Origin of the sequence: Rhizobium sp. 'Codium 1', from assembly GCF_020889605.1 — a bacterium.
GTDB lineage: Bacteria > Pseudomonadota > Alphaproteobacteria > Rhizobiales > Rhizobiaceae > Allorhizobium > Allorhizobium algae.
In genome coordinates this window covers 397,505-628,190 of the sequence record NZ_JAJGPW010000002.1, presented here as the reverse complement: position 1 = coordinate 628,190, position 230,686 = coordinate 397,505, and the positions used below count along the sequence as shown (strand labels likewise).

Sequence of the window (230,686 nt, the reverse complement as noted above, 5' to 3'; positions counted from 1 at the left end):
GAACGGCCAGGAGCCGGAAGCGACCACGCCTTCGTTCTTGAAGTCGTCGATCTGGATGAAGGCATCGTGCCAGTAGCGGCTGACGAGCTGGCGCTGGCCACGCAGCAGGTCAAGGGCCGCCTTGTACTGGTCTTCGTTCAGCTCGAAGGGATCCTTGATGCCGAGTTCCGGCTTGTGGAACATCAGGTAGTTGGCAGCGTCCGCCACATGGATCGGGCCGTCATAGGCCTGGACACGGCCCTTGTTCGACTGGCCGTCGGCGAGCGTCATTTCTTCAAAGACGACATTCCAGCTGTCGGGGGCTTTGTCGCCGAAAGCCTTGGTGTTGTACATGAGTACATTCGGGCCCCAGACATAGGGCGTGCCGTAGTGCACGCCGTCCTTGGTGTGCCAGGGAGCATTCTGCAGGCGCTCGTCGATCGTGCTCCAGGAGGGGATGAGGGCGGTGTTGATCGGCTGGACGCGCTTGCCGGCGACGAGGCGCAGCGAAGCATCGCCCGAGGCGGTCACGAGGTCGAAGCCGCCTTCGTTCATCAGGGCGACCATTTCATCCGAGGTGGCGGCGGTCTTCACCGAAACCATGCAGCCGGTCTTCTTCTCGAAATCGGTGACCCAGTCGAAATTCTTGTCGGTTTCGCCGCGCTCGATATAGCCGGCCCATGCGACGATGGAGAGGGCGCCTTCGCCCGGACCCAGTTCCTTCAGCGGCTCCTGTGCGACGGTAACGGTGGTCAAACTCAATACGGAGGCAAGGACGGTGCAGGATTTCAATAACGACTTCATCGTGAGGTCTCCCGGTTTGCGAGGGTCGCGTTTTCGCGGCCATTTGTTCCCACGAGAAAATTGCCGCGAATTTACCGCATTCGCAAATTCATTCGGCAGAATGGCGGTATCGGTTTTTCCGATGGCTGGGGCACTTCAGCCGGGTTCGTCACAATGGGGGTGAATACCTCACCTCACTCTTCCACTCCGGCTCGCCTCGGCAATGCCGACGAAATCCCGTGCCGATTGCGGCAGGCTGGAGCCCTTGCGCCAGACCATGCCGACCTGCACCACGGGAAGCGAGCCTGACACATCGCGGCTTTCGATGCGGTCGCCTTCCAGCGACCAGGGGCGGTAGACGAGGTCCGGCAGGAGGGCCACGCCGGCGCCGGTGGCGACGAGGCTGCGGACAGCTTCCACCGAGCGGGTGCGAAAGGCGACATGCGGGCGGGCGCCGAGCGCCGAGAGCAGCTTTCCGGTATTCTCCTCGATTTCGTCCACTGTCAGCATGATCAGCGGCTCCTTGGTGATGTCGGCAATCGAGATGATGTCGGCGGACACGAGCGGATGGCCGATGGGGAGCCAGAGGCGGTAGGGCGAGGTTTCCAGGATTTCGGCCTGCAGCGCCATGCGGTCGCGCAGGTTGGAGATCACCATGACGGCGACATCGAGTTCGCCGCCGATCAGCAGGTGTTCCAGATAGGAGCCGTTGTCCTCCAAGGCCGAGACTTCCACGCCTGGGCAGGCGCGGCGGTATCGTGCGAGCAGATCAGACAGCACGTAACCGGCGACGAGCGAGGTGACGCCGATGTTGAGCGTGCCGCCAGTGCTGTTCTGGGTCTCGGTGAAAACGTTTCGCGCATCGGAGACATCCGCGAGGATCTTCGTCGCGTGGCGGAGGAACTGGTGACCGTTATAGGTGATGGTCAGGCCGCGCGGATGGCGCTCGAAGAGTTCGACGCCGAGATCGCCCTCCAGTTCCTTGATCGCCTCGGTAACCGAGGACTGGGAAATCGACAGGTTCTGGGCAGCACGGGTCACCGATCCCTGTTCGGCGACGGCGACAAAATACTGCAACTGACGGAGGGTGAAGGCCATGGCCTTTTGAAGCACGGCACCCGTCCCGAGGCAAGGCGGTCGGCAGGCCGGTGGTGAAGAGGTTGTCAGGTTACTGGGCAGCTATGCAAAACTACACTGGTCAAAGTGTGTCGAGGGTGTAGGATCACCTTGCCCGCGCCGTTGGTTCGCCCACGGATCCCTCCTCGTGCAAAGCTTCCATTACCCATGAAATCGACGCCGCTCGGTTACCTCTTCACCTTCCTTGCCTTTTCCGTCTTCGCCACGCAGGACGGCCTGTCCAAACATTTGGGGGAAACGCACTCACCCGTGCAGGTGGCGATGGTGCGCTACTGGGCCTTTGTCGCCTTCGCAGTTGTTCTTGCTATGCGGTCGAACGGCGGATTGCAGGCAGCCGTCAATACCAAGCGGCCTTTTCTGCAGATCCTGCGCGGGCTCATGTTGTTTTCGCAGATCCTGATCTCGATCGTCGCCTTCACACAGGTGGGGCTTGCCCAGAGCCAGGCGATTTTTGCGGCCGGGCCGATTTTCGTGGCGCTTCTCTCCATGCCGATTCTCGGCGAAAAGGTCGGCTGGCGGCGATGGACGGCAATCCTGTTCGGCCTCGTGGGCGTGGTGATCATGCTGGCGCCCAGTGGCGACGGGTTCAATTCCTATATCTGGCTGCCGCTGGTCTGTGCCGTGCTGGGCGCGGTCTACGGGATTGCCACGCGGCTCGTCAGTCGTGACGACCAGCCGTCGACCAGCTTCTTCTACATTGCGATTGTCGGTTTCATCGGGTCGAGCCTGCTCGGCCCTTTTTTCTGGACGCCGTTTTCGCCCACCGGCTGGGGCTTGATGATCGGCCTCTGCTGTACCGCTATCATCGGGCATATGGCGCTCATCAAGGCGTATGAGGAACTGGATGCCGTGATCGTCCAGCCGATCTCCTACTGGCAGCTCGTGCTCGGAGCTATGATAGCGGTAACGGTGTTCGGCGAGGTCCTGCGGTGGAACACAGTGGTTGGCGCCGTCATCGTTGTCGGCGCCGGGCTGTTTACCGTCTGGCGGGAATGGGTCGTGTCGCGCCGCGCGCGGCGGGCGGAGGAAGTGGGGCGGGTCTGACTTGGTGGAGACTGACGCCAGAGCGCCCCTCAGTCATCCGAGACCTTTCGCAATTCGTCCAGCCCCACTGGTGCAACAGCCCGGAAATCCAGCCCGTAGACCCGGCTCGCGCAATCACGTTTGACCCTTTCGATCTGGGCCTTCTCTCCCCGGATGCGGGCGCGCAGAAGCGGATCGCGGGTGCCGGTGATTGCCATCGACTTGTTGATCACCCAGCCATAGGGCGCAATACCGGCACGGCGCAGATCGTCCTGCAAGGCCGATGCTTCCGAGACCGGTGTCGTCTCTGGCAGTGTAACGAGCAGCACCCGTGTAAAGGCGGGATCCTGCAGGCGCATCAGGGGGGTCACCATGCGTCCGGGGGCGGTGTCATCGAGATGGCGTGTCATCTGGCGGTGATAGGCGCCGGTTGCATCGAGCAGCAGCAGCGTGTGGCCGGTGGGCGCCGTGTCGATAACGACGAAGCTCGATCGGGCTTCACCAACGACGCGGGAGAAGGCGTGGAAGACGGCGACTTCCTCGGTGCAGGGCGAGGCAAGATCCTCACGGAGCAAGGCTTGGCCGGCGTCATCGAGATCGCGGCCCTTGGTCGACATGATCTTGTCGATGTAGCGGGCCGTCTCTGCCTCGGGATCGATGCGGTCAACGGTCAAGCCGGGCATGGCGCCTGCGCCGACAACGAAGGAGAGGTGGGCCGCCGGGTCTGTCGTGGTGAGGTGGACGGTGTGGCCACGGGCGGCGAGCCCGACGGCGACGGCGGCAGCGACAGTGGTCTTTCCGACGCCGCCCTTGCCCATGACCATGACGAGACCCTTGCCGCTTGCCGCGATTTCATCGACCAGCGTCGGCAGACCGGGAAGGTCGGTGATTTCAAAGATGTCGTCGGCGGGGTCAGCGGCAAGTTTGACGGCGGTGTCCGACAGGAGCCCGCGCAGGGCATCGAGCCCTACCATATCGAAGGGCTTGAGGGCAACCTCGTCGCGGGGGAGCGATGCCAGGGCAGGAGGGAGGTCCGCCAGCGCCTTGGTCTGTTCTGCCGCGAAGGCTTCGGCCACTTGATCATTCGGATCGGTCGGCGTGAAGCGCCCGTTGACGGCGAGCATCTGGTTGGAGAGGCCAAGCTCGGAGAGTTCTCCGGCGGTTCTGGCGGCCTCGCGTATCGCGCCGCGATCGGCGCGGGTCACGAGCACGATGGTTGTTCGGGCGGGATCACCGAGACATTCGAGCGCCGTGCGGAAGCGCTCCTCCTGCATCTTCAGTCCGGAATGCGGCCCAAGACAGGAGGCGCCACGTTCGTTGGCCTCGAGAAAACCGGTCCAGGCCTTGGGCAGGCTGAGGAGCCGCAGGGTGTGGCCGGTCGGGGCCGTGTCGAAGATGATGTGGTCGAAGCGGGGATCGTCATCGGCCAGCAGGCCGACAAATTCGTCGAAAGCGGCGATCTCTGTGGTGCAGGCGCCGGAGAGCTGTTCGCGCACGGTGGCCCGATCCTTGTCGGTGGTGTCCGGCCCCATCTGCCCGAGAACGCGTTGGCGATAGTCCTCTGCGGCCGCCTCGGGATCAATGTTCATGGCGAACAGACCCGGCACCGCTGGCACGGGGCCGGGAACGCTGCCCAGCGTCACGCCGAGCATTTCGTCGAGATTGGAGGCGGGATCGGTGCTGACGAGCAGGATCTTCAGGCCATGATCGGCGAGCGCAATTGCGGTTGCGCAGCTGAGCGAGGTTTTACCGACGCCACCCTTGCCGGTGAAAAACAAGTGGCGGGTGGGCTTCTGCAGCAGTTTCATCGTCGACATGGTCGTCCATCCTCGCATTGACGGGGCGAGCCTAGCCCGTCATTGCGCATGCCGACTTGATCCATGCCAAACGCTGAAAGATCAGGTCTCCACTTCGGCTGCCGCGATGCGGTTGACGCGCCGGGCTTGCCAGAGTGTGCGGAAGAAGGCGAGTATGAAGATACCGCTCATGATGAGCACGATCGTCGGAGCGGGAGCGCTGTCGATGAAGAAGCTCACATAGATCCCAGCCACAGAGGACGCGACCGCGACCGTCACGGCGGTGATCAGCATGGCCCCATAACGCTTTGTCAGCAGGAAGGCGATTGCGCCGGGGGCGACGAGCATCGCGACGGAGAGGATGATGCCGACAGCCTTCAGGGCGCCGACGACGACGAGCGAGAGCACGGCAAGCTGGCCGTAATGCAGCAGGCGCACCGAGAGGCCGATGGCCTGCGCATGCTGGGGATCGAAGGCGTGGACAAGCAGATCCTTGCGCAGGACGATCAGGAACAGCGTGGCGAGCAACGCGATCAGGCCTGTTTCGATCACGTCCCAGGGCAGGAGGCCGAGCATGTCGCCGAAGAGGATATGGTCGAGATGGACGGAGCTTTCGACCTGAACGTAGAGCACGAGGCCGAGGCCGAACATGCCGGAGAAGACGATGCCGAGCACGGTATCTTCCTTGATACGGCTGTTCTCCTTGATGAAGCCGGTCAGAAGCGCGCAGACGAGACCGGCGATGAAGGCCCCGATGGCGAGCGGGATGCCGGCGATGTAGGCGATGACGATGCCCGGCAGCACGGCATGGGAGACGGCGTCACCCATCAGCGACCAGCCCTTCAGAACCAGCAGGCAGGAGAGGAGGGCCATCGGGATCGCAATTAAAAGCGTGACGACAAAGGCCGACTGCATGAAGGGCAGCTGGAACGGCAGTATGGCGAGTTCAAGGGTTTCGCTCATGCCGGGCGCTCCTCACCGATGCGATGGTTCTCGGCCGTTTGAGGCATCGGCACGGGCTCCAGTGCTTCGCGGGCGCGGCTGCGGGCTGCGAGCATGCCGTGTTTGGGAGCAAAAAGGAAAGCTGCAAGAAAGATGACAGTCTGCAGGACGACGATGATGCCGCCTGTCGCGCCGTCGAGAAAGTAGCTTGCATAAGCGCCAATGAAGCTGGTGCCGGCTCCAATACCGAGCGCCATGAGGATGAGCCGCTGGAAGCGGTCGGTGAGCAGATAGGCAGTGGCGCCGGGTGTAACAACCATGGCTATGACGAGGAAGGCGCCGACCGTCTGCATGGCGGCGACGGTGGAGGCGGCGAGAAGGGTGAAGAAGATCACCTTCAGGCGCTCGGGCTTGAGGCCGATCGAGCGGGCATGGTTCTCGTCGAAGAAGGTGACCATCAGGTCCTTCCATTTCAGGGTCAGCACCAGCAGGCTGACGCCGCCGATCAGGATCAGCTGCAGCGTGTCGGCAGGCGTGATGGCAAGGATATTGCCGAGCACGATGGTCTTGATGTCGATCGAGACGGGCGAGATCGAGACCATGAAAAGGCCGAGACCAAAGAAGGAGGTGAAGATCAGGCCGATGATCGCGTCTTCCTTCAGCTTGGTGCGCTGGTTGAGGAAGAGGATGGCAAGCGCTGCCAGACCGCCGGAGAGGAAGGCGCCGAAGGCGAAGGGCAGACCGAACATGTAGGCGCCGGCAACGCCTGGCACGATGGCATGGGAGAGCGCATCACCGATCAGCGACCAGCCTTTCAGCATCAGATAGGCCGAGAGGAAGCCACAGACCCCGCCGACCAGCGCGCTGACCAGGATGGCGTTGCGCATGTAGTCATAGGTGAAGGGTTCAATCAGGGTCGCGAACATCGGCGGCTCCCTGTTTCGGCGTGCCATAGATGACGAAGGGGCGTTCGTCGTCGGTGATGACCTTCACCTCGCGGCCGTCTTCATCCTCGTGCAGGTCGGTGCCCGAGAGCACGAAGTGGCGCAGCGCGCCGCCGAATGCGGTCTGGAGGTTGTCTTCGGTGAAGATGTCCTCGGTCTTGCCCGAGGCGATGACCGTGCCCTTGACGAAGATGGTGCGGTCGCAGAAGTCGGGCACGCTGCCGAGGTTGTGGGTGGAGACCAGCATGACGCGCCCCTCGGCGCGCAGGTCCTTCATCAGGCCGATGATCTGATCCTCGGTGGTGACATCAACGCCGGTGAAGGGTTCGTCGAGCAGGATGACCTGTCCTTCCTGGGCGAGCGCGCGGGCCAGGAAGACGCGCTTGCGCTGGCCGCCGGAGAGTTCGCCGATCTGGCGTTTGCGGTAGTCGCTCATGCCGACGCGGGCAAGCGCCTCGTTGACCAGCTGGTGATCGCGTTTCGAGGGGATGCGCAGAAAATTCATGTGGCCGTAGCGGCCCATCATCACGACGTCTTCGACGAGGACGGGGAAGTTCCAGTCGACCTCTTCCGCCTGGGGTACGTAGGCGACGAGGTTCTTGCGCAGGGCTTCTCGTACGCTCATGCCGAGCACACGGATTTCGCCCGCGGCGACGGGCACAAAGCCCATGATCGCCTTGAACAGGGTGGATTTGCCGGCGCCGTTGACGCCGACCAGCGCAGTGATGGTTCCGGGCGGAATGGAAAAGCTCGCATGGCGAAGCGCCGTGTGGCCATTGCGATAGGTGACCGTCACATCTTCTGCGGCGATCCCTTCGCGGTTGCGTCTTGCGCCCGAACCCATAATCATCCGGCAAATCCCTTCACGATGGTCGAAACCGTCACCTTCAGGAGATCCAGATAGGTCGGGACCAGACCGTCCGCCTCGCTCAGCGAGTCCACATAGAGGACGCCGCCATAGCGGGCGCCGGTTTCGGCCGCGACCTGTCTGGCCGGTTTGTCGGAGACAGTGCTTTCCGAGAATACGACGGGGATCTTGTTTTCGATCACCTGGTCGACCACCGCCTTAACCTGCTGGGGCGTGCCCTGGCTGTCGGCATTGATCGGCCAGAGATAGAGTTCCTTCATGCCGAGGTCGCGGGCGAGATAGGAGAAAGCGCCTTCGCTGGTCACGAGGAAGCGCTCGTCCTCCGGGATCCTGGCGATTTCGGCCTTCATCGGTTCGATTTCGGCGCTGATCTGCTGCGAATAGGTGCGGGCATTGGCCTCGTAGATCGCCGCGTTGGCGGGGTCGAGATCTGTCAGCGCCTTGCGGATGTTCTCGACATAGACGAGTGCATTTGCCGGTGACATCCAGGCATGCGGATTGGGCTTGCCTTCATAGGCGCCGCCGGCAATGCCCATCGGCTCGACGCCGTCGCTTACGGTCACGGTCGGAACATCGCCGAGATTGACGAGGAACTTTTCGAACCAGGCTTCGAGGTTCAATCCATTGCGCAGGACGAGATCGGCGTCTCGGGCCTTCAATATGTCGCGCGGTGTCGGCTGATAGCCGTGAATTTCGGCGCCGGGCTTGGTGATGCTTTCAATGGTCGCGGCATCGCCTGCGACATTCCGGGCGATATCTGCAATCACGGTGAAGGTCGTGACGACCTTGGGTTTGTCGTCGGCAAAGGCCACCCCCGGCAGCAGGAGCGCCAGGGCGAATAGACGGCAGGCTAGCTTCGACACCATGTTCATTCCTGTTCTTGCAAGTCATTCGCATTAAAATCTATAGCGCTTCTTGCTGATGTCAATGCTCTTGCAAATCATTTGCAAAAACTGCTGCCAAACTGGCTGTGCCGGAACTGGAAATGCCCGGTTAAAGGTTCCGCAAGGAGAGGGACGTATGGTGGCTCTCAGTATTGCGTAAACAGTCGGGGCGGTGTCATGGCGGAGTTCCAAGCGTGAAGGTGCCGAAGATCCACCTTTCACGAAAGCTCATGCTGGTTTTGGGCGGGGTTCTCGTGACCCTCGGTGGCACGGGTGCGGCTGCCGTCTATATCGGTGCGGACAAACTGCTCGGGCCGTCCTATGCGGAGCTCAACGGGCTCGAATGCACCGAGGTCACTTCGGTCGAGATTCACAAGAAGGACCGGTTCTGGGTTCGAACATTCGTCACCACCGATGAACCCGGCGATGGTCTGGCGCGCGTCAAGACGGCGCTGCGCGTGGCAAAGGCGGTGCAGGAAACGAAGAAAGCCGATCTGGTGCAGGTCGTCGTGCTGGACGCGAATGGTCCGAAGGATCGGTCCGGCATGCGCGGTCGCGCCGTCGGTGCAGATGTCGTCTATGTTCCAGACCCCGCCCACGTGCCTGAGGAAGTCTCTGCGCGGGTCTTCACCGCGCGCTACGTCGATGGTCTTGCCGCGCCGAACGGCCAGTTCTTCGGTGACCGGATCGACATGCTCGAAGCCGATATCGAAGGTCTCGTCGCCAAGCTGAACGACCAGGCTGATTGCATGAAGGCGGACGTGGCCGTGCCTGAAGGTGGCGGACATGGTGCGCCGGCGGCAGGCCATGGTGAGAAGGCGGCCGAAGGCGACGGTCACGGCGCCCCGGCCGACGGCCACGGCGAAGCGCCGGCCGAAGGACACGGCGATGCACCTGCCGGCGAGCATGGCGAGGATACGCCCGTTGCCGAACATGGCGCGGAGGAAAGCATGGGCTGGATGGCGTCGGTGATGGGCATGGTCGGCCTTGGCGGCAGTGACGCGCCGGCGGATGGTCACGGCGCTGTCGCCGATGGCCACGATGCGCCGGCCGAAGAACATGTCGAGCCTGCGGCCGTGGCGCATGGCGATGGTCGGACCGAGCCCGCGATGGATCACGCAGCTCCGGAAAAGGCTCATGGCAAGGAAGCGGTGGCCGTGGCCACGCATGCCGAGTCATCCGAGCATGGCGAGCTTGGCGAACAACAGGCAGCGCATGAGGCCGCAGAAGAACCGGTCGCGGGCGTCGAAGCCGCCGGCCATGATGCCGCCGTCGAGCATGGCGCCGCTGTCGAGAAGGCTGTGGGGCATGAACCCACAACCGAAGAGGCCCCTGCTTCTCAAGGGGGCTGGCTGGATTCGTTGAAGGGCATGGTCGGGTTGGGAGCTTCCGAGGAAGAGGCCGTTGCCGAGGATGTTGTTGCCAAGACCGAGGATCCACAAGGCGCAGATGCTGGCGCAAGCACCGACCATGGCGCCGCCTGGCTCGAGCAGATGCGGGCGCAACCGATTTCGCCCGATGCTGCGGGAGCGGCAGCTGCGCCGGCCAAGGCTGAGGAGCATGGTGGCGCAACCGATCATGTGCCTGTCGGCGAGCAGCACGTTGCGAAACCGGTCGCGCCAGTCGTTCAGCAGCATGCCGCGCCTGCCGAGGACGAAGCCATTCTGCCGCCCAAGGCTAACGCCAAGGGCGACGAGCACGCAAAGGCTGATCACTGATCATTGCGGCAGGACATGATCTGCCCGATGAGTGACAGCCAAGGGCAGTCCGGTTGTCATGAAACACAAAAGCCCCGGCCATGCGGACGGGGCTTTCGTATGCTCTGAATGGCGGTCTTGCTCAGTCGGCCTTGTTGCGTCGCGCCGGGAATAGAATGATGTCTCGGATCGAGGGCGCGTTGGTCAAAAGCATGATCAGGCGGTCGACGCCGATGCCGAGGCCACCGGCCGGCGGCATGCCCTGGTCGATCGCGTCGAGGAACTCTTCGTCGAGTTGCTTGTCTTTTTCGCCGCGCGAATGGGCTTGTTCGAGCTGCTCGACCATGCGCTTGCGCTGTTCTTCCGGGTCGTTGAGCTCGGAGAAGGCATTGCCGACTTCCCAGGCGTTGCAATAGGTCTCGAAACGCTCGACAAGGCGCGGCTCGCCGGGAACTTCCTTGGCAAAGGGCGAGATGTCCTTGGGGAAATGCGTGACGTGGCTCGGCTGGATCAGCGTGCCCTCGACCTTTTCCTCGAAGATGAAGGCGAGGCATTCGCCCCAGGTCCAGTCCTTCTCGACGGCAAAGCCGGCGGCCTTGGCGGCGGTGCGCGCTTCCTCGTCGGTCTTCATCGCGAGGAAGTCGATGCCGGTTGCTTGCTTGACGGCGTCCGGCATGGGAACGCGCTGGAACGGGCCCTTGAAGGAGATCTGCTTGTCACCGAAAGTGAGGTCGGTCGTTCCGTGGATCGCGATGGCGAGCGTCTCGAACATGCGCTCGACCAGGCCCATGATGTCCTCGTAGTCGGCATAGGCCCAATAGCATTCCATCATGGTGAATTCGGGATTGTGGCGGGTCGACACACCTTCGTTGCGGAAGTTGCGGTTGACCTCGAATACCTTGTCGGCAAGGCCGGAGACCAGCGTACGCTTCAGGAACAATTCCGGCGCGATGCGCAGGTACATGTCCATCTTCAGCGTGTTGTGGTGCGTCTTGAAGGGCTCGGCGGTCGCGCCGCCATAAACGGTCTGCAACATCGGCGTCTCGACTTCGAGGAAGCCTTCGGCCTCCATGAAGCGGCGAATGCCGGAGACGATCTTCGAGCGCTGCTGGAAGCGGAGCTTCGACTCCTCGTTGGTGAGGATATCGAGATGGCGCTTGCGGTAGCGCAGCTCGATGTCGGCGAGGCCGTGATACTTCTCCGGCATAGGCAGAAGTGTCTTGGTCAGCATGGTGATTTCATGGGCGTTGATCGTCAGTTCGCCACGCTTCGTGCGACGCACCTGGCCGGTGACGCCGATGATGTCACCGAGGTCGATCATCGGCAGCAGCGCGCGGGCGCCTTCAGGCGTCGTGTCCTTGTGGGAGAAGATCTGGATCTTGCCCGAGGCGTCGTGGATATCCATGAACATGCCGGAATTGCGCGAGGAATAGACGCGACCGGCAACCGTGATGATGTCGTCAGACGTTTCGTCGAGTTCCAGGCCCGCATATTTCTCGGCGAATTCCGCATTGGTCATCGTGCGATGGAAATGCGCCGGATAGACGTCGCCGACCTGCTCGCGCAGCAGTGCGAGTTTCTGGCGGCGGACTTCCGTCGGGTCGGAGGACAGGGCGGTTTCGGTGGTCTGTTCGGTCATTGTCTATCGCCTCGGATCGGCCTTGAGTATGTTTCATCCCCCTCTGTCACTTGGTGACATCTCCCCCACAAGGGAGGAGACTGGTCTCCGCCGGATCGGGCATGCCCGTTCTCCCCCAGTTGGGGGAGATGCCCGGCAGGGCAGAGGGGGTGGTTCCTGCGCCGCCCCATCAGGCGGCACTCATTCAAATCAGTTCTGTGCACCCACCATCGCGGTCAGCACCTGGATTGCAACCTTCAGGCGCTGGCGCACGACCGAGCGGCCGAGCAGTGCCATCGAGTCGAACAGCGGCAGCGAACGCTGGCTGCCCGAGACGGCGACGAAGAGAGGCGGGGTCACGACGCGGAGCTTCTTGCCCATGCGCTCAGAGACTGCGCGCAGCTCTTCCTCGATGGTCGTCACATTCCATTCGAGGATCTTTTCAAGATCCGCCTGGACAGTGGTGACGATTTCCAGCGTTTCGGCCGGGCTGGTCTTCAGGCCACCGAAAGAGGCCGGTGTCAGGCCGACATCATTTGCCAAAAGGAAGCCGGCGAGTGGCGGGACTTCGCCGAGCTTGGTCACACGGCTCTGGGCAAGCTTCAGGCCTTCGACCAAGCGATCGTTTTCCATCGACCAGTCAAGCACACGGGCAACGAAGTCTTCCGGGGTCAGCTTTTCACGCAGCCAGCGGCCGTTCAGCCAGTCGAGCTTCTGGATGTCGAAGATCGCACCGGCCTTGGACAGGTTGTCGGGGTCGAATTTCTCGATCAGCTCTTCCATCGACAGAAGCTCTTCACCCTCGGCAATCTGGATGAAGAACAGGCCGAGAAAGTTCATCAGCGCTTCCGGCAGGTAGCCGAGGGCCGAATAGTAGGAGATGGATGTCGGGTTCTTGCGCTTGGACAGTTTCGACTTGTCGTGATTGCGCATCAGCGACAGGTGCATGAAGACCGGCGGCTCAAGACCGAGATGCTTGTAGATCAGGATGTGCTTCGGAACCGAGGCCAGCCACTCTTCGCCGCGGGCGACGTGGGTGATCTTCATCATATGGTCGTCGACGACATTCGCCATGTGATAGGTCGGCATGCCGTCGCCCTTGAGCAGCACCTGCATGTCGACGCTCTCCCACGGGATCGAGACGTCGCCATAGACGCCGTCGTGGAAATCGCAGGAGCCTTCTGTCGGAACCTTCAGGCGCACGACATGCGGCTCGCCGGCTTCAACGCGAGCGGTCACTTCCTCGGCCTTGAGATGCAGGCAGAGGCCGTCATAGCCCGGGGGCTTGCCGGCGGCGCGCTGGGCTTCGCGCATGGATTCCAGCCGCTCGGGCGTGCAGAAACAGCGGAAGGCGCCGCCATTGTCGAGCATCTTGTCGACGTAGGGACGATAGAGGTCCTTGCGCTCGGACTGGCGGTAGGGGCCGTAGGGGCCGCCGACATCGGGACCTTCCGACCAGGTGAGGCCGGTCCATTTCAGCGCATCCAGCACCTTCTGCTCGAATTCGGCCGTGGAGCGGGTCGCGTCGGTATCCTCGATGCGCAGAATGAACTCGCCGTCGAATTTCTTCGCGAAGAGGTAGTTGAACAGCGCGATATAGGCGGTGCCGACATGGGGCTCACCGGTCGGGGAGGGTGCGATGCGGACGCGGACGCCGGAATTGGTCATGAACTCAGCTCGTGGTGCGTGCGGGGATCAGACGCACAAGCGCCGGATCGACAAGGTTGTGAGACTGCCTGTGATGGCTGCGCGGACAGGAAGAGGCGCCAGATGTGCCGTCTGTTCCACCGGCTGGCCTTAGGCCATATTCATGGCCTTGCGTCAAGAAAAACCACGGAAACCAGCCAACCGGGGCTACGTGAGAAAAAAAACGAAAAATTTCTTCGGCGACGGAACCCGATGGCAGATGCGGCGTTATTTGCTGCAGAGCGCCGGCTGGGTCTGGCGAATGCGAGGATCAGATAAGGTCGGTGCCCCCGCCACTTTTTCCCTCGCTGAAGCAGGCACGCGAGCCCCTTAATCGCGAAGCTGGCGCTCTCCCCTAAGTCCCCGCCCCAAAGGAAAACCCGTGTCCGCCGACGCGGGTTTTTCTTTGCGCCTTCATGGGCGCTGTCAGGCGTCCTATTGAACGGGCCAGACCATGAGAAGGGCTGGAACGGACACAATCAGGATCAGGATCGAGAGCGGGAAACCCAGGCGCGGATAGTCCGAGAACTTGTAGCCGCCGGGGCCCATGACCAGCGTGTTGCACTGGTGGCCGATGGGAGTGAGAAAGTCGCAACCGGCGCCGATCGCGACCGCCATCAGGAAAGCCTCCGGTTTGTAGCCGAGTCCCGTCGCGAAGCTTGCGGCGATGGGCGCCATGACCAGCACTGTCGCCGCGTTGTTGAGGAATGGCGTTACGGCCATGGCCGTCAGCAGGATGATCGCAACCGCGCCCCAGACGGGCAGGCCGCCCGCGACCATGTTCAGCCAGCCGGCGATCACGTCGCTGCCGCCTGAAGTCCGCAATGTGTCGGCGACGGGGATAAGGGCTGCGAGCATCACGAGGATCGGCCCATCGACCGCCCGATAGACTTCATTCACCGGCAGGACCCCGAACGCGACCATGGCAAGGGCGGCGGCGAAAAAGGCGATCGCGACAGGTGCCAGTCCAAGTGCTGTGGACCCCATGGCAATCACCAGGATGGCAAGGGGGATGACGACGTTGCGGCTTGTGCCGAGCAGGATTTCGCGTTCTGCCAGCGGCAGGCAGCCCAGCTCGGTCAGGATTGCCGGCATCTGCTGGCGCAGTCCCTGCAGCAATACCACGTCGCCGGAGCGCAGCGTGAGCTGGCCGAGGCGTTCGCGGATGCGCTTTCCCTGGCGGCTGACCGCAAGCAGGTTCACGTTGTAGGAATGAACCAGCGAAAGCTCGCTGATCGTCTGGCCGATCAGGGGCGATCCACGCCCGATCACGGCCTCGACGGAGGAGATGTCGCCGCGCTTCTTGGTGTCGCCATCGGTGTTACCCGTGAGGCTGAGATTGCCCTGCGAAACGATCCGGTCGAGTGCTTCGGACGGGCCTTCCAGCAGAAGCGTGTCCTCCGCGTGCAGGAGAACGTCCGGGAAGGGAGAGAGGCGGGTGTTGCCGCGCAGGATGGCGGTTGCCGTGACTTCGCCGTCCGACGTCTGCAAGAGCTGATGAAGCGTCTTTCCGACGACTGACGACTGGCGGGTGATCATGGCTTCCGTCGAGAAGTTGGAACTCTCCAGCGCCTCCTGCAACGACGGGTTCTGGTTCTCGCGGTGCGGCACCAGCCAGTAGAAGAATATCAGAAAGACGATGCCGGCTGCGGCCAGCACTGCGCCGACAGGTGTGAAGTCGAACATCGTGAAAGGCTGGCCGGTCAGTTCTTCACGCAGGCGCGACACCGCGATGTTCGGCGATGTGCCGATCTGGGTCATCAAGCCGCCGAGCAGGGCTGCGAAGGCCATCGGCATGAGAAAGGTCGAGGCTGGCACATTCGAGCGTCGCGCGAATTGGAACGCGACCGGCATCATGATCGCGAGCGCGCCGATGTTCTTGATGAAGGCGGATAGAACAGCCACCGTCACGAGAAGCAGCAGCATCTGGCCATGCAGGCCGGTGAGTGCTGGAAAAAAACGCTTGATTGCGAGATCGACGACGCCGGAGCGGGCTACACCCGCACTGACCACGAGTGCGCTGCCGACAATGATGACGAGGTCATCGGAAAAGCCGGAAAAGGCCTCGCTTGGCGAAATCAGGCCGACGGCGACTGCCGCCACCAGTGCGCAGCAGGCAACCACATCGTAGCGGATCTTTTCCCACAGGAATGCCGCCATCATGATGGCGATGATGCCGAAGGCGAGGGTCTGCTCGTATGTCATCGGGTTCCGGCGTGATGCTGGCGTTGTGGGAGAAGGCGTAAGTTCTTGCGAGAAGTCTGGCAAGGGCCGATCGATCCCGCAACCGCCGTTCCACACGGAAAAGGCCTGTCGATCGACAGGCCTTTCCAAGTTCAAACGTCAGCCGTGGTCAGTGGGTGGTGGCCTTGAGCCTGCGGTCCCGCTCACGCTTGCGGCGTGCAAACATGTTGAGCACCTCCACGAGCGCAGAGAAGGCCATGGCGGCGTAGACGTAACCCTTCGGTACATGGAAGCCCATGCCTTCGGCGATCAGCGTGGTGCCGATCATCATCAGGAATGCCAGTGCCAACATGACGATAGTCGGGTTCTTCTCGATGAAATTCGCCAGCGGGGTCGCCGCGACAAGCATGACCGTCACGGCCGCGACCACGGCGACCACCATGATCGGCACATGCGGTGTCATGCCCACGGCCGTGATGATGCTGTCGATCGAAAAGACGAGGTCCAGAAGCAGGATCTGCCCGATGGCGCTGACGAACGTGGTCGATGCGGTGGAGGCGATGAAGTCCTCTTCCTTGTCGACCGGATCGACGGCATGGTGAATTTCCTTCGTGGCCTTCCAGACCAGGAAGAGACCACCGGCGATCAGGATCATGTCCTTCCAGGAGAAGCCCTGGCCGAACAGCTCGAAGACAGGCGTGGTCAACTGCACGATCCAGGCAACCGTACCCAGAAGTGCGAGGCGCATGACAAGGGCAAGGCCGATGCCGATCCGTCTTGCCTTTTCGCGCATTTCCTGCGGCAGCTTATTGGTCAGGATCGAGATGAAGATCAGGTTGTCGATGCCGAGCACGATCTCCATGACGACAAGCGTCACGAGGGCGACCCAGGCAGCGGGATCCTGAAGGAGGGCGATAATATCCTGCATAGATGTCTTCCGTGCTGATCAAACGGACTAGGGAGCCCAGGACATGAGACATATCCGGGGGAATGGCAAGCAGCGAATTAAGTCTCCGGTCGGAACAAAGTTCCGTCTCTAATCAGCTTTGGGCTTTGTCGGTTTTCGGACCGTAGAAGTTCATGAACATCCGCAGGCCGGACTCCACGACGCGTTCGATCTCCTTGTCGTCGGGGCGCACGGGGATGTCGTTGAACAGCCGCTTCTTGAAATAGCCGGCCGTCGACATGTCGATGAACTGACGCGCGGCAAGGTCCGTGTCTTCGACCGAGAGTTCACCTTTCTCGTTTGCTGCCGCGATATAGTCCTGCAACAGCACCTTGATATTGGTGGGGGAAGACGCGAAGAAGCGCTGACACAGCGTCGGCATGCGATCGAGTACACCCATCAGAATTCGCATCGTCGGGATCATTTCGGTGTCGAGAATGAAATGCGCGTGGGCGAGCGCATACCGCCGCAGGCCTTCCTCAACATTCGCGCTTTCCTCCAGGATTTGCCGGATGGCCGCATCGAAGGCGCTCTTCTCACGCTCAACAAGCGCGCCGAACAGATCTTCCTTGCTCTGGAAATAAACGTAGATGGTTCCCTTGGAGACACCAGCCTCGCGGGTGACGTCGTTCATGCTCGCGGCGTCATAGCCGAGCTTCATGAAGACGCGCTTGGCTCCGTCCAGGATCTGTCCCCGCTTGACGGGATCCGCGCCCGCAGCAAAGCGGCCAACTCCGGCAACGGAGTGGCAAGGGGAAGTCATGGCAGTTTCCTCGGATTGTTTCGACATATCCTGACCAAAGAAAAATTAACGTAATCGAGCAACCGCTGCGCAGAAGCTCGCCTGTGCCTCTTGATATGGGGGAAGAAACACTCTAAGTCAATCGAACCGAACGGTTCAGTTCGAATAATTTCAACCAATCCCCGGTCCGTGCCATGTCAACGATGCAAAGATCCACCGCCCTTCGTTCCAACTCCACTCCAGTCGATCGGAATGAGGCTGCGCCGGCGGCAGAGACGGATTTCGGGGTGTCCCATCAGGCCCCTGAAGCGACGGCCTCGGCGCCCCGCCGCAGTCCGGTTCTGCCTGTTATTCTCGCCGCACTGCTCGCCGCCGGCGCCTGGTATGGCTACGGATGGTGGACGGACGGCCGGTTCATGGTGTCGACCGAAGACGCCTATATCGAAGGTGACATTGCAATCATCTCGCCCAAGGTTTCCGGCTATGTTGCCAAGGTGAATGTCGCCAGCAACCAGGTCGTTCATGCGGGTGATCCGCTGGTCACGCTGGATGGTGGCGATTATCAGATCGCCTATGATCAGGCCGTCGCCAGCAAGCAGAGTTCTTCCCTCGCGGTCAGCCGTATCGATGCCCAGATCGCCGGCGGCCAGGCGAGTGTTGCAGAAGCGAAGGCGCAACTCGGGGCACTCGAAGCCTCCGTGCGTGGCGCCGAGATCACCGAAAAACGTGCCGGCGAACTTGCCTCGAAGAGTGTCGGGACGACCGCGGATCTCGATAATGCAAGAGTTGCGCTCGAGCAGGCTCGCGCCAATCTCGTCGCCGGTCAGGCGGCTGTGGATTCCGCCGAGGCCAATCTTTCGATCCTGAAGGCGCAGCGCGACGAGGCGATCAATGCCGTGCGCGTGCAGGATCAGGTGGTGGCCAAGGCCAGACGCGACCTGGATTTCACCGTTCTCAAGGCGCCTTATGACGGCGTTGTGGGCAATCTGTCCGTCCAGGCGGGCGATCTCGTTTCCGCCGGCAAGCGGCTTGCAGCCCTGGTGCCGACCAGCGAGCTTTACATCGAGGCGAACTTCAAGGAGACGCAGATCGCCGATCTCGTCCCGGGTTCCAAGGTCTCGATCCATGTCGATGCTTACGGTGACCAGCCGCTCGAAGGCACCGTGACCTCTATCGCCCCCGCTTCCGGTGCCATCTTCTCGATGCTGCCGGCTGAAAATGCGACGGGTAATTTCACCAAGGTGGTCCAGCGTGTGCCCGTCCGGATAGCTCTTCCCGAGGACGCGCTTGCCGGCGGCCATCTGCGTGCCGGCCTCAGTGTCATCGTCGACGTCGACACCCGCACGGCCCCTGACGGCCAGGCGCTTGCCGCGAAGTAAACCACCGGCAGTCGTTATCGAAAGGGCCTCGTCATGGCCGCAATTAGCACTCAGGACGCCGCTTCCCTGGCGCTCGACGAGGAGCGCATGGACCCCAGGCGCGTCCTCGCATTCCTGGCAATGGTCTTCGGCATGTTCATGTCGATCCTCGACATCCAGATCGTCTCCGCATCACTCGCCGAGATCCAGGCCGGCCTCGGCGCCGGCTCGGAGGAAGTCGCTTGGGTTCAGACATCCTATCTGATTGCCGAGGTGATCATGATTCCGTTGTCGGGCGTGCTCGCACGCATCGTATCGACGCGGGTGCTGTTCACCTTCTGCGCGGCCGGTTTCACGCTTGCCAGCGCTCTCTGCGCGACCGCCACCAATATCGAGCAGATGATCGTCTACCGCGCGATCCAGGGCTTCATCGGTGGTGGCATGATCCCCTCCGTGTTTGCGGCGGCTTTCACCATCTTTCCGCCTTCGAAGCGCAACATCGTCTCGCCGATGGTCGGACTTGTCGCCACACTCGCGCCGACAATCGGTCCGACGATCGGAGGCTATATCAGCCACGCCATGTCCTGGCACTGGCTGTTCCTGATCAATGTCGTGCCGGGTGTGATCGTCGCGGCCGCCGCCTGGAGCCTGATCGATTTCGACAAGCCGGACCTCAAGCTCCTGAAGAAGTTCGACTGGTGGGGGCTGGTCTCGATGGCGGTCTTCCTGGGCTCGATGGAATTCGTGCTGGAAGAGGGCAACAACAAGGACTGGTTCAACGACCATCATATCGTCATGGGCACCCTTGCCATGGTGATCGGTGGCTTCATCTTCTTCCGCCGTGTCTTCAGGGTGGAGTTGCCGGTCGTCGACCTGCGCGCCTTCTCCAATGCCAACTTCGCCTTCGGTTCGCTGTTCTCCTTTGTCATGGGGGTCGGGCTTTACGGGCTGACCTATCTCTATCCGCTCTATCTCGGGCGCATTCGCGGGTATGACAGCCTGATGATCGGCGAGACCATGTTCGTCTCGGGTGCGGCCATGTTCCTTACGGCACCGGTTGCCGGGATTCTGTCGGGCAAGCTCGATCCGCGTGTGATGATGATGATCGGCTTTGGCGGCTTTGCGCTCGGCACCTACATGATGACCGGAATTACCGCGGACTGGGACTTCTACGAACTGCTCGTGCCGCAGATCCTGCGCGGCTGCTCGCTGATGCTGTGCATGGTGCCGATCAACAATCTGGCGCTTGGCACGCTGCCGCCTGATCGCATCAAGAATGCCTCGGGCCTCTTCAACCTGACCCGCAACCTCGGCGGGGCCGTGGGTCTTGCCATCATCAACACAATGCTGACGCAGCGGACCGACGATCATTATGCCCGCCTCTCCGAACAGCTGAACTGGGGCAATCAGGCAGCGCTGGACTGGCTTGCCAGCGTTGGCGCAAACTACGACAGCTATGGGCTCGATGGAACGGCCGTGGCGATCAAGAAGCTTTCCGGCGTTGTCACGCAGCAGGCCTGGCTCCTGTCTTTCATGGATGTGTTTCTTGGGCTGACGGTCCTCTTCGCCTGCCTGGTCTTCCTGGCGCTACTGCTGAAGAAGCCGACGGCGGCGGCGCCGGCCGGCGCCGGCCACTGACGGCACAGTGCCCGCGTAGGCTTGCGGGTCCAGTCTTCTTGCCGATCTCCAGGTCACGGCCGCCCATACTGTGGGCGGCCTTTTTTTTGATCCAGAAGAGGTACGTACATCATAATTCTGATTTACGTACCTCAGGCGCTGGTGTAGGACAGGCGCCGGAGGAGAGAATGAAGCCGACCGTCCATGACATCGCGAGCCGCGCGGGCGTGAGCCTTGCCACCGTTGACCGGGTATTGAACCGGCGGCCGGGGGTCAGTGCGCGGACCCGCGAAAAGGTGGACCTCGCCGTCAGCGAGCTCGGTTTCGTGCGCGATGTGGCCGCAGCCAATCTCGCCAAGGGTCGAACCTATCCGCTGACCTTCCTCATTCCTTCCAACGACAACTCCTTCATGCGAGGCTTGAGGCTCGCACTCGACGAGGCAGGGGAGCGGGCAGGCGTTGAGCGCATTGCGATCCGCCTTGTCGACGTGCCGGCCTTCGATGCCGCGGCGCTGGCGACAGCACTCAGGGACGCTGCAGCAGAGCAGCCGGCGGGCATCGCCTTCGTCGCCGTCGATGCGCCGGACGTGGCTGCAGCTGCCGCTAAGGTGGTCTCTGCCGGCATTCCGCTGGTGACGCTGGTTTCGGATCTCTCAGGCGCAGAACGCGATCATTATGCCGGCATCGACAATGCCGCTGCCGGACGCACGGCCGCGAGCCTGCTCGGGCGTTTCGTTGGTGGTCGCCAGGGTAGGGTCGCCGTCCTCGCGGGTTCCATGCTGGTGCGCGATCACCGCGAGCGCTGCGAGGCTTTCGCCTCTGTGATCACTTCGGATTTCGCAGGCCTTGACCTGCTGCCCGTGTCGGAAGGCCGCGACGATCCTGACGTGGTCGAGCGGCTGGTCTCCGCGCTCTTTGTGGGCCACTCCGACATCGTCGCACTCTATAGCCTTGGTGCCGGCAATCGCGGACTGGTGCGTGCGCTGGAACGTGTGCCGCGGGAAAACCGACCGGTCGTCATCGCGCATGAGCTGACCGAGACGACGCGCGGCGCGCTGCAATCGGGCCTGTTCGATGCGGTCCTCAATCAAGACGCCGGCCACGAGGTGCGCAGCGCCATCCGCGTCCTGAAGGCCAAGGCCGACGGGCTGCCTGTCGTGGCCGCCCAGGAGCGCATTCGTATCGACATATTCCTGAAGGACAATCTGCCCTGAAGGCAGAGCATTGGAGGACACCCATGTATCTCGGATTGGATCTCGGCACATCCAGCGTCAAGGCAATGCTGATCGATGGCGATCAGAAGGTTGTCGGCGTCGGCCATGCGGCCTTGACCGTGCAGCGGCCGCATCCCGGCTGGTCGGAACAGGCGCCGGGCGACTGGCTGCGGGCGACCGAAGAGGCCGTTGCTGCGCTCAAGGCCTCGCATCCGAAGGAACTCGCTGCCGTCAGGGGCATCGGTCTTTCCGGCCACATGCATGGCGCGACGCTTGTCGACGCCAAGGACCGGGTGCTGCGACCCTGCATTCTCTGGAACGATACACGCAGCCATGCGGAGGCGGCGGTACTGGACGCCGATCCGCGCTTCCGGGCACTGACGGGCAATATCGTCTTTCCCGGTTTCACGGCGCCGAAGCTTGCCTGGGTGAAAAACAACGAGCCGGAGACCTTCGAGAAGGTCGCCAAAGTCTTGCTGCCGAAGGATTTCCTGCGGCTCTGGCTGACGGGGGAATATATCTCCGACATGTCGGACTCGGCCGGTACCAGCTGGCTCGACACGGGCAAGCGGGCCTGGTCGGCGGAGCTGCTCGAAGCCACGGGGCTGAGCGTCGAACAGATGCCGGGTCTTGTCGAGGGGACCGATCGGGCCGGCACGCTGCGTGCGGAGCTTGCGACGAAATGGGGTCTCGGCGCAAACGTCGTCGTCGCCGGTGGAGCAGGGGACAATGCCGCTTCCGCCTGCGGCATGGGCACTGTTGCCGAAGGCCAGGCCTTCGTGTCGCTCGGCACGTCAGGCGTTCTCTTCGCGGCAAATGCGTCCTATCTCCCGAAGCCGGAAAGTGCCGTGCATGCTTTCTGCCACGCGCTGCCGAAAACCTGGCACCAGATGGGCGTCATCCTGTCGGCAACCGATGCACTCAACTGGCATTCGACCGTGACCGGCAAATCGGCCGGCGAACTGACCGGCGAACTCGGCGATGCGCTTCATGCCCCGACGGGTGTCACCTTCCTTCCTTACCTCTCTGGCGAGCGGACACCCCATAACGATGCGAAGATCCGTGGCGCCTTCATCGGGCTTGGCCATGAAAGCGACCGGGCGGTGCTGACCCAGGCGGTGCTGGAAGGCGTAACCTTCGCCATTCGCGACAGCCTGGAAGCGCTGAAATCCGCCGGCACGAAGATCGACCGTGTTACCGCCATCGGCGGCGGGTCTCGCTCGCGCTACTGGCTGTCGTCGATCGCCACAGCTCTCGATATGCCGGTCGATATCCCGGCCGACGGCGATTTCGGGGCTGCCTTCGGCGCCGCACGCCTTGGGCTGATCGCAGCGACCGGGGCCGATCCGCTGTCGGTTTGCAGGGCGCCGGATACGGCCGAGACGGTCGAGCCGGTCGAGGCGCTTACCTCGGCCTATGAGGCGGCATACGGCCGCTATCGGGCGCTCTATCCGGCGATCCGGGGACTTTGAAGATTTGCCACTGACCCTGGCTCTCTCCCCGCAAGCGAGAAGAGAGGCCGGAAACGGCGGCGGCGCATTCCTTCTCCCCGTGAACTGGGAGAAGAGGCCGGCAGGCGGGTGAGGGGCAGCGTCGCGAGGCGCGTGAACACCAACACAAACACACACCAAGGAGGACTACCCATGAGCACAGGTTTCTTCGGCAATATCCAGAAGATCAGATATGAAGGCGAAGGCAGCAGCAATCCGCTGGCCTTCCGTCACTACAATCCCGACGAAGTGGTCATGGGCAAGCGGATGGAAGACCATCTGCGTTTTGCCATCGCCTACTGGCATACCTTTGTCTGGCCGGGCACCGATCCGTTCGGCGGCAATACCTTCGAGCGTCCGTGGTTCAAGGATACGATGGATGCAGCGAAGATGAAGGCTGATGTCGCCTTCGAATTCTTCCAGTTGCTCGGCACGCCCTACTACTGCTTCCACGACGCGGATGTTCGCCCTGAAGGCGACAGCTTTGCCGAGAACACCAAGAACCTGAACGAGATCGTCGACTACTTCGCGAAGAAGCAGGAAGAGACCGGCGTCAAGCTGCTCTGGGGCACGGCGAACATGTTCTCACATCGCCGCTACATGTCGGGTGCCGCGACCAATCCGGATCCAGACGTCTTCGCCTTTGCCGCGGCAACCGTGAAGACCTGCATGGACGCGACGCTGAAGCTCGGCGGCGAGAATTACGTTTTGTGGGGCGGCCGCGAAGGCTACGAGACCCTGCTCAACACCGATCTCGGACGCGAGCTCGACCAGATGGGCCGCTTCCTGAACCTCGTGGTCGAATACAAGCACAAGATCGGCTTCAAGGGCGCGATCCTGATCGAGCCGAAGCCGCAGGAACCGTCGAAGCACCAGTATGACTACGACGTAGCGACGGTCTACGGCTTCCTGAAGCGCTACGGCCTTGAAAACGAAGTGAAGGTCAATATCGAGCAGGGCCATGCGATCCTCGCCGGCCACTCGTTCGAGCACGAGCTGGCGCTCGCCAATGCGCTCGGCATCTTCGGTTCGATCGACATGAACCGCAACGATTACCAGTCCGGCTGGGATACCGACCAGTTCCCGAACAATGTGCCGGAAATGGCGCTGGCCTATTATCAGGTCCTGCAAGCCGGCGGCTTCACGACAGGCGGCACCAATTTCGATGCCAAGCTGCGCCGCCAGTCGCTCGACGCCGAAGACCTGTTGATCGCTCACATCGGCGGCATGGATTGCTGCGCCCGCGGCCTGAAGGCCGCCGCCAAGATGGTGGAAGACAAGGCGCTGTCGGCGCCGCTCGGCAACCGTTACGCCGGTTGGGACAAGGCCGAGAACCAGAAGATGCTGCGTGGCGAGGAAAGCCTCGATGCAATCGCTGCCCGCGTCGAAGCCCAGAACGTCAATCCGAAGCCGGTCTCCGGCAAGCAGGAACTCTTGGAAAACGTCATCAACCGCTACGTTTGATCGGTATTGCTGACGTGACGACCAGGGCCGGGGCGCGAAAGCGTCCCGGCCTTTCCCGTTGCTGGGTCTGGCGCATCATCCAGGGCGGTTGGTCTTGATGTAGTCGACAAAGGCGCGCAGAGGTGCCGGCATCAGCCGGCGTTCCGGGTAGTAGAGGAAGGGGCCGGAAAAGCTCAGCCACCAGGGTTCCAGCACCGGCAGCAATTCGCCGCTGGCGAAATGCGGTCTCAGCCAGTCTTCGAACAGCGCAAAGATGCCTGCACCGGAGATCGCGGCTCTGATGCCCAACTCGGTCGCATCCCCGGCTCGCACGAGCAGTTGGCCATTGGGCTCGACTACAAGTGTCTCGCCATCCTTCTCGAATTCCCAGGCCATGGCCAGACGCCCGGCAAACCGGCTGCGGATGCAGTTATGCGCCAGCAGATCGCGGGGATGCTGCGGATGACCGTGCGTGTTCAGGTAGGCAGGAGAGGCGCCAAGGCCGTAGCGCTGCAGGCGCGGGCCGATCGGCACGGCGATCATGTCCTGCGCCAGTCGCTCATCATAGCGGATGCCGGCATCGTAACCGGCAGCGATGACATCGATCAGGCTCTCGTCGGTGTCGATTTCCAGCCGGATGTCGGGATAGGCGGCGAGGAAGCCGGGGACGATCGCCGGCAGCGCCAGTCTTGCAGCACTTGCCGGCACGTTGAGCCGCAGCGTGCCGGCGGCACGGCCATCGAAGCTCCTGACATGTTCGAGCGCTGCACCGATTTCCCCGAAGGCGGGTCCGATGCGTTCCATCAGTCCGCGCCCGGCATCGGTCGGCACGACGGCGCGTGTCGTGCGGTTAAGCAGGCGGATGCCGAGCTTTGCCTCCAGACGGCGCACCGCATCGCTCAGGGCAGAGGCGCTGGTATTGCCCAGCCGCGAGGCCTCGCGAAATCCGCCGGCGCGGGCAACTGCGAGAAAGGCGCTGACATCGCTCATCTCGGGTGTATCGGCCATTGCTGCTCCTGATAATTGTGCTGTTTTCCGGACGGCCTGTCCGGATTGCCTCCGATTATCCTGAAAGTGTCGGCGCAGTACATAGCTGTTCACCACACAAAGGAAAAATCGACATGGCCAATCTGACAAAAGCCGGCAGCTTCACGCTGGGCAACCTCACCGTCAAACGTCTCGGTTACGGCGCCATGCAACTGGCTGGACCGGGTGTCTTCGGGCCGCCCAAGGACCGCGCGGAGGCCGTGGCGGTCTTGCGCGAAGCGGTGGAAAGCGGCGTCGATCACATCGATACCAGCGACTTCTACGGCCCGCACATCACCAACCAGATCATTCGCGAGGCGCTGCACCCGTATGCGGGCAACCTGGTCATCGTCACGAAGATCGGTGCCTTGCGCGGCGACGATGGCTCGTGGAACCCGGCCTTTTCGAAGGAGGCTCTGACCCGCGCCGTGCACGACAATCTGAAGAACCTCGGGCTCGACGCGCTCGATGTCGTTAACCTGCGGGCGATGTTCGATGTGCATCGCCCGGCGGAAGGTGATCTCGAAGAACCTCTGACCGTGCTTGCCGAATTGCAGCAGCAGGGGCTGGTCAGGCATATCGGCCTTTCCAACGTCACGTCCAAGCAGGTGGCGGATAGCCGTAAGATCACCGAGATCGTCTGCGTGCAGAACATGTACAACCTGGCGCACCGGGCCGACGACGCGCTGATCGACCAGTTGGCGGGCGAGGGGACAGCCTATGTTCCATTCTTTCCGCTCGGCGGTTTCTCGCCGCTGCAGTCGTCAACCCTGTCCGACGTGGCCGCACGGCTGAACCTGACACCAATGCAGGTGGCACTCGCCTGGCTCTTGAAGCGGTCGCCAAACATCCTGCTCATTCCAGGTACCTCGTCGCGGGCGCATCTCCGGCAGAATCTCGCCGTCGCCGACATCGATCTGCCTGTGGATGTTATGGCGGAACTGGACGGAGTTGGCGCGGCGGAGTGAGGGCGTCCCGGCGAAACGGCGGCGGAGAAGGCGTCGCTGGACGACCGGCCTTCAAGCGATGGCCGTAATCTCCAGTTCCTGATCGCCCACCGTCACCACATCGCCTACGGCCTTGCCCATCAGCCGGGCCGCGACGGGTGAAACGAAAGAGATGGAGCCGGTCTTGGGGTCAGCCTCGTCCTCGCCGACGATGCGATAGGTCTGGACGCGGCCGTCATCGCGCTCAAACGTGACCGTGCTGCCGAAGGCGACGACGGCATTGTTTTCCGGTGCCGGTATCACCTGTGCGGTCCGCAACCGTTCGGTCAGGTAGCGCAGATCACGATAGGGTACAGCCGATTGGCGGCGACGCTCGTTGACGTCGTCTACAGCCTGGGCCGCGAGATAGGCGGCCCGGGCTTCCTCGGCTTCAGACTCCAGACGCTTCAGCCCCTCTGCCGTCACCAGGTTCGGATGTTGCGAGATTGGCCGGTCCGGCAGATGGAGTTCTGCTGCGGTCTCCGAACTCTCTTCCTTGGTGAAGGCAACGCTCACGATGATCTCCGATGGCAAATGGCAAGGTGGCGCCGCGTGGCGCGCAAAAATACTGGTGTATCATAGGATGATCCAGGTCTAACGGCCAAGGACGGCTTTGGGTCCATCCCGGTTGGCGGGCAAATGCCGCCTTATCGCCGAGCAGGTCCCGTCACCGATCCCCGCACGATCAGATCCGGCATCAGCAGGATTTCCTGGCGTTCCGTCTGGCGGTCGGAAAGGGACTTGATGAGCAGCGACATGGCCTGCCGTCCAATCGCGGTGCGCGGCTGGCGGATGGTGGTGAGTGCCGGGTTGACATAGGTCGCCTGGGGCACGTCGTCGAAGCCGATGACGGAGAAGTCGTGCGGCAGGTCGTAGCCGCGGGCGGTAAGGCCGCTCAACACGCCAACGGCTGTGGCGTCGTTGACGCACATGAAGGCCGTCGGCAGCGTGTCGCGCATGAAGAGCTGTTCGACCGCCAGCCGTCCGCTTTCGATCGTCCCGTCACCCTCGAGCACGTAGCGTTGCTGCGGCGGAATCCGGGCGGCGTCGAGCGCCTTGTCGAAGCCCTGGCGACGGCGCTGGTGGCCAAGTCTCGTCTTGCTGTCGCCGATGAAGGCAATGGAGCGGTGACCGGCCGACAGCAGATGTTCGGCCGCCTTGCGGGCGCCGGCGAGATCGTCAACGCCGACATAGGAAATCTTGGAGCCGAAGACGGGTTCAAAAACGGCGACCGACGGCGGCAGGCGCTGGCCGACAACCTGATGGCCGAAGGGTTCGTGACCGGTGAAAAGGACGAGTCCGGTCGCCTGACCGGAGCTCAGGAACTTCAGATATTCCAAGCCGCGCTCGGGATCGTTCTGGGTGTGGCCGATCAGGACGCCGTAACCGTGAGCACGCGCTTCGTTTTCCATGCCGATCAAGGTCGAGGAAAAGTTCGGGTCGCCGATATCGGGTGCCAGAATCAGGATCATGTTCGACCGGCCCATGCGCAGCGAGCGCGCCATGGCATTGGTCGTATAGCCGGTGATGGCAATCGCCTGATTGACGCGCTGGCGTGTGGTTTTCGCCACCTTGTCAGGCGTGTGGATCGCACGGCTCACCGTCGCGATCGATACTTCCGCGATGCGGGCCACGTCCTCGATCGTCGCTGGTGCTTGTTCCGGCACGCGCCCTCATCCCCTATCCGTCTGGAATCGTTGGAGACCTTACATTCACTGCTGCGACTGCGAAAGCCGATACGGAACAAATTGTCCCTGTGATTGAATGATGTAAACCTTTACATCCGGCATGTAAAGGTTTACACAAAAGGGCATAAGCGGTTGAGGAGCCGCCTGGGAGGATTGCATGAATTTGACTGGAGGCGAAGTGCGGACACCCGTGCTCGTGGCGGAGCGTATCTCCAAATCTTTTGGCGACGTGCAGGTGCTGTTCAGCGTCGATTTCGACGTGATGCCGGGCGAGGTTCATGCGCTCATGGGCGAAAACGGCGCGGGCAAGTCGACGCTGGTGAAGATACTGTCAGGCTTCGAGCAGGCGACGGCTGGACGTATCCTGCTCGATGGTGAGCCCGTAACGCTGCCGGCCAATGGGGCCGCCGAAGCGCTGGGCATCGTCCTCATCCATCAGGAATTCAATCTTGCCGACCATCTGACCGTCACCGAAAGCCTGTTTCTCGGCCGCGAAGTCACACGCTTCGGCCTGCTGGATCGCAAGGTGATGCGGGCAGAGGCGCGGCGCGTGCTGGACCAGTTGGGCTCCGCAATCGACGAGAATGCGCTGATCAGCTCGCTTGCCGTGGCCGACAAGCAGATGGTCGAGATCGCCAAGGCGATCAGCCGCAAGGCGCGGATCGTCTTCATGGACGAGCCGACCGCGGTTCTGTCGCGCGACGAGACCGAAGTGTTGTTCGACCAGGTGCGCAAGTTGCGTGCCCGGGGCACCAGCTTCGTCTTCGTCTCCCACAAGCTTGACGAGGTGATGGAACTGACCGACCGCGTCACCGTCCTCCGCGATGGCCAGTGGGTGAAGACGGCGCCGACATCTGCACTCGACGGTGAGGCGATCGCTCAGCTGATGGTGGGTCGCGAGTTGTCGAGCCTCTATCCCAACAAGCACGAGCCTGACGTCGATGAAGAGATCGTCCTGTCGGTCAAGGATCTCACGACCGGTTTCGTCAGGAATGCGAGCTTCGATCTGAAGCGTGGCGAAGTGCTCGGCTTTTCCGGCCTGATCGGCTCGGGGCGCACGGAACTGATGGAGGCGGTCGCGGGTCTGCGTCCCCGCCTTTCCGGCGAGGTACGGCTCAAGGGTGCTGTCCTTGATGCGGGCGATTTTCGCGAAGCGAACCGGCGGGGCCTCGCCTACATGACCAAGGATCGCAAGGGCAAGGGCTTGCTGCTCGGCGAGAGCATGACGGCCAATCTGACGCTGCAGTCGATGGACAATCATGTGCGCCACGGCTATCTCGACCCAGGCAGCGAGGCCAAGGCCATGGCGCGGGCCAAGCGCCGCTTCGATATTCGCGTGCGCGACGAGAAGGTCCGGGTCGGGCGCATGTCGGGCGGCAATCAGCAAAAGCTGCTGCTCGCCAAGATCATGGAAGTCGAACCGGACATCATCATCATCGACGAGCCGACACGCGGGATCGATGTCGGCACCAAGCAGCAGATCTATCATTTTGTCGCAGCCCTGGCCCGTGAGGGGCGGTCGATCATCGTCATTTCCTCGGAAATGCCCGAGGTGATCGGGCTCTGCACGCGGGTGGCGGTCATGCGCGAAGGCCGGATGGTTGGCCTGCTTGAGGGTGAGGACATCAACGAACAGACAATCATGCGGTATGCCGCCGGCCTCAAGCGGCAGATGGCAAGCTGACGAGACTGACATGCCCGGCGAAATCCGGCTTTGAAACGGACACAGGGACGGCGCTGCCATCGACGACGAGGGCGCGCGGGAGGAGACGGGAAGACAATGACTGCCGAAACTGAAACGACCACACCTGGCCGTGGCGGCCGGACCTGGCGCGACGTGGACCTGCGCGCCGTGGCCCCTTTTGCAGCGCTGCTGATCCTGCTGATCGTCGGTGCCCTGGTGAACCCCAACTTCATCGGGCTCAACAACCTCGCCAATGTCGCGACGCGCTCTGCCTTCATCGCGATCATTGCCGTGGGCGCGACCTTTGTCATCTCGTCCGGAGACCTCGACCTTTCTGTCGGGTCGATGGTGGCCTTCGTCGCCAGTCTGATGATCCTGTTCATGAATTCCGGCGCGATTGCCGATCCCGGCCTGATGATCGCGGCTGCCATGGTGCTTGCCGTCGTCATCGGCTCGCTCTGCGGCCTCGCCAATGGCCTGATCACCACGGTCGGCAAGATCGAGCCCTTCATTGCCACACTCGGCACGATGGGTATTTATCGCGGCCTCACGACCTGGCTCTCCCAGGGCGGGGCGATCACGCTGCGCGATCCGGCCCAGCAGGAAATCTACCGTCCGGTCTATTTCGGCTCTATCCTCGGGTTGCCAGTCCCGATCGTCATCATTCTCGTCGTCACCGCGATTGCCGCCCTCGTGCTCTATCGCACACGCTATGGACGCCACGTCGTCGCCGTGGGCTCAAACAGAGACGTCGCCCGCTACTCCGGTATCGCCGTCGATCGAGTGCGCACCATCGCCTTCGTCATCCAGGGGCTTTGCGTCGCCATTGCGGTGCTGCTCTACGTGCCGCGTCTCGGTTCGACGTCTGCCACCACAGGTATCCTCTGGGAACTGCAGGCGATCACAGCGGTCGTCGTCGGTGGCACGGCGCTGAAAGGCGGGGCGGGCCGCGTCTGGGGCACGATCTGCGGTGCCTTCATCCTGGAACTCGTCGGCAACATCATGCTGCTGTCGAACTTCATCTCCGAATATCTGATCGGCGCCATCCAGGGCACGATCATCATCATCGCGATGCTCGTCCAGCGGTCGCTGGCGCGCAAGGCGTAAGGAAACGACCGGGCAGGAGGGTCGCCCGGTTCGTTCGCACTCGACCCTCGTCACTTTGGGAGGAAACCAATGCATAAGAAACTTATGGGCATGGCCGTTGCCATGACCGCGCTCGTGTCGATCTTCGGCGCCGCGCAGGCCCAGGACGCCAAGACGATCGGCGTCTCGATCCCGGCTGCAACACATGGCTGGACATCGGGTGTCATCTATCACGCCGAGCGTATCGCCAAGCAGCTTATGGAGCGTCATCCGGGCCTCAACGTCGTCGTGAAGACGTCCGCTGACCCGTCCAGCCAGGCAAATGCCGTGCAGGATCTGGCGACACAGGGCATCGACGCCCTCGTCATTCTGCCGACGGATCCGGATCCGCTGGTCAACGCGATCCGCCAGATCAAGGATAGCGGCAAGTTCGTCGCTCTCGTCGACCGTGCGCCCTCCGTCAACGACAACACCGTCCGCGACCTCTATGTCGCCGGCAACAACCCTGCTCTCGGTGAAGTCGCCGGCAAATACATCGCCGAGACCACGCCGGATGCGGAAGTCGTCGTCATCCGCGGCATGCCGATCCCGATCGACCAGCAGCGCCAGGACGGTTTCGACAAGGGCATCGAAGGATCCAACGTAAAGATCCTCGATCGCCAGTTCGGCAACTGGAACCGTGACGACGCCTTCAAGGTGATGCAGGACTACCTGACCAAATATCCGAAGATCGACGTGGTCTGGTGCCAGGATGACGACATGGCTGTTGGCGTGCTGCAGGCGATCGAACAGGCCGGCCGTACCGACATCCAGTACATCATCGGCGGTGCCGGTTCGAAGGACATGATCAAGAAGGTCATGGATGGCGACAAGATGGTCCCGGTCAATGTTCTCTATCCGCCGTCAATGGTCGGCACGGCCATGGAGCTGACTGCCGCCGCTCTCTACGACAGCGTTCCGGTTCACGGCACCTATACGCTGGACGCGACGCTGATCACGCCTGAGAACGCGGAAGCTTACTACTTCCCGGATTCTCCGTTCTGATCCGGAAAGTCGAACCCCATCAGTCTGCCCGGATTTTTCCCGGGCAGACTTCTGCTGCAGCCATCATTGCGGTTGTGTCGAAATTCCATCTCCTGTAATCGTTCACGGAAACGTTGCAGGAATACTCAGGGAGGAGAATTCATGAAGACGATCAAGGGACCGGCGATCTTTCTCGGCCAGTTTGCGGGTGATGCCGCACCGTTCAACACCTGGGATGGAATTACCAAATGGGCGGCGGAGAAGGGCTATGTCGGCGTTCAGGTTCCGACCTGGGCCGGGCAGCTCATGGACCTGAAAAAGGCTGCCGAATCCAAGGATTATTGCGATGAGCTCGCCGGCGTCGCCCGCCAGAATGGCGTTGAGATCACCGAACTGTCTACCCACCTTCAGGGCCAGCTGGTCGCCGTGCATCCAGCCTATGACGAAGCCTTTGACGGCTTTGCCGCACCGGAAGTGCGCGGCAATCCGAAGGCTCGACAGGAATGGGCCGTGCAGCAGGTCAAGTACGCGCTGAAGGCCTCTCGCAATCTCGGCATCAAGGCGCATGCGACCTTCTCGGGCGCGCTCGCCTGGCCCTACATCTATCCCTGGCCGCAGCGTCCCGCCGGTCTCGTCGAGACCGCTTTCGATGAACTCGCGCGCCGCTGGCTGCCGATCCTCGATTATGCCGAAGAGCAGGGCGTCGACGTTTGTTACGAGATCCATCCGGGTGAAGACCTGCATGACGGCGTGACCTTCGAGATGTTCCTGGAGCGGGTGAAGAACCACTCCCGCGCCAACATGCTCTATGACCCGTCGCACTATGTGCTGCAGTGCCTCGACTACCTCGACAACATCGACATCTACAAGGACCGGATCAAGATGTTCCACGTCAAGGACGCGGAGTTCAATCCGACCGGTCGGCAGGGTGTCTATGGCGGCTACCAGGGTTGGGTGGAGCGCGCAGGACGGTTCCGTTCGCTCGGTGACGGCCAGGTCGATTTCGGCGCAATCTTCTCGAAGATGGCGGCGAATGATTTCGACGGCTGGGCTGTTGTCGAATGGGAATGCGCGCTGAAGCATCCGGAAGACGGCGCACGCGAAGGGGCAGATTTCGTCCGGGCGCATATCATCCGCGTGACTGAAAAGGCGTTCGACGACTTCGCTTCCGGCGGGACCAACGATGCGGCCAACCGCCGGATGCTGGGTCTCTGATCCCTAAACCTGCCTGAGGGCGGCGATGTCGCCGCTCTCGAGGTGGGGCAAGGCCCGTTCGATCTTGTCGACGGGCCAATCCCACCAGGCAAGTGCCAGCAGATCGGCGATCTTCTCGTCTGTGAAGCGCTGGCGCAGCACGGTTGCAGGATTGCCGCCGACGATGGTGTAGGCCGGCACATCACGGGTTACCACGGCGCGGGCAGCGATGATGGCGCCGGATCCAATCGTGACCCCCGGCATGATCGTTGCGCCATGGCCGATCCAGACGTCGTGGCCGACGATTGTGTCTTGAAAAGGCAGGTCCTGGTAGCCTTTGATGGTGTCAGGGCTGAAGACGCGGAAGGGATAGGTCGTTACGCCCGACATGGCATGGTTGGCAGAACTGGTGATGAGGATCGCCTCACGGGCAATCTGCACGAAGCGGCCGATCACTAGCCGTTCCTGGCTAAAGGGGTAGAGATAAGGCGCGAGGATCGCTGCCGTCTCTTCCACTGTACGGGAATGGGTGAAGTAGCTGAAGTCGCCGATCTCCATGCGGGGATGATCGATGACGGAGGCAAGCTGAACGGTCTCGCGATAGGGCGTGCCGCAGGCGAGCGTGATGGGAAAGGGTTGTCTCGGATCGAGAAAAGGCATGGCTGAGATCCTTGCAAAAAGCATGCATCTGATGTTGCGGCATTCGCCGACACCGGTTTTTCTGCTTTGCCTCTAAAGAGGCGGATCTCAGTTGTTCACTGTCAGGGCATCCTTCTTCTCGGATGCCAGTCTAACGGATCTGGAGCGTGAACTCCAGACGCAGCTTAAAGAAGGAGGACGCTTCATGGCGATCGAAGCAAGCAAATCGGGCGAACGGACACCGAAGATCCGGCTGGGTATGGTCGGTGGTGGCGCTGGCGCATTCATTGGTGCCGTCCATCGCATGGCGGCCCGGCTCGACGATCACTATGACCTTGTTGCCGGTGCTTTGTCCTCGACACCGGACAAGTCCGTTGCGTCGGGCCGCGAACTCGGGCTTTCCCCGGAGCGCTGCTACGGCTCCTATGAGGAGATGGCCGAGAAGGAATCGGCGCGTCCTGATGGCATCGAGGCCGTGTCGATCGTTACGCCGAACCATGTGCATTTTCCGGCGGCCAAGGCTTTTCTCGAGCGCGGCATCCACGTCATCTGCGACAAGCCGCTGACCTCCAACCTGGACGATGCCAAGGCGCTGAAGGCCGTTGCCGACAAGGCGAAGGCGCTGTTCATCCTCACCCATAACTACACCGGCTATCCGATGGTGCGTCATGCGCGCGAACTCGTGCGCTCCGGCGAGCTTGGGGATCTCCGGCTGGTGCAGATGGAATATCCACAGGACTGGCTGGCAGAGCCGATCGAGCAGACCGGTCAGAAACAGGCCGCCTGGCGCACGGATCCGAAGCAGTCGGGTGCCGGTGGTTCGACCGGCGATATCGGCACACATGCCTATAATCTCGGCTCGTTCATCTCCGGCCTTGAGCTCGATGAACTGGCGGCCGACGTGCACACCTTCGTCGAGGGCCGTCGCCTGGATGACAATGCTCATGTGATGTTGCGCTTCAAGGGCGGCGCCAAGGGTCTGCTGTGGTGCAGCCAGGTTGCGACCGGCAATGAGAATGGGCTGAAGGTCCGCATCTACGGCACCAAGGCCGGCATCGAATGGACCCAGGCCGATCCGAACTATCTCTGGTTCACCCGGCTCGGAGAGCCGAAGCAGCTGATCACCCGCGGCGGGGCAGGGGCCAATGCGGCAGCAGCGCGTGTGACACGCATCCCGTCCGGTCATCCGGAAGGCTATCTCGAAGCCTTCGCGACGATCTACACGGAAGCCGCCGCGGCAATCAACGCAGCGAAGGCGGGGGCTGCGGTCGATCCGGCGGTTGTCTATCCGACCGTTGATGATGGCGTGAAGGGTGTCGCCTTCGTCGAGGCCTGCATCGCATCGTCAAAGCAGAATGGCGGCTGGGTGAAGCTCTGAGCTTTGCCTTCTCGGCAAGGGGGAGCGTCAGGCGACGTGGCGCTCCCCCTTCGCGCCATCGGGAAGAAATTGGTCCGAAGCGCCAGATGAGGGGGAGTGAAGCGCAGGGCTGACCTATCCGGCAAAGGCTTTGTCACCCCACGGCATGGATCGGCCCCACCCCGCCACTGAAGGGAAGGGTGGCCGAACTGCAACGTTGCAGATTTTTGTTTCCGATGTCTTCACCGCGTCGCCCCTTTGCTCTAAACCGCTCATCGAACGGCTGCGGGCGTCCCTGTGCGCCCTGATCTGACGAAGGATGTGTGTGATGATCGATCCCAAAGCGCTCGCCTCGCGTTTTCCCGGTGACTTCCTCTTCGGGGTGGCCACCGCCTCCTTCCAGATCGAAGGAGCCTCGAAGGCAGATGGGCGCAAGCCCTCGATCTGGGATGCGTTTTCCAACATGCCGGGCCGGGTCTTCGGACGGCATAATGGCGACGTCGCCTGCGACCATTACAATCGCTGGGAAAGCGATCTGGATCTCATCCGGGACATGGGCGTCACCGGCTATCGTTTCTCGATCGCGTGGCCGCGCGTCATTCCCGAAGGCACCGGCCCCATCAACGAGAAGGGGCTCGACTTCTACGACAATCTCGTTGACGGGCTGAAGGCGCGGGGCATCAAGGCTTACGCGACGCTTTATCACTGGGACCTGCCGCTGGCGCTTATGGGCGAGGGCGGCTGGACGGCGCGGTCAACTGCTCAGGCTTTCCAGCGCTACACCAGAGTTGTCATGGAGCGGCTTGGCGATCGGCTCGACGCGGTCGCGACCTTCAACGAGCCCTGGTGCTCGGTCTGGCTCAGCCATCTCTACGGCATTCATGCACCTGGCGAACGCAACATGGATGCGGCAATGCATGCGCTGCATTACACCAATCTTGCGCATGGGCTCTCGGTGCAGGCGATCCGCGAAATCGCGCCGAATGTACCGGTCGGGTTGGTGCTGAATGCGCATGAGACGCTGCCCGGCTCGGACAGCGCCGCCGACAAGGCGGCGGCCGAACGCGCGCATCAGTTCCACAACGGCGTCTTCTTCGATCCGGTGTTCAAGGGAGAGTATCCGGCAGGCTTCCTGTCCGCGCTTGGTCATCGTATGCCCAAGATCGAGGAGGGGGATCTCGCGATCATCAGCCAGAAGCTCGATTGGTGGGGGCTCAACTACTACACGCCGATGCGTGTTGCCGACGATCCGACGCCGGGCGCAGAATTCCCGGCAACGTCAAATGCTCCGCCGGTCTCCGAGGTGAAGACCGATATCGGCTGGGAGGTCTATGCGCCGGCCTTGAAGTCGCTCGTCGAGCGGCTCTATGCCCGCTACGATCTGCCGGTCTGCTACATCACCGAGAACGGCGCCTGCTACAATATGGACGTCGAGGGTGGCGAGGTCGATGACCAGCCGCGGCTCGATTACTACGCCGAGCATCTCGACAAGGTCGCCGATCTGATTGCCGAGGGCTATCCGATGCAGGGCTATTTCGCATGGTCGCTGATGGACAATTTCGAATGGGCGGAAGGCTACAAGATGCGCTTCGGGCTGGTGCATGTCGACTACGACACCCAGGTCCGCACCATCAAGAAGAGCGGCAAGTGGTACCGCGATCTGGCGCTGGAATTCCCCAAGGGGAATTTCAAGCCGGACTGATGCAGCGGCGCGAACCGCCCCTAATTTAGCGTTCTCACCCGAGCTTGATCAGCTTGTTTCCGGAGTCGGTCTCGTTGCGCTGGTCGAACTCGGCGCGGGCCGACCGGATGCGGTCGTGATGGGTGAAGACCCAGCCTCCCAGTGCCCGGATCGGTTCGCCAAACGAACGGCCGAGATCGGTCAGTGCATACTCCACTTTTGGCGGCACGGTCGGATGCACCGTCCGCTCGACGATGCCGTCTCTTTCCAGCGCCCGTAAAGTCAATGTCAGCATGCGCTGCGAGATCCCGACGACGGAGCGCTTGAGATCGGAAAAGCGCTGTGGCCCGTCGCCGAGCATCATGATGACAAGGACCGTCCACTTGTCGCCCAGCCGCGCCAGCATCTCGCTGACGGTCTGGCATTTCGTGGGGTCATAATTGTCGCACATGGCGGATCCAATCGTTCCATCGATGTAACCTGGTATCAGGAATGTGCCTTCTTGCACAAATTTGATGGTTACATATTTAGGCCTGGTTACGAATTGATACCAGACCCTGCTGGTCCTGCCAACTCCCAAGGCGCCGCACGGGTCCAACCAGGAGCGACAGCATGTCCGCACTCATTGAAAAGCTGAACTGGCGCTATGCCACCAAGAAGATGGACCCGGCCAAGGTCGTTTCCGAGGACAAGGTGGAGCGTATTCTCGAAGCGGCCCGGCTCGCGCCAACCTCCAGCGGCTTGCAGCCCTTCGAAGTCATCTTGGTGACGAACAAGGACGTTCGCGCCAAGATTCAGGAAATCGCCTGGAACCAGGCCCAGGTCACTGAGGGTTCGCATCTGCTCGTCTTCGCCGCTTGGGACAATTACACCGTCGAGCGTATCAACCACATGTTTGACCTCACCAATGAAGAGCGTGGAACCACGAACGAGGGCTTCGAGAACTATCGCCAGATGTTGCTCGACATGTATCCCGGGCGTGAAGCGGCGGTGAACTTCGAGCATGCTGCACGCCAAGCCTATATCGGCTTCGGCATGGCCGTTGCTGCTGCCGCCTTCGAGGGCGTCGACGCCACACCCATGGAAGGTTTCGATGCTGCCAAGCTCGACGAGATCCTGGGCCTGCGCGAAAAGGGCCTGCGTTCGGTCACCATCCTGCCGATCGGTTATCGTGCTGCCGAGGGCGATTGGCTTGCGAACCTGAAGAAGGTGCGTCGCCCGAAGGACGAGTTCGTTTCGATCGTCGCCTGACGACGGTCAACAGTCTCCCGCCGGCACCTCCAGGTCGGCCGTGAGGGCTCCGGGCAACCGGAGCCTTTTTTCATGATCGGCCGGACATCCGCATACCCCGATAAATCGTTATTCGGCATGCTGTTCAGCATGTTAAGCCAAATTGAACATATTGTGTCGCAAGGTGTGGTTTCAGCCTTGGGTAACTCGTATGCGGCTTCGCGATCTGAACGGACGGCTCCAACCACTCGCTACCCGACGGGTGGCAGTCGCGGCTTTGCTCGTGGTGTTCGCGACGATGGCGATGATGGTCGCCTCGATCGTGATGACCGCACTCGAGCGCGTCGCAAATTATGCCAATCACCTGGACGAGGAACGGTCGCGCGAGACGCTGGTCGGCGCCATCCAGACATTCGAGCACCAACTGGGTGCCACGCTGCTCGATTACACCGCTTGGGATGACGCGGCGGCCAATGCTTATGACAACCAGGACATGGCCTGGATGATCAGCAATTTCGGCGACATGACCTTCGACAGTGACCTCTTCGATGTCGCAATCGTGCTGGACGCGCAGGGCCAGCCGATGATGGCCTATGCCGACGGTTCCCCGATCGACGGGCGCGCCGAGGGGTATCTGACGCCGGCACTCATGGCGCTTTTCGAAAAGGTGCGCACGGGCCAGAGTGGGCTTGTTCCGCAAGCGCTCGGCTTCGTCAGGACCCAGAAGGGGATTGGCTCTGCCGGCGTTGCGCTCATCCGGCCCAAATCCGGCGAGATCGGCAGGCCGCAGGACGAATTCGTCTATCTCTCCTTCATTCGGCACTTGTCGCCCTCGACCGTGGAGCGGATCTCGGAGGCCTATGTGCTTCCAGGCCTCGAGCTCATTCCGCCATCCTCAAGCAAGACCTCCGTCACGATCTCTGCCCCATCAGGCGAGCCGGTCGCGTCGCTTGCCTGGATTCCGCGCGTACCGGGCGATCAGAGCCGTGAACAGGTCAAGCCGTTGATCACGGCGGCGCTTGTGATCATCATCATCTACTGCCTTCTGCTCGTGGTCCTGGGAAATGCCGAGATGCGGCGCGTCCGGGCGGATGAGGCAAATGCCGTCAAGCTTGCGCAATCCGACCGGCTGAGCGGGCTTCTCAATCGCGCGGGATTGAACCAGTTTCTCGAGGACGCGGTCCAGCGCGGGCGTGACGCGGGCGAAGATGTCGTCCTGCTCTATCTCGATCTCGACGGGTTCAAGGAAGTCAATGATGCCTATGGCCACGCGACCGGGGACCGGTTGATCCGGGCTGTCGGGGCCGGTCTCTCGGTCCTGGTCGAGGAAAAAGCCGGGCTTGCCCGCATTGGCGGTGACGAGTTCGGGATCGTTTTGACCGGCAAGGATGCCCAGGTGCGGGCATCCCATCTCGCGGAGTCGATCCTCGCCTTCTTCGATGAGCCTGTGCTTCTCGGAGAGCGGACCGTCGTGGTCGGATGCAGCATTGGCGTGTGCGTTTCCGAGGGGGGGAGCGTCGACGGTGGCGAGCTCACACGGCGCGCCGACATGGCGATGTATTCCTCCAAGGATTGCGGGCGGGGCCGGTCGACGGTTTATGACCCGCGCATGGACGAGGAGCGCGAGACCCGCAACCAGATGGAAATCGATCTGCGCGCGGCGATCGCCCGCAGCGAGATCGAGGTGGTCTACCAGCCCGTCGTGGATGCCAAGACGTTTGCGCTGGTCAGTGTCGAGGCACTGGCCCGCTGGACCCGCAGGGGGCATGGCCCCGTTTCGCCAGATGTCTTCATCCCGATTGCAGAGACGAGCGGCTTGATCGATCAGCTCGGTCTCTGTGTCTTGCGCCAGTCGTTGCAGCAACTCTCTCACTGGCCGGAATTGAAGCTCTCGGTCAATGTGTCACCGGGGCAGTTCCGGGATCCGTCCTTCGTCGACCGTGTCGCTGCCATGTTCGAGGAGACCAATATCGAGGCCGGTCGTGTCGTCCTTGAAATGACGGAGACCTATTTCATTCAGAGCCCGGATCGCGCGCGTCTGGCCATGGAGCGGCTCCGGGCGCTCGGGCTGCGCATCGCGCTCGACGATTTCGGCGCAGGTTTCTCCAGCGTCGGTTATCTCAGGCAGTTCGGCTTCGATCGGATGAAGATCGACCGGTCGCTCGTCCAGTCGCTGGATCGCGGTCACCGCGCCGTCGAAATGCTGCAGGCGACGGTGGCATTGGCCCGGTCGCTCGGCATACCCGTGACGGCGGAAGGTGTGGAGACCGAACAGCAGGCCGTCATCCTGCGGCTTTCCGGCTGCGACCAGTTGCAGGGCTATCTCTTTGGCCGCCCACAATCGCCGGAAGAGATCGGTGCCTTGATGCTGCGGCCGATGGAATTGCGGGCCAAGGCCGCCGAGCTCGCCTTCGCCGGCAACCGCGACGGGGCGATGCTGGTCTGACATTGCGCGTGAACATTCGGGAACCCGGGACGGGGCTCGGGGCTTCTCCTTCCCTGAAAGGAGACTTCAGATGTTTACCACCGATACCTGGCTCAGAATTGTCTGTAGCATGATGATCAATGCCGTGATCTTCGGCACTGGGGCTGTTCTCGTCCTGTCAGTCCCGGCTCTCGCCGCCCACGCGAAGATCCTGCTGCCGTTCGTCGTCATCGCCGCATTTGCGGCCGCACCTTTCTTTGCTCTCGCCGTTGCTCCGCGCATGCGGTTGCGCAATTGGGGGCGCCGAGACTGGAAGCGCGGTGACGCAATTTCAGGATGAGCGGTTCTGACTGACCGGCGACACTAGCCGCCGATGTGCTTGTCGCCGCGCTTCTTTGCCAGCGCGATCTGAAGCTGGCGCTGACGATACCGGTCGCGATCTGCTTCGGTGCGGGTTTCATAACAATGGCTGCAGGAGACGCCTTCCTCGTAGTGAGGGTGCGTCACTTCCTCGGCCGTAATCGGATTACGGCAGGCGTGGCAAAGCTTGTGGTTGCCCTCTTTCAGGCCGTGGGTCACCGAGACGCGCTCGTCGAAGACAAAGCAGGCGCCGTCCCAGAGGCTTTCCTCTTCGGGAACCTGTTCCAGATACTTCAGGATGCCGCCCTTCAGGTGATAGACGTCCTCAAAGCCCTGCTGCTTCATGAAGGCGGTCGCCTTTTCGCAGCGAATGCCGCCGGTGCAATACATGGCGATCTTCGGCTTGTTGTGCAGGCCGGGATTGTTCTTCACCCAGTCCGGGAATTCGCGGAAGGTCTTGGTGTTCGGATCGACCGCGCCGCGGAAGAGGCCGATCGCAGTCTCGTAATCGTTGCGGGTGTCGATGACGATGGTTTCGGGGTCTGAGATCAGCTCGTTCCAGTCCTTGGGGTCGACATAGGTGCCGACGATCTCGTTGGGGTCGATGTCCTCGACGCCCATGGTCACGATTTCCTTCTTCAGCCGCACCTTCATGCGCAGGAAAGGCATCCTGGAGGCCCGGCTTTCCTTGTGCTCGAGATTGGAAAATTCCGGCTGGCTGCGGATGAAGGCGAGCACGGTTGCTATCGCGGAATCGGTGCCGGCGATCGTGCCGTTAATGCCCTCATGGGCAATGAGCAACGTCCCCTTCACGCCATGCGATTTGCACAGCGTTTCCAACGGCTCCTGGAAGCTCTCAAACCGCGAAAACCTTGCGAAATGGTAGAGCGCGGCGACGCAAAAAGCGCCGCCTTCTTCGTGACGGGGTGCTGCAATGTGTTCTGTCATAGGCTGCGAAATACCGCCTCTCCCCCTGCAGCGCAACGGATTTCCGCTGGCCGCGCCAAGTTTGAGATTTGTCAATTCTTGCGCCTGGGGACGGGCGGTGGCCGGGATCAACCGGTCCGGCGCTGGATCGCTGCCCTCATCCACAGGGTCTCGATGATGTCGGCCTCGTCCTTCGCGGCGTCGGCAAAGATGCGGCCGGCCAAGGTCAGAGCCTCGCGGCGCAGGTCCATCTGGCGACGGATGATGATGGCTAGCAGGAAGGACTGACCTTCCCCGTTGCCGAAGATCTCCGGTTCGTGGTCGAGCAGGGTGATGAGCACCGTCAGGTCGTGTTCGTGGCCGAGCAGGTCGACAAGTCTCTTGGCGTCCCGGCGCTTTGCACAAAAGGCGCTCGGCCAGAGGTCGCTCAGCAGGGACAGGTTCATCCAGTAGGCTTGCGAGGCCTTGCGAAGGTCATGGAAGGCTTCGCCATGGCTCTCGCCCTTGCAGGTGTCCAGCGCCTCGTGGGCCTCGTCGAGGCTTCTGCGCCAGCCCCGGGCGACGAGACGAGCGGTATGGCCGGCTTTCGAGGGCAGGGAAAGATCGTGCAGGGCCGAGACAGCGGCCCGGCATTCGGTAACGACACCGGACACTTTGGCCTGAAGGTCGCGTTCGCTCTCGGCGATGTCGTCTCGGCGCAGGGCCAGCACTTCGCGGGCTGCCGCGAGTGTCTCGGCCTCGTCGTCGGTCAGGGCGTGGACCGAGAGGTGCTCGACCGTCTCGATCAGGGCCGTGGCATCGCGGATGCTCGAGAGGCTGCGGCCGGCCTCGCGCAATCTCGTATTCTCCCGGCGCCAGAAAGCCTTGTCGCCCCGCGCCACAAGGCGATAGAGATTGCGCAGGCGCTTGAAGATCTTGCGGGCCGCATGGATCGCCTCGTGCAGCCCCTCCGGTCTCGCCTCCAGCGTCTCGATCGCCTTTTCCAGTTCCCGGCGTGCAACGCTTTGCACCTCGGCGAGAAGCGGGCGGTCCGGCCTAATGCGATATGGCATGCACCAGCTCCGGCCGCGTGCGCTCAGTGGCGAGGACCTGGTTGGAATAGCGCTTGTCCCCGGTCACCTCGCGGCCGAGCCAGGCCGGCAGCGCCGGGGCATCGTCTTCGGAAGCCATCTCCACCTCGGCGGTGATGAGCCCGCGATAGACACCCTCGAACACGTCGATTTCCCAGGTGAAGCCCTCGAAGTTCACGGTAAAGCGGGTCTTTTCGATGACGTTTCCAATCGAGAAGGCCAGCATTTCCAAGGCGTCGTCATGGGAGATCGGGTATTCGAATTCGTCGCGCGTGAGCATGCCCTTGCCGAATTTTATCGTCAGTTGGGCGGTCTCGTCATTGCGGGTGCGGACGCGCACCGAGCGATCCGCCTCGGCGGCGATATAGGCTTGCCGAATTCGCGTTTCGGAAGTGACGGAGCTTTTCCAGCCATCGGTCCGGACGAGAAACTTGCGCTCGATTTCCTTCGCCATATGCTCACGCCCCGAAAATATTCCGCCGCCGGACCATAGCGGAGGCCGGAGTGTTAGGAAACCCGAAAGATTCCGTGTTACCTGTCGGGCTCGACATCGAAGTCGTCGCGCGTTAGTGAATTGCCGATCTAATCGTTTTAAAAGAGGGTCCTGCCATGGGCGATAAAACCGAAAAGCTCCTCTCCACCCTGAAACTTCAGCCGGTCGTGCCGGTCCTGATCATCGAGGATGCCAAGACCGCAGTGCCTCTGGCGCGCGCGCTTGTCGCAGGCGGATTGAAGGCAATCGAGATCACGCTGCGCACCGCAGCCGCGCTCGAAGCCGTGCGTCTGGTGGCACGGGAAGTCGAGGGCGCCGTGGTCGGCGCCGGCACGATCCTCAATGCCGCCCATTATGCGGCAGCCGTCGATGCCGGTTCGCAGTTCATCGTCAGCCCCGGCACGACGCAGGAATTGCTCGATGTCGCCCGCCAGTCGGACATTCCGCTGCTTCCGGGTGCGGCGACCGCGTCCGAAGTCATGGCGCTGCGTGAAGAGGGCTACAAGGTTCTGAAGTTCTTCCCCGCAGAACAGGCTGGCGGTGCCGCCTATCTCAAGGCGCTGTCTTCGCCGCTCGCCGGCACGCTGTTCTGCCCGACCGGCGGTATCTCGTTGAAGAACGCCATGGACTATCTGTCGCTGCCGAACGTCGTCTGCGTCGGCGGTTCGTGGGTTGCGCCGAAGGAACTGGTCTCGGCCGGTGACTGGGCAGGCATCACCAAACTCGCCAGCGAAGCCGCAGCCCTCAAGGGCTGACATTCACGTCGGCTCCATCGTCACGCTCTTTGTAAAATCGAAGTCGCTTCCTATCTAGGGAGCGACAGAGACAACAAGGAGACCAAGATGTTCGACGCCAAGAAGCTGCTGGATCAGTTCCTGGGATCACAGGTGCCGGGAGGATCCGGGTCGATCGGCCAGAAGGGCAATGATCTCCTGGGGATGGCCAAGGCCAATCCCTGGAAGAGTGGCGCTCTTGCGGCCGTTCTGCTTGGCACGAAGACCGGCCGCTCGATTGGCGGTAACGCCTTGAAGCTCGGCGGTCTCGCCGTGATCGCCGGTCTCGGCTATCAGGCCTACAAGAATTACCAGGCCGGTCAGAAACCTGAACCGTCCCAGGCGCTGCCCGAACTTCTGCCGCCGCCGAAGGATTCGCCTTTCAGCACTGAGCCCCAGGCCGTTTCCAACGACTTTGCCTTGTCGTTGGTGCGTGCAATGATCGCGGCCGCCAAGGTCGACGGTCATATCGACGCGGGCGAACGGTCGCGGATCATGGACAAGGTGCATCTGTCCGGTCTCGGCACGGAAGCGGAAGCTTTCATCGACGCGGAGCTCGCAAGGCCGATCGATCTCGATGCGCTTGTCGCCTCGGCCCAGACCGAGGAACAGCGGGTCGAAATCTACACCGCTTCGCGCCTCACCATCGAACCGGACACCCGCACTGAACGCGGCTATCTCGACATGCTCGCCGGCCGTCTTGGCCTTCCGGACGCGCTGGTCGATCATATCGAGGCGACCGTGGCCTCCGCCAAGATCAGTCTCTGATCGCCTGCGGCATCCGGTCCGCCCGGGTGCCGCTCCGACGGTTGCCTTTGTCGCCTGCCTGACTTAAGCCTCGGACGATTGATCAGCCTGAGGTTCTGCCATGCGTGACCTGTCCACCTTCAAGGGATGTCCGGCGCCACAGCCCGTCCGGCTGGAGGGGCGGTTCGTCGTGGTCGAACCCTATGATCGCGCGACCCATCTTAAAACCTTGTGGGAGGGCCTGGGTGGCCATGAGGTCAATTCGCTGCTCACCTATTTCACCCAGCCGGACTTTGCCGGGATCGATGATTTCGACGCATGGCTGACTGCCGTCCAGAAAAGCGGATGGATCACCGAGGTGTTTCTCGACAGGGCGACCGGGACGGTCGTCGGCATGGCCAACTACATGCGGCCCGATCCGGCAAACGGCGTTGTCGAGGTCGGTGGCGTCGCACATGGCCCCGCGATGAGCCGTTCGCCTCTCGCGACCGAAGCGCATTACCTGCTCGCGCGGCATGTCTTCGATGATCTCGGTTACCGCCGGTACGAGTGGAAGTGCCATAACGAGAACGTGCCGAGCAAGGTGACGGCGAAACGCTACGGTTTCAGCTTCGAGGGCGTCTTCCGCCAGCACATGCTGTCCAAGGGAAAGAACCGCGACACGGCCTGGTTCTCGATGATCGACAGAGAATGGCCACTGAACCGGGCCGCATTCGAGGCCTGGCTCGATCCTCAAAATTTCGACGAGGTCGGACGCCAGAAGCGCCGGCTGGAAGACCTGCGGGCCGAGCTGGCCGCGGCCCAGACCTGATAGGAAATCACATCGTGAAGCCGAACATCTTCAGCATCATCCTCTATGCCGGCACCGCCGTTGTCGTCGCAGCACTGGCCTATGGAAGCTACAAGAATGCCACCGTCGCCTTGTCGGTCGGCCTTTGTGTGGTGATAGGGCTCGTGGTTTATGCCTTCCGCTTTCTGCCGGAGCCGAAGAAGATCGCAAGGCAGGGTGCGGCTGCACCGTCCTCCCGCTCACAGACGAGACAGGCCGCAGTTGTCGTTGCCGTCATCTTCGGGCTGATGCTGCTCGTGCCGACCGTCGTGCTTTGGATCGGCCGCTATTCGCCGGAACTGGGCGCCTTTGTCGGCGCCATTGCGCTGATGGCGATCTTCCTGATCCTGTGGCTGCGCTCGCGTTATCAGCGGAGCCACGAGCCGGACGAGAGCTGATCGGCTCAAGCCGTCAGACTCGCAGCGAGCAGCAGCGCCCCGAGCAGAATGACGAGCACTGCCGCCGCCACTTCGATGGAGCCGGCAACGATACCGGCGCGGCGTGAGCCGGGGCCGGAGAGCCGGAGGGCCACGCTCTTGGCGCCGACGGCGAGGCTTGCCAATACCGAGACCGTTATTGCCGTGCCGAGCGCCATGGCGAGGACCGAGAGTATTCCGCCAAGCAGCAGACCGTTCAACAGTGAAAAGGTCATGACGAGCAATGCGCCGGAGCAGGGGCGCATGCCAACTGCAATCACGGCCGACCAGGCATCCCGTAGGCTGAAGGTATTGCCGCCGACAAGGCTCGGATCCGGCGCGTGGGCTATTCCGCATTCATGGCAGACGGAGCCCGGCGCCAGGGCATCATGGTCATGGGCGACGGCCATGGCCCGGAAGCGGGAGCCGGCCGTATCGCGCGGTGTCGATAGTGTCGCCGGTTCGGCAAAGAGCGAGGCCGTAACGCTGCCGGCGGCTGTGGTATCAGCCCCTCCGAACAGGGCTCCGCTCGTGCCCGTCGGCGTCACTCTGGCGAAAGAAGCCCTCAGCTTGCGTATCAGGAGCCAGACGCCGAAGGCGACGATCATCGCGTAGCTCGCGATTTCCAGGGTCTGCGTCGCAGCGGTCATGCTGATCGATGTGCCGCGCAAGAAAATGTAGGTCACGCCGACTACGGCGATGGCGACGAAGGCCTGCAGGAAGGCCGAGACGAAGGAGACGAGAATGCCGCGGCGCAGTTCGATCTCGTTGGCAAGCAGATAGGACGAGATCACTGCCTTGCCGTGGCCGGGACCGGCGGCGTGGAAAATGCCATAGGCGAAGGAGAGGCCGACCAGGGTGACCAGGCTCCAGGGATCCTCGCGCATCGCCTTCAGCGCATTCGTCAAAGACCGATAAAAGGCCTGCTGGTGGGTGTTGATCCATACCAGGATTTCGGCGAAGGGGCCGCTTGCGGGCTGGTAGCTCGGCTCGGCAGCGCCGATCCCGAGCGGCGAGGCGGCATGTGCGAAGCCGGCGAGCAGGAAGAGGGCGAGGGCGGCGACGGCGAAGCGTGCGGGAAACAGGCGCCCTGCGATCCTCAGCATGTCACCTCCAGCCGCGTCGCGAAGAGCTTGCCCATGTCCGTACCGGCCGGATCGCTGAAAAAGGCCTCCGTCAGGTTCGACTGGTTCTGGGCGATCACCTGGTCGGGATCGGGGCGGACGACCTTGTGAGTGCAGGCCTCGAATGGCTTGCCCTCGACAACCATGTCCTCATCCTTGGCGAAGTCGATCGCGGTGTAGAGCGTGGGGTCATAGACGCCGAAGGTCATGGAGCCGCCGATCTTTACAGGCGTCTTGGGCTTGGCGACGAAGAAAACGAGAAGCTGATTGTCCTTGAAGTCGACATTGAAGATTTCCGGCTTGGCGACTTCGCTCGATGCGCCATCCGCGGTGATGAAGGTGAAGTAGCCGTAGTCGCCGAGCGAGTCGCGGATCGTGTTTGCGATCTCGCTCAATTCGTCATGGTCGAGCTTCAGGTCGCTGTTCTTGTCGAAATCCATGAGGACGCTGGAGGAGAAGATGTCGTCGAAGCGCCAGACATTGCGCAGTTCCTTCAGCATGCCGTCGTCTGTCGCAACGATCTCCACGCGTGCTTCGGCAAAGATGTGCGGATGGGAGAGGGCAGGCGCTGCAAACGCCATGGCCGCTCCGGCCGCGCAGTAACCGAGGCTCTTCCGCATGCTTCAAACACCCTTCCCGCATTCCCGCTGACGGTCCCTCCCTGTCCGATAATTGGGACGAAAGTGGGACTTCGTGCCCGCCATACCTTTCAGGAATAGCGCTTGAACCATGCGTGAAGGTAATCGACGAGGGCGCGGACCTTGGCCGGCAGATAGCGGCGATGCGGATAGACGGCATAGATGCCACGATCCTTGGCGATGAAGTCGTCGAACAGCGAGACGAGTTCACCGGAGGCGATATGGGGCCTGGCAATGAAATCCGGGATCATCGCGATGCCCATGCCGGCGCGGGCTGCCCTCAGTGTCGCCAGCGGACTGTTCACCTCGATCGGGCCTGTCACGCTGACCGAGATGTTCTCGCCGTTCGTATCGACGAAACGCAGACTGTTGTGCGAGCGCGAGTTGGTGTCGATGAGGAAGGGAACGCGCGACAACTCGCTCGGATGGGTCAGCGGGCCGTTCTCGGCAACGAAGGCGGGTGTGGCGCAGGCATAGACCTGGAAGTCGGAGAGCTTGCGCGCGATCATTCCGGAATCGTCGAGCTTGGTGATTCGGATGCCGAGGTCGAAGCCTTCCTCGATCAGATCGACGAAGCGGTCTTCGGCGACGATTTCAAGCGAGATCTGCGGATTCTCCTTGGCGAAATCGATCAGGGACTGTCCGACATCCGCGTCGATGAAGGTGCGGGGGACCGTCACCTTGAGCTTGCCCTTGAGGTCGGCATTGTTCTCGCGCACGAGATCGGCGAGGTTGTCGATCTCCTTCAGAATGTCGGAGGCGGTCCGAAAGTAGGTATGGCCGGCCTCCGTCAGCGAGAATTGCCGCGTGGTGCGGTTGAGCAGAAGCGCGCCGAGTTCGTCTTCGAGCTCCCTGACATATTTGGACAGAAGCGCCTTCGAACGGCCGGTCTTGCGGGCGGCTGCGGAAAAGCCCTCGGCTTCGACCACATCGATGAAGGCCCGTATTCGCGTGAGCGTGTCCATCTCAATCCCCCAATTTGTCGCTGTTTGTGAACGTATGGAGGAAATTGTTCAATGAACAGTATGCTGGGCAGCAAAATTAAGCAGGGCAAAAATTTCCTCTTGATTATGACGAACACATTTCTTATGTCCTGTTCAGCCCAAAGTCGCACGTGCCCGTGTGTGTCCGCCGACCCTCGAACTGGGATTTATCCCTAAGGTGAGGTTATCGGTAAGGTACCTGGAACTAACCCCTCCAGTCGCTATTCCGGCCAACCGGAAAATGCGAGGACATACGAAGCAACGACGGTGCGGGCCTTTCTAGTCTCTTCCGGCTTTCCATCAGCCGGAGTTACTTCAGAGGCACACCATCATTGCCGGAAGTGCGGTAGGGTTCCCCTCCAATCCATGGCAGACAAAGCGGATCTACTTGCTCGGTATCGAGCGTTTCGATCCATAGTTTCGCGCGTCGAGCGTTCGTACGGTACCGGTGTCTCCACCGACTGGTTTCGAGCGATGTCTCGCCGTCCTTTGTCCATCCGAAGCTTGGCAGCCTCGGATAACTGGAATTTGGAAGGTTAGATCGATGACCACTGCACGCATCCTCGACTTCATCAACACCCGACGTCCTGAAGGTCCCTGCCTCGTGGTTGACCTCGATGTCGTGCGTGACAATTTCGGTGCCTTCCGTCATGCCCTGCCGGACAGCGCCATCTACTACGCAGTCAAGGCGAACCCTGCGCCCGAGATCCTCCAGCTCCTGGCTTCGCTCGGTTCGAACTTCGACTGCGCTTCCGTTGCCGAAATCCAGATGGCGCTCGATGCCGGTGCGGATGCCTCGCGCATCTCGTTTGGCAACACCATCAAGAAGGAGCGCGACATCGCCCGGGCGTTTGCACTCGGTGTTGACCTCTATGCCGTCGACAGCCATGAGGAAGTCGAGAAGATCGCTCGTGCCGCTCCCCGCGCCCGTGTGTTCTGCCGCGTCCTGACGGACGGCGACGGCGCCGAATGGCCGCTTTCCCGCAAGTTCGGCTGCGTGCCGCAGATGGCCGTCGACGTTCTCGTCTATGCCCACCAGCTCGGTCTCGAAAGCTTCGGCGTCTCGTTCCATGTCGGCTCGCAGATGACCAAGGTCGATGCCTGGGACGGCGCTCTTGCCGACGCCAAGCGTGTGTTCAATTCGCTGGCCAAGCTGGGCATCGTCTTGAAGATGGTCAACATGGGTGGCGGTTTCCCGACCAAGTACCTGCGCGACATCCCGTCGGCAGAAGCCTATGGTCTGGCGATCAAGGAGTCGCTGAAGAAGCACTTCGGCAACAACATCCCGCAGACCATCATTGAGCCCGGCCGCGGCATGGTCGGCAATGCCGGCGTGATCAAGGCGGAAGTCGTGCTGATCTCGAAGAAGTCTGACAATGACGAGCACCGCTGGGTGTTCCTCGACATCGGCAAGTTCGGTGGTCTCGCCGAAACCATGGACGAAGCGATCCGTTACCCGATCCGCACCGCCCATGATGCCGATGCCATGGAGCCTTGCGTTCTCGCCGGTCCGACCTGCGATTCGGCCGATGTCATGTACGAGAAGAACATGTATCCGCTGCCGATCTCGCTTTCGATCGGCGACGAGGTTCTGATCGAGGGCACCGGCGCCTACACCACCACCTATTCGGCGGTGGCGTTCAACGGCTTCGACCCGCTGAAGTCCTACGTCATCTGACGTCTCCCGCGCCGGACAACCGGCGCGGACCTTCACAATCATCGTCATCGCTTGGGATGGGAGGCCAACATGGCCGCTGTTCTGACCAGCATGCGTGCGCTTTTCGCGCCTGCGCCTGCCTTTGTCATCGATATTGAAACGCCTGCCGACGTCGTCGCACGCGAGGCGCTGCTCGACCGCGCCATGGGTCGCGATCGCCGCAAGAAGTCATCGGAGAAGATCCGTCATGGACGGATTCCGGCCGAGGGCCTGGCGCTCGTCGCGCGCGATGCCGCGGGCCATGTCATCGGTACGGTGCGCCTGTGGAACGTCGAAGCCGGAATCTGCCGTGAGGGCAGGGCGATCGATGCCCTGCTGCTCGGCCCGCTTGCCATCGATGCGATGCATGAGGGCAAGGGAATTGGTGGCGCATTGATGCGGGCAGCGCTTCTCGAGGCCCGCAAGCGCGGACACGGCGCCGTGCTTCTCGTTGGTGACGCCCCTTACTACGAGCGCTTCGGCTTCTTTGCCGACAAGACGCAGCATCTGGTGATGCCGGGTCCGTTTGCGCGCGACCGCTTCCTGGCACTGGAACTCGTGCCTGGCTGGCTCGAAGGAGCCGCCGGCATGGTGGTTCCATCAGGCCGCAAGCTGTCGCAGCCGACCGACCTGCGCCGCGCAGCCTGAGCAAGGCTCCCGGATGCTCGCTGAAGGGCCCGGTCGCGACTCGTCGCGCCGGGCCCTTTGCTTTGACGCAGCTTTCAAATTTGTGAGTTTCCCCGTTCCGCTTTTGGTTGCGGATCCGCCGTCTGCCGCCTTGCGGGCTCAGAGCGGAAAAAAGCGTGGCCACACAGTTGCTTGAACGACGGGATACTGCGCCGTCGTATCGCTGCACGGCTGCCGGTGTGGCGGATTTCAGACATCGGCCACGTGTTACTGACACAGTTGTCCTTTTTTCCGCCATATCAAGGAACCATTTTGCTGTTCGAAGCTTCCTGCTGCGGGGTCCGGCGCGAATTATTTCGCACGGGCGGGAACAAAAGCGCCGGTTGGGTTTAGATGGTTATGTTGTATAATCATCACATACTTTAACCAGAGGTGGCGTTATAAGTGGCCTTGTAACACAGGAGTTAAAAACATGATGAAGAGCATCCTTCTCGGATCTGCCGCCGCTCTGGCGATTTCGACCTCGGCTTTTGCAGCTGACGCAATCTACGAAGCTCCGGCTGAGCCGCCGGTGTCTGTCGAAACCGTGCCGCAGTTTTCCTGGGCAGGTGGCTATGCAGGTATCCTGACCGGCTATGGTTGGGGTGACGGCGAAGTCGGCGGTATCGACGACAGCTTCGATGGCGCCCGCTTTGGTGGCTTTGCAGGTTACAACTGGGATCTCGGCAACCAGCTGGTCGTCGGTGTCGAAGGCGACCTGAACTACGACTGGAACGAAGAAAACGTAGCCGGCGTAGACTACGAGACCGGCATGAACTGGTCGGCTCGTGCGCGCGTCGGCTATGCTATGGACCGCGCGCTGCTGTTCGCAGCCGGTGGTTACACCGGCACGAACATTGAGGGTGCTGGCGACGACGACACGCTGCATGGTTGGACCATCGGTGGTGGCGTCGACTACGCCCTGACCGACCGCATGTTCACCCGCGTCGAATATCGTTACAACGATTTCGGCAACGGCGACCTCGGCGGCGCAGACGTCGATTTCAGCCAGCACACGGTCAATGTCGGCCTCGCCGTCAAGTTCTGATCGGATCCAACGGATACGGAAAAGCCCGGCTTCCTCGCGGAAGCCGGGCTTTTTTTGTGTCCGCTCGCCCGGGTTCAGGCGGCAGTATGGAGAGATTGCGGTCCTGACGCAGCGGTTAAAAATGCTGGTCGAAGGTATCATCCAGCGTAGTGCAGATCTTGCATTCGGCGCGGCGATGACGTCCGGGACCTGCACGCAAACAAGAGGTTTCGAGGCCTTGCTGTCAGCAATCAGCCGGTGATGTCGATGACGCCGCAGTCGCCCGCTTCGGAGGCGAAGGCCAGAAGCTTGCCGGTGCTGCTCCAGGCAAGCGAGGTGACCGCACCCTTGCCCGGACGACGCAGAAGCGCCTCCTTGCCGTCTGTAACCCGCACGGCGAGGATCATGCCGTCGATGAAGCCGATGGCGAGAACCTCTTCCATCGGGTGGAACGCGACATGGGTGACGAGGATGTTGGCGCGGGTGCCGAGTTCGAGCGGCGCCTTGCCCATCGGGCCGTCCTTGCCGGAGAAGGGCCAGACGATTGCAGCCGGCGCCCCGGACGAGGCGAGCCACTTGCCCTTGGGCGACCAGGAGAGGGACTTCACCTTGGCAGGATAGCCTGTCATGCGCATGTGACGGGTGTCGGCGGCCTTGCCGTCGAGCTTCCAGCCATGCAGGGCACTTTCCTGCATCATCGTCACGACGAAGCGGCCGTCAGGCGAGAAGGTCACGCCCGTATGGGCGCCCTTCCAGTCGAGATCCACGGGAGCCCCTGCCGTACCGACCCAATGGAGCGTGACGCCGTTGTAGCGGGCGACCGCGATGCGCAGCCCCTTGGGAGCGAAATCGACCGCCTCGACCGTGCGCTCTTCGGTGAATTCCTTCGTCGTGCCGTCCGCAAGGCGCACGAAGGTGGATTTGCCATGGGCATAGGCGACCGCCCCTTGCGGGCCGGGTGCCACGACCGAAATCCACTTGCGCGGCACATGGGCGAGTTCGGTGACGGTTCCGTCATGGGCAACGCGCAGCACCCGGCCGTCTTCGCCGCCGGTCAGCAACGTCTGGCTCGCCGGATCCTTGACGCAGGTGAGGAGGCCGGCATTGGCCTCGGTTACCTTCTCGCCACCATCCAGTCGGTGGATGGCGCCCGTCGCTGCAGCAAAGACCGGGATGTCTCCGAGAAAATGGGTCGAGACAACATGACCTTCGATATCGAGAGGGGCGACTGTAGGCATACGTTCAGGCTTTCTTTCAGGCAGAGTTTTGGCGTTAAGGGGCAAATTGCTCCGGTCAGGCGGTGGCTTCGCAGGCCTTGAAGCTCGCTTCGAGCTTCTCGCGATCTAGCTCGCGGCCGATGAAGACGAGGCGGCTTTCGCGCTTCTCGCCATCCTTCCACGGGCGCTGGTGATCGCCTTCCACGATCATGTGAACGCCCTGGACCACATAGCGTTCCTCGTCGCCCTTGAAGGCGATGATGCCCTTGAGGCGCAGGATGTTCGGGCCTTGCGTCTGGGTCACCTTCTGGATCCAGGGGAAGAAGCGGTCCGGATTCATTTCGCCGCCGCGCAACGAGACGGACGTGACCGTTACATCGTGGATCGCCGAAGGCGCGTGATCGTGGTGATGGTGACCGTGATCGTGATGCTGGTGGTCATGCCCGTGATCATGGTCATGATGGTGATGATCATGGCCGCAATCGGGACCGCAGACATGGTCGGCGTCGTCATGATCGAGGAAATGGGGATCATTTTCCAGCGCGCGCTCGAGGTTGAAGGCGCCCTGGTCGAGGACCTTGGCGAGATCGACGCCCGAGCGGGTTGTCGAGTAGATGCGAGCGGACGGATTGATCGCGCGCACGATGTGCTCGATCTGGTGCAGTTCGTCATGGCTGACGAGATCGGACTTGTTGATCACGACGACATCGGCGAAGGCGATCTGGTCTTCGGCCTCACGGCTGTCCTTCAGGCGCAGCGGCAGATGCTTGGCGTCGACCAGAGCCACGACGGCATCCAGCTCCGTCTTGGAGCGGACGTCGTCGTCCATGAAGAAGGTCTGCGCGACCGGGACCGGGTCGGCAAGGCCGGTTGTCTCGACGATGATGCCGTCGAAGCGGCCCGGGCGGCGCATCAGGCCTTCAACGACCCGGATCAGGTCGCCACGCACCGTGCAGCAAACGCAGCCATTGTTCATTTCGTAGATTTCCTCGTCCGACTCGACGATCAGATCGTTGTCGATGCCGATCTCGCCGAATTCATTGACGATGACGGCATATTTCTTGCCGTGGTTCTCGGAGAGGATGCGATTGAGCAGTGTCGTCTTGCCGGAGCCGAGGTAGCCGGTAAGCACGGTGACGGGTGTCGGTTTCGCGGATGCTTCGGTCATGAAAGCCTCTGATGTCAGGGGGCGCCGGGCGATGCGGCTGTAATGGTATTACCCCCATATAGGCGTTCCGCTTCGCCAGTTCAAAGGCTTTCGTCAAGGTGTGTCGAGGTCGGAGATGTCGAACCTGTTCACGTCGTCCAGGAGCTCCAGCAGTCCCTCAAGAGCATGAGCAATCAACATCTCCCCTCGCTCTGCCGTTGCGGCCGCCGCGTTGCCGGCGACGCCGTCCTGGTTGAGGTCCGACATCTTCCAGCCGAAGGCATGCGGGCCATAGGCGCGCAGGTGTTTGTAGCGGGTGGCAAACTCCGACTGGCGGGAAGGGAAGCGGCGGGCCTTTGCCATGTCGACCCGGTCCGGAGCGAGCGCCAGCATGACGGATGTTTCGATATCGCCGCCATGGATGTCGATCGCCTTGTCCTCCGGCCGCATCCAGCCGGCTGGAACACCGAAGCGGGTCCAGCTGGTGGCGACGATCAGCATGTCGAAGCGGATGCGGGCTTCGGTCGCCACGATGGTCAGCAGCGGTGAGTTGCCGCCATGGGCGTTGAGCAGCACGAGCTTTCGGATACCCCGGCGGTTCAGGCTCTCGGCGATGCCGAGCCAGCGCCCGATGGCTTCGTCATAGGTGAGCGTGCGCGTGCCTTGGACATCCATGTGTTCGACGGAGTAGCCGACCGGTTCCACCGGCAGGATGGTCACCGGAAGATGTCCGGGGAGGGTATCTGCCAGGCGTCTTGCAATGCCCGAGGCAATGATCGTGTCGGTCTCGAAGGGAAGGTGCGGGCCATGCTGTTCATGGGCGCCGAGCGGGAGCACGGCAATCCAGTCCGCGCGGTCCCTGGGCGCAAGGGCCGGCTCGTTCTGTTCAAAGGACGACGCCGGTTTCACCATCTGGTCTAAGCTCCTGATCTTCGTTATGCATGGCAACCAGCCATCGCAGCGGGATAAAGCGAGGGTTGCAGCGCGTGTCCACCGGGGAGAGTCATGGCGAAAAAGGACAAGGCCGACAAGGACCGCGGCGAAAAGAAGAAACCCAAGAAGAAAAACCCACCGGGATCCGGCGTGCTGAGCGCTGCCGTGACCCAGGTCGCACGGGCTCTTCGCACGCGGCTCTCGCATGGCTTGGCCCAGAGCGGCCTCTATCCGGGGCAGGATGGGGTGGTCCAGCTGCTTGCCCAGGAGGATGGTCAAACGCCGGGTGCGCTCGCGCAGCAGCTCGGGGTCAAGGCGCCGACCATGACACGCACGATCGGGCGGATGGAAGCGCAGGGCTTCGTCCAGCGCCGCACCGACGACCGCGACGGACGGCTCACCAAGGTCTATCTCACCGACGAGGGGCGTGGCAGCGTCGCGCGCATCGAGGAAGCCATGCAGTCCTGCGAAGCGCAGGCAGTCCAGGGCCTCTCGGGTAAAGAGTTGAAGACGCTCGTGAAGCTGCTGTCGGTGATCGATGACAATCTCTCAGGCCAAGCCGCTGCCAGATCCTCCGATACCGCCGACGACGACGATTGATATCCCGGATTAAATTGTTTAATTAAATCGTTTAAGGGCTCGAATGCCCGCCGGCCTGCTGCGAGGGAGGAAACGTGGCACAAAAGGTAAAGCTTTCGACCATTGCGGAAACGCTCGGTCTTTCCACTGCCACCATATCGCTTGCCCTGCGCGACAGCCCGCTGGTTGCAGCCGATACACGTGAAAAGATCAAGGATCAGGCGCGCGCGCTCGGCTATATCTACAACCGCCGTGCTGCCAGCCTTCGCACCTCGCGTTCCGGAATCATCGGTGTTGTCGTGCATGACATCATGAACCCGTTCTACGGGGAAATCCTGAAAGCCATCGAGACCGAGCTCGACCGGAGCCGTCATACTTTCATTCTCTCCAATCACTACGACAGCGTCGACAAGCAGCGCATGTTCATCGAGACGCTGCTGCAGCTCGGCGGCGACGGCGTGATCATGTCGCCGGCCATCGGCACACCGCCGGAAGACGTATTGCTGGCCGAGAACAACAATATGCCGGCGATCTTCGTCGCGCGTTCGATGGATGGGCTCGATGTGCCAATCTATCGCGGCGACGACACCTACGGCATTTCCCTGGCGACCAACCATCTGATCGGCCTTGGCCATCGGTCGATTGCCATGATCGGCGGCACGGACCAGACGTCGACAGGAAGAGACCGCTATCAGGGTTATGTGAATGCGTTGCGCAAGGCGGAGATCGAAGTCGATCCGGGCCTGCGTATTCCAGGGCCGAGAACCAAGCAGGGTGGCTTCGAGGCCGCAGTCAATTTCCTGTCCTTGCCGCAGAAGCCGACGGCGGCCGTCTGCTGGAACGACCTGGTCGCGATCGGGTTGATGAATGGCATCGCGCGCGCGGGACTGATCCCAGGACAGGATATTTCCGTCACCGGCTATGACGACCTGGAGGAAGCCTCGATCGCAACGCCGTCGTTGACAACGGTTTGGAACGGGCAGGCGGAGGTCGGACGGCTTGCCGCGCGTGCCTTGCTCGATAAACTTGCCGGCAGCCACGAGCCCGACGGCATCCATCTGATCAAGCCCGAGATGCGAATCCGTCAGTCAACGGCTCCGATCCGCCGCTGAACCTCGGCCTCTCTCGCGTCCGGCCGCCTCATCATTTTACTATTGTCAGGAGACAGTCATGTCCGATCGTACCCTCGTGTTGATCCCCGGTCGCATCCATCCCCGTGTGCGCGCCCGTCTGGCAGAACGTTTCGATGTTCTGGACGTCACTGACACATCTGCGACGGAAGCCACGGCCGAGCAATTGGCGCGCGTACGCGGTGCAGCCGTCTCCGGGCGCTTCCCCGCTTCCCTGATCGAACGTCTGCCGAAGCTCGAGGTGATCGGAAGTTTCGGGGTCGGCTATGACGGCGTCGATGTGGGTGCGGCTGCGGCTCGGGGTATTGTCGTGACGCATACGCCCGACGTGCTCAACGACGAGGTGGCAGACACCACGATCGCACTGCTTCTCAACACAGTGCGCCAATTCTATCGGGCCGAGCACTATCTGCGTGAGGGGCGTTGGGAGCGGGAAGGGGCTTTCCCGCTCTCGCCCCTGTCCCTGAAAGGGCGCAAGGTCGGTCTTCACGGCCTCGGTCGCATCGGAATGGAGATCGCCGCCAGGCTCGCCCCGTTCAAGGTCGATCTCGCCTACCATACCCGTCGCCCGCGCGAAGACGTGTCCTATGCCTATCATGACAGCCTGATCGGACTGGCCAAGGCGGTCGACATCCTGATCTCGATCGTCCCATCGACCCCTCAGACGAACGGAGCGATCAATGCCGAGGTCTTGACGGCGCTGGGATCAAGCGGCGTCCTGATCAATGTCGGTCGCGGCTCGACCGTGGATCAGCCCGCCCTGATCGAGGCGCTGCGGAACGGTACGATCGCAGCTGCCGGTCTCGATGTATTCGCTGCGGAGCCACATGTGCCGCAGGCGCTCATCGACCTGCCGAACGTCTCGCTTCTGCCGCATGTCGCCTCGGCTTCGATGCCGACGCGCGATGCCATGGCGGATCTCGTGGCCGACAACGTGATTGCCTGGTTCGACAGCGGTCGCCCGCTGACCCCGGTTCCCGAGACGCCTGTCCCGATGCACTGATTCGGTGGCCAGCCTTCCGCAAGCTTGATGTCGCATCCTGCGGCGATCATGAGGTTTCGCGCTGAAGGATGCTCCGATGAAGTCCTCTTTCGTCATTGTGGCGACGGCATTGTCGTGTGCGTGTATTTCTGCCGTCGGGATCACCTTCTGGTCTGCGCCGCAGCAGATCGCTAGGGACGCGGCAGATCCGATCGTTCTTGGGACCATTCCCGATGCTCTCGCGACGGGTCGACCCGTTGCGCTGTCGATGTACGTGCATTCGGCGTCTCCGCCGGCCATTTTCTCGGTGTCAAACTTTACGCTCAAGACGGTGTGTCTGGTGGAGCGTGGGGCTGCATTGACGAGCCGAAGCCGGGATTTCTTCGCGCCCCCGGATTGCGATGAGGTCTGGCCTGGTCTGGCGCGGGCGAGCAACTGGACGCAAAACGAGGATGGAAGTGTAAGCATTTCCGACGCCAATGGCGCGACGCTGCTGACGCTCGTGCGCGGTCGACATTTTTCCTACGAAGCCTCAGATGCGCCCGGCGCAGACCTTGCCCTGCTGATGCTGCCCTGAGCGGAGCAGTCTTCATCTTCGGCATGGCTTCCGACGGCCGAGCCAGGAGAAAGCGGCACTGAATGTCATTGTCGGCCAGCGCCTTGACCTCAAACACGGTGCGATTTGACGGTGTGCTGACGCGTCCGGATCAGGTGGCAATTGTTCGCGTATGCAATCTTGAGTGGCGGTCGGCTCGGTCCGTAAAGACGCCTGTCGCGATAAACGCCGGTCGTGCTCATGTTACCGGGTTTGCATGTTCGCGCTAACATGGCTGTGGGTCTGACTTCGCAGTTCCAACATGCTGTCTTCTCACCCAAAAGAATAGGACCCAAGCGCTTGAAAGGCCTTGGCTAAAATGGTTAGCTCGCGCATCGCTGCCGGGAGGGGCCGACGATGCCCGCCGGTGGGGCAACAAACTGGGAGGTAATTTATGGATCGTCGTTCATTCATCAAGAAGGCTGGGGTTGCCGGTGCAGGCGCTGCTGCGTCCGCCGTTCTCGCCGCGCCCGCCATCGCGCAGGAAAATCCAAAGGTCACGTGGCGCCTGACCTCGTCTTTCCCGAAGGCGCTGGATACCATTTTCGGTGCCGCAAATGACGTTGCGGATCACGTCAAGGCTGCCAGCAACGGCAATTTCGAAATCCAGGTCTTCTCTGGTGGCGAAATCGTGCCCGGTCTGCAGGCCAACGACGCGGTCGCTGCCGGCACCGTCGAGATGTCGCATACCGCCAACTACTATTACTGGGGCAAGGATCCGACCTATGCCCTGGCGACGGCTGTTCCCTTCGGTCTCAATGCCCGCTTGCAGAACGCCTGGTTCTATCAGGGCGGCGGCAATGAGCTAATGAATGAGTTCTTCGCGACCCAGGGTCTCTACGGCCTGCCTGCCGGCAATACCGGCGCGCAGATGGGTGGCTGGTTCCGCAAGGAGATCAATACACTCGACGACCTCAAGGGTCTGAAGATGCGTATCGGCGGCTTCGCCGGCAAGGTCATGGAAAAGCTCGGCGTCGTGCCGCAGCAGATCGCAGGCGGCGATATCTATCCGGCGCTTGAAAAGGGCACGATCGACGCTACCGAATGGGTCGGTCCTTATGACGACCAGAAGCTCGGCTTCTTCAAGGTCGCGCAGTACTACTACTATCCCGGCTGGTGGGAAGGTGGTGCTGCCCTGCACGCCATGGTCAACCTGGAAAAGTGGAACAGCCTTCCGCCCCACTACCAGGCGATCCTGCAGGATGCCTGTGCCTTTGCGAACGCCAACATGCTTGCAAAGTACGACGTGAAGAACCCGGTCGCGGTCAAGGAACTGGTCGGCTCCGGCGCTGTCCTGCGTCCGTTCAGCCAGGAAATCCTGACCGCCTGCTACGAAGCTGCGCTCTCGACTTATGAAGAGATCAACGGCTCCAATGCTGGCTTCAAGAAGATCTATGACAGTCAGCTGGCGTTCAAGAAGGACGCGTATCTCTGGATGCAGCTGCCTGACTACACGTTCGACACCTTCATGATGATGCAGCAGCGCGCCAACAAGCTCTGAGACGTCGCTGAACTTCTGATTTCTATAGCCCCGGTCCTCGTGACCGGGGCTTTTTTTGTGCCGAGTTTCGGCGAAAGAAAACCCCGGCGCTGAGGCCGGGGTTTTGAAGTTCGGTCGTGGTGCAGCCGATTGGTGCTGCAGCCTACTGGATGACAGGTGGTTGGCTCAGGTCCATCGACGGTGGCGGCGCCGGTGTTGCCCCAGCCGGTGGCTCGACCGCCGGCGGCTGGCCAAGGTCGAGGGGCGGCAGGCCGAATGACGGCTGCTGACCCGTGGCGCCCGCGGGTGCCTGGCTGTCGCTGCCGAGCGGCGGGAGGCCGAAGTCCGGCATTGTGATGCCACCTCCGCCTGTCGGCTGCGGAATGGTGATCTGGATCGTGCTCGGATCTCGCACCACGGCATCGCCCTTGTAATGCATCACAATGCCCGGGAAGGCGATGACAATGACGATCGCCAGGAACTGGATGACGATGAAGGGAAGAACCCCCTTGTAGATGTCTCCGGTCTTGATGCCGGCCCGCACCTGTCCCGTCACCTGGTCCTTCCATTGTCCTTCGGGAGCGACAGAGCGCAGGTAGAAGAGCGAGAAACCGAAAGGCGGTGTCAGGAAGGAGGTCTGCAGGTTGATGCCGAGAATGATGCCGAACCAGACAAGGTCGATCCCGTGACTCTGCGCGACCGGCACCAGAAGCGGCACCATGATGAAGGCGATTTCGAAGAAATCGAGGAAGCAGCCGAGGATGAAGACGATGATCGTCACGACGATCAGGAAGCCGTATTCGCCACCCGGCAGGGCGAGCATCAGATCTTCGATCCAGACATTGCCGTTGATGCCGTAAAAGGTCAGACCGAAGACGCGGGCGCCGATCAGGATCATCATGACGAAGGCGGAGAGACGCGTGGTGGCGTCCAGCGCGTTCTTCAGAATACCAAGGGTCAGGCGTCCCTTGGCGGTGGCGATGATCAGGGCCCCGGTCGCTCCCATCGCGCCGCCTTCAGTCGGCGTTGCAATGCCGAGGAAGATGGTGCCGAGAACCAGGAAGATCAGTGCCAGCGGCGGCACCATGACGATGATCACCTGCTGTGCCAGCCGGGAGATCATGTTCAGGTTCATGCCGCGGTTGATCAGGGCAAAGACGTAGACGGATGTGACACCGAAGGCGAGTGCGGCAACGAGCTGCCATTCTGCGCTGGGAATGCCGGTGAAGAGAATGTGGTAGCCAAGGAAATAGAGGCCGGTGCCGACTGCGATCATCACGAAAAGCGAGGTGACGCCGTCACCCAGGGTGCGGGCTTCCTTGGGAAGCGCCGGTGCCCATTCCGGTTTGATCAGCGTCACGGCGAAGATGTAGGCGCAGTAGGCGGCGATGATCATCAGGGCCGGATAGAGCGCGCCGACATACATGTCGCCGACCGAGCGGCCGAGCTGGTCGGCCATGACGATCAGGACGAGCGAGGGCGGGACGATCTGGGCGAGGGTGCCGGAGGCTGCAATCGTGCCCGAAACGAGCGGGCCGTTGTATTTGTAGCGCAGCATGATCGGCAGCGAGATCAGGCCCATGGCCATGACCGAGGCGGCGACGACGCCCGTGGTTGCTCCGAGGAGCGCGCCAACGAGAATGACCGCATAGGCAAGGCCGCCGCGCACGGGGCCGAACAGCTGGCCGATCGTGTCGAGCAGATCTTCGGCCATGCGTGACCGTTCGAGAATGATGCCCATCAGCGTGAAGAACGGGATCGACAGCAGGGTGTCGTTGTACATGATCCCGTAGATGCGCTCGGGATGGGATTGCAGAAGAGGCCAGAAGAGTCGGATCTCGGAAGAGAAGACCGAGAGTTCGACGCCGAGCACGAAGTAGATCAATCCACCGGCGGCGAGCGTGAAGGCGACGGGATAGCCGAGCAGCAGCAACAGCATGACGCTGGTGAACATGATCGGCGCGAGATTGTGTGCGATAATGTCGATCATGTCAGGCCTCCGAGCCTTCGGTCACTGGCGGCGCCATGTTCGGGTCGCTGATCCGACCCATCAGCACGGCAGCGCGCTTGATGATTTCGGAAAAGGCCTGGGCGGTCAGCAGGAGGAAGCCGAGAAGGACAACGGCCTTGGCTGGCCAGATGACCAGGCCGCCGGCGCTCGATGACATCTCGCCCGACCGGAAGGACAGCCAGAACCAGGGCCATGCCAGATAGGCCATCAAAGCGGAAAAGGGCACTAGGAAGATGATGTGGAGGATCAGGTCGATCCAGTCCCGTGTCCGCCTCTTCCATCCGCTCGACAGGATGTCGATGCGGATATGCTCATTGCGAAGCAGGGCATAGGCGGCGGCGAGCATGAAGACGGTGCCGTAGAGGTACCATTGCAACTCCAGCCAGGCGTTCGAAGAAATGTCGAAGAGCTTGCGTATGACGGCATTGCCGGCGCTGATCAAGACGGCGGCCAGAAGCAGCCAGGAAACCCAGCGCCCGATGGCCCCGTTGATCGCGTCGATCAGCCGGGAAATAGCCAACAGAATTGTCATTGTATTTGTTCTCCCCTTGTCTTTTCGTGCTTAGAGCAATGGCAAACCGGGCGCAACCGGACAGGCCAGTGCTTGTCGGGCACCCGACGAAAGTTGAACTTTCATGCGCTTGCAGATCCGGGTGTGCCGCATCGGTACGGGAGGGGCGCCTGGCAGTCCCGTTGCATTTGAACGTTTTCCCTATGCGGGACTTAACGGCTTGTGACGTACGCGTTTGCGTCCCGCTTCGAAGCAGTGCATTTTAGCCTTGGCTACGTTTCGTGATTTTTACTGTGACGTTTCAGGACAGGTTTTTCTGCCGGGAGCCGGCCATTGGTATGGGAAGAGACGTTTTTTGACAGCTGAGGTTTTCCGTCCAACCACGCCGGGAGGGCAAGTCATGAGGGCCGACAAGGGGCGCGACCGTAACGTGCCCACGGATGTCTACCTGTCGTTTGTAAGCTCTCTGTTCGACAACCGCTTCACGCTGTTCACCGGCATGGTGATCCATATCCTGACCTTCCTGACGGTCTTCGTGGAAACCGGCGCAACTTTCTATCTGCTGCTCTGCGGCTGTTTCGTCCTGATCTTTGCCTTTCGTCTGCGCTCCTTCTTTGTTTTTGACCGGGTGGACAAGCTGGCGCTCAGCCGTGCGCAGATCGCCGCATGGGAACGGCGCTACGTGTTGGGCGGCGCCGCGACGATGGCGATCCTGGGTATCGGCAGCGGCTACGCCTTGCTGGCGTTCCAGGGTACGTTTGCAGAACTTGCCTGCATCTCGGTTGCCATGGCGACAATGGTCTCCATTGTCGGTCGCAATTATGGTTCGCGGCTGGCGGTGGATCTGCAGACGCTGGCCTGCTGTGCGCCTATGGTGATCGGGAGTTTGCTGTCGCAGGATGTCTACAAGTCGCTTCTGTCGCTTTTGTTGATCCCTTTCTGGTTGACCACGCGGGCAATGGCGAACGGGGTGCGCGACTTTCTCTATGAAAACGTCATTGCATCCCGGGAAATGGCGAAGATTGCCGATCGTTTCGACACGGCGCTCAGCAACATGACGCATGGACTTCTGATGCTCGATCCGGACAACAGGATCGAAGTGGTCAATCGCAAGGCCTGCGAGCTGCTCAATCTCGGAGATCGCCGGCGGCTGACGGGCTGCGATCTCGATGTCGTGCTGCGCTACGGCGTGCGTCACACCTTTGTCGAGGGTGCCATGCCCCGCCTCCTGCAGAAGCAGCTCTCTCAGCTGACACTGGGGATCTCAAACCGCGCCGTGATGCATTTCTCGGAGGATCTGGTTCTGGAGTTCTCGGCGCGGCGGCGGGATGAGGGTGGCGTCGTCCTGATATTCGAGGACGTCACTGCGCGCGTGCATGCGGACCGCAAGATCCTGCATATGGCCCGCTACGATAGCCTGACGGGACTGCCGCAACGGGCCTATTTCAGCCAGATCGTGCGCGAACGCCTGGAACAGGCCGATGCTGTCGGTGCCACGATCGGCCTGATGATTCTCGATGTCGCCGACTTCAAGCATGTGAACGATCTCAAGGGTCATCTCGCCGGCGACAGGCTGCTCTCGGCAATTGCGACCCGGCTCACGGAACTCGCAGCCGGCAAGGCCGTGGTGGGACGGCTGGTCGGCGATCACTTCATTCTCTTCTTCCCGAATGCGGAGCAATCCGAAGATCTCGGCAACGAGATGCGACAGCTGCATCTCGCGGCATGCAGCCGCTACAAGGTGGATGGAGCTCAGATACCGGTCGTCTTCTCCGCCGGTGGCGTGCTGCTTGAGAGCGCGGAGCCGAAGCTGGAGGAGTGGCCGGTCAAGCTCGATATCGCGCTCTTCGAGTCAAAGGCGCGCAGCCGCGGCCAGTTCACACTCTTCGAAGAGGAGATGGATGCGCGCCATCTGGAACGGCAACGTTTGAAGGCGGATCTGCGTGCGGCCGTCGATGATCACGGCATCACCGTCGTCTATCAGCCGATGTTCACGCCCGACGGCCGTGGCCTCGTTTGTTGCGAGGCGCTGGCTCGCTGGCATCATGCCGAGAAGGGGGCTATCCCGCCCAATATCTTCATTCAGATCGCCGAAGAGATGGGCATTGTCTCGTCCATCACGCAACAGGTGCTGCGCAAGGCTTGCATCGACTGTCGCAGCTGGCCTGAAACCATTGGCGTCTCGGTCAATCTGTCCGTCCATGACCTTCGCCACGAAGATCTGTCAGACTCGGTCGAGGCAATCCTGAGGGAGACGGGGCTTGCACCGCAGCGTCTGCATCTTGAAGTCACCGAGAGCAGTCTGATCGAGGAATTGTCCGAAGCGCGTGCGGTCCTCGATCGCTTGCGCAGCCTTGGGATCACGATCTCGATCGATGATTTCGGAACGGGGTTCTCAAGCCTTAGCTACCTGGATACGCTTCCGGTCGATGTTGTGAAGATCGATCGCTCCTTCGTCCGTGATATCGGACAGGACCCGCGGCGGCTGAAACTGTTGCGCGGCATTGTCGCGCTCACACGGGGGCTCGACATCGGGATTGTCGTTGAGGGCGTGGAGACGCGTGAGCAGCTGTCGCTGATCAGGAAACATGACTGTGCGGACCTGGTGCAGGGATATGTTTTTTCGATGCCGATCGCGGCGCAGGCCGTGGAGTCGCTTGCCGAGATAGCGGAAATCACCGGGCTTGACGGGTAGGGCGCCACAGTTCGGCGCATCGGAAACAAGACCCGTCCAACACCTGCGGAAGATCCTGAAATGCTGCACAGACTGATGCCCGTCGCCCGCAATCGGTCCCGGACGTCACCGTTAACCTTAATTGCGAAGACTTTAATTAATTATTAATATCTAGGGGCGCGAAGCGGCACACTGCGTGATACCCAAAAGTATCGGCGGTAACCGTAGCGAGCGTCTGGCATGGAAGCTGAAGGCTTTTCGGAACGACTGATGCGTCATCTCGATTTCATCGAGTATCGGCGGATCGAGGCTCACGAGGATTTCGAGGAGATCGAGCAGCTCCGCTACAAGACCTACAAGGCAGCCGACATGATCCCGCGCGCGGCGCCGAGCATGATCGACGCGGCGGATTTCGATCCGCATGCCTATGTTTTCGGGATCTACTATTTCGAAGAGCTGGTCAGCACGATCAGGCTCCATCACGTGACCCCGGAGCATCCGCTCTCGCAGTCAGCCCAGGTGTTTCCCGATGTCATGGAGGCCTATCTGGATGCAGGGCTGACACTCATCGACCCCGCGCGCTTTGCGGTCGATCCCGCTTTTGCATCCGAGGTGTCCGTTCTTCCCTATATCACGCTCAGACCGAGCATCGTTGCTGCCGCCTATTTCAAGGCCGACCGGGTCCTTCAACCCGTGCGGCCGCCCCATGCGGCCTTCTACAAACGCGTCTTTTATGCTGAGACCGTCGTCGAGCGGCGGATGACCGAAGTATATGGGCGGGAGCTCACCCTCATGGCGACGAACACCCATACGACGGGAGAGAAGCTTTTGAAGCGCTACCCGTTTTTCGACTCGGGCGTCTACGAGCGGCGCATGATGTTCGGGCGTGGGGAGAGGGCATTGCCCACGACACCCCTGACGATCCTCCCCTCGGCGCGGCTTGTGGCAGCCGGCAAGATTTCAGGCGCCGTCGCCGGACGGGATTATTGACGCAAGGCCGCAGATGCGATTGCACTCCCGCTGGCGTTTGTGTATGCGGGAAAAAGATGAAATTTTGCCCGCAGCCGTGTCCGGTGTGATTCTGCCGTGGGTGCCGCAGTCCTGAAAATTGGGAGATCGAACATGAGCGAACATCATTCCGGTCCGGTCGAAACCGGTGCCACGATGGACTACAAGGAGCACGAAAAGACCTATGACCTTTTCATCGCCGGCGCCAAGTATGGCACCGCGCTCCTGATCGCTCTGATGATTGCCATGGCTGCCGGATTCTTCGCAGGCGCCGGTCTGCTCGGCGGTCTGTTCATCTGGATCGTTCTGTCTGTCGCCGGCGTCTTCATGATGCGCTGAACCGCGCAGAATCTCTGAACTGTGAGAGGCGGTCCGGAAACGGGCCGTCTTTTTCTTTGCGCGAATGCCTGGAACGAGGCGCGCGGCCATAAAAAAACGGCGGGTCTCCCCGCCGTTCTCATATCCTTGCCTCGTCCAGGCTTCAGGTGGTGCCGCGTGTGCGGGCAAGACCCTGCTTGGCCGGCTCATATTTCGGGTCGAGGCGCAGCGCATGGCTGTAGGACTTGGCAGCCCGTGCCTTGTCACCGCGGCGTTCGTAGACGAGCGCCTGGTTCGCCCAGCTTTCGGCGATGCTGTTGTTCAGCTCGATTGCCAGATTGAAATCGGCAAAGGCGTTTTCATCGTCGTTCAGCGCGATATAGGAGACGCCACGGCCGTTATACGGCTCCGGTGCGCGCGACGAGAGCGAGATGGCCTTCGAGAAGTCGTCGATCGCCTTGGCGTGGTCTCCGCGCAGCTGGTAGATCAGGCCGCGATTGTGGTAGGCGCGGCCGTCGGTGGTGTCGAGCTGGATGGCGCGGTTGAAGTCGCCGAAGGCTTCGTCGATACGGCCGGCCTGGCGATAGATGTTGCCGCGACCGATATAGGCGACGTCGTAGTTCGGGTTGATCTTCAGCGCCGCATTGTAGTCGGCGGCCGCTTCGACCGGCTTGCCCATGTTGCGGTAAACCAGCGCGCGGTTGGCATAGGCCTGGAAGAATTGCGGATTGATCTGCAGCGCGGTGTTGAAATCGTCAAGCGCCGGCTTGAACTGACCGGCGCGGCCATAGGCCGAACCGCGCACATTGTAACCTTCCGGAGCACGCGGATTGGCCTGGATGACGGCGGTCAGGGACGCAATGTTTTCATTGGAGCCCTGAGCGCGATCGAGGCGGATGACATCGGTCGTTTCCGTCGTCGTCGCGCAGCCTGCCAGAGTCAGGGCGGCGAGCATGGCCACCGCAGACGCGAGGCTATGCTTGCGGTCGGTGTTGGAGGCGGTCGTCAGCACGGAGGTTTTCGTCATGAGGCGCATCATCCGGCCGCTGCCTGCGCCGCATCAGGCCCCAGACAGCGCAAGTTGGTGTTTCATATCAAAAGAGCGGCGGCGATTCCTTTCGCCCCCGCCCTCATTTCACAGGAAAACGTCTAAAACGGGGCCGATCAACGGCCGCGAGCAGCCGGCAGCAGGCCTTCGCGCTGCATCTTCTTGCGCGCCAGCTTGCGGACGCGGCGAACAGCCTCGGCCTTCTCGCGTGCGCGCTTCTCAGACGGCTTTTCGAAGAAATCGTGCATCTTCATTTCGCGGAAGACACCTTCGCGCTGCAGCTTCTTCTTGAGAGCGCGGAGCGCCTGGTCAACGTTGTTGTCGCGGACTAGTACCTGCACGTTTATCCCGTTCCTTTGGTTGTTAGGGTTGGTCCTTCCGCCGATGGAGGTCACATCAACGGAAACAGCGTATTGCTTCGCGCGGACCCTGAGTCCGGCGATTAAGGGTGCGAATTACCAGAAGAGGTGGGCAAAGTCCATATGGTGCAAGGCTTGTAGCCGAGAATTTTCGGTCGCGAAGAGTGCGTTTGGCAAGGTGTCGAAAGCCGGGTGACATTGCGTCGCAAAACGGACGTCATGTTGAGGGTTGATCTGCGAGTTGTATCGTCCTACCCCAGTGCCTGAACCACAGGAGTTTAAGGCGAATGCGCAAATATTCGGTCTTTGCCGTTGTCCGTGAGGCCATGCGTGCCCACAAGGGATGGGAGGCTCAGTGGGTCTCTCCCGAGCCGCGGCAGTCCTATGACGTCATTATCATCGGCGCAGGCGGTCATGGCCTGGGTGCCGCCTATTATCTCGCCAAGGAGCACGGCATCACCAATGTCGCCGTGATCGAGAAGGGCTGGCTCGGTGGTGGCAATACCGGTCGAAACACGACGATCATCCGGTCCAACTATCTCTATGAAGAGAGCATGGACATCTACGAGCATTCGCTGAAGCTCTGGGAGGGCCTGTCCCAGGATTTGAACTATAATGTCATGTATTCGCCGCGCGGCGTGATGATGCTGTCGCACAATGTGCATGACCAGCAGTCCTTCAAGCGGCATGTCAACGCCAACAGTCTCTATGGCATCGACAATGAGTGGTTGACGCCGGAACAGGCCAAGGCTTTCTGCCCGCCGCTCGACATCTCGAAGAATGCCCGCTACCCGATCAATGGTGCGGCCCTCCAGCGACGTGGCGGCACGGCGCGCCATGATGCGGTTGCCTGGGGTTATGCCCGTGCAGCGTCCGATCGCGGTGTGCATATTATCCAGAACACCGAAGTGACGGGCCTGCGTCGCGGGCCGAACGGCGAAGTGACCGGCGTCGAGACCACGCGCGGCTTCATCGGCGCGAAGAAGGTCGGCGTTTCCGCAGCCGGCCACTCCTCGGTGGTCATGGGCATGGCGGGCGTGCGTCTTCCTGTTCACTCCACGCCGCTCCAGGCGCTTGTGTCCGAGCCGCTGAAGCCGATCTTCCCCTGCGTTGTCATGTCGAACACCGTACATGCCTATATTTCGCAGTCGGACAAGGGTGAGCTGGTCATCGGTGCCGGTACCGACCAGTACAATTCCTACAGCCAGACCGGCGGTATGCAGATCATCACGCATACGCTGGACGCCATCTGCGAACTCTTCCCGATGTTCCGTCGTGTGAAGATGATGCGCCAGTGGGGCGGGATCACCGACAACACGGCCGACCGCTCGCCGATCCAGAGCGTCACGCCGGTTCAGAACCTCTTCGTCAATGCCGGGTGGGGGACGGGTGGTTTCAAGGCGACGCCGGGTTCGGCCAATCTCTTTGCCCATCTCATCGCCAAGGGTGAGCCGCACAGGCTGGCCCAGGGCCTGACGCTCGACCGGTTCCGTACCGGCCGCCTCATCGACGAGGCAGCCGCCGCTGCCGTGGCGCACTGAATTTAGGGATAGCCCAACATGCTGGTCATCAAATGCCCCTATTGCGAAGAAGAGCGTGCAGAGCTCGAATTTCGCGCTGCCGGTGAAGCGCATATCGCGCGCCCTGCCGATATCGCCTCGATCACGGATGAGGAATTCGCCGATTACTTCTTCCTGCGCGACAATCCGAAGGGCCTGATCTTCGAACGCTGGCGCCATATCCATGGCTGCGGGCGCTTCTTCAACGCGGCCCGCGACACCATCTCCGACAAGATCCTGCTGACCTACAAGGCCGGAGAGCCCATGCCTGATCCCGCAACACTGGTTGCCCCGTCTGCATCGAAGGGAGAAAAGGCATGAGTGCTGCCAACCGTATTCCCGGAAAGGGCCGCCTGACGCCCGCCCTGACAGCCCGTTTCACCATCGATGGCCGTACGTTGACGGCATATGAAGGCGATACCGTCGCGTCCGCGATGATTGCCAATGGCATGCATCTCGCCGGCCGCTCGTTCAAGTATCACCGTCCGCGCGGCATTCTGACCGCAGGTCCGGAAGAGCCGAATGCGCTGCTTGACGTCTCGCGGGACGCTGCCCGTCGCCAGCCCAACGTGCGGGCAACGGTGCAGGAGGTCTTCGACGGGATGAAGATCGAAACGCAGAACCGCTGGCCGTCGCTGTCGCTCGACATCGGCGAGGTCAACAACCTGCTCTCGCCCTTCTTCGCCGCCGGTTTCTACTACAAGACCTTCATGTGGCCGAAGGCCGCCTGGCACCAGATCTATGAACCCTTCATCCGTCGTGCGGCCGGTCTCGGCCATGCGCCGAAGGAAGCGGATCCGGACCACTACGCCAACCGCTATGCGCATTGCGACGTTCTGGTGATGGGCGGCGGTGCGGCTGGTCTTGCTTCGGCACTGGCGGCTGCCCAGACGGGCGTGCGCGTCATGATCGTCGATGAACAGCCGGAGATGGGCGGCGCCTTCCACTTCGACACGGGCGCGACCGTCGAGGGCCAGAGCGGCTGGGACTGGGCGCAAAGTGTGGTCGCCAAGCTCAAGGCCATGCCGAACGTCACCGTGCTCTCGCGCACCACCGCCTTCGGCTATCACAACCACAACTACGTGGCGCTGGTCGAACGCGTCACGGACCATATTGCCAAACCGTCGAGGAACCAGCCGCGCGAGCGGCTGTGGCAGGTCCGCGCCAAGCGGGTGGTCATCGCCAGCGGTTCGATCGAACGGCACATGGTCTTCGCCAACAACGACCGTCCGGGCATCATGCTGGCCTCTGCGGCCCGTACCTATCTGAACCATTTCGGCGTCGCCGTCGGTGCGAAAGTTGGCGTCTATACGGCGCATGACTCGGCCTATGAAGCGGCAATCGATCTGAAGAAGGCTGGCGTCTCGGTGCCGGTCATCGTCGACGCCCGCGAGAAGCCGGGCGAGGGTGTTCTGGCCCAGGCGCGTGCGCTTGGCATCGAGGTGCTGACCGGCCATGGCGTGGTCGACACGGCAGGTCGCCTGCGCGTCCGCTCGATTACGGTACGCCGCAATGGCGGCGGTTCCACCCGCAAGATCGAGGTCGACTCGCTTCTGATGTCGGCCGGTTGGACACCGTCTGTGCACATGTTCTCGCAGTCGCGTGGCAAGCTGAAATATGATGCCGCAAACGACCGTTTCCTGCCTGATGTCTACGCGCAGGATTGCGTCTCCGTCGGTGGCTGCAATGGCACTGACGACCTGCAGGCGCTGCTCGACGAGGCAACGGCTGCCGGTCTTTCCTCGGCCAAGGCTGCGGGTGCGACCGGGACGCCTTCCGTTTCGCTCACCGGTTCCAATGCCCATGCCTGGACCGGCGGCATGATCGGCGCTGCCGAAGGGGCGGGCCGTGAGGACAACGTCAAGGCTTTTGTCGACTTCCAGCATGATGTCTGTGCCAAGGACATCCGTCTTGCCGTGCGCGAGGGCATGCATTCGATCGAACACATCAAGCGCTTCACCACCAACGGCATGGCGTCTGACCAGGGCAAGCTGTCCAACATGCATGGCCTCGCCATTGCAGCCGAGGTGCTCGGCAAGGAGATCCCGCAGGTCGGTCTCACCACCTTCCGCGCGCCCTATACGCCTGTCACCTTCGGTACGCTGATCAACCACTCGCGTGATGCGCTGTTTGATCCGACCCGCAAGACGCCGATGCATGCCTATGAAGTCTCCCAGGGCGCCGTCTACGAAGACGTCGGCAACTGGAAGCGCGCCTGGTATTATCCGAAGCCGGGCGAAGACATGCATGCCTCCGTCAACCGCGAATGCAAGACCGTGCGCGACACGGCCGGTGTGTTCAACGCCTCGACGCTCGGCAAGATCGAGGTTGTCGGGCCTGATGCGGCCAAGTTCCTCAACCTGATGTATACCAATGCCTGGGACACGCTGAAACCGGGCAAGGCACGCTATGGCATCATGACGCGGGAAGACGGCTTCATCTATGACGATGGTGTCGTCGGGCGTCTGGCCGAGGATCGTTTCCACGTGACGACCACGACGGGCGGTGCGCCGCGCGTCATGCACCACATGGAAGACTATCTGCAGACGGAATTCCCGCAGCTGAAGGTCTGGCTCACCTCGACCACGGAACAATGGGCGGTCATTGCCGTCCAGGGTCCGAAGGCACGCGACATCATTGCGCCCTTCGTCGAGGGCATCGACATTTCGAACGAAGCCTTTCCGCATATGAGCGTGGCCGAAGGCAAATTCTGTGGCGTGCCGACACGGCTCTTCCGCGTCTCCTTCACCGGCGAGCTCGGTTTCGAAGTCAATGTTCCCGCCGACTTCGGCGCTGACGTCCTCCGCCAGATCTGGGAGCGGGCTCAGTCACTCGGCGCTTGCCTCTACGGCACCGAGACGATGCACGTGCTGCGCGCCGAGAAGGGGTACATCATCGTCGGTCAGGATACCGACGGCACATTGACTGCCGATGATGCGGGGCTCTCCTGGGCGGTGTCGAAGAAGAAGACCGATTTCGTCGGTATTCGCGGCATGAAACGTCCGGATCTGGTCAAGGAAGGCCGCAAGCAGCTGGTCGGGCTGATGACCAAGGACCCGAACGAGGTTCTCGAGGAAGGCGGCCAGATCGTTGCCGATCCGAACCAGCCGAAGCCGATGACCATGCTCGGGCATGTGACCTCGTCCTACTGGTCGGAAAATCTCGGGCGCTCGATCGCGATTGCCATGGTGGCCGGCGGACGCGGGCGCATGGGCGAGACGCTCTATGTGCCGATGAAGGACAAGACCATCGCGGTTGAGGTCACCGACATGGTGTTCGTTGACAAGGAAGGAGGCCGCATCCATGGCTGATATGTCTGTTGCAGACCGCAGGACCGTTCTTGCCGGCTTTCACGGCGGCAGCGCCAAGGTGCGGCTCACCCCGGCGCTTCCCGCGACCCGCGTGTCGCTGCGCGCTGGTGCCGATGCCGTGGCAGGCCTCTCCAAGTCGCTCGGCCTCAAGCTCCCGACGAAGCCGAAGACCTCGGCGGCAACCAAGGGTCGCACGGCATTCTGGATCGGGCCGGACGAGTGGTTGCTGATCGACGAGAAGGGCGATGCGCTGATGGCCGACTGCGCAGCATCCGGCGTGGTTCACTCTGCCACCGACATCTCCCATCGCAACACTGCGATCATCGTCTCGGGTCCGGCCGCTGCCGACACGCTCAACGCGGCGAGCCCGCTCGACCTCACGCTTGCCGCCTTCCCGGTGGGTGCCGTGACGCGTACCGTGTTCGGCAAGATCGAGATCATCCTCTACCGCGTCGAGGAAGAGACGTTCCGCGTCGAATGCTGGCGGTCGTTTGCCGAATACGCGTTCGGCATGCTGGCCGAGGGCGCAGAGGATGCCTCTCTCTGAGAGGCGTGTGTTTGAAGGGTTTGAAGAGGCCGGGGTGACCCGGCCTTTTTGCATTCGAGTGCAGGTTCGGCGCACGTGCGAGGATGGCAGCGCCATAGAGCGCTTGTTCAGGAACAGAGGCCCAGAGATCAGTGGGCCGCTAGGCGTCAACAGCGGACTTAATCCAGTTGTCGCTGATTCATAAAGACAGTCGAATTAGAGATTGCTTCGCAGGAATGTCCTCATGCACTGGGGTGCGCGTCCCAATATTCTCGAAAGTGCGGGGTCAGTCACCGCAAACTCGCCCGCGCGGGCAGCGCGGTAATATCCCAGCATAACGGCCACTGACCCCTCAGGAATTCCTGCGGCCTGCGCATTCGCTTTGGCACTCTCTTCGCTGATCACCGTCCTTGAAATAGTCTTGCCAAGAATTTCTCCTGCGACATGCGCAAGATCGGCAAGGCCCAGGCACTCGCTTCCGGTTAGCGGCGCTGTCGGGCCGTCGATCACCTTGCTCCCGACGAGCAGCTTCGCGTCGGCGGCCGCGAGGTCGTCATGTGTCACCCACGCAACCTTGCCGTCTTCGGGACCGTCCAGCCTGCCCGCGTCGAAACCGTGCCTATTCATCATCAGCGCACTTGCTGCGTAGAATCCGTGACGCAGTGCTGTCCAGGCAATACCCGATTCCGCCAGCATCGCCTCAGTAGCGGCATGATCACGACCCGGCGGGAACAAAGACGTTGCCGAGCTGGATATCTGACTTGTGTAGAATATGCGTTCTACCCCAATCTGGCGTGCGACACTTATGGCCGTGGCGTGCTGCTGCAACGGGTTGCCGCCTGTCGCAGCGGCGTTGGAGGAAATGAGGAGAAGTCGTTTTGCCCCGGCCCAGGCATGGCGCAGGCTGGCGGCGTCGCTGAAATCGCCCTGGCGCACGCGCACGCCGCGTGCCTCCATATCCGAAACTTTGTTAGGATCACGCACGCTGACGCCGATGTCGCCAGCGGAGACATGAAGAAGCAGGTTCTCGACGACCTTGCGGCCGAGTTTGCCAGAGGCACCGGTAACGATGAGCATTGCTGTAATCCTTGAGTGAGGGTCTTCCGGACACGTGTTGCAATCAACCTAATTGCAGTCTGTTTTATTGATAATCCGCCAAATCTCGAATAGGCTGTTCTCTATGCAGAACAATGTGCCTCCAAACGACCTGCAGGTGTTCCTGACCGTGCTGAACGAAGGAGGTTTCCGTGCTGCGGCTATGCGTCTGGGGATTGCGCCATCCAAAGTCAGCACGACAGTCTCTCGGATCGAAAAGCAGCTCGGTGTGCGGCTTCTTCAGCGAACCACGCGGAGCATCCGGGCGACAGAACAAGGGGAGGCCTTGGCAAGTCGCATACAGCCTCTGATGGCTGAGATGGATGCCGCTTGTATGGAAGCAGTGCGCTCGGCAAATTTCGTCCAAGGGCGCCTGAAACTAAACGTTCCAGGTGCAGTCATGCCGGACATCCTGCCGCCCCTTATCGTCGAATACCAGCGTAGACATCCGACCGTGGAGGTCGAGATCGTCACGGAAAACAGTCTCGTCGACATCATCGAGGCAGGGTGCGACGCGGGCATCCGCTATGGTGCGTCAGTCGAAAAAGACATGATTTCCGTTCCGATCGGTCCTCGCATGCAGCAGATCGCGCTTGCAGCGTCACCATCCTACCTCAAGGAGTACGGCCTCCCTGAGCACCCGCATGAACTGACGGACCATTATGCCATCCGATACCGCTTGCCTGGCGGACCGCTCATTCCCTGGGCGTTGCGAAACGGAGAGGAAACGGCAAACGTGAAGCCGCTGACGCGGCTCATTCTCAGCGTGAACGCCTTGAACACGGGATTGAGCTATGCCCAAGCGGGACTGGGGATGATCGGCACTTTCCGCAACTGGCTTGAAGATGACTTCCGCGCCGGAACTCTCGTTCCGGTCATGCCCGAGTGGTGGGCCGAGCAGGAGGGACCACGGCTCTATTATCCAAGCCGGTTCACATCGACGCCGTTGCGGGCATTCATTGATCTGTGCCGGAATGAACCTTCAGTCGGATGATTTTTTAGGGTTTCCGCTCAGGGCCGAATGCGGACATAAGACCGCCCTTGTTCAACTCAGGCAGTTGAACCTTCCCACCCTACCCATTTCACCCAGCGCCCGTGAAAGTCGGCGCGGCCAATCTCGCGGGTTTCCCCTGTCGGCCACAGCGTGAGCAGGATCGCCGCCCCCTCGGGCTTGCCATCGGCTTCCAGCTGCAGGCGGGCCAGCGGTGCGGCCTCTGTCGCGCGGGCGCCGGCGTCTGCGATCAGGGCTTCGCCTTCGGCCTTCAGCGCTGGTGGCAGATATTGCCAGGCGATGGTGTGGCAGATGATATGCGTCATGCCCTGCCGCGGCGTGGCGAGGCGTTGCCGCAGCCAGTCGATCGCGTCGGCTTTCTCGACCTTCAGGCCGCTCTCGGTGGCCATGGCAAGGGCCGCTGCCGTTCGGTCGAGGCGGTCCTGCTGGTCGGCCCAGATATAGGAGAAGAGCCGCAGGCGGTCGTCCTCGGAGGCCGGGTCGAGGGGATTGAGGTCGCAGCCGGCGCGTTCGGCCACCTCTATGTCAGCCACGGGGGGAGGTGGACCTTCCCAGCGCGGGGCGAGGTCGACTGACGAGGCCTTGCCCCAACTGAAATCGCCCAGCCGATAGGCGTAGCGGTCCCATTGCAGGTTCAGGCCGGCGCTGGCGCCGACTTCCGACAGGACCAGCGGTTTTCCGGTCAATGTCGCGATGGTCAGAAAGCCGGGAAGCAGGGCGGATGAACGGCGCACCTCGTTGGTCTGCGGGGCCGATGCAAGGCGATCGAGAATGAAGGCCTCGTCGCGGTGGATGGCGGCCTCCACGCTGGACCAGAATGTGTCGTCGCCGACGGTATGGGGTGGATAGACGGCTGACAATGCCGGGTCCCGGCCAGAGCGGACCAGCGCATGCAGCGTGCCCGCCAGCCGCAGCGCCAGCGCGTCGCCAGCAACGTCAGGATTTCCAGGCCAGCCGAGGATCGTGGCACCGACCGGGGTTTCTTCGGTCAGCCGTTCTGCCACGAGCGTGCAGAGACGAGCGGTAAACGGCGACCCAAGATCTTCGCAGGCCCGGGCCTGACGGAGAAAGCTCTGCCGGATGACTTCAGCGCGCTCATCGTTCATGACTGTCCTCGTTCCACGTATCAGATGTTGTCCGGCCGATCCTTCGGGTCGAACTGGGAGATGGTGATCCAGTCGGCGGTCAGCGCCGGCTTGCGCTCGCCCTCGATTTCGACGGTCACCTCATAGGTGTTCATCAGCATGCCGGCCCCACGGAAGCGGGCTGCCGCGAGTTTGAACGATCCCCGGATACGCTTGCCCGTCCTGACCGGCGACATGAAACGCAGCTTGTCGAAGCCGTAATTGATGCCGAGAGTCTGCTCACGGATCTTGGGCAGACAATTGAAGTTCATGGCCGACAGCAGCGAGACCGTCAGAAATCCGTGGGCGATCGTGCCGCCAAAAGGCGTTTCGGCCGCAGCCCGCACCGGGTCGGTGTGAATGAACTGATGGTCCATGGTGGCGCCTGCGAAGGCGTCGATCATCGTCTGGTCGACGGTGATCCAGTCAGACAGGCCGACGACGCTTCCGACGAGGCCCGGCACGTCCCTGAGTGAAATCTCTTGCGGCATGAAAAGACCCGATCCTTCAATAATTCCCGCAGGCTACAGCCGCTTGATGTCATGCGGAATAGGGTTCGGTCACAGATCGGCGAGAATTCTAGCTCTCGACCCAGAAATCCACCGTCCGAGGCTTTACGCTCGCCTTGGCAGCACTTCGTCCGGTCTGCAGACGGCGCCATTTGCGCCTTTCTGCAATCGGCAGCATATAGTCCTGCGTGTCCGCCGACCGGTTCACCAGCACAGCGACGCGACAATCCTTGCCGGTTTCGCGATCGATGGCCGTGAGCAGCATGGCAAAGGAGCCGAGATCCGATGTCTGCCAGTCGCCGGCGGTCATCGGCAGGCCTTCGACATTCAGCCATTCGACATCGCCATCGCCTGTCAGAACGGCCGTGTCCATGAAACAGGAGAAGCGCTGGCGCATGGCGGCAAGGCGCGCGGTGGTTTCGATCAAGTCTTCATCTGTCTTTGACCAGTCAAGCCAGGTGAGGGCATTGTCCTGGCAATAGGCATTGTTGTTGCCGCGTTGCGTGCGGCCGAACTCGTCGCCGGCGGTGAGCATGACGGCACCGCGGCTGGCAAAAAGCGTGGAGAGCAGGGCTTCGACATCCTGCCGGCGCTTCTTCAGGATCGCCTTGTCTGTGGTTTCGCCCTCGGTGCCGTTGTTCCAGGAATGGTTCTCGTTGTGGCCATCGCGGTTATCCTCGCCGTTCGCCTCGTTGTGCTTGTGCTCAAAGGAGACGAGGTCGTAGAGCGAGAAGCCGTCATGGGCGGCGATGAAGTTGACGCTGCGGGTCTGGCTGTGACCGTCATGGGCGAAGAGATCGGCGGAGCCGGCCAGCGCCGTTGCAAGATCGCCCGTCGTTCCCGCGTCGCCGCGCCAGTGGCGGCGGAAGGTGTCGCGGGCGCGGTCGTTCCATTCGAGGAAGGCGGGCGGGAAACGGCCGAGCTGGTATCCGCCGGGGCCGATGTCCCAGGGTTCGGCGATCAGGATGCGGTCCTCCAGCACCTCGTCTTCGAGAATGGCCTTGAGGGTCGGGGCGTCCTGATGGAAGCCATCCCAGTGGTGGCCCATGATCGGGGCGAGGTCGAAGCGGAAGCCGTCGACTCCGGCAGAGAGGACGAAGTGGCGCAGGGTGTCGACGATCAGCCGGCGGACAAAGGGGTGGTCGCAGGCGAGCGTGTTGCCGCAGCCGGTGTCGTTGACGAGAGTTGCGGGATCGCCCGCCACATGGCGGAAGAGGGAGCGATTGTCGATGCCGCGCAGGGAGAGCGTGGTGCCGTGGACATCGCTTTCGCCGGTGTGGTTGAAGACCAGGTCGAGGATGACGCCGATGCCTTCGGCATGCAGGGCCGCGACCGTCTCGCGCAATTCCTTCACACCGCCGGGCACGAGACGCGGATCGAGCGCCATCATGGCGACGGGGTTGTAGCCCCAGCTGTTGGTGAGGCCGAGCGGTGGAAGATGACGCTCGTCGATCCAGGCGGTGATCGGCATGAGCTCGACCATGTCGACGCCGATGCGGCGCAGATGGGCGAGGATGGCGGGATGGGCGAGGGCGGATAGCGTGCCGCGTTGAGCATCGGGCACGTCAGGATGCAGCATGGTCAGCGCCTTGACGTTGACCTCGTAGATGAAGCCGGTGCGCTCACCGAGCGGCATCATGGGCTTCAGCAGCTTGTGCGCCTTCACGATCGACTTCGGCATCAGATCGGCCGTCTCGACGCCGAACTGGCCAAGCCTTGGATCATAGACAAAAGACCGGTCCAGCTCGGTGGCGTAGGGATCGATCAGCAGCTTGGATGGGTCGTACCAGTGGCCTTCGGCCGGATCATAAGGGCCGTGAATGCGGAAGCCGTAGCGTGCGCCTTCCTTCAAGCCTTCGACGAAGACGTGGTTTACGTCGTCTTCGTCGCGGGACATGGGGATGCGGACCAGCTCAGCCTCGCCCCGCTCGTCGAAGAGGCAGAGCTCCACGCGATCCGCATGATGCGACCAGAGACGAAAATCGGCGCCAGTCTTGCCGAGGGTGGCTCCGAGCATCGCGTCCGTCATATTTCGCCCCATGGTCCGGTTGATTCGCTCGCCTTGCCGAACCATAGCAGGCGAGCGTTTTTCGGCCAGAGCAGCTGTGCTTACATTGCCTTGAGGTTCACACCCTTCACGGCTGCTTCCCTGCGCTCGCTGTAGCGATCGGTAAGGTGATCCGAGATGTCGCGTGTCAGCAGCGTGAATTTGATCAATTCCTCGCAGACGTCGACGACGCGCTCGTAATAGGACGAGGGCTTCATGCGTCCGTTGCCGTCGAATTCCTGCCATGCCTTGGCGACGGAGGACTGGTTTGGAATGGTGATCATCCGCATCCAGCGGCCGAGCAGACGCATGGCATTGACCGCATTGAACGACTGAGAGCCGCCAGAGACCTGCATGACGGCGAGCGTCTTTCCCTGGGTCGGACGGACGGCGCCGACGGACAAGGGAATCCAGTCGATCTGTGCCTTCATGATGCCGGTCAGCGTGCCGTGACGCTCGGGGCTCACCCAGACCTGCCCTTCGGACCAGGTGGATAGGTCACGCAACTCCTGCACCTTGGGATGACTGACGGGTGCATCGTCGGGCAGGGGCAGGCCGGAGGGATCGAAGACCTTCACCTCGGCCCCGAAATGCTCCAGCAGGCGCTTGGCTTCCATTGCCAGGAAACGGCTGAAGGAAACCTGGCGCAGCGAACCGTAGAGGATCAGGATGCGCGGCTTGTGGGTGGAAAAGGGTTGCCGCAGCGCCTCCAGATCCGGCATGCGCAGGTGATCGAGATCGGCGGCCGGCAGGTTGGGATCTCCATCAGACAATGCGCTTGCCCTCCGCATCGAGCACGGCCTCGCCATCTTCCTTGACGAAGGCGGCGGTGAAAGCGTCTGATGGCAGAATGTCGAGGACCACTTCGGAGGGACGGCAGAGGCGGGTGCCCATGTCGGTGACCACGAGCGGGCGGTTGATCAGGATCGGTGTCGCGATCATTGCGTCGAGCAGCTGGTCGTCCGAAAGGGCCGGATCGGCAAGGCCGAGTTCCTCATAGGGCGTGCCCTTTTCGCGGATTGCCTGGCGCACGGAAAGGCCCGAAGCGGCGATCATGGTTGCGAGGTCTTTCTTGCTCGGCGGGGTCTTCAGATATTCGATGACAACAGGCTCGATGCCGGCATGGCGGATGAGGTCCAGCGTGTTGCGCGAGGTGCCGCAGGCGGGGTTGTGGTAGATGGTGACGGTCATGGATGTTCAGGCCTTTGCTTGCGTGGCGGTTCGGGCGGTCACGGCGCTGCCGGCCTCGTACCAGGGCTTGCTGCGATTGACGATTGCAACCAGGATCAGCATGACGGGGACTTCGATCAGGACGCCGACAACAGTGGCAAGGGCTGCACCCGAATTGAAGCCGAAGATGCTGATGGCAGTGGCGACTGCCAGTTCGAAGAAGTTGGAAGCGCCGATCAGCGCGGAGGGTCCGGCAATACAATGGGCTTCACCGGTCATGCGGTTTGCCAGATATGCAAAGCCGAAGATGAAGACGGTCTGCAGGAAGATCGGCACAGCGAGGATCGCGATCACGATCGGCTGGGCGAGGATCTGATTGCCCTGGAAGGCAAAGAGCAGCACCACAGTGAAGAGAAGTGCACCAATCGACAGCGGCTGGATATTGTCCTGGAAGCGCTGCAGGGCACGGCCATCGCCGCGGCCAAGCGCCCGGCGCAATATCTGTGCGACGATGACGGGGACGACGATAAAGAGGGCGACCGAGATCAGAAGCGTATCCCACGGCACGATAATCGAGGAAACCCCGAGCAGGATGGCAACGATCGGGGCGAATGCCAGCACCATGACGGCATCGTTGAGGGCGACCTGGGTCAGGGTGAAGGGGGCATCGCCTCGTGTCAGGTTCGACCAGACGAAGACCATGGCGGTGCAGGGCGCGGCCCCCAGGAGGATCAGGCCGGCAATGTAGCTGTCGATCTGGTCACTGGGCAGGAAGGGCGCAAAGAGCCAGCCGATGAAGATCCAGCCCAGAACCGCCATGGAAAAGGGCTTCACCGCCCAGTTGGCGAAGAGGGTAACGCTCATGCCGCGCCAATGCGTGCCGACCTCGCGAATGGCGGCGAAGTCGATCTTCATCAGCATGGGAATGATCATCAACCAGATCAGCACGGCGACCGGCAGGTTTACCTTGGCGATCTCGGCCGAACCAATGAGCTGGAAAAGGCCTGGAAACAGGGAGCCAAGCGCGATGCCAGCGACAATGGCCAATGCGACCCAGAGGGTCAGGTAGCGTTCAAACGTGGACATGTTCAGGCGACCTCGGGATTGGAGCTTGCAGCGTCGGTCGCCTTGCCGATTTCGTTCAGGCGCTTCTGCAAAGACAGCTTGTCGAGGCTCATCATCGGCAGGCTGACGAAGATCGAAATGCGGTTGTTGAGCATGCGATAGGCGTCGGCGAAGGCGAAATGCTTCTCGCTATCGGTGCCTTCGGCTGCAGCCGGATCTGGTACGCCCCAATGGGCGGTCATCGGCTGGCCCGGCCAGACCGGGCAGGCTTCGGCGGCGGCATTGTCACAGACGGTGAAGACGAAATCGAGTTCCGGTGCGCCCGGTACGGCAAGCTCGTCCCAGTTCTTCGAGCGAGCAAAGCTCGTGTCGTAATTCATGCCCTTCAGAAGCTGCAGCGTGTAGGGATGAACTTCACCCTTGGGCTGGGAGCCTGCAGAATAGGCCTTGAACCTGCCCTGGCCGAGACGGTTCAGGATCGCTTCGGCGATGATCGAGCGGGCGGAATTGCCGGTGCAGAGGAAGAGCACGTTGTAGATCTTGTCGGACATGGCCGGTCTCTCAGTTTGGATGTGGGGGTCGAAGTGGAGGGCTGCAGCAGGCGAGATCGTCGATCAGCGGCTGGCAGAGGCTGGCATTGCCGCCGCAGCAATCCTTGAGCAGGTATAGGGCGACGGCGCGAAAGCGATCGAGATCGGCGCGGTAGAGGATCGAGCGGCTCTGGCGCTCGCCCGTGACCAGGCCGGCCTGGGACAATGTCGACAGATGCGCCGACATGGTGTTTTGCGGTACGCCGATCAGGCGCGCGAGTTCTCCGGCGGGAATACCATCCGGCTCATGCGCCACGAGCAGACGAAATGTCTGGAGGCGGGTCGGCTGGGCCAGGGCGGCCAGCGCCGCTATAGTCGATTTTTCATCCATATATCCAGAATAGTGGATATGATGGCAGAGTCAATTGGGGGCGTGCCACTGCCAAAGAAAAACCCCGGTGTCGAAGACTCCGGGGTTTCACTGCGCGAGAAGATCGCTGGGATCAGGTGATGACAGTCGGCTCATTCATGCCGGTGTAGCGCCTGATCTCGGCCACTTCCTCGGCTGCCACGATCAGATCGGCAAGTGCTGCCTGCGTCTCGATGCCGTGGCTGCTGGTGTCGGGTTCGTAGCGCTCGACATAGAGGCGCAGCGTGGCGCCCGAGGTGCCGGTGCCGGAGAGGCGGAAGACAATGCGGCTGCCGCCTTCAAAAAGGATGCGGATGCCCTGGTTCTTCGAGACGGAGTGGTCGATCGGGTCGTGATAGGCGAAGTCGTCGGCGGCGCTGACGGTCAGGCCGTTGATTGCAGTGCCGGGCAGGCTGTCGAGCTTTGCCCGGAGGGCCGCGACGAGGGCGTTGGCACTGTCCGTATCGACGCCTTCGTAGTCGTGGCGGGAATAGTAGTTGCGGCCGTATTCGGCCCAATGGGTCTCGACGATCTCTTTCACGCTCTGCTTGCGGGCAGCAACGATGTTGAGCCAGAAGAGCACGGCCCAGAGGCCGTCCTTTTCGCGCACATGGTCGGAGCCGGTGCCGAAGCTTTCTTCGCCGCAGACGGTGACCTTGCCGGCATCCATCAGATTGCCGAAGAATTTCCAGCCGGTCGGTGTCTCATACATGCCGATGCCGAGCTTTTCCGCGACGCGGTCAGCGGCGGCACTTGTCGGCATCGAGCGGGCGATACCGGCAATCCCGTTTTTGTAGCCGGGCGCACATGTGGCGTTGGCGGCGATCATCGCAAGGCTGTCGGAGGGGGTAACGAACATGCCCTTGCCGACGACCATGTTGCGGTCGCCATCGCCGTCGGAAGCAGCGCCGAAGTCGGGACCTTCGGGGCTCATGACATCGTCATAGAGTTCCTTGGCGTGCACGAGGTTCGGATCCGGGTGGTGGTGGCCGAAGTCGGGCAGGGGGATTTCGTTGCGAACAGAACCGGCAGGCGCCCCAAGGCGCTTCTCAAGGATTTCGACGGCATAGGGGCCGGTAACGGCGCTCATGCTGTCGATCACCACGCGAAAACCCCCTGCAATCAGAGTACGGATGGCGGGGAAGTCGAACAGGGCTTCCATCAAGTCGGCATAGTCGGCAACCGGATCGATCACCTCCACCGTCATGCCTGCGAGATCGAAGGCACCGATCATGTCGAGATCGATATCGGCGACGTCGGCGACCTTGTAACTGTCGATGTTGCGGGTTCTGGCAAAGATCGCATCGGTGATCTTTTCCGGAGCCGGGCCGCCATTGCCGATATTGTATTTGATGCCGAAGTCTTCGGTCGGGCCGCCGGGATTGTGGCTGGCCGACAGCACGATGCCGCCAAAGGCCTTGTATTTGCGGATGACATGCGAGGCGGCTGGGGTCGACAGTATGCCGCCCTTTCCGACCATGACCTTGCCGAAGCCATTGGCGGCGGCCATTTTCAGTGCCACCTGGATGACTTCGCGATTGTAATAGCGACCGTCACCGCCAATCACCAGCGTCTGGCCTTCAAAGCCTTCGAGGCTGTCGAAGATCGCCTGGATGAAGTTTTCCGCATAGTTCTCCTGCTGGAAGACCGGAACCTTCTTGCGCAGGCCGGATGTGCCCGGTTTCTGGTCCGCATACGGTTTCGTGGACACGGTCGAGATCATCGATTACTGGCCTTTCGCGACGAGGCGTTGATAAAGATCGGCATAGGCGGCTGCGCTCCTGTTCCAGGAGACGTCCGACTTCATGCCCTGCTTCTGCATCTGCGACCAGAGGCGCTGGTCACGGTAGAGCCTGAGCGTGCGGCGGATGGCGCGGCGGAAGGCGTCCGTGGTCACAGGCGCGAACTGGATGCCGGTCGCGACGCCGGCGGCAAGCGCTGCTTCATTCGCGTCGACAATGGTATCGGCAAGGCCGCCGGTGCGGGCGACAAGGGGAATGCAGCCGTAGCGCAGTGCGTAGAGCTGGGTCAGGCCGCAGGGCTCGAAGCGTGATGGTACGAGGATGACATCGGATGCCGCCTGCATCAGATGCGAGAGCGTCTCGTCGTAGCCGAGCACCATGCCGACGCGGCCGCGGTGATGCGTGGCGCCGGTCTGCAAGGCGGACTCGATGCTGCTGTCGCCAGAGCCGAGGATCGCGAGCCTTCCGCCGGCATCGATGATTTCGTCGATCACCTCTGGCACGAGGTCCAGGCCCTTCTGCCAGGTGAGGCGCGAAATTACGCAGAAGATCGGACCATCATCGCCGTCAAAGGCGAAACGCTCGACAAGGGCTGCCCTGTTTCCCGCGCGCTTCTTCAATGACGTGGCCGAATAGTGGCTCGCCAGCAGCGGGTCGGACGAGGGGTTCCAGACATCGGCATCGATGCCGTTGACGATGCCATAGAGGTCGTCGGCGCGGCTGGCGATCACGCCATCAAGGCCCATGCCGAATTCGGGCGTCAGGATTTCATCGGCATAAGAGGGGCTGACCGTCGAAAGTGCGTGTGCCGTGAGGAGGCCGCTCTTCAGATAGCTGATGGTGCCGTAATATTCGAGCGCCTCATGCCAGGCATGTTCCGGAAGGCCGAGATCGGGAAAGACTGTCGCACCGAACTGGCCCTGGAAGGCGATGTTGTGAATCGTGATCAGGCTCGGGACTTCCGGCGCCTCGGCATAACGCATGTAGACGGGCACAAGGGCCGCCTGCCAGTCATGAACGTGAACCAGATCCGGCTTGAAGCCGGGGAGCGCGCCGGAGGCGATCTCCGCGCCCACCTTGGAAAGCACAGCGAAGCGTTTCCAATTGTCCGGATAGTCACGGCCCTGACTGTCGAGATAGGGACCGCCCGATCGCTCGTAGAGCGGCGGGCAGTCGAGGATGAGCAGGTCGAGACCCTCGTGGCGGACCTCGAGCAGGGTCGCACGCTCATCGAGGATATCCTCGAATTCGTGGACCTTTCTCGGTTTCTTGACGGCCTTCATCACCGCTGGGTAACCGGGAATAAGGGTTTTCGTGTCGACGCCACGGGCGGCGAGCGCGATCGGCAACGCGCCCGCAACGTCGGCGAGGCCTCCGGTCTTGATCAAAGGATAGAGTTCGGAGGCGACCGAGAGGACCTTCATGAATATGTCTAACCCAGTTTGTCGAGCATTGCCTGTGTGATGAGGCATATCCCGTTTTCGCTGCGGCGGAAGCGCTTGGCATCCATTTCCGGATCCTCGCCGACGATGAGCCCTTCGGGGATCACCACGCCATGGTCTATCACGACATTGGTGAGACGCGCATGACGGCCGATCTGCACCTTGGGCAGGACGACCGCACCTTCGAGACGGGAATAGGAATTGGCGCGAACGCCGGTGAACAGCAGGCTCTTGTACAGTGAAGAGCCGGAAATGATGCAATCCCCCGAGACCAGCGAGGAAATCGCCGAGCCGCGTCGCCCCTCGTCGTCATGGACGAACTTGGCGGGCGGAGTGTTTTCCGAATAGGTCCAGATCGGCCATGTCTTGTCGTAGAGGTCGAGTTCCGGGACGATGTCGGTGAGGTCGATATTGGCCTGCCAGTAAGCATCGATCGTGCCGACATCGCGCCAGTAGGGGGTGCGCTCGAAATCGGAGCGGACGCAGGACTGGGCAAAGCGGTGGGCGACAGCCTTGCCGCTCTTTACCACATAGGGAATGATGTCCTTGCCGAAGTCTCGGCTGGAGTCGGGATCGGCGGCGTCGCGGCGCAGCAACTCCATCAGGAACTTGGTGTTGAAGACATAGATGCCCATCGAGGCGAGCGCGCAGTCTTCATTGCCGGGAATGCCCGGCGGGTCGGCGGGCTTTTCGACGAAGTCGATGATCCTGTCGGTGGCATCGACATGCATGACGCCGAAACCGACGGCTTCCATGCGCGGCACTTCGAGGCAGCCGATCGTGACGTCGGCGCCGGTGTCCACATGCTGCTGGAGCATGAGCTCGTAGTCCATCTTGTAGATGTGGTCACCGGCGAGAATGACCATGTATTCCGGGGCATAGGATTCGATGATGTCGGCGTTCTGGAAGACGGCGTCGGCGGTGCCTTCATACCACTGGGTTTCCGAGACGCGCTGGGATGCCGGCAGGATGTCGAAGCTTTCGTTGCGCTCAGGGCGGAAGAAGTTCCAGCCGAGCTGCATGTGGCGGATCAGCGAATGCGCCTTGTACTGGGTGGCCACGCCAATGCGGCGAATGCCGGAATTGAGGGCGTTGGACAAGGCAAAGTCGATGATGCGGGCCTTGCCACCAAAATAGACGGCGGGCTTCGCGCGGCGGTCCGTCAGCTCCTTGAGGCGGCTTCCGCGACCGCCGGCCAGCACATAGGCCATGGCGTCGCGTGACAGGCTTTTTGTTTTCTTTTCCGTCATGTGTATCCTCCCCTTACTGTTCCAATTCCAGCATGATCACGGCCAGCGGCGGCAGGGTCAGACCTGCTCTCGCCCATCCGCTTCCCGTGGCATGCGCCTCCACGCGGCCACCATTACCCTTGCCGCTGCCGCCATATATCTCGGCATCGGTATTCATTATCTCACGCCAACGGCCGGCCGCAGGCAAGCTCAATTCGTATCGTTCGTGATAGGCCGGCGTCAGGTTGCAGATGACGGCGATCGGCTTTTCGCCGGGCGCCTTGCGCAGCCAGGCGAAGACCGAATTCTCCTGGTCGTCGCCGACGATCCATTCGAACCCTTCACCTTCGCAATCGCGCGCATGCAGTGCCGCTTTCGAGCGGTAGGTGAAGTTCAGATCGCGAACGAGCCGGCGCATGCCCTCATGAGGCGCGTAATCGAGCAGGTTCCAGTCGAGCGAGCGCTCCTCCGACCACTCGCCCCACTGGGCAAATTCCTGGCCCATGAACAGCAGTTTCTTGCCCGGATGGCCCCACATCAATCCGTAATAGGCGCGCAGATTGGCAAATTTCTGCCAGTCGTCGCCGGGCATCTTGGCGATCATCGAACCCTTGCCGTGCACGACTTCGTCGTGGGAAATCGGCAGGACAAAGTTTTCCGAGAAGGCGTAGAGCAGACCGAATGTCAGTTCGTTGTGGTGGTGCTTGCGATAGATCGGGTCCCTGGCGAAATAGCTCAGAGTGTCGTGCATGAAGCCCATGTTCCACTTGAAGCCGAAGCCGAGACCACCCTCGTGGACGGGCTGCGAGACCTTGGGCCAGGAGGTGCTTTCCTCCGCAATGGTCATGATGCCGGGGTGGCTGCCATAGGCATGGTGGTTCATCTGCTGGAGGAAGCGCACGGCCTCGAGGTTTTCCCGACCGCCATACTCATTTGGGATCCATTCGCCTTCCTTGCGGGAATAATCGAGGTAGAGCATCGAGGCGACGGCATCGACGCGCAGACCGTCGAGGTGGAATTTCTCGGCCCAGTAAAGGGCATTGTTGATCAGGTAGGACAGGACTTCCTGGCGGCCGAAATTGTAGATCGCCGTGTTCCAGTCCGGGTGGAAGCCCTGGCGCGGGTCGGCATGCTCATAGAGCGCGGTACCATCGAAGTGGCGGAGCCCGTGCGCGTCCGTCGGAAAATGCGCCGGCACCCAGTCGAGGATGACACCGAGGCCGACCTTGTGGCAGCCGTTGACGAAGCGGGCGAAACCCTCCGGTTCGCCGAAGCGGGCGCTCGGCGCGTAGAGCCCCGTCGTCTGGTATCCCCAGGAGGGATCATAGGGGTGCTCGGTGACCGGCATGAATTCGATATGGGTGAAGCCCATGTCGATGCAGTAGGGTATCAGCCGAGCCGCCATTTCGTCCCAGGACAGCATCGAGCCATCGTCGCGGCGTTGCCACGAGCCCGCATGAACCTCGTAGATGGAGATCGGCTGGCGCCTCTGGTCAATACTCGACCAGTGCTTGCGGTGGTCCTCGTCGTCCCAGACCTGCTCCAGTTCCGGCGTTGTGACCGAGGCATTCTTCGGCCGCAGTTCGGCACGGCGGGCATAGGGATCCGCTTTCAATGGCTGAAGTTCGCCATGCGGGCCGACAATCTCGAACTTGTAGGTGGACCCGGCGCGCACGTCGGGCGCGAAGATTTCCCAGATTCCGGTGTCGCGGCGCAGTCGCATGACGTGGCGGCGACCATCCCAGTCGTTGAAGTCGCCGACGACCGAGACGCGTCGCGCATTGGGAGCCCAGACGGCGAAGTGGAAGCCATCGACGCCCTGATGTTTCATCGGATGGGCGCCCATCTTGTCGAAGAGGCGCAAGTGCGAGCCTTCGCGGATGAAGTAATCGTCCATCGGCCCGAGAATGGGCCAGAAGCTGTAGGGATCGGTCACTGTCCATTCGGCGTCGCCGCGCGTGGCCCGATAGCGCACCGGCAGGACACCGGCAAGCTTCACAGCACCCGAGAAGAAGCCTGCATCGTGATGCCGGGCCAGCGTGCCGATCTCTTCACCGGCGAGATTGTAGGCGACCACGGTTTCGGCGCCGGGAATAAAGCAGCGGGCGAGGTAGCCTTCGCCGGCCTCGTGGACACCGAGAAAGGAAAAGGGATCGCCATGGGATCCGTGGATGATTGCTTCGATTTCCGTTGCCGACGGTGTGTGCGGCTTCGCTTCGTCACCGCTCCTCTTCGGTGATTTTGCCATCAAGCTCTCCAGATGTCCGCGTTGTACTGCCGGATGGTGCGGTCCGACGAGAACCAGCCCATGCGCGCGGTATTGCGGATGGTCTTGGAATACCAGGCGGAAGTATCAGTCCAGATGTCGTCCACCTCACGCTGCGCCTTGGCATAGGCGTCGAAATCGGCGGCAACCATGAACCAGTCATGCTGGTATATGCCCTGCATCAGCTCGGCATAACGGTCGCGGTCATCAGGCGAAAAGACGCCCGATGCGATCGAGGACAAGGCCTGTTGCAGTTCACGCGACGCATCGATCGCGGCGCGCGGATTGTGCCCCTCGGCTCTCACGCGACCGACCTCGTCTGCGGTCATTCCAAATATCACGATGTTCTCCTCGCCGACATGATCGCGCATTTCGACATTGGCGCCGTCGAGCGTTCCAATCGTCAATGCACCGTTCAACGCGAACTTCATGTTGCCGGTTCCCGACGCTTCCATGCCGGCCGTGGAAATCTGCTCGGAGAGGTCGGCGGCCGGTACCATGACTTCGGCGAGAGAGACGTTGTAATTGGGAATGAAGACGACCTTGAGGAGGCCGCGGACCGACGGATCCGTGTTGATGACACGCGCGACGTCGTTGGCCAGTTTGATGATCAGTTTCGCATTGTGGTAGCTGGGTGCAGCCTTGCCGGCGAAAAGTTTTACGCGTGGTACCCAGTCGCGTTCCGGATGCGAGCGGATCTGGTCGAAGAGGGCGACCGTCTCGATGATGTTCAAGAGCTGGCGCTTGTATTCATGGATGCGCTTGATCTGGATGTCGAACATCGCGTGCGGATTGAGCTTGATGCCCATGCGACTGGCAACGAGGCTCGCGAGCTTCTGCTTGTTGGCCAATTTCACCGCCGCGAACTTCTGCTGGAAGGCAGCGTCGTCGGCGAAGGCATCGAGGCCCTTGAGCTTGGTGGCGTCATCGAGGAATTCGGGGCCGATCGCTTCCTTGATCAGGTCGGTCAGATCCGGATTGCACTGCATCAGCCAGCGGCGCGGGGTGATGCCGTTGGTCTTGTTGTTGATCCGCGTCGGATAGAGCTTGTGAAGATCGGAGAAGACCGTCTCCTTCATCAGCTCGGTATGCAGAGCCGATACGCCGTTGATCGAGTGGGAGCCCATGAAGGCGAGATTGCCCATGCGCACGCGGCGGTCGCCACTTTCGTCGATCAGCGAGATCTGACGGATCTCGTGGTCGGTGAAGCCACGGTTCTTGCGGGCGTCGAGCAGGATCTTGGCATTGATTGCATAGACGAGCTGCATGTGACGCGGCAGGAGGCGTTCGAAGAGCGGCACGGGCCAGCTTTCCAGCGCTTCGGGCAGAAGTGTGTGGTTGGTGTAGGAGAAGGTCTTGGAGCAAATCTCCCATGCGTCGTTGAAGGCGACGCCATGGACGTCGACCAGGAGGCGCATGAGTTCGACGACGGAAACGGCCGGGTGGGTGTCGTTGAGCTGGATGGCGACCTTGTCGGGCAACTGCGCGAGCGTGTTGCCCTGCTGCAGGTGGCGGCGGACAATGTCCTGGAGGGAGGCCGAACAGAAGAAGAATTCCTGGCGCAGGCGCAGTTCCTGACCGGCAGATGTCGCATCGGCCGGATAGAGGACCCGGGTCAGGGATTCGGCCTTGTTGCTCTCGCGCAGAGCGCCGATGTGGTCACCGGCGTTGAATGCGTCGAGCAGGATCGGGTCGATCGGTTGCGCCGACCACAGGCGCAGCGTGTTGACACGTTCGCCGCGCCAGCCGACAGCCGGCGTATCGAAGGCGGTCGCGATGACGCGCTCGCCCTGTTTCCAGACGTAACGGGGCTCGCCGTCGGGGCCTTCTGTCGTCTCGACCGTGCCGCCATAGCCGACTTCATAGGAGCTTTCGCGGCGTTCGAATTCCCAGGGATTGCCGTGGGCGAGCCAGCTTTCCGGCAGTTCGACCTGCCAGCCTTCTGCCATCTGCTGGCGAAACAGTCCGTGGACATAACGAATGCCATAGCCATAGGCGGGGATGTTGACCGTTGCCATGCTTTCCATGAAGCAGGCCGCCAGACGTCCAAGTCCGCCATTTCCGAGGGCTGCATCCGGCTCGAGGCCGGCGATCACGTCGAATTCGACAGAGAGCGACTGGAGGGCAAGCCGCATGTCGTCGATGAGGCCGAGGTTCGACATCGCATCGCGCAGCAGGCGGCCGATGAGGAATTCGAGCGAGAGATAATAAACCCGCTTGCCGTTGTTCATGTAGGTGTTGCGGGTGGATTCCATCCACTTGTCGATGATGCGGTCGCGGACCACGAGAATGGTGGCGGTCAGCCAATCATGCGGTGTGGCGACCTTGGCATCCTTGCCGATGCTGTAGGTCAGCTTTTCCATGATCTCGCCGGCCAAGGCGTCCGGATCGGAAACTTCGCGCTTGGGAAGGGGAAGGTCGACTTTGTGGGGAGTCTTGATCATCGGTCCGCCTGGCGTTGCTCGTTTCTCCGGGCGGCTCCGATGCAATCGCAGGCGCCGAACCCTGGGACGGCAGTTTACGCATCGAAATGGAACAGTTGCAACAGCGGCGAGCGGGCGCGGAGAAAATTGTTCAAGCGCGCAGCATGGCGTGCAAATTCTTGAATTTATTCTTTTATCCCGACATTGCGAACATACGATAAGACCGCAGTCGAGATGACTGCGGTCGAATTTTCAGAAAAATCCAAAACGTTTTGGATGTGGTCAGTTGGTGAGGCGGGTCGAGGCCTGTACAGCCTTGTCGCCGATCTCCTTGAAAGCCGCGACCAGCTCGGCAGCATCCTGTGCGTCGTAGTAGTGCGACGTGCTTGTCGCGCAGTATTCGAGGAGCGCCTGACCCTTGCTCGGGGCCATGAAGGCAACGGTGAAGATCTCCACGCCGGCCTTCTTGGCGCTCTCGCAGGTCGCCTTGGTCTTCGTGTCGGCGCTCGACTGGTTGTTGTCGCCATCGGTCATGAAGACGATGAACTTACTCGGAACCTGGCCATTCTTGTTCTTGTGCGCCGTGTCCTCGGACGACTTTATGACGTCGGTATAGGCACGGGCCATCGCATCGGACGAGTCCGTTCCGCCGCTGGCCACGAGCGCCTGAACATAACTCAATGTATGCGCGCTGCCCCAATTGAATGAAGCAGGGGTATACATCTTTGCCTCATACGCGACTGCCGCGGTGCGAACATACTTGCTCTCGGGGTCAGCCGTGGTCAACTGCGTCGTCAGATTGGCAACGGCCAGTTTGAGCGCATCGATTTTGACGACGTAGTTGGTCGCCTGGTAGCTGCAGGTTTTCTTGTTTCCGCAGCTGTAATAAACGGTCTTGGTCGGCTGTGCCTCGTTCACCATCGTGGTATCCCAGGCCATCGATCCGGAACGGTCGAGCACCAGATACATCGACAGGGCATTTTTGCTTTCGGTGGTGGCTTGGGCCGAGGCCGTAACCCCCAGTGTCACTTCCTTCCAGCCCAGAAGGCCGGTCAAGCCATTGGTCGGCATGACGTAGGATGTCGACAGGGTCACGTCAAAAGTCTTGCCGGACGAGCTGGACTTTCGCTCGACGTTACCGACCGCGCCTGCAAGCGGGTCCTCGTCGGCGGGGATGTCGGAGCTGTCACCGCTGGCGCCCGGAACGACATTGTAGAACTGGGCCTTCATGAACTTGCGCGCCAGTTCGAGAGCGGCCTCGTCCGACAGGTTGTCGTTCTTGGCCAGCGCGTTGGCTGCCGAGAGAACGGCGGAATCGGCCGAGTCCTGCAGGGCAGCGCGCACCTGGACCATTCTGTTATAGTCCATCGCAACCCCGGCGGTCGCGGCGACGACCGGAATGATTATGGCGGTCGTAATTCCGAAATTGCCGGCCCGGTCGCTCAAGAATCGGGAGACGATCGATTTTTTCTGTCTGTCAGGTTTCGTCATCATGTCCATCCAACATCAGCGTTTGGAAGGTTATAGACCGGGACCTGTTGCGATCCGTTTAAGCTGATCGCTAAAATTCGATGCAACGATGCTCTATTGCCCTATTGCCGGACAGGAATGACATCCACCGCCTGATCCGTCTGATGACTGCCATAGCTCTTCAACACGCCGATGACGGGTGCCACATCGGCGTAATCGCGCCCGTAGCCAACCACGATGTGGTCCGTTCCGGCGGCGATGTCATTGGTCGGGTCGAGTTCCAGCCAGCCGGTCAGCTTGCCGCACCAGACCCTCACCCAGGCATGCATGGCGTCGGCACCCTCCAGCCGCTCCTTGCCAGGAGGCGGGATGGTCCGCAGAAAGCCGCTGACATAGCCCGAGGGAATGCCCAGGCTGCGCAGGGCGACGATCATCACATGGGAGAAATCCTGGCAGACGCCATGCTTGCTTGCGAAGGCCTCCGCCGGCGTCGTGTCGACGGTGGTCGCCTCGGCATCGTATTTGAAGTCCTTGTGGATGCGGCTGCAGAGCGTCTCGGCGATCTGGCGCACGGTCATGCTCGGCTTCAGCATGGATTGCACATAGGCCGAGATCGCCTTGTCGCGGGGCAGACGCGGGCTGGTGCCGAGGAAATGGTGCGGCGATTCGGCGTCCAGCGACCAGGTCTCGGCTATCTCCTGCGGAAGGCTGTCGAGCAGCGGCGAGAAGTCGGCGGTCATCGGCTGGGGCTGAACCAGGACGCGGGCCTGCATGCGGATGTCGAGCTTTTCATGGGGTCCGCGCAGGATGGCGTGGCTCGCGGGATGGCGGAAGAAGTCGTTGAATGTCGTGATCTCGTCGGGCTCCGGCGTTACCTTTATGGCACCGGCGATGAGCCGCTGGCGATCCGGCAGAGACAGAGGCAGCAGGCGCAGCATATGGTGGGCCCCGGTGGCCGGGACCTCGTAGCGATAGCCGATATGGAGCGAGAGGTCGTAGAGCATGGCCTCAGCTCAGATAGGTCTGGGCGAGGATGTCGGAGAACTTCTCCAGTTCCCGCTCCAGATTGGTGTAGACCTCGGCCGACATGCCCTCTGGCGTCATGACCGCCAGGCCCGAATGCAGACGCATGGCTTCGCGAAAAAGGCTCGACATCTGGCCGTTGACCATGGCGTTCGGCAGTTGCTCGACTTCGATGCGGATTTCGTTGAGCTGGAAGAGGATCGAGCGCGGGTTGAGAGGGTCGAGTGCGAGGAGGTCGGTCACCGTCAGGCGTGCCGTCGAGACGTTGTAACGTCGGCGGTGGGTCATGACGTTGTCGCCGATCTCCAGGAGCATGTCGAGCGCGCCATCCGGAGCGTCCGGTCCGGTCATGTGGCCAAGCAGGCGGGTCATGTGCAGGCAGCGTTCCAGCAGACGGCCGATCGTCAGGAAGCGCCAGCCGGTGAAACGGTACATGTTTTCGTGCACGAGACCGGCGAAGCCCGCGAGCTTGCGCAGGAGGATGGTCATGGCATGCGCCGCGTCGTCACCCGGCTTGACCTTCTCGTGGAAGCGCTTGGAGGTCTTCGACAGGTCGTTCAGTGCCAGCCATCCATCCGGAGAGAAGCGGTCGCGGATGTTGCTCGCGGAATAAACAGCGCTGTCGATGTTGCGCAGCAGGCTTTCCGGCACGCCCGACTGGGTGTCGACGTCGATGTTCGAGAGATACTCGCTGACAAAGGCGAGCAGCGGCTGGTCCGGATTGGCGCTCTCGGCATAGCGCGCATGCCAGGCGCGCATGATGCGCAAGACACCTTCGCCGCGCTCGATATAACGGCCGAGCCAGAAGAGGTTGTCGGCAGCCCGGCTCGGCAGACTGCCGGGCATGTTGCGGGTGAACGTTTCCTCGTCCGGCAGCAGGGACGTTCGGTCGACCGGCTTGTCGGAGACAATCCAGACATCGGCAGCATTGCCGCCGGACTGCATGGCAATCGCCGAGACATCGGATCCGCTGCCGATGCGGGCGAAGCCGCCCGGCATGATCTGCCAGCCATTTTTCGTGCGGGCGGCGAAGACGCGCAGCGACATTGGTCGCGGCGTCAGCTTGCCATCGACGATGGCCGGTGTCGTCGACAGGGTCACCACTTCCTGGCCGACAAGATTGCCGGCTTCCGTTTCCAGCCACTCGGCGGTGGTACGTCCCTGTGGGTCCTTGTAGCGTGATCCCATCACGGATCGCCCGCCGTCGTCGAAGAAGGGCAGACGGGAGAAGGCCGAACCGATGACCATGCGGTCGAGATGATTTGCCACGTGTTCGCGTTCTGCCTTCTGTCCGCACCACCATGTGGCGACCGAGGGCAGCTTCAGCTCTTCGCCGAGCAGATGGCGCGAGAGGGTGGGCATGAAGGCAAGCAGCGCGCGAGTTTCGAGAATGCCGGAGCCGAGTGCATTGACGAAGGTGACGGCGCCGTTGCGCAAGGCCTCCACCATGCCGGGCGTGCCGATATAGGAATTCTGATCGAGTTCGAGCGGATCCGCGAAGGCGGCATCGAGGCGGCGCCACAACACGCTGACGGGCTTGAGGCCGGCGACGGTTCTGACCATCACCCGGCCGTTGACGACGGTCAGATCCTCACCCTCGAGCAGCATGATGCCGAGATAGCGGGCGATATAGGCGTGTTCGAAATAGGTCTCGTTGGCCGGGCCCGGCGACAACACGGCGATGCGTTCATCGCTGTTGCGGGTGCGTGCCTGCAGCGCCTTGCGGAAGGCGCCGAAGAAGGAGGCAAGGCGATGAACATGCGTCTCGGCATAGATGTCGGAGAAGGCGCGTGCCGTCGCGACCCGGTTTTCGAGCGCAAAGCCGGCCCCGGACGGGGCCTGGGTCCGGTCGGCGAGAACCCACCAGTTGCCGTCAGGGCCACGGCCGATCTCGAACGAACAGAAATGCAGATAGTGGCCACCGGCCGGCTTGATGCCAACGAGCGGCCGAAGGAATTCGGGATTGGAGGCGATCAACTGCGGCGGCAGGAACCCTTCCTGCACGAGCCTGTTTTCAGAGTAGATGTCAGCAACAACGGCTTCCAGCAGGTTTGCGCGCTGCACCAGACCTTCGCCCAGAGCCTGCCATTCGGCATCCGAGATTATCACCGGGATATGGGAGAAGGGCCAGGCCCGCTCGCTCGATCCGCCAGAACCATAGGCGCGGTAGAAGACGCCGGCATCACGCAGGTAGCGATCGGCCCGGGCGAATCGTTCGTGCAGCTCGTGTTCCGGCATCGTGTCGATGGCCGAGACCAGCGCCTGCCAGACAGGCCGCACATTGCCCTGTGTATCGAGCATCTCGTCGGCAGCGCCCGCCAGCGCGCGATAGCCGGCCGTGTGGGCCTCGCTTTTCGGCGGGTCTGGCGGGGAAAGCTCCGCTGCCGTCTTTTGTGCCATCAGATCAGATACCTTGCGGTCGTCTCAGGTCCAAAGTGTGTGGAAACTCCGGCGACACGGTTTCGGGCCATAGGGGATAGGAGCCGGCTGTATGGCCCCAAGGCTCGAAACGTGCAAGCCGACGGGCTTCCGCTTCATTCCCATTCACAGGGAAAGTGTCATAGGTCCGGCCTCCAGGGTGGGCGACGTGGTAAACGCAGCCCCCGATCGACCGGGCAGACCATGTATCATAGATGTCGAATGTTAGCGGTGTGTTGACGGGCAGAACCGGATGCAGGCCGGAGGCCGGCTGCCAGGCCTTGTAGCGTACGCCGCCGACTGCGACACCATTCACGTCAGACTTGGGCAGCGGAACCTGGCGCCCGTTGCAGGCCACGACGAAGCGTTCGGGGTTGGCTGTCTCCAGCTGCACCTGCAGGCGTTCGACAGACGAGTCCACGTAACGGACCGTGCCGCCGGGCGCGCCTTCCTCGCCCATGACATGCCAGGGTTCCAGCGCCTGGCGCAACTCGAGTTTCGATCCCTCGTAGGTAACTTCTCCGACGAAGGGAAAGCGGAATTCGAGCTGGGCTGCAAACCATTCCGGCTTGAAGTCGAAACCGTTCTCGCGCAGGTCCGCCAGGACTTCGAGGAAGTCCAGCCAGAGATAATGCGGCAGCATGAAGCGGTCGTGCAGGCTCGTTCCCCAACGGACGAAACGACCACCGATGGGGTTTCTCCAAAAGCGGGCGATCAGGGCGCGGACCAGCAATTGCTGGGCAAGCGACATGCGCGCATTCGGCGGCATCTCGAAGCCGCGGAACTCGACGAGGCCGAGACGACCCGTCGGGCCATCCGGCGAGAACAGCTTGTCGATGCAGATTTCCGAACGGTGGGTATTGCCGGTGACATCGATCAAGAGGTTCCGGAACAGGCGATCGACGAGCCAGGGCAGGGGGGCTTCCTCACCGCTTGCCGGCATCGGCACCTGGGCCATGGCGATTTCCAGCTCGTAGAGGCTGTCATGGCGGGCTTCATCGAAGCGCGGCGCCTGGCTGGTCGGGCCGATGAACATGCCGGAAAACATGTAGGACAAGGCCGGGTGACGCTGCCAGTGCAGGATCAGGCTCTTGAGCAGGTCGGGACGGCGCAGGAAGGGGCTGTCTGCGGGATTGGCGCCGCCGACCACGACATGGTTGCCACCGCCCGTACCGGTGTGGCGGCCGTCGATCATGAACTTGTCGGCGCCGAGGCGGGTCTGGCGCGCCTCCTCGTAGATCGTGTTGGTCGTCGCCACACAGTCCTGCCAGCTTTCGGCCGGGTGAATGTTCACCTCGATGACACCCGGGTCGGGTGCCACGCGGATGACATTGATGCGCTCGTCCTGCGGGGGGGCGTAACCTTCGATGTGAACGGGCAGGCCAAGACCGCGGGCAGCCGTTTCGGCTGCTGCCACCAATTCGAGATAGTCCTCGACTTCTTCGACGGGTGGCATGAACACGCAGAGGCGCCCATCGCGAGCCTCGACGCTCATCGCGGTGCGCACTGCCCCTCTGATGTCCTCGACCGATCCGGCGATGGTCTGTTCGTTGCGGTCCTGCTGGGGCTCGCCGGTCCTGCGGGAGATTTCCGGCATGGCGCGCCCTTCGCGCACAACCGGGCCGAAATCCCGCGGGGCGAAATCCGGCAGGGGCGTGCGCAGGACCGAGGGATCGGTGGTGTGGATGTACGGATATTCCGAGGGCGGCACATAGGGCAGCGTCCCGAGCGGCATTCGAAAGCCGATCGGGCTGTCTCCCGGGATGAGGAAGATCTTGCCGCGGCGCGTGCGCCATTTCTCGCTGACCCAGCGTCGGCCAGCAGCCTTGGCATTCCAGGCCTGGACCGGCAGGATGTAGCCGGTCGGGGTCGTCAGGCCGCGCTCGAAGACCTTGGCGATGCGGGCGCGCTCTTCCGGGCTTTCGAGCTTGGAATTCGAGGGATCGACATTCTCGGGCAGGCTGCCCTCCTTGATGATCCATTCGGCCGGATCCTCGAAGGCCGGGATGATCATCTCGGTTTCGATCTCGAGCTCCGCTGCGATCCCCGCCATCAGGGCTTGTGCCTGTTCGTGGGTGACGCCCGTATCCTTCTCTTCGGCGGCAATCAGCGCCGGATCATGCCAGATCGGCTTGCCGTCCTTCCGCCAGTAGAGCGAGAAGGTCCAGCGCGGCAGGCTTTCGCCCGGATACCATTTGCCCTGACCATAATGCAGGAAGCCGCCGGGGGCGAATTTTTCGCGCAGCCGGCGGATGAGCTGGTCGGCGAGGTCGCGCTTGGTCGGACCGACGGCATCGGTGTTCCATTCGGCGGACTGGAAGTCGTCGATCGATACGAATGTCGGCTCGCCGCCCATGGTGAGGCGCACATCATGTGCCTTCAGGTCACCGTCGACCTTGAGGCCGAGCGCGTTCAGGGCGTCCCAGCTGTCGTCGGAGAATGGCTTGGTGATGCGCGGATGTTCGGCGACGCGTTTCACCTGCATGTCGAAGGCGAATTCTGTATTGGCCTGGCCGACATAGCCGCCGGAGATCGGTGCTGCGTTCTTGAAATGCGGGGTCGCAGCCAGCGGAATGTGGCTTTCCCCCGTCAAAAGGCCAGAGGTCGGATCGAGGCCGATCCAGCCGGCGCCGGGGATGTAAACTTCCGCCCAGGCATGCAGGTCGGTGAAGTCGACCTCGGTGCCGGATGGCCCGTCGAGCGCCTTCAGATCAGGTGCGAGCTGGATGAGGTAGCCGGAGACGAAGCGGGCGGCAAAACCGAGACGGCGCAGGATCTGGACGAGCAGCCAGCTTGAATCGCGGCAGGAGCCGCGCGCCGAGGTGAGCGTTTCCTCGGGCGTCTGGACGCCTGGCTCCATGCGGATCACATAGCCCACGTCGTGCTGCAGTCGGGCGTTCAGCCCCACCACCATGTCGATCGTGCCCTGGCCGGGCGTCGTGTCGACGGTGGACATGAAGACATCCAGCGCTGGAGACGAAGGTTCCGGCGTCATGTAGATCTTCAGGTCGTCGCGCAGGTCTTCGGGGTAGTCGAAGGGCCATTTGACCGCGATTTCCTCGGTGAAGAAGTCGAAGGGATTGTAGACCGTCATGTCGGCGACCAGATCGACTTCGATCTTGAACTCGGTGACCGGGTCCGGGAAGACGAAGCGGGCGAGATAGTTGCCGTAGGGGTCCTGCTGCAGGTTGACGAAGTGGTTCTCCGGCGTGACCTTCAAGGAATGCGAGAGAACCTTGGTGCGGGAATGGGCGGCAGGCTTCAGCCGGATGATCTGCGGTCCGAGCTGGACCGGGTTGTCATAGGTGTAGTGGGTGAGATGATAGATGCTTGCCTTGATTGACATACGGTACCACTTCGCTGTTCGCCCTGCCGCTTTTTCCGGCTTGCATCGATCTTGTGCAATGCAGCGCCATAAAGCAAGCGGCCCGGACGGTCGAAGCCGCCGGGCCGCCATGATGCGGTGTATAATCCGATGTCAGCTGCGGCCGAATTCATCGACCAGACGGATGATGTCATCCTCGCCGAGATAGGAGCCAGTCTGCACCTCAATCACCTCGAGCCGGATCTTGCCGGGGTTGGCAAGGCGGTGCACGGAGCCCTGCGGAATATAGATCGACTGGTTCTCGTGCAGGACGGTGACCTTGTCGTCGATCGTCACTTCCGCCGTGCCGCGCACGCAGACCCAGTGTTCTGCGCGGTGGTGATGCTTTTGCAGCGAGAGCTTCTTTTCCGGATGGACGAAGAGGCGCTTCACCTGGAAACGGTCGCCGTTGAGGATCGAGGTGTAGCCACCCCAGGGACGCAGCGCTGTCGGGTGGTTCTCGGTCAGGTGCGCCGTCTTCTCATTTGCGGCGAGCATCTTGACGAGATTGCCGACCTCCTGGGCCCGATCGAGGCGGCCGACATAGACGGCATCTTCGGAGGCGATGACGGCAACACCGTCCATGCCCTGGACAGCGAGATGGGCGTTGCGCGACATGACGAGCGAATTTGTGGTGTCGGAGACGGTGGCGTTGCCGTTCACCACATTTCCGTTCTCATCGCCTTCGGCGAGCTTCCAGATCGCGTCCCAGCTGCCGAGGTCCGACCAGGTGATCGGCGAGGGCACGACAGCGGCGTTCGGGGTCTTTTCCATGATCGCATAGTCGATGGAGATGCTGGGGCTTTCAGCAAAGCTTTCCCCGTCGAGGCGGGTGAAGTCGAGGTCGCCCTTGGCGTTCTCGACCGATTTCTCGACGGCAGCCAGGACTTCCGGCGCCAGTTCCTGCAGCTCTGCGATCATCTGGCCGGCGGAAAAGACAAACATGCCGGAGTTCCAGGCATAATTGCCGCTGGCCAGCATTTCCTCGGCGACTTCCGCATTGGGCTTTTCGACGAAACGCGAGACCGTGTGAACGCCGTTGCCGACGTCCGCGCCGATCTCGATGTAACCGTAACCGGTCGCAGGTTCGGTTGGCGTGATGCCGAAGGTGACGATCTTGCCGTTTCGGGCGGCGGATGCGGCCCTTTGAACGCAGACACGATAGGTGTCGTCGACGGTGATCTCATGGTCGGAGGGCAGGATCTGGATGAGGGTGTCGCTGCCATGGCGCTGGCTGACGATGACGGCGGCAGCAGCGACGGCAGCTGCCGTGTTGCGCGCCTCCGGCTCCAGGATGATGCCGTCGAGCTTGACGCCGAGTTCACGCGCCTGTTCGGCCACCAGGAAGCGGAAGTCCTCGTTGGTGACGACGATCGGCGCGTCATAGATCGCTTCGTCGGAGACGCGGGCCAAGGTCTTCTGCAGCAAGGTCTCGTCGCCGAGGAAACGGATGAACTGCTTGGCGGCGGCTGCGCGCGACAATGGCCAGAGACGGGTTCCCTTGCCGCCGGCCATGATGACCGGCACGATCTTGATGCTCATTTTTTCTTGCCTTTCGATGTCTTGCCGGAGCGAGAGGTCTTCGCTTCTCGCTCTGTTCGACGGATCTGCTTACGCATTATGCAACGCGGTCGCGGCAGATTTGTTACATGTTTGTGCCGATGTTCCAAGCCTGTCGCAAGATTGTCTTTGCTGATCACGGCTGATGCACAAGTCGTTGCAGGTGGGTATGATGGCCGCGTCGCGGTCCTTTATTGCGGCCATCCTTGTTCCCATCCGAAGAGAGTGTGTCTTGCCCGCTTCCCGTCCCCTGTTCACCGTTCCATCCGCGCCACTCGTTCCGATCCTCGGGGTGGAGGACGGCTTTCCGATCCACCGCATCTTCTGTGTGGGACGCAATTACGCGGCGCATGCCGCAGAGCTCGGCAACACGGTTGATCGTGTCGCCCCTTTCTATTTCACCAAGCCGCCGACAGGGCTCGTTCTCGAAGGCGGCACAATCGCCTATCCGCCGGGAACGGAGGACTATCACCACGAGATCGAGCTTGTGATCGCGATCGGCGCACCCGCCTTCCGGATCTCCACCGACGAATCCATGACGGCCGTGTTCGGCTATGCGGTGGGGCTCGACATGACGCGGCGTGACCTGCAGCAGGTGATGAAGGACAAGCAGCGGCCCTGGGATATCGCCAAGGCCTTCGAAGACTCGGCTGTCATCGGCGCGATCACGCCGGCTGCGGAATTTGAGCCTGGAGCGCAGCGGATCTCGCTTCTCGTCAATGATCGACTGCGCCAGGAGGGACAGCTCTCCGACATGATCTGGTCAGTGCCTGAAATCGTCAGTCATCTTTCGCGCTACTATCATCTGACGCCTGGTGACTTGATCTTCACCGGCACACCGTCGGGTGTCGGTGCACTCCAGCCGGGCGACCGGCTCGCCGGTGCCGTCGAAGGGCTTTCGCCGATCGCGGTCAGCATCGGCCCGGCGACCTGACATGGATCTCCCGGGGGAAGGACAGGGCCTGGCGCTGGTGCCAGGCCGCGAATGTGGCAGCTGTTCGCTCTGCTGCATCCTTCCCGACATCGCAGAATTCGACAAACCGGCGAACCAGCCCTGCCGCCATTGCCTGCCCGGTGGCGGCTGTGATGCCTATGCCGCGCGCCCCGCGACCTGTCGCGATTTCTACTGCCTCTGGCGCATCGATCCGACGCTCGGGCCGGAATGGGAGCCGCGCGTGAGCCGGATGATGCTGTATGCGCAAGGGGCGCAACTGACGGTGCTGGTGGAGCCGGCGGCGGGCGCGATGTGGCGAGAGGCGCCTTATATCGACTTGCTTGAGGAGAGGGCGCGGACGCTGAAGGCTGATGGGGGCTATGTCGTGGTCTATGCGGGGGAGGATGTGGCGGTTTTGAAGGGGTGAGTTGCAGAAGAGATGCCAGTTTGGCCGGCCAGTCGACCGTGAGTTCTTTCGAGAGCGGCCTGCGAGCGCAACAACACTTTCTCTGCTCTTCCTGCGCCGTCATGGAGACGCCGGTCCCTGTTGCTGCAATCAGCCCCAAACGCGCCTGATTGCCTCCATCGCGGCCAGTATCGTTGGATCTGCGGAGCGCGCCCTCAAGGAGAGAAAGCTCAGCTTAGTAGGGATCTTGACGTTTTCCGCGATGATGAGACCGTTCGACTGCTGTTCGTGAAGGGCGATGGACTCGCGACAGAGACTGAGTCCCACCCCCGTCCGCACCATGGCAAGCATTGATGTTTCCTGGTCCACATGGGCAACCACATTCTGTCGCAGGCCCAGATCTGCGAACAGGCGCGACAGCAAACGATTGTGAACGGAAGCTGGCGGTGTGCCGATCCAGGGGAGCGATGCCAGCTGTCTCCAGTCTGCGCCACGCACGAGGCTTGCGAATGATGGCGGGGCGACAACCCGGTAGGTCAGCTGCGCCAGTTCCCGCGAATCGAACAAGGGGGCGGCCGCCTCTCCCGCGATGTCTGAGGAGGGCTCATGGTATCTTGGGTCGCCGAGATAGAAGCCGGCATCGAGCTCGTTTCGCCTCAGACCCTCTGGTACCTCGCCGCTCATCCCGTGGCGCAGTGTGGTTTCAATGCCCGGCCCGTGCTCGATAAGCGCTTTCAGGAAGGCTCCCAATCGGGTGAACTCGGGATCGATGATCGTGCCGATCCGCAGTTTTCCTCGAACGCGCGTCGACAGATGCCCGGCCGTCTGGCCGAAATCCGTGAGCGCTGCCAGCACCTGTTCCGCTTTGGCGGCGAGCAGGGCGCCGTCCTGGGTCAATTCCAGACCGGAAGAGGTCCGCCGGAACAGCGTTACGCCCGTATCCGCGGCAAGTCGTTTCAACTGGAGGGTGACAGCCGGCTGGGTGACATGCAGCTGCTCCGCCGCACGCGTCACGTTGCCTTCCCGTGCAACGGCGGCGAATGCCTTCAATGTTCTCAAGTCGATCGATGGTGGCATATTAATTCTGCTTATGATGCCTTGCGTTATTTGTCATTAGATTCCCGGCTTGTTTCTGCGTTAATTCTGAGAGCAAGCGGGGTGGGAGTGTGGCATGCCAAGGAATGATGCGAGATTTGCTCCGTGTAGAGTGTGGCATCGCGACCGGAGGGCGAGCCCATGACCCGTGGCGCTTCACGTCAGTCGGATGACGTTTTTGATTATGTCATCGTGGGCGGTGGCTCTGCAGGATGTCTGATCGCAAATCGTCTCAGCCGCGATCCGGCAATCCGTGTCTTGCTGCTGGAGGCGGGCCGGAAGGACGACTATCTCTGGATCCATATCCCGGTCGGCTATCTCTATTGCATCGGCAATCCGCGTACCGATTGGCTTTTCAAAACCGAGCCCGATGCCGGCCTGAATGGTCGGTCTCTGCGCTATCCGCGCGGCAAGACGCTTGGTGGCTGCTCCTCGATCAATGGCATGATCTATATGCGCGGCCAGGCGCGTGATTTCGACGGCTGGGCGACCACCACCGGCGATGACGCCTGGTCCTGGCAGAACTGCCTGCCCGACTTCAAGGCGCATGAGGATCATTTCCGGCTGGATGACGGCGCGGACCCGAAAACCGGCGATAACAGCCGCTTTTCAGATATGCACGGTCACGGCGGCGAATGGCGGATCGAAAAGCAGCGCCTGCGGTGGGACATTCTCGAATCCTTCGCCGAGGCTGCAGTCGAGGCCGGCATTCCTCGCTCCGAAGATTTCAACAGTGGTGACAATGAGGGCGTCGGCTATTTCGAGGTCAATCAGCGCTCAGGCTGGCGGTGGAACACGTCGAAGGCCTTCCTGCGCCCGGCGAAGGGGCGCCCCAATCTCAGCGTCTGGACCCAATCCCATGTGGAGCGACTGATCCTTGAAACGTCGGGGTCGGGCCGCAAGCGGTGCGCGGGTGTGGTGGTTCAGCGGCAAGGGCGCAGTGTGCAAGTTCGGGCGCGTCGGGAAGTCATCCTGTCCGCCGGCGCAATCGGCTCGCCGCAGCTCCTGCAATTGTCGGGTATCGGTCCGGCCGGGCTTCTGAAACAGCATGGCATCGAGGTTGCGCATGAGCTGCCGGGCGTCGGCGAGAACCTGCAGGACCATTTGCAGATCCGCACGGTCTTCAAGGTCGGCAAAGCGAAAACCTTGAATACGCTGGCGGGCAGTGTTTTCGGCAAGGCGATGATCGGGCTTGAATATGTGCTGAAGCGCAGTGGCCCGATGAGCATGTCGCCCTCGCAACTCGGCGCTTTCACCCGCTCGGATGATCGCCGACCTCACGCCAACCTGGAATATCATGTCCAGCCGCTCAGTCTGGATGCTTTCGGCGAGCCATTGCACACCGTTCCTGCCTTCACCGCGAGCGTCTGCAATCTCAATCCGACAAGTGTCGGCAGCGTGCGCATTCGCTCGGCCGATTTCTCGGATGCGCCGGCCATCGCACCGAACTACCTGAGCACCGAAGAAGACCGGAAAATTGCTGCGGACAGCTTGAGACAGGTCCGTAAAATCGTCGCGCAGCCGGCGCTGGCGAAATACAAGCCCGAGGAATGGAAGCCGGGGATCCAGTACCAGACGGACGAGGAACTCGCGACGCTCGCCGGTGATATCGCCAGCACAATCTTCCATCCTGTCGGAACGACCAGGATGGGGCGGCACGACGACCCGATGGCAGTTGTCGACAGCCGGTTGCGGGTGCGGGGAATTTCCGGCCTGCGCGTCGTTGATGCCGGGGTCATGCCGAACATCACCAGCGGCAACACCAATGCACCGACTTTGATGATTGCCGAAAAAGCGGCCGCTTTCATTCTTCAGGACGCTGCCGAAAACGCGTGACGCGCTGGCAAGTCCCGAACTCAATCAGGACAATGACAATGGTAGTCAACACTCGAGACAAACTCCCCCTCCACGGTGTCAAGGTCGTAGACTTTGGCCAGTATATCGCTGGCCCGGCCGTGGCCATGATCCTTGGCGACCTTGGAGCGACGGTGGTTCACATCGATCCGCCCGGTGGTCCTCTTTGGCAGAGCCCGGCCAATGCGACACTCAATCGCAACAAGCTGATCGTCACCATTGATCTGAAGTCGGCGGAAGGCCTCGAGCAGGCGCTGGCGCTGATTGCGGAAGCAGACATCGTCATCGAAAACTTCAGGCCGGGAAAACTCGAGGCGCTGAAGATAGACTTCGCTGGTCTCAGGCAGGAGCGGCCGGAACTGATTACCCTTTCCATTCCGGGCTTTGCATCGAATGACGAGGAACGACGCGAGCTACGCGCCTATGAGAGCATCATTGCGGCAAGCTCGGGTGTGTTTACCGATATGGGCCTCAATCGCGTGCTGATGGGCGTCAATCCATCATTTTCTCCGCTGCCGCTCGCCTCCGCCTACGGCGCTATGCTTGCGGCTTCCGCCGCTGTGCTCGCCCTGCAGGCGCGTGAACGTACCGGCCTTGGCGACCACATCGAAGTGCCGCTCGCCAGCGCCGTCATGGAAGGGCTTTGCTACAACTCGATCCAGATCGATGGCTTGCCGGCTCGCTACATCACCCAGCGGGAGCAGGAGATCGCCCGCAGGCGGGTCGAGGGCCTGCCGATGAACCTCGCCTATGAGGAACTGCAGGAGCTTCTTGATCCGTTCTACCGAAGCTACCTCTGCAAGGACGGACGCATGTTCTATGTTGTCTGCCCCAGCCACAAGCATCATGCAAAACGCTGTCTGCAGGCTCTCGGTATCTACGAGGAACTGGTTGCCGACGGATTGATGGAAGAGGAGGATACATACCTTCCGACCTCCGAATGGAAATCCGACGTCTCGCTTGGTGTTTACCCGCTACCCAAGTTCTGGGCAGACAAGATTGCCGCGAGAATGAAGCAGGTCTTCCTCACCCGGACAGCCAAGGAATGGGAGCGGATCTTCGGACGCGGCGGTTTTCCCGGCGCGCCGCAACGCTGGTTGCAGGAATGGATCAATGATGATCACGCCGAGACGGCGGGTCTGATGATTGACGTTCAGGATCCGGAATATGGAACCATGATCCAGCCCGGACCCGTCGTCTGGCTTGAGGAGAGCGGCGAAGCGGCCCTGTCTCCGGTGCCAAGGCGCTGGGTGCCATTTTCCAGCGCATTGGACCTCCTCAAGAAGCAGAAGACCAAACTGCCACGGGTTACCGATCCCAATGATCGCAGCGGTTGGCTTGAGGGCGTTCGCGTGCTCGACCTGTGCAATGTCATCGCCGGACCGCATTCCGTGTATTATCTCGCCCGGTTTGGCGCTGAAGTGATCAAGCTCGACCCTGCATCGCCTCTGTACGATTGCTGGAATACCGTCATTTTTGGCATGTCGCACATGCGCGGCAAGCGATCGGCACTCATCGACATCAAATCCGCCGAGGGGCGCAAGGCGTTCGAGGCATTGGTGAAGTCGGTCGATGTCATTGTCTGGAATGCGCCGGACAACCAGGTCCGTCAGATGGGGCTCGATGCCGATGCGCTGGCGAAGATCAATCCTGACGCCATCTTCTGCAAACTCGACTGCTTCAGCGGGGTCAGCCGCGGCCCTCGGACCGACTATGTCGGCTATGACGATCTCGTGCAGGCGGCAACCGGTATCATGCTGCGTTTCGGCGGGTCGATGCACGAGCCAGAAGAGCATGCGCATGTCGGCACCATCGACGTCATGTGTGGCTTCGGCGGTGCTCTCGCCGTGGCGGCCGCTCTTTACCAGAAGCTCAAGACCAGTCGGATTGGCCGTGGGCGAACCTCGCTCTCCGCCAATAGCGGCTTGCTGCAGATCCCCTTCTGCTACGACTATCGCGACCGAGGCCTCTTCAACGAACCCTCCGGCCGGTATGTCCCGGGATACGATGCGCTGACGCGCTTCTATTACACGGCGTCCGGCGACTATCTCCTCTTCAGCTCGAACGAGCATGATGTGCCAAGTCTGGATGGTCTGGAGGACTTCAAGGGCATTGCCAGTCTGCCGAAAGACGAGCGCGATGCGTTTCTCTCCAGCATCTTTGCCAAGGACACTTCTCAGGCTTGGCTGCAAAAATTGCATGCGGCAGGTTTCGGCGCGGCCATCTGCGACAATATTGACGCCCTGAGGTCGCGCTATTCACGGGAGGCCGACGGAACCAACGGCATCGACCGGGGAAGCTATTCCTTTTCGACTTACACCGACCACCCAAGCGGTCATGTCGTCACACAACTCGATCCCTATGCCATCCGACCAAGCCGCAGCGCGATCGTCTCTCCGCCTCCCGCGGAGAAATACGGCGCCTCCACCGTGACGGTTCTTGAAGAGCTCGGCTATACGACCGACGAAATCGAGAGGCTGCTGGCTGACGGTGTGGTCAGCGAGAGCTGGAGCACGGAGTATTTGCCAAGCTGACCGGGATCTGCGGTTTCTGTTCCTCAAGGGGGACCAGAGCCGCAGTCAGCCTGCCGGAGTGTGCAGACGCGTTGACGGGCTTCAGATTGGACCTTGCACCCGCGAGGACGTCTTGGCGCGTTCCAGAGCCCTGGCGCGTGTCACTGTGCGGGTGGCCTGCTGACCTTGCCATGAGCGGATCCCAAAGCGACTGGCCTGATGGAGGGCCCTGGGATGAATTCGGGGCGAATCAATCCCCGCTTTCCTGTCGGGTATCGATTGATGTCGTGCAGCGATGTTCGGGCGAAACCGGAAAATCAAAAGGGCTCGCCGTTTCCGGCAAGCCCTTGAAAGAATTCGAATGGTGGGCGTGACAGGGATTGAACCTGTGACCCCTACGATGTCAACGTAGTGCTCTCCCGCTGAGCTACACGCCCATCCGATGGCGGCTTAAGACCACAAAACCTGTTCGCCCGTCAATAGGCATTTTGCAGTTTTGTGAAGAGATTTTTTCAACCTCTCGACAAGGCCTTACGCAGCAAGGAGTTTGTTCACTTCGTCGACGAGATCGCGGAGGTGGAAAGGCTTGGACAAGACCTTTGCATCCTTCGGCGCCTTCGAATCGGCGTTCAGCGCGACGGCAGCAAAGCCGGTGATGAACATGACCTTCAGGTCCGGATCGAGCTCGGTGGCGCGGCGTGCCAGTTCGATGCCGTCCATTTCCGGCATCACGATGTCGGTCAAGAGAAGGGAGAAGGGTTCTTCCCGAAGGCGGTCATAGGCGCTTGCGCCGTTGTCGAAGGAGGAAACTTTGTACCCCGCCTTTTCCAGCGCCTTCACCAGGAACCGGCGCATGTCGTTGTCGTCTTCGGCGAGAAGGATTTTCTGAGTCATTTAGGGACCGCTGTACTCGATTGCATTGGGAAGCTCGCAGTCGCTCACTTTAGGGTCGGCTCAGTAAAGAACCGGTGAACAACGAAAAAGTGAGCCTGCTCCGCCATTTCCAGGAGTATGGACTTTGCACCTGCCGACTGGCAACATGGCGAACACAACAAGTTTGTGACTTGGTAAAGAAGAGGCCCTGGGAAGCGGATGACCAACGAATTCGAGCTGTTCGAGGTTCGAGAGCCCGCGATCCAGACCATTCCCTTCGTCTACAACTCCCCGCATAGCGGCCGCCGATACCCGTCATCCTTTCTGGATGAGTCGCGACTCGATGATGTCTCGATTCGCCGGTCGGAAGACCATTTCGTCGATGAGCTGTTCTCGGCGGCACCCGGGCTGGGCGCGCCGCTGCTCGTTGCGCATTTCCCGCGCGCCTATGTCGACGTCAACAGAGAGCCCTATGAGCTCGATCCCCGGATGTTTTCCGATCCGCTGCCGCCCTTTGCCAACAGCAATTCGGCACGCGTCGCTGGAGGGCTTGGCACGATCCCTCGCATCGTCGCTGAAAACATGGAGATCTACGAGCGGCGGATGCCGCTGTCCGTCGCCATGGACAGGATCGAGAGCTGCTACAAGCCGTATCACGCCTGCCTCCGCAGACTGATCGCCCGGACGCATGCGATGTTCGGTTTCGGCGTTCTGATCGACTGCCATTCCATGCCCGGCAATATCAGGGTGGCCGGTAGCGGGCTGAAGCCCGATTTCATCGTCGGTGATCGGTATGGTACCAGTGCATCGGCGGACCTTTCGCAGGCGGCGCTGCAGTTCCTCGAAGAGCTCGGCTATACGGCCGTTCGCAACAAGCCTTATGCGGGCGGCTTCATCACCGAACATTATGGTCGTCCGGCCCGCGGGCTGCACGCCCTGCAGATCGAGGTCAATCGCTCGATCTATATCGACGAGGCGAGGCTGGAGAAGCGGGCCGATTTCGACGCCCTTGCGGGTTCGATCGCCGTGTTCATGCAGCAGATGGCAGGATTCGTGGCGGATTACGCCATCGACCAGGCGCTCGCGGCCGAGTGAGGCTTTCCAATCGAACTGTTTTGGGAACCTGTCGCGTTGCGGTGGGCAAAAAAAACCGCGCTCGTGGCGCGGCTAAGTCTAGGGAGGAAACACCCAAGGAGGGTATTTACAGTCAGAAGACTGTAATTGAGAGGTTAGATGTTGCGGTGCACCATTGTCAAGTCCGATTATGGTGCTTTTTTGAGCAAGGCCAAAATTTACGCAATTTGGCCCTCGGCTCGTGATCGCAGGCGCAGGCAGGGTGCATTCATCCAGTCGGTTGTTTTCTTTCCAGGCAACTGGCTTTAAGAGGGACATACCCTCCAGACGACGGAATTTTTCATGCGCCCTGACAGAGATTTCTTCTTCCGCCTTGCCGATGCCGCCAAGGCAGAGACCCTTCCGCGCTTTCGTTCGGGCCTCTCTGTCGTCAACAAGGAGAAGGCCGGATTCGATCCCGTCACCGAGGGAGATCAGGCTGCCGAAATCGCAATTCGCCAGCTGGTCGAGACCGAGTTTCCCACCCACGGCATTCTCGGCGAGGAGCACGAGAATATCCGTATGGATAGCGATCAGCTCTGGGTCATCGATCCAATCGACGGGACGCGCGCCTTCATCTCCGGCGTGCCCGTCTGGGGCACGCTGATCGGCTTTCAGGAACATGGCAAGTCGGTCATGGGGCTGATGGAGCAGCCATTCACAGGCGAGCGCTACTATGCCGATGGCGAGCGGTCCTGGTATTTCGGTCCTGATGGCGAGCGGCAGAATGCGGTGCGCGACTGCGGCAGCCTCGAAAACGCGATCCTCTTCACCACTTCGCCGCATCTCTTCAAGGATTGGGAGGTCGAGCGTTTCCAGGCCGTCCAGGACAAGGTCAAGCTCTTCCGCTACGGCGTCGATTGCTACGCCTATTGCCTGCTGGCGGCCGGCCATGTCGATCTCGTGATCGAGACGGTGCTGAAACCCTATGATGTCGGCGCGCTGATCCCGATCATCGAGCAGGCGGGCGGGATCATCACCACCTGGGATGGCGGACGGCCTGAAGCAGGCGGCTCGATCATTGCGGCCGGCTCAAAGACCGTGCATGCGCAGGCGATGGACATGTTGAAGCGTCGCTGAGCCAGCGTTCGGTCGGTGGCTCAAGTCTCCAGTGCTGAATCGGTAAGCTGCCCGATTGGATCTGTCTCGTCCGGCTCGCCGCCCGGCATGAAGGCGAAGATGGCCGCCAAGGCCTGTTTGCGATAGCGGTCCTGCTCCTGCAGGATCTCGTGGCGCGCGCCAGGCACCGGGACAAGCTGTCCGGCGCGGAAATATTGCGCCAGCGATTCCTGAAAATGGAAAGGTACGATCGGGTCGTTGCCGGGTGCGATGACGACGGTCGGAACCGTGATCGAGGCGAGATGGCCGGGACGCCGCACGTCATCGATCGCCTTCTGGCTCTCATAAAGCCAGCGTGCCGTCGGTGGCCCAAGCGCCAGTTCCGGATGGTCGACGAACAGGCGTTGGTTTCGGGCGAAACGCAGGGCATCCGTCGTCAGCGGGTTGCCTTCGAAACGTTTCAGCGCTTCATCCTTGTTCAGGGTTATCTGGCCGAAGCCGGTGAAGGCGGCGAGCGCTGCGATCCTGCGGATGTTTTCCGGTGAGGTCTTCTGGCCACCCAGGCCGACGAAGGGCGCTGTCAGAACCATCCGCTCGATGCGGTTGGAAAGCCGGGGCGCTGCCTTCAAGGCAATCAGGCCGCCGGTCGAGTGGGCAAGCATGAAGAAGGGCAGGCGTGTGTCCGGCAGGACGATCTGCTCAAGAAAGATCTCGAGATCACGGATATAGTGGTCGAAGCGGCCGACATGGCCCTTGCGCGGATCCTTCAGCAGGCGCCCGGAGCCGCCCTGGCCACGGAAATCATAGGTCGCCACCCAGAAGCCGTGCTCGTTCAGATCCCGGATCGTCTCGAAATACTTCTCGATCGTCTCGTTGCGCCCATGAAGCAGGACAATCGTGCCTTTTGGTTTCGGCGCGGACGACCGGAATACAGCATAGCGGAGCCGCGCACCGCGATATCCTTCGAAGAAGCCAACCACTGGCGTGCCAGGAATGGGGTTGCCGGGGGTAGCGTGAAGAATGGCGTCCATGCCTGCAACTGCCTGTCGGTTGAAGCGCTTATCGTTTCTCCGGGATAGGCTGCAGCCCAAGCCGAAGTCAAAGAAAAAAGCCGGAACCGCATACGGAGGATGCGGTTCCGGCCAAATCCGGTCGAAGAGGAAGGGACGATATCTCCGGCCCGGACGGTCGAGACAACCGATGGGAAGACACTATGCGGGGGCGGTTGAATGCGGCTTGAACCGTGCGTTCACCGACAGTTCATCGGCGCAGACCTCCTGCGAGCGCTGCGATCTTGAATTCGGGACAAGCATTTCCCACATCGGGATTGCGGACGCCAAACGGGTCCGCGAACCGCCGCCGCCATCGCCCCAACGGGATGCGCGCGGGTTTGAGAACGCCAACGTCGCTTCAAGGAGGACATCATGCGTCACGTCGATTTTTCCCCGCTTTACCGTTCCACCGTCGGTTTTGACCGCCTGTTCACCATGCTGGACAGTCTCGGCCAGCCGGAACAGGCGCAGAGCTATCCGCCCTACAATATCGAACGCACCGGCGAGAACCTCTACCGCATCACCATGGCCGTTGCCGGCTTCGATGAAAGCGAGCTTTCGATCGAGGCGCATGCCCATGTGCTGACCGTCAAGGGGGAGAAGGCCGAGGATGAGAAGGTCGAGCAGAGCGAGTTCCTCTATCGTGGCATCGCAAAGCGCGCCTTCGAGCGCCGCTTCCAGCTCGCCGACCATGTGGAAGTCACCGCCGCTTCGCTGAAGAACGGGCTGTTGCATATCGACCTCCTGCGCAACATTCCGGAAGCCATGAAGCCGCGCCGCATCTCGATTGCCGCCGAGCCCGTGGGCGCGGCACCGAAGGCGATCGAGGCGCATGTGAACTAAGCGCAGGCGCGAGCGCCAAGCATCATCCTGTCAGGCGGTCGGCGAAAGCCGGCCGCTTTTTTGTTGGGTCCCGGTTCTGCGTGTCCAGAGCGTGCTGAGCAGCTTGTCGAGCGAGAGCAGGCCGGCACCCTTCACCGCGAGATAGGCGAGCGGGAAGGTCCAGAGCAGGCGCTGGTCGAGGATGACGCTGTCGGGGAAGCGGTCGAAAAGCGCGCCGATCGTTGTGGCATCGACATTGTGGACAAGGATGTCGGTCAGCGTTTGGACAACAACGAAGCCGATCATGCCGAGGGCGGCGATACGGGTAAAGAGGCCGGCGACGATGAGGAGCGGCAAGAGGATTTCTCCATAGGAGCCGAGAAAAACCATCAGGCCCCAGGGGAAGAAGGAGACGGCGGAGATGTCGCCGCCTGCCGCATCCACGGCGGGCAGGGCAATCTGGTAGTAGGCGCCGTCAGCGATCGAGAAGGGGCCGCTGAATTTCGTCAGTGCGGAATTGAGGTAGTAGGGTACGAGAACCGCGAGGAAGACCAGGCGGGCAAGGAGGCCCAGAAGCCAGCCGTCGAGTGCCGTTTCCAGCCCGCGAACCGTGCGGCGATAGAACTCGATGAGGGATGTGACGGATGTCATGGTCGGTCGCCTTCCTGTATTGTGTCGTTGGGCAGGTGTATCGAGGAGAAGGCGCCGCTCGACAGGGCCAGGCCGATGAGAGCGGGATTGTCGCCTTGCAAGTGTTGCGCGGCGAAACAGGCTTCACCCAGTGGAGCGCCGCTCAGAAGAGCCTGAAAGAACGCGGCTCCTCCGGCTGGCAGGACTTCGATCGCAGGATCGCAGTCGGGCCGTGTGAGCAAGACCGTTTCGGATGCCATGGGATTGACGCCGTCGAGCGGCAGCGTTGCCCGGTCGCGCCGGACAATTGTGCCGGCGGCATGGCTGAACTGCGCGAGGCGGGTCGCCGGATGCGGGCTTAAACGAATGCCGGCCAGTTCGTCCTTACGCACCTGGGCGAGGGCGGCAGGATCGAGCGGTCGGGTATCTGCGGCGTGATAGGCGTCCAGCCAGAGGCGTTCGACGCGCGCTACGTCAGGGAGGAACGGCAGGTCCGCTGCCGGCGCAAAGGTTTCCAGAAAAGTCGGGAAGCTATCGCCATAGGTGAAGAGCAAAGGCGAGGTCGGCGGATGGCCGGTCACGTAGAGGCGGGCCATGGCCCGGAAGAAGTCTTCGCCGACGAGGTTCTGCACGGTCGGGAAGATCGAGGCCATGGCATCGACCAGTGAGACGACGACATTGTTGCGGTAGACAGCGAAGCGGCGCGTCGGAATGTGCCCATCGCGGCTGGTCAGGCCATCCGGCGGCGGCTGTTCGGGGGCAAGAAGCGCCTGGGCAAAGGCGCCATTGTGTACCGGGTCAGGACGCATGGCGTACACCGAGTTCGACCGGGGCGTGTCTGTCGAGAATCGCGTCGGCGCGCTGCGCCTCACGCTTCAGCACCGGCCATTCCGGCACATCATTGTCCCATTCGATCAACGTCGGCAGCGGGCCGAGTTTGGCGAGGACGTGGTCGTACAGTTTCCAGACGAGATCGTCGATCGGGCGGTCGTGGCTGTCGATCAGGAGCGGCTGGCCCGAGTCATCGACGTCTTCCACGTGGCCGGCAAGATGAATTTCTTCGACGGACTGGAGAGGAAAGTCAGCGAGATAGTCGCGGGCGCCGTATCCGTGATTGGTGGCGGAGACATGGACATTGTTGATGTCGAGCAGCAGGCCGCAGCCGGTGCGCCGAGCAATCGACCGGATGAAGTCGGTCTCGCTCATCGTCGAAGCCTCAAAACCAAGATAGGTGGACGGGTTTTCCAGAAGGATGCGGCGGCCGAGCGTTTCCTGGACCTGGTCAATGTGATCGCAGACCCTTGCCAGCGTCGCCTCGTCATAGGGCACTGGAAGGAGGTCGTTGAGGAAATGGCTCTCGTGAGTCGACCAGGCGAGATGCTCGGAAACCTGTTTCGGCTGATAGCGGTCGATGACGGTTTTCAGCCGCGCGAGATGTGCCTGGTCGAGGCCGGTCGGGCTGCCGATCGACAGGCCAACGCCATGGATCGAGAGCGGGAAGTCTTCGCGCATGCGCGTCAGGATGCGGTGCGGATGGCCGCCGGCGCCCATGTAGTTTTCGGCATGCACTTCGAGAAAGCCGATACGGAATTCATCGGCCAGAATGGCATCGGCGTGCTGCGGCTTGAAGCCGGCGCCGGCGCGTGGGGGCAGTGTCTCACCACGGGCGTTGCGATTCGATGCGGTAACAGGGGTCTTTGTGACGGCATTCGCGGACATGACCGGCTCCTCACGCTCCAGAAAGAGAGGACGGCACCTGCGGGCGGCCGCAGGTGCCGTATCGGCTCAGGCCTTGGGCAGGTCGCGGTCGAGAGCTTCGAGCGAGCCCATGCGGCCATCGGGAAGGGCCATGGTCGTGCAGGTGCCCTTGGCGACGTAGGTCCAGGCATTGCCCTGGAAGTCGACCTTGGAGGTGCCGGCGCAGGTGGTGCCGGGGCCGGCGGCGCAGTCGTTCTTTCCTGCCATGGAAACGCCGAAGCACTTTTCCTTTTCCTGGGCCATGGCAGGGCCCGACAGGAGTGCGGTGCCGCCGATGGCCATGGTGACAGCAGCGGCGAGAGCCGTCGCGTTAAGTGTGTTCTTGCTCATGAAGGTCTCCTCGGATCGTGAATTGCCTATTGCTCAGACCCTCGTCGGTCTGGCAAAAACATCATGCCGAGAAGTTCCCAGATTGAAAAATCAAGCTTATTTGCGGAAAATGTGCGCGTTTCAACTGTAAGAAACGGCTCCCTCAAACGACGTCTATGAATTGGTCAACTTCATCTTGCGTGGTTGCAAAGCTTGTTACTAGCCGTACCAGGGTTTCGTCTTCGCGGGGCAAGGGGAGCCAGCCTTGGGGCGCTTGCCACTCGTGGAATTTCGCCCCTTTTTCGCGTGCTCGTTCAACTGACGACTTCTCCATGACGGCAAAAACCTCGTTCGCCGTCGTATCCCAGGCAAGGCGTACCGTGTTCTTGCCCGAAAGGCCTGCCCGCAGGCGGTCGGACATGGCATTCGCGTGCCCTGCCAGTTCGAGCCAGAGATCATTCTCGAGATAGGCTTCGAGCTGAGCGGAAATGAAACGGCTCTTGGAGAAGAGCTGGGCCGAGCGCTTGCGGATAAATGGCATGTCCGCTGCCAGGTCCGGATTGAAGAAGACGATCGCCTCGGCACACCAGCACCCATTCTTGGTGCCGCCGAAGGAGAGGATGTCGACGCCGCGCTTCCAGGTCATTTCGGCGGGCGTCACGCCCAGGGAAACAAGGGCGTTGGCGAAGCGTGCACCGTCCATGTGGAGCGGGAGGTCGCGCGACTTGGCCACCGCTGCAATCGCATCCAGCTCATCGAGGGAATAGACTGTGCCGACTTCGGTCGCCTGGGTCACGGACACTGCCATCGCGCGACCGTGATGGGGCGAAGCCGGTTCGAAGCGGCCGATTGCGGCCTCCAGGGCCCTCGGGTCGATCTTGCCTTCCGGCCCCTCGACGGGAAAGAGCCGGGTGGCACCGGTCAGGAATTCAGGCGCGCCGCCTTCGTCCGCGTTGACGTGGGCATCGGCGTGACAGAAACTCACGCCACCGGCCTTGGCGAGACTGGCGAGCGCCAGCGAGTTGGCAGCCGTGCCGGTCGCGACGAAGAAGACCGCGACCTCGCGGTCGAATATCGCGCTGAAGCGCTCCTCGACCGCCTTGTCCAGGTCGCTGGTACCATAGGCAGACGCGAAGCCGGCGGCATGGCGAGTGAGGTTTTCGGCGATCCTCGGATGGGCGCCGGACCAGTTGTCTGAAGCGAAGTGCATGGCAATATTCCTAGGGCATAGGCGGGTGCGAGGACTTTAGGCATTTCCGGCTCGCTATCAATCCGGCCCGGTCATCATGAGGGCGGCGACAGCCAAGTCCGCAACAAGGTGACCTGTGTCGCAGCTTGTGTGTAATAAAATTTCGCGGATACGCCAATGAGGGCAATTTCGCATCCCTGTGCCGGTTAATTTTCCGGCGAACTCTTGCATGAGCGTTTACTTTCTGTCATAGGAAAATCAGAAATTAGGTCAGACTGGTTGACCTAATTAAAGTTTCGAAGGCGGCATGTTTTCGGGCGTCATGGGGTAGTCAAGCAATCCGTGCAGGATGGCAGGGCTGTCGCTGGCGCCCATCGGCGCCTGGAAATGGGTCCAATCAGCCCGGCCTGTCCGGCTACTATGGAGGTAAAGGTCATGACGAAAGTTCCGTCATCCGAAGAGGTCATGCGGTCCGCCCGTTCGGAGGCGGTCGCCGACACGGTGATCGCGCGCACCGGCCTGCCTCCGAAGCAGGGTCTCTACGATCCGAAGAACGAGCACGATGCCTGCGGCGTCGGCTTCATTGCCCATATGAAGGGGCAGAAGTCGCACCAGATCGTCAAGGACGGGTTGTTCATCCTGGAAAACCTCACCCATCGCGGTGCCGTCGGGGCCGATCCGCTGATGGGCGACGGCGCGGGTATCCTCGTGCAGATCCCAGACCGCTTCTTCCGCGAAGAAATGGCTGCCCAGGGTGTCACCCTGCCGAAGGCGGGTGAATACGCTGTCGGACACTTCTTCTTTCCGCAGGACGAGATGCAAATCTCCCACTTCAAGCAGGTGATCGCGGAAGTCTGTCAGTCCGAGGGGCAGACCCTCCTGGGCTATCGTGATGTGCCGGTCGACAATTCTTCCCTGTCAAAGGCGCCGGAAATCGCGGCGACTGAACCGCGTCAAATCCAGGTCTTCATCGGTGCCGGCCGCGATGCCGCAACGCAGGACCAGTTCGAGCGCCGTCTGTTCCTGCTTCGCAAGGTGATCTCCAACCGCATCTACGATCAGTATGGTGGACAGGAGACCGGTTTCTATCCGGTGTCTCTGTCGTCCTCGACCATCGTCTACAAGGGCATGTTCCTCGCCTATCAGGTTGGCGCCTATTACAAGGATCTTGCCGACCCGCGGTTCGAATCGGCTGTGGCCCTCGTCCACCAGCGCTTCTCGACCAACACTTTCCCCTCGTGGAAGCTGGCGCACCCGTACCGCATGGTTGCGCATAACGGCGAAATCAACACGCTGCGTGGCAACGTCAACTGGATGGCCGCGCGTCAGGCTTCGGTGTCCTCGCCGCTGTTCGGCGACGACATCTCCAAGCTCTGGCCGATCTCCTATGAAGGCCAGTCGGACACGGCCTGCTTCGACAACGCGCTCGAATTCCTCCAGCGCGGTGGCTATTCGCTCGCACATGCCGTGATGATGCTGATCCCGGAAGCATGGTCGGGCAACCAGCTGATGTCGAAGGAGCGCAAGGCCTTCTACGAATATCATGCCGCGATGATGGAGCCGTGGGATGGTCCGGCCGCCGTCTGCTTTACCGACGGTCGCCAAATTGGCGCCACGCTCGATCGCAACGGCCTGCGTCCGGCCCGCTATCTCGTGACCGACGACGATCGCGTCATTCTGGCGTCTGAAGCCGGTACGCTTCCGGTTCCGGAAGAGCGGATCGTGAAGAAGTGGCGCCTGCAGCCGGGCAAGATGCTGCTCATCGACATGGCGGAAGGCCGCATCATTTCCGACGAGGAAGTGAAGTCGCAGCTTGCCGGCAGCCATCCATACCGCGAATGGCTCGACCGCACGCAGCTGATCCTTGAAGACCTGAAGCCGGTGGAGCCGCGTGCGCTTCGCCGCGATGTGTCGCTGCTCGATCGCCAGCAGGCTTTCGGTTACACCACGGAAGACACCAAGATCCTGATGTCGCCCATGGCGACGACGGGCCAGGAGGCGATCGGCTCGATGGGCACCGACACGCCGATCTCGGCGATGTCGACGAAGTCGAAGCTGCTCTACACCTATTTCAAGCAGAACTTCGCCCAGGTGACGAACCCGCCGATCGATCCGATCCGCGAAGAGCTCGTCATGAGCCTCGTCTCCTTCATCGGTCCGCGTCCGAACATTCTCGACCATGAAGGCATGGCCAACGCCAAGCGCATGGAAGTGCGGCAACCGATCCTGACCAATGGCGATCTCGAAAAGATCCGCTCCATCGGTCACATGGAAGACCGCTTCGACACCAAGACGCTCGATTTCACCTACGATGTGGGACGCGGCGCCGAAGGCATGCCCGAGATGCTCGATCGTCTGTGCGAGCGAGCTGAAGCGGCGGTCCGTGGAGGCTACAACATCATCGTGCTCTCCGACCGGCAGATCGGCCCGGACCGGATCGCGATCCCGGCTCTGCTCGCAACCGCTGCCGTACATCACCACCTGATCCGCAAGGGTCTGCGCACATCGGTGGGTCTGGTTGTGGAATCGGGTGAGCCGCGCGAAGTGCACCACTTCTGCTGTCTCGCCGGCTATGGTGCGGAAGCGATCAACCCCTATCTGGCCTTCGACACGCTGCTCGACATGCACAAGCATGGCGAATTCCCCAAGGAAGTCTCGGAAGACGAAGTCGTCTATCGCTACATCAAGGCCGTGGGCAAGGGCATCCTCAAGGTCATGTCCAAGATGGGTATTTCGACCTATCAGTCCTATTGCGGCGCGCAGATCTTCGACGCGATCGGCCTCTCATCTGAGCTGGTCGACAAGTATTTCTTCGGGACCGCCACGACCATCGAAGGCATCGGCCTGACCGAAATCGCCGACGAGACGGTGACCCGCCACAGTTCCGCCTTCGGCAAGGACCCGGTGCTCGCCAATACGCTGGATGTGGGCGGCGAATATGCCTATCGCATGCGCGGTGAAAACCATGCCTGGAGTCCGGACTCGATTGCCTCGCTGCAGCATGCGGTTCGCGGCAACAGCCAGGAGCGCTACCGCGAATTCGCCGAGATGGTGAACGACAGCAATCTGCGGATGAACACCATCCGTGGGCTCTTCAACATCAAGTCGGCGGAAGCGCTCGGTCGCAAGCCGGTTGCTCTCGATGACGTCGAGCCTGCCGTGGACATCGTCAAGCGCTTCTCGACAGGGGCCATGTCCTTCGGATCGATCAGCCGCGAGGCGCATACGACGCTCGCCGTTGCCATGAACCGGATCGGCGGCAAGTCGAACACCGGCGAAGGCGGTGAGGAGAGTGACCGTTACCTGCCGCTGGCGGACGGTTCGTCCAACCCCGAGCGCTCGGCGATCAAGCAGATCGCGTCCGGCCGCTTCGGCGTGACGACGGAATATCTCGTCAATGCCGACATGCTGCAGATCAAGGTCGCGCAGGGTGCCAAGCCCGGCGAGGGCGGCCAGTTGCCCGGCCACAAGGTCGATGCGACTGTCGCCAAGACCCGCCACTCGACGCCGGGCGTCGGCCTGATCTCGCCGCCGCCGCATCACGACATCTATTCGATCGAAGATCTGGCGCAGCTGATCTACGACCTGAAGAACGTCAACCCTCAGGCGGATGTCTCGGTCAAGCTGGTCTCGGAAGTCGGCGTCGGCACGGTTGCTGCCGGTGTCGCCAAAGCGCGTGCCGACCATATCACCATCTCCGGCTTCGACGGCGGTACCGGTGCCTCGCCGCTCACCTCGCTGAAACATGCCGGTTCGCCCTGGGAAATCGGCCTTGCCGAGACACAGCAGACGCTGGTGCTGAACGGTCTTCGTTCGCGCATCGCGCTGCAGGTGGATGGTGGTCTGAAGACTGGCCGCGACGTCATCATCGGTGCCCTTCTGGGCGCCGACGAGTTCGGCTTTGCGACGGCTCCGCTGATCGCGGCCGGCTGCATCATGATGCGCAAGTGCCATCTGAACACATGTCCCGTTGGTGTCGCGACCCAGGATCCGGTGCTGCGCAAGCGCTTCAAGGGCACGCCGGAGCACGTCATCAACTACTTCTTCTTCGTCGCCGAAGAAGTGCGTGAAATTCTCGCTTCGCTGGGTGTGACCAAGCTGGACGAGATCATCGGTGCCTCGGAACTTCTGGAGAAGGACGAGATGCTTGCCCACTGGAAGGCCAAGGGGCTCGATTTCTCGAAGATCTTCCACAAGGTCGATGCACCGAAGTCCGCCACCTACTGGACGGAGCGCCAGAACCATCCGATCGTGGATATTCTCGACCGCAAGCTGATCGAGAAAGCGATGCCGTCGCTGGACGCCAAGCAGCCCGTCGTTTTCGACGTCGACATCAAGAATATCGACCGCTCTGCCGGTGCGATGCTCTCGGGCGAAGTTGCCAAGCGCTACGGCCACAAGGGCCTGAAGGACGACACGATCCACGTGACGCTGAACGGCACCGCCGGCCAGTCCTTTGGCGCCTTCCTGGCGCGTGGCATCACCTTTGATCTCGTGGGCGACGGGAACGACTATGTCGGCAAGGGTCTGTCGGGTGGCCGCATCGTCGTGCGTCCGCCGGAAAACGCTCGCATCGTCGCGGAAAACTCGATCATCGTCGGCAATACCGTGCTTTACGGCGCGATCTCCGGCGAGTGCTACTTCCGTGGCGTGGCCGGTGAGCGCTTTGCCGTGCGCAATTCGGGTGCGATTGCGGTTGTCGAGGGCGTGGGTGACCACGGCTGCGAATACATGACGGGTGGCGTAGTCGTCGTGCTCGGCGAAACGGGCCGCAACTTCGCGGCCGGCATGTCGGGCGGCGTGGCTTACGTGCTCGACGAGAGCGGCGATTTCGCCAAACGCTGCAACATGGCGATGGTCGAACTCGAGCCGGTTCCGGAAGAGGACGACATGCTGGAGAAGCTTCACCACCATGGCGGCGACCTCATGCACAAGGGACTTGTCGACGTGTCCGGTGACATGACCCGCCACGACGAGGAGCGCCTCTACCAGCTGATCTCGAACCATCTGCACTACACGGACTCGAACCGCGCCAAGCAGATCCTCGACAGCTGGGCGGAGTATCGTCCGAAGTTCCGCAAGGTCATGCCGGTGGAATATCGTCGTGCGCTTGAGGAAATGGAGCGCATGCGCATGGGCGTGGCTGCGGAGTAAGCAGCAAGGGACGCATCGTCCATATCGGAATGGCCGTGGCAATTGCTGCGGCCGTTCCAACGGTCGCCGCACTCGTCAATGGTGCGCTTGTTTTGGAATTCGTGGTGCTGGGGGCGGTGATCGCTATCGCCTACTGGTACTGGGGGCCGCAATGGCCGCCTCTGTGAGCTGAGGGAAAGAGAATGGGCAAGGTTACAGGTTTCATGGAAATCGACCGGCAGGTGGCGAAGTATCAGCCGGCCTCCGACCGCATCCGCCATTTCCGCGAATTCACCATCCCCATGTCGGATGCTGAGGTCACCAAGCAGGCAGCGCGCTGCATGGATTGTGGCATTCCCTATTGCCATGGTCCGACCGGCTGTCCTGTTCACAACCAGATCCCGGACTGGAACGACCTTGTCTACAACAACAAGTGGGAGGAGGCGATCCGCAACCTCCACTCGACGAACAACTTCCCGGAATTCACCGGTCGCGTTTGCCCAGCGCCTTGCGAGGAAGCCTGCACGCTGAACCTTGAAGACAGCCCGGTTGCGATCAAGACCGTCGAGCAGGCGATTGCCGACAAGGCTTATGAGCTCGGCTTCATCGTGCCGCAGCCGGCGACGATCCATACCGGCAAGAAGGTTGCGGTCATCGGTTCCGGACCCTCAGGTCTCGCAGCCGCCCAGCAGCTCGGTCGCGCCGGCCACGAGGTGCATGTCTATGAGCGTGAATCGAAGCCCGGTGGGCTGCTGCGCTACGGCATCCCGGACTTCAAGATGGAAAAGAACTTCATCGACCGCCGCGTCGAGCAGATGAAGGGGGAAAACGTCACCTTCCATTGTGGCGTGAACGTCGGCGTCGACGTGACCGTCGAGACGCTGCGGGCAGACTATGATGCCGTGCTCTATTGCGGCGGTTCGGAAACCCCGCGCGAGGCCGGCATTCCCGGCGTCGAGTTCCATGGCGTGCATGATGCCATGCCGTATCTCGTGCAGCAGAACCGCCGGGTCGGCCGCGAGAACATCGACAGCATCGGCTGGCCGGCCGATCCGATCCTCGCTGGCGGCAAGCATGTCGTCGTCGTCGGTGGTGGTGATACGGCATCCGACTGCGTCGGCACGGCCTTCCGCCAGGGCGCCGTCAAGGTGACCCAGCTCGACATTCGTCCGCGTCCGCCGCAGACGGAAGACAAGCTTGCGATCTGGCCCTTCTGGGCGACCAAGATGCGAACCTCTTCCTCCCAGGCCGAAGGCGCCAACCGCGAATTCCAGGTTGCCACGCTCGAATTCGTCGGCGAAGACGGTGTGCTGACCGGCGTGAAGTGTTGCCAGGTGGATGAGCGTCGCAAGCCGATCCCAGGCACGGAGTTCATCATCAAGGCGGATCTCGCCTTCATCGCCATTGGCTTCTCCGGTCCGTTCACTGACAGCGTGCTCAAAGACCTCGATGGCAAGCTTGAGCTGAACACGGACCGTCGCGGTTCGACCAATGTTGTTGCCAATGACAAGGACTATCGTTCATCCGTGGACAAGGTCTGGGTCGCCGGCGACGCCCGTCGCGGCCAGTCGCTGGTCGTCTGGGCGATCCGCGAAGGCCGCCAGGCCGCACGCGCCATCGACGAGGCGCTGATGGGCGAAAGTGTTTTGCCGCGCTGATGCGCGTCAATCACGCACAGATATAGAGAAAAAGGTCGCCCTGGTGGCGGCCTTTTTTGTCGGTCCGTATTCGGCGATGATCAGGGCGTCGCGGTCTCTGGCGCCGGCGGCGGGCGCTTTACATAGTCCACCCTCCCGACCGGCGGATCCGGCAGACTGCCGTTCTGGACGAGCTGGTCGCGGGGGGTGGGAAATGTCGACGATGGCGGCAGCGTACCGCCCAGCAGCTCGTCCGCGCCGTCGAGTTGCGGATCGAAGAGATCGATCGGCGGCGTGGTGATGATGCTCTTGTTCTCCGAAGGCGGCAAGCTCACCAGAGCTGGAAGGTTCGTCGCATCGAGCCGGATCAGATCCGGGCTCGTCATGTCGCCGAGATAACGGCGCACGGATTTTTCGACATAGAAGGCGAGTTTGCGCTTGCCGGGGCTGGTAAAGCCGATGCCGTCATTGCCGCGCAGGCGCACCGGCTGGCCGTTGATGTCGGAGCCGGTGACGATGAAGCGTCCTTCCTGGTCGACGAAGCCTTCCCAGACATCGACGAATTCGCCGTTCAGCTTCTCGATGCTGGATCGATAAATGGCGTTGAGACGCAGCGCATCGGCCGTCATGTTCTGCGGCCGGAAGGCGGGCAGGCCGACCCAGATCACGGGTACGCGCGTTTCAGCTGCAATCGTCGCCAGGCGGGTGACGCGTTCGCCATAGGCGCTGAACCAGGGGTCGGTGCGGAAATCGAGACGACCGTCCGGGGTCACGAGTTGTTGCCGGTCATTGGCGCCAACCTGGATCACCAGAACACTCGGGTTGACCTCCGCGACGATTGCCGGAAGCGCGCCGGGCCAGTCGTAGAAATCGTCGCGCACAAGGCCCGAGGATCCGTTTGCCCGGTTCTCGACCACGACGCCGGGGGATCCCTCGAAGGCGGTCTTCAGTCCGTCACCCAATGAACTCGCGACAAAGTCGCCGACCACGAGCACCTTCTTGGCGGTGTCGAGCTTCGGCGGCGGTGGCGGGGCGGCCGCAGCGCGTGTCGTTGGCGCGCGCGTCTTGATCGTGGTGACGCTGCCACTGCTTTTCTTGCGGACCTTGCCCTCTCGCGGACGCTGGACGTTCTGCGGCGGCACATATGCCGGCTGGCGCTGACCGAAGAGGAGCTCAAGCAAGTTGCGGCGGCGCTCCGGCTGCTGTGCCTGCGCGGTCGAGCCGACAAAGGCCGTCGCGGCCAGCATCAGGGCGAGGCCGAAACACAGCAAGCGGGCAGGTGTTCCGCGCGGGCTCTTCAAGTCAAACTCCTTCGCTGTCGCCACGGCCTTGCCTGGAAAAACATTCCGCCGCGATCCCATGTTTCTGGATCGCGGCGGACGGTAAGTCAATCTATGCAATGCTCTGCGCGGTGGCGATCAGTTGCGCAGGGCATCGAGCAGGACGCGTGAAGGCTGGCCATCGACGGACATGCCAAGGCGTTGCTGAATGGCCGTGATCGCGGCCTTCGAGCCGGAGCCGAAATTGCCGTCAATCTTGCCGTCGTAGTAGCCAAGCGCCTGCAAGCGTGTCTGCAGCTCGAATTTTTCCTTCATGTCGAGCGTGCCGTTCGGCCGCGGCCAGCGTTGCTTCATGCCGCCGTATCCGGCGATTTCGTCGGCGAGAAGGCCAACGCCGAGCGCATAGCTGTCGGCGGCGTTGTAGCGCTTGATGACGAAGAAGTTCTTGGTCATCAGGAAGCCCGGGCCGCCGGAGCCGCCGAGCATCTTGAGTTCGGCGCGCTCGCTGCCATTGCGGAACCCCTTGCCGGTCGGACGGGCAAAGCCGAGTGCCTGCCACTGGGCAACGGTCTTGGTCTGGCCGCTGTATTTGTGGCCGCCTTTCGGCACGACAATCTCATATCCCCACGTGCGGCCCGTCTGCCAATTGTTCTTGGCAAGGAGGTTGGCGGCCGTCGCCAGCGCGTCGGGGATCGAGTGCCAGATGTCCTTGTCGCCATTGCCGTCGGCATCGACGCCGTACAGCAGGTAGCTCGTCGGAATGAACTGGGTATGGCCCATGGCGCCGGCCCAGGAGCCCATGAGGTTCTTGTTGGACACGTCGCCGTTCTGCAGCATTTTGAGTGCGGCAATCAGCTGCGAGCGGGCAAATTTGGCGCGCTTGCGGTCGGCATAGGCGAGTGTGGCCAGCGAACGCGGCACGTTGTGCAGTCGGTCCGGACGCTCGAGCGCTGCGCCATAATTCGATTCCATCGACCAGATCGCGAGCAGCACATGCTTGTCGACGCCGAAATGGTTTTCCAGCGCCGTCAGCAGCCGGCCATGCTTCGCCAGCATTTCCTGGCCGACTTTCACGGTATAGGGGTTCACGCGGCTATCGAGATAGTCCCAGATCTCCGACTTGAACTCCGGCTGGTATGCCGCCTTTTCGAGTACGAACTGATCAGGCTCGTTCACGCCGTTGAACGCCTGCCGATAGGTGCGTTCGGTAATCCCGGCCTTGGCGGCCGTCGGATAAAAGTCGCGAATCCATTTCTGGAAGCCAGCGTCCGCGAAGGCGTCCAGCGGGATGAGCGCCGCCGACAGGGTCAGGGCAATCGCGCCGAGCAGGCTGGGGCGGTGTCTTTTCATGGGCATCTCCCGTGCATTCTCGTGTGGGCAGCCGGAACAAAGGCTGTTCACGACAGGTTAACGCTGTTCAGTCAACAAACCGTTTACCACGCTGTTCGCCCAGGCTTAGTCTTTGCCATTTCGAAGCAATTATATGTTACTGGGCGTAACGGCGTCATGATGGCGTTAATCGATTATATCCTCCAGGAGGGATGAGTGGTTCAGACTAAAAAGCTCCGGAAAGCCGTGTTTCCCGTTGCCGGCCTCGGCACCCGTTTTCTGCCGGCCACCAAGGCGGTGCCAAAGGAAATGCTCACCGTCGTCGACAAGCCAGTCATCCAGTATGTGGTCGACGAGGCCATCGAGGCCGGGATTGAGCATCTCGTCTTCGTGACCGGCCGAGGCAAAGCGGTCATCGAGGATTATTTCGACATCCAGTTCGAACTCGAGCAGACGCTAAAAGCCCGCAACAAGAATGCCGAACTCCTGCTGCTCGACTCGCTTCAGCCGACTGCCGGCCAGACCAGCTTTACGCGCCAACAGGAACCGCTGGGTCTCGGACACGCCGTCTGGTGTGCACGCGACATCGTGGGGCACGAACCCTTCGCCCTTCTTCTGCCTGACATGATTATGCGCGCTGAAAAGGGTTGCCTCAAGGGCATGGTCGAACTTTACGAGAAGACCGGCGGCAATATCGTGGCGGTCGAGGAATGTGCGCCGGAACAGGCGCACAAATACGGCATTGTCGGTGTCGGCGAGACGCTGGAAGGCGGCTTCAAGATCAACCAGATGGTGGAAAAGCCGGCAAAGGGGTCTGCGCCCTCCAACTTCTTCATCAACGGCCGCTACATCCTGCAGCCCGAAATTTTCGAGATCCTGTCGACACAGGAGCGCGGCGCCGGCAATGAGATCCAGCTTACCGATGGCATGCTGAAGCTTGCCAAGGAACAGGATTTTTCCGGATACCACTTCAAGGGCCAGACCTTCGACTGCGGTTCCAAGGATGGCTTCATCCTGGCCAACGTCGCCTTCGCCATCGAGCGCGCCGACATCCGCCCGGCGATCGAAGACCAGCTGAAGGCGTTGCTCGCAGCCCTCAAGTAATAGCGTTCTGACCGCCGGGCTCAGCGCTTGGCGGTCAGGCCCACCAGCGCCGTCAGGCTGTCATTGTCCACGCCGGACGTGTAGTACGTGCGCTCGTAGGTGAGATCTGCGGTGGCGTCCAGGTGACGGTTGATCTTCCAGGTCAGGCCGGCGCCTGCCAGATAAGCGGTCGTGTCAGCCGTCGCCGCATCCCCGTCATAACGCGTAAACGTCGTGCCGCCGGTCAGGCGGGCGACAAGGTTCGTGCGCAGATCATGGGAAAGCAGCGCCGTGAGGAGATGGATCGTCGCGCCGTTCACGCCGGCGGTTGTCGACGGGTCGATGCTCGTGTCGAGCGTCACGTCGATGCTCGTGCCTTCGCGCGGGGACCAGAGGATGTTGCCATCCACGGTCAGCGCCGACAATTCCGCCAGTCGCCCGTCTTCGAATTTCTGGATTTCATGTCCGACGGCGATCTCGCCACGCAGTTTTTCGCCAAGATCAACGGCCACACCGGTCCTGGCGCCATAGAGATCGGCCGAGCGGCGATAGCCGTTGGAATCCGTGACATCGTCATAATCGATCCGTCCGATCGTGCCTTCGACAAAGGGTATGAGGGCGGGCGAGAGCTCGTAACCCACCCGGCCCGTCAAGGCATAGCGGTTGCGGTTTCGGTCGCTGCGCTCGAGCGTCGAGCCATCCGAAAGCTGGGCGTCGGAATACTGGAAGCGCATGACGTCGGCTGCAATGGAGCCACGGATCAGACCGAAGTCCCGCTCGATCGAGGCGCCTGCACCATATTGATGGACCCCGGACTGGACCGTTGCGCCCGTGACGGCGTTCGGATCGTCGCTGTCTTCGCGGCCGAAGCTGTAGGAGCCGGACAGGGTGGCGATGGTGTCATCGGCAAGATCGAGTCGCAGGCGTGCGTCAATGTTGGCGCTGGGCTTGTCGGTATCGTCTCCTGACAGCGTTTCCTGCCATGCGCCTTCGGCACCAATTGAGAGTTCATGGCGCGACCAGTCTGATGTGAGCGTGCCCTTGAGGCCGGTTTCGGAGAAGATGCGGTCGTTTTTCACGCCTCCGCTCTTTTCCGTTTCGCTGCCCAGCTTCTGGCTGATCGAAGGGCGCAGGATCAGAGTGCCGAGGCGGATGCCGCTGTCGTCTTCCGTATCGAGTTCGCGGCGGATGCGGTCGGCAGTCGGGTTGTCGAGACGCGTCACGCGCAGGTTCTGCCGGCCGATATCTTCCTCGACAGGGATGGCGTCCGGATCGGCGAGCGGTTCCAGTGCCTGGTTGTCGGGTGCCACAGTACCGGTTGCCATGGCATCGGTTGTGGTCGCCGATGCGGACGCGGCGGTCTGTGGCGACGCCGAGGTGGCAGTCGCTGCGGTGCCGTCGGACGCTGTTTGTCCCGACCCGGTCAGAGGGGACCAGGTGGGAAGAGTGGCTTGCGATGTCGAACCGGTCGTTGCCGTCTGTTGGGCGGCGAGAAGGGATGGATGCACGAACACGGACAGCGCCAGCACGCCCGCAAAGGCGCGCAGCCCGAGGCGGCCTGTGCCGCGCGTATCCCGTTTTTCGATTGAGTTCATTCCTGGGCCCGGCAATCTGCAATACTTACCCAAACGTAAAGCCTGATGGTTAATGTTTGGTTTCGGGCGCATGGTTGCGCTTCTGACCGAGATGCCGCAGCCCGCGACATCGCACGAGAATTTACAGCGGCCGACAAACGCAGTAAGGGACGGCATGATCAAGCGCGCAGTCAATCTCGTCGAAGCCAGTGCCACCGAATCCGCTCTCCGGGTCGTCTCGATAGAGCGCGAGGGATTGCGCATGTTGGAAGAGGCGCTAGCCGGGCCGCTGGCCGCGCCGTTCTGCAACGCCGTAAAGACAATCGGGGAGATCACCGGCCGCGTGATCGTCACGGGCGTGGGCAAGAGCGGCCATATCGGCTCGAAGATCGCAGCCACCTTCGCCTCGACGGGGACACCGGCTTTCTTCGTGCATCCGGCGGAAGCCAATCATGGCGATCTCGGCATGATTGCCCAGGACGACGCGATCCTTGCGATCTCCTGGGGTGGGGAGACCGCCGAGTTGCAGGGCATCCTCGCCTTTTCGCGCCGGTTCTCGATCCCGCTGATCGCGATCACGGCCGGCGAAAACTCGACGCTCGCGCGCAATGCCGACGTCGTGCTGCTGATGCCAAAGATCCAGGAAGCCTGCCCGCACGGGCTGGCGCCGACGACATCGGCCGTCCTTCAGCTGGCAATCGGAGATGCGATCGCGATCGCACTTCTGGAAGCACGTGGCTTTTCGCCGTCCGATTTCCGCACCTTCCATCCGGGCGGGAAGCTGGGCGCAGCACTCACCCATGTGCGTGACATCATGCATACCGGCGATCGACTTCCGCTCGTGCCACTCGGCACGTCCATGCCCGAGGCGGTCAAGACGCTGTCACACAAACATTTCGGATGCGTCGGGATTACCGATGCGAGGGGCAAGCTCTGCGGCATCGTCACCGAAGGCGACATGGCGCGTAATCTCGCCCGCGATCTCTCCATCCTCAATGTCGAGGATGTCATGACCATCAATCCGAAGGTCATCAAGGGCGATGCGCTTGCCACGACCGCGGCGGCGATGATCAACAAGCATGGGATCGGTGCGCTGATCGTCGTCGACGACGAGAATACGCCTGTCGGCCTCATCCACTTCCATGACCTGCTCAGGATCGGCGTGGCCTGAGGGCTTTCAAGCCTCCTCGACGGTCAGATCTCGGCCGTTGCTGGAAATAATCTTGACCCTTGCCCCGCTCGGCAGATCGGGGCCAGACACCAGCCAGAAAGTGTCATCCAGGCGGATGCGGCCACGGCCCTCGCGGATCGGTTCGGCGAGGACCGCCGTGCGGCCGACGAGACTTGCGCCCCGCTGGTTGAGCAGTGGCTGGTCGCTGTCCGTCTCGTGCCGCGAAAAATAGCGCCGGCCGGCGAGGGTGAAGGCGATGGCACTGGCGGCGAAGAGAAGTGACTGCAGCTGCCATGTCCAGAAGCCGGCGTCCCAGAGCAGCAGCGATACGGCTCCGGTGAGGACGGCGCCGAGACCGATCCAGACCAGAAAGACGCCGGGCATCACGAGTTCTGCCGCCAGAAGCAGCATGCCGAGAACCCACCAGCTCCAGGGACCGAGTTCGGTGATGATCCGGCCAAGCATGGGCGTCACTCGCCGTTGGGGTTGAAGGAGGAAATTGGCGGGGTGGTGCGGGGCGGCGTCGTCGGCCGTGCCGGGGCAGGGCGCTTGTCTTCTCCGAAGACTTCGCGGGCAATGGCGCCGATGCCGCCGAGCGAGCCGATCAACGAGGTAGCCTCCATCGGCATCAGGACGATCTTCGAATTGCTGGCCGTGCCGATCGCGGTCATCGCTTCCGTGTATTTCTGGGCGACGAAGTAGTTGATGGCGTTGACGTCACCGGCGGCGATCGCCTCGGAGACGAGACGTGTGGCTGTGGCTTCGGCTTCCGCCAGGCGTTCGCGGGCTTCCGCTTCGCGGTAGGCGGCTTCGCGCTCGCCCTCGGCCTCCAGGATGGCCGACTGCTTGGCCCCTTCGGCACGCAGGATCTGGGCGTTGCGGAAGCCCTCTGCTTCCAGGACCTGGGCACGCTTTTCACGCTCGGCCTTCATCTGTCGGCCCATGGCCGCGACGAGATCGGCGGGCGGCTGGATGTCCTTGATTTCGACGCGCGTGACCTTGATCCCCCAGGGGCGCACGGCTTCGTCGACCACGCGCAGCAGGCGATCGTTGATCACCTCGCGATTGGAGAGGAGTTCATCGAGATCCATCGAGCCCATGACCGAACGGATGTTGGTCATGGTCAGGTTGAGGATGGCGTTTTCCAGATTGGCCACCTGATAGGCGGCCTCGGCGGCGTTCAACACCTGGTAGAAGGCAACGGCGTCGGCCGACACAGAGGCATTATCCCGGGTGATCACCTCCTGGGTGGGAACGTCGAGAACCTGCTCCATGACATTCATCTTGGCGCCGATGCGCTCGAAGAAGGGGATGATCAGGTTGAGGCCCGGCTCCAGTGTGCGCGTGTAGCGGCCGAACCGCTCGATCGTATAGCGGTAACCCTGCGGCACGGTCTTGATACCGGCAAACAGCACCAGGATGACGAGCACGACGAGTGCAATGACGACAATATCCGGACCGGTGATGGGCATGAAATCCTCCAGCTGTGGCGCGAAGATGGACCGCGCCCCTTCGGTCTAACATTGTGGGGCGCCAAGGCAAATGCAAGCTTTGTCCGTCACATGGGCCAATTACCTACCTATCGCAGCGGTCGGTGGAAACGAAGAAGGGCGGCGGGATCGCTCCCGCCGCCCTGATCTCGTTTCGTCCGAGCTGTTTCGTCTCAGAATTCTTCCCAGTTGTCCTGGGCGACCGCGGCATTGCCGTGGCTACGCGGGGCATGGGCGACGGAGCGTGCGGGTTGCGCCGCACGTGCTGGCGGAGCGCGGTTCGCGGAGGCGGACGGCTGAGCCATCGTGCGTGCGGTGTCGCGCAGGGCCGAAGCCTGGGCCTGCTGAACACCGTCGATGGTGAAGTGCGAGATCAGGTCCCGCAGCTTTGCAGCTTCCGTTGCCAGAGCTCCGGAGGCGGCATTTGATTCCTCGACCATGGCTGCGTTCTGCTGGGTCGTCTGGTCCATCGAGTTGACGGCATGGTTGACTTCCGTGAGGCCGGTCGCCTGTTCCTTGGCCGACAGGGCGATGGCATCCATGTGGGTGTTCATCTCGGTGATGAAGCCGCCAATGGTGCGCAGGGCCTCACCGGTCTTGCGGACGAGATCGACACCGCCTGCGACTTCCGTCGAGGAATTCTGGATCAGCGCCTTGATCTCCTTGGCAGCGTTTGCCGAGCGCTGGGCCAATTCGCGGACTTCCTGGGCAACGACGGCAAAGCCCTTGCCGGCTTCACCGGCGCGCGCCGCTTCGACGCCTGCATTGAGGGCGAGCAGGTTGGTCTGGAAGGCGATTTCGTCGATGACGCCAATGATGTTGGAGATCTGCTGCGACGAGCCTTCGATGCGGCGCATCGCGTCTTCGGCCTTCGCGACGACTTCCGAGGACTGGGTCGCGGAGGTGTTGGCCTGGGCCGCCACGGAGCGGGCTTCTTCCGTCCGCTTGGTTGAATTCTGGACGTTGGCGGTGATTTCCTCGACGGCTGCTGCAGTTTCTTCGAGGGCTGCAGCCTGCTGCTCGGTTCGCTTCGACAGGTGGTCTGTACCGGAAGCGATTTCGCGGGTGCCGGTTTCCATGGTGGACACGCTGTTGGTGATCGCGGCCATCGTCTGGTTCAACTGGCGAATGGACTGGTTGAAGTCGTGCCGCAAGCTTTCGAAATCCGGAGAGAAGGCTTCGTTGATCTGGAAGGCGAGATCGCCGGATGCGAGGCGCTTGAGGCCGGCTGCGAGACCGGAGGTTGCCGCCTGCAGTCGAGCGGCGGCATCCGCCTCTGCACGCTGCTGGGCTGCGATGCGGTCGGCTTCCGCCTGGCGGCGGTTGCCGTCGGCCTCGGCCTCGAGGCGCTTGTTGGCCATGGCCGCTTCGCGGAAGACCTGCATGGCAGCCGCCATGCGGCCGATCTCGTCCTTGCCGCCCTGATCGATGACGACATCGAGATGGCCTTCCGACAGACGGGTCGTGGCATCAGCGAGCTTGCTGAGTGGCTTGGACACGAGCTGGAAGTTCAGGAAGCCCATGAGGACGGCTGCACAGCCGATGATGATCGAGGCGGCGAGGCTGACCGATTCCACCAGGGAAAGCGCGGCGCTCTGATGATCGGCGGCGGTGCTTGCGCGGGCCGAAAGTGTGTCCTTGAGTTCGGAGAGATTATCCTCGAAAGCCTTGACCAGAGCATCGCCTCCGCCGGTGACTTCGATCGCCCGGGCGAGTTCGACCGTCGCGGGATCACGCATCAGCAGGATCTGCCGCTCCAGAAAATTCGTCTTCCACGCATCGTAGGCGGTGATCGCTTCCCCGAACTTTGCCAGTTCTGCGGGAGCAGATTTCGAAATCAGTGCCTCGACGCTCGACTTTTCCGTGTCCATCCTGGCTGCAGTGCTCTGCGCGCCCGCTGCATAGTCGCGGTTGCCCGTCAGAAGGAAGGTCTTCAGTTGACGGTCCGCAATGTTGAGGTCTTCGGAGAACTCGTCGATGGCTTCCACCATATGGGTCACGAGGGCGGTCTCGGCGACCTGCTCACTCGCAACGACGGCGCGGTTGTGCATGAAGGTGGAGGCTGCGATCGCGATGGCGGCAAGGAGTCCGAAAGCGAGAAAGCCCTTGGCGCTTACGGATAAGTTCTTGAGCATAGTGAAATCCTGTCCCGGTCGGGGTCGAATTGGGTCATGGTTTGCAGGACAACCGCCATCATGGGGTCGTGATCACGGATCAGCTGCCGGCGAGAGCCCGGCGCTCGAGTTCCGTCAGGTTGAGTTCGACGGTCGCGGCGCCGATCTTCTTCTTGGCGCTATCGACCAGAGTGAAGCTCACCTGGTTCCGCCAGATCTTGACCTCGTCGTCCCACTCGGCCTCATCGATGAAAATCGCGTCTTCAGAGACGTCGTAGGTTTTCTGGAACTTGCCCTCGTCGCCCTGCCAGAAATCGCTGGTGATTGAACTTTGGCCGACATTCAGGCCATTCTGGTCCATCACGAAGATTTCGGGGAAGAGGCCGAGGGACTTGCCCTGGATGCGGGCAAGGTAGACGGACAGCGGGCTGGAAAGCGTGGCTGCGATCAGTGGCTTGTCGGCAGCCTCGCGCTCGGCCTTCCACTGATTGTCCAGAGTGTCGATCTTTTCCTGAGACAAGTTGGTCAGGCGAGCGTTCTGCGCCTGGACCGATATGGTCACGATTTCGGCAGAGATGAACTCCCGAATCTGCTGCAGGAGCTCGGGCGAGATAAGCTTGTCCATGTCTGGCTGAGGCGGTTCTGCATGCGCAGTCGCCAGCGACATGGCGAGGAATGTCGATGCCAATGCGGACGTGATAAATTTCATATTGGTCTCCTTCAACTCCCCCTAATTCTAGGGATCATTGTTAAATGGAACATTAATATAAGAAATCACCCATTTAAAATTGCATTTTAATCCAAGGGCTTAGGGTGTGGTCGGTGCCCGGCCATGTGTCTCCAGACAGCTTCGGGTTGTCTTTCGGGCTGCGGCGACGCGGGCGCCGTGAGAGACTAACCGAATGAAATGATGCACTAATATTGTGCAGGCCTGCTGAAAAATGGGGCGGTGTCGGAAAGGGGACGAAGGGCGAGCATCGTCTGGGTTGCATCCTTCCGCCGGTTCCGGACCATCCGCGATCTCTTCCTCTTGCAACCGGGATTCAAGGGCAAAGAAAAAGGGGGGCAGCCTCTCGGCTGTCCCCTTTTTATCCATCACCGCAGACCGGTCGAAAAAGGTCTCAGGCCCAGCCCTGCAGTTCCCGGCGCACGACGTTTTCGATGACGCGCATGCCATTATCACTGTCGTTGAGACAGGGGATGTGGGAAAATTTCTCACCACCATTGTGCAGGAAATCCTCGCCCGCTTCGCCCGCGATTTCCTCGAGCGTTTCGAGGCAGTCCGAGACGAAGCCCGGATTCATGATGGCGATGCGCTTGACGCCTTCCTTGGCGAGCTTCTCCACGGTCTTGTCGGTATAGGGCTGCAGCCATTCTTCCGGCCCGAAGCGGGATTGGAAGGTGACCATCAGCTTCTCCTTCTCCCAGCCGAGATGTTCGCGCAGCAGGCGCGTCGTCTTGTAACACTGGCAGTGATAGGGATCGCCCTTCATGAAGTAGGACTTCGGAATGCCGTGATAGGAGGTGATCACCAGCTCCGGTTCCCAGTCGAGCGAGGCGAGGTGCTGGTTGATGGAATTGGCCAGTGCCTCGATATAGACCGGGTCGTCTGCATATTGCGGAACCGTTCGCAGCGCCGGCTGCCAACGCATCTTCAACAGTGCCTTGAAGGCCTCGTCATTCACGGTTGCGGTGGTGGCGGCGGCATATTGGGGATAGAGCGGGTAGACGAGGATGCGCTCGCATCCGGCCTTCTGCATTTCGTTCATCTTCGCCTGGATGGCGGGCTGGCCATAGCGCATGGCCCAGTCCACATGCACATTGGGCAGGTCTTTCAGCGCAACCGCCAGCTTTTCGGCCTGGTTGCGGGTGTAGGTGCGCAGATAGCTCTCGTCGAGATCCTTGTTCCAGATCTCCTCATAGGCCTTGCCAACCTTTTGCGGACGCTTGTTCAGCACGATCCCGTAGAGGATGGGGTACCAGAACCACCGCGACCACTCGATGACGCGCTTGTCTGTCAGGAACTCCTCGAGATAACGGCGCATGGACCGGTAGTCCGTGCCATCGGGCGTTCCCAGGTTGACGAGCAGCACACCGACCTTGCCGAAATTGACGGGCGGATGGTCGGAGGGCCAATGGGCGGGAAGTGCGTTCATTGTGTTGTCCTGGTGAATGTTTCTCGACCGTTACGTGGGGATGGCCAGTTGAGATCATCTGATAAAAGCAAAAGCCGGCCCGGGAAAGTCCGGACCGGCTCTTGTCATGCGGCAAACTGGCTTACTTCGCCGGAAGCTGCAGCTCCCGGCCGATGGAAATCACGTTCGGATTGCGAAGCATGTTGGCTTCGGCGATCTTGCTCCAGAATGTACCGTCGCCATAGGTGGCTTCCGCAATCTTCCAGAGGCTGTCACCGGCAACGACCTTGTAGACGGTCGCGGCTGCCGCAACAGCGGCTTCCGTGGCGGTTGCCGCAGCCGGAGCCTCGGCTGCCGGTGCCGCTGCTGCGGGTTCCGTCGTTTCCGCGGCGGATGGAGCCGTTGCGGCAATCACGGTGATGCGGCCGTCCGTATAGGGCTTGTAGGGATTGTTCTTGGCGATGTAGTCGGCCACGACCGTCTCAAGGCCGGGACCAAAATCATAGGCGTTCTGGCCGGCGGTCGCGAAGATCTTGTAGCCGTCACCGCCGGTGCGCATGTAGTTGTTGGTGGCGACGCCGTAGGTCTTGTTCGGATCGATTGCAACAAAGGCATCGCCTTCCTTGACTTCGACCGAGGTGATCCGGCTTCCTGCAGGCTTGTTCAGATCGGCCGTGTATTTGAGACCCGATACTTGCGGGAAGCGGCCAGCGCCTTCCTCGACCTGGCCTACACCATTCTCGAGAGCCGCCACGATATCAGACCCCTTCAGCTGGAAGGAGGCCAGGGTGTTCTGGAACGGCAGGACGGTGAGGACCTCACCCATGGTGACAGTGCCGGCATCGATCGAGGCGCGCAGGCCGCCACCATTCTGGATCGCGATGGTGATACCCTGGTCCTTGACGCGATCGACCATGGCGTCGGCGACGAGGTTGCCCATGGTGCACTCCATGGCACGGCAGGTCTCGCGCGAGCCGTCGACGCCGTCAGCGGTCGCGCCGATTTCCTTCTTCTTCAAATCCTCGATCGGCCCGCCGAGTTCAGCGACCTTGGCCACGTAGCCTGCATCGGGTGTCACGGATGCGTCGAGCAGCTTCGGCTCGCCGGAGGTGGATTTCACCACGCCGCCATCATCGAAGACGACCGTCAGGTCGCCGAGATACTTGGAATAGGCATAGGCCTGCACGATCGGCACGTCCTTGCCGGAGGGGTTCTTCACCAGCGTCGGATAGGGGCCGGCGGCATTTTCGTCGGTGTTGGAGAGCAGGGTGTGGCTGTGGCCGCCGACGATCACGTCGATGCCGTCGACCGCTGCTGCAATTTCCTGATCCTTGACGTAGCCGACATGCGAGAGCAGCACGATCTTGTCGATGCCCTGGCCTTCGATTTCCGTCACGGCTTCCTTGAGGTAGGCGATCTCGTCGGAAAAGAGGATGGCGTCGCCCGGCGATGAAGTTTCATCGGTGTCGGTTGCGAGGACTGAGACGACCGCAACCTTTTCATCGCCGAATTCCTTGACGATGTAGGGTTCGAACTTGTCGGCGACAGGGGAATTGAGACCGGCCAGTGTGTTGCCCGAGATCATCGGGAACTTCAAGGCGTCGATGAACTTCGCCAGTTCTTCCGGGCCGTCGTCGAATTCGTGGTTGCCGATCGCCATGGCGTCGAAGCCAATGCCATTCATGAAGTCGGCAATCGGGGCGCTCTTGTAGGTGGTGTAGAAGAGCGAGCCCTGGAACTGGTCGCCTGCGTCAAGTGTCAGGACATTCTTGCCGGAGAGTTCCGCCCGGCGGGCGTCGATCGCCGACTTGACCCTCGCAATGCCGCCGAAGCATTCATTGGCGGCCGCATCTTCCTCCGAGCATGTGGAGTCCGTCTTGCCGATCGCCTCGATGCGTGAATGCAGGTCGTTGATGTGCAGGATGTTGAGCTCGAAATCGGCCAGGGCGGTTCCTGCCGTCAGGGCCAGCGCCGAAGCGCTGAATAGGCCAATCTTCAAATGTCTGAACATCGTGTTCTCCTGTTCCAATCCATGTCACCCCAGTCTCGCAACGCAGGACGATAGCCGCGCGCCAGAATTCGGATGGCGAATGTTTTCATCAAGACCGGGACAGGGCAAGCGAAAATCGCCCGCCGTTTCACATGTTAGAGAATGCCGAAACGAAAGAAGCGGCCACTCGGGCCGCTTCAAGACATGTCTCGGAAATCTGTTCTCAGCCGCGCCGCGCGAGGGAGAATTGTGCGCCGCTGTCCGAGGTGCAATTGAGCTGGGACGGCGTGACCAGAGCACAATTGACCTTCTGCTGGGTATTGCGCACCAGCGAGGTCATGTTGATCTCGACCAGGCGATCGTTGATCAACGTGTAGGTGCCGGAGGCCAGGATCTGGTTGGTGTCCGTGGTGCGGGTCGTGAACGTGCCGCCCTGGAATGTGGAGGAGATGCCGTTCGGATCGACCCAGGCACCTTCGATCGAGGGGCCCTGCTGGACGGCCGGAAGCTGACGCGGTGGGCTGGAATAGCAGGACGAAAGGGCGAGGCTCGCCGTGGTGATCGCGATCAGGGATCTGATTTTCATTCTTTTCTCCCACCTTCACGGCGTTCCGGCACTGCCGTCCGCCTCTCGATTCTTCAATCGAACCATGCCGCGAAGCCTTGGTCAAAGCAAGGCGGGAGGTCCACCGCAGCAAGGTTATCCCGACCTTGATGCTAAAGTCTTTGCATGACAAAGGCCCGCCGGTTCAGCGGGCCTTGCCAATGTGGCTGAACTCTCAGCGAACCAGGATGTTCCGGAACTGCCACGGATCCTTTTCGTCCAGGTCTTCGGGGAAAAGGCCCGGGCGACCGTCGAGCGGGGTCCAGTCGGTGTAGTGGCCTTCGACCGGACCGAGATAGGGCGACTGCACTTCGAGGCAGCGTTTGTAGTCCATCTCGTCGGCCTCGACGATGCCAGCCTTCGGGTTCTCGATGGCCCAGACCATGCCGGCCAGAACGGCAGAGGTCACCTGGAGGCCAGTGGCGTTCTGGTAAGGGGCGATCCGGCGGGTTTCTTCCAGCGACAGCCGCGAACCGTACCAGTAGGCGTTCTTCTCGTGGCCGTAGAGGAGCACGCCGAGTTCGTCGACGCCGTCGACCAGTTCGTCCTCGTTCAGCACATGCAGCACCGGCTGCTGTGTGCCGCCATTGCCGAACATCTCGTGCAGCGAGAGTACGGCGTCATTGGCCGGGTGGTAGGCGTAGTGGCACGTCGGACGATAAACGGTTTCGCCATCCTTCTCGACCGTGAAGTAGTCGGCGATCGAGATCGACTCGTTGTGGGTGACGAGGAAGCCGTATTGCGGGCCGGGCGTCGGGCACCAGGTGCGCACGCGGGTATTGGCACCCGGCTGCTCCAGATAGATCGCGGCCTTGCAGCCCTTCTTGTGCTTCTTGGCGTTCTTCGGCATCCAGTTCTCATGGGTGCCCCAGCCAAGTTCGGCTGGCTGCAGGCCTTCCGAGATGAAACCTTCGACCGACCATGTGTTCCAGAAGACATTGAGCGGCTTCGGGTTCTTGGCGCGCTGGGTGTCGCGTTCGGCGATGTGCACACCCTTGACGCCGACCTTCTTCATCAGCTTGGCCCAGCCTTCGCGATCGTTCTGATCCGGCTCTTCAAACTTCAGGCCGATTTCATGCGCGAGGTTGACCAGACCCTGCTTGACGAACCAGGAGACCATGCCCGGATTTGCGCCGCAGGTGGAAACGGCCGTCGAGCCGCCGGGGTTCTTCTTGATCTCAGCGCGCACGGTTTCGCGCAGCGCGTAGTTTGTGCGCTCCGAGTTCTTCATGTTCTTATCGAAGTAGAAGCCGAGCCAGGGCTCGACGACCGTGTCGATGTAGAGCACGTCGAGCTTGCGGCAGAACTTGATCAGGTCGAGCGAGCCGGTGTCGACGGAGAGGTTGACGCAGAAGCCCTGGCCCTCGCCTTCGGTCAGAAGCGGCTTCAGGAGTTTCTTGTAGTTGTCCTTGGTGACATGCGCCTGGATGTGCCTAATGCCGTGCTTGGCGAGGATGCCTTCCTCGTCACCGCGGGGATCGATGACGACCATCCGGCTCTTGTCGAACTTGAAGTGGCGTTCGATCAGCGGCAGGGTGCCGCGGCCGATCGATCCGAAGCCGATCATCACGATCGGGCCGGTGATCTCGCCATAAACCGGGTAGGTCATTTCGCTCATTTGCGTCTCCTTGGAGGCCCGGTTTCTTGCCTGGGCCGAGTTTCCGGCCCCTCTTGTGCGGCCGGAGCGATAATGGCGGTTCTAGATCACAAAACTCTGACACAATAAAGGGTGGCTGCAAGCGCCCGAGGGACGTCACAAACGATTTTCAGACGCCGCATCTTGCCGCAGCCGCGACACGAGCCGGTCGCGCTGGACATCCAGCCCCTTGTAGTGACTCTGAGGGGCGCTCAGGCCCTGCAGCTGCTCAGCGAGCGCCGATGCGAGGCGCCTCCCGTCCGGGTGCATGCGAAACAGGGCAACCGGGTCAAGATAAATGCGAATGGTGAAGACGATCGCGCCGGTTTCAGGCAGTTTCGTCAGCGTCTGGCGCTCGACGCGGACAACCGCCTCACCGGGTTCGGCATCATCGTTTCGACCCGTTTCCGGGTGGAAGAGCTTTTGCTTCCAGTTGATCGACCAGTTGAAGCGCTCTGCCGGCTGCTCGGGCAGGAGATTGTCAAAGATGCGGTTGATCATGGCGGCATTGCGCGTGCCTCCCTGAAAGCCCGGCACATGTTCATGGACTTCTTCCATCGGTCGGTCGAACTTTTCCGCAAGCAGCCAGGAAGACGGGAAGGAGAGGTGGGCCGCGGCAATGAACCAGCCTGTCTCGCGCTTCATCATGATGACGAGGTCATCCTGGATGAGCAGTCCAGCGCGCAGAAGCGGGGGAAGGGCCTCGTCGGCAAGATCGACGGCGTGGCCGGCAGCGTCGATATTGTCACCTTTGCGGTGATAGAGATGGGCGTGGTGCACAACGAGATGGCCGAGGACGGCGTCCAGGCATTCCCGCTGGGCCGGAAGGCTATCCTCCGTCGCGCGGAAGACCTCTTTCAAGCGCACCGCCGCGAGGTGGTGCTTTTCCGCAAGGTAGTGGCCTAGATCCGCATCGGGCTCGATCCAGTGGTTGGGATCGAGGGCGGCAAGCCCGATGGTGAAAGGGCGCGTTGGGCCAGCATAGGGGGTGTTGGTGAAGGGTGTCATCTCAACATGTGCTCTGTCGCGCCACGCTATCCCTTCAGCCCGTCCAGCCCCGGCGCGGTCCTGGTCACGGCCACTTCGGTTATTTCGTAGACAGCCACGCCCTCTGCCGCGAAAGGATCGGCCGCGACATAAGCCTCGATTTCGGCGCGATCGCCTTGGGCGAGGATCATGCCGCCGGTGCGCGGAACCTTGCGTCCGGAGGCCAGAAACATGCCGCTGTCATAACCGGCATTTACCCAGTCCATATGCGGCGCCATGAAACGATCGGCTTCTTCCGTCGGCTTTACATAGGTGAGGGAGAGAATGAACATGGCGGCCTCAGTCGATCAGTTCGGCGCGGATGAGCCCGCGCAGGGAATTGCCGACAAACAGTTTCCGGTGGCGCAGGTCGTCGAGCTTCAGGACCTCGCCGCGGGCGCGGCGTTCGCGAATGAGTTCGGCACGGAGCACGCCGGGCAGAAGGCCGCTGGTCAGCGGTGGGGTGAGCAGCATCCCGTCGGCGCTTTCGGCGAAGATGTTGGTGATCGTGCCTTCACAGACCTCGCCCCGCTCGTTGAGCAGGATCACCTCGTCGGCCTCGTCCTTCGAGAATTCGGCGCGTGCGGCCTCATAGGGGTCGCGGCGAGTGGTCTTGTGGCGGAAGAGGCTATCTTCGGATTGCAGACGCGTCGTTGCAATCTTCAGGCGCCAGACCGTCGCCTCCTGGATCGGCTCGAAAGGGGTCGCAGTCACCTCCATCTTGCCGCGATAGGTCATGACCAGGCGGACGCGCAAAGCTTCGCTTCCGGAGACCTCCTTTTCCAGCTTCACCTTTGCATCCTGCGGCTGGCGAAAGCCGAGCGCATCGGCGGAGCGCGACAGGCGGCGCAGATGCTGGTCGAGGCGCAGGAAGCCTGCCTCCGGTTGCCAGCGTAGCGTCTCAATCAGCGAGAAATCCATTGATCCCCCAGGGCAAAGCGCGCCTTCAGAAGGCATTCATCATACTCGGCCTCGGCTTTCGAATCGAAGACGATGCCGCCGCCGACATTGAAAACGGCGCGCCCTTCGTTGAAAAGGGAGATGGTGCGGATTGCAACGGAAAATCGCATGGGCCCCGCAGGGTCGCACCAACCGATCGCACCGCAATAGACATCGCGCGGCCCAACCTCCAGTTCGTGCAGGATGCGCATGGCCCACATTTTCGGAGCGCCGGTGACGGAGCCGCAGGGGAAGAGCGCGGTCATGATTTCGGCCAAGCCGATGCCGGGCGAGAGTTTTGCCCTGATATAGCTCACCATCTGGTGGACGGTCGGATAGGTCTCGATGGCAAAGAGTTTCGGCACCAAGAGCGTGCCGACCTCGCTGATCACGGAGACGTCGTTGCGAAGCAAGTCGACGATCATGCGATTTTCAGCCTGAGTCTTTTCGTCGGCGAGCATGGCGGCGATAATCGCCTCGTCTTCTTCCGGGGTGGCGCCCCGGGCGGCCGTTCCCTTCATAGGGCGCGTCTCGATCCAGCCATCTTCGTCCACCGAGAAGAAAAGTTCGGGCGAGCGCGAGAGGATGACGGGGCCGGTGCCGTAGTCGATCAGCGCACCGTAATGCACGGGCTGGCGACCGACGAGCGACCAGAAAGCGGCGCGCGGATCGCCCGACCAGCGGGCCTCGACCGGCATGGTGAGGTTCGCCTGATAGCAGTCCCCCTTGCGCAAATGGTGGTGCAGGCGATCGAAACGGGTGCGATAGGTGTCGAAATCCCAACCTGCCCGGGAATCGGTGAGGAAGAGGGCGTTGGGGATGTTCGAGGGCGCCCGCGCCAGTGGATGCCCTGCCGGCGCCGGCGCGTCGAAGACGCCCATTGCAATCAAGGGCGTCTCGCGGCCGTCCTTGATCAGCGGACGCAGCTTCGGCTCGAAGACGAAGCCGGCTTCATAGGAAAGATAACCCGCCAGCCACCTGCCGGCCTGGCGATGCGCCTCCAGTGCCGCGAGCGCGGGTTCGACCTCGCTAGCCGACCGGGCGACGACAAGCGTCTCCGGCTCGGCAAAGACGAGGCTCGTCCCCGCGCGGTCGTCGCGGAAGAGCGCATAGGGCGCGTGGTCACGCATGGGGTATCGGCGGCTCCGTTCAGGCTGCCTTATCTAACGCTTCCAGTTCGTCAATCAGGCCCTCGATCATCGACAGACCCTTGGCCCAGAACGACGGATCGGTCGCATCCAGCCCGAACGGAGCAAGAAGCTCCGAATGATGCTTCGTGCCGCCGGCCTTCAGGAGTTCGAAATACTTGTCCTGGAAGCCCTGGTCAGCGTTCTGGTAGACGGCATAGAGCGAATTCACCAGGCAGTCGCCGAAGGCGTAGGCATAGACATAGAAGGGCGAGTGGATGAAGTGGGGGATATAGGCCCACCATGTTTCATAGCCTTCCGAGATCTTGATTGCCGGCCCGAGGCTCTCTTCCTGGACCGAGAGCCAGAGCTCGCCAATCTTTTCCGCCGTCAGTTCGCCTTCCTTGCGGGCGGCGTGGATCTTGCGCTCGAACTGGTAGAAGGCGATCTGGCGCACGACCGTGTTGATCATGTCCTCGACCTTCTGGGCGAGCATGGCCTTCCTCTCGCGCTTGTCGGTCGTCTTGTCGAGCAGGGCGCGGAAGGTCAGCATTTCGCCGAAGACGGAGGCTGTTTCGGCGAGCGTCAGCGGGGTCTGGCACATCAGGGCGCCCTGGCCGCCGGCGAGCACCTGGTGCACGCCGTGGCCGAGTTCATGGGCGAGCGTCATGACGTCGCGCGGCTTGCCGAGATAGTTGACGAGTACGTAGGGATGGGCAGAGGGCACGGTCGGATGGGCAAAGGCGCCCGGGGCCTTGCCGGGGCGGGCCGGGGCATCGATCCAGCCGCCGTCGAAGAAACGGCCGGCGATCTCGGCCATTTCAGGCGCAAACCCGCCATAGGCCGAGAGCACCGTGTCCTTGGCTTCGTCCCAGGAGATCAGACGGTCAGGGGTTTCGGCGAGCGGGGCGTTGCGATCCCAGAAATTCATCTGGTCCATGCCGAGCCATTTCGCCTTCATCTTGTAATAGCGGTGCGACAGACGCGGATAGGCCTCACGCACGGCTTCGGCCAGCGCATCGACCACTTCGCGCTCGACGCGGTTGGCGAGATGCCGGCTGTCCGCGATATCCTCGAAGCCGCGCCAGCGGTCGGAAATGTCCTTGTCCTTGGCGAGCGTGTTGGTCACCAGGGTGAAGATGCGGATATTGTCCTTGAAGGTTTTTGACAGGGCTTCCGCCGCCTGCTTGCGTTTGTCAGGGTCGGCGTCCTGCAAAAGGGTCAGGGTCGATTCCAGCGGCATTTCCTCGTTGCCGATTGTGAAGCGCAATGATGCGAGCGTCTCGTCGAAGAGGCGGTTGAAGGCGGCAGCACCCGTCTGTGACTTTTCCAGGAAAAGCTGCTCGATGCGATCGTCGAGCTGGAAGGGCTTGTCCTTGCGCAGATCGACGATCCAGGGGCGGAAATGGCCGAGTGCGGGATCGCGATCCATGGCGGCGTCGACAGCGTCGTCGGGCAGGCGGTTCAGTTCCAGAGGGAAGAACAGGAGGCGAGACGACATGTCGGTGAGCTTGGCCTGGATATCGCCGAAGAACTTGCCATTCGCCGGATTGGTCATGTCGGAATAATAGGTGAGGCCAGCGTAGGACGCGATACGGCCGAGCAGGTCTTCCAACGCATCCATTTCCGTCAGCGCCTGGGCCAGCGACGCGTCGCCGACAGTTTCAAGTGCTTCCGCAAGCTTACCCTTCCACTTGGTCTCGAAGGCGAGTGCATCGGATGCGGCCGTCTCTACAGCGCCCAGGAACTCAGCCGAAGTCTGGCCGGGATAAAGGTCGTCCAGCTTCCAGAGGGGAAGGTCGCCGAGGGCTTGGTCCCTGTTCGCGGAGGCCAGGGGAGCGGGGCTCGAGACGGGGCGGCTGTCGATCATCATGGCGATGTCCTTTCTCTCGTTCGTTCCGGAGATGTAGTCAGTCGCCTGCCGATGGGCAAGCAGCCGGATGTGCCAGCGTGGTGCGACATTCTTCCTGACGTGAGGGTGCGGTCTGTGGATTGTCCCATAAACGGTTAAGGACCGTTAAAATGTTAGGCTTTCTTCCAAGAACATCTTCAGGCCTTTCTGGCAGGGTCACCGCAATAACCCAGGAGCGCAAATGCGCCAGAACGGCCTCGGGGAGCGTAAGTTGACTGCACAGATTCTACTCATCGATGAAGATGCCGCCGAGCGCCGCAGCATGAAGGCTGGCATCGAAGCGCACGGCCATATCGTCCATCTCGCAGAGACAGTTCACGCCGGTATCGAGCTATTTCGCCGGCACCGCGATGCGATCGGCGTCGTTCTGATCGACGCGGGGTCCACGGAAGGGCTGGACCCGACTGTGATCCCCTTGCTCGGACAGATCAATCCGGCCGTGCCTGTCATCGTCTGGACGGCGGAAGGAGCTACCGAAACGGCGCTCAATGCCGTTCGCGCCGGCGCTTTCGACTTTCTCGTCAAGCCGATCACCCAGGAGCGTTTGATCGGTGCGATCGACTCTGCGCTCAAGATCCACCGGTCCAGCCTGCAGGGTAGAACGCCGCGTCGGGCCCGCAGCGGTTCCGTCAGCTTCGCGGATGTCGTCGCCGCCAGTTCCGCCATGTCGCGGGTGGTGGAATTGGGGCGCCGGGCGGCACAGTCGATGATCCCCGTCATGCTTGAAGGGGAGGCCGGCGTCGGCAAGGAACTCGTCGCGCGCGCCATTCATGCCGCGAGCGATCGTTCCTCACGCCCTTTCGTCGCCGTCAACTGCAACGGGATCTCGCCGAGCCTGATCGAAGATGTGCTGTTTGGAAACGAGACGCATCCGGGCAAGGTCATGGAGGCCGATGGGGGCACGCTCTTCATCGAGGAAATCAGCGAGCTGCCGCCTGCAGGACAGGTCCGCCTGCTCGAGATCGCCCAGACTGGCGAGGTTCACCGCAGCGCGCCACAGCGATCGGTGAAGGCCAATGTGCGCCTGATCCTCGCAACCAACAAGGACCTGATCGAAGAGGTCAAGGCCGGACGCTTCCGTGAAGACCTGTATTATCGTCTCAACGTCTTTCCCGTCACCATTGCCTCTCTGCGCCGCCGCAAGGAAGACATACCGCATCTGATCCGGGCCTTCGTCGAGCGCTTCTCGCTGGAGCAACGTCTGCCGCGCACGCTGCAGATCGAACCTTCGGCGCTCGCGCTGCTCACATCCTTCGACTGGCCGGGCAATACGCGCCAGCTCGAAAACGCCATCTTTCGCGCCGTTGTGCTTGCCGAGGGGGGGAGCCTCGGAGAGCTGGACTTCCCGCAGATCGCCGCTCAGGTGCACGGTCATCGCGGCAGCACAACTGCCATGGACCAGCCGCCGTCCGCTTTGGAGCAGAACCCGATCGCCAAGGTTCAGGCAGTCCTGGCCGAGCGTGCAGCCGCCTTCTCCGGGAACCATTCAAACTCAGCTACGGGATACGGCGCGTCGGCACAGAACAACGTCATCGTCAGTACGGACGAGGCCGGCAATGTGCGCAAATTGGCGGAGATCGAGGAGGAACTGATCCGCTTCGCACTGAAATTCTATCGTGGCCAGATGAGCCAGGTGGCGCGGAAGCTTGGAATTGGCCGATCGACGCTCTACCGCAAGCTGAAGGATTATGGAATCGACCCCGACGATCCGCAGAAGGATGCCGCTTGATCTGCCCCGCCTGTCCGGTGTTAACTCTGGGGTAAGCTTAATCGCTTACGCAAGGGCTAAGCATTTGTTAGGCAAGCGTTCACTATAAATGGATGGCTTGTGCGGATGTGGCAAATTTGCCATGCTATGACCGCATTTGACGTTCATTCGAACTGGCATGGGACGTGGTCTTTCGGACGGGGATTGCATTGCAGGCATCGCAGGATATCAGCGCGCTCCATACGCATTGTGAGCGCAAAATCCGACTTGCGTTCGCGCAGTCGGCAGCGAAGCTGCTGTTTTCGCTGATTGCCGTGCTTTTCATGGGTCTCGGTGGTCTGCTCGGGAGCGCCGCAACGGCAAGCGCCGAGAGCCGCACGCTCAACATCGAATTCGTGCATACAGGCGAACGCGCCTCGATCACCTTCAAGCGCAATGGCCGCTATGACCCCAAGGGTCTGAAACAGCTCAATTACATTCTCCGCGACTGGCGCCGCAACGAGCCCACGAAGATGGACCCGCGGCTCTTTGACCTCGTTTGGGAAGTCTATCGCCGCGCAGGCGCCAAGGGTTACATCAAGGCCGTCTCCGGTTATCGTTCTCCAGCCACGAACTCCATGCTCCGCTCCCGCTCCAAGGGTGTCGCCAAGGAAAGCCAGCATATGCGTGGCACGGCGATGGACTTCTACATCCCCGGTGTTCCGCTCAAGACGCTGCGCGAACTCGGCATAAAGATGCAGGCCGGCGGCGTCGGTTACTATCCCAATTCCGGTTCTCCCTTCGTGCACATGGATGTCGCCGGCGTGCGCGCCTGGCCGCGCATGAACCGTCAGGATCTCGCCCGCCTTTTCCCCGACGGCAAGACCGTGCACATTCCCTCCGACGGCAAACCGCTTCCGGGCTATCAGCAGGCGCTCGCCGAATACAAGCGCCGCGTGGCTTCGGGCAATACCGTCATGATTGCCGAGGAAAAGTCCTCGTCGCGTCCGCGCAATTTCCTTGCCATGCTGTTCGGCGGTGGTGACGAAGACGAAGTCGAGGATGTTCCGGAGCCCGCGCCGCGTCCTTCGATCGCTTCACCGGAGCAGGCTCCGGCCGCGCCGCGCCAGCAGCCAGCCGTGACGGCGTCCGAACCCGTCATGGTCGCCGCCCTTCCGGGCGTCGATGCTGCCGATGCGCCCGTTCCGCAGGCGCGCCCTTCGCTGCGTCCGGCTGACAACAGCCTTGCCGTCGCTTTGTATCAGCCGCCGCGCAACGCTGCGGAGGATGCGCTTCAACAGGTTGCCAGTGGCGTGCCGAATGCCGCCTCGTCGCCGACGGATGAATTCCCCGATCTTGCCTCGATGACTGTTCCGGTCCCGACGCTGCTCAATCCGCGGCCCCAGGCCGGCGGTGCGGAGCAGGCTGTGTTGACCGCTTCGATCGAGCCGAATTCTGCAGCCATGCTGCTCGCCGAGGGGATGGCTGTTCCGGTTCCGACGGCGCGCCCGCAGGTCGCGGAAGCTTTGCTTGCCACGGCAGAGGCAGAAGCCGAGGCCGAAATCGACGAAGTCGAGCAGGCCATTCTTTCTCCCGAGGCTGCAGCGGCCCTCGAAGACAGCGCAATCCCGGAAATGGCAGCCCCCATTCCGTCGAGCGCACCATCCCAGGCTAGCCTGACGGCTGCGCCCGTACCCGCTTCGAGCCAGAAGCCGGTCGAGGTTGCATCGATCCCCCAGGACACCTCCGTCGAGGAGGGCACGACACAGTTCGGCGACATGTTCGACGCACCGTCCGATGCTGCGCCCAATGCCGAAGCGACCATGCCCAAGAAGGGCGGCCGCCCCGGTCAGGAAGACGCCGAACGTGCGCACATGGCCATGTATGGCGGCACCAAGCTGACCAAGGGCATGATCGAACAGTGGGCGCTGAACCAGGGCAAGTTCGAAGCCGTGACCAAGCCGGTCAAGGCGCCCCGCGTCGTGCCGCGCTCGCTCGTGGCACCAGCAACGGCAACGGTCGTTCCCGACGGTTTCCGCCTTGACGCCACGACGATCGATCCGAGCCGCTTCGGGGCTCCCTGATCCGCAGTCGCACTGAATTGCAGACAAAAAGAAACCCGCCGGATCGGCGGGTTTTTTGTTCGTGACACTGGCGGTCGCTCAGCCTTCCGGCGGGCTCTCGATCATGCCCAGTGCGTGCAGGTAGGTGTCGAGGATCAGGTCCTCTTCCATGCGCTCCTGGTCGTCCTTCTTGCGAAGCGCAATGACCTTTTTCAGGATCTTCGTGTCGAAGCCCATGGATTTGGCTTCGCCGTAGACGTCCTTGATGTCGTCGGCGATCGTCTTCTTTTCTTCTTCCAGTCGCTCGATGCGTTCGACAAAGGCACGGAGCTGGTCGCGGGCGACGCCGTGGGCGGCATCAGACATGGGCAATCTCCTTCATGGCAGGGATGGCGTTCTCAGGATGGGTTTTCGTGGCGATCACGTGCCGCGAAGCGGCGCCCGCGTCAAGCCCCAATGCTTGAGGGCCTGTCATTCCTTCGGGCGGTTTTTCTCGAAGGCCTGCTGCTGATCGTTGCTCGCCTCGCGCTGGTGGCTTGCTTTCCACTCTTCATAGGGCATGCCGTAGACGATCTCGCGGCTTTCGTCCTTAGACAGGTCGAGACCGCTTTCCCGGGCCGCGTCGAGATACCAGTTCGACAGGCAATTGCGGCAGAAGCCCGCGAGGTTCATCAGTTCGATGTTCTGCACATCCGGACGATTGCGCAGGTGCGAAACGAGCCGACGAAAGGCGGCGGCTTCGAGTTCGATCTGCTGGTCCTTCGTAGGGAGCGTCATGTTTCTCTCCTTCAGCGCGCGACGGGTGTCGGCGGATAAGGTCCGGTCCGCGAGGCGTGAAGCTGATATTGGTGCAGCTTCGGGTCGGCATTGAGGCGAGCGAAGATCGGTGCCAGGCGAGCTGCCCAGGATGCGACGCCGGCTTCGTCGGCGATCAGATCCTGTCTGATCTCGAGGAGCGCGTGGGGGATACCCGTCGTCATGCAGTGGCGATACATGGTGTCGCCCTTCAGCGCGCCGTCATAGGGTTCGTTGTCGCCGACCAGAATGTCGCCAGGCGCTTCCAGATCGTCGATCAGCGGGCGGACGGCCCGTTCGTCGGCGTCCCAGAGCACTGCTGCATGCCAGGGGCGCGGCACACCCTTCCAGGCGGGCGTATAGGAATGCAGCGACAGCACAAGTGGCGCCTTGCCGGAAGCGTTTGCGACCCTGGCGATGACATCCGAGACAGCCCGGTGATAGGGGCGGTGATAGGTCTCGATGCGGTTCTGCCATTCCTCCGGCGTGATTGGATGATTGCCGGGCACGATCGCACCATCCGAGATGCGCATGATGATGGTGGGATCGTCCTCTCCGCGATTCGGATCGATGAGCAGGCGGGAGAAGTGCGACATCACAGCGGGTACGCCGAGATGCGCGGCGAGCAACCGGGTCAGCGGTTCGATGCCGATGTCATAGGCGATGTGGCGACCAAAGGCGCTTTCCGGCAGACCGAGCCGGTCATAGGGGGCGGGCACATGGTTCGTCGCATGGTCGGCCAGAAGCACGAGGCCAGCGTCGAAACGGCCTTCCACAATCTCGAAAACAGGGGAAACATTCATCAGTTTGAAGCCATCAGCTGGTACAAGCGCTTGATCGCATGGGGAATGGGGGAGCGCAAGCTTTCATGGCTGTCACGTTTGTGCCAAGATCGCACACAAAGGTTCCAGTACTGGCCAAAGACAGAAAATATAATCGATTAGAGTTGCGTTGACATTCTCTGGTCCGCATCGCAAGAAGGCATCTCATGCGCATTTTTGGAGTTCCGGCGGCAATCGTGCATCACCAGATCAGACAGACTTTCGACCGTGCTGCGGCACGTTTTGTGAAGCCCCTCCTGATCGCGGGTGCGCTGTTCTCGCCCATGCTGGCAGCCTCGGCCGCCCAGGCAGAATTTCGCGTCTGCAACGGAACGCAGAATCTCGTCGGAGCGGCTATCGGCTACCGGGCAGAAGAAGGTTGGATCACGGAAGGCTGGTGGCAGGTTCCTGCCGGCACCTGCGCCACCCTGATCGAGGGCGAGCTCCAATCGCGTTATTATTATCTCTATGCTGAGGATGCTGCCCGCGGTGGTCGTTGGACCGGTGACATCAACATGTGTGTCGCTGAAAACGAGTTCAAGATCGTTGGCGTGAAGGACTGCTTTGCGCGCGGCTATCAGCAAATGGGATTCAAGGAATACGACACCGGCAGGCAGGGGAGCTGGATGGTCCAGCTGTCCGATACGTCGGGCACCCAGGAAAGCCAGAACTGATGAAGCGCAACCGCAAAGTAAAGATCCTCGCCACGCTTGGTCCCGCCTCGTCCGACGAGGCGATGATCCGGAAGCTCCATGAAGCCGGGGCCGATCTTTTCCGCATCAATATGAGCCATTCCAGCCATGAGATGATGCGGACGCTCATCCAGCGCATTCGCAATGTCGAGGCCATCTGTGGTCGCCCGATTGGCATCCTCGCCGACCTGCAGGGACCAAAGCTGCGTGTGGGCAAGTTTGCCGAAACGACCGTCGAGCTGAAGCCCGGCCAGACCTTTACCCTCGACAGCAATGACGCACCCGGTGACGCCACCCGCGTCCACCTGCCGCATCCGGAAATCCTGGAATCGGTGAAGCCGGGCGACCGTCTGCTGATCGATGACGGCAAGCTGCATCTGAAGGCCGTGAAGTGCGACGGCAAGACGATCGTCACCGAAGTCGTATCCGGTACGAAAATCTCCGATCGCAAGGGTGTGAGCCTGCCCGACACCATTCTGGCCACCGGGGTCTTGACCGACAAGGACCGCGCCGACCTCGATGCCGTGCTTGCGACCAACGACGTCGACTGGGTGGCACTCTCCTTCATCCAGCGCCCGGAAGACCTCGCCGAAGTGCGCAAGATCGCCAAGGGCCGCGTAGGCCTGATGTCGAAGATCGAAAAGCCGCAGGCGATCGAGCGCATCGACGAGATCATCGCACTCTCCGACGCGCTGATGGTTGCCCGCGGCGACCTTGGCGTGGAAATGCCGCTCGAGCGCGTTCCGGGCATCCAGAAGCAACTGATCCGCGCATGCCGCCGTGAGGGCAAGCCGGTGGTCGTTGCGACCCAGATGCTGGAATCGATGATCACAGCGCCGGTCCCGACCCGCGCCGAAGTCTCTGACGTTGCCACCGCCGTCTTCGAAGGCGCCGATGCGATCATGCTCTCGGCCGAGTCCGCTTCCGGTGAATATCCGGTCGAAGCGGTCGCCACCATGGCCTCGATCGCTCACACAGTCGAACGCGAGCCGCATTATCCCGGTATCATCTACGCCCAGCGTGCCCATCCGGAAGCGACTGGCGCCGATGCGATTTCGCTGGCCGCCCGCCAGATCGCCGAGACGCTGAAGCTGCAGGCGATCGTCTGCTACACGTCTTCGGGCAATACCGGTCTGCGCGCCTCGCGCGAGCGTCCGGAAGTGCCGATCATTGCGCTTTCGCCGATCATCCAGACTGCACGCCGTCTCTCGGTTGTCTGGGGCCTGCACTGCGTCGTCTCGTCCGAGCCGACCGATCTCGACGATATGGTCAACCGCGCCTGCCGCATCGTGGTCGAGGAAGGCTTCGGCAAGCCCGGCGACCGCATCATCATGTCGGCTGGCGTTCCGCTTGGTACGCCCGGCTCGACCAACATGCTGCGCATTGCCTATATCGGCTCTGACGGCCAGACCGGGATCTGATCCCCGGCGCCACGTTCCGAATTGGAAAGCCGCCTTCGGGCGGCTTTTTTTATTGGTGCTATTGGCCCGCCTGCAGCGAGGGCGCTATCCCCCGGGGCTCGACACGGGTGGCCGCGAGACGCGGTTCAGCCAGCCGCGCCATGGCCTGCAGGTCGCGCTTCTCGCCCGCAATCTTCTCGAGTGCGGCGATGACGATGTCCGTCACGATGTAATCCGGCTTGTGGCCAAGGCCCTCGATCCAGACGAGTTCCGATCCGGCGATGTCGCGGGCAAGGCCCTTGGAATGAATTTCCTCAAGCACGATCTCGTCGGCGTCACCGGTGATGATCACTGTCGGCCTGACGATTTCTCCGTAGCGGGGCGAGAAGGCGGTGACATAGGCATGCAGGCCGGCCACGTCCGTGGCGTTGGACCGGAAGGCAGATGGGCGCAGCACGAGCGCGGGGCCGGTGTCCTCGAGATAGGTCTTTGGGCGCGGATTGGGCGCGAAGACATGCTCCGTCGCAGCCTCGATCCGCATCATGCCGGCATGTAGCGCGAGCGTGTGACAGAAGACCGGGCCGATGATCGGCGCGGAGGCGAGGTGGTAGTACCAGTCCACACCGCCTGGCCAGGGATGGGTCGCTGCGGCGAGAAAGACCAGACCCTCGACCTTGTCGGGGTGAAGCACGCCGAAGCTCGCCGAGATGGCGCCGCCGAAGGAGTGGCCGACGATGATGGCCCGGGTGATGCCCTTCTCTTCCATCAGGCGTGCAAGCGCATTCGCCTGTCCGTCCGGCGTGTCGTTCTCAGGGCCGCCGCGCTCCGAATAGCCGTGGCCCGGCCTGTCGATAAAGAGGAGTTCCGCGCGTCCGCGCAGTGGCTCCAGGAAGGCGCCCGCCTGATCGCGCAGATTGCCCGAGGCTCCGTGGATGAAGACGATCGGCGGCAGGTCTGCGCCAGGCCCTGCGGGCACGTGGAGAGCGTTCAGGCGAAAGCCGCCGACATCGGTCAGTTCGCCTATGTTCGGCATCCCGGCCTCGATGCTGCGCGCTCGAAGCTGTGTGGCAATGGCCAGGGCGGCGAGCACGACGATGAGGGCGAGGAGAATGATGAGCAAGGCGAGACCGATTCGGGGGAGGGTGAGCAAGGATCGTGCTTCCGGGCTTGACGAGACGTAGAGAAGATCGTGCTGTGACGCCCTTCGTCAAGGGGAAGACATAATCACGTCCGCTGGCCGGCCAGCTCTTCCGAGAGCTTGGCGACGATCTCCTGTGCCTCGCGGTCGGCCGGGAAGATGTCGAGGTAGCGTTCCCAGGCCTTCAGTGCTCCCTCCTTGCTGCCGCGTTCGGTCAGGATGCCGGCGAGGCCGGCGATGGCACCGAAGTGGCGGGGCTCCAGATCCAGTACCTTCTCGATGTCGGAAACAGACTTCTGATAGTTGCCCATGCTGAAATGCAGCGTGGCGCGCTGGTTCCAGGCGCCGACGAAATCCGGTTTCAGGGTGATGGCCTGATCGATGAAGTCGAGGGCGGCGGCATTGCGCTTTTCGGCGGCTGCCTTGGCGGACCATTGCATCAGGAGATTGATTGTCGGACTCGCCGATTCGCTCCAGGTCGCCATGGTGGAGCTGGCAATCTGCCGTGCGGCCTGCGGATTGCGCTCGCGTTTCAGTTCGCCCAGCAGGTCATCGACAGTCTTGGCCTTTGCCGGTGGCTTCAGCGGAATTTGCTCGACAGGAGCCTGGCTCGCCTGCGAGTCCCCCTGCTCTTGGGGTGCCTGCGCCGAGACGGTGCCTGCAATCAGCAGGGCAGGGAGAAGCGGGAGACTGAGGGTGAGTCGCAATGAAAAACGGCGCATACAGGGAAGATAATCCCTCAGCGCCGTCTTTCAAACTCAAATTTCCGAAATCAACACGCCGCAGATGTGGCGGGCAGTCCGTCTTGGCTCATGGGATCCGGAGATCCCGGGGCATCAGCCCTGGCGAGCCTTGAAGCGCGGGTTCTGCTTGTTGATGATGTAGATACGACCCTTGCGGCGAACCAGACGGTTGTCGCGATGACGGGCTTTAAGCGCTTTCAGCGAGTTCTTGATCTTCATTTTTCTGGTCCACAACAATTGTCGGGGAATGTGTCATTCACCCACTGTGATCAAACAATCAAAAGCGCGCCGCCGGGCGCGCCCCTGAAGAGTTGGCGGCAATTAGCCCGAGGGAGGCCGCCCTGTCAACATGTCCGGCAGAAAATGCGGGACAGATCAGGCTAAAAAGCCGGGAAAATCAGCTGCGAATCGGCAAGATTTCGGTGATGTGCCCCATCTTCCGGCCCGGGCGCGCCTCCGTCTTGCCGTAGAGGTGGACGAGCACATTGGGCTTGGCGAGCCAGTCAGGCACAGAATCGATGTCGTCACCGATCAGATTCGTCATCACGCAATCGGAATGGCGCACCGTGTCGCCAAGCGGCAGCGACGCGACCGCTCGAATGTGCTGTTCGAACTGCGAGACGATGCAGGCGGCCTCCGTCCAGTGGCCGGAATTGTGGACGCGTGGCGCGATCTCGTTGGCGATCAGGCTGCCATCCCCGAGCACAAAGAACTCCATGCCGACGACACCGACATAAGCGAGGCCATCAAGCAGCTTTGTCGCGGCCTCGCGGGCAGCCAGGGCCGTCTCAGGGGTGATCGCGGCGGGCTGGGTCGAGGTGTGCAGGATGCCGTTGCGATGGACGTTTTCCGTCGGATCGTAGCAGCGGATCTCGCCATCGATGCCGCGGGCGGCGATGATCGAGATCTCGCGAACGAAGGGCACGAAGCTTTCCAGGATCAGGGGGACCGAGCCGAGAGCCTCGTAACCGCCCGAGGCAGAATCACCCTTGCGATAGACCTTCTGGCCCTTGCCGTCATAGCCGAGACGACAGGTCTTCAACACGCCTTCCCCGTCGAAGTCGGACAGTGCGCGTTCGAGGTCGGCCTGGCTGTCGACCGCGTGGAAGCGCGCGGTCTCGATGCCGGATGCATTGAGGAAGCGCTTCTCCGTCAGCCGGTCCTGGGCGACCTGGAGCGCCTTCGGCGGCGGATAGACCGGGATGCTGGCGGCCAGCTTCTCGGCGGCCTCGACCGGCACGTTTTCGAATTCATAGGTGATGACGTCGCAGAGACGGGCGAGTTCGGCCAGTGCTGCCGGGTCGTCATATGCTGCGGTGATCTGGTGGTTTGCCAGCTGGGCCGCGGGGCTGTCGGGCTGCGGCTCGAGGATGACGGTGCGAAAATTCAAGCGGGCGGCAGACATGGCCAGCATGCGGCCCAGCTGGCCGCCACCGATGATGCCGATGGTGCGGATCGTCATGGGGCCTCGTCCACGGGATATTCGGCGACGGATGCCGTCTGGCGCTCGACCCATTCGTCGAGGCGTTCCTCAAGCTCGTCATCGAAAACAGCAAGAACGCGGGCTGCGAGCAAACCTGCGTTCACTGCGCCGGCGCGGCCGATGGCGAGCGTGCCGACCGGAATGCCGGCCGGCATCTGGACGATGGAATACAGGCTGTCGAGGCCAGACATCGATTTCGACTGAACGGGCACACCGAAGACGGGAAGGGTGGTCAGCGAGGCGACCATGCCCGGCAGATGGGCTGCGCCCCCGGCACCGGCAATGATCACCTTGAAGCCTTCGTCACGGGCGCCCTTGGCAAAGGCAACCATGCGGTCAGGCGTGCGATGTGCCGATACGATCCGGGCTTCGTAGGAGACGCCGAGCGCGTCGAGCGTGTCGGCCGCATTTTTCATGGTTTCCCAGTCGGACTGGCTTCCCATGATGATGGCGACGGGCGGGCACTCTGCTGTCATCAGGCTATCCTTCTGCCGTCATGCGATGATGTCGGGGATGATCTGGTCTTCCAGCGCGGTGATCTTGTCCTTGATCGACAGCTTCTTCTTCTTCATCCGCTGAACGCGCAAGGCATCGCACCCGACCGTGATCATGGCGTTGATCGCGGCATCGTAGTCTTCATGCTCCTGGCGAAGCCGCGCCAGAGAGAGCCGAACGTCAGCCTGTTCCTGATCGGCCATGCTTGTTCCCCATTATCGCCGTTTGCTCATCCTTTAAGGATGCCCGGAAGATTCGCGCAAGCTCCTATCACCAAATACCGGTAACGGGAAGTTATCCCTAACTTCGATTTTGATGGTCGTTTTTGGCCAATTCGCCTTCGACAAACCGCATTTCTCATGTCACATTATCTTCGCAAAGCCTGAAACTCCAGCGGATGAGGGCTGGAGGTAGGCGATAAGGAAGGACGCATCAAATGACCATACAGGCTCATCTTGAATCGCTGCAGAAGAAGCATGGAGCCCTCGAAGAAAAGCTCCATGATGCGCTTGCATCTCCCTCCGTCGATGATCGGCACATTGCCGAACTGAAGCGCCTCAAACTGCGACTCAAGGATGAAATGGAACGCGTTAGGGCTTCCACACGCCACTGATACCCCCTTCCGGCTGCGCCGGGATCCGGCGACTTCCAAGACCGATCCTGATGTATTCATGAAGCAGCCAGCAACCCATCCAGGCCCCGAAGTTTTCGACTTCGGGGCCTTTTATTTTGTCCGATATCAGAAAAAGCCTGGGGCTCACGACCAGAACTGGTCGAGCCACATGTTCATCCGGTCGAAGCCGGGACGTTGAATGAAATAAATGCGGCGGGTGCCTTCGGAGCGCACATCGACAAGGCCACTGTCCAGCAATGCCTTCAGGTGCTGGGAGACGGCCGGACGACTGATCGGCAGCTGGCCGGCGAGCTCGTTCACGGTCTTCTCGCCGCGGCGCAGATCCTCGAGGATGTGTCGCCGGTTCGGGTCTGCAATCGCCGTGAACGGGTCTGCGTTCGTCATGGTGAAAGCCTATGTCAAAGGCCGGGCTGCGGCAAGCGCTCATGTGCGCTGCAGCAAGGGCGTTCGCGACCTCGATGTCAGCCGCCGAAGAGGCCGGCGATCCCGTCATAGAGCAGTTTGCCGCCGGCAAGCAGAACCATGCCATACATGAGGGGATAGAAGATCTTCGGCTTCAGGAAATGGACGAGACGCGCGCCAGCGAGCGTCGATACCAGCGCCACCGGGAGCAATGCCGCCGACAGGGTCAGATTGGTGGCGTCCAGTTCTCCCAGCGCGAAATAGGGGATGACCTTGATCGCATTCAGCATCGCAAAGAAGCGGGTCGATGTGCCGGTATAGGTGAGCGGGTCGAGCTTCAGCGGCAGAACATAGATCTGGAAGGGTGGGCCGCCGGCATGGGCGACGAAACTGGCATAACCCGCAAGCGAGCCCCAGAATGAGCCGGCGACTGGGCGTTGGCTGGCTGCTGCCGTCACCTGTCCCTTGTAAGCCGCCCAGCTTTCGAGGAAGTATTTCAGGGCAAAGACGACGGAGATGCCGCCTAGGACGAGGCGCATGGCATCGGCAGAGACATAGGTGGATGTCGCCCAGCCGAGGGTGATGCCGATCACCGCGCCGGGCAACATGACCAGAAGTGTCTTACGGTCATTATAGCCCCGCCAGGCCCAGAGCGCGACGGCATCCATGACGAGCAGGATCGGCAGAAAGATGGCGGCGGCCTGCATGGGCGGCACGGCGAAGGCCAGCAACGGCACGCCGATCAGTGCGAAGGCTCCGCCGAGGCCGCCTTTCGACAGGCCGACAAGGGCAACAGCGGGAATGGCGACGGCATAGAAGTTGGGGTCTGTCAGCATTGCGCGGTTGATCCTTTCGGAAGAGCGGTCTATCGGATTCATCCAGAGAAAACGAGGACGGAATCCGCCTTATCGGACCTGTCCCGCACACGGAAACATCGCGTATGACCGAAAATCGCTGCCGCCTCGTCCTCATCGTTCCCGATATCGCCGATCCCGCCGAGCGCAGCGAGATGCTGCGCAATGCCCTGCGCGGCGGTGACGTCGCCTCGGTGATCATCCCGCAATACGGTCTGGACGATACCGTTTTCCAGAAACATGCCGAGCTGCTCGTGCCCGTGGTCCAGGAAGCGGGTGCTGCAGCACTCGTCGTCGACAACAGCCGGGTCGCCGGGCGGGTCAAGGCGGACGGCCTGCATGTGTCTGGCAATGCGGCGACGCTGGCCGAAGAGTTCGAGAAGCATACGCCGAAGCTCATCGTCGGCGGCGGCAATGCGATGGATCGCCATCATGCGCTGGAGATCGGCGAGATCCAGCCGGACTACATCTTCTTCGGCAAGATCGACGGGGACATCAAGCCGGAGGCCCATTCGAAGAATGTGGCACTGGGCGAGTGGTGGTCATCGATGATCGAGATCCCCTGCATGGTGATGGGCGGACAGGACCCGTCTTCGGCTGTGACGGTTGCCGAAAGCGGGGTGGAGTTCGTGGCGCTCGGCAAGGCGGTCTTCGCCGATCCGTCGCAAGCCGCTGCGATTGTGACACGTGTGAATGCAGAGCTTGACGAAAAAGCGCCACGGTTTGCAGATTGAACCAGGTCATGCGTTCAATCCCGTCTCACCATCGCCTGATTCTCGCCGTGCTTGCCGGGGCATGCCTTGCGCTCGCCAGTCCGGCGATCGGGCAGGAGGCTGAGGACGGTCTGGAGATCGGTGATGCGCCGGCGATCATGCCGGTGGATCCATCGGACGCAGGAGAGATCGAACGCGGTGCACGGCCGAGCAGCAGCACGGGTGACGCAAACACGCTCGATCGAGGTGAGAGGGATTCCGCGCCGCCCGTGACCAAGGGCGACAAGCCCATGGTCGGTGGCGAGCCCGACGCGCTGCAAGGCATCAACATCTATCTGCGCATGGGCACGCCGCTGCCCGACGTGCCACCGGAAAAACCTTATGAAGGAGAACCCGACACTGCTTACGGCGCCTTTCAGCGCGGTCTCTTCCTGACGGCCGTCGACAGGGCGCTGCCGCGTGCACAGCTCGGCGATCCCGCTGCGCAGACGCTGCTGGCGGAGATCATGTCGCGGGGACTCGGGGTGAAACGCGACCTCAAGGGCGCGGCATTCTGGTACGGTCAGGCCGCCCAGGGCGGTGATCCGGCTGCGATGTTCAAATATGCCTTGCTCCTGATGGAGGGCAAGGAAGTCCCGCAGGACAGGGAGAAGGCCGACGATTACATGCGTCGTGCTGCCGATGCGGGCAATGCTTCGGCCCAGTTCAACTGGGCGCAGATCCTGGTTGCCGGCACGCCCGGTGTGCGCGGGCTGACTGCGGCCATGCCCTATTACGAGAAGGCTGCGGAACAGGGCATCGCCGATGCGCAATATGCGCTGGCCCAGGTTTATTCGGCACTCAAGGACGTACCGGACGAGAAGAAGGCGCGCGCCCGGGAGTGGATGACGCGTGCCGCGCGTGCCGGCTTCGACACGGCGCAGCTCGACATGGGACTTTGGCTCGTCAATGGTTATAACGGGCCGCGCGACTACGAGGCCGGGTATCGCTGGCTCAGCATTGCCGCCGCGCGCGGCAATGTGGTGGCGCAGAACCGTCTGGCGCATCTCTACATCAACGCGCTCGGCACGGCGCCCGATCCGATCGAGGCTGCCAAGTGGTATGTCCTGTCGCGGCGGGCGGGGCTCAAGGATCCCGGCCTCGAGGATTTCTACCTCGGCCTGACCGAAGAACAGCAGAAACAGGCCATCGATCGCGCCAACCGGTTCCGGCGGACCTGAGGCGGCCTCGCTCTGCCGCTTCGGGGGGAGGCGGCCGCCATGGATCTTATCGACATCTTCCAGCGGTTCGGGCTTGCCATCGCGATCGGTGCGGCGGTTGGAGTGGAACGCCACTGGCGTGAGCGCGATGCGCCGGAAGGTGCGCGGATCGCCGGCGTTCGTACCTTCACGCTGATCGGCACGACCGGCGGGCTTGCGGGTCTGCTCGATGCCGGCCTCACACCGGGAAGCCTTTCCGGCCTGATCGTGGCGAGCTTCCTGATTGCGATTGCCGTCGTCCTGCTGCGCTTCGGACTGATGGAGGCACGCGCAGAAGGGTCCTTCAGTGCGACCACCGTCATTGCGGGGATCACCACTTTTGCCCTCGGAGCGCTCGCCGTGACGGGCGATATGGCCGTGGCCTCTGCGGCCGGTGCCGCTGTGGTGACGGTTCTTGCCAGCCGTGAATTCCTGCATGGCGCGATCAGGCGGCTGACCTGGGTAGAGCTGCGTTCGGCGGTCATCCTGCTCGCCATGAGTTTTGTTCTGCTGCCGCTCATTCCTGTCGATCTCTACGGCCCCTTCGGCGGGGTGTCACCGCGCAGCCTCGTCATTCTCGTCATCTTGCTCGCATCGATCTCCTATGCCGGCTATGTCGCCGTGCGCCTGATCGGTGGCGGACGCGGTGACCTTGTCGCCGGCGCCGTGGGCGGTCTCGTCTCCTCGACCGCTACAACGTTCGCGATGGCGCGCCAGAGCGAGCTGGTGGTCGACGCGGCCGGTCCTTGTTCCGGCGCGATGGCGGCGGGAAGCGTCTCCCTCATCCGGACGGCGCTCGTGCTCTTTGCACTTGCGCCAGCGCTTGCCGAACGGCTGTTGCCCGGCCTCCTTGTCGCTGCAGGAATTATGCTGGTGGGCGCGATTGCGCTCGTCGCGCGCACGGGACCTTCCAAGGCAGATTTGCCCGGAAATCCGTTCGAGCTTTCGCAGGTTGTCAAAATGGCGCTGCTGATCACCGTGATCGCTTTCATCGCACGCGCGGCGAGCCAGATCTTCGGTGACGGCGGCCTCTACCTCGTCTCCGGCCTGACTGCACTCGCCGATGTCGATGCGATGACCGTCACCGTCGCCGGCATGCTGCCGAGCCTCCCGCTCGATGTTGCAATCACAGCCGCCGGAATAGCCGTCACAGCCAACATGTTGGCCAAGGTCGTCTATGCCGCTGCGGTCGGAAGCCGTGGCTTTGCATTGAGGCTGGCCGCCATATCCCTGCTGGCTGTGGTTTCGGGCGCCGTCGTGACGTTTGCTGCAGGTCTCGTCTGACGAGCGCGCATGGACCGGAGCGGCCATCCCCCTTGAATTCCAGCGGCATTTGTGGTCTTGAACCCGCCAAACACCGCCGCTGACGCGCGCTTGCCCGTTGCCGCCTTCCGGCGCTCCCAGTTTCAAGGAATTCTATCTATGGCCCGCTCCGCCCTTCTCAACGTCATGGTCCAGTCGGCACTCAAGGCCGGCAAGTCGCTTTCGCGCGATTTCGGCGAAGTGCAGAACCTGCAGGTTTCGGTCAAGGGCCCTGGCGATTTTGTCTCGCAGGCCGATTTTCGCGCCGAGAAAATCGTGCGCGAGGAGTTGCTGAAGTCCCGTCCGACCTATGGTTTCCTCGGCGAGGAAGGTGAAGAGATCAAGGGCACCGACGGTGCGCATCGCTGGATCGTCGATCCGCTCGACGGCACGACCAACTTCCTGCACGGCATCCCGCAATTCGCCGTGTCCATCGCGCTCGAGCGCAATGGCGAGATCGTCGCCGGCGTCATCTTCAATCCGGCCACCGATGAACTCTACACGACGGAAAAGGGCGGCGGCGCATTCCTCAACGATCGCCGTATTCGCGTCGGTGCGCGCAAGGTGCTCTCCGATTGCGTCATCGGCTGCGGCGTCCCGCATCTCGGTCGTGGCCAGCACGGCAAATTCCTCGTCGAATTGCGTCATGTCATGGGTGAAGTGTCCGGCGTTCGCCGCATGGGGGCTGCAGCACTCGATCTCGCCTATGTCGCAGCGGGTCGTCTCGACGGATTCTGGGAAGCGCAGCTCAATTCCTGGGACATCGCGGCTGGCATTCTGCTGATCAAGGAAGCCGGCGGCTTCGTCTCTGACATGAAGGGTGGCCAGGACATGTTCGACAACGGAACCGTTCTTGCCGGCAACGAATACATCCGTAAAGCGCTGGAAGAAGTGGTCAATCGTCCGGTGCCGCAGGGCTGATCGGAAGCCTGCAGGAAAATTATCCTGCCTTCGCGGCTTCAATTCGTCGCAATTTTCCACTAGCCTTCGGAGCAAGATTCTCCGGAGGTCGAGCGTATTATGGCGAAAGTGAAGTTGGAGGACCTCGAGGTCGGGGAAACCCGCCCGGGTGCATACGGCCAGAAACTCTCAAGCCCGATGCCCTTCTTCACGACTATGGTGATCTTTCTGATCATCGTGTGTTTCATCGCGGCCATTCTTTATCGCCAGGCGCATGCGGCCTTCGTGACCAATCCCGGGCTGAACGGCCTGATCCTCGGCGTGCTTGGCGTCGGGATCATTCTGGTGTTCACGCAGGTGCTGGCGCTTCGGCCCGAAGTGCGCTGGTTCAATTCTTTCCGTGCCGCTGGTGACAATGCCTCTCTGGTCGGGCGCGAACCGAAGCTTCTGGCACCGATGCGGGCCCTGATCGGCGGTCGCCGCGCGATGGCAATATCCACCACCGCCTTGCGCTCCATCCTCGATTCAATCGGCACGCGTCTCGACGAATCGCGTGATACCAGCCGCTACCTCATCGGCCTCCTGGTCTTTCTCGGCCTTCTCGGCACGTTCTGGGGTCTGCTCGGAACGATCAGCTCGATCAATGATGTCATCCAGAATCTCGATCCTGCATCGGGCGATGGCAATGACATCCTGCAATCGCTGAAGTCCGGCCTCACGGCGCCGCTCGCCGGCATGGGGACGGCCTTCTCGTCTTCGCTGCTCGGCCTTTCCGGTTCACTGATCCTCGGCTTCCTCGACCTGCAGGCAGGACGTGCGCAGAACCGGTTCTACGTCGAGCTCGAAAACTGGCTTTCCTCTGTTACCGATGTGGATTCGGAGCGGGCAGTTGTGTCCGACGCCAGTGGTGCCATTGTCAGCGAGGACATCCAGTTGCTCGTCGCGGAGATCCAGAAGCTCGGGAGCCGGGAGGGCAATGAGCGTTCCGTCGCCGCGATCGCCGGCCTTGCCGAAGGCATTCAGGGTCTGGTCAAGAACATGCGCAACGAGCAGCAGATGCTGCGCGACTGGATCGAAGCCCAGCAGGAGGACGCCCGCGCCATGCGCAAGACCCTCGACCGTCTGAACGACAAGATCAGCGGGGCGAAGTAAATGGCGCTCGGGCGCAACCGCCGCCGTGATCGCGCGGTCGATTACTGGCCTGGCTTCGTCGATGCCCTGTCGACGCTTCTGCTCGCCATCATGTTCCTGCTCACGGTTTTCGTCGTCGCCCAGTTCATCCTGAGCCGCGAAATCTCGGGCAAGGACGAGGTTCTGAACCGGCTGAACAGCCAGATTGCCGAACTCACGCAGCTGCTCGCGCTCGAGAAGAGCGGCAAGCAGGATCTGGAAGATGCACTCGCCTCGCTGCAATCGTCGCTCTCGTCCTCGGAAAGCGAGCGGACGCGACTTCAGCAGTTGCTGGAAAGCGGCGCCGGCACCGCCGATATCGCCAATGAAAAAGTAGGACGTCTCACGGGCGAGCTCGATGCCGAGCGACAGGTCAGCGCCCGCGCGATGAGCCAGATCGAGCTTCTCAACCAGCAGATCGCAGCCCTCAGGGCGCAGATCGCAGCAGTGGAGCAGGCGCTTCAGGCCTCCGAGGCCAAGGACGAGGCGTCGCAGGCGCGGATCTCCGATCTCGGCCGTCGTCTCAACGTGGCGCTCGCCCAGCGCGTCCAGGAACTCAATCGCTATCGGTCCGACTTCTTCGGCCGTCTGCGCGAGATCCTGTCGGATCGCGAGAATATCCGGATCGTCGGCGACCGTTTCGTCTTCCAGTCGGAAGTGTTGTTTCCGGTCGGTGGTGCGGATCTCGACACCGCGGGCCAGGCGGAGATGGCCAAGCTCGCGGCGGCCATTCTGGAGCTGGCGCAGGAAATACCCGCCGAGATTAACTGGGTGCTTCGTGTCGACGGGCACACGGATGCGTCGCCGCTGACAGGGACGGGACGTTACCGGGACAACTGGGAGCTTTCTTCCGCGCGCGCCACGTCGGTGGTCAAATACCTGATTTCCCAAGGCGTTCCGGCCAATCGACTGGTTGCTGCGGGCTTCGGGGAATTCCAGCCGATTGCCGAGGGCGACACGCCCGACGTCCTTTCCCAGAACCGCCGCATCGAGCTGAAGCTCACCGAGCGTTGAATTGCGCAAATTCGTTTGCTCCGCACGCAATTTGTGGGATGTATTACGTGCGCGTAAAGGTAAGGTCGTGACGGAGTAGGAGGGTGCCATGCTGGAATTCGACGTCGTCGTCATCGGTGGGGGGCTCGCCGGTCTTGTGGCCGCCACGGAGGCAACTGATCGTGGGCTGAGCGTTGGCCTGATCGACCAGGAGGGGGAGCAGAACCTCGGCGGGCAAGCCTTCTGGTCGCTCGGTGGGCTCTTTCTGGTCGACAGTCCGGAACAGCGACGCATGGGGATTCGCGACAGTCTCGAGCTGGCACGGCAAGATTGGTTCGGATCGGCAGGGTTCGATCGCACCGAGGATTTCTGGCCGCGGCAATGGGCGGAAGCCTATCTGCAATTCGCAGCCGGAGAAAAACGCAACTGGCTGAGGAGCCAGGGTGTGAGGTGGTTCCCCGTCGTGGGCTGGGCGGAGCGGGGCGGCGGTCATGCCCACGGACATGGCAATTCCGTGCCGCGTTTCCATGTCACCTGGGGCACCGGACCCGGTGTGCTCGCACCCTTCCTGCGCCGCGCCAGGGCAGCCTCCGACCAGGGCAAGCTTACCTTCCTCTTCCGCCATCAGGTCGACCGACTGGTCGTCTCCAACGGCGCCGTGACCGGAGTGGCAGGCGTGCTGCTCGCCGGCGATGCGACGCCAAGGGGCGGCTCCAGCTCACGCAATGTCGTCGGTGATTTCGAGGTGCGGGCCGGTGCCGTGATCGCGGCCTCGGGCGGTATTGGCGGCAACCACGATCTGGTCCGCAAGAACTGGCCGGTGGAGCGCCTGGGAACCCCGCCGAAGAAGATGGTGGCAGGCGTGCCTGTCCATGTCGACGGGCGCATGCTCGCGATCGCGCAGGCGGCCGGGGGCGAAATCATCAATGGCGACCGGATGTGGCATTATACGGAGGGCCTGAAGAACTGGGATCCGATCTGGCCGAACCACGGCATCCGCATCCTGCCTGGCCCGTCATCCTTCTGGTGCGATGCCGATGGCAATCGTTTCCCGCCGCCGGCCATGCCGGGCTTCGATACGCTCGCGACACTCCAAGCGATCCGGTCGCGCGGCCACGACTATTCGTGGTTCATCCTGAACAAGGCGATCATCAAAAAGGAATTCGCCTTGTCGGGCTCCGAACAGAACCCGGACCTGACGGACAAGAACATCTCCCTGCTGCTGAAACGACTGGGCAAGAACCCGCCGGGTCCCGTGCAGGCCTTCATGGAAAAGGGTGAGGATTTCGTCGTTCGCGACAATCTCGAGGATCTGATTGCCGGCATGAACGAACTCACCGGTGAGCATCGCCTCGGCATCCACCATGTCCGCGCCCAGATCGAGGCGCGCGACCGGCAGATGGACAATCGCTTCTCCAAGGATGCGCAGGTTGTGGCCATCAGAGGCGCCCGCAATTATCTCGGCGACAAACTGATGCGCACGGCAAAGCCGCACAGGCTGCTCGATCCGGCGGCCGGGCCGCTGATCGGGGTTCGGCTGCATATCCTCACCCGCAAGAGCTTGGGCGGGCTGCACACCGATCTGGAGGCCCGCGTGCTCAACCGCGAAAACAAGCCGGTGCCGGGGCTTTATGCAGCCGGCGAGGCCTCAGGTTTCGGCGGTGGCGGCATGCATGGCTACAATGCCCTGGAAGGCACTTTCCTTGGAGGCTGCCTGTTTTCCGGCCTTGCGGCGGGGCGAAATGCGGGGCGGTGAGCCCGACTGCTCTTATGGCATGGCTCGATGACAGAGACTGACAGCATCGCTCTTCGGATCTGTTACAGCCAGCAAGGCCGGTCGAGCCGATCCCAGAGGTTACCAGAATCGAGACCTGGACCTATTGGGCGGCGGCCGTGAAGTCGCGACCGCCGGTCTCGAACTGCAGGCGAGCGAGTTTCGCATAAAGCCCACCCTGCTGGATCAGGCTTTGATGGGTGCCTTCCTCGACGATCCGGCCGTCGTCGAGCACGAGAATGCGGTCGGCCTTCAGGACGGTTGCCAGCCGATGGGCGATGACAATTGTCGTGCGGTCGCGCATCAGTCCGTCGAGCGCCATTTGAACGAGCGTCTCGCTCTCTGCGTCGAGCGCCGAGGTCGCTTCGTCGAGGAGCAGAAGCGGCGCGTCGCGGAGCAGGGCGCGGGCAATCGCAATGCGCTGGCGCTGGCCGCCCGACAGCGTCACGCCGCGTTCGCCGACGATGGTGTCGAAGCCATTTTCCAGACGCCCGATGAACTCGGTGGCCTGGGCAGCGTCTGCCGCTGTTTCCACCATCTCGCGGCTCGCACTGGGCGAGCCGAAGGCTATGTTCTCGTGAATCGACGTGGCAAAGATCGTTGTGTCCTGCGGGACGATCGCGATGCGCGCACGCACGGCTTGCGGATCGGCCTCGCGGATATCGACGCCATCGAGGCGGATCGTGCCGGTGGCGGGGTCGTAGAAACGCAGGATCAGCGAGAAGATCGTGCTCTTGCCGGCGCCGGACGGACCGACGATCGCGACCGTTTCACCATGGGCAACCGAGAAGGAAAGGCCGTTGAGCGCGGACTTGGTCTTGGCGGACGGGTATGTGAAATGCACATCGTCGAAGGTGACGCTGCCCTGGGCCGGTTCGGGTAGCGACTGGGGCAGGGCAGGTGCGGCGATTGCCGGATGTTCTTCGAGCAGTTCATGCAGACGTTCTGCGGCGCCGGCTGCCTGGGAGAGTTCGCCGAAGACTTCGGACAGGGTGCCAAGAGAACCTGCGGCGATCAGTGAATAGAGCAGGAACTGGCCGAGCGTGCCGCCGCTCATGGAGCCGGCCAGCACGCTCTGGGCGCCATACCAGAGGACCCCGACGACGCTGCCGAAGACGAGGGCGATGGCGACACCCGTCAGAAGCGAACGCGAGCGGATCGCCGAGCGTGCAGCCTCGTAGGCGCTCTCGACAGATGAGGCGTAGCGTTCCCGGGCGGCGTCTTCGGCGTTGAAAGCCTGCAGGGTGCGCGCCGCTCCGATGACCTCGCCCGCATAGGAGGAGGCTTCGGCCAGCGTGTCCTGGGCGGCGCGCGAGCGTTGACGCACGGAACGGCCGAAGCCGACCAGCGGAAAGACGATGACCGGGATCGCGGCAAGCACCATGATCGAGAGTTTCGGGCTCGTCGCGATCATCATCACGACGGCGCCGAGACAGAGAATCGTATTGCGCAGTGCAAGCGAAGCGGTCGCGCCGACCGCGGATTTCAGCTGGGTCGTGTCGGCGGTCAGGCGCGAAACGATCTCGCCCGACTGGTTCACATCGAAGAAGGAGGGCGACAGCCGGGTGACATGGGCAAAGACATCACGGCGAAGGTCGGCGACCACGCGCTCCCCGATGGTGATCACGTAATAGTAGCGCAGGGCACTCGCAATCGCGAGAACGATGGCCATGACAATCATCATGGCGAAGTATCGGTTGATGAAGGTGCTGTCGGAGGCCTGGAAGCCGTGGTCGAGCATGCGACGGATAGCTATCGGCAGGGCAAGCGTTGTTGCGGCCGCGAGGCACAGGAAGATCAGGGCCCCGGCAACCAGTCCGCGGTAGTTCCTCAAATAGGGGAAGAGACTGGTCAGAGGCTTCAGAGAGCGGCGTTTCTTGTCTGTATTTTTGGCTTCCGAGGTCACTCTGTCATGCTCCTTCAGCGCTCACGGGCTTTCGCGCCATGGCACTTGTTATCCTTGCATCCTTCATGTATAGGCACGGCATCGAATTGGGAAGCCGTAGCCCAGACGGACTGCGGCTTCATCTATTGAATAGGTTCTGCCGAGGCAATTGCGGCATATGGACCCCACGGCACAGCAGGAATAGAGCGATGAAGGCTGACATCCATCCCGACTACCACGTCATCAAGGTCGTCATGACCGATGGCACCGAATACGAAACCCGTTCGACCTGGGGTTCGGAAGGCGCCGTCATGAACCTCGAAATCGATCCCACCTCGCATCCGGCATGGACCGGCGGCAACCAGGCTATGCTGGACCGTGGTGGTCGCGTTTCCAAGTTTAACAAGCGCTTCGGTGGCCTCGGCCTCTGATCGTTTCGAACGATTTGCATATGAAAAGCCCGGCCTTCGTGCCGGGCTTTGTCGTTTCGGGCAGGTTGTGAAGGACAGGCTGTGAAGGACGGGGATCAGATCGCCGTGATGCGGTCGGCAATCTCTTCCAGTGCGAGATCGTGTTTCTGCGCGAGCGTGCGCCCGAATCTCTCGAGATCTGCAATGTTGTCCGGCGTGGCGTCATCAAGGGCGTCATTCGCACCGACGAGCGGGGCATCGAGCCGGAAGTAGTTGAGGGCCTTGCGATTCGCGAGGGTCACGACCGTTGCACCTTCGGCGAAAGAAGGCGGCTCGCGGTTGAGCAGCTTGTTCAGCTGGTAGGATGCCGTGCTCGACTGCCCCTGCATGAGGACGGAGATCAGCGGCGTGTCATTGGCCGGGTTGATCCAGCCGCCAGCGCCCCAGCTCTTGGCCTGCTGATACGGGATCTTCCGGTTTGCGGAACCGGTTCCGAGCGACAGGATCACCATTTCATCGCCGTTCTCACGCCAGCCCAGCTTGGACCCCTCGACATAGGCCGCCATGGCGGGATCTTTGGCGAAGACGCCTCCGTCGATCAAGGGAAGCGTCGGAGTCTGGCCATGGGCCGTGCGCGCGAGATCCTCGACGAGACCCGGTTCGAAATAGGTGGGGGCTGCCGAAGAGGCGCGGACCGCCTGCCAGACGTAGAAACGCTCGTGGTCCTTGTCTGCATTGGTCATGAACACGGCCCGGCGTGCGTGGATGTCGTAGGCCGTAATCAGAACCTTGGCGAGCGCGTCCCTGATCTCCGCCTTCTTGCCCAGCATGTCGATCAGGATCTTCTCAAGTGCCGCAGCACTGTAGCGTTCATCCAACAGGCCGCCTAGGTTGGCCATCTTCCGAAACAGTCCAACATCGAAGATCTCCGGGCCTTTGTCCTTGTAGAGGGCAAGCAGCGTCTGCGGATCGGCTGCGGGCTCCTTGGGGTGGCCGGGGCGGGGGCAGGTGAGGCCTGCTGCGATGATCGCGCCCGTCGAGGTGCCAGCGATGAGATGGAAGTAGCGATGCAGCGGCAGGGTCTTGTTCCTGTCCGCCAGTTTCTTCACCAGAATTGTCAACACGGCGGCAGGGATCACCCCCCTGATCCCGCCACCATCAATGGATAGGATGAATTTGGTCATGGACGCTCTCCCGATGTCTGGAACGGGATCAGTGTCGCATAATATTTAAAGTTGTAAATATGAGGTGCATACAATCAGTTTTATGAAAAATGGCAGCAAAAAACCCGGCCAGGTTTTGCTGGCCGGGTTGAAGGTGGTGCTTGCTGGCTTGATCAGCCTGCGTTGAAGGCCGTACGCAGCAGGTTCAACTGAGCCTGAACGCTGTTTTCATTGTCGGGCTGGAATTCTTCCTCAGCCGGACGATAGATTTCGCGGTCGAGCAGCGCGATGCGGTTCTGCAGGCGAAGCGAGCGTTCGACGAGATCGCGGAAGGCTTCCGGCAGGTCGTTCCAGCCGGGGGCTGCACGATCGACGTTGAAGCCGTCAAGGCGCACCTTGCTCTTCTCCGAGAGAACCTGATCGCGGCTCATCTCGCCATTGTTGACGGCGCGCTGCAACAGCAGCCAGGAAGCCATCTGCATCAGGCGAGTGGTCAGGCGCATGGATTCGGCCGCGTAGAGGACCGATGCCTGGCGCGGCAGAACCTTTGCGGCTGCGCGGCCGGGGCCATCGAGATAGGCAGCCGTTTCTTCGACCAGACCCATGCCCTCGGCATAGGTCGCCTTGAACTGGCTGGACGCTGCGACGCGTCCGGCGAAGCTAACCGTATTCATACCGAGTTCCGACATGGATGTTTCCCTGTAAACGCATCACTTAAGGCTTTTAACGACAGTGGTACAAACTTGTTCCTGCCGTATTTTGTGAGGCTACGATGCTACCAATAGCCCAAATCCGCAAGGTGAAACTTAAGGAAAGGTTAATTCCCACAATTTCGTGAAACCTTTGGCAAGTGGGACAAAAAAAGAGCCGCAAATGCGGCTCTCAAGGTAAAACAGGGAAAATCAGAGGCTCACCGAATGAGATGAACTGCCTGAATCCAGGTGAACTGGATGAACAGAGTTTCCCGTAAAATGCTTAACACGCAGTAAACGCAAATGTGAGAAGCCGTTTATTTCCGGACGTTTCTGAGCTTCTGCCCCGTTATACTTTAGGGCCGAAAAGGCTGTCGGCTGCCTTCCTTCCGGCATCCTTGCGCTCGATCTCGTTTTTGATTCGAATGATCTCTGCCTCGAGCAGGGTCACCCGGTGCCACAACTCATCGGAAGAAATGGCCGACAGGTCACAGCCAAGTTCGTGACCTTTGCTCCGCTTAGTGGGTTCCTCGTCCAATATCATGGGTGCTCCTCCCTCCGCTCCTGCTCCTCAAATGGTTCCTCTTCCGGAAAGGGCGCTGCGCGCGGATCGAGGCTCAAGCCTTCCGGTGTGCTGCTCATCGGCGATGCGGAAATAGGCAGGTTCGGCACGTTTTCACGATCCTCGGCGGGGATCGCGGCGCGTGTGCGGCTGCGATAGATCGCGTAGGCTGAAATGAGCAGGTGTGCGACCGCGGTCACTGCGAACAGCGCGTAGGGTCCAGCAGCCGTCATGACGGGGCCACCGAGCGTCGGCCCGATGATCGTCCCGATGCCAAAGAGCAGCAGCAGGCCGCCTGACACCTTCACGAATTCGTCGGGCTTGGCGAAGTCGTTCGCATGGGCCACGGCAATCGGATAGAGCGCATTGGCGGCGGCGCCATAAATGCCGACGAAAATGAAGATCAACAGCGGATCGGAGGGCGTGGTCGCGACCATGGCGAGTGCCGCGGCTGCGGCAAGCGCCGAGAGAGCTGCCAATACGTAGCGGCGATCGATGCGATCGGAAAGTTTGCCGGCCGGAAACTGCATGATGGCGCCGAGGAAGATCGTGACCGAGAGCAGCAGTGCTATCGTCGACGGATCGAGACCGACGCGCGAGCCAAAGACGGCCCCCAGCGTGCCGTAGGCGCCATTGGCGATGCCGATCATGAGGATGCCGACGAAGGATACGGGCGAGTTGCGGTAGAGCAGTGGCAAGTCGAGCTTGATCGACCGGAGCGGCTGCGGTGTGGCTGCGGTCGACATCAGCGTCGGCATGACCGCAAAGCCATAGACGATGCCGCAGATCATGAAGAGGATGGTCGTGGCCGGATCGAAGACGCCGACCAGCATCTGTCCCCCCACGACCCCGATCAAGGTGATCGAGATGTAGAAGGAGAAGATCATGCCACGGCTTTCATTGGTCGCGCGTTCGTTCAGCCAGCTTTCGATGATCATCGAGGTTCCGGCTGTGCAGAAACCGGTGATCACGCGCAGCGCAACCCACCAGTAGGCGTCGACAATGATGCCCGTCAGCAAGGCGTTGACCAAGATGAGCGCGACGAAGGTGGAGAAGGCCCTGACATGGCCGACACGCATCACGAGCTTCGGGGAGACGAAGCAGCCAAGCACGAAGCCGGCGGCCCAGGTGGTCCCCAAGAAGCCGAGTACTTCGTTCGAGTATCCCTCGGCAGCGCCCCGCACAGGCAAGAGCAGACCATGAAGGCCGTTTCCGAGAAACAGGAAAAGCGTGCCCAGGAGCAGGGCCATTACCGGCAGAAGATTACGTCTCATGGCATTCTTGTCGATTGGAGTGGGTGGCGTCCGGAAGGAGAAGCGCGTTTGATTCACAGTAGACTGATCTTCCTACCGTAAGCTGAATGCGACGCTTGGCGCTTGCAAGATAAGTTTCTGGCGCGCAAATGTGACGTGGTTGTGGCTCGCACTGCAGCTTCACGCGCCGTCCGAGCCGTTCGCAGATGCACGTCCACAGGGAATGTCGATGACCAAGGCCATATCCGCCTTTCTGATCCTCGCAATGATCGTCCAATTGATCAAGCCGATCGGCCTGCCGGGGCTGCGGCGGCGGGGCGACTTCTGGAAGCTCGCGGTGGTGGCTTTCGTGACATGGTCGGTCACGCTGCTGATTCGGCCCTGACGAGCTTCAGATCTTGCCCGCTTCCGGTTTGTTCTGCCATTCCGGCAACGGGAAGAGGCGGTCATAGCCCCAGTTGAAGACGAAGGCATAGACCATGTAGAAAATCGCGAAGGCGGCGTCCATGACGAAGGCGTGCCAGAGGCTGATGCCCAGATACCAGGCGATGAAGGGCATCAGGATCGTCAGCAGTCCCGCCTCGAACAGGACGGCATGAAAGATCCGCATGCCAACAGTCTTCAGGGTCGTTCCGGTATAGCGCTGCAGGACGTGATCGAAGCCAAGATTGTAGATGTAGTTCCAGGCCGTTGCGAGGGTGGCGCTGACGAGGCCGACAATGCCGATGTCGGCGACTGGCATGGAAAACGCCCAGCTGCCGATCGGTACGATGAGGGCAAGGCCGAGTAGTTCGAAGCTGATGGCGTGGCGAATGCGGTCTGCGGCGGTGCGCATGTTCTTCCCTCCGGGAAAACAAGCGGGTCGTCCCGCAAATCGATAATGGCCCTGAAGGGGGAGGTCGTCCTCGCCAAGGCATATAGGGACAAAGGCCGAAAGCGGCAAGAATTGGCCGCCGATCTTTTCAGCAAGAGCAAATAGGACTGTGGGTTGTCCGGTCGGCGGCGCCCGAGGCTCCATGCTTTGCCATGATGCAGGAAGCCCGGCGCGTGGCCGGGCTTTCGTGTCTTGATGACTAGATGGGACCGTCGAACCCGATCAGCTCTTGGTGACGCTCGCTGCGTAAATCTGGTCAATGGTCTCGGCAATGCTCATGTTGAATTCTGCATCGCTCATGGAGGTACGCAGCCTTTCGGTCAGGGCCCGCGAAAAACTCGCGATCATGCCGTGGTTGTGGCTGAGCTTTTCGCAAGCCTCCGCGGCGCTGTAACCGCCCGATAGCGCAACGACCCGGACGACGGACTTGTGCGAGACGAGCGGCGCATAGAAATCTGCGACCGTCGGGAGGGTCAGCTTCAGCATGACCTTGTCGCCGGCCGGCAGCTTGTCGAGTTCGGCGGCGATCTCGTCACGCAGGATGGCCTCGGCTTCTGTCTTGGTGGGGCTCTTGATCGAGACTTCCGGCTCGACAATCGGCATGAGGCCCTGGCCAATGATCTGGCGTGCGACTTCGAATTGTTGGCGAACAACAGCAGATATGCCCGTCTTGTCGGCATGGGCGATCACGGAGCGCATCTTGGTGCCGAAGATGCCTTTCTCACGACCGCGAACAAGCAAAGCGTCGAGCTCCGGCATGGGCTTCATCAGCTGGACTCCATTCTCTTCGTCGAGCAGGCCCTTGTCGATCTTCAGGAAAGGCACGACGCCGCGCTTGCCCCAAAGGAAGGAAGGCACCGGCTCGCCATCGACGTCGCCGTCCATGGTGCGCTCGAACAGGATCGCGCCAATCACCTTTTCCCCGGTGAAGGCGGGCGCCTTCATGATGCGGACGCGCATGGCGTGCATGAGGCGGAACATCTCCTCCTCGCCCTGGTAGTCGCTTTCGGACACGCCGTAGAGGCTCAACGCTTTCGGTGTCGAACCACCGCTCTGGTCCAGCGCCGCGATAAAACCAGGCGCCGAGCTCATCGTGTTCAACATCTTTGCGTCCACCATACTTTACTCCTGTCCGTGACCGTGGCGCGCGACGCGTCCACGTTTTCCTTGCGCTCTCAACCAGGCGGCAGTGCCCACCTGATCACTCCCTGCACGTTTCCAGTCTCTCGAGACTGCGATGACATCGGCGATAACAGAACTTCCATGATCGGAAAATGGCAGGCTAAGCTACTGAAACGATTGAAATCATTTCAATCGTTTGAAAATTCGAAGAATTTTAAATCTGTTTCAATTCAGCCCAGACGTGGGGTTGGCGCGGCGCCAGATCGATTGGAACAACTCATTGAAAAGGCGGGTCTACCTCGTCGACTGACGCGGCCCGCGCGAAGATACAAGCGCATGACGACAGACACGAAAAAAACCGCGCACCGGGGGTACGCGGTTTAATGTCATTTGAGCCGCTGGTCGACCGATCAGCCCTTGGTCAGGACCGCGACGCCCGGCAATTCCTTGCCTTCCATCCATTCGAGGAAGGCGCCGCCGGCCGTCGAGACATAGGAGAAGGCGCCGGCAACGCCGGCATGGTTCAGGGCCGAGACCGTGTCGCCGCCGCCAGCGACGGAGACCAGCTTGCCGGCCTTGGTCTGTTCGGCGGCATGCAGGGCGGCCGATACGGTCGCCTTGTCGAAGGGAGGGATCTCGAAGGCGCCGAGCGGGCCGTTCCAGACCAGCGTTGCAGCCTTGCCGATCCAGTCATTGACCAGTTCGATCGAACGCGGTCCGACATCAAGCATCATGGCATCGGCCGGGATCGCCGTGACATCGACCGTCTCGTTTTCGGCATTCGCCTTGAATTCGCGGGCGACGACGCCGTCGACCGGCAGGACGATGGTGCAACCGGCGGTCTTTGCCTTTTCCATGATCGCGCGGGCGGTGTCGGCGAGGTCATGTTCGCAGAGCGACTTGCCGACATCGATGCCCTGGGCGGCGATGAAGGTGTTGGCCATTCCGCCGCCGATCACGAGTGCATCCACCTTGCTCACCAGATTGGAGAGCAGGTCGATCTTGGTCGAGACCTTGGCCCCACCGACGATGGCAACGACTGGACGGGTGGGCTGCCCCAGCCCCTTTTCCAGTGCTTCCAGTTCGGCCTGCATCGTGCGACCGGCATAGGCGGGCAGGTGATGGGCGATGCCCTCGGTGGATGCATGGGCGCGGTGGGCGGCAGAGAAGGCGTCGTTGACATAGATGTCGCCGTTCTTTGCGAGTTCCCTGACAAAGCCGGCTTCGTTCTTCTCTTCGCCCTTGTGGAAGCGTGTGTTCTCGAGCAGGAGGACGTCGCCGTCATTCATTTCGGCAATTGCCGCGGCGGCTGCATCACCGATGCAGTCGGAGGCAAAGGCGACTCGCTGGTCGAGCACTTCTTCGACGGACGGGGCAATCAGCGACAGCGACTGGTCGGCAACCGGTTCGCCCTTCGGGCGGCCGAAATGCGCGAGCAGGATGACCTTGGCGCCCTTTTCAGACAGTTCGAGGATCGTCGGCGCCACGCGTTCGATGCGTGTCGTGTCGGAAACCTTGCCGTCCGTGACGGGAACGTTGAGGTCAACGCGGACAAGAATGCGCTTGCCTGCGATATCGGTGAGATCGTCGAGTGTCTTGAAAGCCGGCATGGATTTACCCGTCTAGAATGCTGTTGAACTGGGCTGACGGGCCGGACCTTACACCGCTCGTGTGACGGCGCAAGGCGCGCCGCCTCATTTTTCGCCGGTCTGCTGCGAGCTGATCGCGGCCCGTTTGCGACGCAGGTGGTCGCGCAGCGCATTGGCGAGTTCGCGGATATTCAGGAAGATCGGCCATGTCGTGGCTGGCTCTACCGGCTCCATCGAAACGCCGACGGAGGCGATGTGACCATGTTCGTCTATGTCGCGAACGATGAGCACGATCGTGCCGAGGCGGACGCGATCGGCATAGTCTGGACGACCGCCGACGCGCTGCGTGATCAGGTCGGCGACTGTCTTGCCGCGTTCGCTGTCAGAGATCGAGAGTGGGCCATAGGCCTCATCGATGTCGCGGACATGGCTTGAGGGCGAGATGGCGAACGTGCCGAAGAATTCCCCGTCATCCTCCGCGACCGGTGCCTCCGTGGCAAAGAGGCGGTCGAGCAGCTTGGAATAGCTCGGCGCGATGAACAGGTAGACCTGGTCGTTCTCACGCAGGCGTCCGGCATACTGGTAGCGCATCGACTTGCCGTCGCGAATGACCAGCGACGGCATGGCCCAGCGCGGGATGCGCTCTCCACGCAGCACGGGACTGCCCGCGACCACGCGGTAGGCGAGGAGTTCGTGGTTCGCCGTGCCCGGAAGGTCGAGTTCGACCTTGTCGATCGCGCCGATGCGCCGCGGGATGATCAGGCCGAGGCGCTTGGCAAGCGGCTTGATGGTCCAGCCCTGAAGCACGAGCGAGATCATCACCACGATGAATGCCGTGTTGAAGAAGGTCCCGCCATTTTCCATCTTGCCCACGACCGGCACGATGCCGAGCAGGATCGACACGGCCCCGCGCAGACCGACCCAGGCGATGAAGCCGGTTTCGCGCTGGGTGAAGTCGAAGGGCAGGAGGCAGAGCCAGACGGCAATCGGACGCGCGACGAAGACGAGGAACAGGGCAAGCAGGACGGCCGGGAACAGGATTTCCGGAAATTGCGACGGTGTCGCGAGAAGCCCGAGCACCAGAAACATGATGATCTGGGCGAGCCAAGTCATGCCATCCTGGAAACGCTTGATCGCGACCGTTGCAGGCAGCTTGCGAGATCCAGCGTAGATGCCCGCGACATAGACCGCGAGGAAGCCGCTGCCGCCGATCATTCCGGTAAACGAGAAGATCATCAGGGCGAGCGCCAGCATGAAGATCGGGGCGAGGCCCTGCTCGATATGCAATCGGCGCAGAATCAGGGCGATCGATGCGCCACCGGCGAGGCCGAGGATGAGGCCAATCCCCATCTGCTCGACGAAGAGCCTGAGCAATTCGAGCGAGAGCCCCTCCGATCCACCGCCACCGGCGATGAGTTCGACGAGGGCGATGGCAAGGAAGATCGCCATCGGGTCGTTGGTGCCGGATTCGACTTCCAGGGTGGAGCGCACCCGGTCACGGATGTTGATGCCGCCGATGCGCAGCAGGAAGAAGACGGCTGCGGCGTCCGTCGAGGCAAGAATGGCGCCGAGCAGAAAGCCTTCCAGATAGCTGAAGCCGAACAGGATATGGGCGGCGAGGCCGAGAAGGAATGTCGTAAGCAGCACGCCGAATGTGGCGAGTGTCAGCGCCGGCGCTGCCGACAGACGGAAGGACTGCAGGGACGTGCCGTAGCCGGAATCAAAGAGGACGACTGCAAGAGCAAGCGAACCGACGACATAGGCGAGGGGAAAATTGGAGAATTCGATCCCCAGACCATCGACACCCGCGCCAAGTCCGATCGTGAGGAAGAGAAGAAGGAGGGGCGCGCCGAAGCGAAAGGCGATCAGGCTCGAAAAGGCGGCCAGAAAGACCAGGGCCGTTGCAACCAGCGTGACCGCGTAGAACTCACTCAACCCTGTCCCCCTTTCCCGATGCCGGCCGAGCGGCAACACCCACCACTGTCTAGCGCGGCCATCAAGGTGTCAAACCGATGGTCGCCGTTTCTCATCCCGAGACGGGCAGATTTTCAGACAGGACATGGTGTGCTTGCCGAACGGCCTGAAGGAAATGGAACAAGATCATGATGATTGTGGGGCGAATTTAAAATCTTTAATCCGCCCCACAAAACTTTATCTGGGCTCGGAGAGAAGGCCCTTGATCAGCGCATAACTCGCGCCAAGAAGCACGATGGCGAAGGGGAGACCCGTGGAAACCGCCATGGCCTGGAGGGCGACGAGGCCACCGCCGAGCAGGAGTGCGACGGCAACGAGGCCTTCGAAGCTCGCCCAGAAGACGCGCTGCGGAACCGGAGCATTCACCTTGCCACCGGCAGCGATGGTGTCGATCACCAGCGAGCCCGAATCGGACGACGTCACGAAGAAGACGACGACGAGGATGATGCCGATGAAGGAGGTCACCGACGTGATCGGCAGATGGGCCAGCATTTCGAAGAGCTGGAGTTCCAGAGCCGCATCCTGGACGCTGGTCAGACCATCATTGACAACCTGGCTGATCGCCGTGCCGCCGAGTGCCGTCATCCAGAGGACGGAGACAAGCGAAGGGACAAGCAGGACAGCCGTCAGGAGGCCACGAACCGTTCGGCCACGGCTGACGCGGGCGATGAACATGCCGACAAAGGGCGACCAGCTGATCCACCAGGCCCAGTAGAAGGCCGTCCAGCCCTGAGCAAAGTTGGTGTCTTCGCGGCCGAACGGGTTGGAGAGCGCCGGCAGGTAGGTCGCGTAGGCGGACAGGTTCAGGAAAAAGCCCTTGGCGATCTGCATGGTCGGGCCGACGGCAACAATGAAGACAAGCAGCAAAGCCGCGAGGCCGAGATTGACTTCCGAGAGCAGCTTCACACCCTTGTCGACGCCCGCCACCACAGAGGCGATGGCGATACCCGTGATCGCCAGTACGAGCAGGATCATCGTGGTTTGCGTGGCCGGAATGCCGAAGAGGAATTCAAGGCCGGCGCTCGCTTGCTGGGCACCGATGCCGAGCGAGGTGGACAGGCCGAAGATGGTCGCGAAGACCGCGAGGATGTCGATGACATGGCCCGGCCAGCCCCAGACCCGTTCGCCGAAGATCGGATAGAAGATCGAACGCAGGGTGAGTGGCAGTCCCTTGTTGAAGGAGAAGAGTGCCAGCGCAAGCGCGACCACGGCATAGATCGCCCAGGGGTGCAGGCCCCAATGGAAGATGGTGGCAGCCATGGCGAGACGACGTGCGGCTTCCGGATCGCCGGCTGCGCCGCCGAGCGGTGACCAGTCCGTGCGCAGGCCATCTTCGAAGACGGGGCCGCCGAGGGCTGCCGTGAAGTGGCCCATGGGCTCCGACACGCCGTAGAACATCAGGCCAATGCCCATGCCGGCGGCAAACAGCATCGAGAACCAGGAGAGGCTGCTGTAGTCCGGACGCGCATCCGGGCCGCCGAGACGGATCCGCCCGAGCGGGGACAGGATCAAACCGATGCAGACGAGCACCAGGATGTTGCCGGTGAGCAGGAAGAACCAGTCGAGATTGCCTGTCAGGAAGGCGCGCACGCCGGTGAAAACGGGCTCCAGCGTGGTCTGAAATGCCAGCGTCAGGAAGGTGAAGAGCACGATTGCGATTGCCGACACGCTGAAGACGATATTGTGAATATCGAGTTCGAAAACGAAGCGGCGGCGGAAATTGATGTTGTCCTGACCGATCTCATAGGTCGTGTCGATGATCTCGGTCCGCCCTTCGGGCGCCGGTATCGCGTCTTCGGCGACGGCTGTTGGGGTCTCGGTCGGTGTGAGAGCCAATGTTCTGGTATCCTTTCGATATGAGACGGGGCAATCAGGCCCCGGGGTGGCGCAGTGATGCACCAGATGGGTAGCGCGGGCTTGTCGAAAAAAGCCGCATTTGCGCCACAATTTGGAGAGGCAACTTGCGAGCGGTCCAATTGTTCCCGATCGGAACAAATTATTTCGCGATCGCGGCGATCCCCAAAAACGAAAAAAGGCGGGCCAATACTGGCCCGCCTTCATGCGAGACGACGTCCGTGTCTTATCAGATGAGTTTGGCCAGTGCCACCGCGGTGTCCGACATGCGGTTGGAGAAGCCCCACTCGTTGTCGTACCAGGTCAGGATACGAACGAAGTTGCCTTCGAGCACCTTGGTCTGATCGAGAGCGAAGATCGACGAGTGGCTGTCATGGTTGAAGTCGCGGGAAACCAGCGGCTCGTCGGTGTAACCCAGGATGCCCTTCAGTGCGCCGTCCGAGGCAGCGATGATGGCATCGTTGATTTCCTGAACCGTGGTGTTCCGCTTGGCGACAAACTTGAAATCGACGACCGAAACATTGGGCGTCGGGACGCGGATCGAGGTGCCGTCGAGCTTGCCCTTGAGGTGGGGCAGGACCAGGCCAACAGCCTTGGCGGCACCCGTCGAGGTTGGGATCATGGACAGGGCTGCCGCGCGGGCGCGATAGAGATCCTTGTGCATGGTATCGAGCGTCGGCTGGTCACCCGTGTAGGAATGGATCGTGGTCATGAAGCCGTGGTCGATGCCGACGGCGTCGTCCAGCGTCTTGACGACAGGAACCAGGCAGTTCGTCGTGCAGGATGCATTGGAGATGACCAGATGGTCCTTGGTCAGATGCTTGTCATTGACGCCGAAGACGACGGTCAGGTCGGCGCCGTCGGCCGGTGCCGAGACGATGACGCGCTTGGCGCCTGCCTGAAGATGCAGAGCTGCCTTGTCACGCGAGGTGAAGATGCCGGTGCATTCCATGGCGATGTCGACGCCGAGTTCCTTGTGCGGAAGCGTGGCCGGATCCTTGATCGCGGTGACCTTGATCGGCTTGCCGCCGCCGACGATGATCGTGTCGCCTTCGACCTTGACCGTGGCCGGAAACTTGCCGTGGATCGAGTCGTAACGCAGCAGATGCGCGTTGGTCTCGACCGGGCCGAGATCGTTGATCGCAACGACTTCGATGTCGGTGCGGCCGGATTCGACGATGGCGCGGAGAACGTTACGTCCGATACGGCCGAAGCCGTTAATGGCAACTTTCACAGTCATGGGTGCACTCCCGATTGAATATTGAGCTCTTGGGCAATGTCAGGGCGCCTCAGGAGCGCCCTGGCGGGATGGTGTCAGGCAAGCTTGGCTTCGGCGGCTGCAACGACGGCGTCCGCCGTGATGCCGAAGTGCTTGTAGAGTTCCTTGGCCGGCCCCGAGGCGCCGAAGGACTTCATGCCGATGAAGGTGCCGGTGGAGCCGATGATCGCGTCCCAGCCCTGGCGGATGCCGGCTTCGACGGCGATCTTGACCGGCGCATTGCCGATGATCGCTTCCTGGTAGGCGGCATCCTGTTCGAAGAAGAGTTCGAAGCAGGGGACGGAAACGACGCGGGCCGAAATGCCCTTGGCTTCCAGCTGCTGCTGGGCCTTCATCGCGATTTCCACTTCCGAACCCGAGGCGAAGATCGAAACCTGGGCGTCGCTGGCCGAGATCAGCTCGTATGCGCCCTGGGCGCAGAGGTTGCGTTCTTCATATTCTGTGCGGGCCGGGATCAGGTTCTGGCGCGTGAGCGCAAGACCCGAGGGACGATCCTTGGTTTCCAGCGCGACCTGCCAGCATTCCACTGTTTCCGTGGCATCCGCCGGACGGAACATCATCAGGTTCGGGATGGCGCGCAGGGCGGCCATGTGCTCGACCGGCTGGTGGGTCGGGCCGTCCTCGCCGAGACCGATGGAATCATGGGTCAGGACGTGGATGACGCGAATGCCCATCAGGGCAGCGAGGCGGATCGACGGACGGCAATAGTCCGAGAAGATCAGGAAGCCGCCTGAATAGGGGATCAGGCCGCCATGCAGCGCAATCCCGTTCATGGCAGCTGCCATGCCGTGCTCGCGGATGCCGTAGTGAATGTAGCGGCCGGAGAAATCGGTCGGGGTGATCGACTTGGTCTGGCTGGTCTTGGTGTTGTTCGAGCCGGTCAGGTCGGCCGAGCCGCCGAGCGTCTCGGTGACCACACCGTTGATGACTTCCAGCGCGTCTTCCGAAGCCTTGCGGGTCGCAACGGTCGGCTTGGTTTCGGCGAGCTTCCTCTTGTAAGCGTCGACGGCACCGGCCAGCGTGCCCGGCAGTTCACCGGCAAAGCGGCGGTTGAATTCGGCGCGCTTTTCGGCATCGGCCTCAGCGAGGCGTGCTTCCCAGTCCTTGCGGGTCTTGGTCGAGCGCAGGCCGGCGAGGCGCCAGGCGTCGAGCACGTCCGCGGGGATGGAGAAGGCTTCCTCTTCCCAGCCGAGCGCCTTGCGGGTGGCGGCAATTTCGTCGGCGCCGAGCGGCGAACCGTGAACCTTGTGGGTGCCGGCCTTGTTCGGCGCGCCGAAGCCGATGACGGTCTTGGCGGCGATCATGGTCGGCTTGTCGGACTTCTTGGCGGTCTCGATGGCCGCGGCGATTGCTTCCGGATCGTGGCCGTCGATGGCAATCGTGTTCCAGTTGGCGGCGCGGAAACGGGCATGCTGGTCGGTCGAGTCGGCGAGAGAGATTGCGCCGTCGATCGAAATGCCATTGTCGTCCCAGAAGACGATAAGCTTGTTGAGCTTCAGGTGGCCGGCGAGCGTGATCGCTTCCTGGCTGATGCCTTCCATGAGGCAGCCGTCACCGGCGAGCGCGTAGGTATAGTGGTTCTGCAGGTCCGAGCCGAACTCGTCTTCGAGCTTCTTTTCGGCCAGCGCCATGCCGACGGCCGTGGCAATGCCCTGGCCAAGCGGACCGGTGGTCGTCTCGATGCCCGATGCGTGACCGTATTCGGGATGGCCGGCGGTCTTGGCGCCGAGCTGACGGAAGGACTTGATGTCCTCGATCGTCATGTCCTCATAGCCCGTGAGATAGAGGAGCGAGTAGATCAGCATCGAGCCATGGCCTGCCGACAGGACGAAACGGTCGCGGTCGGGCCAGAGCGGGTTCTTGGGGTCGAAGCTCAGATAGCGGGTGAAGAGAACAGTCGCGACATCGGCGCAGCCCATGGGCATGCCTGGATGGCCGGAATTGGCCTTTTCCACTGCATCCATGGCGAGGAAACGGATCGCATTCGCCATCCGCTGATGTTTTTCGGGAGAAATCATGGCTTTTCCGCTTGTTCCGGGGGCTTCGAGACGCGGCCCGCCGGGGAGGGCCGCCTGAACGGGGCTGATCCTTAGCAGGTGCATCGCGCAAGTCAACAAATGGCCCGGCTTCTGGCGTTTCCGGAGCCAAGAAATCATCGCTGTGCCTCATTCTTGTGCGAAAATGTGCCATGAGTTTCCGGGCGGCAATTTGTGTCAGTCTTCCACAGAATTGGCTTCTCTTGATGACTTGCACTTTATTGACGCGCGGCAAGGCCGGGGCTTACTGTCCCGGCTCAGATCATCGCGACAGCTACGACGATTCGTGTAGCGAACAGACGTCAGTGAAGCAGGGGCAAAATCATGCCGGCGGAAAATTCGGTGGATGCCGCGCTCACGGCGCTTCGCCAGGCTGTCGCCGGGTTGGAGAACGCCGTCGACATGCGCTTCGAGGCGGAACGCGAGAGTACGGAGATCGACGGCGAGGTCCGGCGGGTGCATGCTGATCGCTCGCGGCTCGCCCAAGAACTCGACCAGTCGGAATTTCGGGCCAACAGGCTCGAAGAGGTCAATCGCGAGGTGTCGCGTCGCCTGGTCACGGCCATGGAGACGATCCGGGCGGTGCTCGATCGCTGATCGCGGGCCGGATGGCCCCTGTTTGCTTAGGGCGCTGCGGCGCCACGCGTAGAAAAGAGTTGGAATGCCGATGGCGCAGGTCTCAGTCACGATTGACGGAAAAGCCTATCGCATGGCGTGCGAGGAAGGTCAGGAAGACCATCTGACCGAGCTTGCGGGTCAGTTCGACCGTTACGTCGGTCACCTAAAGGGACAGTTCGGCGAAATCGGCGATCTCAGGATTACCGTGATGGCCGGAATCATGGTCATGGACGAAATGGCCGAGATCAATCGACGCCTGGCCGCCGCCGAGGCAGAGCTCGCAAATCTGCGCGAAGGGCGAGACACCGTGTTATCAGGTGTCCATGACCGGGAGGAAGCCGTGGCCCATGCGATTGTCGATCTCGCGGACCGGCTGAATGGCATCACACGCAAGCTCACCCAACGGCCCGCACCCCAGCCTCAGGCCTGAGGACTATTTGCCAAGCCCACTGGCGCAGTGCGTGCGAAGCACCTATATCTGACATGCGATCTGCGCCTCACGACAGGAACCACAATCCCTGGGGCCATACTCGATCCAAAGGGAGCTGTCCCTGGCCGGGCCCGTGGGCTCGGACATACGGCGCCCACCTACGTTTGTAGGCACCCAGGATCGTAAACCTCCATCGGTTGCCGTGGATCGCACCTTTTGCTTACTGGTTTCCCGAAGTTTCGACTCTCGCATGGCATTTTCACCCCGACTTCTGCACCGGTATTAAACCTGACGGGTAGTGTAATTGGCCTGCCCCGCGGCCATACTGGAGAGCAAGCGCCGTGATGTCGGCGGTCAATGCCGCCTCGTCATCCGGGGTCTTGGCGAACTTGCGCTGCGTGGAACGATGCTGACCGAGAATCCGGCATGCCCGTCTTCGGACACTTTCAGTTCATCGATGACATGATCCACGCAAGCGCGACGACGGGCGGGGCTTAGAAGTTTCCCTTGGCGGCCTTGGCAAGGATCATCTTGGCCAGCGTGAGATCGGAAACGGCGCGCCGCAGCCGGGCATTCTCTGCCTAAAGTTCCTTCAAGCGCTTTACCTGATCGCCTTTCAGGCCACCGTTTTCTGCCCGCCAACGGTAATATGTAACTTCCGTAGCGCTTATCGACCGGATCGCCTCCGCCATCAATTTACCCCGCGCATTCAGCACGTCAACCTGACGAAGCTTCGTGACGATCTCTTCTGCCTTGTGTCTTTTCGCTGCCATTTCAATGTCCTTCTGAGGCTCGTAAGCCATACTTCATGAAGGATCACTTTTCAGGGGGCAGACCAGATTCCGACCTGAGTTTCTGCGTGCAGAACTATATAACCAAGTTCAAACGGTGAATGTCAAAGAATTCTTTGCAGGTCGCTCCGTATTGAAAATGAACTTTTTGCGTATCGGGATCGTACCAGTCAGCGGCAGAATACAGAGAAACGATCTTGGAAGTCAGTACTCCTTGGGTCTCTCGTGGCAGAGAGTATCCCGTAGAATATACTGCTGGGGGTGTTGCCGGAACATAATCTCGCCTGCAATCCAACAGGTCCATGTTCTGTGCCGCGAAACCGAACCCCATAAATACAATCTGACTTGCTCCCTCGATCGCGAGACGCATCTTTGAGATGATTTCGGGATCTCGAACGCTTTCCGACCAGGTGATGATGTTGTCTGCCATTGCGGGAAACTGTCGAGTGTCACCATAGGGAAACCGTTGCAGGTCTCCCAACCATCCGTACGGGTGGATGATGTTAATACTCTCAACTATCGATTTTGCTTCGGTCGCCGTCAGTCCGTGGAATCCCTGAGCTAATGCGTGCTCAAGATAATGTTCGATGCAACGATCATAGTTGAAGCATATGATTGTGATGTTGTTTCCAACTTCTGATACGTCATCGGCACGGATGCCGTTCATAAGAGCTTTTGCGAATCCCCAAATCCATGTGTTGGTGGCATCTCGCACATCAAACACGGAGCCTTCTTTGACCTTTAGAAGGCTTTTACTTTCAGCTGAAGAGATAGCATGCGCGATGTTCAACTTTCCTACTTCAGCAATCAAGGGGTCGCTTGTATAGCGGAATATGTACTCGTCGATGCTGTCGGCACTTTCTATCCCGTCGCGTATTTGCCATGAGGCCCGCAGCCTTGATTTGATCTTGTCGACGTTGTCCTCGGATTGGGTACTGAACATACGCACGTAGTGATTGAAAACGGCGCGCGATCCCGACTGGTATTCTCCCCACTGGTTGAGGACGATGTCGCAGTTTGCTTTGATTGTCTGTGTCAAATCCCATCCGATGGGCAGACCAAACTCGTGGCTTGCGCCCGCGCCTACTACGAAAACGGAATTGTCCTTGAACATCTGGTCGCTCACTTGAATCTTGTCGGAAACATAGCAGAGCAGTTGGCTTTGCACGACTTGCAGCATTCACCAATACAGAACTTCCCGCAGAATGTTTTGATTGAAAAGTTACACAAGCTGATACCGCTTCTCTTGTCGCGAGAGCAGAAACTTCATTTTAGTCAGTGATTAAAACGTGGGCTCGGACATACAGCGCCCACCTACGTTTGTAGGCACCCAGGATCGTAAACCTCCATCGGTTGCCGTGGATCGCACCCTTCTTCTTCGAGACGAAACGAAAAAGCCGCCGCGATCGCTCGCGACGGCTTTTCGTTGTTTCCAAGGCTGGGCTCAGAACTCTTCCCAATTGTCCTGCGAGGTCGCTGCAGCGGAACCGCCGCCGCCGAAGGCCTTGGCCAGGCTGCCGACCATCTTGCGTGCCGGAGAAGCGACCGGACGGGCCTGTGCGGGGGCTGCGGCCGGGCGTGGTGCTGCGGCGCGCGGAGCGGGGGCTGCCGGCTGATAGGCAGGGGTGTGGCTCGTGCCGCCGGCGATCCGGAACTGTGCGACAAAGGCGCCGAGATTGTGGGCGCTGTCGGCCAGGCGGTGAGTTACGGCAGTTGCCTCTTCCACCATGGCGGCGTTCTTCTGGGTGAACTGGTCCATGTGGTTGACCGAACCGTTGATCTCGTTCAGCGCGGTGGACTGTTCCCGCGCCGCAGACGCGATCGCCGTGATGTGGTCGTTGATGACGGCCACCTGGTTGGAAATCTCGCCGAGTGCCGTGCCGGTCTGCTGGACCAGAGACACGCCGCCGGCGACAGCTTCGCCCGACTTGTGGATCAGCGCCTTGATGTCCTTGGCAGCGTTTGCCGAACGCTGTGCGAGTTCGCGGACTTCCTGAGCGACGACGGCAAAGCCCTTGCCGGCTTCCCCGGCGCGGGCTGCCTCGACACCGGCATTCAGTGCCAGAAGGTTGGTCTGGAATGCGATCTCATCGATCACGTTGATGATCTTGGAAATCTCGCTCGAGGCCTGCTCGATGCGGCTCATCGCCTCGATTGCGTCAGACACGACCTTGCTGGAGGTTTCGGTGCTCTGGCGGGCCTTGGTCGCCATGGTGGCGGCTTCATCGGCCTTGGCGGAGGATCCGCGAACCGTGGAGGTGATCTCTTCCAGTGCGGCAGAGGTTTCTTCGAGCGAGGCTGCCTGCTGTTCCGTCCGCTTCGACAGGTCGTCGGTCGCAGAGCGCATCTCGGCAGAGCTTGCCTCGATGCCGGAGGTTTCACCGCGGATCTGCGAGAGCGTGCTGCTGAGCTTCTCGACAGAGGCGTTGAAGTCGACACGCAGGCGGTCGAGATTGCCGGCGAAGGTGCGGTCGATGCGCACGGTCAGGTCGCCGTCGCTCAGCTTGTTGAGGCCGTCTGCGAGACAGTCGACGGCATCCTGCACGGCGCGGGCGTCATCTGCCTTAGCAACTTCCCGTTCGGCGCGGTCCTTCTCACCCTGCGCAGCGGCCTCGGCAGCATCGCGCTCGATCTCGATCTTCTGGATGGCGCTTTCGCGGAAAACATTGATCGCCCGGGCGAGGGCGCCGATCTCGTTCTTCAGTTCCTGACCCGGGACCGAGGTCTCAAGCTGACCGGACGCCAGACGCTCGGCGACGGCGGTCAGGCGCGGCAGCGATCCGACGATGCGGCGGACGAGCAGGGCGATGAGCGTTGCTGCGATCAGGAGTACGATCAGCGCCGTGGTGCCGATCGCATAGGTCATTTCGGTCGCGATGCTGTTGATATCAGCCTTTCGGACGCCGGCGTAGAGAATGCCGAGCACATCACCTGCCGGCGAGAAGATCGGCTGATAGATCGTGAAATAAGGGGTTTCCAGGATGACGGCTTCGCCGCGATAGACCTGGCCCTTCACTGCGAAGGGATAGACGGCGCCGGTCTGGCCGAGTGCCGTGCCGACGGCGCGGTTGCCATCGGGCTTGATGATGTTCGTCGTGCGACGCCAGAAGTCCTTGCTCTCGGCATCCCAGGCGAAGATCGTCACGGTCTGGCCGGTCATCCGCCCGATGGTGTCGATCATGCCGTGTTCCGTGAATTCCGTCGGGATCGCTTCCATCACGATGCGCTGGACATTGCCGTCCTGGGCCCATGTAACCTGGGTGCCGGGCAGGTCCCGTTCGATGATCGTGGCGGCGGTACGAAGGCTCGCATCCTGGCCCGTGATGGCCTGCTCCTGGATGCGGGTCTGGATGCTGCCGGAGATGACCCACGCGACCGCGGCCAGTGACGCGACGAGGATCAAGACCGTCGTCGCAGTGATTGTTTTCGTGATGCCGAAGCGTGAGAAGAACTGCATGAAGAGATGCCCCTGGATCGTTGACTTGCACAAAAGTCTAGGGGAATTGGGTTAAGCCTTGGTTTTTTACGGGCATTTGAATCGGGTTTGATGAACGGCAAATTTGTATTTTTCATGCCTTGCCTCCCAAGAAATGGGGTGGCGATTGTCGAAGGAAGGCGCTCTGATGCTTGTGAAGCGAGAATTGAAGGCCGAAATCCGCAAGGCGCGACTGGCAGCTCGCGATGCCATTCCGGCGGAGCTCAGGCTGGAGCATAGCCTCGCCATGGCCGAATATGCGGGAGACACTCTCCCGGTCGAGCCGGGCCTCGTCGTGTCAGGCTTCTTCCCGATCCGGTCCGAGGCGGATATTCGCCCGCTGATGGCGCGGCTGAGGGCGCGCGGTGCACGCCTCTGTCTGCCTGTCGTCATGGACAAGCAGACGATCGTCTTCCGCGAACTCGTACCCGGTGCTGACCTTGTGGACACCGGCTTCGGCACGTGCGGCCCTGGGCCTGATGCGGCCGTTCTCGATCCCGACATGCTGCTCGTGCCGCTTTCGGCTTTCGACTCTTCCGGCAATCGGATCGGCTATGGCGCGGGCCATTACGATCGGGCGATCGCGCGTCTGAGGGAAAAAGGCCGGCATCCGCGATTGATCGGCATTGCATTCGACTGCCAGGAGGTGGCAGAAGTGCCCTTCGAGGCTCATGATGTCCGGCTGGAGGCCGTGCTGACTGAAAGCGGGCTGAAAACATTCACGGATTGATTGGACGAATATGCGACTTCTGTTCCTCGGAGACATGGTGGGCAAGACCGGACGAACGGCTGTGTGGGAGCGGTTGCCGGGCCTCATCTCCGACCTGAAGCTCGATTTCGTCATTGTCAACGGCGAGAACGCTGCCGGCGGCTTCGGCATTACCGAGGACATCTATCTCGAGACGATCAATGCCGGCGCCGATGTGGTGACGACAGGCAATCACGTCTGGGACCAGAAGGAAGCGGTTTCCTTCTGCACCCGGCACGACCAATTCCTGCGCCCGGCCAACTATCCCTCCGGTACACCGGGCAAGGGATCCGGCCTCTATTATGCCCGCAACGGCGCGCGGGTGCTGGTGGCCAACATCATGGGCCGCGTCTTCATGCATCCCGAACTCGACGACCCCTTCAAGTCGGCAGAGACGATCCTGACGGCATGCCCGCTGAAGGAACAGGCGGATGTCATCGTATTCGACTTCCATGCGGAAGCGACCAGCGAGAAGCAGTGCTTCGGCCATTTCGTCGATGGCCGCGCGAGCTTCGTCGTCGGCACGCATACGCATGTTCCGACGGCGGATCACCAGATCCTGAACGGGGGCACCGCCTATATGTCGGATGCCGGCATGTGTGGCGACTACGATTCCTCGCTCGGCATGGAGAAGGAGGAGCCGCTCAACCGCTTCATCTCGAAAATGCCCAAGGGTCGCTTCGAGGCTGCGAGCGGTCCGGCGACCATATGCGGAGTCGGTGTTGAAATCTCCGATGCAACGGGGCTTGCAGAAAAGATCGCGCCGCTCCGGATGGGCCCGCGACTGGCTGAAACGATCCCGCCGTTCTGGGCCTGACGACGGGATCCTTTTGGTTTGAAGGGCGACGAGCGGCTAGCGCCGAGAAGTCTTGCGTTCCAGGCGGCCGAGCTTCTGCAATACTTCTCCTGATGCGACCTCGACACATTGCAACTGCTTGAGAGCCGCCCCGATATCGCCTGCATTGAAGCTCCGAACGGCTTCGATGCCGTGCTGGTGGACCCGACAATGCGGCTCGTCGAGTTCGACAAAATCGGCGTCCTGTCCGAGGGGCGTCGTCCGGGCACCGAGATACCACTTTCCGAGCCGGCAGTTCTTGTGATCGGCAAGCTCGCGGGCGTCGAGCGTTTCACGCCCGACGATCATATTGGCCAGGCGCCGCTTCCAGATCACGTGGTCCGACTGTGCCAGCAGCACGACCTTGCCAGGGATATCCTCTTCGGCGAGAGCCTTCAGCCGTCGGTCCAGACCTGACTGGGCGCGGGAGACGGCGTCCATGACGCGGCCCAGTTGCCGCGTGGCATCACCGGCGCTCGTCGCGATGTGGGTAATGCCGCTCGCGACGCTGGACGATGCAGTCTTCTGTTCGACAAGGGCGCTCGCGATCTGGGTCGCGCTGTCGGCGCTTTCGGTGACCTGCCGAAGCGCATCGGACAGCCGCGCCGTCAGCTTGTCCAGCGATGTTGCTCCAGCGTCCGCAGACGAGCGGCTGGTGGACATGGCCTCATTCATCGAGGAAAGTCCATGTTCAAGATCCTGGACGATCTTGGAGATCTCCGTCGTGGCATTGGCCGTGCGATCCGACAGTGCCTTCACCTCGGAGGCGACGACGGCAAAACCTCTGCCGGCCTCCCCCGCACGTGCTGCCTCGACGGCAGCATTGATTGCCAGCATGTTGGTCTGAGAGGCAATCTTCTTGATGTTGGCGGCAATTTCCGAGATGCGTGATCCCAGGGACTGGATCACCGAAATCCGGTCGTTGGCGTCGCCGAGTGCCTGGTTGATGTCGACCACGGTGCTGCGGGTTTCAAGAGCTGCCTGCCGCGCCTCGTCACAGGCCGCACCGGCCTTGCGGGTTCCGACGGAAATTTCCTGGCCATGGCGTGCGATCTCGTCGACGGTCGATGCCATTTCCTCTGCGGCGGCCGCTATGTCGTGGGTCCGGTGATCGACCTGTTTCAGGTCATAGAGAAGGTTGGCGGACATCGTCGCGGTTTCGTTCAGATTGATCGAGACATCAACGACATCCTTCAACTGGACGGCGGATCGCTCCTGGCAACGGGCAATCAGACTGGCGACTGCACGGTCCAAGTCGTCTGTCCCCGAGGGAATCTTGCTGAAATCGTCTTTGAGGGCTGCTTCGATACAATCCAGGAGGGCATGGCCGGTGGTCGGTGTATCTTGATCAAACAGGGCCTGCGCCGCCGGCATGGTATCTTCCTCTCGATTTGGCGGGAACCTGTGTTCCCTCGGGAGAGCCACAATTGACCATAAGCGCTTAACGATCGATTAAGCATACTAACCGCCCGGACGCATTTTCGTGGCGTCCAGATAACGGCAATTTGAGGTCCCCGCAGGAGAGGTCGTCTTTACCCCGAGTGGAAGCTGGCTCATTCTCTGGGCTTCGATCTGGATACGGTGCAGGGAGCGGCATGATGCTGAGACTGGTGTTGTCCACGATGGTGCTTGCGGCTCTGGCCAGCGGCACATTCGCGCAGGAAGCCGCGCGGCCGCAGGTGAGCCAGTGCCAGCTGATCGCCGAGAAGATCCCTGATGTTCAATATGCCAAATACACGCCGTCTGCCTCCGGGGCGCCGAAACGGACACTGGTTCAGGTTCAGGAAGATGTCGTCATCACCTATCTCGGGCATTCCACCTTTCAGATCGACACACCCGGCGGCGTTTCCATTGCCACGGATTTCAACGGTTGGCTTCGAACCTCACGCACGCCTGACGTTGTGACGATGAACAAGGCACATTCAAGCCACTACACGCTCAATCCGGATCCGGCGATCGGCGCCGTGCTGCAGGGATGGAACGAGGCCGAGCCGGGCCAGCCGATCGAGCACAAGCTCGTGGCGGGGGACGCCTATGTACGCAATGTGTCCACCGATATCCGCAGCTGGGGCGGCGAGATGGAGCCAAACGGGAATTCGATCTTCATTGTCGAGGTTGCCGGTCTCTGCATTGGCCATCTTGGCCACCTGCATCATGAACTGACTGATACGCATTACGGCGAAATCGGACGGCTGGACATCCTTATGGTGCCCGTGGATGGCGGGCTGACGCTGGGCGCCGACAGCATGAGCCGCATTGTCAAGCGATTGCGTTCCGCGGTGGTCCTGCCGATGCATCGGCGAGGTCCCCCGATCGAGACGTTCCTGTCAATGTTTGACGGTGGGTTCGATACACAGATTTCGGAGAACCGCGGCTTCACCGTGTCCATGCGGACATTGCCGAAGAAGCCGCTGATCCTCGTGCTTCAGGGGGTGTGAGGGGTCACCTCAGGCGAAGCGGACATGTCGGTGTACACCGACATCCGGCAGCTTTTCCGGGTTGAGGTTTGCCTTGGCGATTTCCCAGCCGAACTTAACCGTGCTGCCGGTCGAGGCCCAGATCTCGCCCTCTTCCAAAGAAAGGGCCAGCATGGTCAGGAGCGGATCGGACTTGCCGCCCTCATACCAGGCGGCCACGACTGAATTCCAGTATTCGTCTATCTTCGTCTGGTCCTTCATGACGGTCAGGTTGCCGGTCAGCGACGCATGATAGTCGTGGTCCTTGCCGACAAGGCAGAACTGCGCGCGACTGCCCGGGCGCAAGGCCTTGACGAGATCGGTATCCGTCTTGGTGAAGAACCATATGGTGTGTGTCGACCGGTCGGCCTGCGGCGCCATGGGGCGCATGGCTTGATCGGAACCGACAAGGCCGAGCATGCCGGCATGCACATCGTCGATTTCTTCCCAGAGCTGTTCAACCGGGTTTTTGCGGGCTTCGCTGAAGCTTGCCATATCGTCTGTCTCCCTGACGTTTCTTCGGGGAGGCAACGAGTTCGCAGCTGACTTGTTCCTGTCGCGACAGGTCCATCGTCGCGGCTGCTTGGGCTTGAACAGGGCCGGTTTCGCCCTTATAAGGCGCCCATTCCCAATATTCAGACCTGATCAGGGGTGCCATGGCTGGCCATTCACAGTTTAAAAACATCATGCACCGCAAGGGGAAACAGGACGGTATCCGTTCGAAGATGTTCTCCAAGCTCGCGCGCGAAATCACGGTTGCTGCAAAGACCGGGCTGCCCGATCCGACCATGAACGCGGCCCTTCGCCTCGCTGTCCAGAACGCCAAGGCGCAGTCGATGCCGAAGGACAATATCGAGCGCGCCATCAAGAAAGCGTCCGGTGCCGATGCCGAGACCTATGATGCGATCCGCTACGAGGGCTACGGTCCGGGCGGCGTTGCTGTCATCGTCGAGACGCTGACCGACAACCGCAATCGCACGGCCTCCGTTGTCCGTTCGACCTTCTCGAAGGCTGGCGGTGCGCTGGGCGAAACCGGTTCTGTCTCCTTCTCCTTCGACCATGTCGGCGAGATCACCTACAAGGTCTCCGTTGGCGATGCGGACAAGGTCATGGAAGCGGCGATCGAAGCCGGTGCCGAAGACGTCGTCTCGGATGAAGATGGCCACACGATTTACTGCGCATTCGAAGACATGAACGAAGTGTCGAAGGCGCTGGAAGCGGTGCTCGGTGAAGCCGAGTCCGTCAAGGCGATCTGGAAGCCGCAGAACACGATCGAAGTCGATGAGGAAAAGGCGACCTCGCTGATGAAGTTGATCGATACGCTGGAAGACGATGACGACGTGCAGAATGTCTACTCGAACTTCGAAGTGTCCGATGAGGTCATGGCGAAGCTCTCGGCCTGATCGCCAGAAACGATACTCTAAAACAAGAAAGCCCGGCTGGTTCGCAGCCGGGCTTTCTCGTTTCAACGGATCTTGATCCGATTATGCAGCGACGCTGCGCACGCTGCCGATGACATCGACCAGTTCGTTGACGATGCGTTCGACCTGCTCGCGATCGTCGCCTTCCGCCATGACGCGGATCAGCGGTTCGGTGCCCGAGGGGCGGATGACAAGGCGGCCGCATTTGGCCAGCTCTGCTTCGGCATCGGCGATTGCCTGCTTGACCACGGCGTCTTCCAGCGGCTTGCCGCCGGAGAAGCGGACATTGCGCAGGAGCTGCGGTACGGGCTCGAAACGATGGCAGAGTTCGCTGACCGTTCGGCCAGTGCGCTTGACCGCCGCGAGGACCTGCAGGGCGGCAACGAGGCCGTCGCCGGTCGTGCCATGGTCGGAGAGCACGATGTGGCCGGACTGTTCGCCACCGATGTTGAAGTCGTGGCTGCGCATATGCTCGACGACATAGCGGTCGCCGACCTTGGTGCGGGCCAGTGTCAGTCCCTTGTCGCCCAGGAAGCGTTCCAGGCCGAGGTTCGACATGACGGTGGCCACGATACCGCCGCCGCGCAGTGTCTGGTCCTGTGCCCAGGTTTCGGCGATCACGGCCATCAGCTGGTCCCCATCGACCACCGTGCCGTTCTCGTCGATGATGATGACGCGGTCGGCGTCGCCATCGAGCGCAATGCCGATGTCGGCGCGGGTCTCGTGCACCTTCTTCTGCAATGTCTCCGGATGGGTCGAGCCGCATTCGAGGTTGATGTTCGTACCATTCGGCTCGTTGCCGATCGTGACCACTTCGGCGCCCAGCTCCCAGAGGGCTTCGGGTGCCACCTTGTAGGCGGCGCCATTGGCGCAGTCGATGGCAACACGCAGGCCATGCAGTGTCACATCGCGGGGCAGGGTGCGCTTGGCGAATTCGACATAACGGTCATGCACGCCGTCAATGCGTTTGGCGCGGCCGATATCGTTCGGAGCTGCAAGCTGGCCGTAGATGTCCTTCTCGAGCATGTCCTCGATCTGCAGTTCCAGCTCGTCGGAGAGCTTGTAGCCGTCGGGGCCGAAGAGCTTGATGCCATTGTCTGCAAAGGGATTATGCGAGGCCGAGATCATCACGCCGAGATCGCAGCGCAGCGAGCGCGTCAGCATGGCGACGGCGGGGGTGGGAATGGGGCCGAGCACGAAGGCGTCGAGGCCGGCGGCGGTAAAACCTGCCACCATGGCGTTTTCCAGCATGTAGCCGGAGAGGCGCGTATCCTTGCCGATCACGACGCGGTGGCGATGGCCGCCACGGCGAAAGATCGTGCCAGCGGCGATGCCGACCCGCATGGCGAGATCGGGCGTCATGGGGAAGCGGTTGGAGAGGCCGCGAATGCCATCCGTGCCGAAGTAACGACGTGTCATCGAGTGTTCCTTCAAGTCCTGTCGATCTCACCCGCTGCGCAAGATCATCGCCCATCAGCGATCGCGCGGGGATCCGTGGTGTGCTGCTCATGCCACAGAACGCTGTCGAGGACACGTAAAATAGCGCTAAAATCGATTACACGACGTTACCACGGGCGTGGCTTCCACTGAATTCTCAAGGTTTGGCACGCCCCGAACGGAAAAAAAAGGCCACCCGCAGGGGTGGCCTCTTTGTCGATCTCGGATCGTATCGTGATCAGTGCGGCTGCGGTTCCAGGCCGCCTTCCGGCTCGCCACCCTTGGGGGCGTCCTTGCGCCCGGTCGAGGGAACGGCCGAACCACGGCTTGGCGTGCTGTCATCACCGCTGTCGCGCGACGGCTTTTCGCCACGGATCAAGGCCTTGATCTCTTCGCCAGACAGCGTCTCGTATTCGAGCAGACCTTCGGCAATCGCGACGAACGCGTCGTGGTTGTCGGTCAGGATGCGGCGCGCCTCGGTATAGGCCTCGTCGATCAGACGACGGACTTCCGTGTCGATCTTCTGGGCGGTCGATTCCGAGACGTTCTTGGACTGCGAAACGGAGTGGCCGAGGAAGACTTCCTGCTGGTTTTCACCATAGGCGACCTGGCCGAGCACGTCGGAGAAGCCCCATTGCGTGACCATGGCGCGGGCCAGCTTCGTTGCCTGCTCGATGTCGGAGGAGGCGCCGGAGGTGATGTTCTCCTTGCCGAAGGTCAGTTCTTCGGCGACGCGGCCGCCCATCATGATGACGAGGCGCGAGACCATCCACTTGTAGCTCATCGAGTAGCGGTCGCCCTCGGGGAGCTGCATGACCATGCCGAGTGCACGGCCGCGCGGAATGATGGTCGCCTTGTGCAACGGGTCGGCAGCCGGCACCTTCAGCGCGGTGATGGCATGGCCTGCCTCGTGATAGGCGGTCAGCTTCTTCTCGGCTTCGGTCATGGCGGAGGAGCGGCGTTCCGCACCCATCATGATCTTGTCCTTGGCGTCTTCGAATTCGGCCATGGTGACGACGCGCTTGTTGCGGCGGGCGGCCATCAGTGCGGCTTCGTTGACCAGGTTTGCCAGGTCGGCACCGGAGAAGCCGGGTGTGCCACGGGCGAGAACCTTGAGATCGACATTCGGTGCCAGAGGCACGTTGCGGGCGTGGACCTTGAGGATGCGCTCGCGGCCGACGATGTCGGGGTTCGGCACGACGACCTGACGGTCGAAACGACCGGGACGCAGCAGGGCAGGGTCGAGAACGTCGGGACGGTTGGTCGCGGCGATCAGGATGATGCCTTCATTCGCTTCGAAGCCGTCCATCTCGACCAGCAGCTGGTTCAGCGTCTGTTCGCGTTCGTCGTTACCACCGCCGAGACCGGCGCCACGATGGCGACCGACGGCGTCGATTTCGTCGATGAAGATGATGCAAGGCGCGTTCTTCTTGGCCTGCTCGAACATGTCGCGGACGCGGCTTGCGCCGACACCGACAAACATTTCGACGAAGTCCGAACCGGAGATGGTGAAGAAGGGCACGTTGGCTTCACCGGCGACGGAGCGGGCGAGCAGCGTCTTACCCGTGCCCGGAGGGCCGACGAGCAGAACGCCACGCGGGATCTTGCCGCCGAGCCGCTGGAACTTCTGCGGATCGCGCAGGAATTCGACGATTTCCTCCAGGTCCTGTTTGGCCTCGTCGACGCCGGCGACATCCTCGAAGGTGACGCGGCCATGGGCCTCCGTCAGCAGCTTCGCCTTGGACTTGCCGAAGCCCATCGCACCGCGCGAGCCACCCTGCATCTGGCGCATGAAGAAAAGCCAGACACCGAGAATGAGCAGCATGGGGAGAAGCGTCCCGACATAGCTCAGGAAGCCGGAGGAGCCGTCCGTTTCCGGGCGGGCCACGATCATGACATTCTCGGCTTCCAGCTTGGACAGCAGGTTGTCGTCGACAACAGGTGCGTAGGTCTGGAAGGCGGTGCCGGACTCTGCGTATTTGCCGAGAACGCGGTTGCCGGTGACTGTCACCTCACGAACGCGCCCAGCATCCACTTCGCGCAGGAATTGCGAATAGGGTACCTCGCTCGAGGCCGTCTGAGACGGCGACGTCTGGAACATGCTGAACAAGGCGATCAGCAAAAGGGCGATGATCGCCCAGAGCGCGAAGTTGCGAAAATTTGGGTTCATTGAACTCCCCGAACCTGTAGTGCGGAACTCCGTTCCGCAGAATTATCATCTAACATAGGATCGCGCCGCATCCTTGCCAAGGCAAACGGACGGCCTTGGACCGTTTTCTGTCAATAAGTGTTAAACGGGGGCCGGCGGTGCCGGTTCTGCGCCCAGCCGTGTCGCGAGGGCCTGAGCGAGGGCAAGGTCGAAGAGCGGCAGGAAATCGGCATAGAGCGAGAGGCGGGGTTTGACTGACACGTGCTCGCATCGCGAGGGAAGAAGCCCATTTCTCACAAGCACTTGCGGTGTGGTTCCGGTCAGCGTTGCACGCACCGCTCCTGGTAAATCCGCGTCAATCTCCCGGATTGGTCCGGGCATGACGGTGACTTCCACGTCGCTTTTGTTCACGATCGCGTAGCGGCCATCCCAGATGCCACTTTCGCCGGGGGCGAGCGACAGTGGCAAAAGACCGCGCCTTTCGCGGAGCAGGAAGAGCTGGTTGCGGCGGCGGAGTGCCAGTGTGCCCGATAATGTCAGGCGGAAATCGGAGCCATCGTCCAATGCTGCGCGGAGCCGGGCAAGGCTCGCAGCTGCAGGGCGGTGAGGTTTGCCCCCGAGAACGGCCATGAGGGCGGCGAGCGCATAATCCCGCGCGTCGGTGGGAGTGAGGCCATCGTGTAACCGTGAAATGATCGCGACCGGTCCCGGCATTGCCGCCATGTGTCCGCTCAGCCAGGCGGCGGCTTCTGCTGACAGCGTTTCGCGCCGGTGTCCGGCCCGGGCGATCATTTCCGGATCGGTGTCGGGCGCGGACTGGCGGATCCGGACCCGCTCGTAGCGCGGGTCCTCGTTGCTGGGGTCGTCGATCCAGTCAATGTTCTGGGCGCGCAGATGGTCGCGGATCGCGTTGCGGCGTGTGTGCAGGAAGGGCCGGAGGATCCAGTGACGGCCCGCATACAGCGTCGCCTGGGCCATGCCCGCCAGGCCAGGAGCGTCGCTCGCCGAGCGGCCCGACCGCATGGCGACTGTCTCGATCTGGTCGTCCAATGTATGTCCGGTGACGATCGCATCTGCCCCCAGGGAGGCCGCCGCGTCTGAGAGCAATCGGTAGCGTGCGATGCGGGCTGCGGCGGACAGGCCGGTTGCGGGCTTCTCGCCGGTCCACTGCAGGATCCGATGCGGAATGCCGAGATGTTCACAGAGTTTGGAGACTTGCCGGGCTTCTTCGGCCGAAGCGGGCCTCAGACCATGATCGATGGTGGCGGCGGTCAGCGTATGGCTGTGTGCAAAGCCGTTCCCGGCAATGGCCCTTACCAATGTGACCAGCAATCCGGTCGAATCGCTGCCGCCGGAAATGCCGATCAGGAGACGTGTCGGGCGGCGGAGTGTGTGGAGAAAATGGTTGATCGCCGCTTCGGGCGAAAGTTCGGGCAGGGAACAGCCTGCCGCGAGCGGAGCGGCCATCAGCAGCTGAGGCGCTTCTGCTCACTCGCGACCTTTGAGACGACGGCGCGGGAAGCCTTGGGATAGCGTTTGGAGACTTCGCGCAAGGTGGCGCAAGCGGTCTCGGTGTTTTCGAGCGCGGCGAGCGACATGCCGAGCTTCAGAAGCATTTCGGGAGCCTTGGGAGACGCATTGTAGGTCTGATGGGCATTGAGGAACGTCTTGGCCGCCTCGTTGAAATTGCCCTGGGAGTAGAGCGCCTCGCCCAGCCAGAAATGGGCATCCGCGATCTTGGCGCTGCTCGGATAGGCCGCAATGAAGTCGCGGAATTCGCTTTCAGCCAGGCTGTAGTCGCCGGAAAGAACATGCGCATAGGCAACCTGGTAGACGTCGCCTTCGGAATTCAGCGAGGCAGTCTGCTGGGGGGCGGCGGGTGCGGTGGCCGTCACGCCGGTGTCGACGCCGGGCAGGGCGCCCGAACCATTGTCCAGAGCATCCGGGTTCAGCGTCGCTATGGCTGGCAAGCCGCTTTCGTCGAGAGCAATCGATCCGAGCGTCTGTTCACCGGGGGCTGTTCCGGGTGCCTGGCCGGCGCCGGAAGCGTCGGCGATTGCGCCGACGTCCGGAGTTTCGGTGATGATCTCGGCAACCGAGTCCTGCTGCTCGCCACCGGTCACGGGACGGGTCAGCGAGCCACTCTTCTTCTCAAGATCCTGGAAGCGAAACTCGTTGTCTTCCTGTTGCTTGCGGATGGTTTCCTGCATCTGCAGAAGCTGGAAGCTCATTTCCTCGATCCGGCCGTTCAAGGCGCGGATCTCTTCCTCGAGCTGCTGGACGCGCAAGGTCGGATCCGTGACCTGGGCCAGTTGGACCTCGGCCTTCGGCGAGTGCCCGGGCGCATTCTTCTGGCCGAGCTGCACGTTCGGAAACAGCTGGAATGCGCTTGCGCTGCCATGCAGTCCCGTCAGCGTGGCCGTCGTTAGCAGAGCGGCCATCACAAGTTTGTTCATGTTCCTTTTCCTGTATTCGCGACGAATTGCGCCGAACCAGCGCCGACAGGAGTTTTCCCAATTGCCTGCAAAAAGCAACCAAGTTCGGCCAAAGTAAGGAGAAAAGTAAAAGGCGGCCCCGGGGCCGCCTTCAAGCTCTGGTGATCGCGGGTCTATCCGGATCACATGCCGGCGCCACCGAGAACGGTGACGGCACGGCGGTTCTGAGACCAGCAGGAAATGTCGTCGCAGACGGCGACCGGGCGTTCCTTGCCGTAGGAAATGGTCTTCAGGCGCTGAGCCGGGACACCGCGCTGGGCGAGGTAGTCGCGGGTGGCGGCTGCACGGCGTGCGCCGAGCGCCAGGTTGTATTCGCGCGTGCCGCGTTCGTCGGCATGGCCTTCGATGGTGATTGCGTAGTTCGGGTAGCGCTGCAGCCACTGGGCCTGACGGTCGAGCGTCTGAGCGGCGTCGGCACGGATCGAGGTCGAGTCGGTGTCGAAGAAGATGCGGTCGCCGACATTGACGGTGAAGTCCTGGGCAGAGCCCGGGGTGGCCGCACCGGCGCCGGCGCCGAGGCCGAGTTCACCTGCGCTGTTCGGCAGGTTCTTCTTGTTCGCGCAGCCTGCGAGGGCCAGAGCCATGGCGAAGGCGATCATGGCCGGGTTGGTTGCCATTTTCTGCAGACGGCTCGTGGCCGGGGAATGAATTCGGCTCATCGCCGGTCTCCTTGAATTCTTTGTTAGGGTTGCCTGACCTTAACCAATCGCGGTTAACCGGGCTCCAACAATCATGGTTAAGAAACTGTCAAATCACGTAGTGAACGGGTCGAATGCAGACGGTTTGCGGCAAGAAAGAGGCGCAATTGCGCCTCTTTGCCGTCATCAATCCATTAGCGGCGACCAGGCCGGGTCGGAGGCGAAGGTCGGGGTCTTCACCAATTGCTCGTTGTAGCCGGAGAGGTCGATCGAATAGAGCTGCGGGCCACCGGCGCCGGAGTTCTGGCGGAAGAACATCAGCACACGGCCGTTCGGCGCCCAGGTCGGCCCCTCGTTGTGGAAGCCCGTCGTCAGGATGCGCTCGCCGGAGCCGTCCGTCTTCATCACGCCGATCGAGAATTTGCCACCGGACTGCTTGGTGAAGGCAATCAGATCGCCGCGCGGTGACCAGACCGGCGTGGAGTAGGAGCCGTCGCCAAACGAGATGCGGCGCTGGCCGGAACCGTCGGCACCCATGACATAGAGCTGCTGGCGGCCACCACGGTCGCTTTCAAAGACGATCTGGCTACCGTCAGGCGAATAGGAGGGCGAGGTGTCGATCGCAGCGGTGGACGTGAGGCGCGTTGTCGTCCGCGAGCGCAAATCCATCGTGTAGATGTTGGCATTGCCGTCCTGCTGCAGGCTCATGATGACCCGCTGGCCATCCGGCGAGAAGCGCGGCGCGAAAGTCATGCCGGGGAAGTTGCCGACCACCTCGCGAGAGCCCGTTTCCAGTTGCAGCAGGAAGACCCGCGGCTGCTGGCCCTCGAAGGACATGTAGGTGATTTCCTGGCGGCTCGGCGAGAAGCGGGGCGTGAGAACGATGTCATTGCTGTTGGTCAGCATGCGCACGTTCTCGCCGTCCTGGTCCATGATCGCAAGCTGGCGCTTGCGGTCGATCTTGGGTCCGCTTTCCGAGACAAAGACGATGCGTGTGTCGAAGTAACCCTTCTCGCCGGTGATCCGCTCATAGATGGCGTCTGCGATCATATGGGCGACGCGGCGCCAGTTCTTCGGATCGGTGAAGAACTGCTGGCCCATCATCTGCTGGCCAGCAAAGGTATCCCAGAGGCGGAATTCGGCGCGCAGGCGACCATCGGGTTCGCGCACGATACGGCCGACCACCAGGGCTTCGGCTTTAAGGACCTTCCAGTCCTCGAAGCGCGGTGGCTGATCGGGGTTCTGCACCTTCTCGATGAATGCGGCGCGGCTGACCGGCGCGAAGAGACCGGAGCGCTTGAGGTCGGCCTCGATTACGGCAGAAATCTGGGCGCCTATCCCATCAGCCGAGATGAAGTCGGTGATGGCAATCGGCAGGGGCTGCACGTTGCCGCGGTTGATGTTGATTTCGACGGCAGCGCTTGCGGGGCCGACATAGGCACCTGCGATGCCGGCACAGACCAGCAGAAGTCGGAGGAGGAGAGTTTTCATTCTTACCAAGCCTTTCAGCTCTTACATCAGTTCGCTGGGGTCGAAATTGACGACAACTTCAGACCATGCGTCATATTTGTCCGGGGGAAGATTGGTGAACGGGGCGGACTTGCGAACGGCGCGCACGGCGCCGCTCATGAGGACCTGCTGCGCCGAGGGTGAGCCGCCGGTTGCAGTCGCTTCGGGGTCGCCGACCAGAGCACCGCTCTGGTCGAGGCGGAAGGTGACGCGGACACGGACATCGGCCGCGTCCGCCATACCCGGCGTGATCAGCCAGTTCTGCTGGATGACGCCGCGCAATGCATCCATCTCGCTCTGACTGAGTGTCGAGCCGCCGGTATCGGTCTTGCCGCCTAAGGCTTCGGGATCGGTGGAACGCTTCGCGCCACCGCCGGCCGCATCCGTCTTGTTGAGAAGGGCTGCCACTTCGTCGGCGTTGAAATCGCTTTCCATCTGCGGCTTCGATTTCGCGGTCTCGCGGGTCTTGGTGTCCTGCTTGGCATCCGCCTTGGCGGTTGCCTTCGGTTCCGGCTTCTTCTCGACGGGCTTGGCGATTTCCGGTTCCGGCCGCGATGGCGGTACGGGTGCATTTTCGGGCAGCGGGATTTCTTCCGCAACCGCCGTTTCTGCAGGCACGGGTTCCGCAGGCTTTGCCTCAGCCGGCGCGGGTTCCGCAGGCTGCGGCTCCGGTTCGGGTGGCGGTGCCGTCTCTTCCTTGACGACTTCCTTCACCTCGTTCGGCTTGGCATCAGGCGTCGGTGCCGGCGTCTCGACTTTTTCCGGGGCTGCAGCCACTTCCTGTTCGACCGGTCGCTTCGACGGTGTCGGCGGAGCTTTCAGGTCCACCTCGTTGTCTCCGACATTCTCGGCAGGCTCGGCGATCGCAGGTTTCTTGGTGGGCACGGGTGCGGATTTCTCCGCCATCGGTGCGTCTTTCGAGCCCTTCTGGATCTGGGTGAATTCCTCGATCGGGACGATGTCGACCGGCAGGCTTTCCATCGGTGCGATTTCGAGCTTTTCGGGCGCGCCGAGGCTGACCAGTGCTGCGGTGAGCACCAGTCCATGCAGAAAGCTGGATGTGAAGAGGCTGCCCTTCATGTCCGTCCGATCAGTTCTGCTGTTCCTGCAAGGTCACGAGACCGATATTGGTGAAACCGGCGGATGAGATCCGCGCCATGACCTGCATGACGATGCCATAGGTGGCGGCGGTGTCGGCCCGCACAAAAATGCGTTCATTGTAGCCGGTGGTGGCGATCGCCTGCAGCTTGGGCACGACTTCCTCGATCGGGATCGCGGTCTCCTGCAGATAGATCTCACCTTCCGGATTGACCGAGACGGTGATCGGCTGATTTTCGCTGGTCATCGCTCCGGCCTGGGTCTGCGGCAGGTCGATCGGTACGCCGACGGTCATCATCGGCGCGGCGACCATGAAGATGATCAGCAGCACAAGCACGACATCGACGAAAGGTGTGACGTTGATCTCGCTGACGAGGGCTTTCCTGCTGCCCCGACGTCCACGGCGTCCGCCGCCCTTGCTTCCCGATCCGATCGACATGCCCATGATGCGTCTCCTGCTCCTCAGCCCTTACTGGGCAGCCTGGCGGGGCTGCAGCTTTTCATCGATCTGACGCGAGAGGATGGCGGAAAATTCGTCTGCGAAACCTTCCATGCGCGCGCCCAGCTTGCCTGCTTCACCGGAGAACTTGTTGTAGGCGATGACGGCGGGAATAGCGGCGACCAGGCCGATGGCCGTTGCGAGCAGTGCTTCGGCAATACCGGGGGCGACGACTGCAAGGCTTGCATTGTTGGAGCCGGCGATCGCCTGGAACGAGGTCATGATGCCGATGACAGTGCCGAACAGGCCGATGAACGGGCCGGCCGAACCAATGGTGGCAAGCGAAGACAGACGCGACTCGAGTGCTTCCGATTCGCGCGACATGGTGACGTCCATGGCGCGGTCGATGCGCATCTGAAGGCCGATCGGCGAGCGGGCTCCGCGCTCGAAGCTCTTCTTCCATTCGCGCATGGCTGCGACGAAGATAGCCGCGAGGCCCGTATTGTTGCGCTCGGCGAGTGTGCGATAGAGTTCTTCCAGGGACTGGCCCGACCAGAAGACCTGTTCGAACTGGTCGAACTGGCGGCGGGCGCGAGCGTAGCTCAAATACTTGTCGATGACGATGGCCCAGGTCCAGACAGAGGCGCCCATCAGGCCGATCATCACGAGCTTGACGATGAAGCCCGCCTGCATGAAGAGGCCCCAAAGGCTCACATCATGGGTCGCTGCAGCCATTCCAACTTGTTCCATCGCCTAAAATTCCCCGAAATCCAAACGCCCGGTGGGTTGGACCGGGCGGCGACATGAGCTCTACTGGTGGAAAACTTGTGCGGTCGCAGCCGCCGAAACCCTTTTCCCGCCTTAGCTCCCAGAGTGCTTCTGGGATGAAAATTTGGTCAAAGGAAGGCGTGCATTGCACAATCTTCCAGGCTCGGAGTAAGACCCTATTAAGGTTAAAAAGGCGTTACCGAGGCCTTGATCCGGGCTTTGTGAACTCAGGCAAGGAACTGTCTGGCGAGATCGTCCGGAAGGCGACGGGGCCTGCCGTTGCGATTGACGACGGCGATGATCACCCTTGCCGCGATCAGCAATTGCTCGCCACGGCGGATTTCCTGCTCAAGGATCATCTTGGCGCCACCAGCCTTCTCCGTGCGGGTGAGAACCCTGACAACATCATCCATCCGGGCAGGAGCCTTGAAGTCGATCTCCATGCGATGAACCATGAAGGCGAGGCCTTCGTCCGAGCTCGCAAACAGGTTCGACTGCTCGACCCCGAGGCAGCGCAGATAATCGGTGCGGGCGCGCTCCATGAAGTGGAGGTAGCGGGCATGGTAAACGGCGCCGGAAAAGTCGGTGTCCTCGTAATAGACGCGCTGGATGAGGTGGTGCACGCCGTCAATGATTTCGCCCGCCAGCGGGTGATTATGGGTCGTCATGCCTGATCCTGCCTTGTCCTGCCAATCAGTCTTCTGTGCCGAAATCCGGTGGCTAGCCGAAGTCAGGCCGATCTGTCCAGCATCATCAGGTCAGCTTCGGTGATCGAAAGCTGCTGCATTTCTGCTGCCCGAGAAGCTGCATCGTCGGAGACGATGAACTCGTCCAGCTGCGGCGGGGGTACGCTGGTGCCGGACAACATCGCGTGGACCTGGCCCCGATGATGGGTCTGATGCTGGAAGAGATGGTTCAAGACATCGTCCACGCGTTCGGTTTGAACGCGGGTGCCCCTGTGGATCTGAACCTCGCTCGCCAGGGCGTCAATGTCGAGCGAGAGACAGAAGTTCAGGAGCCGCTGATCCACGGCCGCCTGCGCCTCACGCAGTCCTTCAGGATGGGGGAACGGGATTTCATTGGCCCAGGCTTTCGGTCCCAGTCTGCCGCCTTCGAGGGCATCCACGTAGAACCAGTCAATGACCAGGATGTGATTGAGGCTCGCCTGGATCGACGGAAAGAAGCCGGTGCGATGTGCTTCGAATTCGCCCGGCTGGAGCATGGAGATCGCTTCGTGCAGCCGCTCATTGGCGAGCCTGTTGTTGTAGGCGAGTTTGATGAAGCTGCGGCGCGGGTCGATCATTTGTCGTCCAGATCCCCATCATGCCAGACGATGTGCTTTGGCGAGGCCGGCAGGGCCTCGATCTCGTCGGCAATGAAATAGGGCGGGATGTCGAGGGTCGTCAGTGCTTCCCGCGTTGCCGGGACCCATTTGAACTCAAGGCTGTTCTTGCCATCCTCGTTGCGGTGGATGATCTCGCTTTCGTGAAAAGGAAAGGAGACAGGGATCTCCATGCGGTAGTACAGGCCGAGTTCATGCCAGGCTTTGCCCTCATAGTCGAAAAAGTTCTCGACGATCCAGAGCAGGGGGCCGATTACGGCGTCGACGCCCAGTTCCTCCTGCATTTCACGCACCAGGGTTTCCGCCGAGGTCTCACCGATCTCCGCCCGTCCACCCGGGAAGGTCCAGAAGGTCTCGTGGGTCGCGCGGTGCACCAGCACATGACCGTCGCGGAAGGCGAGACCGGCGATCCGATGGTTGAACCGCCGCTTGCCGTCCTTGATGGTGATGAGGGTGCGTTTGGACACGGTCTCATTCGTCCTCGAGCGTCAGCCGGAATTGTGCAGCTTCCAGATCCTTGGGCGGCTGCATCCCCAGATGCTTCCACGCGTTTGCGGTCAAAACACGGCCGCGCGGGGTGCGCTGGATGAAACCCTGCTGGATCATGTAGGGCTCGATGATGTCCTCGATGGCGTCGCGCGGTTCCGAGAGACCCGCAGCAATCGTTTCGATGCCGACCGGTCCACCGCCGAAATTCACCGCGATCATCGAGAGATAGCGCATGTCGAGCTGGTCGAGGCCCATATTGTCGACGTTGAGGCGTGTCAGTGCCTCGTCGGCGATCTGGCGGGTGACGGCTTCGGCACGCGCGACTTCGGCGAAGTCACGCACACGTCGCAACAGCCGACCGGCGATGCGTGGCGTGCCACGGGCGCGGCGGGCGACTTCGCGGGCGCCGTCCTCGGTCATTGGAAGATTGAGCAGGCGGGCGCCACGGCGGACGATCGATTCCAGTTCCTCGACGGTATAGAAATTCAGACGTACCGGAATGCCGAAGCGGTCGCGCAGCGGGGTGGTCAGCAGGCCGAGACGGGTGGTCGCGGCAACCAGGGTGAATTTCGACAGGTCGATCTTCACCGAGCGGGCAGCCGGGCCTTCGCCGATGATCAGGTCGAGCTGGAAATCCTCCATGGCCGGATAGAGGATTTCCTCCACCGCGGGGCTCAAGCGATGGATTTCGTCGATGAAGAGCACGTCGCGCTCCTCGAGATTGGTGAGGAGAGCCGCAAGATCGCCGGCCTTGGCGATGACGGGGCCCGATGTCGAGCGGAAGTTGACGCCGAGCTCCTTCGCCATGATCTGGGCGAGCGTGGTTTTACCCAGCCCTGGCGGGCCGACGAAGAGCACGTGGTCCAGCGCCTCGCCGCGGTTCTTCGCCGCCTCGATGAAGATCTTCAGATTGGCGCGGGCCTCTGCCTGCCCGGTGAAGTCGTCGAGCGTCTGCGGGCGGAGTGCGGCGTCCAGGTCTTCGCCGCGTTTTTCCGGGGTCAGGATCGGGTTGTCAGCGGTCATGCGAGGAGTTCCATGCGGATCGAGCCGGGCTGCTTCTTTTTCTTATAGCGACATTGCTGCTGCGGAACAGTTCTCACCGCGACAACTCTTTCAGGCCTAGCCGGATCAGCTTGGCGCTGTCGGCTCCTTCGCCGCCGTTCTTCAGGGCCGCTGCCACGGCATTGGCCGCCTGATCGCGGGAATAGCCAAGATTGGTCAGCGCGGAGACTGCGTCGGCGACCGGGGCCGAAGCCACGCCCTCACCAAGTTCCTGCTTCAGGCCGATATTGGCCGTGGCCTCGCCGGCAAAGGCAGGTGCCTTGTTTTTCAGTTCGGTGACGAGGCGCAGTGCCACCTTCGGGCCGACGCCGGGGGCGCGGGAGATCGCCGCCTTGTCCTGCAGGGCAATCGCATTGGCCAGTTCTGACGGCGTGAGGGTGGAAAGGACGGCCAGCGCCACCCTGGCGCCGACGCCCTGAACGCTTTGCAGGAGGTTGAACCATTCCCGCTCCAGTGCGCTCATGAAGCCGAAGAGCTTCAGCTGGTCTTCGCGCACATAGGTCTCGATGAAGAGAACAACTGCCTCGCCCGCCGAGCCGATCCGGCCGAGGGTGCGCGAGGAGCAGTGGGCGATGTAGCAGACGCCGTGGACATCGACGAGCACATAGTCGTCGCCGATTTCGTCGATGGTGCCTTTGAGTTTGCCGATCATGGGAGCGTCCGTCGCATTACAGGGGGTGGGTTTCGGGGGAGATGATGTCGAGGTCGGGGAAGTAGCTTCGATAGCGCGCAGCATCCCGCGTCAGCAAACGGTGAGACCGGACGGCAGCATGCGCCCCGATCAGGAAGTCCGGGAGGGTGTGTTCCCGCTGGCCGCCGTTCCTTCGATACAGAAGGTGTGCCTTACCCGCGCGGAACGCCACGTCGTAGGAGATCGGCTCCCTCTTCAGATCGAGCCAATCGAGTGCATGGCTGAGTTGCTGCTCGCTCAAGGGGGAGGCGGCAAGCTCTGACCAGATGATCGGGTTTATCACCAGTGGGCCTTCATGGAAGCATCGCTTCATTGCATCAAGCGACCAGGAGCGCGTCTCGCTTGCCGGCCCCAGCACATCGATCAGCGCATGGGTGTCAATGACGGTCGAGGTCATCACGCGGTCCTCGCAGCCAATCAATGTACTTGTCTGCTGTCATTCCATTCGTGTCGAATGTCCCCTCGACACTCCGCGCCCACGCATCGAAATCCTCGAACGCATCCGTCGCATCGCCATTCTTGACCAGCATGACGCCTTTATCGGCAACAACGAATTCCACATTCGACCCCGGCTTGATGCCCAGTCGATCGCGGATCTCCTTGGGGATGGTGACCTGGCCTTTTTCGGTAACGCGCATGGTAATACCTCATAAGTCTTACTTACGGCCACCATCGGAACAAGTCAAGAACAAATCAGGCGCGGGCCAGCACCTTGCGCATGCGGTCGCCGCCGCGATTGTGGGCGTGGCAGATGGCAATGGCGAGCGCGTCGGCGGCGTCGTTGCCCTTGAATTCGGCCTTGGGCATCAGGATCTTCAGCATCATGTGGATCTGCGCCTTTTCGCCATGACCGACGCCGATGACGGCCTTTTTGACCGCATTGGGAGCGTATTCCGCAACCGGCAGGCCGGCGCGGGCGGGTACCAGCATGGCGATGCCGCGGGCCTGGCCAAGCTTCAGCGTGGCAACCGCATCCTTGTTGACGAAGGTCTGTTCGACGGCGGCTTCGTCCGGCGTGTAGGCATGCACGACCTCGGAGAGCCCGTCATGCAGCTGGCAAAGTCGGGAGGCGAGATCCATGTCGCCGTCGGAGGTCACAGTGCCCGATGCAACGAAACGCAGCGAATTGCCGATCGTCTCGATGACGCCCCAGCCGCAGCGGCGGAGTCCGGGGTCTATGCCGATAATGCGAATCGCGGAAGTCATGAGAAACCCTAGTGCAGTCCGGGGCAGATGTGCCAGCGAAATGTGAACAAAACGAAAACAGGCGAAGTGATTGCGATTTGTTGGCTTCCCCTCTTGGGACCACTGCGAGGCCTGACTACATGAGAGGGGTACTCCGAACAGGGCCGTTGTCATGATACCATTTTCCATACTCGATCTCTCTCCCGTCGCCGACGGACATTCTGTCCGGGAGGCTCTGGACGCCTCGCGCAGCCTGGCTCAGGTGGCGGAAAAGAACGGGTATCGCCGTTTCTGGCTCGCCGAACACCACGGAATGCCGGGCATTGCCAGCGCGGCGACGGCGCTCGTCATTTCGCATGTGGCGGCCGGGACCCAGAGCATTCGGGTGGGATCCGGCGGGATCATGCTGCCGAACCACTCGCCGCTGGTCATCGCCGAACAGTTTGGAACGTTGGAGGCGCTTTACCCCGGTCGGGTCGAGCTTGGCCTCGGTCGCGCGCCGGGTACAGACATGCGCACCGCCCGGGCCCTGCGCCGCAACATGGAAGCGGGGGCGGAGAGCTTCCCCCACGACATCCTGGAACTGCAGCGGCTGTTGGGAGCGCCGGATGACGAAGGCGGCCTGATCGCCGTTCCCGGCATGAACAGCCATGTCCCGATCTGGCTGCTGGGTTCGAGCCTCTACAGCGCGCATCTGGCTGCAGCACTGGGCCTGCCTTACGCCTTCGCATCGCATTTCGCCCCCGATCAATTGCTTGATGCTGTCGAAATCTACCGGGAACGCTTTCAGCCCTCGGCCGGCCTGCAGAAGCCCTATGTGATGGTCGGCACGATGGCGGCCATTGCCGAGACGGATCGCGAGGCCGGCCGTCTCTTCACCTCGGCACAGCAGCAGTTCGTCAATCTGCGTCGCGACATCCGCCGCTCGTTCCCGCGGCCTGTCGAGACGATGGAAGGGGTCTGGAGTGAAATCGAGCGCATCGGTGTGGAGCATACGCTGCGCTATGCGATCGTCGGATCGCCCGAGACTGCTGCGGACAAGCTCTCGCGCTTCATCGCCGATGTCAGGCCCGACGAGATCATCGTGTCCACGCCGATCCACGACCTTCAGGCGCGGATCCGTTCGGTCGAGCTCTTTGCGGGCCTTGCCCAGCGGGCTTCCCAGCCCGCATGACATTGCGAAGGATCGTGGGTTGATGGAATGTGGGGTTTCGCCCCCGATCTTTTACCGGTGATTAAGCGCTTTGGGTTGATTGTCTCAGTATAAAAATGGGGAAGTCCGTCGAATTCGGTCGGTGGACTGATCCTGGTGGTGCCGGCCGCTACGTGTCGGCTCAGGGGACAGCAATCATGACCGCTCGCATTCATTCGCTTTCCTTCAAACTCATCGCCGTCTTTCTCTTGCTGACGTTCCTCTCCGTCGCGCTTCTCAACATCTTCGCCTATCGGGGTTCGAGCGCGCTGTTCGGAGAGCAGACGGAAAAGGCGATGACCAGCACGCTGACCTTTCGGGGAGACCTCCTGATCGAGAAGCTGGGCTCACTGCAGAACCAGGCAGCCTCGATTGCCAAGATCGAGACGCTGCAGCAGTCCATGACCGGACTGAAGAGCGGATGGAACACCATCACCAAGAGCAGCGGTGACGCGAAAGCCGAATTGCAGCGTGTGTTCGTTTCCGAAAATCCGCACCCCGTCGGGGAGCGCGAGAAACTGATCAAGCCCGAGGGACCGAGCGGCTTTTACTATTCGACCCATGAAACGACCCAGACGCAGGTCGGCGCCTATCTGGCCGGCACGGCATTCCTCGACATGCTGATCGCCGACCAGAACGGCAACGTCATCTATTCGTTCCGGAAAGGTCCGGCCTTCGGAGAGAACCTGAAACAAGGGAATTGGGCTGCGACGGGTCTTGGACGCGTTTACCAGCAGTCGGCTGAAGCGGCTGCAAATGCCGTGGACGACGTCGTCGGCGTGAATTTCTCCGGCCTTGCCGTGGGTTCGGATGCCACCGCGCCGGACATTTATTTTGCCGTGCCCCTGGTCAAGCTCGGGGGCTACAAGGGCAGCCTGATGTTTCAGGTCCAGCCCGAGGTTTTCGCCAATCTTCTGTCCAAGGGGATCATTGCCGGCAGCAGTCAGAGGGCGTCGATCCTGTCGGGTTCCGGTGCCGGGATTGCACTCGATGATGCAGGCAAACTTATCGATGTGCGTGCCGATTTCCCGATTTCGGGTGATGGGGTCGCCGTGCAGTCGAGCCAGCGCCCGGAAGGCCCCGCAGTCGTCTATGGGCGACGGATCACTTTCGCGGGCCAGGATTTCGTCGTGACGGAGAGCCTGACCACGGCCGAATTGGAAGCCGGTTCGCTGAGCATCGCGGCCACGCTGTTCCTGACCGGGCTGGTTGCGCTGGTGGTGCTCGCCGTCGCAACCTGGATCTTCACGCGGCGCCTGTTTGCCCCGCTCGATCGCCTCGTCGCCTTCACCGGTGCCGTCGCGGATGGAGAAATCGAGCAGCCGGTGGAAAATCAGCAGCGGCAGGACGAGATCGGCAGCATGGCCCGGGCGCTGGAACGCTTCCGGCTCGGCCTGATCGAACAGCAACGGCTTTCCGCCGAGCGTCGTGAAGAGCGGACGCGCGCCGATGAAGAGCGCCGGCAGCGGATGGCGGAACGTGACAGCGAGGCCCGGACCTTGCAGGAGGTCGTCGAAACGCTGGACCACGGGCTGGACAGGCTCGCCGCCGGCGATCTGGCCTTCCGGATCGAGCGCGGTTTCCCGGCGGATCTCGAGGGACTGCGTTCCAATTTCAACAAGGCGATCGAGACCCTGAGCACGACGCTTGGCGGTATCGGTGGCAATTCGGTGGCGGTGCGCGAGGGATCCGAGGAGATGCGGGCAGGGGCAGACCAGCTCGCCGAACGCACGGAGCGCCAGGCCGCAGCCATCTCGCAGGCGGCCTCTGCGATCCAGGAGATCACCGTCGCGGTGCAGACGCAGATTGCCCGCGCCGAGGAGGCGGAACGTATCGCACGTGCCGCCAAGGACGACACGGCGACGTCCGGGCTGATCATGCGTGACACGATCGCCGCCATGGAGGCCATCCAGGGATCCTCGCAGGAGATCAACAAGATCGTCTCTGTCATTGACGAGATCGCCTTCCAGACCAATCTGCTTGCCCTGAATGCCGGGGTGGAGGCTGCGCGTGCCGGCGAGAGCGGCAAGGGCTTTGCGGTGGTCGCTCAGGAAGTGCGGGAACTCGCACAGCGCTCGTCGAGTGCGGCCAAGGAGATCGCCAATCTGCTTACCAAGTCACGCGGTGAAGTCGATCACGGCGTCAAGCTTGTCGAAAAAGCGGGCAATGCCCTCGATGGCATCGGTTCGCATGTTCTGTCGATCAACAGCCATATCGGCGAGATCATGGAGTCCACTCGCGAGGAAGCGCAGACCCTGGTCGACATCAATTCCTCGGTGAACCAGCTAGACGCCATGACCCAGCAGAATGCGGCCATGGTCGAGGAGACGACCGCGGCGATCCACAGGCTGGCAGGCGAGGCTCGTGAAATGGATCAGCAATTGGGGCAGTTCAATCTGGAGACAGTTCGCCCACCGGTTCCCCGTCACGCCGCCTGAGGCGAGACGACCGCAGCGAAGAGATGCAAGGCGCGGCTCTTTCGGGAGCCGCGCCTTTCGCTTTTGTTCAGTTCGACACAAGTACCAAGGTAAGCAATTGCATAAGGGTTAGAGTTAAGATCTGTAGTTAATCGCAACTTAACCTTTCCGCTCCATTATTTGTCTCAATTCAGGATGTCTGGCTTGAGACGGCCTGACGCGACAACGCTGGGACTTTGGAGTATCCTGTCATGACCAAAACCATTCTTACCGTGGCAGCGGCTGCGCTGCTCGCCAGCTCGGCCGCCTATGCCGCAGACGTTTATCAGCCCGAGCCGCAGCCGGCTTACATCGACGCGCCGGAAGTTGCCGTCGCCGAAACGTCCGGCTGGTACCTGCGCGGTGACCTCGGTTACAATTTCAACAAACTGCGCGGCGCCAAATTCTTCCAGGGCTCCAATGCCGACGAAGCCAGTTTCACGACCTCGTCGATCAAGGACAGCTTTTGGGTTGGCGCCGGTGTCGGTTACCAGGTCAACAGCCATCTGCGCACCGACCTGACTTTCGACTACATGTTCAAGTCCGACTTCAAGGGCTCGACCGTCGGTGGCGGCGCCGGTGGCGGCAGTGCTTGTGCGGTTGCGTGTACTTCGGAAGATCTCTCGACACTTCGTGCCTACACGCTGATGGCCAATGCATATATCGACCTTGGAACCTACGCGTACTTCACGCCTTATGTCGGCGGCGGTATCGGCGGCTCCTACGTCAAGTGGGACAAGTTGCGCAACACGTCTTGCGCCGACGACGGCTCGGGTTGTGACACCACCGTTGAACATGGCGGCAAGGGCAGCTGGCGTTTCGCCTACCAGCTCATGGCCGGCGCCTCGATCGACGTGACCTGCAACGTCAAGGCTGACCTCGGCTATCGCTTCCGCCATACCATGGGTGGCGACATGTTCGGCTATGCCTCGAATGGCGGCCCAGGCTACGACAAGGGCTTCTACAGCCACAGCGTCCATGCCGGTGCCCGTTATGTCTTCGGTGGTTGCGAAACTCCTGTTGCCTACGAACCGCCAGTCGAACTGCCGGTCTACAAGTAATCTCTCTTCCGGGATTGAGCACAGGGGTCGCCTTCGGGCGGCCCTTTTGCGTTCTGCTCTTTCGCTGCCCAGGGCGCGGAGGGAACAAAAATTTGGCATTTCGCGACGCGAGCCGGCTTGACTGACATGCCCGACAAGAGTAGTTCCGACGGCGGGACACCTCTCCCCAACGAGAGGCTAATTACCTGGAAGGGTATCTATATGGCTGATGTGATCGCCCCTGCCGCGCGTCCGGCAAACTCTCATTTTTCGTCTGGCCCCTGTTCGAAGCGCCCCGGTTGGTCGCTCGATGCGCTTTCCGATGCCCCGCTCGGTCGTTCGCACCGCGCCAAGGTCGGCAAGGAAAAGCTGAAGCTGGCCATCGACCTTACCCGCGAAATTCTGAACGTGCCCGCTGACTACCGCATCGGCATTGTTCCGGCCTCCGACACCGGTGCCGTCGAAATGGCCATGTGGTCGCTGCTCGGCGAACGTGGCGTCGACATGCTTTCCTGGGAAAGCTTTGGCGCTGGCTGGGTCACCGATGTGGTGAAGCAGCTGAAGCTCGCCGATGTCCGCAAGTTCAATGCCGATTACGGCCTGCTGCCGGATCTCGCCGCTGTCGATTTCGACCGCGACGTCGTCTTCACCTGGAACGGCACGACCTCGGGTGTCCGCGTTCCGAACGCCGACTTCATCCCGGCTGACCGCAAGGGCCTGACGATCTGCGACGCCACTTCGGCGGCTTTTGCGCAGGACCTCGACTTCTCCAAGCTCGATGTCACCACCTTCTCCTGGCAGAAGGTTCTGGGCGGTGAGGGCGGTCACGGTGTGATCATCCTTTCCCCGCGCGCCGTCGAGCGCCTGACGACCTATGTGCCGGCATGGCCGCTGCCGAAAATCTTCCGCATGACCTCGGGCGGCAAGCTGATCGAAGGCATCTTCGTCGGCGAGACGATCAACACGCCCTCGATGCTCTGCGTCGAGGACTATGTCGATGCGCTGAAGTGGGCAAAGTCGCTGGGCGGCCTCAAGGCGCTGATCGCCCGTGCCGATGCGAACGCCAAGGTGATCTTCGACTTTATCGAAAAGAACGACTGGATCGCCAATCTGGCCGTTGATGATGCCACGCGCTCCAACACCTCGGTCTGCGTGAAGATCGTTGATCCCGCGGTGACAGCACTCGACGCGGATGCCCAGGCTGCCTTTGCCAAGGGCATTGCCAGCATCCTCGAAAAGCAGGGTGTCGCCTTCGACATCGGTGCTTACCGCGATGCGCCGGCTGGCCTTCGAATCTGGGCCGGTGCGACGATCGAGACATCAGACATGGAAGCGCTGATGCCCTGGCTTTCCTTCGCCTACGAAACGCAGAAGTCGTCCCTGGCCAAGGCTGCCGCCTGATCCTTGATCAATTTGGCTCCGCCACAGAGGCGGAGCCCCGCAATTCTCATCATCTCATTCAAACGAACTCTCTGAAGGAGGCCTCGTCATGGCACCTCGCGTTCTCGTATCCGACGAACTGTCTGAAACCGCCGTCCAGATCTTCCGTGATCGCGGCGTTGAAGTGGACTTCCAGCCGAAGCTCGGCAAGGACAAGGAAAAGCTCGCCGAAATCATCGGCAACTATGATGGCCTCGCCATCCGTTCCGCCACCAAGGCGACGGAAAAGCTGATCGCGGCTGCGACCAACCTCAAGGTCATCGGTCGCGCCGGCATCGGCGTCGACAATGTCGATATCCCGGCTGCCTCCAAGCGCGGCATCATCGTGATGAACACGCCCTTCGGCAACTCGATTACAACAGCCGAACACGCCATCGCCCTGATGTTTGCCGTTGCCCGCCAGCTGCCGCAGGCCGATGCCTCGACCCAGGCCGGCAAGTGGGAAAAGTCGAAGTTCATGGGTGTCGAGATCACCGGCAAGACGCTGGGCGTGATCGGTGCCGGCAACATCGGCGGCATCGTCTGCAAGAAGGCGATCGGGCTCGGCATGCATGTCATCGCCTACGACCCCTTCCTGTCGACCGAGCGTGCCCAGGAAATGGGCGTCGAAAAGGTCGAGCTGGACGAGCTCCTGCCGCGCGCCGATTTCATCACGCTGCATGTGCCGATGACCGACAAGACCCGCGGCATTCTCGGCAAGGACAACATTGCCAAGACGAAGCCCGGCGTGCGCATCATCAACTGCGCCCGTGGTGGTCTCGTGGATGAGGCAGTCCTTGCCGACGCCATCAAGTCCGGCCATGTCGCCGGTGCCGGTTTCGACGTCTTCGAAGTCGAGCCTGCAACCGAAAGCCCGCTCTTCGGCCTGCCCAACGTCGTCTGCACGCCGCATCTCGGCGCCTCGACCACGGAAGCCCAGGAGAATGTTGCCCTTCAGGTCGCCGAGCAGATGTCGGACTACCTCATCAAGGGTGCCGTCTCGAACGCGATCAACATGCCGTCGATCACCGCCGAGGAAGCGCCGATCCTCAAGCCCTTCATCCGTCTTGCGGACGTGCTCGGCTCCTTTGCCGGCCAGATGACCGAGAACCCGATCAAGGAAATCGAGATCCTCTATGACGGTGTGACCTCCGGCATGAACACCAAGGCGCTGACGTCTGCGCTGCTGGCCGGTCTCATTCGCCCGCAGGTGGCCGACGTCAACATGGTTTCGGCGCCGATCATGATCAAGGAAAAGGGCGTTATCGTCTCGGAAGTGAAGCGCGACAAGACTGGCGTCTACGACGGCTACATCAAGCTCACCGTCACGACCGAGAAGCAGACCCGGTCGATCGCCGGCACGGTCTTCTCCGACGGCAAGCCGCGCTTCATCCAGATCAAGGGCATCAACATGGATGCCGATGTCGGTCAGAACATGATCTACATCTCCAACACCGACGTTCCCGGCATGATCGGCTTCATGGGCACGACGCTCGGCAATGCCAAGGTCAACATCGCGAATTTCCAGCTCGGTCGTGACCAGGAAGGCGGCGACGCGATTGCGCTTCTCTATGTCGACGGCCCGGTGGATCAGTCCGTGCTCGACCAGCTGATTGCCAACCCGGCGGTCAAGCAGGCCAAGCCTCTGGTGTTCAACGTCGACTGACCGACGTTCGATCAGTCATCAACAAAGACGGCGCGGGATCAAACCCGCGCCGTCTTTGTTTGTTGCGGGTGGTGGCTCAGTTTCCATAATATATGGAAAACGCTATGCGTTGATGTGACGCATGGCGGCTTGTCGCATTGTTTTTCCGATGCGAGGCTATAATTGATGACCGTCATCTCCGGGAGGAGAGGAGGAAAGGACAGATCATGTTCGAAAACTTCGACGCACAACTCCTGGCACGCATACAGTTTGCCTTTACCGTATCGTTCCACATCATATTCCCCGCCTTTTCCATCGGGCTTGCGAGCTATCTCGCCGTGCTCGAAGGCCTCTATCTCTGGAAAAAGGACAAGGTCTATCTGGAGCTCTTCGACTTCTGGAAGACGATCTTTGCGGTCGCCTTCGGCATGGGGGTCGTCTCCGGCATCGTGATGTCCTACCAGTTCGGCACCAACTGGTCCGTCTTTTCCGACAAGGCGGGACCGGTAATCGGACCGCTGATGGGATACGAGGTTCTGACTGCCTTCTTCCTAGAAGCCGGCTTCCTCGGCGTCATGCTTTTCGGGCGCAAGCGAGTCGGGCCGGGTCTGCATTTCTTCGCCACGCTGATGGTCGCCTTCGGCACGCTGATCTCGGCCACCTGGATCCTCTCGGTCAATTCCTGGATGCAGACGCCGGACGGTTTCGCCATGAATGATGTCGGGCAGTTCGTGCCGGTCGACTGGTGGAAGATCGTCTTCAACCCATCCTTCCCCTATCGCCTGACCCATATGGTCATCGCCGCCTATCTCACCACCGCCTTTGTCGTCGGCGCGGTCGGCGCCTGGCATCTGCTGAAGGGGACGGCGCCGCGCCGTGCGGGCGTGATGTTCTCGATGGCGATGTGGATGGCGGCGATCGTTGCCCCCATCCAGATCGCAGCCGGTGATGCGCATGGCTTGAATACGCTGGAGCATCAACCGGTCAAGGTCATGGCCATGGAAGGCCATTTCGACAGCCATCCGGAGGGCGCGCCACTGATCCTCTTCGGTATTCCGAACACGGAAGCGAAACGCATCGACTACGCGATCCAGATCCCGAAGCTGTCGAGCCTCATCCTGAAGCATGATCTCAATGCCCCGCTCGATGGCCTCGACACGATCCCCGACGACAAGGAGCCGCCGGTTGCCATCGTCTTCTGGTCCTTCCGGGTCATGGTGGCGATCGGATTCGCCATGCTCGGCGTCGGTCTGTTTTCCTTGTGGTGCCGGTGGAAGGGGACGCTCTACGAGAGCCACTGGATGCATCGTGTCGCGCTCGTCATGGGCCCCTCCGGCTTCGTCGCCGTGCTCGCCGGCTGGATCACCACCGAGGTCGGCCGGCAGCCCTATACGGTCTATGGCCACCTCCTGACGGCGGATTCGATCTCGCCGATCGCGGCCCCTGCGGTTGCGGCCTCGCTGATCGCCTTCATCGTGGTCTATTTCATCGTCTTCGGTGCAGGCACCTTCTACATTCTGCGCCTGATGGGCCGCCTGCCGCACGATCCGATGCCGGATCTCGACGATGGCCCGATCCGTTCTTCCGGCATTACGCCGGCGGCGCAGCCCGGTCACCATGGAGGCAAACATGCCCATTGATCTTCCCTTCATCTGGGCCGGCATCATCGCCTTTGCGGTGCTCGCCTATGTCATCCTCGACGGCTTCGATCTCGGGGTCGGGATCCTCTTTCCCTTCTTTCCGGAGAAGCACGAGAAGGATCTGATGATGAACTCGGTGGCGCCCGTCTGGGACGGCAACGAGACCTGGCTGGTGCTCGGCGGGGGAGGGCTGCTCGCCGTCTTCCCGCTCGCCTATGCGACGATCCTGCCCGCGATCTATGCCCCGATCGTTCTCATGTTGCTCGGTCTCATATTCCGCGGCGTCGCCTTCGAATATCGCTGGCGGACAAAAAAGGCCGAGTATCTCTGGAACTGGGCCTTTACCGGTGGCTCTGTCGTCGCGGCCTTCTTCCAGGGGGTGGCGCTCGGCGCGCTGGTCCAGGGCATTCCCGTCGAGAACCGCGCCTATGCGGGGGGCTGGTGGGACTGGCTGACCCCGTTTTCGCTGGCGACCGGCCTGGCGCTGGTCATCGGCTATGCGCTGCTCGGGGCGACATGGCTTGTAATGAAGACCAGTGGCGATCTGGCTGAACGTGCCCGATCCCTGGCGCTTCCCCTGTCCTTTGCCACTGTCGGTGCCATGGGCATCTTCAGCCTGTGGACCCCCTGGCTCGAGCCAATCTATTTTGAGCGGTGGTTCGGCTACCCGACCCTGATCTTCTCGATCATCGTGCCCGCGCTCGTGCTGGGCTGCCTCTACCTGATCGTCACCGGGCTGAAGGCGGGGCATGACGCCAGGCCGTTCCTTGCGGCTCTCGGGCTCTTCGTGCTTGGTTATGCCGGGATCGGGATCAGCTTCTATCCCTATATCGTGCCATCCTCCGTCACGATCTGGGAGGCGGCAGCGCCGGATGAAAGTCTGGCCTTCCTGCTCTACGGTGCGGTCGTGCTCGTGCCGATGATCCTCGGCTATACGGCCTATGCCTATTGGGTCTTCCGCGGCAAGCTCGATCCGGACGAGGGCTATCACTGATGGACAAGCGCATCATTGCCAGCCGTCTCCTGTGGTTCGTCGGCCTCTGGGCCGGCGGGGTTCTTGCTATTTCGATCATCGGACTGATCATCAAGTTCTGGCTTAATGGCTGATCCCGATCACTTGAAATTCAATGGAAATTGCAGGGCTCGCTCTTCAAAAGAGAGTGAGCTCTCTCCATATGGGAGCCAAGCCCTCCATAGGGCATCGGGACTGTTTCGAGGAGGACAGGAAACACGCATGCGGCAATACGCAAAGATTTCAGCGACGCTCGCGCTCGGCATGATGGTCACACTGATGGCCGTCGATTTCGCCGAAGCGCGTCGCGCTTCGGGCGGCTTCGGCAGCCGTGGCACGCGCACCTTCAATCAGCCGGCGATCACGCGCACGGCGCCGACGCCATCCGCTCCGATCGAGCGGACGATGACACCACGCACCAATGCGACACAGCCCGGTGCTGCCCAGTCGACGGCGGCCAACCAGGCAGCGCGTCCGGGTGGCCTGTTCGGCGGCCTTGCCGGCGGTCTGATGGGCGGCCTGCTTCTCGGCGGGTTGTTCGGCATGCTGATGGGAACGGGTTTCGGCGGCGGCTTCGGCTTCCTCGGCCTTCTGCTGCAGGGCCTGCTGATCTTCTTCCTGATCCGTTTTGCCATGCGCATGTTCGCCAATCGCCAGCCTGAAGCGTCCGGCGCCGGCAATGCGCCGGGCTTCGGTGGCTTTGGCGGCATGTCACGCGACAATCAGAGCGGCGACCAGCCTCGTCCGAGCTTCCAGATCCCGAAGATCGGTGGCGGTGCTGCCGCCAGCGCTTCTGCCGCCCGTTCGGGTCCGGCCGATGAACTCGGTATTACGCCTGGCGATCTGGAGCGCTTCGAGGAATTGCTGCAGGAGATGCAGCGGGCCTATGCGGAGGAAGATTACGGCGCGCTGCGCCGGATCACGACGCCTGAAGCCATGTCCTATCTCGCCGAGGAATTGAGCGAGAACGCGACGAAGGGCGTCCGGAATACGGTGCGCGACGTCCGTCTGGTTCAGGGCGACGTGGCGGAAAGCTGGGCCGAGGACAAGATGGAATATGCCACCGTTGCCATGCGCTACGAAGCGATCGACTATGTTGTCGACCGCCAGACGGGTGCCGTCGTCGAGGGTGATCCGAACACGCCGGCGGAGTCGGTCGAGCTCTGGACCTTTGCCCGTCGTCCATCCACCCTGTGGCAGATTTCGGCGATCCAGAGCGCCAACTGATCCTTACGCTACTGAATGAAAAAGCCTCCCCATCGGTCACGGTGGGGAGGCTTTTTGCATTTTAGCGTGCAGACATGATCGACCCCGGCAACCTTAGCCCGGGCACTGCTGCAATTGCTTGGCGTAGGTATAGGTGATGTCGGTGAAGCGCTTTGCACCGCGCAGAGCCTCGGGGCGCTTGTTGTAGGCGCCGCGCAGATAGCCGGTGTGGCCGGAGTGATAGGCGAGGTAGAGCTTGTAGGGGTCGTTGAGCGGGATGTTGACCTTTGTCGCGCTCTCGCGGTGGTACCAGCCGATGAAACGGATGGCGTCGGCGAAGTCGGTGCGGCGGGCACCCCAGCGACCGGTTTCCTTCTGGTAGCGTTCCCAGGTGCCATCAAGCGCCTGCGAATAGCCGTATGCCGAAGACGCGCGCTTTCCCGGAATGAAGCCGAGGATCATCTTGCGTGGGGGCTTGGCGTTGTGGCGGAAACTCGATTCCGTATAGATCGTCGCCATCAGGATCGGGACCGGAACCCCGTATTCGCGCTCGGTGGCAACAGCGGCGCGGCGCCAGTTGTTGAACAGCCCGTCACGCTGCTCGAAGATCGCGCAGGCATTGCGGGTCTGGGATGGCGGCTTGGCACAGGCCGACAACGTCAGCATGACGCCAAGGGCGGATATGAGAGCGGTACGCATGACAAAACCTCGCTACAGGCCTGCCATTCTATTCATTAAAATTTAACGAAAGGTTTTCCCTTTGGCCCCTGATCTCGCCTCCCCCGATCCGGGGTGTGGAACACTGCGCGCCCGCCCGGGTTCCCCTTCCATGACCGAAAACAGACAGGAGACTAGACCCATGTCCATCCGAGCCATGATCGAAACCCACCCCTCGATGAATGGGGAGGCAAATGATGCGCTGATCGCCTGCATCGATGCCTGCTTCGAGTGCGCGCAGACCTGCATCTCCTGCGCGGATGCCTGCCTTGCAGAAGACATGGTTGCCGATCTGCGCCAGTGCGTCCGGTTGAATGAGGACTGTGCCGATATCTGCCTTGCCACCGGACGGGCCGCCATCCGCCGCACGGGGCGCAATGCGCAGGTGCTGCAGGGGCTCGTTGAAGCCTGCGCGCGCGCCTGTGCGGCCTGCGCCGAGGAATGCGGCCGCCATGCCGAGATGCATGCCCATTGCCGGATCTGTGCGGAGGCCTGCCGGGCCTGCGAAGATGCCTGTCGACAGACGGTCAATCCGATACAATGAGGCGTTGACCTCCGTCGCATTTGCACCCAGTCTGCCGGCCGATCTTCGGGCAACGAGGAGGGACGAACACGTCCTTGCCCGTCGATCGCAGGTGGACCCCGGTCCGGGAGTGAGGATTCCAAGGCATGCAGCACGTCGGCGTCGGCATCATCGGATGCGGCAATATTTCAGGCGCCTATCTCAAGGCGCTCCAGCATTTTCCTATTCTCAAGGTTTGCGGCATTGCCGATCTGAACAGCGATCTCGCCGCAAGCCGGGCCGCGGAATTCGGCGTGCCCGCGCGCACCATCGATGAGCTTCATGCCGATCCCGAGGTTGCCATCATCGTCAACCTGACGATCCCCAAGGCGCATGTCGATGTGGGCCTGAAGGCGCTTGCCGCCGGAAAACATGTCTACTCGGAGAAGCCGCTCGGCGTGACGTTTGCCGAGGGCAAGCGGCTGGTCGAAGCCGCAAAGTCGCTCAATCTCAGGGTCGGCTCGGCGCCCGATACCTTTCTCGGCGGCGCGCATCAGACGGCACGCGGGCTGATCGACCAGGGCGTGATCGGGCAGCCGATTGGTGGGACGGCTTTCTTCATGTGCCCCGGCCATGAGCGATGGCATCCCAATCCGGATTTCTACTATGAGGCCGGTGGCGGGCCGATGCTCGACATGGGGCCTTACTACATCACCGATCTCGTCAATCTCTTTGGCCCGGTCGCGAAGGTCGCGGGCTTTGCCACCAAGATACGCGACACCAGAAAGATCGGCAGCGAGCCGCGCAGGGGCGAGACAATCCCGGTGCATGTGCCGACCCATGTCGCGGGGCTGATGTCCTTCGCCAATGGCGCTGTTGTGCAGATCTCCATGAGCTTCGATGTCGCCGCCCACGGGCACAAGCCGCTCGAGGTCTATGGCACCGATGGCACGCTGATCGTACCGGATCCCAATCATTTCGGTGGCGATGTCTTCGTCCTGCCGCTGACCGGCGAGGCGCAGGGCAAGCCGGTAACGCTGCCTTACTCCGATGGGAATTGGCGCTCGCTCGGCGTCGCCGACATGGCGCATGCCATTCTGTCGAACCGGCCGCATCGGGCGAATGGCGATCTGGCGCTGCATGTGCTTGAGGTCATGGAGGCCTTCCAGACGGCCTCGGACCGGGGCGAGACGGTCGCCATAACCACCAGCGTTGAGCGGCCGGCGCCGCTCGAACAGTCGCTCATTGATGGCCTGATCGGCCGCTAAAGACAAAACAGGGAATTTCACATGCGTCAGGTTCTGATTTGCTGGGGCGGCTGGGATGGACACGAGCCCGAACAATGCGCCGCCGTCGTCTCCGACATGCTGCAGGCGGAAGGCTTTTCCGTCCGCGTTGAGGCCAGCACCGAGGCCTTTGCCGACCCTGATATCCGCGACTACAGCCTCATCGTGCCGATGCTGACGATGACCAGGATCGAAAAGCCCGAAATCGAGAACCTGGAGCTTGCCATCCGCGGTGGCGTCGGTCTCGGCGGCTTCCACGGCCAGGCAGGCGACAGCTTTCGCGACTGCGTGCAGTATCAATACATGATCGGCGGCCAGTGGGTCGCCCATCCCGGCAATATCTATGATTACACCGTCAATATCACGAAGCCCGACGACCCGCTTGTCTCCGGCGTCGGCGATTTCCCCTATCGCTCCGAGCAGTATTACATGCATGTCGACCCGAACAACGAGGTGCTGGCGACGACCGCCTTTACCGGCGAGCACGACGCCTGGATCGACGGGCATGTGATGCCGGTCGTCTGGAAGCGCCGCCACGGAAAGGGCAGGGTGTTCTACTCCTCGCTCGGCCACCAGGCGGCGGAGTTTAAGGTGCCGCAGATGCGGGAAATTGTGCGGAGAGGGTTGGTCTGGGCGGCGCGGTGAGGGCGGCTTTTGGGGCGCATCGGGATAGGCGGAGGGATGACGGGCGGGCTGATTTCGGTTTCGTCTTGGTTCGTGTAGCTTCTAGACCATCATCGGCCATCGCCTACGGCCAGCCGGGCCGGTCATAATCGGGAGATTCTAGCGATAGACGACAATACCAGTCCCGTATTTTTAGAATGGAACGATCTCCTCGACGAAGGAGACCGCGAAAACTTTGAATTGATCAATAGCGCTATCGCCGAGCTCGATTCGTGGCGCGTTGGTGAGCTTCAGGCAACCGGTATATTCGCTAACTCGAAGTTGGCTTGGAAGCACTTCAGGTTCTCCCAATCCCTCAATTACCGGATGGTTCATCTTGTTGACTCGATCTGCCTTGGCTGGAACGAGCATCGATTTATGGGACCTGTCCTTGCGTCCCGAGCCATAATTGAAACTGCTGCCATACTTTCCAGACTACTTCAAAAGACGCAGAGCAGTTTGGAGAGCAAAAATGTACAAGAGCTAAATGAGTTTCTCGACCGGTTCACGTTTCAAACGAGAGATAGAGAGATGCTCAAGAGGAATCCCGATTTAGCGGCTACCAACATTCTGACTGAAATAACGCGGCTGGATAAGCGGATGGGTGGGGTTTCTGCGCACTACGAGATGCTGTCCGAGCTCTGTCATCCGAATTATTTCGGTCACGTGGGCCTGTTCTCAAAACTCGATACCAGTTCCGGAACCGTCACGTTCAATGATGACATTATTGAGCGCAAAACTCTCCATAGTGTTTTTGCTTCCTTGATGCTTACTGCTTTGGCGCGATCCGATCTGCGGATACTGTATTCTGCTGTAAGAGACGTCGCGGATCTGCAGGCTCAAAGATAGTTTTCTCCGAGACCGCGCTGTTAACGATCGAAGTAGAGAGCTACTGGACTCTGGATGCGAAAGTCGCGTTGATTGGAAGAACACAAGCTAAAGATTGACATTGCACGCGCGCAGCTAGGGGTCGCAACGGACCTCTTCCTTCGGGATCGAGATCCTATTTCGGTCCATGTTTTGGCATGTGGAGCGTGCGAACTTTTGGAAGGGATTGGGCAAATTCTCGAAGTTGAGATTTTGTCGGCCCTCATTCTTAAGGTCCAACCCGACTTAAAGTTAGGAAAAATTGTCAAACTAAGAAACCAGTACTGGAATGCCATGAAGCACTTCTATGGGCATAACAAGCAGACGGTGCGCGACGATGCCGAGTTGCTGGCTGGCTTCTCCGATGTCCAAAATGACACGGTCATTTGGGAGGGGTGGTATGACTATCAGCGGGTAACTGGTCGATTGCCTATCGAAGCACAGGTATTTCAGATCTGGTATTTTGCGCTCTACGAGGAGAAGTTAGCGCCCCATGTCGACAGACAGCCGTATCGACATATTTTTTTCGAATATTAGCGCATCCGATCGCACGGAGCAGAAGCGGAGGCTTCGGAGGTTGTGCGAGAAGTATCGGCATGATCGGTCTCTAGCAAAGGATCCAAGAACCGAGGCACGGCCGCTCGTTAACCGTCGTCCGCAATAGCGCTGAACCGCAAATTGCGTGCGCCGAAAACCAAATTCAGCTGTATTTGGAAAATTTTGGTAGCGGGAGGCGGACTTGAACCGCCGACCTTGGGGTTATGAATCCCACGCTCTAACCACCTGAGCTATCCCGCCACACATTCGGAAACCTGATGGGCCGTGGCAGCCCGTCCGAAGCGATGGGCGGCTTATAAGGCGAGGCTCCGATCAAAGTCAAGCGCGGTTTGGCCAAAAACAGCGTGGCTTTCCACTGGCTTGGGAGAAGTCCTCCGTCGCGGCCCGAATGCCTTGGCCTCAGGCGGCGACGGGGCTGGCGAGAAGCGCCTTCAGCGAGGCTTCCGCGGCGCCGGAGCGTTCCGAGCGCTCGATGAAGCCGCCGCCATAGACGCGCGCGTCGGCACCGGTTGCCGAATAGAGCACGCAGGCCTGGCCGGGGGCGACGCCGGCTTCGCCGATTTCGAGATCGACATAGACGCCGCGGTCGTCGGCATGCAGGACTGCCGGTGTCGGCGGGCGGGTGGAGCGGACCTTGGCGAAGCAGGCGAGTCCTTCGGCTGCGTCTTCGGCCAGGGTGCGGTCGCCGAGCCAGTTGATATCGCGCAGATAGACGCGGTGGGTTTCCAGCGCTTCCTTCGGGCCGACGATGACGCGGCGCGAGCGGGCGTCGAGATAGATGACGTAGAGCGGCTCACCGGTGGCGACGCCCAGGCCTTTCCGCTGGCCGATCGTGTAATGCAGGATGCCTTCGTGGTTGCCGAGTACGCGACCGTCGAGATGCACGATGTCACCGGCCAAAGCCGCATTCGGCTTCAGCTTGTTGATCACGTCGGCATATTTGCCCTGGGGCACGAAACAGATGTCCTGGCTGTCGGCCTTCTGGGCGACGACGAGGCCCATGTCTTCGGCGAGCACACGGGTTTCCGCCTTCGACATGGCGCCGAGCGGGAAGCGCAGATAGTCGATCTGCTCCTGCGTGGTGGCAAAGAGGAAATAGCTCTGGTCGCGCTCGCTATCGATCGGGCGGAAGAGGGCGCGGTGGCCGGGATCGTTGGCGAGCGGCACCGACTTCGAGCGGATGTAGTGGCCGGTTGCCAGTGCATCGGCGCCGAGTTCCTTGGCGGTAGCCAAAAGATCGGCGAACTTGACCGTCTGGTTGCAGGCTACGCAGGGGATCGGCGTTTCGCCGGCGACATAGCTTTCCATGAACGGGTTGATGACCGTGTCGCGGAAGCGCTGTTCGTAGTCGAGCACGTAGTGTGGAATGCCGAGCGTTTCGCAGACGCGGCGGGCATCGTCGATGTCCTGGCCGGCGCAGCAGGAGCCGGCGCGGTGGACGGCGGCGCCATGGTCGTAGAGCTGCAGCGTGATGCCGAGGACGTCATAACCCTCGCGTTTCAGGATGCCGGCGACGACGGAGGAATCCACGCCGCCCGACATGGCGACGACAACGCGCGTATCTTCCGGTCTCTTGTCAAAATCCAGCGTGTTCACGGGCTTCGTCTCTGTGCTTCATGCGACCGTTTATCCCGCCCATTGCGGGGATCTGGTTTCTGGCCTTGCGGGCGTATTCGCGCGCTGCCGGTACCGGTCCTTTAGTTGACGGATATAGAAAGGATTGCTTCTTCGTGCAAGAGCAGCGATTCGCGGGGTGACCCGCAAGGAGGACCCAGCATGCCCGTCCAGATGACCGTCACCCGTGAGAGCTTTCCGATATCAGGCAGCTTCACGATCTCGCGCGGCTCGAAGACCGAGGCGAAGGTGGTCACGGTCCGGCTGACGGATGGCGTTCATGTGGGGCAGGGCGAATGCGTACCCTATGCGCGTTACGGCGAGACGGTGGAGAGTGTCGTCGAGGAGCTGACGGTGCTGGTGCCGGAAGTCGCCGCAGGTCTCGACCGGGCGGGGCTGCAGAGCAGGCTTACGCCCGGGGCGGCGCGCAATGCGCTCGACTGCGCCTTCTGGGATCTGGAGGCGAAGCAAGCGGGGCTGCCGGTCTGGCAACTTGCAAAGTTACAAGAGCCCAAGCCGCTGTCGGTGACCTATACGCTGTCGCTCGGCACGCCAGACAGCATGCAGGCGGCGGCAAAGAAGGAGGCGCACCGACCGCTGCTGAAGGTCAAGCTGGGCGGCGAGGGTGATGTCGAGCGCATCCGGGCGGTGAGGGCGGGTGCACCGAACTCCGCCATCATCGTCGACGCCAACGAGGGCTGGAGCATCGATCAATACAAGGCGCTGGCGCCGGTCTTTCTCGATCTCGGCGTGCAGCTGGTCGAACAGCCGTTTCCGGCCGGCGATGACGAGGCCCTGCGCGGTCTCGAACGCATCCTGCCGGTCTGTGCCGACGAGAGCTGTCACGACACGGCATCGCTTGCCGCCCTCAAGGGCAAGTATGATGCTGTGAACATCAAGCTCGACAAGACGGGCGGGCTGACCGAGGCGCTTCTGATGCGCGATGCGGCGGTCCAAGCCGGTTTCGAGATCATGGTCGGCTGCATGGTCGGCACCTCGCTTGCCATGGCCCCGGCCTTTCTGATCGGGCAGGGGGCTGCCTTTGTCGACCTCGACGGACCGCTGCTTCTGGCGCGGGATCGCGAGCCGGCCATTGCCTATGACGGCGCGATCATGCCGCTGCCGCCGCGCGGGCTTTGGGGCTGACGTCAGCCCTTCTGAGCCAAGGGCCCGTTCTTCGCCATCCAGATCATGTGCTTCTTGCCGCGACCGGTTTTTCCGGCGCGGACCGGAATCTCTTCTGCGCCATAGCCGCACTCCTTCAAGCGGCGTGTGAAGTGCGGATCGGGACCCTGTGACCAGACGCCCAACACGCCCCCTCGGGTGAGCGCGGCCCTGGATTTGCGTAACCCATCATGGGAATAGAGGCTGTCGTTCGCCTCCCGTGTGAGGCCATCAGGGCCATTGTCGACATCGAGCAGGATGGCGTCGAACTGGCCCTTTGATTTCGAAATCAAGGCGCCCACGTCCCCTACATGGACAGTCACGCGCGGGTCATCGAGGCTGCCGGCATGGATCTCGGCCATGGGGCCGCGCGCCCAGTCGACGACGGCGGGCACAAGTTCGGCGACGGTGACCTTGGCAACCTCAGGCAGGACGTCGAGAGCGGCGCGCAGCGTGAAGCCCATGCCGAGGCCGCCGATCAGGATATGCGGACGCTTATGGTTGGAGATCCGCTCGAAAGCCAGGGTGGCGAGCGCCTCCTCCGAGCCGCTGAGGCGGCTGTTCATCAGCTCGTTGGTGCCGAGCATGATGGAGAATTCCGATCCCCGGCTCTTCAGGCGCAATTCGCCGCCTCCGGGTATCTTGGCCGTATCGAGCTGGATCCAGGGGAGCATGGGTCAATTCCTGCCGTGATGATCGGCTGCCCCTATCACGGAGCGCCGTCCGGCTTCAACTCCGCTTGCAATTGTCGTCCGTACCGAAGCCGCTCGATTGGCCCTTGCGGTTCCCATCAGCCGAGGCGCATCTTGCGCATCGAATACGCCGCGCCCAATCACCTTCCGCAGCAGGAGAATGCCCATGCCCGCCCCCAAGAATGCCTTCAAGGCCGCCCTGCGCGAGACGGACGACATCCTTGTCGGGTTCTGGGTGGCGCTGGCGAGCCCGCATGTCGCTGAAGTCTGCGCGGGTGCGGGCTTCGATTGGATCCTGATCGACGGTGAGCATGGACCCAATGACATTCCGCTGATGGCCGCCCAGCTGGCGGCCGTTGCCCGCCATCCAGCGCATCCGGTCGTGCGTCTGCCGGTCGGCGAGACCTGGCTGATCAAGCAGGCGCTGGATATCGGGGCACAGACGGTGATGATCCCGATGGTCGAGACGAAGGACGAGGCCGAGCGATTGGCCAGGGCGTTCCGGTATCCGCCCGAGGGCGTCAGAGGCATGGGCGCGAGCCTTGGCCGTGCCTCGGACTTCGGCCGAATCAGCGATTATGCCGAAACAGCCAATTCCGAGGTCTGCCTCATCGCGCAGATCGAGAGCCGGCTCGGGGTCGAAAATGCCGATGCGATCATTGCCACGTCGGGCGTGGATGCGATCCTCGTCGGCCCCGCAGATCTGGCGGCCGACATGGGCCATCGTGGCAACCCCACGCATCCAGAGGTCATGCAGGCGGTCGAAACCGTGATCGGCAAGGCCGTCGCTGCGGGCAAACCGGCCGGCATCATGTCCGGCGACCCCGCCATGCTCTCCATGGCGCGCAAGGCCGGCATCCGTTTCCTCGCCTCCTCGACCGATGTCAGTCTCCTGGCCGCGGCGGCCGCCAATCTCGCAGCGTCGATGCGCGGCTGATCCTGCTTTCCCGCCACATGTCCATGGATCTTCAATGAAACTCACACTTGCAGAAGCCGAGATGCTGATCGTCGGCGCCCTTGTCCGTTCCGGCGTCAATGACACCAATGCCCGTTCCGTCGCTCGCGCACTGGTGGCCGCCGAAGCCGCCGGGCAGGGTGGTCATGGTCTGCGCCGGGTCGAGGCCTATAGCGCCCAGGCGCGGGCCGGCAAGGTCGATGGCGGGGCAGAGCCCCGGGCCCAGCGACCGAGGCCGGGTGTGCTGGTCATCGATGCAATGAACGGTTATGCCTATCCGGCGCTCGATCTTGCGGTCGAGATGCTGCCTGCCATCGCACGCGAGCAAGGCATTGCGATCGCCACCATTCACCGCTCGCACCATGCCGGGGTCATGGGCCTGACGGTCGCGCGCTTTGCCGAGCAAGGTCTGGCCGCGATGATGTTTGCCAATGCGCCGGCCTCCATGGCGCCCTGGGGCGGCAACAAGGCGCTTTACGGCACGAACCCCATCGCCTTTGCCGTGCCGATCGAGAATGGCGATCCTGTTATTGTCGATCTGGCGCTTTCGAAAGTGGCGCGCGGCAAGATCATGGCGGCGCGACAGAAGGGCGAGGCTATTCCCGACGATTGGGCCTTCGATGCCGATGGTCAGCCGACGACGGATGCGAACCTTGCGATGGACGGCTTCATGGCGCCCCTCGGGGGCGCGAAGGGGGCTGCCCTCGCGATGATGGTCGAGATCCTCTCGGCCGGCCTCACCGGCGCCAACTATGCCTTCGAGGCATCTTCGCTGTTCGACGACCGGGGGCCACCGGTGG

204 protein-coding genes, 2 tRNA genes, 1 other RNA gene and 1 pseudogene (2 of these 208 cut by a window edge) are annotated in these 230,686 nt (G+C 61.7%); 85 read left to right on the top strand and 123 right to left on the bottom strand.

Translation table 11 applies throughout. From position 1 onward, the window contains the following. Together LJE98_RS08115 and LJE98_RS08110 are read right to left on the bottom strand one after the other, a co-directional pair. Positions 1–783, bottom strand: the 5' portion of a protein-coding gene (locus LJE98_RS08115; protein WP_229574649.1) for an ABC transporter substrate-binding protein. Its footprint begins 375 nt before the window's first position; the window shows 783 of its 1,158 coding nt (coding positions 1–783); its start codon is at positions 781–783; its stop codon lies off the left edge, out of view. A gap of 168 nt (positions 784–951) precedes the next feature. Then, positions 952–1,860, bottom strand: coding sequence for a LysR substrate-binding domain-containing protein (locus tag LJE98_RS08110; protein ID WP_229574954.1), 909 nt, complete (start codon positions 1,858–1,860; stop codon positions 952–954). 186 nt (positions 1,861–2,046) lie between these two features. Between LJE98_RS08110 and LJE98_RS08105 the strand changes: the two genes are divergently transcribed. Next, positions 2,047–2,943: a DMT family transporter gene (locus tag LJE98_RS08105; protein ID WP_229574648.1), complete on the top strand. Its 897-nt coding sequence runs from the start codon at positions 2,047–2,049 to the stop codon at positions 2,941–2,943. A 29-nt stretch (positions 2,944–2,972) separates the two neighbouring features. Here the strand turns inward: LJE98_RS08105 and arsA are convergent, their stop codons facing one another. The 5 genes from arsA to LJE98_RS08080 form a co-directional block, all read right to left on the bottom strand. Then, on the bottom strand, positions 2,973–4,730 hold the full coding sequence (arsA, locus tag LJE98_RS08100; protein WP_229574953.1) for an arsenical pump-driving ATPase: 1,758 nt from the start codon (positions 4,728–4,730) through the stop codon (positions 2,973–2,975). A gap of 90 nt (positions 4,731–4,820) precedes the next feature. Beyond that, complete coding sequence (locus LJE98_RS08095) at positions 4,821–5,681, bottom strand: metal ABC transporter permease (RefSeq protein ID WP_229574647.1); 861 nt, start codon at positions 5,679–5,681, stop codon at positions 4,821–4,823. After that, positions 5,678–6,586 (bottom strand): metal ABC transporter permease, encoded by a 909-nt coding sequence (locus LJE98_RS08090; protein WP_229574646.1) that lies wholly within the window; start codon positions 6,584–6,586, stop codon positions 5,678–5,680. Before LJE98_RS08090 ends, LJE98_RS08095 begins: the two co-directional genes overlap by 4 nt. Continuing rightward, positions 6,567–7,454 carry a manganese/iron ABC transporter ATP-binding protein gene (locus LJE98_RS08085; RefSeq protein WP_420710109.1) on the bottom strand — a complete coding sequence of 296 codons (888 nt, stop codon included), beginning with the start codon at positions 7,452–7,454 and terminating at the stop codon, positions 6,567–6,569. The genes LJE98_RS08090 and LJE98_RS08085 overlap by 20 nt, the downstream gene beginning before the upstream one ends. Further along, the gene (locus LJE98_RS08080) at positions 7,451–8,344 is read right to left on the bottom strand and encodes a metal ABC transporter substrate-binding protein (protein WP_229574645.1); all 894 of its coding nucleotides are present in this window, start codon (positions 8,342–8,344) and stop codon (positions 7,451–7,453) included. The genes LJE98_RS08085 and LJE98_RS08080 overlap by 4 nt, the downstream gene beginning before the upstream one ends. 242 nt (positions 8,345–8,586) lie before the next feature. On the opposite strand from LJE98_RS08080, the gene LJE98_RS08075 reads away from it, so the two are divergent. Next, complete coding sequence (locus LJE98_RS08075) at positions 8,587–10,074, top strand: hypothetical protein (protein WP_229574644.1); 1,488 nt, start codon at positions 8,587–8,589, stop codon at positions 10,072–10,074. A gap of 121 nt (positions 10,075–10,195) precedes the next feature. On the opposite strand, the gene lysS is transcribed toward LJE98_RS08075, so the two are convergent. From lysS to LJE98_RS08050, 5 genes are all read right to left on the bottom strand, one after another. Then, a complete protein-coding gene (lysS, locus tag LJE98_RS08070; RefSeq protein ID WP_229574643.1) occupies positions 10,196–11,692 on the bottom strand; it encodes a lysine--tRNA ligase in 1,497 nt (498 codons plus the stop codon). Between the two features lie 189 nt (positions 11,693–11,881). Further along, on the bottom strand, positions 11,882–13,339 hold the full coding sequence (gltX, locus tag LJE98_RS08065) for a glutamate--tRNA ligase (RefSeq protein WP_229574642.1): 1,458 nt from the start codon (positions 13,337–13,339) through the stop codon (positions 11,882–11,884). Between the two features lie 453 nt (positions 13,340–13,792). Next, positions 13,793–15,562 (bottom strand): SLC13 family permease, encoded by a 1,770-nt coding sequence (locus tag LJE98_RS08060; protein ID WP_229574641.1) that lies wholly within the window; start codon positions 15,560–15,562, stop codon positions 13,793–13,795. A 148-nt stretch (positions 15,563–15,710) separates the two neighbouring features. After that, positions 15,711–16,469, bottom strand: coding sequence for a TerC family protein (locus LJE98_RS08055; RefSeq protein WP_229574640.1), 759 nt, complete (start codon positions 16,467–16,469; stop codon positions 15,711–15,713). Between the two features lie 112 nt (positions 16,470–16,581). Beyond that, positions 16,582–17,250, bottom strand: a complete 669-nt coding sequence (locus LJE98_RS08050; RefSeq protein WP_229574639.1) for a TetR/AcrR family transcriptional regulator — start codon at positions 17,248–17,250, stop codon at positions 16,582–16,584. A gap of 173 nt (positions 17,251–17,423) precedes the next feature. On the opposite strand from LJE98_RS08050, the gene LJE98_RS08045 reads away from it, so the two are divergent. The 5 genes from LJE98_RS08045 to xylA all read left to right on the top strand — a co-directional run bounded on the left by LJE98_RS08045 (position 17,424) and on the right by xylA (position 24,372). Continuing rightward, positions 17,424–18,608, top strand: coding sequence for an HlyD family secretion protein (locus LJE98_RS08045; RefSeq protein ID WP_420710108.1), 1,185 nt, complete (start codon positions 17,424–17,426; stop codon positions 18,606–18,608). 33 nt (positions 18,609–18,641) lie between these two features. Beyond that, positions 18,642–20,225 (top strand): DHA2 family efflux MFS transporter permease subunit, encoded by a 1,584-nt coding sequence (locus tag LJE98_RS08040; protein WP_229574637.1) that lies wholly within the window; start codon positions 18,642–18,644, stop codon positions 20,223–20,225. Between the two features lie 167 nt (positions 20,226–20,392). Further along, on the top strand, positions 20,393–21,418 hold the full coding sequence (locus LJE98_RS08035) for a LacI family DNA-binding transcriptional regulator (protein WP_229574636.1): 1,026 nt from the start codon (positions 20,393–20,395) through the stop codon (positions 21,416–21,418). Between the two features lie 23 nt (positions 21,419–21,441). After that, complete coding sequence (xylB, locus tag LJE98_RS08030) at positions 21,442–22,890, top strand: xylulokinase (protein WP_229574635.1); 1,449 nt, start codon at positions 21,442–21,444, stop codon at positions 22,888–22,890. A gap of 171 nt (positions 22,891–23,061) precedes the next feature. Next, the gene (xylA, locus tag LJE98_RS08025; RefSeq protein WP_229574634.1) at positions 23,062–24,372 is read left to right on the top strand and encodes a xylose isomerase; all 1,311 of its coding nucleotides are present in this window, start codon (positions 23,062–23,064) and stop codon (positions 24,370–24,372) included. Positions 24,373–24,447: 75 nt separating this feature from the next. Here xylA and LJE98_RS08020 read toward each other — a convergent pair whose 3' ends face one another. Then, positions 24,448–25,359 carry a LysR family transcriptional regulator gene (locus LJE98_RS08020; RefSeq protein ID WP_229574633.1) on the bottom strand — a complete coding sequence of 304 codons (912 nt, stop codon included), beginning with the start codon at positions 25,357–25,359 and terminating at the stop codon, positions 24,448–24,450. Between the two features lie 113 nt (positions 25,360–25,472). Here LJE98_RS08020 and LJE98_RS08015 point away from each other — a divergent pair, with 113 nt between their 5' ends. Further along, the gene (locus tag LJE98_RS08015) at positions 25,473–26,345 is read left to right on the top strand and encodes an aldo/keto reductase family oxidoreductase (protein ID WP_229574632.1); all 873 of its coding nucleotides are present in this window, start codon (positions 25,473–25,475) and stop codon (positions 26,343–26,345) included. Between the two features lie 51 nt (positions 26,346–26,396). Here the strand turns inward: LJE98_RS08015 and greA are convergent, their stop codons facing one another. Then, positions 26,397–26,879: a transcription elongation factor GreA gene (gene greA, locus LJE98_RS08010; RefSeq protein WP_229574631.1), complete on the bottom strand. Its 483-nt coding sequence runs from the start codon at positions 26,877–26,879 to the stop codon at positions 26,397–26,399. A 131-nt stretch (positions 26,880–27,010) separates the two neighbouring features. Next, a complete protein-coding gene (locus LJE98_RS08005) occupies positions 27,011–28,030 on the bottom strand; it encodes a LacI family DNA-binding transcriptional regulator (protein ID WP_229574630.1) in 1,020 nt (339 codons plus the stop codon). Positions 28,031–28,208: 178 nt separating this feature from the next. On the opposite strand from LJE98_RS08005, the gene LJE98_RS08000 reads away from it, so the two are divergent. The 4 genes from LJE98_RS08000 to LJE98_RS07985 all read left to right on the top strand — a co-directional run bounded on the left by LJE98_RS08000 (position 28,209) and on the right by LJE98_RS07985 (position 33,059). Then, complete coding sequence (locus LJE98_RS08000) at positions 28,209–29,735, top strand: sugar ABC transporter ATP-binding protein (RefSeq protein ID WP_229574629.1); 1,527 nt, start codon at positions 28,209–28,211, stop codon at positions 29,733–29,735. Positions 29,736–29,831: 96 nt separating this feature from the next. Continuing rightward, complete coding sequence (locus LJE98_RS07995; RefSeq protein ID WP_229574628.1) at positions 29,832–30,842, top strand: ABC transporter permease; 1,011 nt, start codon at positions 29,832–29,834, stop codon at positions 30,840–30,842. 69 nt (positions 30,843–30,911) lie between these two features. Then, the gene (locus tag LJE98_RS07990) at positions 30,912–31,865 is read left to right on the top strand and encodes a substrate-binding domain-containing protein (RefSeq protein WP_229574627.1); all 954 of its coding nucleotides are present in this window, start codon (positions 30,912–30,914) and stop codon (positions 31,863–31,865) included. Between the two features lie 141 nt (positions 31,866–32,006). Next, positions 32,007–33,059 (top strand): sugar phosphate isomerase/epimerase family protein, encoded by a 1,053-nt coding sequence (locus tag LJE98_RS07985; protein WP_229574626.1) that lies wholly within the window; start codon positions 32,007–32,009, stop codon positions 33,057–33,059. 3 nt (positions 33,060–33,062) lie between these two features. Here LJE98_RS07985 and LJE98_RS07980 read toward each other — a convergent pair whose 3' ends face one another. Then, positions 33,063–33,698, bottom strand: a complete 636-nt coding sequence (locus LJE98_RS07980; RefSeq protein WP_229574625.1) for a CatB-related O-acetyltransferase — start codon at positions 33,696–33,698, stop codon at positions 33,063–33,065. A 184-nt stretch (positions 33,699–33,882) separates the two neighbouring features. Between LJE98_RS07980 and LJE98_RS07975 the strand changes: the two genes are divergently transcribed. Both LJE98_RS07975 and LJE98_RS07970 read left to right on the top strand, forming a co-directional pair. Continuing rightward, positions 33,883–35,055 (top strand): Gfo/Idh/MocA family protein, encoded by a 1,173-nt coding sequence (locus LJE98_RS07975; RefSeq protein WP_229574624.1) that lies wholly within the window; start codon positions 33,883–33,885, stop codon positions 35,053–35,055. Positions 35,056–35,362: 307 nt separating this feature from the next. Continuing rightward, positions 35,363–36,736, top strand: a complete 1,374-nt coding sequence (locus tag LJE98_RS07970; protein WP_229574623.1) for a GH1 family beta-glucosidase — start codon at positions 35,363–35,365, stop codon at positions 36,734–36,736. 34 nt (positions 36,737–36,770) lie between these two features. Here the strand turns inward: LJE98_RS07970 and LJE98_RS07965 are convergent, their stop codons facing one another. After that, positions 36,771–37,166 carry a winged helix-turn-helix transcriptional regulator gene (locus LJE98_RS07965; RefSeq protein WP_229574622.1) on the bottom strand — a complete coding sequence of 132 codons (396 nt, stop codon included), beginning with the start codon at positions 37,164–37,166 and terminating at the stop codon, positions 36,771–36,773. Positions 37,167–37,327: 161 nt separating this feature from the next. Here LJE98_RS07965 and LJE98_RS07960 point away from each other — a divergent pair, with 161 nt between their 5' ends. The 3 genes from LJE98_RS07960 (at position 37,328) to LJE98_RS07950 (ending at position 40,710) form a co-directional block, all read left to right on the top strand. Beyond that, the gene (locus LJE98_RS07960; protein ID WP_229574621.1) at positions 37,328–37,966 is read left to right on the top strand and encodes an NAD(P)H-dependent oxidoreductase; all 639 of its coding nucleotides are present in this window, start codon (positions 37,328–37,330) and stop codon (positions 37,964–37,966) included. 190 nt (positions 37,967–38,156) lie between these two features. After that, on the top strand, positions 38,157–40,391 hold the full coding sequence (locus LJE98_RS07955; protein WP_229574620.1) for a putative bifunctional diguanylate cyclase/phosphodiesterase: 2,235 nt from the start codon (positions 38,157–38,159) through the stop codon (positions 40,389–40,391). Between the two features lie 70 nt (positions 40,392–40,461). After that, positions 40,462–40,710 (top strand): hypothetical protein, encoded by a 249-nt coding sequence (locus LJE98_RS07950; RefSeq protein ID WP_229574619.1) that lies wholly within the window; start codon positions 40,462–40,464, stop codon positions 40,708–40,710. A gap of 23 nt (positions 40,711–40,733) precedes the next feature. Here LJE98_RS07950 and LJE98_RS07945 read toward each other — a convergent pair whose 3' ends face one another. The 3 genes from LJE98_RS07945 to LJE98_RS07935 form a co-directional block, all read right to left on the bottom strand. Further along, positions 40,734–41,678, bottom strand: coding sequence for a rhodanese-related sulfurtransferase (locus tag LJE98_RS07945; protein ID WP_229574618.1), 945 nt, complete (start codon positions 41,676–41,678; stop codon positions 40,734–40,736). A gap of 107 nt (positions 41,679–41,785) precedes the next feature. Further along, positions 41,786–42,709, bottom strand: coding sequence for a CHAD domain-containing protein (locus LJE98_RS07940; protein ID WP_229574617.1), 924 nt, complete (start codon positions 42,707–42,709; stop codon positions 41,786–41,788). After that, the gene (locus tag LJE98_RS07935; RefSeq protein ID WP_229574616.1) at positions 42,693–43,181 is read right to left on the bottom strand and encodes a CYTH domain-containing protein; all 489 of its coding nucleotides are present in this window, start codon (positions 43,179–43,181) and stop codon (positions 42,693–42,695) included. The genes LJE98_RS07940 and LJE98_RS07935 overlap by 17 nt, the downstream gene beginning before the upstream one ends. 155 nt (positions 43,182–43,336) lie before the next feature. On the opposite strand from LJE98_RS07935, the gene LJE98_RS07930 reads away from it, so the two are divergent. The 4 genes from LJE98_RS07930 (at position 43,337) to LJE98_RS07915 (ending at position 45,967) form a co-directional block, all read left to right on the top strand. Next, complete coding sequence (locus tag LJE98_RS07930) at positions 43,337–43,975, top strand: 2-dehydro-3-deoxy-phosphogluconate aldolase (protein WP_229574615.1); 639 nt, start codon at positions 43,337–43,339, stop codon at positions 43,973–43,975. An 87-nt stretch (positions 43,976–44,062) separates the two neighbouring features. Beyond that, complete coding sequence (locus tag LJE98_RS07925; protein WP_229574614.1) at positions 44,063–44,761, top strand: tellurite resistance TerB family protein; 699 nt, start codon at positions 44,063–44,065, stop codon at positions 44,759–44,761. Positions 44,762–44,861: 100 nt separating this feature from the next. After that, positions 44,862–45,551 (top strand): GNAT family N-acetyltransferase, encoded by a 690-nt coding sequence (locus LJE98_RS07920; RefSeq protein ID WP_229574613.1) that lies wholly within the window; start codon positions 44,862–44,864, stop codon positions 45,549–45,551. 14 nt (positions 45,552–45,565) lie between these two features. Next, positions 45,566–45,967, top strand: a complete 402-nt coding sequence (locus LJE98_RS07915; RefSeq protein ID WP_229574612.1) for a hypothetical protein — start codon at positions 45,566–45,568, stop codon at positions 45,965–45,967. Between the two features lie 5 nt (positions 45,968–45,972). Here LJE98_RS07915 and LJE98_RS07910 read toward each other — a convergent pair whose 3' ends face one another. The 3 genes from LJE98_RS07910 to LJE98_RS07900 form a co-directional block, all read right to left on the bottom strand. Then, entirely contained in the window at positions 45,973–47,091 is a 1,119-nt protein-coding gene (locus LJE98_RS07910; RefSeq protein ID WP_229574611.1) for a nickel/cobalt transporter, read from the bottom strand. Continuing rightward, positions 47,085–47,729: a DUF1007 family protein gene (locus tag LJE98_RS07905; RefSeq protein ID WP_420710107.1), complete on the bottom strand. Its 645-nt coding sequence runs from the start codon at positions 47,727–47,729 to the stop codon at positions 47,085–47,087. Before LJE98_RS07905 ends, LJE98_RS07910 begins: the two co-directional genes overlap by 7 nt. A gap of 89 nt (positions 47,730–47,818) precedes the next feature. Further along, on the bottom strand, positions 47,819–48,712 hold the full coding sequence (locus LJE98_RS07900) for a LysR family transcriptional regulator (protein WP_229574610.1): 894 nt from the start codon (positions 48,710–48,712) through the stop codon (positions 47,819–47,821). 562 nt (positions 48,713–49,274) lie between these two features. Between LJE98_RS07900 and odc2 the strand changes: the two genes are divergently transcribed. The 3 genes from odc2 to LJE98_RS07885 all read left to right on the top strand — a co-directional run bounded on the left by odc2 (position 49,275) and on the right by LJE98_RS07885 (position 52,140). Continuing rightward, positions 49,275–50,408, top strand: coding sequence for an ornithine/lysine decarboxylase (gene odc2 / locus LJE98_RS07895; protein WP_229574609.1), 1,134 nt, complete (start codon positions 49,275–49,277; stop codon positions 50,406–50,408). 69 nt (positions 50,409–50,477) lie between these two features. Further along, the gene (locus LJE98_RS07890) at positions 50,478–51,074 is read left to right on the top strand and encodes a GNAT family N-acetyltransferase (protein ID WP_229574608.1); all 597 of its coding nucleotides are present in this window, start codon (positions 50,478–50,480) and stop codon (positions 51,072–51,074) included. Between the two features lie 454 nt (positions 51,075–51,528). Continuing rightward, entirely contained in the window at positions 51,529–52,140 is a 612-nt protein-coding gene (locus tag LJE98_RS07885) for an outer membrane protein (RefSeq protein ID WP_229574950.1), read from the top strand. Between the two features lie 230 nt (positions 52,141–52,370). Here the strand turns inward: LJE98_RS07885 and LJE98_RS07880 are convergent, their stop codons facing one another. From LJE98_RS07880 to LJE98_RS07870, 3 genes are all read right to left on the bottom strand, one after another. After that, on the bottom strand, positions 52,371–53,357 hold the full coding sequence (locus LJE98_RS07880; RefSeq protein WP_229574607.1) for a WD40 repeat domain-containing protein: 987 nt from the start codon (positions 53,355–53,357) through the stop codon (positions 52,371–52,373). A gap of 55 nt (positions 53,358–53,412) precedes the next feature. Beyond that, a complete protein-coding gene (locus LJE98_RS07875) occupies positions 53,413–54,504 on the bottom strand; it encodes a CobW family GTP-binding protein (RefSeq protein WP_229574606.1) in 1,092 nt (363 codons plus the stop codon). Positions 54,505–54,597: 93 nt separating this feature from the next. Then, entirely contained in the window at positions 54,598–55,395 is a 798-nt protein-coding gene (locus LJE98_RS07870; RefSeq protein WP_229574605.1) for a creatininase family protein, read from the bottom strand. Positions 55,396–55,488: 93 nt separating this feature from the next. Between LJE98_RS07870 and LJE98_RS07865 the strand changes: the two genes are divergently transcribed. From LJE98_RS07865 to LJE98_RS07845, 5 genes are all read left to right on the top strand, one after another. Then, positions 55,489–56,016: a MarR family winged helix-turn-helix transcriptional regulator gene (locus LJE98_RS07865; protein WP_229574604.1), complete on the top strand. Its 528-nt coding sequence runs from the start codon at positions 55,489–55,491 to the stop codon at positions 56,014–56,016. 74 nt (positions 56,017–56,090) lie between these two features. After that, complete coding sequence (locus LJE98_RS07860) at positions 56,091–57,107, top strand: LacI family DNA-binding transcriptional regulator (RefSeq protein ID WP_229574603.1); 1,017 nt, start codon at positions 56,091–56,093, stop codon at positions 57,105–57,107. 58 nt (positions 57,108–57,165) lie between these two features. Beyond that, positions 57,166–58,128, top strand: a complete 963-nt coding sequence (locus LJE98_RS07855) for a 2-hydroxyacid dehydrogenase (protein WP_229574602.1) — start codon at positions 57,166–57,168, stop codon at positions 58,126–58,128. A 76-nt stretch (positions 58,129–58,204) separates the two neighbouring features. After that, on the top strand, positions 58,205–58,684 hold the full coding sequence (locus LJE98_RS07850) for a hypothetical protein (RefSeq protein WP_229574601.1): 480 nt from the start codon (positions 58,205–58,207) through the stop codon (positions 58,682–58,684). Between the two features lie 412 nt (positions 58,685–59,096). Then, positions 59,097–60,203, top strand: coding sequence for a TRAP transporter substrate-binding protein (locus tag LJE98_RS07845; RefSeq protein ID WP_229574600.1), 1,107 nt, complete (start codon positions 59,097–59,099; stop codon positions 60,201–60,203). A 142-nt stretch (positions 60,204–60,345) separates the two neighbouring features. Here LJE98_RS07845 and LJE98_RS07840 read toward each other — a convergent pair whose 3' ends face one another. Together LJE98_RS07840 and LJE98_RS07835 are read right to left on the bottom strand one after the other, a co-directional pair. Further along, positions 60,346–62,172 carry a TRAP transporter large permease gene (locus LJE98_RS07840; RefSeq protein ID WP_229574599.1) on the bottom strand — a complete coding sequence of 609 codons (1,827 nt, stop codon included), beginning with the start codon at positions 62,170–62,172 and terminating at the stop codon, positions 60,346–60,348. Between the two features lies 1 nt (position 62,173). Then, positions 62,174–62,725: a TRAP transporter small permease subunit gene (locus tag LJE98_RS07835; protein ID WP_229574598.1), complete on the bottom strand. Its 552-nt coding sequence runs from the start codon at positions 62,723–62,725 to the stop codon at positions 62,174–62,176. A 379-nt stretch (positions 62,726–63,104) separates the two neighbouring features. Between LJE98_RS07835 and LJE98_RS07830 the strand changes: the two genes are divergently transcribed. From LJE98_RS07830 to LJE98_RS07820, 3 genes are all read left to right on the top strand, one after another. Then, entirely contained in the window at positions 63,105–65,399 is a 2,295-nt protein-coding gene (locus LJE98_RS07830; protein WP_229574597.1) for a putative bifunctional diguanylate cyclase/phosphodiesterase, read from the top strand. Between the two features lie 249 nt (positions 65,400–65,648). Continuing rightward, complete coding sequence (locus tag LJE98_RS07825; RefSeq protein ID WP_229574596.1) at positions 65,649–66,368, top strand: N-acyl amino acid synthase FeeM domain-containing protein; 720 nt, start codon at positions 65,649–65,651, stop codon at positions 66,366–66,368. A 132-nt stretch (positions 66,369–66,500) separates the two neighbouring features. Continuing rightward, a complete protein-coding gene (locus LJE98_RS07820) occupies positions 66,501–66,725 on the top strand; it encodes an aa3-type cytochrome c oxidase subunit IV (RefSeq protein WP_229574595.1) in 225 nt (74 codons plus the stop codon). Between the two features lie 142 nt (positions 66,726–66,867). Here the strand turns inward: LJE98_RS07820 and LJE98_RS07815 are convergent, their stop codons facing one another. Next, positions 66,868–67,659, bottom strand: coding sequence for a tetratricopeptide repeat protein (locus LJE98_RS07815; RefSeq protein WP_229574949.1), 792 nt, complete (start codon positions 67,657–67,659; stop codon positions 66,868–66,870). A 209-nt stretch (positions 67,660–67,868) separates the two neighbouring features. Then, positions 67,869–68,093: a 30S ribosomal protein S21 gene (gene rpsU / locus LJE98_RS07810; RefSeq protein ID WP_062280187.1), complete on the bottom strand. Its 225-nt coding sequence runs from the start codon at positions 68,091–68,093 to the stop codon at positions 67,869–67,871. 305 nt (positions 68,094–68,398) lie between these two features. Here rpsU and LJE98_RS07805 point away from each other — a divergent pair, with 305 nt between their 5' ends. The 4 genes from LJE98_RS07805 to LJE98_RS07790 are packed head-to-tail and all read left to right on the top strand — an operon-like array spanning position 68,399 to position 73,528. Next, the gene (locus LJE98_RS07805; RefSeq protein ID WP_229574594.1) at positions 68,399–69,652 is read left to right on the top strand and encodes a sarcosine oxidase subunit beta family protein; all 1,254 of its coding nucleotides are present in this window, start codon (positions 68,399–68,401) and stop codon (positions 69,650–69,652) included. Positions 69,653–69,670: 18 nt separating this feature from the next. Beyond that, the gene (locus LJE98_RS07800; protein ID WP_110791586.1) at positions 69,671–69,991 is read left to right on the top strand and encodes a sarcosine oxidase subunit delta; all 321 of its coding nucleotides are present in this window, start codon (positions 69,671–69,673) and stop codon (positions 69,989–69,991) included. Beyond that, the gene (locus tag LJE98_RS07795) at positions 69,988–72,981 is read left to right on the top strand and encodes a sarcosine oxidase subunit alpha (protein WP_229574593.1); all 2,994 of its coding nucleotides are present in this window, start codon (positions 69,988–69,990) and stop codon (positions 72,979–72,981) included. The genes LJE98_RS07800 and LJE98_RS07795 overlap by 4 nt, the downstream gene beginning before the upstream one ends. Further along, positions 72,974–73,528, top strand: coding sequence for a sarcosine oxidase subunit gamma (locus tag LJE98_RS07790; protein WP_229574592.1), 555 nt, complete (start codon positions 72,974–72,976; stop codon positions 73,526–73,528). The genes LJE98_RS07795 and LJE98_RS07790 overlap by 8 nt, the downstream gene beginning before the upstream one ends. Before the next feature lie 195 nt (positions 73,529–73,723). On the opposite strand, the gene LJE98_RS07785 is transcribed toward LJE98_RS07790, so the two are convergent. Then, positions 73,724–74,584 (bottom strand): NAD(P)H-binding protein, encoded by an 861-nt coding sequence (locus tag LJE98_RS07785; protein ID WP_229574591.1) that lies wholly within the window; start codon positions 74,582–74,584, stop codon positions 73,724–73,726. A 103-nt stretch (positions 74,585–74,687) separates the two neighbouring features. Between LJE98_RS07785 and LJE98_RS07780 the strand changes: the two genes are divergently transcribed. Beyond that, positions 74,688–75,596 (top strand): LysR family transcriptional regulator, encoded by a 909-nt coding sequence (locus LJE98_RS07780; protein ID WP_229574590.1) that lies wholly within the window; start codon positions 74,688–74,690, stop codon positions 75,594–75,596. A 56-nt stretch (positions 75,597–75,652) separates the two neighbouring features. Here the strand turns inward: LJE98_RS07780 and LJE98_RS07775 are convergent, their stop codons facing one another. The 18 genes from LJE98_RS07775 to LJE98_RS07690 all read right to left on the bottom strand — a co-directional run bounded on the left by LJE98_RS07775 (position 75,653) and on the right by LJE98_RS07690 (position 101,387). After that, complete coding sequence (locus tag LJE98_RS07775) at positions 75,653–76,720, bottom strand: DUF2332 domain-containing protein (RefSeq protein ID WP_229574589.1); 1,068 nt, start codon at positions 76,718–76,720, stop codon at positions 75,653–75,655. A 20-nt stretch (positions 76,721–76,740) separates the two neighbouring features. Next, positions 76,741–77,229 (bottom strand): MaoC family dehydratase, encoded by a 489-nt coding sequence (locus LJE98_RS07770; RefSeq protein ID WP_229574588.1) that lies wholly within the window; start codon positions 77,227–77,229, stop codon positions 76,741–76,743. Positions 77,230–77,317: 88 nt separating this feature from the next. Further along, entirely contained in the window at positions 77,318–79,276 is a 1,959-nt protein-coding gene (gene glgX, locus LJE98_RS07765) for a glycogen debranching protein GlgX (RefSeq protein ID WP_229574587.1), read from the bottom strand. Positions 79,277–79,356: 80 nt separating this feature from the next. Further along, entirely contained in the window at positions 79,357–80,085 is a 729-nt protein-coding gene (gene arsH / locus LJE98_RS07760; RefSeq protein ID WP_267498968.1) for an arsenical resistance protein ArsH, read from the bottom strand. Continuing rightward, positions 80,060–80,485, bottom strand: a complete 426-nt coding sequence (arsC, locus tag LJE98_RS07755) for an arsenate reductase (glutaredoxin) (protein WP_229574586.1) — start codon at positions 80,483–80,485, stop codon at positions 80,060–80,062. The genes arsH and arsC overlap by 26 nt, the downstream gene beginning before the upstream one ends. Positions 80,486–80,491: 6 nt before the next feature. Continuing rightward, positions 80,492–81,550, bottom strand: coding sequence for an ACR3 family arsenite efflux transporter (gene arsB / locus LJE98_RS07750; protein ID WP_229574585.1), 1,059 nt, complete (start codon positions 81,548–81,550; stop codon positions 80,492–80,494). Positions 81,551–81,552: 2 nt separating this feature from the next. Then, positions 81,553–82,080: an arsenate reductase ArsC gene (locus LJE98_RS07745; RefSeq protein ID WP_229574584.1), complete on the bottom strand. Its 528-nt coding sequence runs from the start codon at positions 82,078–82,080 to the stop codon at positions 81,553–81,555. A 10-nt stretch (positions 82,081–82,090) separates the two neighbouring features. Beyond that, entirely contained in the window at positions 82,091–82,450 is a 360-nt protein-coding gene (locus tag LJE98_RS07740) for an ArsR/SmtB family transcription factor (RefSeq protein WP_229574583.1), read from the bottom strand. A gap of 112 nt (positions 82,451–82,562) precedes the next feature. After that, on the bottom strand, positions 82,563–84,191 hold the full coding sequence (locus LJE98_RS07735; RefSeq protein ID WP_229574582.1) for an alpha-D-glucose phosphate-specific phosphoglucomutase: 1,629 nt from the start codon (positions 84,189–84,191) through the stop codon (positions 82,563–82,565). Between the two features lie 3 nt (positions 84,192–84,194). Further along, positions 84,195–85,634 (bottom strand): glycogen synthase GlgA, encoded by a 1,440-nt coding sequence (glgA, locus tag LJE98_RS07730; RefSeq protein ID WP_229574581.1) that lies wholly within the window; start codon positions 85,632–85,634, stop codon positions 84,195–84,197. An 8-nt stretch (positions 85,635–85,642) separates the two neighbouring features. Beyond that, positions 85,643–86,902: a glucose-1-phosphate adenylyltransferase gene (gene glgC / locus LJE98_RS07725; protein WP_229574580.1), complete on the bottom strand. Its 1,260-nt coding sequence runs from the start codon at positions 86,900–86,902 to the stop codon at positions 85,643–85,645. Between the two features lie 13 nt (positions 86,903–86,915). After that, the gene (gene glgB, locus LJE98_RS07720; protein WP_229574579.1) at positions 86,916–89,129 is read right to left on the bottom strand and encodes a 1,4-alpha-glucan branching protein GlgB; all 2,214 of its coding nucleotides are present in this window, start codon (positions 89,127–89,129) and stop codon (positions 86,916–86,918) included. After that, positions 89,129–91,591 (bottom strand): glycogen/starch/alpha-glucan phosphorylase, encoded by a 2,463-nt coding sequence (locus LJE98_RS07715; RefSeq protein ID WP_229574578.1) that lies wholly within the window; start codon positions 91,589–91,591, stop codon positions 89,129–89,131. Before LJE98_RS07715 ends, glgB begins: the two co-directional genes overlap by 1 nt. 261 nt (positions 91,592–91,852) lie before the next feature. Further along, positions 91,853–93,064, bottom strand: coding sequence for a TadE/TadG family type IV pilus assembly protein (locus tag LJE98_RS07710; RefSeq protein WP_229574577.1), 1,212 nt, complete (start codon positions 93,062–93,064; stop codon positions 91,853–91,855). A gap of 98 nt (positions 93,065–93,162) precedes the next feature. Continuing rightward, on the bottom strand, positions 93,163–94,044 hold the full coding sequence (locus LJE98_RS07705; RefSeq protein ID WP_229574576.1) for a transglutaminase family protein: 882 nt from the start codon (positions 94,042–94,044) through the stop codon (positions 93,163–93,165). A gap of 4 nt (positions 94,045–94,048) precedes the next feature. Beyond that, positions 94,049–96,463, bottom strand: coding sequence for a circularly permuted type 2 ATP-grasp protein (locus tag LJE98_RS07700; RefSeq protein WP_229574575.1), 2,415 nt, complete (start codon positions 96,461–96,463; stop codon positions 94,049–94,051). Between the two features lie 4 nt (positions 96,464–96,467). Then, positions 96,468–99,827: a DUF2126 domain-containing protein gene (locus LJE98_RS07695; RefSeq protein ID WP_229574574.1), complete on the bottom strand. Its 3,360-nt coding sequence runs from the start codon at positions 99,825–99,827 to the stop codon at positions 96,468–96,470. A gap of 132 nt (positions 99,828–99,959) precedes the next feature. Further along, positions 99,960–101,387, bottom strand: coding sequence for a mannose-1-phosphate guanylyltransferase/mannose-6-phosphate isomerase (locus LJE98_RS07690; protein WP_229574573.1), 1,428 nt, complete (start codon positions 101,385–101,387; stop codon positions 99,960–99,962). Positions 101,388–101,637: 250 nt separating this feature from the next. Here LJE98_RS07690 and LJE98_RS07685 point away from each other — a divergent pair, with 250 nt between their 5' ends. Both LJE98_RS07685 and LJE98_RS07680 read left to right on the top strand, forming a co-directional pair. After that, complete coding sequence (locus LJE98_RS07685) at positions 101,638–102,339, top strand: fumarylacetoacetate hydrolase family protein (protein ID WP_229574572.1); 702 nt, start codon at positions 101,638–101,640, stop codon at positions 102,337–102,339. A 1-nt stretch (position 102,340) separates the two neighbouring features. Beyond that, positions 102,341–102,766, top strand: a complete 426-nt coding sequence (locus tag LJE98_RS07680; RefSeq protein ID WP_229574571.1) for a hypothetical protein — start codon at positions 102,341–102,343, stop codon at positions 102,764–102,766. Between the two features lie 129 nt (positions 102,767–102,895). On the opposite strand, the gene LJE98_RS07675 is transcribed toward LJE98_RS07680, so the two are convergent. After that, positions 102,896–103,822, bottom strand: coding sequence for a LysR family transcriptional regulator (locus tag LJE98_RS07675; RefSeq protein WP_229574570.1), 927 nt, complete (start codon positions 103,820–103,822; stop codon positions 102,896–102,898). A 159-nt stretch (positions 103,823–103,981) separates the two neighbouring features. Between LJE98_RS07675 and LJE98_RS07670 the strand changes: the two genes are divergently transcribed. Together LJE98_RS07670 and LJE98_RS07665 are read left to right on the top strand one after the other, a co-directional pair. Beyond that, the gene (locus LJE98_RS07670; RefSeq protein ID WP_229574569.1) at positions 103,982–105,676 is read left to right on the top strand and encodes a GMC family oxidoreductase; all 1,695 of its coding nucleotides are present in this window, start codon (positions 103,982–103,984) and stop codon (positions 105,674–105,676) included. 38 nt (positions 105,677–105,714) lie between these two features. Continuing rightward, positions 105,715–108,228 carry a CoA transferase gene (locus tag LJE98_RS07665; protein ID WP_229574568.1) on the top strand — a complete coding sequence of 838 codons (2,514 nt, stop codon included), beginning with the start codon at positions 105,715–105,717 and terminating at the stop codon, positions 108,226–108,228. A gap of 341 nt (positions 108,229–108,569) precedes the next feature. Here the strand turns inward: LJE98_RS07665 and LJE98_RS07660 are convergent. Both LJE98_RS07660 and cpdR1 read right to left on the bottom strand, forming a co-directional pair. Continuing rightward, positions 108,570–108,644: transfer RNA gene (locus LJE98_RS07660), tRNA-Val, on the bottom strand. 94 nt (positions 108,645–108,738) lie between these two features. Continuing rightward, positions 108,739–109,101 carry a response regulator CpdR1 gene (gene cpdR1, locus LJE98_RS07655; protein ID WP_006726917.1) on the bottom strand — a complete coding sequence of 121 codons (363 nt, stop codon included), beginning with the start codon at positions 109,099–109,101 and terminating at the stop codon, positions 108,739–108,741. 198 nt (positions 109,102–109,299) lie between these two features. Here cpdR1 and LJE98_RS07650 point away from each other — a divergent pair, with 198 nt between their 5' ends. Then, entirely contained in the window at positions 109,300–110,175 is an 876-nt protein-coding gene (locus tag LJE98_RS07650) for an N-formylglutamate amidohydrolase (RefSeq protein WP_229574567.1), read from the top strand. A gap of 321 nt (positions 110,176–110,496) precedes the next feature. After that, complete coding sequence (gene hisN, locus LJE98_RS07645; RefSeq protein WP_229574566.1) at positions 110,497–111,273, top strand: histidinol-phosphatase; 777 nt, start codon at positions 110,497–110,499, stop codon at positions 111,271–111,273. 20 nt (positions 111,274–111,293) lie between these two features. Here the strand turns inward: hisN and LJE98_RS07640 are convergent, their stop codons facing one another. Next, the gene (locus tag LJE98_RS07640) at positions 111,294–112,283 is read right to left on the bottom strand and encodes an alpha/beta fold hydrolase (RefSeq protein WP_229574565.1); all 990 of its coding nucleotides are present in this window, start codon (positions 112,281–112,283) and stop codon (positions 111,294–111,296) included. 393 nt (positions 112,284–112,676) lie between these two features. On the opposite strand from LJE98_RS07640, the gene LJE98_RS07635 reads away from it, so the two are divergent. Then, positions 112,677–113,147: an Hsp20 family protein gene (locus LJE98_RS07635; RefSeq protein ID WP_229574564.1), complete on the top strand. Its 471-nt coding sequence runs from the start codon at positions 112,677–112,679 to the stop codon at positions 113,145–113,147. Between the two features lie 30 nt (positions 113,148–113,177). Here the strand turns inward: LJE98_RS07635 and LJE98_RS07630 are convergent, their stop codons facing one another. The 5 genes from LJE98_RS07630 to LJE98_RS07610 all read right to left on the bottom strand — a co-directional run bounded on the left by LJE98_RS07630 (position 113,178) and on the right by LJE98_RS07610 (position 117,033). Continuing rightward, on the bottom strand, positions 113,178–113,777 hold the full coding sequence (locus tag LJE98_RS07630; RefSeq protein ID WP_229574563.1) for a DoxX family protein: 600 nt from the start codon (positions 113,775–113,777) through the stop codon (positions 113,178–113,180). Continuing rightward, a complete protein-coding gene (locus LJE98_RS07625; RefSeq protein WP_229574562.1) occupies positions 113,774–114,565 on the bottom strand; it encodes a DNA-binding domain-containing protein in 792 nt (263 codons plus the stop codon). Before LJE98_RS07625 ends, LJE98_RS07630 begins: the two co-directional genes overlap by 4 nt. Next, complete coding sequence (locus tag LJE98_RS07620; RefSeq protein ID WP_229574561.1) at positions 114,555–115,475, bottom strand: DUF692 domain-containing protein; 921 nt, start codon at positions 115,473–115,475, stop codon at positions 114,555–114,557. The genes LJE98_RS07625 and LJE98_RS07620 overlap by 11 nt, the downstream gene beginning before the upstream one ends. A gap of 66 nt (positions 115,476–115,541) precedes the next feature. Beyond that, positions 115,542–115,844, bottom strand: a complete 303-nt coding sequence (locus tag LJE98_RS07615; RefSeq protein WP_229574560.1) for a DUF2282 domain-containing protein — start codon at positions 115,842–115,844, stop codon at positions 115,542–115,544. 142 nt (positions 115,845–115,986) lie between these two features. Further along, positions 115,987–117,033 carry a threonine aldolase family protein gene (locus LJE98_RS07610; protein ID WP_229574559.1) on the bottom strand — a complete coding sequence of 349 codons (1,047 nt, stop codon included), beginning with the start codon at positions 117,031–117,033 and terminating at the stop codon, positions 115,987–115,989. Between the two features lie 444 nt (positions 117,034–117,477). On the opposite strand from LJE98_RS07610, the gene gltB reads away from it, so the two are divergent. Both gltB and LJE98_RS07600 read left to right on the top strand, forming a co-directional pair. Further along, positions 117,478–122,166, top strand: coding sequence for a glutamate synthase large subunit (gene gltB, locus LJE98_RS07605; protein WP_306424867.1), 4,689 nt, complete (start codon positions 117,478–117,480; stop codon positions 122,164–122,166). Positions 122,167–122,348: 182 nt separating this feature from the next. Beyond that, on the top strand, positions 122,349–123,803 hold the full coding sequence (locus tag LJE98_RS07600; protein ID WP_229574557.1) for a glutamate synthase subunit beta: 1,455 nt from the start codon (positions 122,349–122,351) through the stop codon (positions 123,801–123,803). Between the two features lie 80 nt (positions 123,804–123,883). Here the strand turns inward: LJE98_RS07600 and LJE98_RS07595 are convergent, their stop codons facing one another. Continuing rightward, on the bottom strand, positions 123,884–125,029 hold the full coding sequence (locus LJE98_RS07595; protein WP_420710122.1) for a DUF459 domain-containing protein: 1,146 nt from the start codon (positions 125,027–125,029) through the stop codon (positions 123,884–123,886). Positions 125,030–125,200: 171 nt separating this feature from the next. Continuing rightward, positions 125,201–126,412 (bottom strand): lytic murein transglycosylase, encoded by a 1,212-nt coding sequence (locus tag LJE98_RS07590; protein WP_229574555.1) that lies wholly within the window; start codon positions 126,410–126,412, stop codon positions 125,201–125,203. A gap of 195 nt (positions 126,413–126,607) precedes the next feature. Between LJE98_RS07590 and galU the strand changes: the two genes are divergently transcribed. Further along, positions 126,608–127,495, top strand: a complete 888-nt coding sequence (gene galU, locus LJE98_RS07585; RefSeq protein WP_229574554.1) for a UTP--glucose-1-phosphate uridylyltransferase GalU — start codon at positions 126,608–126,610, stop codon at positions 127,493–127,495. A 20-nt stretch (positions 127,496–127,515) separates the two neighbouring features. Here galU and LJE98_RS07580 read toward each other — a convergent pair whose 3' ends face one another. Continuing rightward, entirely contained in the window at positions 127,516–129,069 is a 1,554-nt protein-coding gene (locus LJE98_RS07580; RefSeq protein ID WP_229574553.1) for an outer membrane beta-barrel protein, read from the bottom strand. 154 nt (positions 129,070–129,223) lie between these two features. Here LJE98_RS07580 and LJE98_RS07575 point away from each other — a divergent pair, with 154 nt between their 5' ends. After that, positions 129,224–130,219 carry a KpsF/GutQ family sugar-phosphate isomerase gene (locus LJE98_RS07575; RefSeq protein ID WP_229574552.1) on the top strand — a complete coding sequence of 332 codons (996 nt, stop codon included), beginning with the start codon at positions 129,224–129,226 and terminating at the stop codon, positions 130,217–130,219. A 6-nt stretch (positions 130,220–130,225) separates the two neighbouring features. Here LJE98_RS07575 and LJE98_RS07570 read toward each other — a convergent pair whose 3' ends face one another. The 13 genes from LJE98_RS07570 to LJE98_RS07510 form a co-directional block, all read right to left on the bottom strand. After that, positions 130,226–130,684: an NfeD family protein gene (locus tag LJE98_RS07570; protein WP_229574551.1), complete on the bottom strand. Its 459-nt coding sequence runs from the start codon at positions 130,682–130,684 to the stop codon at positions 130,226–130,228. A 5-nt stretch (positions 130,685–130,689) separates the two neighbouring features. Further along, on the bottom strand, positions 130,690–131,691 hold the full coding sequence (locus tag LJE98_RS07565; protein ID WP_229574550.1) for an SPFH domain-containing protein: 1,002 nt from the start codon (positions 131,689–131,691) through the stop codon (positions 130,690–130,692). A gap of 191 nt (positions 131,692–131,882) precedes the next feature. After that, complete coding sequence (locus LJE98_RS07560; RefSeq protein WP_229574549.1) at positions 131,883–133,844, bottom strand: methyl-accepting chemotaxis protein; 1,962 nt, start codon at positions 133,842–133,844, stop codon at positions 131,883–131,885. A 79-nt stretch (positions 133,845–133,923) separates the two neighbouring features. Next, positions 133,924–134,532 carry a hypothetical protein gene (locus tag LJE98_RS07555; RefSeq protein WP_229574548.1) on the bottom strand — a complete coding sequence of 203 codons (609 nt, stop codon included), beginning with the start codon at positions 134,530–134,532 and terminating at the stop codon, positions 133,924–133,926. A gap of 412 nt (positions 134,533–134,944) precedes the next feature. Continuing rightward, positions 134,945–135,979: a ferrochelatase gene (gene hemH, locus LJE98_RS07550; protein ID WP_229574547.1), complete on the bottom strand. Its 1,035-nt coding sequence runs from the start codon at positions 135,977–135,979 to the stop codon at positions 134,945–134,947. A gap of 121 nt (positions 135,980–136,100) precedes the next feature. Continuing rightward, positions 136,101–137,969: a 5'-nucleotidase C-terminal domain-containing protein gene (locus LJE98_RS07545; RefSeq protein WP_229574546.1), complete on the bottom strand. Its 1,869-nt coding sequence runs from the start codon at positions 137,967–137,969 to the stop codon at positions 136,101–136,103. Between the two features lie 202 nt (positions 137,970–138,171). Then, positions 138,172–138,534, bottom strand: coding sequence for an outer membrane lipoprotein Omp10 (omp10, locus tag LJE98_RS07540; protein ID WP_229574545.1), 363 nt, complete (start codon positions 138,532–138,534; stop codon positions 138,172–138,174). A 193-nt stretch (positions 138,535–138,727) separates the two neighbouring features. Continuing rightward, the gene (locus LJE98_RS07535; RefSeq protein ID WP_229574544.1) at positions 138,728–140,170 is read right to left on the bottom strand and encodes a homospermidine synthase; all 1,443 of its coding nucleotides are present in this window, start codon (positions 140,168–140,170) and stop codon (positions 138,728–138,730) included. Positions 140,171–140,305: 135 nt separating this feature from the next. Then, positions 140,306–141,196: a heme-dependent oxidative N-demethylase family protein gene (locus tag LJE98_RS07530; protein WP_229574543.1), complete on the bottom strand. Its 891-nt coding sequence runs from the start codon at positions 141,194–141,196 to the stop codon at positions 140,306–140,308. 26 nt (positions 141,197–141,222) lie between these two features. After that, entirely contained in the window at positions 141,223–141,507 is a 285-nt protein-coding gene (locus tag LJE98_RS07525) for a YciI family protein (protein WP_229574542.1), read from the bottom strand. Positions 141,508–141,514: 7 nt separating this feature from the next. Continuing rightward, positions 141,515–142,135 (bottom strand): aminotransferase class IV family protein, encoded by a 621-nt coding sequence (locus LJE98_RS07520; RefSeq protein ID WP_229574541.1) that lies wholly within the window; start codon positions 142,133–142,135, stop codon positions 141,515–141,517. Further along, entirely contained in the window at positions 142,120–143,283 is a 1,164-nt protein-coding gene (locus tag LJE98_RS07515) for an aminodeoxychorismate synthase component I (RefSeq protein ID WP_229574540.1), read from the bottom strand. Before LJE98_RS07515 ends, LJE98_RS07520 begins: the two co-directional genes overlap by 16 nt. 19 nt (positions 143,284–143,302) lie before the next feature. Continuing rightward, the gene (locus tag LJE98_RS07510) at positions 143,303–145,153 is read right to left on the bottom strand and encodes a M3 family oligoendopeptidase (protein WP_229574539.1); all 1,851 of its coding nucleotides are present in this window, start codon (positions 145,151–145,153) and stop codon (positions 143,303–143,305) included. A gap of 250 nt (positions 145,154–145,403) precedes the next feature. On the opposite strand from LJE98_RS07510, the gene LJE98_RS07505 reads away from it, so the two are divergent. Next, positions 145,404–146,921 (top strand): sigma-54-dependent transcriptional regulator, encoded by a 1,518-nt coding sequence (locus tag LJE98_RS07505; protein WP_229574538.1) that lies wholly within the window; start codon positions 145,404–145,406, stop codon positions 146,919–146,921. A gap of 188 nt (positions 146,922–147,109) precedes the next feature. Next, positions 147,110–148,963 (top strand): DUF882 domain-containing protein, encoded by a 1,854-nt coding sequence (locus LJE98_RS07500; RefSeq protein ID WP_229574537.1) that lies wholly within the window; start codon positions 147,110–147,112, stop codon positions 148,961–148,963. Positions 148,964–149,041: 78 nt separating this feature from the next. Here LJE98_RS07500 and LJE98_RS07495 read toward each other — a convergent pair whose 3' ends face one another. From LJE98_RS07495 to LJE98_RS07485, 3 genes are all read right to left on the bottom strand, one after another. Then, positions 149,042–149,308 (bottom strand): DUF2312 domain-containing protein, encoded by a 267-nt coding sequence (locus LJE98_RS07495; protein ID WP_054148241.1) that lies wholly within the window; start codon positions 149,306–149,308, stop codon positions 149,042–149,044. Positions 149,309–149,413: 105 nt separating this feature from the next. Further along, positions 149,414–149,719, bottom strand: a complete 306-nt coding sequence (locus LJE98_RS07490; RefSeq protein ID WP_229574536.1) for a DUF1244 domain-containing protein — start codon at positions 149,717–149,719, stop codon at positions 149,414–149,416. An 11-nt stretch (positions 149,720–149,730) separates the two neighbouring features. Next, positions 149,731–150,540 (bottom strand): N-formylglutamate amidohydrolase, encoded by an 810-nt coding sequence (locus tag LJE98_RS07485; protein ID WP_229574535.1) that lies wholly within the window; start codon positions 150,538–150,540, stop codon positions 149,731–149,733. Between the two features lie 302 nt (positions 150,541–150,842). Here LJE98_RS07485 and LJE98_RS07480 point away from each other — a divergent pair, with 302 nt between their 5' ends. Both LJE98_RS07480 and pyk read left to right on the top strand, forming a co-directional pair. Further along, on the top strand, positions 150,843–151,232 hold the full coding sequence (locus LJE98_RS07480; protein WP_229574946.1) for a DUF1036 domain-containing protein: 390 nt from the start codon (positions 150,843–150,845) through the stop codon (positions 151,230–151,232). After that, positions 151,232–152,671, top strand: a complete 1,440-nt coding sequence (gene pyk / locus LJE98_RS07475; RefSeq protein ID WP_229574534.1) for a pyruvate kinase — start codon at positions 151,232–151,234, stop codon at positions 152,669–152,671. Before LJE98_RS07480 ends, pyk begins: the two co-directional genes overlap by 1 nt. Before the next feature lie 58 nt (positions 152,672–152,729). Here pyk and LJE98_RS07470 read toward each other — a convergent pair whose 3' ends face one another. From LJE98_RS07470 to LJE98_RS07445, 6 genes are all read right to left on the bottom strand, one after another. Further along, positions 152,730–153,770: an alpha/beta fold hydrolase gene (locus LJE98_RS07470; protein ID WP_229574944.1), complete on the bottom strand. Its 1,041-nt coding sequence runs from the start codon at positions 153,768–153,770 to the stop codon at positions 152,730–152,732. Positions 153,771–153,874: 104 nt separating this feature from the next. Continuing rightward, the gene (locus LJE98_RS07465) at positions 153,875–154,510 is read right to left on the bottom strand and encodes a tetratricopeptide repeat protein (RefSeq protein WP_229574533.1); all 636 of its coding nucleotides are present in this window, start codon (positions 154,508–154,510) and stop codon (positions 153,875–153,877) included. A gap of 114 nt (positions 154,511–154,624) precedes the next feature. After that, the gene (gene ykgO / locus LJE98_RS07460; protein ID WP_006726873.1) at positions 154,625–154,750 is read right to left on the bottom strand and encodes a type B 50S ribosomal protein L36; all 126 of its coding nucleotides are present in this window, start codon (positions 154,748–154,750) and stop codon (positions 154,625–154,627) included. Between the two features lie 178 nt (positions 154,751–154,928). Beyond that, complete coding sequence (locus LJE98_RS07455) at positions 154,929–155,993, bottom strand: 5-(carboxyamino)imidazole ribonucleotide synthase (RefSeq protein WP_229574532.1); 1,065 nt, start codon at positions 155,991–155,993, stop codon at positions 154,929–154,931. After that, positions 155,990–156,490 (bottom strand): 5-(carboxyamino)imidazole ribonucleotide mutase, encoded by a 501-nt coding sequence (gene purE, locus LJE98_RS07450; protein WP_229574531.1) that lies wholly within the window; start codon positions 156,488–156,490, stop codon positions 155,990–155,992. Before purE ends, LJE98_RS07455 begins: the two co-directional genes overlap by 4 nt. Positions 156,491–156,508: 18 nt before the next feature. Beyond that, complete coding sequence (locus LJE98_RS07445; RefSeq protein ID WP_112244269.1) at positions 156,509–156,712, bottom strand: YdcH family protein; 204 nt, start codon at positions 156,710–156,712, stop codon at positions 156,509–156,511. 233 nt (positions 156,713–156,945) lie between these two features. On the opposite strand from LJE98_RS07445, the gene LJE98_RS07440 reads away from it, so the two are divergent. Further along, complete coding sequence (locus LJE98_RS07440; protein ID WP_229574530.1) at positions 156,946–157,122, top strand: YdcH family protein; 177 nt, start codon at positions 156,946–156,948, stop codon at positions 157,120–157,122. A gap of 144 nt (positions 157,123–157,266) precedes the next feature. Here the strand turns inward: LJE98_RS07440 and LJE98_RS07435 are convergent, their stop codons facing one another. Together LJE98_RS07435 and LJE98_RS07430 are read right to left on the bottom strand one after the other, a co-directional pair. After that, positions 157,267–157,527 (bottom strand): ArsR/SmtB family transcription factor, encoded by a 261-nt coding sequence (locus LJE98_RS07435; RefSeq protein WP_229574529.1) that lies wholly within the window; start codon positions 157,525–157,527, stop codon positions 157,267–157,269. A 77-nt stretch (positions 157,528–157,604) separates the two neighbouring features. Further along, positions 157,605–158,381 (bottom strand): sulfite exporter TauE/SafE family protein, encoded by a 777-nt coding sequence (locus LJE98_RS07430; RefSeq protein WP_229574528.1) that lies wholly within the window; start codon positions 158,379–158,381, stop codon positions 157,605–157,607. 104 nt (positions 158,382–158,485) lie between these two features. Between LJE98_RS07430 and LJE98_RS07425 the strand changes: the two genes are divergently transcribed. The 7 genes from LJE98_RS07425 (at position 158,486) to LJE98_RS07395 (ending at position 166,471) form a co-directional block, all read left to right on the top strand. After that, positions 158,486–159,133, top strand: coding sequence for a thiamine phosphate synthase (locus LJE98_RS07425; protein ID WP_229574527.1), 648 nt, complete (start codon positions 158,486–158,488; stop codon positions 159,131–159,133). Between the two features lie 8 nt (positions 159,134–159,141). Beyond that, positions 159,142–160,332 (top strand): tetratricopeptide repeat protein, encoded by a 1,191-nt coding sequence (locus tag LJE98_RS07420; RefSeq protein ID WP_229574526.1) that lies wholly within the window; start codon positions 159,142–159,144, stop codon positions 160,330–160,332. Between the two features lie 39 nt (positions 160,333–160,371). After that, entirely contained in the window at positions 160,372–161,634 is a 1,263-nt protein-coding gene (locus tag LJE98_RS07415; RefSeq protein ID WP_229574525.1) for an MgtC/SapB family protein, read from the top strand. 138 nt (positions 161,635–161,772) lie between these two features. Further along, on the top strand, positions 161,773–162,573 hold the full coding sequence (locus LJE98_RS07410) for an inositol monophosphatase family protein (protein ID WP_229574524.1): 801 nt from the start codon (positions 161,773–161,775) through the stop codon (positions 162,571–162,573). Positions 162,574–162,672: 99 nt separating this feature from the next. Continuing rightward, positions 162,673–163,704 carry a flagellar motor protein MotA gene (locus LJE98_RS07405; protein WP_229574523.1) on the top strand — a complete coding sequence of 344 codons (1,032 nt, stop codon included), beginning with the start codon at positions 162,673–162,675 and terminating at the stop codon, positions 163,702–163,704. Then, positions 163,705–164,736 (top strand): peptidoglycan -binding protein, encoded by a 1,032-nt coding sequence (locus tag LJE98_RS07400; protein ID WP_229574522.1) that lies wholly within the window; start codon positions 163,705–163,707, stop codon positions 164,734–164,736. An 88-nt stretch (positions 164,737–164,824) separates the two neighbouring features. After that, complete coding sequence (locus LJE98_RS07395) at positions 164,825–166,471, top strand: FAD-binding dehydrogenase (RefSeq protein ID WP_229574521.1); 1,647 nt, start codon at positions 164,825–164,827, stop codon at positions 166,469–166,471. Positions 166,472–166,592: 121 nt separating this feature from the next. On the opposite strand, the gene LJE98_RS07390 is transcribed toward LJE98_RS07395, so the two are convergent. Further along, positions 166,593–168,395, bottom strand: a complete 1,803-nt coding sequence (locus LJE98_RS07390; RefSeq protein ID WP_229574520.1) for an ABC transporter transmembrane domain-containing protein — start codon at positions 168,393–168,395, stop codon at positions 166,593–166,595. Between the two features lie 188 nt (positions 168,396–168,583). On the opposite strand from LJE98_RS07390, the gene rpmE reads away from it, so the two are divergent. Further along, positions 168,584–168,805, top strand: a complete 222-nt coding sequence (gene rpmE, locus LJE98_RS07385; RefSeq protein WP_229574519.1) for a 50S ribosomal protein L31 — start codon at positions 168,584–168,586, stop codon at positions 168,803–168,805. 95 nt (positions 168,806–168,900) lie between these two features. On the opposite strand, the gene LJE98_RS07380 is transcribed toward rpmE, so the two are convergent. The 4 genes from LJE98_RS07380 to LJE98_RS07365 form a co-directional block, all read right to left on the bottom strand. After that, positions 168,901–169,968, bottom strand: a complete 1,068-nt coding sequence (locus LJE98_RS07380; RefSeq protein ID WP_229574518.1) for a patatin-like phospholipase family protein — start codon at positions 169,966–169,968, stop codon at positions 168,901–168,903. A 152-nt stretch (positions 169,969–170,120) separates the two neighbouring features. Further along, complete coding sequence (locus LJE98_RS07375; protein ID WP_229574517.1) at positions 170,121–170,636, bottom strand: DUF1465 family protein; 516 nt, start codon at positions 170,634–170,636, stop codon at positions 170,121–170,123. 352 nt (positions 170,637–170,988) lie between these two features. After that, on the bottom strand, positions 170,989–171,183 hold the full coding sequence (locus tag LJE98_RS07370; protein WP_229574516.1) for a DUF1192 domain-containing protein: 195 nt from the start codon (positions 171,181–171,183) through the stop codon (positions 170,989–170,991). Further along, positions 171,180–172,475 (bottom strand): MFS transporter, encoded by a 1,296-nt coding sequence (locus LJE98_RS07365; RefSeq protein WP_229574515.1) that lies wholly within the window; start codon positions 172,473–172,475, stop codon positions 171,180–171,182. Before LJE98_RS07365 ends, LJE98_RS07370 begins: the two co-directional genes overlap by 4 nt. Positions 172,476–172,683: 208 nt before the next feature. Between LJE98_RS07365 and LJE98_RS07360 the strand changes: the two genes are divergently transcribed. Further along, entirely contained in the window at positions 172,684–172,839 is a 156-nt protein-coding gene (locus LJE98_RS07360; protein ID WP_229574514.1) for a hypothetical protein, read from the top strand. 6 nt (positions 172,840–172,845) lie between these two features. On the opposite strand, the gene LJE98_RS07355 is transcribed toward LJE98_RS07360, so the two are convergent. From LJE98_RS07355 to tkt, 7 genes are all read right to left on the bottom strand, one after another. Then, the gene (locus tag LJE98_RS07355) at positions 172,846–173,289 is read right to left on the bottom strand and encodes a PACE efflux transporter (RefSeq protein WP_229574513.1); all 444 of its coding nucleotides are present in this window, start codon (positions 173,287–173,289) and stop codon (positions 172,846–172,848) included. 261 nt (positions 173,290–173,550) lie between these two features. After that, positions 173,551–174,447 (bottom strand): fructose bisphosphate aldolase, encoded by an 897-nt coding sequence (locus LJE98_RS07350; RefSeq protein WP_229574512.1) that lies wholly within the window; start codon positions 174,445–174,447, stop codon positions 173,551–173,553. A 413-nt stretch (positions 174,448–174,860) separates the two neighbouring features. Continuing rightward, a complete protein-coding gene (locus LJE98_RS07345; RefSeq protein WP_229574511.1) occupies positions 174,861–176,060 on the bottom strand; it encodes a phosphoglycerate kinase in 1,200 nt (399 codons plus the stop codon). A gap of 84 nt (positions 176,061–176,144) precedes the next feature. Next, on the bottom strand, positions 176,145–177,974 hold the full coding sequence (locus LJE98_RS07340) for a potassium/proton antiporter (protein ID WP_229574510.1): 1,830 nt from the start codon (positions 177,972–177,974) through the stop codon (positions 176,145–176,147). A gap of 216 nt (positions 177,975–178,190) precedes the next feature. Next, positions 178,191–179,849 carry a BCCT family transporter gene (locus LJE98_RS07335; RefSeq protein WP_229574509.1) on the bottom strand — a complete coding sequence of 553 codons (1,659 nt, stop codon included), beginning with the start codon at positions 179,847–179,849 and terminating at the stop codon, positions 178,191–178,193. A 247-nt stretch (positions 179,850–180,096) separates the two neighbouring features. Beyond that, positions 180,097–181,107: a type I glyceraldehyde-3-phosphate dehydrogenase gene (gap, locus tag LJE98_RS07330; RefSeq protein ID WP_229574508.1), complete on the bottom strand. Its 1,011-nt coding sequence runs from the start codon at positions 181,105–181,107 to the stop codon at positions 180,097–180,099. A gap of 74 nt (positions 181,108–181,181) precedes the next feature. Further along, positions 181,182–183,164: a transketolase gene (gene tkt / locus LJE98_RS07325; protein ID WP_229574507.1), complete on the bottom strand. Its 1,983-nt coding sequence runs from the start codon at positions 183,162–183,164 to the stop codon at positions 181,182–181,184. A gap of 342 nt (positions 183,165–183,506) precedes the next feature. Between tkt and LJE98_RS07320 the strand changes: the two genes are divergently transcribed. The 3 genes from LJE98_RS07320 to ssrS all read left to right on the top strand — a co-directional run bounded on the left by LJE98_RS07320 (position 183,507) and on the right by ssrS (position 184,443). After that, positions 183,507–183,779, top strand: a complete 273-nt coding sequence (locus LJE98_RS07320; RefSeq protein WP_229574506.1) for a DUF4164 domain-containing protein — start codon at positions 183,507–183,509, stop codon at positions 183,777–183,779. A gap of 70 nt (positions 183,780–183,849) precedes the next feature. After that, positions 183,850–184,230, top strand: coding sequence for a cell division protein ZapA (locus tag LJE98_RS07315; RefSeq protein ID WP_229574505.1), 381 nt, complete (start codon positions 183,850–183,852; stop codon positions 184,228–184,230). 54 nt (positions 184,231–184,284) lie between these two features. Next, positions 184,285–184,443, top strand: a non-coding RNA gene (gene ssrS / locus LJE98_RS07310) — 6S RNA. 103 nt (positions 184,444–184,546) lie between these two features. On the opposite strand, the pseudogene LJE98_RS07305 reads toward ssrS, so the two are convergent. From LJE98_RS07305 to LJE98_RS07295, 3 genes and pseudogenes are all read right to left on the bottom strand, one after another. Next, positions 184,547–185,003, bottom strand: a pseudogene (locus LJE98_RS07305) (transposase); the annotation flags it as partial. Between the two features lie 94 nt (positions 185,004–185,097). Continuing rightward, positions 185,098–186,201, bottom strand: coding sequence for a hypothetical protein (locus LJE98_RS07300; RefSeq protein ID WP_229574504.1), 1,104 nt, complete (start codon positions 186,199–186,201; stop codon positions 185,098–185,100). Positions 186,202–186,465: 264 nt separating this feature from the next. Then, entirely contained in the window at positions 186,466–188,478 is a 2,013-nt protein-coding gene (locus LJE98_RS07295; protein WP_229574503.1) for a methyl-accepting chemotaxis protein, read from the bottom strand. Between the two features lie 166 nt (positions 188,479–188,644). On the opposite strand from LJE98_RS07295, the gene LJE98_RS07290 reads away from it, so the two are divergent. Both LJE98_RS07290 and LJE98_RS07285 read left to right on the top strand, forming a co-directional pair. Beyond that, positions 188,645–189,226 carry a 5-formyltetrahydrofolate cyclo-ligase gene (locus LJE98_RS07290; protein WP_229574502.1) on the top strand — a complete coding sequence of 194 codons (582 nt, stop codon included), beginning with the start codon at positions 188,645–188,647 and terminating at the stop codon, positions 189,224–189,226. A 10-nt stretch (positions 189,227–189,236) separates the two neighbouring features. Next, positions 189,237–190,061 (top strand): TIGR00282 family metallophosphoesterase, encoded by an 825-nt coding sequence (locus LJE98_RS07285; RefSeq protein ID WP_229574501.1) that lies wholly within the window; start codon positions 189,237–189,239, stop codon positions 190,059–190,061. A 36-nt stretch (positions 190,062–190,097) separates the two neighbouring features. Here the strand turns inward: LJE98_RS07285 and LJE98_RS07280 are convergent, their stop codons facing one another. Continuing rightward, on the bottom strand, positions 190,098–191,333 hold the full coding sequence (locus LJE98_RS07280; protein WP_229574500.1) for a methyl-accepting chemotaxis protein: 1,236 nt from the start codon (positions 191,331–191,333) through the stop codon (positions 190,098–190,100). Between the two features lie 341 nt (positions 191,334–191,674). On the opposite strand from LJE98_RS07280, the gene LJE98_RS07275 reads away from it, so the two are divergent. After that, positions 191,675–192,517 carry an MBL fold metallo-hydrolase gene (locus LJE98_RS07275; protein ID WP_229574499.1) on the top strand — a complete coding sequence of 281 codons (843 nt, stop codon included), beginning with the start codon at positions 191,675–191,677 and terminating at the stop codon, positions 192,515–192,517. 9 nt (positions 192,518–192,526) lie between these two features. Here the strand turns inward: LJE98_RS07275 and LJE98_RS07270 are convergent, their stop codons facing one another. Beyond that, complete coding sequence (locus tag LJE98_RS07270; RefSeq protein ID WP_229574498.1) at positions 192,527–193,030, bottom strand: pyridoxamine 5'-phosphate oxidase family protein; 504 nt, start codon at positions 193,028–193,030, stop codon at positions 192,527–192,529. Between the two features lie 161 nt (positions 193,031–193,191). Here LJE98_RS07270 and LJE98_RS07265 point away from each other — a divergent pair, with 161 nt between their 5' ends. Further along, a complete protein-coding gene (locus LJE98_RS07265; protein ID WP_229574497.1) occupies positions 193,192–193,938 on the top strand; it encodes a YebC/PmpR family DNA-binding transcriptional regulator in 747 nt (248 codons plus the stop codon). Positions 193,939–194,019: 81 nt separating this feature from the next. Here the strand turns inward: LJE98_RS07265 and glmM are convergent, their stop codons facing one another. From glmM to ruvC, 17 genes are all read right to left on the bottom strand, one after another. Next, a complete protein-coding gene (gene glmM, locus LJE98_RS07260) occupies positions 194,020–195,375 on the bottom strand; it encodes a phosphoglucosamine mutase (RefSeq protein ID WP_229574496.1) in 1,356 nt (451 codons plus the stop codon). A 256-nt stretch (positions 195,376–195,631) separates the two neighbouring features. Continuing rightward, positions 195,632–197,563 (bottom strand): ATP-dependent zinc metalloprotease FtsH, encoded by a 1,932-nt coding sequence (gene ftsH / locus LJE98_RS07255; protein ID WP_229574495.1) that lies wholly within the window; start codon positions 197,561–197,563, stop codon positions 195,632–195,634. 120 nt (positions 197,564–197,683) lie between these two features. Beyond that, complete coding sequence (gene tilS / locus LJE98_RS07250) at positions 197,684–199,009, bottom strand: tRNA lysidine(34) synthetase TilS (protein ID WP_229574494.1); 1,326 nt, start codon at positions 199,007–199,009, stop codon at positions 197,684–197,686. Further along, positions 199,009–199,998, bottom strand: coding sequence for a tol-pal system protein YbgF (ybgF, locus tag LJE98_RS07245; protein ID WP_229574493.1), 990 nt, complete (start codon positions 199,996–199,998; stop codon positions 199,009–199,011). The genes tilS and ybgF overlap by 1 nt, the downstream gene beginning before the upstream one ends. 161 nt (positions 199,999–200,159) lie before the next feature. Continuing rightward, entirely contained in the window at positions 200,160–200,696 is a 537-nt protein-coding gene (gene pal / locus LJE98_RS07240) for a peptidoglycan-associated lipoprotein Pal (protein WP_229574492.1), read from the bottom strand. A 165-nt stretch (positions 200,697–200,861) separates the two neighbouring features. Further along, positions 200,862–202,166 carry a Tol-Pal system beta propeller repeat protein TolB gene (gene tolB / locus LJE98_RS07235; RefSeq protein WP_229574491.1) on the bottom strand — a complete coding sequence of 435 codons (1,305 nt, stop codon included), beginning with the start codon at positions 202,164–202,166 and terminating at the stop codon, positions 200,862–200,864. Between the two features lie 21 nt (positions 202,167–202,187). Next, entirely contained in the window at positions 202,188–203,264 is a 1,077-nt protein-coding gene (locus LJE98_RS07230) for a hypothetical protein (RefSeq protein ID WP_229574490.1), read from the bottom strand. 10 nt (positions 203,265–203,274) lie between these two features. Beyond that, the gene (gene tolR / locus LJE98_RS07225; RefSeq protein ID WP_229574489.1) at positions 203,275–203,727 is read right to left on the bottom strand and encodes a protein TolR; all 453 of its coding nucleotides are present in this window, start codon (positions 203,725–203,727) and stop codon (positions 203,275–203,277) included. A 24-nt stretch (positions 203,728–203,751) separates the two neighbouring features. Then, complete coding sequence (gene tolQ / locus LJE98_RS07220; RefSeq protein ID WP_229574488.1) at positions 203,752–204,471, bottom strand: protein TolQ; 720 nt, start codon at positions 204,469–204,471, stop codon at positions 203,752–203,754. Positions 204,472–204,716: 245 nt separating this feature from the next. After that, the gene (gene ybgC / locus LJE98_RS07215) at positions 204,717–205,157 is read right to left on the bottom strand and encodes a tol-pal system-associated acyl-CoA thioesterase (protein ID WP_229574487.1); all 441 of its coding nucleotides are present in this window, start codon (positions 205,155–205,157) and stop codon (positions 204,717–204,719) included. A 62-nt stretch (positions 205,158–205,219) separates the two neighbouring features. Continuing rightward, positions 205,220–205,792, bottom strand: a complete 573-nt coding sequence (locus LJE98_RS07210) for a DinB family protein (protein ID WP_229574486.1) — start codon at positions 205,790–205,792, stop codon at positions 205,220–205,222. Further along, positions 205,789–206,298, bottom strand: coding sequence for an NUDIX hydrolase (locus tag LJE98_RS07205; protein WP_229574485.1), 510 nt, complete (start codon positions 206,296–206,298; stop codon positions 205,789–205,791). Before LJE98_RS07205 ends, LJE98_RS07210 begins: the two co-directional genes overlap by 4 nt. A 4-nt stretch (positions 206,299–206,302) precedes the next feature. Next, the gene (gene ruvB / locus LJE98_RS07200; RefSeq protein WP_229574484.1) at positions 206,303–207,343 is read right to left on the bottom strand and encodes a Holliday junction branch migration DNA helicase RuvB; all 1,041 of its coding nucleotides are present in this window, start codon (positions 207,341–207,343) and stop codon (positions 206,303–206,305) included. Between the two features lie 73 nt (positions 207,344–207,416). Continuing rightward, positions 207,417–208,034, bottom strand: a complete 618-nt coding sequence (gene ruvA / locus LJE98_RS07195) for a Holliday junction branch migration protein RuvA (protein WP_229574483.1) — start codon at positions 208,032–208,034, stop codon at positions 207,417–207,419. Positions 208,035–208,050: 16 nt separating this feature from the next. After that, positions 208,051–208,470, bottom strand: a complete 420-nt coding sequence (locus LJE98_RS07190; protein WP_229574482.1) for a type II toxin-antitoxin system VapC family toxin — start codon at positions 208,468–208,470, stop codon at positions 208,051–208,053. Continuing rightward, a complete protein-coding gene (locus tag LJE98_RS07185; protein ID WP_229574481.1) occupies positions 208,451–208,711 on the bottom strand; it encodes an AbrB/MazE/SpoVT family DNA-binding domain-containing protein in 261 nt (86 codons plus the stop codon). Before LJE98_RS07185 ends, LJE98_RS07190 begins: the two co-directional genes overlap by 20 nt. Before the next feature lie 55 nt (positions 208,712–208,766). Further along, entirely contained in the window at positions 208,767–209,279 is a 513-nt protein-coding gene (gene ruvC, locus LJE98_RS07180; RefSeq protein ID WP_229574480.1) for a crossover junction endodeoxyribonuclease RuvC, read from the bottom strand. 151 nt (positions 209,280–209,430) lie between these two features. On the opposite strand from ruvC, the gene LJE98_RS07175 reads away from it, so the two are divergent. The 8 genes from LJE98_RS07175 to LJE98_RS07140 all read left to right on the top strand — a co-directional run bounded on the left by LJE98_RS07175 (position 209,431) and on the right by LJE98_RS07140 (position 220,889). Then, the gene (locus tag LJE98_RS07175; RefSeq protein WP_229574479.1) at positions 209,431–210,432 is read left to right on the top strand and encodes an LLM class flavin-dependent oxidoreductase; all 1,002 of its coding nucleotides are present in this window, start codon (positions 209,431–209,433) and stop codon (positions 210,430–210,432) included. A gap of 176 nt (positions 210,433–210,608) precedes the next feature. Next, positions 210,609–212,888, top strand: a complete 2,280-nt coding sequence (locus tag LJE98_RS07170) for a methyl-accepting chemotaxis protein (RefSeq protein ID WP_229574478.1) — start codon at positions 210,609–210,611, stop codon at positions 212,886–212,888. 230 nt (positions 212,889–213,118) lie between these two features. Then, positions 213,119–213,967 (top strand): outer membrane protein, encoded by an 849-nt coding sequence (locus LJE98_RS07165; protein WP_229574477.1) that lies wholly within the window; start codon positions 213,119–213,121, stop codon positions 213,965–213,967. Between the two features lie 201 nt (positions 213,968–214,168). After that, positions 214,169–215,347: a phosphoserine transaminase gene (locus LJE98_RS07160; RefSeq protein WP_229574476.1), complete on the top strand. Its 1,179-nt coding sequence runs from the start codon at positions 214,169–214,171 to the stop codon at positions 215,345–215,347. An 88-nt stretch (positions 215,348–215,435) separates the two neighbouring features. Beyond that, positions 215,436–217,031 carry a phosphoglycerate dehydrogenase gene (gene serA, locus LJE98_RS07155; RefSeq protein WP_229574475.1) on the top strand — a complete coding sequence of 532 codons (1,596 nt, stop codon included), beginning with the start codon at positions 215,436–215,438 and terminating at the stop codon, positions 217,029–217,031. A 206-nt stretch (positions 217,032–217,237) separates the two neighbouring features. Continuing rightward, complete coding sequence (locus LJE98_RS07150) at positions 217,238–218,650, top strand: cytochrome ubiquinol oxidase subunit I (RefSeq protein WP_229574474.1); 1,413 nt, start codon at positions 217,238–217,240, stop codon at positions 218,648–218,650. Then, the gene (gene cydB, locus LJE98_RS07145; protein WP_229574473.1) at positions 218,640–219,644 is read left to right on the top strand and encodes a cytochrome d ubiquinol oxidase subunit II; all 1,005 of its coding nucleotides are present in this window, start codon (positions 218,640–218,642) and stop codon (positions 219,642–219,644) included. Before LJE98_RS07150 ends, cydB begins: the two co-directional genes overlap by 11 nt. Before the next feature lie 240 nt (positions 219,645–219,884). Further along, positions 219,885–220,889: a Tim44 domain-containing protein gene (locus LJE98_RS07140; RefSeq protein WP_229574472.1), complete on the top strand. Its 1,005-nt coding sequence runs from the start codon at positions 219,885–219,887 to the stop codon at positions 220,887–220,889. A gap of 93 nt (positions 220,890–220,982) precedes the next feature. Here the strand turns inward: LJE98_RS07140 and LJE98_RS07135 are convergent, their stop codons facing one another. Then, positions 220,983–221,567, bottom strand: a complete 585-nt coding sequence (locus LJE98_RS07135) for a transglycosylase SLT domain-containing protein (RefSeq protein ID WP_229574471.1) — start codon at positions 221,565–221,567, stop codon at positions 220,983–220,985. A gap of 160 nt (positions 221,568–221,727) precedes the next feature. Between LJE98_RS07135 and LJE98_RS07130 the strand changes: the two genes are divergently transcribed. From LJE98_RS07130 to LJE98_RS07110, 5 genes are all read left to right on the top strand, one after another. After that, positions 221,728–222,129: a four-helix bundle copper-binding protein gene (locus LJE98_RS07130; protein WP_229574470.1), complete on the top strand. Its 402-nt coding sequence runs from the start codon at positions 221,728–221,730 to the stop codon at positions 222,127–222,129. 125 nt (positions 222,130–222,254) lie between these two features. Beyond that, on the top strand, positions 222,255–223,355 hold the full coding sequence (locus LJE98_RS07125) for a Gfo/Idh/MocA family protein (protein ID WP_229574469.1): 1,101 nt from the start codon (positions 222,255–222,257) through the stop codon (positions 223,353–223,355). A 21-nt stretch (positions 223,356–223,376) separates the two neighbouring features. Next, positions 223,377–224,018: a ThuA domain-containing protein gene (locus LJE98_RS07120; RefSeq protein WP_229574468.1), complete on the top strand. Its 642-nt coding sequence runs from the start codon at positions 223,377–223,379 to the stop codon at positions 224,016–224,018. Positions 224,019–224,237: 219 nt separating this feature from the next. Further along, a complete protein-coding gene (locus tag LJE98_RS07115) occupies positions 224,238–224,885 on the top strand; it encodes a hypothetical protein (protein ID WP_229574467.1) in 648 nt (215 codons plus the stop codon). A gap of 72 nt (positions 224,886–224,957) precedes the next feature. Further along, positions 224,958–225,440 carry a hypothetical protein gene (locus tag LJE98_RS07110; RefSeq protein WP_229574466.1) on the top strand — a complete coding sequence of 161 codons (483 nt, stop codon included), beginning with the start codon at positions 224,958–224,960 and terminating at the stop codon, positions 225,438–225,440. Between the two features lie 184 nt (positions 225,441–225,624). Here the strand turns inward: LJE98_RS07110 and LJE98_RS07105 are convergent. Both LJE98_RS07105 and mnmA read right to left on the bottom strand, forming a co-directional pair. Further along, a tRNA-Met gene (locus tag LJE98_RS07105) sits at positions 225,625–225,701 on the bottom strand. 159 nt (positions 225,702–225,860) lie between these two features. Beyond that, positions 225,861–227,057 (bottom strand): tRNA 2-thiouridine(34) synthase MnmA, encoded by a 1,197-nt coding sequence (gene mnmA, locus LJE98_RS07100; protein ID WP_229574465.1) that lies wholly within the window; start codon positions 227,055–227,057, stop codon positions 225,861–225,863. 180 nt (positions 227,058–227,237) lie between these two features. On the opposite strand from mnmA, the gene dgcA reads away from it, so the two are divergent. Next, complete coding sequence (gene dgcA / locus LJE98_RS07095) at positions 227,238–228,221, top strand: N-acetyl-D-Glu racemase DgcA (RefSeq protein WP_229574464.1); 984 nt, start codon at positions 227,238–227,240, stop codon at positions 228,219–228,221. Between the two features lie 2 nt (positions 228,222–228,223). Here dgcA and LJE98_RS07090 read toward each other — a convergent pair whose 3' ends face one another. Next, the gene (locus LJE98_RS07090) at positions 228,224–228,913 is read right to left on the bottom strand and encodes a hypothetical protein (protein ID WP_229574463.1); all 690 of its coding nucleotides are present in this window, start codon (positions 228,911–228,913) and stop codon (positions 228,224–228,226) included. 184 nt (positions 228,914–229,097) lie between these two features. Here LJE98_RS07090 and LJE98_RS07085 point away from each other — a divergent pair, with 184 nt between their 5' ends. Continuing rightward, on the top strand, positions 229,098–229,868 hold the full coding sequence (locus LJE98_RS07085; RefSeq protein ID WP_229574462.1) for an HpcH/HpaI aldolase family protein: 771 nt from the start codon (positions 229,098–229,100) through the stop codon (positions 229,866–229,868). A 34-nt stretch (positions 229,869–229,902) separates the two neighbouring features. Continuing rightward, positions 229,903–230,686: the 5' portion of an Ldh family oxidoreductase gene (locus LJE98_RS07080; RefSeq protein WP_229574461.1), read on the top strand. The gene runs 209 nt beyond the window's last position; the window shows 784 of its 993 coding nt (coding positions 1–784); it begins with the start codon at positions 229,903–229,905; its stop codon lies off the right edge, out of view.

Coding starts and splice junctions, on each gene's coding strand:
- LJE98_RS07775 (WP_229574589.1), bottom strand. CDS start 76,720: ATGAACGATGAGCGCGCTGAAGTCATCCGGCAGAGCTTTCTCCGTCAG.
- LJE98_RS07555 (WP_229574548.1), bottom strand. CDS start 134,532: ATGAAATTTATCACGTCCGCATTGGCATCGACATTCCTCGCCATGTCG.
- gltB (WP_306424867.1), top strand. CDS start 117,478: ATGCGGTCCGCCCGTTCGGAGGCGGTCGCCGACACGGTGATCGCGCGC.
- dgcA (WP_229574464.1), top strand. CDS start 227,238: ATGCCCGTCCAGATGACCGTCACCCGTGAGAGCTTTCCGATATCAGGC.
- LJE98_RS07410 (WP_229574524.1), top strand. CDS start 161,773: ATGGCCCGCTCCGCCCTTCTCAACGTCATGGTCCAGTCGGCACTCAAG.
- LJE98_RS07845 (WP_229574600.1), top strand. CDS start 59,097: ATGGATCGTCGTTCATTCATCAAGAAGGCTGGGGTTGCCGGTGCAGGC.
- LJE98_RS07140 (WP_229574472.1), top strand. CDS start 219,885: ATGCGGCAATACGCAAAGATTTCAGCGACGCTCGCGCTCGGCATGATG.
- glgA (WP_229574581.1), bottom strand. CDS start 85,634: ATGAAGGTCCTCTCGGTCGCCTCCGAACTCTATCCTTTGATCAAGACC.
- LJE98_RS07880 (WP_229574607.1), bottom strand. CDS start 53,357: ATGCCTACAGTCGCCCCTCTCGATATCGAAGGTCATGTTGTCTCGACC.
- LJE98_RS07275 (WP_229574499.1), top strand. CDS start 191,675: ATGATGCTGAGACTGGTGTTGTCCACGATGGTGCTTGCGGCTCTGGCC.
- LJE98_RS07365 (WP_229574515.1), bottom strand. CDS start 172,475: ATGAGACGTAATCTTCTGCCGGTAATGGCCCTGCTCCTGGGCACGCTT.
- LJE98_RS07185 (WP_229574481.1), bottom strand. CDS start 208,711: ATGCGCGTTACCGAAAAAGGCCAGGTCACCATCCCCAAGGAGATCCGC.
- arsH (WP_267498968.1), bottom strand. CDS start 80,085: ATGCGGAGGGCAAGCGCATTGTCTGATGGAGATCCCAACCTGCCGGCC.
- LJE98_RS07690 (WP_229574573.1), bottom strand. CDS start 101,387: ATGAGCATCAAGATCGTGCCGGTCATCATGGCCGGCGGCAAGGGAACC.
- LJE98_RS07610 (WP_229574559.1), bottom strand. CDS start 117,033: ATGCACTTCGCTTCAGACAACTGGTCCGGCGCCCATCCGAGGATCGCC.
- LJE98_RS07420 (WP_229574526.1), top strand. CDS start 159,142: ATGCGTTCAATCCCGTCTCACCATCGCCTGATTCTCGCCGTGCTTGCC.
- LJE98_RS07415 (WP_229574525.1), top strand. CDS start 160,372: ATGGATCTTATCGACATCTTCCAGCGGTTCGGGCTTGCCATCGCGATC.
- LJE98_RS07570 (WP_229574551.1), bottom strand. CDS start 130,684: ATGCTTGGCCGGATCATCACCGAACTCGGTCCCTGGAGCTGGTGGGTT.
- LJE98_RS07580 (WP_229574553.1), bottom strand. CDS start 129,069: ATGAACTCAATCGAAAAACGGGATACGCGCGGCACAGGCCGCCTCGGG.
- cydB (WP_229574473.1), top strand. CDS start 218,640: ATGCCCATTGATCTTCCCTTCATCTGGGCCGGCATCATCGCCTTTGCG.
- LJE98_RS07615 (WP_229574560.1), bottom strand. CDS start 115,844: ATGAGCAAGAACACACTTAACGCGACGGCTCTCGCCGCTGCTGTCACC.
- LJE98_RS07770 (WP_229574588.1), bottom strand. CDS start 77,229: ATGCCGCAAGAGATTTCACTCAGGGACGTGCCGGGCCTCGTCGGAAGC.
- LJE98_RS07945 (WP_229574618.1), bottom strand. CDS start 41,678: ATGACAGAACACATTGCAGCACCCCGTCACGAAGAAGGCGGCGCTTTT.
- LJE98_RS07510 (WP_229574539.1), bottom strand. CDS start 145,153: ATGATGATCGACAGCCGCCCCGTCTCGAGCCCCGCTCCCCTGGCCTCC.
- LJE98_RS07620 (WP_229574561.1), bottom strand. CDS start 115,475: ATGTCCGCGAATGCCGTCACAAAGACCCCTGTTACCGCATCGAATCGC.
- serA (WP_229574475.1), top strand. CDS start 215,436: ATGGCACCTCGCGTTCTCGTATCCGACGAACTGTCTGAAACCGCCGTC.
- gltX (WP_229574642.1), bottom strand. CDS start 13,339: ATGACCAATTCCGGCGTCCGCGTCCGCATCGCACCCTCCCCGACCGGT.
- LJE98_RS07165 (WP_229574477.1), top strand. CDS start 213,119: ATGACCAAAACCATTCTTACCGTGGCAGCGGCTGCGCTGCTCGCCAGC.
- LJE98_RS07820 (WP_229574595.1), top strand. CDS start 66,501: ATGAGCGAACATCATTCCGGTCCGGTCGAAACCGGTGCCACGATGGAC.
- LJE98_RS08035 (WP_229574636.1), top strand. CDS start 20,393: ATGAAGCCGACCGTCCATGACATCGCGAGCCGCGCGGGCGTGAGCCTT.
- lysS (WP_229574643.1), bottom strand. CDS start 11,692: ATGACCGAACAGACCACCGAAACCGCCCTGTCCTCCGACCCGACGGAA.
- LJE98_RS07370 (WP_229574516.1), bottom strand. CDS start 171,183: ATGATATTGGACGAGGAACCCACTAAGCGGAGCAAAGGTCACGAACTT.
- LJE98_RS07265 (WP_229574497.1), top strand. CDS start 193,192: ATGGCTGGCCATTCACAGTTTAAAAACATCATGCACCGCAAGGGGAAA.
- LJE98_RS08105 (WP_229574648.1), top strand. CDS start 2,047: ATGAAATCGACGCCGCTCGGTTACCTCTTCACCTTCCTTGCCTTTTCC.
- LJE98_RS07525 (WP_229574542.1), bottom strand. CDS start 141,507: ATGTTCATTCTCTCCCTCACCTATGTAAAGCCGACGGAAGAAGCCGAT.
- LJE98_RS07640 (WP_229574565.1), bottom strand. CDS start 112,283: ATGGACGCCATTCTTCACGCTACCCCCGGCAACCCCATTCCTGGCACG.
- ftsH (WP_229574495.1), bottom strand. CDS start 197,563: ATGAACCCAAATTTTCGCAACTTCGCGCTCTGGGCGATCATCGCCCTT.
- pal (WP_229574492.1), bottom strand. CDS start 200,696: ATGAGCCGAATTCATTCCCCGGCCACGAGCCGTCTGCAGAAAATGGCA.
- LJE98_RS07840 (WP_229574599.1), bottom strand. CDS start 62,172: ATGATCGACATTATCGCACACAATCTCGCGCCGATCATGTTCACCAGC.
- LJE98_RS07995 (WP_229574628.1), top strand. CDS start 29,832: ATGACTGCCGAAACTGAAACGACCACACCTGGCCGTGGCGGCCGGACC.
- LJE98_RS07545 (WP_229574546.1), bottom strand. CDS start 137,969: ATGTTCAGACATTTGAAGATTGGCCTATTCAGCGCTTCGGCGCTGGCC.
- hemH (WP_229574547.1), bottom strand. CDS start 135,979: ATGAACGCACTTCCCGCCCATTGGCCCTCCGACCATCCGCCCGTCAAT.
- LJE98_RS07930 (WP_229574615.1), top strand. CDS start 43,337: ATGGGCGATAAAACCGAAAAGCTCCTCTCCACCCTGAAACTTCAGCCG.
- hisN (WP_229574566.1), top strand. CDS start 110,497: ATGCGCCCTGACAGAGATTTCTTCTTCCGCCTTGCCGATGCCGCCAAG.
- LJE98_RS07125 (WP_229574469.1), top strand. CDS start 222,255: ATGCAGCACGTCGGCGTCGGCATCATCGGATGCGGCAATATTTCAGGC.
- LJE98_RS07490 (WP_229574536.1), bottom strand. CDS start 149,719: ATGACGCTCCCTACGAAGGACCAGCAGATCGAACTCGAAGCCGCCGCC.
- LJE98_RS07970 (WP_229574623.1), top strand. CDS start 35,363: ATGATCGATCCCAAAGCGCTCGCCTCGCGTTTTCCCGGTGACTTCCTC.
- LJE98_RS07295 (WP_229574503.1), bottom strand. CDS start 188,478: ATGCAGTTCTTCTCACGCTTCGGCATCACGAAAACAATCACTGCGACG.
- LJE98_RS07900 (WP_229574610.1), bottom strand. CDS start 48,712: ATGGACACGCTCACGCGAATACGGGCCTTCATCGATGTGGTCGAAGCC.
- LJE98_RS08080 (WP_229574645.1), bottom strand. CDS start 8,344: ATGAACATGGTGTCGAAGCTAGCCTGCCGTCTATTCGCCCTGGCGCTC.
- LJE98_RS07700 (WP_229574575.1), bottom strand. CDS start 96,463: ATGGCACAAAAGACGGCAGCGGAGCTTTCCCCGCCAGACCCGCCGAAA.
- LJE98_RS08095 (WP_229574647.1), bottom strand. CDS start 5,681: ATGAGCGAAACCCTTGAACTCGCCATACTGCCGTTCCAGCTGCCCTTC.
- LJE98_RS07345 (WP_229574511.1), bottom strand. CDS start 176,060: ATGCCGGCTTTCAAGACACTCGACGATCTCACCGATATCGCAGGCAAG.
- LJE98_RS07270 (WP_229574498.1), bottom strand. CDS start 193,030: ATGGCAAGCTTCAGCGAAGCCCGCAAAAACCCGGTTGAACAGCTCTGG.
- LJE98_RS07815 (WP_229574949.1), bottom strand. CDS start 67,659: ATGCTCGCCGCCCTGACTCTGGCAGGCTGCGCGACGACGACGGAAACG.
- LJE98_RS07190 (WP_229574482.1), bottom strand. CDS start 208,470: ATGACCTCGACCGTCATTGACACCCATGCGCTGATCGATGTGCTGGGG.
- LJE98_RS07835 (WP_229574598.1), bottom strand. CDS start 62,725: ATGACAATTCTGTTGGCTATTTCCCGGCTGATCGACGCGATCAACGGG.
- LJE98_RS07535 (WP_229574544.1), bottom strand. CDS start 140,170: ATGAGCGAAATGACCTACCCGGTTTATGGCGAGATCACCGGCCCGATC.
- LJE98_RS07435 (WP_229574529.1), bottom strand. CDS start 157,527: ATGACGAACGCAGACCCGTTCACGGCGATTGCAGACCCGAACCGGCGA.
- LJE98_RS07480 (WP_229574946.1), top strand. CDS start 150,843: ATGCTGGCAGCCTCGGCCGCCCAGGCAGAATTTCGCGTCTGCAACGGA.
- LJE98_RS07850 (WP_229574601.1), top strand. CDS start 58,205: ATGAAGTCCTCTTTCGTCATTGTGGCGACGGCATTGTCGTGTGCGTGT.
- tilS (WP_229574494.1), bottom strand. CDS start 199,009: ATGGCCGCTCCGCTCGCGGCAGGCTGTTCCCTGCCCGAACTTTCGCCC.
- LJE98_RS07975 (WP_229574624.1), top strand. CDS start 33,883: ATGGCGATCGAAGCAAGCAAATCGGGCGAACGGACACCGAAGATCCGG.
- LJE98_RS08020 (WP_229574633.1), bottom strand. CDS start 25,359: ATGGCCGATACACCCGAGATGAGCGATGTCAGCGCCTTTCTCGCAGTT.
- LJE98_RS07170 (WP_229574478.1), top strand. CDS start 210,609: ATGACCGCTCGCATTCATTCGCTTTCCTTCAAACTCATCGCCGTCTTT.
- ykgO (WP_006726873.1), bottom strand. CDS start 154,750: ATGAAGATCAAGAACTCGCTGAAAGCGCTTAAAGCCCGTCATCGCGAC.
- LJE98_RS07925 (WP_229574614.1), top strand. CDS start 44,063: ATGTTCGACGCCAAGAAGCTGCTGGATCAGTTCCTGGGATCACAGGTG.
- LJE98_RS07650 (WP_229574567.1), top strand. CDS start 109,300: ATGACCAACGAATTCGAGCTGTTCGAGGTTCGAGAGCCCGCGATCCAG.
- LJE98_RS08085 (WP_420710109.1), bottom strand. CDS start 7,454: ATGATTATGGGTTCGGGCGCAAGACGCAACCGCGAAGGGATCGCCGCA.
- LJE98_RS07405 (WP_229574523.1), top strand. CDS start 162,673: ATGGCGAAAGTGAAGTTGGAGGACCTCGAGGTCGGGGAAACCCGCCCG.
- LJE98_RS08040 (WP_229574637.1), top strand. CDS start 18,642: ATGGCCGCAATTAGCACTCAGGACGCCGCTTCCCTGGCGCTCGACGAG.
- LJE98_RS07665 (WP_229574568.1), top strand. CDS start 105,715: ATGGTAGTCAACACTCGAGACAAACTCCCCCTCCACGGTGTCAAGGTC.
- ruvC (WP_229574480.1), bottom strand. CDS start 209,279: ATGACTTCCGCGATTCGCATTATCGGCATAGACCCCGGACTCCGCCGC.
- pyk (WP_229574534.1), top strand. CDS start 151,232: ATGAAGCGCAACCGCAAAGTAAAGATCCTCGCCACGCTTGGTCCCGCC.
- LJE98_RS07735 (WP_229574582.1), bottom strand. CDS start 84,191: ATGATCTCGACCGTGTCCACGAAACCGTATGCGGACCAGAAACCGGGC.
- cpdR1 (WP_006726917.1), bottom strand. CDS start 109,101: ATGACTCAGAAAATCCTTCTCGCCGAAGACGACAACGACATGCGCCGG.
- odc2 (WP_229574609.1), top strand. CDS start 49,275: ATGACCACTGCACGCATCCTCGACTTCATCAACACCCGACGTCCTGAA.
- LJE98_RS07150 (WP_229574474.1), top strand. CDS start 217,238: ATGTTCGAAAACTTCGACGCACAACTCCTGGCACGCATACAGTTTGCC.
- LJE98_RS07285 (WP_229574501.1), top strand. CDS start 189,237: ATGCGACTTCTGTTCCTCGGAGACATGGTGGGCAAGACCGGACGAACG.
- LJE98_RS07675 (WP_229574570.1), bottom strand. CDS start 103,822: ATGCCACCATCGATCGACTTGAGAACATTGAAGGCATTCGCCGCCGTT.
- rpmE (WP_229574519.1), top strand. CDS start 168,584: ATGAAGGCTGACATCCATCCCGACTACCACGTCATCAAGGTCGTCATG.
- LJE98_RS07355 (WP_229574513.1), bottom strand. CDS start 173,289: ATGCGCACCGCCGCAGACCGCATTCGCCACGCCATCAGCTTCGAACTA.
- LJE98_RS07905 (WP_420710107.1), bottom strand. CDS start 47,729: ATGCGGAAGAGCCTCGGTTACTGCGCGGCCGGAGCGGCCATGGCGTTT.
- LJE98_RS07745 (WP_229574584.1), bottom strand. CDS start 82,080: ATGTCCGACAAGATCTACAACGTGCTCTTCCTCTGCACCGGCAATTCC.
- LJE98_RS07485 (WP_229574535.1), bottom strand. CDS start 150,540: ATGAATGTTTCCCCTGTTTTCGAGATTGTGGAAGGCCGTTTCGACGCT.
- LJE98_RS07440 (WP_229574530.1), top strand. CDS start 156,946: ATGACCATACAGGCTCATCTTGAATCGCTGCAGAAGAAGCATGGAGCC.
- LJE98_RS07575 (WP_229574552.1), top strand. CDS start 129,224: ATGATCAAGCGCGCAGTCAATCTCGTCGAAGCCAGTGCCACCGAATCC.
- LJE98_RS07130 (WP_229574470.1), top strand. CDS start 221,728: ATGTCCATCCGAGCCATGATCGAAACCCACCCCTCGATGAATGGGGAG.
- LJE98_RS07520 (WP_229574541.1), bottom strand. CDS start 142,135: ATGGATTTCTCGCTGATTGAGACGCTACGCTGGCAACCGGAGGCAGGC.
- LJE98_RS07710 (WP_229574577.1), bottom strand. CDS start 93,064: ATGATGACGAAACCTGACAGACAGAAAAAATCGATCGTCTCCCGATTC.
- glgB (WP_229574579.1), bottom strand. CDS start 89,129: ATGGCAAAATCACCGAAGAGGAGCGGTGACGAAGCGAAGCCGCACACA.
- LJE98_RS07890 (WP_229574608.1), top strand. CDS start 50,478: ATGGCCGCTGTTCTGACCAGCATGCGTGCGCTTTTCGCGCCTGCGCCT.
- LJE98_RS07805 (WP_229574594.1), top strand. CDS start 68,399: ATGCGCAAATATTCGGTCTTTGCCGTTGTCCGTGAGGCCATGCGTGCC.
- LJE98_RS07785 (WP_229574591.1), bottom strand. CDS start 74,584: ATGCTCATCGTTACCGGTGCCTCTGGCAAACTCGGCCGCAAGGTCGTC.
- LJE98_RS07670 (WP_229574569.1), top strand. CDS start 103,982: ATGACCCGTGGCGCTTCACGTCAGTCGGATGACGTTTTTGATTATGTC.
- LJE98_RS07315 (WP_229574505.1), top strand. CDS start 183,850: ATGGCGCAGGTCTCAGTCACGATTGACGGAAAAGCCTATCGCATGGCG.
- omp10 (WP_229574545.1), bottom strand. CDS start 138,534: ATGAAAATCAGATCCCTGATCGCGATCACCACGGCGAGCCTCGCCCTT.
- ybgF (WP_229574493.1), bottom strand. CDS start 199,998: ATGAACAAACTTGTGATGGCCGCTCTGCTAACGACGGCCACGCTGACG.
- LJE98_RS07375 (WP_229574517.1), bottom strand. CDS start 170,636: ATGTCGGAACTCGGTATGAATACGGTTAGCTTCGCCGGACGCGTCGCA.
- LJE98_RS07085 (WP_229574462.1), top strand. CDS start 229,098: ATGCCCGCCCCCAAGAATGCCTTCAAGGCCGCCCTGCGCGAGACGGAC.
- xylB (WP_229574635.1), top strand. CDS start 21,442: ATGTATCTCGGATTGGATCTCGGCACATCCAGCGTCAAGGCAATGCTG.
- tolB (WP_229574491.1), bottom strand. CDS start 202,166: ATGAAAACTCTCCTCCTCCGACTTCTGCTGGTCTGTGCCGGCATCGCA.
- LJE98_RS07790 (WP_229574592.1), top strand. CDS start 72,974: ATGGCTGATATGTCTGTTGCAGACCGCAGGACCGTTCTTGCCGGCTTT.
- LJE98_RS07210 (WP_229574486.1), bottom strand. CDS start 205,792: ATGATCGACCCGCGCCGCAGCTTCATCAAACTCGCCTACAACAACAGG.
- LJE98_RS07430 (WP_229574528.1), bottom strand. CDS start 158,381: ATGCTGACAGACCCCAACTTCTATGCCGTCGCCATTCCCGCTGTTGCC.
- LJE98_RS07935 (WP_229574616.1), bottom strand. CDS start 43,181: ATGGCGAAGGAAATCGAGCGCAAGTTTCTCGTCCGGACCGATGGCTGG.
- tolR (WP_229574489.1), bottom strand. CDS start 203,727: ATGGGCATGTCGATCGGATCGGGAAGCAAGGGCGGCGGACGCCGTGGA.
- LJE98_RS07985 (WP_229574626.1), top strand. CDS start 32,007: ATGAAGACGATCAAGGGACCGGCGATCTTTCTCGGCCAGTTTGCGGGT.
- LJE98_RS07990 (WP_229574627.1), top strand. CDS start 30,912: ATGCATAAGAAACTTATGGGCATGGCCGTTGCCATGACCGCGCTCGTG.
- glgC (WP_229574580.1), bottom strand. CDS start 86,902: ATGACGGAAAAGAAAACAAAAAGCCTGTCACGCGACGCCATGGCCTAT.
- ruvB (WP_229574484.1), bottom strand. CDS start 207,343: ATGACCGCTGACAACCCGATCCTGACCCCGGAAAAACGCGGCGAAGAC.
- tolQ (WP_229574488.1), bottom strand. CDS start 204,471: ATGGAACAAGTTGGAATGGCTGCAGCGACCCATGATGTGAGCCTTTGG.
- LJE98_RS08090 (WP_229574646.1), bottom strand. CDS start 6,586: ATGTTCGCGACCCTGATTGAACCCTTCACCTATGACTACATGCGCAAC.
- arsB (WP_229574585.1), bottom strand. CDS start 81,550: ATGTCCACGTTTGAACGCTACCTGACCCTCTGGGTCGCATTGGCCATT.
- ybgC (WP_229574487.1), bottom strand. CDS start 205,157: ATGACGACCCATAATCACCCGCTGGCGGGCGAAATCATTGACGGCGTG.
- LJE98_RS07910 (WP_229574611.1), bottom strand. CDS start 47,091: ATGCTGAGGATCGCAGGGCGCCTGTTTCCCGCACGCTTCGCCGTCGCC.
- LJE98_RS08075 (WP_229574644.1), top strand. CDS start 8,587: ATGCTGGTTTTGGGCGGGGTTCTCGTGACCCTCGGTGGCACGGGTGCG.
- LJE98_RS07870 (WP_229574605.1), bottom strand. CDS start 55,395: ATGGTGAAACCGGCGTCGTCCTTTGAACAGAACGAGCCGGCCCTTGCG.
- LJE98_RS07360 (WP_229574514.1), top strand. CDS start 172,684: ATGACCAAGGCCATATCCGCCTTTCTGATCCTCGCAATGATCGTCCAA.
- LJE98_RS07885 (WP_229574950.1), top strand. CDS start 51,529: ATGAAGAGCATCCTTCTCGGATCTGCCGCCGCTCTGGCGATTTCGACC.
- LJE98_RS07290 (WP_229574502.1), top strand. CDS start 188,645: ATGCTTGTGAAGCGAGAATTGAAGGCCGAAATCCGCAAGGCGCGACTG.
- LJE98_RS07830 (WP_229574597.1), top strand. CDS start 63,105: ATGAGGGCCGACAAGGGGCGCGACCGTAACGTGCCCACGGATGTCTAC.
- arsC (WP_229574586.1), bottom strand. CDS start 80,485: ATGACCGTCACCATCTACCACAACCCCGCCTGCGGCACCTCGCGCAAC.
- LJE98_RS07865 (WP_229574604.1), top strand. CDS start 55,489: ATGGCGAAAAAGGACAAGGCCGACAAGGACCGCGGCGAAAAGAAGAAA.
- LJE98_RS07960 (WP_229574621.1), top strand. CDS start 37,328: ATGTCCGCACTCATTGAAAAGCTGAACTGGCGCTATGCCACCAAGAAG.
- glgX (WP_229574587.1), bottom strand. CDS start 79,276: ATGACGGACGCGATGCTCGGAGCCACCCTCGGCAAGACTGGCGCCGAT.
- LJE98_RS08060 (WP_229574641.1), bottom strand. CDS start 15,562: ATGACATACGAGCAGACCCTCGCCTTCGGCATCATCGCCATCATGATG.
- LJE98_RS08000 (WP_229574629.1), top strand. CDS start 28,209: ATGAATTTGACTGGAGGCGAAGTGCGGACACCCGTGCTCGTGGCGGAG.
- LJE98_RS07495 (WP_054148241.1), bottom strand. CDS start 149,308: ATGTCTGATGCCGCCCACGGCGTCGCCCGCGACCAGCTCCGTGCCTTT.
- tkt (WP_229574507.1), bottom strand. CDS start 183,164: ATGATTTCTCCCGAAAAACATCAGCGGATGGCGAATGCGATCCGTTTC.
- glmM (WP_229574496.1), bottom strand. CDS start 195,375: ATGACACGTCGTTACTTCGGCACGGATGGCATTCGCGGCCTCTCCAAC.
- LJE98_RS07300 (WP_229574504.1), bottom strand. CDS start 186,201: ATGCTGCAAGTCGTGCAAAGCCAACTGCTCTGCTATGTTTCCGACAAG.
- LJE98_RS07715 (WP_229574578.1), bottom strand. CDS start 91,591: ATGATCAAGACTCCCCACAAAGTCGACCTTCCCCTTCCCAAGCGCGAA.
- ruvA (WP_229574483.1), bottom strand. CDS start 208,034: ATGATCGGCAAACTCAAAGGCACCATCGACGAAATCGGCGACGACTAT.
- LJE98_RS07380 (WP_229574518.1), bottom strand. CDS start 169,968: ATGACCAAATTCATCCTATCCATTGATGGTGGCGGGATCAGGGGGGTG.
- LJE98_RS07425 (WP_229574527.1), top strand. CDS start 158,486: ATGACCGAAAATCGCTGCCGCCTCGTCCTCATCGTTCCCGATATCGCC.
- LJE98_RS08055 (WP_229574640.1), bottom strand. CDS start 16,469: ATGCAGGATATTATCGCCCTCCTTCAGGATCCCGCTGCCTGGGTCGCC.
- LJE98_RS07955 (WP_229574620.1), top strand. CDS start 38,157: ATGCGGCTTCGCGATCTGAACGGACGGCTCCAACCACTCGCTACCCGA.
- LJE98_RS07565 (WP_229574550.1), bottom strand. CDS start 131,691: ATGCCCATCACCGGTCCGGATATTGTCGTCATTGCACTCGTCGTGCTC.
- LJE98_RS07560 (WP_229574549.1), bottom strand. CDS start 133,844: ATGCTCAAGAACTTATCCGTAAGCGCCAAGGGCTTTCTCGCTTTCGGA.
- LJE98_RS07160 (WP_229574476.1), top strand. CDS start 214,169: ATGGCTGATGTGATCGCCCCTGCCGCGCGTCCGGCAAACTCTCATTTT.
- LJE98_RS08045 (WP_420710108.1), top strand. CDS start 17,424: ATGTCAACGATGCAAAGATCCACCGCCCTTCGTTCCAACTCCACTCCA.
- LJE98_RS07680 (WP_229574571.1), top strand. CDS start 102,341: ATGGATCTCCCGGGGGAAGGACAGGGCCTGGCGCTGGTGCCAGGCCGC.
- LJE98_RS07590 (WP_229574555.1), bottom strand. CDS start 126,412: ATGAAAAGACACCGCCCCAGCCTGCTCGGCGCGATTGCCCTGACCCTG.
- LJE98_RS07695 (WP_229574574.1), bottom strand. CDS start 99,827: ATGTCAATCAAGGCAAGCATCTATCATCTCACCCACTACACCTATGAC.
- gap (WP_229574508.1), bottom strand. CDS start 181,107: ATGACTGTGAAAGTTGCCATTAACGGCTTCGGCCGTATCGGACGTAAC.
- LJE98_RS08015 (WP_229574632.1), top strand. CDS start 25,473: ATGGCCAATCTGACAAAAGCCGGCAGCTTCACGCTGGGCAACCTCACC.
- LJE98_RS07120 (WP_229574468.1), top strand. CDS start 223,377: ATGCGTCAGGTTCTGATTTGCTGGGGCGGCTGGGATGGACACGAGCCC.
- purE (WP_229574531.1), bottom strand. CDS start 156,490: ATGACAGCAGAGTGCCCGCCCGTCGCCATCATCATGGGAAGCCAGTCC.
- LJE98_RS07780 (WP_229574590.1), top strand. CDS start 74,688: ATGCAGAACAATGTGCCTCCAAACGACCTGCAGGTGTTCCTGACCGTG.
- LJE98_RS07800 (WP_110791586.1), top strand. CDS start 69,671: ATGCTGGTCATCAAATGCCCCTATTGCGAAGAAGAGCGTGCAGAGCTC.
- LJE98_RS07600 (WP_229574557.1), top strand. CDS start 122,349: ATGGGCAAGGTTACAGGTTTCATGGAAATCGACCGGCAGGTGGCGAAG.
- xylA (WP_229574634.1), top strand. CDS start 23,062: ATGAGCACAGGTTTCTTCGGCAATATCCAGAAGATCAGATATGAAGGC.
- LJE98_RS07705 (WP_229574576.1), bottom strand. CDS start 94,044: ATGCTCTACGACCTCTCGCTCCATATCGGCTATCGCTACGAGGTCCCG.
- LJE98_RS07825 (WP_229574596.1), top strand. CDS start 65,649: ATGCGTCATCTCGATTTCATCGAGTATCGGCGGATCGAGGCTCACGAG.
- LJE98_RS07965 (WP_229574622.1), bottom strand. CDS start 37,166: ATGTGCGACAATTATGACCCCACGAAATGCCAGACCGTCAGCGAGATG.
- LJE98_RS07455 (WP_229574532.1), bottom strand. CDS start 155,993: ATGACGATCCGCACCATCGGCATCATCGGTGGCGGCCAGCTGGGCCGC.
- LJE98_RS07920 (WP_229574613.1), top strand. CDS start 44,862: ATGCGTGACCTGTCCACCTTCAAGGGATGTCCGGCGCCACAGCCCGTC.
- LJE98_RS07445 (WP_112244269.1), bottom strand. CDS start 156,712: ATGGCCGATCAGGAACAGGCTGACGTTCGGCTCTCTCTGGCGCGGCTT.
- LJE98_RS07950 (WP_229574619.1), top strand. CDS start 40,462: ATGTTTACCACCGATACCTGGCTCAGAATTGTCTGTAGCATGATGATC.
- LJE98_RS08050 (WP_229574639.1), bottom strand. CDS start 17,250: ATGACTTCCCCTTGCCACTCCGTTGCCGGAGTTGGCCGCTTTGCTGCG.
- LJE98_RS07395 (WP_229574521.1), top strand. CDS start 164,825: ATGCTGGAATTCGACGTCGTCGTCATCGGTGGGGGGCTCGCCGGTCTT.
- LJE98_RS07230 (WP_229574490.1), bottom strand. CDS start 203,264: ATGAAGGGCAGCCTCTTCACATCCAGCTTTCTGCATGGACTGGTGCTC.
- LJE98_RS07795 (WP_229574593.1), top strand. CDS start 69,988: ATGAGTGCTGCCAACCGTATTCCCGGAAAGGGCCGCCTGACGCCCGCC.
- LJE98_RS07465 (WP_229574533.1), bottom strand. CDS start 154,510: ATGCGCCGTTTTTCATTGCGACTCACCCTCAGTCTCCCGCTTCTCCCT.
- LJE98_RS07175 (WP_229574479.1), top strand. CDS start 209,431: ATGATACCATTTTCCATACTCGATCTCTCTCCCGTCGCCGACGGACAT.
- LJE98_RS07940 (WP_229574617.1), bottom strand. CDS start 42,709: ATGCCATATCGCATTAGGCCGGACCGCCCGCTTCTCGCCGAGGTGCAA.
- LJE98_RS07635 (WP_229574564.1), top strand. CDS start 112,677: ATGCGTCACGTCGATTTTTCCCCGCTTTACCGTTCCACCGTCGGTTTT.
- LJE98_RS07630 (WP_229574563.1), bottom strand. CDS start 113,777: ATGACATCCGTCACATCCCTCATCGAGTTCTATCGCCGCACGGTTCGC.
- LJE98_RS07855 (WP_229574602.1), top strand. CDS start 57,166: ATGTCCGATCGTACCCTCGTGTTGATCCCCGGTCGCATCCATCCCCGT.
- LJE98_RS07135 (WP_229574471.1), bottom strand. CDS start 221,567: ATGCGTACCGCTCTCATATCCGCCCTTGGCGTCATGCTGACGTTGTCG.
- LJE98_RS07875 (WP_229574606.1), bottom strand. CDS start 54,504: ATGACCGAAGCATCCGCGAAACCGACACCCGTCACCGTGCTTACCGGC.
- LJE98_RS07740 (WP_229574583.1), bottom strand. CDS start 82,450: ATGGATGAAAAATCGACTATAGCGGCGCTGGCCGCCCTGGCCCAGCCG.
- LJE98_RS08110 (WP_229574954.1), bottom strand. CDS start 1,860: ATGGCCTTCACCCTCCGTCAGTTGCAGTATTTTGTCGCCGTCGCCGAA.
- LJE98_RS07090 (WP_229574463.1), bottom strand. CDS start 228,913: ATGCTCCCCTGGATCCAGCTCGATACGGCCAAGATACCCGGAGGCGGC.
- LJE98_RS07530 (WP_229574543.1), bottom strand. CDS start 141,196: ATGACACCCTTCACCAACACCCCCTATGCTGGCCCAACGCGCCCTTTC.
- LJE98_RS07515 (WP_229574540.1), bottom strand. CDS start 143,283: ATGCGTGACCACGCGCCCTATGCGCTCTTCCGCGACGACCGCGCGGGG.
- LJE98_RS07595 (WP_420710122.1), bottom strand. CDS start 125,029: ATGCTGGCCGCGACGGCCTTTGTCGGCTCGACCGCGCAGGCACAGCAG.
- LJE98_RS07350 (WP_229574512.1), bottom strand. CDS start 174,447: ATGGTGGACGCAAAGATGTTGAACACGATGAGCTCGGCGCCTGGTTTT.
- LJE98_RS07320 (WP_229574506.1), top strand. CDS start 183,507: ATGCCGGCGGAAAATTCGGTGGATGCCGCGCTCACGGCGCTTCGCCAG.
- LJE98_RS07980 (WP_229574625.1), bottom strand. CDS start 33,698: ATGCCTTTTCTCGATCCGAGACAACCCTTTCCCATCACGCTCGCCTGC.
- LJE98_RS07400 (WP_229574522.1), top strand. CDS start 163,705: ATGGCGCTCGGGCGCAACCGCCGCCGTGATCGCGCGGTCGATTACTGG.
- arsA (WP_229574953.1), bottom strand. CDS start 4,730: ATGAAACTGCTGCAGAAGCCCACCCGCCACTTGTTTTTCACCGGCAAG.
- LJE98_RS07625 (WP_229574562.1), bottom strand. CDS start 114,565: ATGCGTCCTGACCCGGTACACAATGGCGCCTTTGCCCAGGCGCTTCTT.